Origin of the sequence: Clostridium neonatale (assembly GCF_001458595.1) — a bacterium.
In the GTDB taxonomy this organism is placed as follows: Bacteria; Bacillota; Clostridia; order Clostridiales; family Clostridiaceae; genus Clostridium; species Clostridium neonatale.
Genome location: NZ_LN890328.1, coordinates 1,903,161 through 2,133,846 on the forward strand (window position 1 = coordinate 1,903,161; position 230,686 = coordinate 2,133,846).

At 28.9% G+C, this 230,686-nt stretch carries 211 protein-coding genes, 3 pseudogenes, 1 riboswitch and 1 other annotated feature (1 of these 216 running past the window's edge); of the genes and pseudogenes, 18 read left to right on the forward strand and 196 right to left on the reverse strand.

Annotated features, from left to right (window positions below; genetic code table 11):
* The 10 genes from BN2920_RS15495 to BN2920_RS15540 all read right to left on the reverse strand — a co-directional run.
* A protein-coding gene (locus BN2920_RS15495) for a hypothetical protein (RefSeq protein WP_058295883.1) crosses the window boundary here: on the reverse strand, window positions 1-22 show its 5' end (the start). The gene continues 254 nt to the left of window position 1, outside the view; only the first 22 of its 276 coding nucleotides appear in the window; its start codon is at window positions 20-22; its stop codon lies off the left edge, out of view.
* Between the two features lie 87 nt (window positions 23-109).
* A complete protein-coding gene (gene abc-f, locus BN2920_RS15500; RefSeq protein WP_058295884.1) occupies window positions 110-1,747 on the reverse strand; it encodes a ribosomal protection-like ABC-F family protein in 1,638 nt (545 codons plus the stop codon).
* Between the two features lie 382 nt (window positions 1,748-2,129).
* A complete protein-coding gene (locus BN2920_RS15505) occupies window positions 2,130-3,692 on the reverse strand; it encodes a TlpA family protein disulfide reductase (protein WP_058295885.1) in 1,563 nt (520 codons plus the stop codon).
* 503 nt (window positions 3,693-4,195) lie between these two features.
* On the reverse strand, window positions 4,196-6,451 hold the full coding sequence (locus tag BN2920_RS15510) for a cellulose biosynthesis cyclic di-GMP-binding regulatory protein BcsB (protein WP_058295886.1): 2,256 nt from the start codon (window positions 6,449-6,451) through the stop codon (window positions 4,196-4,198).
* 29 nt (window positions 6,452-6,480) lie between these two features.
* On the reverse strand, window positions 6,481-7,737 hold the full coding sequence (locus BN2920_RS15515) for a glycosyltransferase family 2 protein (protein WP_242868400.1): 1,257 nt from the start codon (window positions 7,735-7,737) through the stop codon (window positions 6,481-6,483).
* 29 nt (window positions 7,738-7,766) lie between these two features.
* Complete coding sequence (locus tag BN2920_RS15520; protein ID WP_058295888.1) at window positions 7,767-9,305, reverse strand: DUF2334 domain-containing protein; 1,539 nt, start codon at window positions 9,303-9,305, stop codon at window positions 7,767-7,769.
* Window positions 9,295-10,158, reverse strand: a complete 864-nt coding sequence (locus BN2920_RS15525; protein WP_058295889.1) for a GGDEF domain-containing protein — start codon at window positions 10,156-10,158, stop codon at window positions 9,295-9,297. Before BN2920_RS15525 ends, BN2920_RS15520 begins: the two co-directional genes overlap by 11 nt.
* Complete coding sequence (gene wsfD, locus BN2920_RS15530; RefSeq protein WP_058295890.1) at window positions 10,158-11,711, reverse strand: glycan biosynthesis hexose transferase WsfD; 1,554 nt, start codon at window positions 11,709-11,711, stop codon at window positions 10,158-10,160. The genes BN2920_RS15525 and wsfD overlap by 1 nt, the downstream gene beginning before the upstream one ends.
* Window positions 11,704-13,350, reverse strand: coding sequence for a TlpA family protein disulfide reductase (locus tag BN2920_RS15535; protein ID WP_058295891.1), 1,647 nt, complete (start codon window positions 13,348-13,350; stop codon window positions 11,704-11,706). The genes wsfD and BN2920_RS15535 overlap by 8 nt, the downstream gene beginning before the upstream one ends.
* Window positions 13,351-13,392: 42 nt before the next feature.
* Entirely contained in the window at window positions 13,393-15,144 is a 1,752-nt protein-coding gene (locus tag BN2920_RS15540) for a glycosyltransferase family 39 protein (RefSeq protein WP_058295892.1), read from the reverse strand.
* A 248-nt stretch (window positions 15,145-15,392) separates the two neighbouring features.
* On the opposite strand from BN2920_RS15540, the gene BN2920_RS15545 reads away from it, so the two are divergent.
* The 3 genes and pseudogenes from BN2920_RS15545 (at window position 15,393) to BN2920_RS15555 (ending at window position 16,580) form a co-directional block, all read left to right on the forward strand.
* Complete coding sequence (locus BN2920_RS15545) at window positions 15,393-15,746, forward strand: rubredoxin-like domain-containing protein (RefSeq protein ID WP_157065786.1); 354 nt, start codon at window positions 15,393-15,395, stop codon at window positions 15,744-15,746.
* Window positions 15,745-16,191 (forward strand): annotated as a pseudogene (locus BN2920_RS15550) (ferritin-like domain-containing protein); the annotation flags it as partial. The gene BN2920_RS15545 and the pseudogene BN2920_RS15550, both read left to right, overlap by 2 nt.
* Before the next feature lie 68 nt (window positions 16,192-16,259).
* Window positions 16,260-16,580 carry a DUF1540 domain-containing protein gene (locus tag BN2920_RS15555; protein WP_058295893.1) on the forward strand — a complete coding sequence of 107 codons (321 nt, stop codon included), beginning with the start codon at window positions 16,260-16,262 and terminating at the stop codon, window positions 16,578-16,580.
* 68 nt (window positions 16,581-16,648) lie between these two features.
* Here the strand turns inward: BN2920_RS15555 and BN2920_RS15560 are convergent, their stop codons facing one another.
* The 10 genes from BN2920_RS15560 to BN2920_RS15605 form a co-directional block, all read right to left on the reverse strand.
* Window positions 16,649-17,089, reverse strand: a complete 441-nt coding sequence (locus BN2920_RS15560; RefSeq protein ID WP_058295894.1) for a GNAT family N-acetyltransferase — start codon at window positions 17,087-17,089, stop codon at window positions 16,649-16,651.
* Window positions 17,090-17,121: 32 nt separating this feature from the next.
* On the reverse strand, window positions 17,122-17,616 hold the full coding sequence (locus BN2920_RS15565; protein ID WP_058295895.1) for an HD domain-containing protein: 495 nt from the start codon (window positions 17,614-17,616) through the stop codon (window positions 17,122-17,124).
* A 163-nt stretch (window positions 17,617-17,779) separates the two neighbouring features.
* On the reverse strand, window positions 17,780-19,351 hold the full coding sequence (locus tag BN2920_RS15570; RefSeq protein ID WP_058295896.1) for an ABC transporter permease/substrate-binding protein: 1,572 nt from the start codon (window positions 19,349-19,351) through the stop codon (window positions 17,780-17,782).
* A gap of 1 nt (window position 19,352) precedes the next feature.
* Complete coding sequence (locus BN2920_RS15575; protein ID WP_058295897.1) at window positions 19,353-20,480, reverse strand: ABC transporter ATP-binding protein; 1,128 nt, start codon at window positions 20,478-20,480, stop codon at window positions 19,353-19,355.
* 451 nt (window positions 20,481-20,931) lie between these two features.
* Window positions 20,932-21,579 (reverse strand): GntR family transcriptional regulator, encoded by a 648-nt coding sequence (locus BN2920_RS15580; RefSeq protein ID WP_058295898.1) that lies wholly within the window; start codon window positions 21,577-21,579, stop codon window positions 20,932-20,934.
* Between the two features lie 171 nt (window positions 21,580-21,750).
* Window positions 21,751-22,209, reverse strand: coding sequence for a 6,7-dimethyl-8-ribityllumazine synthase (ribH, locus tag BN2920_RS15585; RefSeq protein WP_058295899.1), 459 nt, complete (start codon window positions 22,207-22,209; stop codon window positions 21,751-21,753).
* 193 nt (window positions 22,210-22,402) lie between these two features.
* Window positions 22,403-23,596, reverse strand: a complete 1,194-nt coding sequence (locus BN2920_RS15590; RefSeq protein WP_058295900.1) for a bifunctional 3,4-dihydroxy-2-butanone-4-phosphate synthase/GTP cyclohydrolase II — start codon at window positions 23,594-23,596, stop codon at window positions 22,403-22,405.
* Window positions 23,597-23,608: 12 nt separating this feature from the next.
* Window positions 23,609-24,262: a riboflavin synthase gene (locus BN2920_RS15595; RefSeq protein ID WP_058295901.1), complete on the reverse strand. Its 654-nt coding sequence runs from the start codon at window positions 24,260-24,262 to the stop codon at window positions 23,609-23,611.
* Window positions 24,263-24,341: 79 nt separating this feature from the next.
* Window positions 24,342-25,412 carry a bifunctional diaminohydroxyphosphoribosylaminopyrimidine deaminase/5-amino-6-(5-phosphoribosylamino)uracil reductase RibD gene (gene ribD / locus BN2920_RS15600; RefSeq protein ID WP_058296936.1) on the reverse strand — a complete coding sequence of 357 codons (1,071 nt, stop codon included), beginning with the start codon at window positions 25,410-25,412 and terminating at the stop codon, window positions 24,342-24,344.
* Window positions 25,413-25,699: 287 nt separating this feature from the next.
* A riboswitch (FMN riboswitch) is annotated at window positions 25,700-25,819 on the reverse strand.
* Between the two features lie 42 nt (window positions 25,820-25,861).
* The gene (locus tag BN2920_RS15605; protein WP_058295902.1) at window positions 25,862-27,052 is read right to left on the reverse strand and encodes a DUF6398 domain-containing protein; all 1,191 of its coding nucleotides are present in this window, start codon (window positions 27,050-27,052) and stop codon (window positions 25,862-25,864) included.
* Between the two features lie 307 nt (window positions 27,053-27,359).
* Between BN2920_RS15605 and BN2920_RS15610 the strand changes: the two genes are divergently transcribed.
* Window positions 27,360-28,331, forward strand: a complete 972-nt coding sequence (locus BN2920_RS15610; protein ID WP_058295903.1) for an amidase domain-containing protein — start codon at window positions 27,360-27,362, stop codon at window positions 28,329-28,331.
* Window positions 28,332-29,059: 728 nt separating this feature from the next.
* Here BN2920_RS15610 and purB read toward each other — a convergent pair.
* The 38 genes from purB to BN2920_RS15800 all read right to left on the reverse strand — a co-directional run bounded on the left by purB (window position 29,060) and on the right by BN2920_RS15800 (window position 73,384).
* Entirely contained in the window at window positions 29,060-30,490 is a 1,431-nt protein-coding gene (gene purB / locus BN2920_RS15615; RefSeq protein WP_058295904.1) for an adenylosuccinate lyase, read from the reverse strand.
* 199 nt (window positions 30,491-30,689) lie between these two features.
* Entirely contained in the window at window positions 30,690-30,950 is a 261-nt protein-coding gene (locus BN2920_RS15620) for an HPr family phosphocarrier protein (protein WP_058295905.1), read from the reverse strand.
* Between the two features lie 122 nt (window positions 30,951-31,072).
* Window positions 31,073-31,333 (reverse strand): stage V sporulation protein S, encoded by a 261-nt coding sequence (locus BN2920_RS15625; protein ID WP_058295906.1) that lies wholly within the window; start codon window positions 31,331-31,333, stop codon window positions 31,073-31,075.
* Between the two features lie 196 nt (window positions 31,334-31,529).
* Window positions 31,530-33,065 (reverse strand): ribonuclease Y, encoded by a 1,536-nt coding sequence (rny, locus tag BN2920_RS15630; RefSeq protein WP_058295907.1) that lies wholly within the window; start codon window positions 33,063-33,065, stop codon window positions 31,530-31,532.
* 306 nt (window positions 33,066-33,371) lie between these two features.
* Entirely contained in the window at window positions 33,372-34,466 is a 1,095-nt protein-coding gene (recA, locus tag BN2920_RS15635; RefSeq protein WP_058295908.1) for a recombinase RecA, read from the reverse strand.
* A 167-nt stretch (window positions 34,467-34,633) separates the two neighbouring features.
* A complete protein-coding gene (pgsA, locus tag BN2920_RS15640) occupies window positions 34,634-35,224 on the reverse strand; it encodes a CDP-diacylglycerol--glycerol-3-phosphate 3-phosphatidyltransferase (protein WP_058295909.1) in 591 nt (196 codons plus the stop codon).
* Entirely contained in the window at window positions 35,208-36,533 is a 1,326-nt protein-coding gene (gene rimO, locus BN2920_RS15645) for a 30S ribosomal protein S12 methylthiotransferase RimO (RefSeq protein ID WP_083498936.1), read from the reverse strand. The genes pgsA and rimO overlap by 17 nt, the downstream gene beginning before the upstream one ends.
* A 228-nt stretch (window positions 36,534-36,761) precedes the next feature.
* Window positions 36,762-39,197, reverse strand: a complete 2,436-nt coding sequence (locus BN2920_RS15650) for an FtsK/SpoIIIE family DNA translocase (protein ID WP_058295911.1) — start codon at window positions 39,195-39,197, stop codon at window positions 36,762-36,764.
* Between the two features lie 170 nt (window positions 39,198-39,367).
* Window positions 39,368-40,087 (reverse strand): ClpP family protease, encoded by a 720-nt coding sequence (locus tag BN2920_RS15655; protein WP_058295912.1) that lies wholly within the window; start codon window positions 40,085-40,087, stop codon window positions 39,368-39,370.
* A gap of 72 nt (window positions 40,088-40,159) precedes the next feature.
* Complete coding sequence (gene dapG, locus BN2920_RS15660) at window positions 40,160-41,368, reverse strand: aspartate kinase (RefSeq protein WP_058295913.1); 1,209 nt, start codon at window positions 41,366-41,368, stop codon at window positions 40,160-40,162.
* Between the two features lie 16 nt (window positions 41,369-41,384).
* On the reverse strand, window positions 41,385-41,666 hold the full coding sequence (locus BN2920_RS15665) for a YlmC/YmxH family sporulation protein (RefSeq protein WP_058295914.1): 282 nt from the start codon (window positions 41,664-41,666) through the stop codon (window positions 41,385-41,387).
* Window positions 41,667-41,725: 59 nt separating this feature from the next.
* Window positions 41,726-43,030, reverse strand: coding sequence for a M16 family metallopeptidase (locus BN2920_RS15670; protein WP_058295915.1), 1,305 nt, complete (start codon window positions 43,028-43,030; stop codon window positions 41,726-41,728).
* Window positions 43,031-43,079: 49 nt separating this feature from the next.
* Window positions 43,080-45,185 (reverse strand): polyribonucleotide nucleotidyltransferase, encoded by a 2,106-nt coding sequence (locus BN2920_RS15675; protein ID WP_058295916.1) that lies wholly within the window; start codon window positions 45,183-45,185, stop codon window positions 43,080-43,082.
* An 88-nt stretch (window positions 45,186-45,273) separates the two neighbouring features.
* Window positions 45,274-45,537, reverse strand: coding sequence for a 30S ribosomal protein S15 (gene rpsO, locus BN2920_RS15680; RefSeq protein WP_058295917.1), 264 nt, complete (start codon window positions 45,535-45,537; stop codon window positions 45,274-45,276).
* A gap of 131 nt (window positions 45,538-45,668) precedes the next feature.
* Window positions 45,669-46,592: a bifunctional riboflavin kinase/FAD synthetase gene (locus BN2920_RS15685; RefSeq protein WP_058295918.1), complete on the reverse strand. Its 924-nt coding sequence runs from the start codon at window positions 46,590-46,592 to the stop codon at window positions 45,669-45,671.
* 16 nt (window positions 46,593-46,608) lie between these two features.
* A complete protein-coding gene (truB, locus tag BN2920_RS21500) occupies window positions 46,609-47,484 on the reverse strand; it encodes a tRNA pseudouridine(55) synthase TruB (protein ID WP_058295919.1) in 876 nt (291 codons plus the stop codon).
* A gap of 21 nt (window positions 47,485-47,505) precedes the next feature.
* A complete protein-coding gene (locus BN2920_RS21505; protein ID WP_058295920.1) occupies window positions 47,506-48,486 on the reverse strand; it encodes a DHH family phosphoesterase in 981 nt (326 codons plus the stop codon).
* Window positions 48,479-48,835 (reverse strand): 30S ribosome-binding factor RbfA, encoded by a 357-nt coding sequence (gene rbfA / locus BN2920_RS15700; RefSeq protein WP_058295921.1) that lies wholly within the window; start codon window positions 48,833-48,835, stop codon window positions 48,479-48,481. The genes BN2920_RS21505 and rbfA overlap by 8 nt, the downstream gene beginning before the upstream one ends.
* A gap of 14 nt (window positions 48,836-48,849) precedes the next feature.
* Window positions 48,850-50,919 carry a translation initiation factor IF-2 gene (gene infB, locus BN2920_RS15705; protein WP_058295922.1) on the reverse strand — a complete coding sequence of 690 codons (2,070 nt, stop codon included), beginning with the start codon at window positions 50,917-50,919 and terminating at the stop codon, window positions 48,850-48,852.
* A gap of 22 nt (window positions 50,920-50,941) precedes the next feature.
* Complete coding sequence (locus BN2920_RS15710; RefSeq protein ID WP_058295923.1) at window positions 50,942-51,256, reverse strand: 50S ribosomal protein L7ae-like protein; 315 nt, start codon at window positions 51,254-51,256, stop codon at window positions 50,942-50,944.
* Window positions 51,249-51,515 carry an RNase P modulator RnpM gene (gene rnpM / locus BN2920_RS15715; RefSeq protein ID WP_058295924.1) on the reverse strand — a complete coding sequence of 89 codons (267 nt, stop codon included), beginning with the start codon at window positions 51,513-51,515 and terminating at the stop codon, window positions 51,249-51,251. Before rnpM ends, BN2920_RS15710 begins: the two co-directional genes overlap by 8 nt.
* Window positions 51,516-51,528: 13 nt before the next feature.
* The gene (nusA, locus tag BN2920_RS15720; protein ID WP_058295925.1) at window positions 51,529-52,674 is read right to left on the reverse strand and encodes a transcription termination factor NusA; all 1,146 of its coding nucleotides are present in this window, start codon (window positions 52,672-52,674) and stop codon (window positions 51,529-51,531) included.
* A gap of 19 nt (window positions 52,675-52,693) precedes the next feature.
* Window positions 52,694-53,158: a ribosome maturation factor RimP gene (gene rimP / locus BN2920_RS15725; protein ID WP_058295926.1), complete on the reverse strand. Its 465-nt coding sequence runs from the start codon at window positions 53,156-53,158 to the stop codon at window positions 52,694-52,696.
* Window positions 53,159-53,373: 215 nt separating this feature from the next.
* Window positions 53,374-57,717 carry a PolC-type DNA polymerase III gene (locus tag BN2920_RS15730; protein WP_276325923.1) on the reverse strand — a complete coding sequence of 1,448 codons (4,344 nt, stop codon included), beginning with the start codon at window positions 57,715-57,717 and terminating at the stop codon, window positions 53,374-53,376.
* Between the two features lie 100 nt (window positions 57,718-57,817).
* A complete protein-coding gene (gene ispG, locus BN2920_RS15735) occupies window positions 57,818-58,867 on the reverse strand; it encodes a flavodoxin-dependent (E)-4-hydroxy-3-methylbut-2-enyl-diphosphate synthase (protein ID WP_058295928.1) in 1,050 nt (349 codons plus the stop codon).
* Window positions 58,868-59,038: 171 nt separating this feature from the next.
* On the reverse strand, window positions 59,039-60,049 hold the full coding sequence (rseP, locus tag BN2920_RS15740; RefSeq protein WP_058295929.1) for an RIP metalloprotease RseP: 1,011 nt from the start codon (window positions 60,047-60,049) through the stop codon (window positions 59,039-59,041).
* An 11-nt stretch (window positions 60,050-60,060) separates the two neighbouring features.
* Window positions 60,061-61,221 (reverse strand): 1-deoxy-D-xylulose-5-phosphate reductoisomerase, encoded by a 1,161-nt coding sequence (gene dxr, locus BN2920_RS15745; protein WP_058295930.1) that lies wholly within the window; start codon window positions 61,219-61,221, stop codon window positions 60,061-60,063.
* Window positions 61,222-61,237: 16 nt separating this feature from the next.
* Window positions 61,238-62,275, reverse strand: coding sequence for an AI-2E family transporter (locus BN2920_RS15750; RefSeq protein ID WP_172437819.1), 1,038 nt, complete (start codon window positions 62,273-62,275; stop codon window positions 61,238-61,240).
* A 153-nt stretch (window positions 62,276-62,428) separates the two neighbouring features.
* Window positions 62,429-63,223 carry a phosphatidate cytidylyltransferase gene (locus tag BN2920_RS15755; RefSeq protein WP_058295931.1) on the reverse strand — a complete coding sequence of 265 codons (795 nt, stop codon included), beginning with the start codon at window positions 63,221-63,223 and terminating at the stop codon, window positions 62,429-62,431.
* An 18-nt stretch (window positions 63,224-63,241) separates the two neighbouring features.
* Window positions 63,242-64,006 (reverse strand): isoprenyl transferase, encoded by a 765-nt coding sequence (locus tag BN2920_RS15760; RefSeq protein WP_058295932.1) that lies wholly within the window; start codon window positions 64,004-64,006, stop codon window positions 63,242-63,244.
* A gap of 79 nt (window positions 64,007-64,085) precedes the next feature.
* A complete protein-coding gene (gene frr / locus BN2920_RS15765) occupies window positions 64,086-64,643 on the reverse strand; it encodes a ribosome recycling factor (RefSeq protein WP_058295933.1) in 558 nt (185 codons plus the stop codon).
* Window positions 64,644-64,653: 10 nt separating this feature from the next.
* Window positions 64,654-65,367 carry a UMP kinase gene (gene pyrH, locus BN2920_RS15770; RefSeq protein ID WP_058295934.1) on the reverse strand — a complete coding sequence of 238 codons (714 nt, stop codon included), beginning with the start codon at window positions 65,365-65,367 and terminating at the stop codon, window positions 64,654-64,656.
* 239 nt (window positions 65,368-65,606) lie between these two features.
* Window positions 65,607-66,524 (reverse strand): translation elongation factor Ts, encoded by a 918-nt coding sequence (gene tsf, locus BN2920_RS15775; RefSeq protein ID WP_058295935.1) that lies wholly within the window; start codon window positions 66,522-66,524, stop codon window positions 65,607-65,609.
* Between the two features lie 103 nt (window positions 66,525-66,627).
* Window positions 66,628-67,329 carry a 30S ribosomal protein S2 gene (gene rpsB, locus BN2920_RS15780; protein ID WP_058295936.1) on the reverse strand — a complete coding sequence of 234 codons (702 nt, stop codon included), beginning with the start codon at window positions 67,327-67,329 and terminating at the stop codon, window positions 66,628-66,630.
* 279 nt (window positions 67,330-67,608) lie between these two features.
* Window positions 67,609-68,385: a GTP-sensing pleiotropic transcriptional regulator CodY gene (gene codY, locus BN2920_RS15785; protein ID WP_058295937.1), complete on the reverse strand. Its 777-nt coding sequence runs from the start codon at window positions 68,383-68,385 to the stop codon at window positions 67,609-67,611.
* A 248-nt stretch (window positions 68,386-68,633) separates the two neighbouring features.
* On the reverse strand, window positions 68,634-70,724 hold the full coding sequence (gene topA, locus BN2920_RS15790) for a type I DNA topoisomerase (RefSeq protein ID WP_058295938.1): 2,091 nt from the start codon (window positions 70,722-70,724) through the stop codon (window positions 68,634-68,636).
* Window positions 70,725-70,790: 66 nt separating this feature from the next.
* Window positions 70,791-71,846 (reverse strand): DNA-processing protein DprA, encoded by a 1,056-nt coding sequence (gene dprA / locus BN2920_RS15795; protein ID WP_058295939.1) that lies wholly within the window; start codon window positions 71,844-71,846, stop codon window positions 70,791-70,793.
* 20 nt (window positions 71,847-71,866) lie between these two features.
* The gene (locus tag BN2920_RS15800; protein WP_058295940.1) at window positions 71,867-73,384 is read right to left on the reverse strand and encodes a YifB family Mg chelatase-like AAA ATPase; all 1,518 of its coding nucleotides are present in this window, start codon (window positions 73,382-73,384) and stop codon (window positions 71,867-71,869) included.
* A gap of 173 nt (window positions 73,385-73,557) precedes the next feature.
* Between BN2920_RS15800 and BN2920_RS15805 the strand changes: the two genes are divergently transcribed.
* Window positions 73,558-73,929 (forward strand): YraN family protein, encoded by a 372-nt coding sequence (locus tag BN2920_RS15805; RefSeq protein WP_058295941.1) that lies wholly within the window; start codon window positions 73,558-73,560, stop codon window positions 73,927-73,929.
* Between the two features lie 392 nt (window positions 73,930-74,321).
* Here BN2920_RS15805 and BN2920_RS15810 read toward each other — a convergent pair whose 3' ends face one another.
* The 19 genes from BN2920_RS15810 to pta form a co-directional block, all read right to left on the reverse strand.
* Window positions 74,322-75,134, reverse strand: coding sequence for a ribonuclease HII (locus tag BN2920_RS15810; RefSeq protein WP_058295942.1), 813 nt, complete (start codon window positions 75,132-75,134; stop codon window positions 74,322-74,324).
* The gene (gene ylqF, locus BN2920_RS15815; protein ID WP_058295943.1) at window positions 75,121-75,987 is read right to left on the reverse strand and encodes a ribosome biogenesis GTPase YlqF; all 867 of its coding nucleotides are present in this window, start codon (window positions 75,985-75,987) and stop codon (window positions 75,121-75,123) included. Before ylqF ends, BN2920_RS15810 begins: the two co-directional genes overlap by 14 nt.
* Before the next feature lie 157 nt (window positions 75,988-76,144).
* A complete protein-coding gene (gene rplS / locus BN2920_RS15820) occupies window positions 76,145-76,495 on the reverse strand; it encodes a 50S ribosomal protein L19 (RefSeq protein ID WP_058295944.1) in 351 nt (116 codons plus the stop codon).
* Between the two features lie 138 nt (window positions 76,496-76,633).
* Window positions 76,634-77,350 (reverse strand): tRNA (guanosine(37)-N1)-methyltransferase TrmD, encoded by a 717-nt coding sequence (gene trmD, locus BN2920_RS15825; protein WP_058295945.1) that lies wholly within the window; start codon window positions 77,348-77,350, stop codon window positions 76,634-76,636.
* Window positions 77,340-77,837, reverse strand: coding sequence for a ribosome maturation factor RimM (gene rimM / locus BN2920_RS15830; RefSeq protein ID WP_058295946.1), 498 nt, complete (start codon window positions 77,835-77,837; stop codon window positions 77,340-77,342). The genes trmD and rimM overlap by 11 nt, the downstream gene beginning before the upstream one ends.
* A gap of 252 nt (window positions 77,838-78,089) precedes the next feature.
* Window positions 78,090-78,317 carry a KH domain-containing protein gene (locus BN2920_RS15835; protein WP_058295947.1) on the reverse strand — a complete coding sequence of 76 codons (228 nt, stop codon included), beginning with the start codon at window positions 78,315-78,317 and terminating at the stop codon, window positions 78,090-78,092.
* 48 nt (window positions 78,318-78,365) lie between these two features.
* Entirely contained in the window at window positions 78,366-78,611 is a 246-nt protein-coding gene (gene rpsP / locus BN2920_RS15840; protein WP_058295948.1) for a 30S ribosomal protein S16, read from the reverse strand.
* A 43-nt stretch (window positions 78,612-78,654) separates the two neighbouring features.
* On the reverse strand, window positions 78,655-80,007 hold the full coding sequence (gene ffh, locus BN2920_RS15845; protein WP_058295949.1) for a signal recognition particle protein: 1,353 nt from the start codon (window positions 80,005-80,007) through the stop codon (window positions 78,655-78,657).
* A gap of 17 nt (window positions 80,008-80,024) precedes the next feature.
* Window positions 80,025-80,360 carry a putative DNA-binding protein gene (locus BN2920_RS15850; protein ID WP_058295950.1) on the reverse strand — a complete coding sequence of 112 codons (336 nt, stop codon included), beginning with the start codon at window positions 80,358-80,360 and terminating at the stop codon, window positions 80,025-80,027.
* Window positions 80,361-80,464: 104 nt separating this feature from the next.
* Window positions 80,465-81,373: a signal recognition particle-docking protein FtsY gene (gene ftsY / locus BN2920_RS15855; RefSeq protein WP_058295951.1), complete on the reverse strand. Its 909-nt coding sequence runs from the start codon at window positions 81,371-81,373 to the stop codon at window positions 80,465-80,467.
* Between the two features lie 11 nt (window positions 81,374-81,384).
* Window positions 81,385-84,948: a chromosome segregation protein SMC gene (gene smc, locus BN2920_RS15860; protein WP_058295952.1), complete on the reverse strand. Its 3,564-nt coding sequence runs from the start codon at window positions 84,946-84,948 to the stop codon at window positions 81,385-81,387.
* A gap of 266 nt (window positions 84,949-85,214) precedes the next feature.
* A complete protein-coding gene (locus tag BN2920_RS15865; RefSeq protein WP_058295953.1) occupies window positions 85,215-86,243 on the reverse strand; it encodes an elongator complex protein 3 in 1,029 nt (342 codons plus the stop codon).
* A complete protein-coding gene (rnc, locus tag BN2920_RS15870; RefSeq protein ID WP_058295954.1) occupies window positions 86,236-86,934 on the reverse strand; it encodes a ribonuclease III in 699 nt (232 codons plus the stop codon). The genes BN2920_RS15865 and rnc overlap by 8 nt, the downstream gene beginning before the upstream one ends.
* Before the next feature lie 115 nt (window positions 86,935-87,049).
* Window positions 87,050-87,280 carry an acyl carrier protein gene (gene acpP, locus BN2920_RS15875; RefSeq protein ID WP_058295955.1) on the reverse strand — a complete coding sequence of 77 codons (231 nt, stop codon included), beginning with the start codon at window positions 87,278-87,280 and terminating at the stop codon, window positions 87,050-87,052.
* Window positions 87,281-87,365: 85 nt separating this feature from the next.
* Entirely contained in the window at window positions 87,366-88,361 is a 996-nt protein-coding gene (gene plsX, locus BN2920_RS15880; protein WP_058295956.1) for a phosphate acyltransferase PlsX, read from the reverse strand.
* Between the two features lie 128 nt (window positions 88,362-88,489).
* Window positions 88,490-88,672 (reverse strand): 50S ribosomal protein L32, encoded by a 183-nt coding sequence (gene rpmF, locus BN2920_RS15885; RefSeq protein ID WP_058295957.1) that lies wholly within the window; start codon window positions 88,670-88,672, stop codon window positions 88,490-88,492.
* 3 nt (window positions 88,673-88,675) lie between these two features.
* Complete coding sequence (locus BN2920_RS15890) at window positions 88,676-89,179, reverse strand: YceD family protein (RefSeq protein ID WP_058295958.1); 504 nt, start codon at window positions 89,177-89,179, stop codon at window positions 88,676-88,678.
* Between the two features lie 119 nt (window positions 89,180-89,298).
* The gene (locus tag BN2920_RS15895; protein WP_058295959.1) at window positions 89,299-90,495 is read right to left on the reverse strand and encodes an acetate kinase; all 1,197 of its coding nucleotides are present in this window, start codon (window positions 90,493-90,495) and stop codon (window positions 89,299-89,301) included.
* An 18-nt stretch (window positions 90,496-90,513) separates the two neighbouring features.
* Window positions 90,514-91,518 (reverse strand): phosphate acetyltransferase, encoded by a 1,005-nt coding sequence (gene pta / locus BN2920_RS15900; RefSeq protein WP_058295960.1) that lies wholly within the window; start codon window positions 91,516-91,518, stop codon window positions 90,514-90,516.
* A 330-nt stretch (window positions 91,519-91,848) separates the two neighbouring features.
* Here pta and BN2920_RS15905 point away from each other — a divergent pair, with 330 nt between their 5' ends.
* Window positions 91,849-93,054, forward strand: coding sequence for a nucleotidyltransferase (locus BN2920_RS15905; RefSeq protein WP_058295961.1), 1,206 nt, complete (start codon window positions 91,849-91,851; stop codon window positions 93,052-93,054).
* A 134-nt stretch (window positions 93,055-93,188) separates the two neighbouring features.
* Window positions 93,189-94,358: a sporulation integral membrane protein YlbJ gene (gene ylbJ / locus BN2920_RS15910; RefSeq protein ID WP_058295962.1), complete on the forward strand. Its 1,170-nt coding sequence runs from the start codon at window positions 93,189-93,191 to the stop codon at window positions 94,356-94,358.
* On the opposite strand, the gene BN2920_RS15915 is transcribed toward ylbJ, so the two are convergent.
* From BN2920_RS15915 to BN2920_RS15940, 6 genes are all read right to left on the reverse strand, one after another.
* Window positions 94,338-94,880, reverse strand: a complete 543-nt coding sequence (locus BN2920_RS15915) for a hypothetical protein (RefSeq protein WP_058295963.1) — start codon at window positions 94,878-94,880, stop codon at window positions 94,338-94,340. The two genes, ylbJ and BN2920_RS15915, sit on opposite strands and share 21 nt — an antisense overlap.
* Before the next feature lie 11 nt (window positions 94,881-94,891).
* Complete coding sequence (gene coaD, locus BN2920_RS15920; protein ID WP_058295964.1) at window positions 94,892-95,371, reverse strand: pantetheine-phosphate adenylyltransferase; 480 nt, start codon at window positions 95,369-95,371, stop codon at window positions 94,892-94,894.
* A 3-nt stretch (window positions 95,372-95,374) separates the two neighbouring features.
* Window positions 95,375-95,935 (reverse strand): 16S rRNA (guanine(966)-N(2))-methyltransferase RsmD, encoded by a 561-nt coding sequence (gene rsmD, locus BN2920_RS15925; RefSeq protein ID WP_058295965.1) that lies wholly within the window; start codon window positions 95,933-95,935, stop codon window positions 95,375-95,377.
* Between the two features lie 132 nt (window positions 95,936-96,067).
* On the reverse strand, window positions 96,068-98,101 hold the full coding sequence (gene recG / locus BN2920_RS15930) for an ATP-dependent DNA helicase RecG (RefSeq protein WP_058295966.1): 2,034 nt from the start codon (window positions 98,099-98,101) through the stop codon (window positions 96,068-96,070).
* Between the two features lie 170 nt (window positions 98,102-98,271).
* The gene (locus BN2920_RS15935) at window positions 98,272-99,912 is read right to left on the reverse strand and encodes a DAK2 domain-containing protein (RefSeq protein WP_058295967.1); all 1,641 of its coding nucleotides are present in this window, start codon (window positions 99,910-99,912) and stop codon (window positions 98,272-98,274) included.
* Window positions 99,913-99,927: 15 nt separating this feature from the next.
* Window positions 99,928-100,278, reverse strand: coding sequence for an Asp23/Gls24 family envelope stress response protein (locus BN2920_RS15940; RefSeq protein WP_058295968.1), 351 nt, complete (start codon window positions 100,276-100,278; stop codon window positions 99,928-99,930).
* A 305-nt stretch (window positions 100,279-100,583) separates the two neighbouring features.
* On the opposite strand from BN2920_RS15940, the gene rpmB reads away from it, so the two are divergent.
* Window positions 100,584-100,775: a 50S ribosomal protein L28 gene (gene rpmB / locus BN2920_RS15945; protein ID WP_058295969.1), complete on the forward strand. Its 192-nt coding sequence runs from the start codon at window positions 100,584-100,586 to the stop codon at window positions 100,773-100,775.
* A gap of 281 nt (window positions 100,776-101,056) precedes the next feature.
* Here the strand turns inward: rpmB and BN2920_RS15950 are convergent, their stop codons facing one another.
* From BN2920_RS15950 to BN2920_RS16085, 28 genes and pseudogenes are all read right to left on the reverse strand, one after another.
* Window positions 101,057-101,695 (reverse strand): thiamine diphosphokinase, encoded by a 639-nt coding sequence (locus BN2920_RS15950; protein WP_058295970.1) that lies wholly within the window; start codon window positions 101,693-101,695, stop codon window positions 101,057-101,059.
* 4 nt (window positions 101,696-101,699) lie between these two features.
* Window positions 101,700-102,344 (reverse strand): ribulose-phosphate 3-epimerase, encoded by a 645-nt coding sequence (gene rpe, locus BN2920_RS15955; RefSeq protein WP_058295971.1) that lies wholly within the window; start codon window positions 102,342-102,344, stop codon window positions 101,700-101,702.
* Window positions 102,338-103,210, reverse strand: coding sequence for a ribosome small subunit-dependent GTPase A (rsgA, locus tag BN2920_RS15960; protein WP_058295972.1), 873 nt, complete (start codon window positions 103,208-103,210; stop codon window positions 102,338-102,340). Before rsgA ends, rpe begins: the two co-directional genes overlap by 7 nt.
* Window positions 103,211-103,299: 89 nt before the next feature.
* Window positions 103,300-105,276 carry a Stk1 family PASTA domain-containing Ser/Thr kinase gene (gene pknB, locus BN2920_RS15965; protein ID WP_058295973.1) on the reverse strand — a complete coding sequence of 659 codons (1,977 nt, stop codon included), beginning with the start codon at window positions 105,274-105,276 and terminating at the stop codon, window positions 103,300-103,302.
* Between the two features lies 1 nt (window position 105,277).
* Entirely contained in the window at window positions 105,278-106,003 is a 726-nt protein-coding gene (locus BN2920_RS15970) for a Stp1/IreP family PP2C-type Ser/Thr phosphatase (RefSeq protein WP_058295974.1), read from the reverse strand.
* A gap of 1 nt (window position 106,004) precedes the next feature.
* Window positions 106,005-107,048 carry a dual-specificity RNA methyltransferase RlmN gene (rlmN, locus tag BN2920_RS15975; protein ID WP_058295975.1) on the reverse strand — a complete coding sequence of 348 codons (1,044 nt, stop codon included), beginning with the start codon at window positions 107,046-107,048 and terminating at the stop codon, window positions 106,005-106,007.
* A gap of 15 nt (window positions 107,049-107,063) precedes the next feature.
* Window positions 107,064-108,380 (reverse strand): 16S rRNA (cytosine(967)-C(5))-methyltransferase RsmB, encoded by a 1,317-nt coding sequence (rsmB, locus tag BN2920_RS15980; RefSeq protein WP_058295976.1) that lies wholly within the window; start codon window positions 108,378-108,380, stop codon window positions 107,064-107,066.
* A gap of 12 nt (window positions 108,381-108,392) precedes the next feature.
* A complete protein-coding gene (locus tag BN2920_RS15985; RefSeq protein ID WP_058295977.1) occupies window positions 108,393-109,082 on the reverse strand; it encodes a zinc metallopeptidase in 690 nt (229 codons plus the stop codon).
* A 15-nt stretch (window positions 109,083-109,097) separates the two neighbouring features.
* The gene (gene fmt / locus BN2920_RS15990; RefSeq protein ID WP_058295978.1) at window positions 109,098-110,024 is read right to left on the reverse strand and encodes a methionyl-tRNA formyltransferase; all 927 of its coding nucleotides are present in this window, start codon (window positions 110,022-110,024) and stop codon (window positions 109,098-109,100) included.
* A 19-nt stretch (window positions 110,025-110,043) separates the two neighbouring features.
* Entirely contained in the window at window positions 110,044-110,484 is a 441-nt protein-coding gene (gene def / locus BN2920_RS15995) for a peptide deformylase (protein ID WP_058295979.1), read from the reverse strand.
* An 11-nt stretch (window positions 110,485-110,495) separates the two neighbouring features.
* Window positions 110,496-112,694: a primosomal protein N' gene (gene priA / locus BN2920_RS16000; RefSeq protein WP_058295980.1), complete on the reverse strand. Its 2,199-nt coding sequence runs from the start codon at window positions 112,692-112,694 to the stop codon at window positions 110,496-110,498.
* A 74-nt stretch (window positions 112,695-112,768) separates the two neighbouring features.
* Window positions 112,769-113,953 carry a bifunctional phosphopantothenoylcysteine decarboxylase/phosphopantothenate--cysteine ligase CoaBC gene (gene coaBC / locus BN2920_RS16005; RefSeq protein WP_058295981.1) on the reverse strand — a complete coding sequence of 395 codons (1,185 nt, stop codon included), beginning with the start codon at window positions 113,951-113,953 and terminating at the stop codon, window positions 112,769-112,771.
* Window position 113,954: 1 nt separating this feature from the next.
* The gene (gene rpoZ / locus BN2920_RS16010; RefSeq protein ID WP_058295982.1) at window positions 113,955-114,176 is read right to left on the reverse strand and encodes a DNA-directed RNA polymerase subunit omega; all 222 of its coding nucleotides are present in this window, start codon (window positions 114,174-114,176) and stop codon (window positions 113,955-113,957) included.
* Window positions 114,157-114,798 carry a guanylate kinase gene (gene gmk, locus BN2920_RS16015; RefSeq protein ID WP_058295983.1) on the reverse strand — a complete coding sequence of 214 codons (642 nt, stop codon included), beginning with the start codon at window positions 114,796-114,798 and terminating at the stop codon, window positions 114,157-114,159. Before gmk ends, rpoZ begins: the two co-directional genes overlap by 20 nt.
* Complete coding sequence (gene remA / locus BN2920_RS16020) at window positions 114,788-115,069, reverse strand: extracellular matrix/biofilm regulator RemA (protein ID WP_058295984.1); 282 nt, start codon at window positions 115,067-115,069, stop codon at window positions 114,788-114,790. Before remA ends, gmk begins: the two co-directional genes overlap by 11 nt.
* A gap of 14 nt (window positions 115,070-115,083) precedes the next feature.
* The gene (locus BN2920_RS16025) at window positions 115,084-115,965 is read right to left on the reverse strand and encodes a YicC/YloC family endoribonuclease (RefSeq protein ID WP_058295985.1); all 882 of its coding nucleotides are present in this window, start codon (window positions 115,963-115,965) and stop codon (window positions 115,084-115,086) included.
* Window positions 115,966-116,297: 332 nt separating this feature from the next.
* Entirely contained in the window at window positions 116,298-117,668 is a 1,371-nt protein-coding gene (locus BN2920_RS16030; protein WP_058295986.1) for an NCS2 family permease, read from the reverse strand.
* A gap of 585 nt (window positions 117,669-118,253) precedes the next feature.
* Window positions 118,254-118,409 carry a zinc-ribbon domain-containing protein gene (locus BN2920_RS16035; RefSeq protein WP_058295987.1) on the reverse strand — a complete coding sequence of 52 codons (156 nt, stop codon included), beginning with the start codon at window positions 118,407-118,409 and terminating at the stop codon, window positions 118,254-118,256.
* A gap of 185 nt (window positions 118,410-118,594) precedes the next feature.
* Window positions 118,595-119,575: an asparaginase gene (locus BN2920_RS16040; protein WP_058295988.1), complete on the reverse strand. Its 981-nt coding sequence runs from the start codon at window positions 119,573-119,575 to the stop codon at window positions 118,595-118,597.
* 209 nt (window positions 119,576-119,784) lie between these two features.
* Complete coding sequence (locus BN2920_RS16045) at window positions 119,785-120,219, reverse strand: PBECR3 domain-containing polyvalent protein (protein ID WP_058295989.1); 435 nt, start codon at window positions 120,217-120,219, stop codon at window positions 119,785-119,787.
* 241 nt (window positions 120,220-120,460) lie between these two features.
* Window positions 120,461-121,939 carry a stage IV sporulation protein A gene (spoIVA, locus tag BN2920_RS16050; protein ID WP_058295990.1) on the reverse strand — a complete coding sequence of 493 codons (1,479 nt, stop codon included), beginning with the start codon at window positions 121,937-121,939 and terminating at the stop codon, window positions 120,461-120,463.
* Between the two features lie 172 nt (window positions 121,940-122,111).
* Window positions 122,112-123,833 (reverse strand): ABC transporter ATP-binding protein, encoded by a 1,722-nt coding sequence (locus tag BN2920_RS16055; protein ID WP_058295991.1) that lies wholly within the window; start codon window positions 123,831-123,833, stop codon window positions 122,112-122,114.
* 14 nt (window positions 123,834-123,847) lie between these two features.
* Window positions 123,848-125,536, reverse strand: coding sequence for an ABC transporter ATP-binding protein (locus BN2920_RS16060; RefSeq protein ID WP_083498940.1), 1,689 nt, complete (start codon window positions 125,534-125,536; stop codon window positions 123,848-123,850).
* A 149-nt stretch (window positions 125,537-125,685) separates the two neighbouring features.
* Window positions 125,686-126,672 (reverse strand): glycosyltransferase, encoded by a 987-nt coding sequence (locus tag BN2920_RS16065; protein ID WP_058295993.1) that lies wholly within the window; start codon window positions 126,670-126,672, stop codon window positions 125,686-125,688.
* Between the two features lie 180 nt (window positions 126,673-126,852).
* On the reverse strand, window positions 126,853-127,845 hold the full coding sequence (locus BN2920_RS16070; protein WP_058295994.1) for an NAD(P)H-dependent glycerol-3-phosphate dehydrogenase: 993 nt from the start codon (window positions 127,843-127,845) through the stop codon (window positions 126,853-126,855).
* A gap of 5 nt (window positions 127,846-127,850) precedes the next feature.
* Complete coding sequence (gene der / locus BN2920_RS16075) at window positions 127,851-129,167, reverse strand: ribosome biogenesis GTPase Der (protein ID WP_058295995.1); 1,317 nt, start codon at window positions 129,165-129,167, stop codon at window positions 127,851-127,853.
* 1 nt (window position 129,168) lies between these two features.
* Window positions 129,169-130,155: pseudogene (locus tag BN2920_RS16080) on the reverse strand (DUF512 domain-containing protein); the annotation flags it as partial.
* A gap of 13 nt (window positions 130,156-130,168) precedes the next feature.
* Window positions 130,169-130,675 (reverse strand): annotated as a pseudogene (locus BN2920_RS16085) (PDZ domain-containing protein); the annotation flags it as partial.
* Between the two features lie 256 nt (window positions 130,676-130,931).
* Here BN2920_RS16085 and BN2920_RS16090 point away from each other — a divergent pair.
* Window positions 130,932-132,665, forward strand: coding sequence for a GGDEF domain-containing protein (locus BN2920_RS16090; protein WP_058295996.1), 1,734 nt, complete (start codon window positions 130,932-130,934; stop codon window positions 132,663-132,665).
* A gap of 301 nt (window positions 132,666-132,966) precedes the next feature.
* Here the strand turns inward: BN2920_RS16090 and phoU are convergent, their stop codons facing one another.
* From phoU to BN2920_RS16345, 51 genes are all read right to left on the reverse strand, one after another.
* Window positions 132,967-133,629: a phosphate signaling complex protein PhoU gene (gene phoU / locus BN2920_RS16095; RefSeq protein ID WP_058295997.1), complete on the reverse strand. Its 663-nt coding sequence runs from the start codon at window positions 133,627-133,629 to the stop codon at window positions 132,967-132,969.
* An 18-nt stretch (window positions 133,630-133,647) separates the two neighbouring features.
* Window positions 133,648-134,397, reverse strand: coding sequence for a phosphate ABC transporter ATP-binding protein PstB (gene pstB, locus BN2920_RS16100; RefSeq protein WP_058295998.1), 750 nt, complete (start codon window positions 134,395-134,397; stop codon window positions 133,648-133,650).
* A 41-nt stretch (window positions 134,398-134,438) separates the two neighbouring features.
* A complete protein-coding gene (gene pstA / locus BN2920_RS16105) occupies window positions 134,439-135,323 on the reverse strand; it encodes a phosphate ABC transporter permease PstA (protein ID WP_058295999.1) in 885 nt (294 codons plus the stop codon).
* Window positions 135,323-136,216, reverse strand: a complete 894-nt coding sequence (pstC, locus tag BN2920_RS16110; RefSeq protein WP_058296000.1) for a phosphate ABC transporter permease subunit PstC — start codon at window positions 136,214-136,216, stop codon at window positions 135,323-135,325. Before pstC ends, pstA begins: the two co-directional genes overlap by 1 nt.
* 40 nt (window positions 136,217-136,256) lie before the next feature.
* A complete protein-coding gene (locus tag BN2920_RS16115) occupies window positions 136,257-137,159 on the reverse strand; it encodes a phosphate ABC transporter substrate-binding protein (RefSeq protein WP_058296001.1) in 903 nt (300 codons plus the stop codon).
* A gap of 245 nt (window positions 137,160-137,404) precedes the next feature.
* Window positions 137,405-139,090, reverse strand: a complete 1,686-nt coding sequence (locus BN2920_RS16120) for a sensor histidine kinase (RefSeq protein ID WP_058296002.1) — start codon at window positions 139,088-139,090, stop codon at window positions 137,405-137,407.
* 1 nt (window position 139,091) lies between these two features.
* Window positions 139,092-139,793: a response regulator transcription factor gene (locus BN2920_RS16125; RefSeq protein WP_058296003.1), complete on the reverse strand. Its 702-nt coding sequence runs from the start codon at window positions 139,791-139,793 to the stop codon at window positions 139,092-139,094.
* Window positions 139,794-139,804: 11 nt separating this feature from the next.
* Window positions 139,805-140,539: a peptidoglycan editing factor PgeF gene (gene pgeF, locus BN2920_RS16130; RefSeq protein WP_058296004.1), complete on the reverse strand. Its 735-nt coding sequence runs from the start codon at window positions 140,537-140,539 to the stop codon at window positions 139,805-139,807.
* Window positions 140,540-140,711: 172 nt separating this feature from the next.
* Window positions 140,712-141,161 carry a transcriptional regulator NrdR gene (gene nrdR, locus BN2920_RS16135; RefSeq protein WP_058296005.1) on the reverse strand — a complete coding sequence of 150 codons (450 nt, stop codon included), beginning with the start codon at window positions 141,159-141,161 and terminating at the stop codon, window positions 140,712-140,714.
* A gap of 70 nt (window positions 141,162-141,231) precedes the next feature.
* Window positions 141,232-141,501, reverse strand: coding sequence for a YlmC/YmxH family sporulation protein (locus tag BN2920_RS16140; RefSeq protein ID WP_058296006.1), 270 nt, complete (start codon window positions 141,499-141,501; stop codon window positions 141,232-141,234).
* A 162-nt stretch (window positions 141,502-141,663) separates the two neighbouring features.
* On the reverse strand, window positions 141,664-142,437 hold the full coding sequence (gene sigG, locus BN2920_RS16145; protein WP_058296007.1) for an RNA polymerase sporulation sigma factor SigG: 774 nt from the start codon (window positions 142,435-142,437) through the stop codon (window positions 141,664-141,666).
* An 85-nt stretch (window positions 142,438-142,522) separates the two neighbouring features.
* Window positions 142,523-143,227, reverse strand: coding sequence for an RNA polymerase sporulation sigma factor SigE (gene sigE, locus BN2920_RS16150; RefSeq protein WP_058296008.1), 705 nt, complete (start codon window positions 143,225-143,227; stop codon window positions 142,523-142,525).
* Window positions 143,228-143,238: 11 nt separating this feature from the next.
* A complete protein-coding gene (locus BN2920_RS16155) occupies window positions 143,239-144,042 on the reverse strand; it encodes a sigma-E processing peptidase SpoIIGA (RefSeq protein ID WP_058296009.1) in 804 nt (267 codons plus the stop codon).
* Between the two features lie 715 nt (window positions 144,043-144,757).
* Window positions 144,758-145,888 carry a cell division protein FtsZ gene (gene ftsZ, locus BN2920_RS16160; protein ID WP_058296010.1) on the reverse strand — a complete coding sequence of 377 codons (1,131 nt, stop codon included), beginning with the start codon at window positions 145,886-145,888 and terminating at the stop codon, window positions 144,758-144,760.
* Between the two features lie 14 nt (window positions 145,889-145,902).
* A complete protein-coding gene (locus BN2920_RS16165) occupies window positions 145,903-147,156 on the reverse strand; it encodes a cell division FtsA domain-containing protein (RefSeq protein ID WP_058296011.1) in 1,254 nt (417 codons plus the stop codon).
* A 243-nt stretch (window positions 147,157-147,399) separates the two neighbouring features.
* The gene (sigK, locus tag BN2920_RS16170) at window positions 147,400-148,095 is read right to left on the reverse strand and encodes an RNA polymerase sporulation sigma factor SigK (protein WP_058296012.1); all 696 of its coding nucleotides are present in this window, start codon (window positions 148,093-148,095) and stop codon (window positions 147,400-147,402) included.
* Between the two features lie 105 nt (window positions 148,096-148,200).
* Window positions 148,201-149,754, reverse strand: a complete 1,554-nt coding sequence (locus BN2920_RS16175; protein WP_242868405.1) for a penicillin-binding transpeptidase domain-containing protein — start codon at window positions 149,752-149,754, stop codon at window positions 148,201-148,203.
* 116 nt (window positions 149,755-149,870) lie between these two features.
* Window positions 149,871-151,115 carry a peptidase U32 family protein gene (locus BN2920_RS16180; protein WP_058296014.1) on the reverse strand — a complete coding sequence of 415 codons (1,245 nt, stop codon included), beginning with the start codon at window positions 151,113-151,115 and terminating at the stop codon, window positions 149,871-149,873.
* Window positions 151,116-151,120: 5 nt separating this feature from the next.
* Complete coding sequence (locus BN2920_RS16185; RefSeq protein ID WP_058296015.1) at window positions 151,121-151,765, reverse strand: O-methyltransferase; 645 nt, start codon at window positions 151,763-151,765, stop codon at window positions 151,121-151,123.
* Between the two features lie 19 nt (window positions 151,766-151,784).
* Window positions 151,785-152,810 carry an endolytic transglycosylase MltG gene (gene mltG, locus BN2920_RS16190; protein WP_058296016.1) on the reverse strand — a complete coding sequence of 342 codons (1,026 nt, stop codon included), beginning with the start codon at window positions 152,808-152,810 and terminating at the stop codon, window positions 151,785-151,787.
* Between the two features lie 92 nt (window positions 152,811-152,902).
* Window positions 152,903-154,729: a translational GTPase TypA gene (gene typA / locus BN2920_RS16195; protein WP_058296017.1), complete on the reverse strand. Its 1,827-nt coding sequence runs from the start codon at window positions 154,727-154,729 to the stop codon at window positions 152,903-152,905.
* A gap of 239 nt (window positions 154,730-154,968) precedes the next feature.
* Window positions 154,969-156,636, reverse strand: coding sequence for a ribonuclease J (locus BN2920_RS16200; RefSeq protein WP_058296018.1), 1,668 nt, complete (start codon window positions 156,634-156,636; stop codon window positions 154,969-154,971).
* A 65-nt stretch (window positions 156,637-156,701) separates the two neighbouring features.
* Window positions 156,702-157,166 carry a Fur family transcriptional regulator gene (locus tag BN2920_RS16205; protein WP_058296019.1) on the reverse strand — a complete coding sequence of 155 codons (465 nt, stop codon included), beginning with the start codon at window positions 157,164-157,166 and terminating at the stop codon, window positions 156,702-156,704.
* 24 nt (window positions 157,167-157,190) lie between these two features.
* Window positions 157,191-157,463, reverse strand: a complete 273-nt coding sequence (locus BN2920_RS16210) for a DUF1292 domain-containing protein (protein WP_058296020.1) — start codon at window positions 157,461-157,463, stop codon at window positions 157,191-157,193.
* Between the two features lie 235 nt (window positions 157,464-157,698).
* A complete protein-coding gene (gene ruvX, locus BN2920_RS16215) occupies window positions 157,699-158,112 on the reverse strand; it encodes a Holliday junction resolvase RuvX (RefSeq protein WP_058296021.1) in 414 nt (137 codons plus the stop codon).
* Window positions 158,113-158,157: 45 nt separating this feature from the next.
* On the reverse strand, window positions 158,158-158,415 hold the full coding sequence (locus tag BN2920_RS16220; protein WP_058296022.1) for an IreB family regulatory phosphoprotein: 258 nt from the start codon (window positions 158,413-158,415) through the stop codon (window positions 158,158-158,160).
* Window positions 158,416-158,553: 138 nt separating this feature from the next.
* Window positions 158,554-161,196, reverse strand: a complete 2,643-nt coding sequence (alaS, locus tag BN2920_RS16225; protein WP_058296023.1) for an alanine--tRNA ligase — start codon at window positions 161,194-161,196, stop codon at window positions 158,554-158,556.
* A gap of 102 nt (window positions 161,197-161,298) precedes the next feature.
* Window positions 161,299-161,473: a binding site (T-box leader), on the reverse strand.
* Window positions 161,474-161,553: 80 nt separating this feature from the next.
* A complete protein-coding gene (gene rbsK, locus BN2920_RS16230; RefSeq protein WP_058296024.1) occupies window positions 161,554-162,459 on the reverse strand; it encodes a ribokinase in 906 nt (301 codons plus the stop codon).
* Window positions 162,460-162,541: 82 nt separating this feature from the next.
* On the reverse strand, window positions 162,542-163,570 hold the full coding sequence (locus tag BN2920_RS16235) for an AI-2E family transporter (protein ID WP_058296025.1): 1,029 nt from the start codon (window positions 163,568-163,570) through the stop codon (window positions 162,542-162,544).
* Entirely contained in the window at window positions 163,551-164,051 is a 501-nt protein-coding gene (locus BN2920_RS16240) for a PRC-barrel domain-containing protein (protein WP_058296026.1), read from the reverse strand. The genes BN2920_RS16235 and BN2920_RS16240 overlap by 20 nt, the downstream gene beginning before the upstream one ends.
* 129 nt (window positions 164,052-164,180) lie before the next feature.
* Window positions 164,181-165,263, reverse strand: a complete 1,083-nt coding sequence (gene mnmA / locus BN2920_RS16245) for a tRNA 2-thiouridine(34) synthase MnmA (RefSeq protein ID WP_083498839.1) — start codon at window positions 165,261-165,263, stop codon at window positions 164,181-164,183.
* Window positions 165,264-165,266: 3 nt separating this feature from the next.
* Window positions 165,267-165,701, reverse strand: a complete 435-nt coding sequence (gene nifU, locus BN2920_RS16250; RefSeq protein ID WP_058296027.1) for a Fe-S cluster assembly scaffold protein NifU — start codon at window positions 165,699-165,701, stop codon at window positions 165,267-165,269.
* Between the two features lies 1 nt (window position 165,702).
* Window positions 165,703-166,884: a cysteine desulfurase NifS gene (nifS, locus tag BN2920_RS16255; protein ID WP_058296028.1), complete on the reverse strand. Its 1,182-nt coding sequence runs from the start codon at window positions 166,882-166,884 to the stop codon at window positions 165,703-165,705.
* Window positions 166,881-167,342, reverse strand: a complete 462-nt coding sequence (locus tag BN2920_RS16260; RefSeq protein WP_058296029.1) for an RrF2 family transcriptional regulator — start codon at window positions 167,340-167,342, stop codon at window positions 166,881-166,883. Before BN2920_RS16260 ends, nifS begins: the two co-directional genes overlap by 4 nt.
* A gap of 175 nt (window positions 167,343-167,517) precedes the next feature.
* Window positions 167,518-168,765, reverse strand: a complete 1,248-nt coding sequence (locus tag BN2920_RS16265; RefSeq protein WP_058296030.1) for a replication-associated recombination protein A — start codon at window positions 168,763-168,765, stop codon at window positions 167,518-167,520.
* A 176-nt stretch (window positions 168,766-168,941) separates the two neighbouring features.
* On the reverse strand, window positions 168,942-169,736 hold the full coding sequence (locus BN2920_RS16270) for an ABC transporter ATP-binding protein (RefSeq protein ID WP_058296031.1): 795 nt from the start codon (window positions 169,734-169,736) through the stop codon (window positions 168,942-168,944).
* Window positions 169,702-170,619 (reverse strand): ABC transporter permease, encoded by a 918-nt coding sequence (locus BN2920_RS16275; RefSeq protein ID WP_058296032.1) that lies wholly within the window; start codon window positions 170,617-170,619, stop codon window positions 169,702-169,704. Before BN2920_RS16275 ends, BN2920_RS16270 begins: the two co-directional genes overlap by 35 nt.
* Complete coding sequence (locus tag BN2920_RS16280) at window positions 170,619-171,638, reverse strand: ABC transporter substrate-binding protein (RefSeq protein WP_058296033.1); 1,020 nt, start codon at window positions 171,636-171,638, stop codon at window positions 170,619-170,621. Before BN2920_RS16280 ends, BN2920_RS16275 begins: the two co-directional genes overlap by 1 nt.
* 252 nt (window positions 171,639-171,890) lie before the next feature.
* Complete coding sequence (locus BN2920_RS16285; RefSeq protein WP_058296034.1) at window positions 171,891-172,304, reverse strand: HutP family protein; 414 nt, start codon at window positions 172,302-172,304, stop codon at window positions 171,891-171,893.
* Between the two features lie 221 nt (window positions 172,305-172,525).
* Entirely contained in the window at window positions 172,526-173,344 is an 819-nt protein-coding gene (locus BN2920_RS16290) for an acetyl-CoA carboxylase carboxyltransferase subunit alpha (protein WP_058296035.1), read from the reverse strand.
* Window positions 173,337-174,212: an acetyl-CoA carboxylase, carboxyltransferase subunit beta gene (gene accD / locus BN2920_RS16295; protein WP_058296036.1), complete on the reverse strand. Its 876-nt coding sequence runs from the start codon at window positions 174,210-174,212 to the stop codon at window positions 173,337-173,339. Before accD ends, BN2920_RS16290 begins: the two co-directional genes overlap by 8 nt.
* Window positions 174,205-175,557: an acetyl-CoA carboxylase biotin carboxylase subunit gene (locus BN2920_RS16300; RefSeq protein ID WP_058296037.1), complete on the reverse strand. Its 1,353-nt coding sequence runs from the start codon at window positions 175,555-175,557 to the stop codon at window positions 174,205-174,207. Before BN2920_RS16300 ends, accD begins: the two co-directional genes overlap by 8 nt.
* A gap of 9 nt (window positions 175,558-175,566) precedes the next feature.
* The gene (gene fabZ / locus BN2920_RS16305) at window positions 175,567-175,995 is read right to left on the reverse strand and encodes a 3-hydroxyacyl-ACP dehydratase FabZ (RefSeq protein WP_058296038.1); all 429 of its coding nucleotides are present in this window, start codon (window positions 175,993-175,995) and stop codon (window positions 175,567-175,569) included.
* 3 nt (window positions 175,996-175,998) lie between these two features.
* Window positions 175,999-176,499, reverse strand: a complete 501-nt coding sequence (accB, locus tag BN2920_RS16310; protein ID WP_058296039.1) for an acetyl-CoA carboxylase biotin carboxyl carrier protein — start codon at window positions 176,497-176,499, stop codon at window positions 175,999-176,001.
* An 18-nt stretch (window positions 176,500-176,517) separates the two neighbouring features.
* Window positions 176,518-177,750, reverse strand: coding sequence for a beta-ketoacyl-ACP synthase II (gene fabF, locus BN2920_RS16315; protein WP_058296040.1), 1,233 nt, complete (start codon window positions 177,748-177,750; stop codon window positions 176,518-176,520).
* 17 nt (window positions 177,751-177,767) lie between these two features.
* A complete protein-coding gene (fabG, locus tag BN2920_RS16320; protein WP_058296041.1) occupies window positions 177,768-178,508 on the reverse strand; it encodes a 3-oxoacyl-[acyl-carrier-protein] reductase in 741 nt (246 codons plus the stop codon).
* A gap of 71 nt (window positions 178,509-178,579) precedes the next feature.
* Window positions 178,580-179,524, reverse strand: a complete 945-nt coding sequence (gene fabD / locus BN2920_RS16325) for an ACP S-malonyltransferase (protein ID WP_058296042.1) — start codon at window positions 179,522-179,524, stop codon at window positions 178,580-178,582.
* Window positions 179,517-180,458 (reverse strand): enoyl-[acyl-carrier-protein] reductase FabK, encoded by a 942-nt coding sequence (gene fabK / locus BN2920_RS16330; RefSeq protein ID WP_058296043.1) that lies wholly within the window; start codon window positions 180,456-180,458, stop codon window positions 179,517-179,519. The genes fabD and fabK overlap by 8 nt, the downstream gene beginning before the upstream one ends.
* 163 nt (window positions 180,459-180,621) lie before the next feature.
* Window positions 180,622-180,843 (reverse strand): acyl carrier protein, encoded by a 222-nt coding sequence (locus tag BN2920_RS16335; RefSeq protein ID WP_058296044.1) that lies wholly within the window; start codon window positions 180,841-180,843, stop codon window positions 180,622-180,624.
* Window positions 180,844-180,936: 93 nt separating this feature from the next.
* The gene (locus BN2920_RS16340; protein ID WP_058296045.1) at window positions 180,937-181,908 is read right to left on the reverse strand and encodes a beta-ketoacyl-ACP synthase III; all 972 of its coding nucleotides are present in this window, start codon (window positions 181,906-181,908) and stop codon (window positions 180,937-180,939) included.
* A gap of 21 nt (window positions 181,909-181,929) precedes the next feature.
* Window positions 181,930-182,379 carry a MarR family winged helix-turn-helix transcriptional regulator gene (locus BN2920_RS16345; protein WP_058296046.1) on the reverse strand — a complete coding sequence of 150 codons (450 nt, stop codon included), beginning with the start codon at window positions 182,377-182,379 and terminating at the stop codon, window positions 181,930-181,932.
* Between the two features lie 253 nt (window positions 182,380-182,632).
* Here BN2920_RS16345 and BN2920_RS16350 point away from each other — a divergent pair, with 253 nt between their 5' ends.
* Window positions 182,633-183,259 carry a hypothetical protein gene (locus tag BN2920_RS16350; RefSeq protein WP_058296047.1) on the forward strand — a complete coding sequence of 209 codons (627 nt, stop codon included), beginning with the start codon at window positions 182,633-182,635 and terminating at the stop codon, window positions 183,257-183,259.
* Between the two features lie 90 nt (window positions 183,260-183,349).
* On the opposite strand, the gene BN2920_RS16355 is transcribed toward BN2920_RS16350, so the two are convergent.
* From BN2920_RS16355 to BN2920_RS16365, 3 genes are all read right to left on the reverse strand, one after another.
* Window positions 183,350-183,562 (reverse strand): hypothetical protein, encoded by a 213-nt coding sequence (locus BN2920_RS16355; protein ID WP_058296048.1) that lies wholly within the window; start codon window positions 183,560-183,562, stop codon window positions 183,350-183,352.
* 56 nt (window positions 183,563-183,618) lie between these two features.
* Entirely contained in the window at window positions 183,619-184,119 is a 501-nt protein-coding gene (locus BN2920_RS16360; protein WP_058296049.1) for a flavin reductase family protein, read from the reverse strand.
* Between the two features lie 91 nt (window positions 184,120-184,210).
* Window positions 184,211-185,143 (reverse strand): tetratricopeptide repeat protein, encoded by a 933-nt coding sequence (locus tag BN2920_RS16365; protein WP_058296050.1) that lies wholly within the window; start codon window positions 185,141-185,143, stop codon window positions 184,211-184,213.
* A 545-nt stretch (window positions 185,144-185,688) separates the two neighbouring features.
* Here BN2920_RS16365 and BN2920_RS21860 point away from each other — a divergent pair.
* Together BN2920_RS21860 and BN2920_RS16370 are read left to right on the forward strand one after the other, a co-directional pair.
* A complete protein-coding gene (locus BN2920_RS21860) occupies window positions 185,689-185,865 on the forward strand; it encodes a hypothetical protein (RefSeq protein WP_172437927.1) in 177 nt (58 codons plus the stop codon).
* Between the two features lie 216 nt (window positions 185,866-186,081).
* A complete protein-coding gene (locus BN2920_RS16370) occupies window positions 186,082-187,281 on the forward strand; it encodes an IS110 family RNA-guided transposase (RefSeq protein ID WP_058293047.1) in 1,200 nt (399 codons plus the stop codon).
* Between the two features lie 222 nt (window positions 187,282-187,503).
* On the opposite strand, the gene BN2920_RS16375 is transcribed toward BN2920_RS16370, so the two are convergent.
* The 17 genes from BN2920_RS16375 to BN2920_RS16455 all read right to left on the reverse strand — a co-directional run bounded on the left by BN2920_RS16375 (window position 187,504) and on the right by BN2920_RS16455 (window position 207,699).
* Window positions 187,504-188,775 (reverse strand): DUF4179 domain-containing protein, encoded by a 1,272-nt coding sequence (locus tag BN2920_RS16375; RefSeq protein ID WP_058296051.1) that lies wholly within the window; start codon window positions 188,773-188,775, stop codon window positions 187,504-187,506.
* A 298-nt stretch (window positions 188,776-189,073) separates the two neighbouring features.
* Window positions 189,074-190,213 (reverse strand): AI-2E family transporter, encoded by a 1,140-nt coding sequence (locus tag BN2920_RS16380; RefSeq protein ID WP_058296052.1) that lies wholly within the window; start codon window positions 190,211-190,213, stop codon window positions 189,074-189,076.
* A 304-nt stretch (window positions 190,214-190,517) separates the two neighbouring features.
* Entirely contained in the window at window positions 190,518-191,768 is a 1,251-nt protein-coding gene (purD, locus tag BN2920_RS16385) for a phosphoribosylamine--glycine ligase (protein ID WP_058296053.1), read from the reverse strand.
* Window positions 191,769-191,864: 96 nt separating this feature from the next.
* Window positions 191,865-193,370, reverse strand: coding sequence for a bifunctional phosphoribosylaminoimidazolecarboxamide formyltransferase/IMP cyclohydrolase (gene purH / locus BN2920_RS16390; protein ID WP_058296054.1), 1,506 nt, complete (start codon window positions 193,368-193,370; stop codon window positions 191,865-191,867).
* Window positions 193,371-193,390: 20 nt separating this feature from the next.
* A complete protein-coding gene (gene purN / locus BN2920_RS16395) occupies window positions 193,391-194,002 on the reverse strand; it encodes a phosphoribosylglycinamide formyltransferase (protein WP_058296055.1) in 612 nt (203 codons plus the stop codon).
* Window positions 193,990-194,991 (reverse strand): phosphoribosylformylglycinamidine cyclo-ligase, encoded by a 1,002-nt coding sequence (purM, locus tag BN2920_RS16400; RefSeq protein ID WP_058296056.1) that lies wholly within the window; start codon window positions 194,989-194,991, stop codon window positions 193,990-193,992. The genes purN and purM overlap by 13 nt, the downstream gene beginning before the upstream one ends.
* A 100-nt stretch (window positions 194,992-195,091) precedes the next feature.
* Window positions 195,092-196,504 (reverse strand): amidophosphoribosyltransferase, encoded by a 1,413-nt coding sequence (gene purF / locus BN2920_RS16405; RefSeq protein ID WP_058296057.1) that lies wholly within the window; start codon window positions 196,502-196,504, stop codon window positions 195,092-195,094.
* A gap of 99 nt (window positions 196,505-196,603) precedes the next feature.
* Window positions 196,604-197,311: a phosphoribosylaminoimidazolesuccinocarboxamide synthase gene (purC, locus tag BN2920_RS16410; RefSeq protein WP_058296058.1), complete on the reverse strand. Its 708-nt coding sequence runs from the start codon at window positions 197,309-197,311 to the stop codon at window positions 196,604-196,606.
* Window positions 197,311-197,790: a 5-(carboxyamino)imidazole ribonucleotide mutase gene (purE, locus tag BN2920_RS16415; protein ID WP_058296059.1), complete on the reverse strand. Its 480-nt coding sequence runs from the start codon at window positions 197,788-197,790 to the stop codon at window positions 197,311-197,313. Before purE ends, purC begins: the two co-directional genes overlap by 1 nt.
* 300 nt (window positions 197,791-198,090) lie before the next feature.
* Complete coding sequence (locus BN2920_RS16420) at window positions 198,091-201,837, reverse strand: phosphoribosylformylglycinamidine synthase (RefSeq protein ID WP_058296060.1); 3,747 nt, start codon at window positions 201,835-201,837, stop codon at window positions 198,091-198,093.
* 254 nt (window positions 201,838-202,091) lie between these two features.
* The gene (locus tag BN2920_RS16425) at window positions 202,092-203,348 is read right to left on the reverse strand and encodes a chloride channel protein (RefSeq protein ID WP_058296061.1); all 1,257 of its coding nucleotides are present in this window, start codon (window positions 203,346-203,348) and stop codon (window positions 202,092-202,094) included.
* Window positions 203,349-203,458: 110 nt separating this feature from the next.
* Entirely contained in the window at window positions 203,459-203,626 is a 168-nt protein-coding gene (locus tag BN2920_RS16430; protein ID WP_058296062.1) for a zinc-ribbon domain-containing protein, read from the reverse strand.
* A 150-nt stretch (window positions 203,627-203,776) separates the two neighbouring features.
* Complete coding sequence (locus BN2920_RS16435; protein ID WP_058296063.1) at window positions 203,777-204,460, reverse strand: amino acid ABC transporter ATP-binding protein; 684 nt, start codon at window positions 204,458-204,460, stop codon at window positions 203,777-203,779.
* A 15-nt stretch (window positions 204,461-204,475) separates the two neighbouring features.
* The gene (locus BN2920_RS16440; protein WP_058296064.1) at window positions 204,476-205,117 is read right to left on the reverse strand and encodes an amino acid ABC transporter permease; all 642 of its coding nucleotides are present in this window, start codon (window positions 205,115-205,117) and stop codon (window positions 204,476-204,478) included.
* A 54-nt stretch (window positions 205,118-205,171) separates the two neighbouring features.
* Window positions 205,172-206,023, reverse strand: coding sequence for an amino acid ABC transporter substrate-binding protein (locus tag BN2920_RS16445; protein ID WP_058296065.1), 852 nt, complete (start codon window positions 206,021-206,023; stop codon window positions 205,172-205,174).
* A 281-nt stretch (window positions 206,024-206,304) separates the two neighbouring features.
* Window positions 206,305-207,264, reverse strand: coding sequence for an SPFH domain-containing protein (locus tag BN2920_RS16450; protein WP_058296066.1), 960 nt, complete (start codon window positions 207,262-207,264; stop codon window positions 206,305-206,307).
* 12 nt (window positions 207,265-207,276) lie between these two features.
* Window positions 207,277-207,699 (reverse strand): NfeD family protein, encoded by a 423-nt coding sequence (locus BN2920_RS16455; RefSeq protein WP_058296067.1) that lies wholly within the window; start codon window positions 207,697-207,699, stop codon window positions 207,277-207,279.
* A gap of 361 nt (window positions 207,700-208,060) precedes the next feature.
* Here BN2920_RS16455 and BN2920_RS16460 point away from each other — a divergent pair, with 361 nt between their 5' ends.
* Window positions 208,061-209,959: an NAD(+) synthase gene (locus tag BN2920_RS16460; RefSeq protein WP_058296068.1), complete on the forward strand. Its 1,899-nt coding sequence runs from the start codon at window positions 208,061-208,063 to the stop codon at window positions 209,957-209,959.
* 311 nt (window positions 209,960-210,270) lie between these two features.
* Window positions 210,271-211,299, forward strand: a complete 1,029-nt coding sequence (locus BN2920_RS16465; RefSeq protein ID WP_058296069.1) for a branched-chain amino acid aminotransferase — start codon at window positions 210,271-210,273, stop codon at window positions 211,297-211,299.
* A gap of 76 nt (window positions 211,300-211,375) precedes the next feature.
* On the opposite strand, the gene BN2920_RS16470 is transcribed toward BN2920_RS16465, so the two are convergent.
* The 8 genes from BN2920_RS16470 to BN2920_RS16510 all read right to left on the reverse strand — a co-directional run bounded on the left by BN2920_RS16470 (window position 211,376) and on the right by BN2920_RS16510 (window position 220,026).
* Window positions 211,376-212,239 carry an NAD(P)/FAD-dependent oxidoreductase gene (locus tag BN2920_RS16470; protein WP_058296070.1) on the reverse strand — a complete coding sequence of 288 codons (864 nt, stop codon included), beginning with the start codon at window positions 212,237-212,239 and terminating at the stop codon, window positions 211,376-211,378.
* A gap of 1 nt (window position 212,240) precedes the next feature.
* Complete coding sequence (trxA, locus tag BN2920_RS16475) at window positions 212,241-212,579, reverse strand: thioredoxin (protein WP_058296071.1); 339 nt, start codon at window positions 212,577-212,579, stop codon at window positions 212,241-212,243.
* A 197-nt stretch (window positions 212,580-212,776) separates the two neighbouring features.
* On the reverse strand, window positions 212,777-214,483 hold the full coding sequence (locus tag BN2920_RS16480) for an ABC transporter ATP-binding protein (RefSeq protein WP_058296072.1): 1,707 nt from the start codon (window positions 214,481-214,483) through the stop codon (window positions 212,777-212,779).
* A gap of 345 nt (window positions 214,484-214,828) precedes the next feature.
* Window positions 214,829-215,851 (reverse strand): IS6 family transposase, encoded by a 1,023-nt coding sequence (locus tag BN2920_RS16485; RefSeq protein WP_058293044.1) that lies wholly within the window; start codon window positions 215,849-215,851, stop codon window positions 214,829-214,831.
* 1,187 nt (window positions 215,852-217,038) lie between these two features.
* Complete coding sequence (locus tag BN2920_RS16495; RefSeq protein WP_058296074.1) at window positions 217,039-217,707, reverse strand: ATP-binding cassette domain-containing protein; 669 nt, start codon at window positions 217,705-217,707, stop codon at window positions 217,039-217,041.
* Complete coding sequence (locus tag BN2920_RS16500; protein WP_058296075.1) at window positions 217,707-218,462, reverse strand: ABC transporter permease; 756 nt, start codon at window positions 218,460-218,462, stop codon at window positions 217,707-217,709. Before BN2920_RS16500 ends, BN2920_RS16495 begins: the two co-directional genes overlap by 1 nt.
* Window positions 218,437-219,453 carry an ABC transporter substrate-binding protein gene (locus BN2920_RS16505; RefSeq protein WP_058296076.1) on the reverse strand — a complete coding sequence of 339 codons (1,017 nt, stop codon included), beginning with the start codon at window positions 219,451-219,453 and terminating at the stop codon, window positions 218,437-218,439. The genes BN2920_RS16500 and BN2920_RS16505 overlap by 26 nt, the downstream gene beginning before the upstream one ends.
* A 153-nt stretch (window positions 219,454-219,606) precedes the next feature.
* Window positions 219,607-220,026: a YaaR family protein gene (locus BN2920_RS16510; RefSeq protein ID WP_058296077.1), complete on the reverse strand. Its 420-nt coding sequence runs from the start codon at window positions 220,024-220,026 to the stop codon at window positions 219,607-219,609.
* A 256-nt stretch (window positions 220,027-220,282) separates the two neighbouring features.
* Here BN2920_RS16510 and BN2920_RS16515 point away from each other — a divergent pair, with 256 nt between their 5' ends.
* Together BN2920_RS16515 and BN2920_RS16520 are read left to right on the forward strand one after the other, a co-directional pair.
* A complete protein-coding gene (locus BN2920_RS16515; protein ID WP_058296078.1) occupies window positions 220,283-222,898 on the forward strand; it encodes a calcium-translocating P-type ATPase, PMCA-type in 2,616 nt (871 codons plus the stop codon).
* Between the two features lie 364 nt (window positions 222,899-223,262).
* The gene (locus BN2920_RS16520) at window positions 223,263-223,565 is read left to right on the forward strand and encodes a hypothetical protein (RefSeq protein ID WP_058296079.1); all 303 of its coding nucleotides are present in this window, start codon (window positions 223,263-223,265) and stop codon (window positions 223,563-223,565) included.
* Window positions 223,566-223,627: 62 nt separating this feature from the next.
* Here BN2920_RS16520 and asnB read toward each other — a convergent pair whose 3' ends face one another.
* A complete protein-coding gene (asnB, locus tag BN2920_RS16525) occupies window positions 223,628-225,472 on the reverse strand; it encodes an asparagine synthase (glutamine-hydrolyzing) (RefSeq protein WP_058296080.1) in 1,845 nt (614 codons plus the stop codon).
* 81 nt (window positions 225,473-225,553) lie between these two features.
* On the reverse strand, window positions 225,554-225,709 hold the full coding sequence (locus BN2920_RS21510; RefSeq protein ID WP_172437926.1) for a hypothetical protein: 156 nt from the start codon (window positions 225,707-225,709) through the stop codon (window positions 225,554-225,556).
* A gap of 188 nt (window positions 225,710-225,897) precedes the next feature.
* On the opposite strand from BN2920_RS21510, the gene BN2920_RS16530 reads away from it, so the two are divergent.
* A complete protein-coding gene (locus BN2920_RS16530; protein ID WP_058296081.1) occupies window positions 225,898-227,313 on the forward strand; it encodes a spore germination protein in 1,416 nt (471 codons plus the stop codon).
* A gap of 103 nt (window positions 227,314-227,416) precedes the next feature.
* Here the strand turns inward: BN2920_RS16530 and BN2920_RS16535 are convergent, their stop codons facing one another.
* Genes BN2920_RS16535 through BN2920_RS16545 form a run of 3 tightly spaced genes read right to left on the reverse strand, consistent with a single transcriptional unit; the run spans window position 227,417 to window position 229,156 of the window.
* A complete protein-coding gene (locus BN2920_RS16535) occupies window positions 227,417-227,761 on the reverse strand; it encodes a hypothetical protein (RefSeq protein WP_058296082.1) in 345 nt (114 codons plus the stop codon).
* 18 nt (window positions 227,762-227,779) lie between these two features.
* The gene (locus BN2920_RS16540) at window positions 227,780-228,616 is read right to left on the reverse strand and encodes a CvfB family protein (RefSeq protein ID WP_058296083.1); all 837 of its coding nucleotides are present in this window, start codon (window positions 228,614-228,616) and stop codon (window positions 227,780-227,782) included.
* 39 nt (window positions 228,617-228,655) lie between these two features.
* Window positions 228,656-229,156 carry a gamma carbonic anhydrase family protein gene (locus BN2920_RS16545; RefSeq protein WP_058296084.1) on the reverse strand — a complete coding sequence of 167 codons (501 nt, stop codon included), beginning with the start codon at window positions 229,154-229,156 and terminating at the stop codon, window positions 228,656-228,658.
* A gap of 118 nt (window positions 229,157-229,274) precedes the next feature.
* Here BN2920_RS16545 and BN2920_RS16550 point away from each other — a divergent pair, with 118 nt between their 5' ends.
* The gene (locus tag BN2920_RS16550; protein WP_058296085.1) at window positions 229,275-230,282 is read left to right on the forward strand and encodes a CehA/McbA family metallohydrolase; all 1,008 of its coding nucleotides are present in this window, start codon (window positions 229,275-229,277) and stop codon (window positions 230,280-230,282) included.
* 26 nt (window positions 230,283-230,308) lie between these two features.
* Here BN2920_RS16550 and BN2920_RS16555 read toward each other — a convergent pair whose 3' ends face one another.
* Window positions 230,309-230,632 (reverse strand): hypothetical protein, encoded by a 324-nt coding sequence (locus BN2920_RS16555; RefSeq protein ID WP_058296086.1) that lies wholly within the window; start codon window positions 230,630-230,632, stop codon window positions 230,309-230,311.
* Window positions 230,633-230,686: the final 54 nt, after the last annotated feature.

The window sequence follows — 230,686 nt, forward strand, 5'->3', positions numbered from 1 at the left end:
TCATACTAATGGTCCATTTCATAAAATATCCCCCTCACCCACCACCCTTATTTTAACATATATGCCACATACTTGGCATTGTTCGAAACATAATTATTTATGAAAACCATCAATCTTTTATACTTTTCCTTAAAGTAATAAGACTATTATATTCTTCATCCAGCCTTTTATATTCCTCACTTCCAATTGTGCAGCTGCTAAGACAGCTTAAAATATAAGTTATTTTATTTTCCAATAAAATTTTCTCTTCAAGTTTATTTTTACTTTTCTTATCTTTATCTTTTTTCTTATTTTTCTCAATATTATTCAGATATTCATGTATTCCATATTCATATCTAATTATTTTTTTATTATTAAAAACAAGTAATTTATCACATATCTTTTCAAGCATATATCTATCATGAGTAACAAGTATAATTGTTCCATTATAGCTTCGCAATGTTTCTTCAAGCTGTTCTCTTACATGAAGATCGATATGATTAGTCGGCTCATCTAAAATCAAAACTTCACATTGTTCTTGTATCATTAAAATAATCTTTAATTTCATTCTTTCACCAAGGCTTAAATACTTGACTTTTCTATCTAACATCTCTGCATTAAATCCAATTAAATTTAGTTTTGTTCTAAGCTGACCAAGTTCCTGCCTATTTTCAAAATTAAAAAGTTCTATAATGCTGCATTCTTCATTAAGTCCAATTACATCTTGACTTATATAACCTATTTTTCTTGTAGGGCTTATATAGAGGTCACCATCAACATCCATTTTTCCTAAAAGTGCTTTAATAAAAGTAGTCTTTCCACATCCATTAGGACCATATATCCCAATCTTTTCACCATGCTTAATGTAAAAAGAAGATTTTTCAAACAGTATCTTTTTATCAAAACTTTTAGAAATGTCTTTTGCCTCTACTACAACAGCCCCAATCTTTTTAGATTCCTTTATTTGAAATAAAACTTTTTCTTCTTCTTTAGGCTTTTCTAATCCTTCAACCTTCATCTTCTCTAGTCTTTTTATTCTGGATTTTATTTGGTTATCCATCTTTTTGGCTTTAACTCTGTTGTATTCTTTTCCACCAAATTTATTTCCTGTTTCTATGGCTTTTTTTCTAGACTCTCTATGAGCCTTGTCTGACCATCCTTCCAATTCCTCTATCTGCATATTAATTCTATTCTTTATTTTTTCCTGTTCAACATATAAATGAACTGCATTTTCATAATCTTCCTGCTTCTTTTTTCTATAATAAGTATAGTTTCCATTATATTCAGTAATTTTTTGATTTTCTATTTCAATAATGCGTGTAACACATTGATCTAAAAAATATCTATCATGTGAAATTATTATTATTGTTCCATTAAACTTCTTTATTTCCTTAACAAGATAAGCTACACCTAAGTAATCTAAATGGTTAGTCGGCTCATCTAAAACAAGAAAATTATAGTCCCTATGAATAACATCATTTAAAAGCTTCTTTGTCTTTTCGCCACCACTTAATGTACTTTCTAGATCTTCATACTCAGTTGCCTGCTTCATATAACCTATCTTTACGTTATTCTTATACCATATTATTTCTCCAGAAGTCGGTTCTATTTTCCCGCATATTATATTTGCTAATGTAGTCTTTCCTGTACCATTAGATCCGACAATTCCTATTGTTTCTCCGAGCTTTATTTTAAAATCTATTTTATTAAAAATAACATTTTCACCATATTCTTTACTTAAATTTTTACTTTCCATTAAAACTGTCATATTATCACCTCTATATCTTGAGGTCTTACTCTTATTTATTTCCGCTTTAGATTGACTTCAATATTTAATAAAAAAGACTATAAATGAATTCAACTCATTTATAGTCTTCTTAAATATATAAATTCTTTTACATTCTAAATCAATATATTTTTTTACTTCTAAAACTATTATAAATTTTTTAAGTAAATATATTAATTTTACTTAGAAGAACATATCATGAGTATATCGAGCTTTATCAATTTTTGCACAACAAATAAGGCATTCCTCAAATCTTGTTTTACAAATTTTCTTATTGATTAAGCTAATATCTTCATTTCGTTCTCCTTTCTATAATCATAGTATATGTTTATATTATTCTTACAGAATAATTTTGTCAATACATTTAATTTTCTGCTCTTTTCTCTAAACTTCCATAAGTTAATAAAGCCATACATTGATCAAATGAGTATATTCCACTTCCATCTGGATTTCCAAATGCGCCATTAAATTCACTTGCAACATTATTTATTCTCATTTTCTCCATTTTATTAACAGCTAAATCTATAAGTTCTCTATCATTAAGTTCATTTCCTATTAAAGCTACTATTGAATATACTGCAGTTGATTCATATTCATAACCATTAACCACATTTCCATCAACAGTATATTTACCTAAAATACCATCTTTTTTTATTGCATTCTTTAGCCATGATATTGTGCTTTGCTTTAATTCTCCTTTCTCTGCTAGATGAAGAAGAGTTACCATAGCTTCTGCTGTATTAAGATCATCTTTTTCATATTTTTTTGTTTTATAATTATACCAGCTATAATATAACGGAAATTCATCACTTATATATCCATTTTTTACGATATCAAAACTATTCTTATAAACTTTTTTAAACCTTCTATCAGATTCTGATAATTCCTTAAGCACTTCAAAATCTGCATAACATAAAGTTAGCCTTTCAGCCTTTTGATTGTACTCAAAATCATAGCTATCTACTAAATTACCTTCTTCTACGTTATACTTATAAATTGCTTTTCTATATTTTCTTAACTCTCTATTATTCTTTCCAAATTTATCGAAGCCTTCTTTTAATGCACCATAAATTCTCAAATCATCTATTGCTGCATTTACTCTGCTTGCATTATTATTCTGAACTCTCCATGAAACAAGTTCATCATTTTTCATATACTTATTTATGTAATCTAATGTTGTTTTAAATAATTCTGCATCATTTGTAAGTTCTGCATATTCGAGCATTATTCCTTGGGATTCACTTAATATAGTTTCTTTTATATTATCCTGATTATCGTTTAGTAAAGTTGTTTTTATACCTCCTGAAGCATTAGTTAATTTATTTCTAACAAAATTTTCAGTGGCCTTATACCCGCCATCTCTTCCATATCCAATTAATGCTTCCAATTCATTATTATCATTTATTATTCCTTTAATATGTTTTATTAATGTTCCATCTTTATTTATTATCAAAGTACTTGGTATTGTATCTATTTGAAATTTATAATATGCGTTTGAAACCTTATCAAATGCAAGTGAAAATGCTATATTACTCTCTCTTAAAATCTCTTCATCCGTTCTATCTACCAAGATAAATTTTACATCATCATATTTACTCAGTACATCTTCAAATTTTCTTATATCATCTAATTTATAATTGGTAGTTCCATCAGCATTATTCCAAAACATTATTATTACTATATTATCCTTTAAATCTGATAATTTATATTGCATATCCTTTGAATCAACAAAGCTTATATCTGAAGGATTTTCATATAAATTACAAAATTCTGGCATAATGTTCTTTTCTAAATTTATATTATTTTCTTCTTGTTCTAGTATTCTTTTTTCTTTAATTCTTTCACTTATAATATTTTTTCCTACAATTATACTTGATATTATTCCAATAGATGCTATTGCAATAATTATTTTTTTCTTTCTGTTCATGAAATACTCCTAATTTCTAATTTTATATTTATTATACTCTTATAAACTCTATTTTAATATATTTTATCTATGTAACACAATTTTCTCATACAGAATAATTATTTTTTTCAGATCTTGTAATTATTTTATTATCTGATTCTTCAAGAGTAGTTTTTATATTTTTAATTAATTCAATACTCAAATAAAAAAATCGCCAAGGCGACTATGATATAGTCTTCTATAAAAATGCAAATCAAATAGAATACAATAGCTTTTATAAAACGTAATCCTTTAAGCCGTCGATTTTTTCAGCGCACTCTGGATTTTCTGAGCTTGCCGAATAAAAGGCAGGCGCATATAATTTATTTTTTATTCTTTAGGAATTATGCATTAGTCTATTGCAATATTTTTTTAAATAACTTATCCACAGATTGTCCGTCAATATAATTTCCTAAAGAATAAAAAAGACTATAAATGAATATCCACTCATCTCTAGTCTTCTTTAAATATCATTATTTTTTAATTTATTTATCTTTATTATTACGCATTTTATTTCTAACTAAAATAAATACTATGCCTAAAAATAAAATAAGCATAATTGAAGTTGAAGCTAAAGTATATAAAAAATATTGCTTATTTTCGATAATCTTCTTACCTAAAGAAGGCTTTACCTTTTCCTCTACATCTTTTTGAAATCTATACATTTTAGCATCTAAGTTATCATCAATTAGGATACAATCATCTTTTAATGCCCATGTAAGTTTTTCATCCTTTATAAATTTATCAATATATTCTAAAGAACTATCTTTAGCACCTGTAAGCACCAAAATTGCTTGTCCTTCTTCATATGGAGATGATAGTAACTGCATAGTTCCAACATTCTCTGCATAATTATTTGATAAAATCAGCTTTTCATTAGACAATAACTTTGTATTGCTTTCATCATATTTAAAATATAAATTTTTGTTTAAATTGCTTATAAATTTATTACTTTTTGGTGTACCAACAGCTATAATATTTTTATCTTTATAATTTACTGAGCTATTCAAGCAGTCACTTCCTCGGCAAACCTCTATATTTCCATATGGATCTGCACTTTTCCCATAAATAGCAAGCATTTTACCTGCTAATGTAAGTTCTTGTGCTTTTGCTTCATCAGGAATTACTATTAATACCTGGTTGAATCTTTCATCTTTTTGGAATGGATGTGGCAATGTGTCAAATTTAGGTACTATTGATGTATTTATTGGCAAATACAATATAGAATCCTTTGTTACATACGCCCACGGCATATCCATTTGTCTTGGTGTACAAATAAGATCTTGTATTTCTAAATCAAATGCTATGGACACCTTGCCAGCAGAAGTTCCTACAACATCTGCTGGAATTGTAAATGTTAATTCATCTCCTGATGATCTTTCTTTAGTTAATTTCTTACTTGCAATTGGAGTCTCTCCCCAATACACAGTAATTAATGAACGTGTAAAGTCTAAATTTTCACTATACCTAAACTTTAATGAAATTTTTCCTGCTGAAGATAATATATAGTCATTCAATGTAGATAAATACAAATCACTCTTTTGTCTAAATGGTCCTATAAATACCATTCCTCCATCAGTAAGGCTTTCAATTGTATAAGTATACGCTGAACTATCATTTAATTTAGTAGAATTCTTTATTACATCCGCACTTCCAATCCTCACCATAGCTACATTACTATTTTCTTGATCAACTCTATTTTCATCTGAAATCATCCGTGCACATTCTATTAGTCCTTCTTCTTTATTTGATACTAATAAAAGCATAGGATTTCCATTTGCATCATTAATAAATAACACAACTCCATTATCATTTAATTCTTTAGTATAAGGTGATACATATTCTTTCATCTCACTAGGCAGATTTTTGGTAAGTGAAACTAAAATAGTGTTTGATGAGTTGAATTTTCTATAATCACTGTATGAACCCATATTTAAATTATTTTCTTCAGATGTCTTTGTTCCTAAATTAGCAGCCAAAATCATAGAAGCAGATAATTCTCCGTTATCCTTTTTATCAGATACTAAGATAGCTGTATCTTTTGCTGTAGGATCCATAGTCGATATAAAGGGGTATGGATAATATGAAATCTTGTTATTATGATTTTCTACTTCATACCCAATTCTTGCATATGAATTTTTACTTATATTTATCCAGTTAGCACCTGAATAATCATCTATACATCCTTCATCATTATATAATCTTACATAACCTGATACTCCCAGGTTATTAAATCCCTCTTTTAATAATTCTACTGGAATTACTGCATATATTATTTGAGGTCCACTATTTTCATATTTGATTTTGCAAGAATAAAATGGCTTATTATTAATTGAAAATGTTATAGTTGCAGGAATATCAGTAATTAATTGACTTAAGGAATATTGTATACTAACTATTGCATACTTTGTATTCCAATACTTTGGTATTTTAAAATATAAGCTTTCTGTTGATAAAATCCCATTAAGTGTTTTATCAGAGCTCCATGAAAAATCTGATGAATAAGTTGTTTTGGCAACTTCTGGAAAATCAACAATTGTCTTGCTTGGTTCACTAAGCATAGTTGAAATAATGCTATTTATTCCTTCTTCATTTGTTACTCTTTCTTCTTTATCGTCATTTTGCGGTTCTGCAAAACAATATGTAGATTGCACAAATAATGCTATTATACCTGTCACAAATATACATAATACTTTTTTACATATGCTGCATTTTTTATATTTTTCATTTAATCTCCCCATATTATTAACTCTCCACCCCACTAATATATTTATGATTCAATTGACCGCTCTGTCTTATACCAATTTACTTCACGTTTAAAAATAACATCATTCAATGTTTGTACTATAGCATTTAGTACCACAAATACCCACAATTTAGAATACGTAAATAACATTATTATTACTAAAAATAATGTCTTAAAATTAAATTCATTTTTCTCTACTGCAACGGTAATTAATATATTAAGAATAAATATTAAAATAGCCATTCCCCATAATAATGTAGAAAATCCACCTAATGTAACATGAGTTATTCCTAATATACCTAATACAAAAATACTATCTGAACAAATTAATGATATTAGCATAAGAACATACACGCTGCAGTAATATAGTACATCTAGACGCATTGCTCCTGCACTTTTGTCCAAAATGTATTTAAAATTTGATGAAATAACATATAAATTTCCTTTTGCCCAACGTGTTCTCTGTTTAAACCATACTCTAAGTGAATGTGGTTCTTGCTCCCAAGTTACTGCAAATGGTATAAACTTTATTGCATATCCCATTCTATATATTCTAAAGCTTATTTCAGTATCTTCTGCTAATGCCTTTGTATCCCATCCACCTATTTCTTCTATAATACTTCTCCTTATTACAAAGTTAGTTCCTGGAATTGTACATAATTTAAAAAAGAACCATCTTCCGGCTTGATTCATACATTGATATGCTAAAGTCTCTATATTTACAAATCTTGTAATAAGAGATGCATTTTTATTTCTAGTTCTGAACTTTCCTATAACTGCGCCTAACTTATCGTCTTCCATTAAATTTTCCACAAGTATTCTTAAAGAATCTTTCTCCGGAGTATTATCGGCATCATATATTGATATAACACTGCCACTTGCAATGGAAAAGCCTATATTGAGTGCATTGGATTTTCCTTTACCTCCTACAATATTATCAGTATTTATGACTATTATTTTTCTATCCTTATTCTTTTCTTGGATTTCATGTAATACCTTTGCTGAATCATCATTTGAATTATCGTTTATAACTATTATTTCAAACTTATCTTTTGGATAATCAAACTCTAATAATGATAAAACTGTCCTTTTTATTACGATACTTTCATTATGAGCTGGGACCATAATTGATACCATTGGATATTCATCTAGCTCTATGGATTTATTATCTTTCTTTGCTTTTATATAATAAATAAATCCTCCTACAGACAAAAATACATTTATAAGCATTAAAATCCATATACATAAAATTGCAAACAGTGATAAATAATCAATTAGCATCAGAATACCCCCTTAAAATTTAAAACATATTAATGAAAGAAACTCCTTTTGTTATTTTTTCTTGCTATTATAATAAAAATTATAAAGATAAAAGAAATTATACCTACAAATACTAATAAAACTTTATTGCTATTTGACATTAATCTTGCCATTCGTCCAACAATATTTCTTTTATAATCAAAATTTTCTTCATACTTAAATGGCTCATAGCTTAATGAAACTACTTTTCCTTGAAATTTTAATATTTTATTTTCATATTTTAAAACATACTGATTTGTATATACTGATTGATCCATATCCCACATACTTTTCATCAGTACATTAGATTTCATTATTATATCTATTGTTTCTTCTATATCTTCTATGCTGTCATTTATATTCAAGTAAACTGCTGTTGAATGAACTCTTATAGGGCAAAATTCTTTATCATTTAGCATTAATGCTGGTGAAACTATATTGTGTCCATCATTATAAATCTCATTATTAAAATTATTTTTGTTCCTTTCTTCATTGCTAGATTCATATAAAAATATTGTTTTAAATCTTCTTAATATATTTTGTCCATTTTTGCTATAAATCCAATCTTTAGGTGCTTCTAAGCCAATTGGATAAACATTGTATTGAGAATAGGCTAAATATGAAGTATTAATTTTTTCATTTATTTCTTCTTCAATTACTTCTTCTCTTTGTATAATTGGACTATGGAGTATTATTGCCCCTCCATTGCTCTGAGCATATGAAAGTATTTCACAAAACTTTTTCATTGCTGGATATTCCGAATTTATATATATTGGCATGACACTTATTATATATGGAATCCTATACTTATTCATTATTTCAATTACATTAAATAATTTTTCTGGGTCTACAAATGGATATATTCCATCAAGAACAATATATTGTGCGTAATTGTGTGGAAGCCCTTTATATTGCCACATCCATAATGCAATTTCTTGAGTCAGCATTGCTTTTAAAATATCATTATCACAATCATATACTGCAATATAAGATAAATTTCCACTCCGCACAGAATAATTCCCTGAATACTTTACAGAAGCAATTTTCCCGCTTGCATATTCAAAATCCCCTTTAAGTAATATAGTATCATCTGTTTTTAAATATAAAGAAATGTCTTTTTCATTAGAGAAGTTATAATTTATCTCATATTCACTTTTACCTTGTTCTACATACCCAATCGAATTATCCATATAATTAATTATATGTTTTATTAATCCATTACCTATTACCATAAACTTATTATTACACTTATATAGTTTCTGTATAAATTTATCATCTGCATTTTCTTTCTCACTATATATAATAATATTGTTGAATTTATCAAGTTTATTTACTGAGTCCTCTATGCTGCTATATGAAACTTTATATCCAAGATAAGTTAAAATATCTGAAATAGAACCAATTTCCTTTTCATTAGATGAATTCTTATCATAAAGCAAAAGAATATCTCCATCATCACTTCCTTTACCATTTGCATATACTATATTGGTAATGCTCATAAGAAATATGATGCCTACTAGTATTATGGTAGTTATTTTCTTATACATCATACTGCATCTCGCCTTCTACTTTACTTTTATAGCCAATGACATCATCACCAAATTCAGAATTATATTCCTTAAATCCAATTTGTATATCTACAATTATTGATCTATCTGCTATTCCCCAAAATGAATTATTCTGTCCCATAGAATTTTTAATACGCTTAGCTACAATATTTGCGCCTTCTGAGTCACAAGTTAAAATAGTCCCTATTTTTCCATGCTCTTCAAGTACAAATAATTTATCCTCAAACCTAATTGTATCTTGAAATATCTTAGCCATTTTTTGTAATAATTCTTCATATTCATTTTTACTTAATATTTTTCGTAATTCTTCTCCATAACGTAATTTAGCTATCATCACTGTTATTGGAAGATTATTACGCTGGCTATATTTGATTGTGGATCTTAAATCATGATAAAAACAATTTATATTATATAATCCAGTTAATGGATCTATCATAATTGCTTTTTCAACCTGTTCTTTCAATAAAATATTTTCTAATTCTATTTTACTTAATGTCTTTGTATATAACATTATTGATAGCACTGATACTATTGGCAATATGATCCATAAATAATTAACAAGTGAAACATTTATTCCTTGAGAGTATATTTGAAATATTTTATATGATGTATAAAATACTGTCTGAGCTGCTGCTATAACAATTCCATATATATAACTAGAAAATACAGTAAGAAGTATTCCTAAGAACATTGTAATAATCATAATTTCATTTTCCAGCCTATACTGTGAATCTGATACATAGGTAATTAAAGTAACTATTGAAATTGTTATAATAAAAAGCAACATACCAAAATCTTGAATTAAATAGTTATAATTCCTTTTCTTATCAGACATTATTCCCCTCCATTCTGAATTATATTTAATTTGTGAAATATTCCTGAGAAACAAAAGTAAATAAGTAAATCAATAGATAAACTAAAGATAAATATATGCTTATTTAATTCTGAATCTCCACTCATAACTATAGCCTGAATTGCTTGATATAATCCTGAAAAAATAACTAACATCATTATTTCTAGTGTCATATTATTACCTTTTTTATCAATTAAAAATAATCTCCTGGACTTATTTCCCCATAAAATAATAGTAAGTACATATAGCACAATTACAACCCCTATTGTCTTAGGTGCTGATTGCATTTTAAATGTGCTCCAGGATGACCAAAATAAGCTCTTGGCTTTTGGATTAAAACCAGCTTCTTTTTCATAATTTCCGCTGTAGGATATTCTTGTATTAAATGCTTCTTTTGAAGCTATATTTAACATATATACCATTGATATAGGATGCTTAATGTAATATTTGATTATATCAATTGAATTATATTTATCAAAAAATCCATTATTTAAGCTTTCATTTGCCCCTGTTGTAAGAGGGTAAAAATCATTTGTATTAGTATCTGCTAATACAGAATAATTAGAATCTATTCCAAACTCTTTTAATGTTTCTTCAGGATTTTTTGACTGAAGTAATATTCCTCTTGTCATAGCGTTATATTTACTTGATAATGTAAAATTACTTTCAAGATTAGAGCTTGACCATAAAAAGCTAAAAAATAATATCATACTTACAAAAACACATAAAGCCTTATATAAAACTTTTCTTTCCATAAAGATGAATCTTACAGATAAAATTCCCAGAAAAATGCCTAGAACTGAATATTGTTTTTCTGATGTAATTAAAATAACACCGCTAATTGTGTACAATATTAACCATAAAATATCACTATCTTTATTATTAAAAGATAGTGCAGAGCAAATACATAGAAGAAAGCAAATAAAAACTAATGGTTCAGAATAAAAAGAACAAAAATAAGTAGTATATGATACATCTGAAAATATTATAATTCCCAAAATTCCTATTATTACACCTTCTGTAAAGTTATTCACTCTCTTTGCTGCATGAGTTACAATTATAAAAAATGCAGGAATAAACAATATGGTATATACTAGTCCCATAAACCTCATATCAAAAAAAGAATCCTTAGTAAAAATCTTATCCAGATTCAATGCAATTTTTATAAAGATATTAACACTAGATATTCCTTTTTCTCCTATAAAGGCCTTTTCCGGTGATACCATGTATCTGCGATTATAATAATTGAAGTAATTATCTTCCCTATTCTCCCCTATATGATCTATTCCGAAATGTCTCATATTTCTAGAAAATGATCCATCATCAGAAATTCCTAAGTATGGATATACAAATAACATGTAAACTATTAAAAATAAGGCAATAACACTTGACCATAACCCTATTGTTCTAGCTGAATATTTATCTTTCATCTTCTCATTTATTTTATTAATATAATTACTTATAAAATTATATATTTTCCTTATAATCTTATAACTTCTTAAAACCCACTTAAACTCATCTTTATTCTCATTCATTTTGATCATTACTCCTCTCTTCAAGCCTTCCATAGGCTAATAGCGCCATACATTGATCAAATGAATATATTTCTGTTCCATCTGCATTTCCAAAGGCTCCATCATATTCGTTTTGTGTATCATTTATCCTCATTTTTTCCATTCTGCTTAATGCTAAGTTTATTAATTCCTGATCATTCATCTCATTACCAATTAATGCAACAATAGCGTATACTGCTGTAGATTCATATTCATATCCGCTAACTACATCACCATTAACTTTATATCTTCCTAAAATTCCAGTATTTCTTATTGTATCTTTAATCCATGATACTGTATTTTCTTTAAGCTCACCTACTTCTACTAAATGAAGTAAAGTCATCATTGCCTCTGAACTATTTAGCTCATCCATGGTATAAGTTTCGCCATTATAATCATACTTACTATAATATAAAGGGAATTTATCACTTATATAACCATTTTCTACAATATCAATACAATTATCATAAACATCAATAAATCTTTTATCATTCTTAGATAATTCTTTTAATGTCTTAAAATCTGCATAGCATAAAGTTAATTTCTCTGCTTTTTCTTTATACTTAAAATCGTAACTATCTACTAATCTTTTTTTGCTTACATTGTATTTATAAATGGAATTTCTATATTTATTTAAATTTATATTTTCTATTCCAAATTTCAATTTTCCCTCATTTAAAGCTCTATAAATTCTCAAATCATCTATAGCTGCATTTACTCTAGTGGCATTTCCATCTTGAACCTTCCAAGATACCAGCCTATCTTTTTTCATATATTCATTTATATAATTAAGTGTATTATTAAATAGATTTTTATCATTTTTTAATAAGGAATATTCGAGCATAATGCCTTGTGACTCACTTAGTGTGCTTTTCTCTTTAGTTTCAGATTTAAATTTAATATTTACTCCACCTAAATGATTAGTTAATTTTTTTGTAATAAATCTTTCTGTAGCACTATGGGCTCCTTCTAATCCATAATTAATTAGTGATTCCAGTTCACCCGTGCTCTTAATTTCTCCCGCCTTATACGTTAAAATATTACCATTTCTATCTATTATTAATGTAGTTGGTACAATCTTAATTCCAAGTTCTTTATATATCTTTAAATTTTCATCAAATACTGTATGAAAAGGTATATTATTTTCATTTAAATATTTAATTGCACTTTCCTTGGTTTCCTTATCTCCATCTAGCTTATTTACTAAAAGAAATTCAACATTATCAAATTTGTTTACTATGTCTAAAAATTCATTTGATTTTTTTAGTTCTTCATTACAATATTTACACCAACTAGCCCAGAAGGTTATTACTACTACTTTTCCTTTTAAGTCTTTTATATTTAACTTACTTCCATCTTCTTTAGTAAAAAATATATTTTCACTTGTATCATATAAATTACAAGCTGTTGGTGAGAGATTCATTATTGTTGTTAACTCGGCAGGTCTTTCATCTTCATTTTTTTCACTATTATTATCTTTTAGTACATTTTCTTCACTATGATCGGTGCTGATTGGACCATTATTTAATACCAATAAAATAGTGCACGCAAAAAAGATAATACAGAAAAATACTATTAAATATAAACATGCCTTTGATATTCTTTCTAACTTGATTCTCATACGTCAACCCCTATATTAAAATATATATTGTTCATATAAAAATTATATTTTTTCGCTATATTCTTCAGTCACAGTTATTTTTACATGTCCTTCTATTATTGCTTTTTCCATATCAAAAAAGTTACTTTCTTCAGGAAAATTATGATTTTTCATTTTATTTAAGCTACTTTCTTCAGTTGCCTCTATATGTTTATTTTCTATTATAAAATCATGACTTGATGAATTATATGCAATCTTTTCTTTAGATAAATTCCTATAATATTTGTATATATCACCAACCCCTACTGCACCTAAAATAGATATAATCTGCATTGCATAATAATGATATCTTGGCTGACTTTCTAAACACATGTGAGTTATTACTGTACCAATAAATAATAAAATCATAGTGTGAGACAAATCGCTTTTTTTTAGTATAGCAATCATTCCTGCTAGCCATGAAAAAATTACTACAAACAAATAATAGTAATTACATACTTTCATATAATCATATAAATATTTTTCTATTTTGCTATTTAAGGTACCTTGATTATCCATGCATATGATATTTATTGCAGGGCTGTAATCATCATTATTCCAAAGCAATGTAAATTTTTTAAACATTAGATTAAATGTTCCGACATAATTATTTTTAACTCTTGTAATTGCTTTATCTCTGCATATTTTTTGAGCTTCTGTAGCTGAATTAGTAGTATTATAACTATCTTCTAAAAGTTTAGCATCTCCATCATTCCAACCCCCATCAGAATCTATATTCGTACCAACTAAAAGGTTATATCCAAATGAATCAATTCCATTTGCAACATTTCTGCCAATCCTATCTTCTATATGTGCTGTAATAACATTTGAGCATATTAGATAGCTGACTAATATTAATATGACACACCTCCAGCCTTTAGATATAAATACAAGTGAAACTGGAGTATCAAGAATATCTTTTTTAAGATATATCTTAGATGACAATAAGACAATAATAATAGCTATTAATAAAATCATTGCCATAGGTCTAACTGCTGAAGCAAACGCCAATAGCATTCCAAGTATGATATATTTAACTATTCCCATATATGATTGTCCACTAAATTCGTTATATTTTTTTGTTATATAAACAAACCATAGAAAACATCCAAATAGCATACAATTAAATACAGGTTCTGATGCAAGAAAGTTGCTAAAGAAAATTTGAGATGGCCAAAAAGTTGATATAAAAACAGCAAATAAAGCTGCAATACTTCCTGAAATATACCTAACAATTTTATATATAAAAAATGAACATACTATTGATGATAATACGCCAAAATAAAGACCTGTATTTAAACTATCACCAAATATTCTAAAAATTAATGATAATATATATGGGTACCCCATAACATGTGGAAACTTAGCAATATAATCACATAATCCTTCTCCTTCAGTACTTAGTGTTCCATTTTGTAATAATCGTGCAATATCGTAGTAAGTTTTATAATCAGATTCTAGTTTCATTGGTAGACTTTTAATAACTCTAATTCTTAAATATAATCCAGTTATTAAAATTAACATTAATATTATAAATTCTATAACTGATTTATTCTTCTTCATAAAGTCATGTATAAATTCTTTTGATAAAATATATAATACACAATTAAATAATAAAACTATAAAACAAGTAATAATTAAAAATGCTCCCATGTATAAAAAGTTATATTCGGAGCTTTTCCCCAAATTTTCTACACCACATATTATTATAAAAAGCATAATAACATTGAAAACTGCTATTGAGAAGTATGTAAATAAATTACTTTTAAATTCCATTTTGTATTCCTACCTATTCAAATTTTCCAGAGCGCTAAATGCAACATCAATATTTATATAATATGCTTGCTAATTGTATAATATTTCAATAATTAATTTTTTTCTTATGTCAAAAATAATTATACTTTTCTTCAACATCATAATAAGAATATTTTTAAATATATAATAATTTTATTATATATTGGTAACACTGTAATTAAGGTTTTAAATACCTGTAAATATATAAATTGTTTATGGAGGATTTTATAATGAAAAAATTTATTTGTACTGTGTGTGGATATATCCATGAAGGTGATACACCACCTGAAATCTGCCCTATTTGTAAAGTAGGAGCTGACAAATTTGAAGAAATGAAGGATGAATTAAATTTTGCTGATGAACATAGAATTGGTATAGCTGAAGGCTTAGATGATGAATTATTAGAAGGTTTACGTGCCAATTTCATGGGAGAATGTACTGAAGTTGGAATGTATATTGCAATGTCACGTGCTGCTGATAGAGAAGGTTACCCCGAAGTTGCAGAAGCTTATAAAAGAATTGCTTGGGAAGAAGCAGAGCATGCGGCTAAATTCGCTGAAATATTAGGTGAAGTAGTATNTTGAAGAAATGAAGGATGAATTAAATTTTGCTGATGAACATAGAATTGGTATAGCTGAAGGCTTAGATGATGAATTATTAGAAGGTTTACGTGCCAATTTCATGGGAGAATGTACTGAAGTTGGAATGTATATTGCAATGTCACGTGCTGCTGATAGAGAAGGTTACCCCGAAGTTGCAGAAGCTTATAAAAGAATTGCTTGGGAAGAAGCAGAGCATGCGGCTAAATTCGCTGAAATATTAGGTGAAGTAGTATGTCCTAGCTCAAAAAGCAATTTAAGTGCAAGAGTTGAAGCTGAATACGGTGCATGTGAAGGTAAAAAGAAACTTGCAACACTTGCTAAACAAAAGAATTTAGATGCTATTCATGATACTGTTCATGAAATGTGTAAAGATGAAGCTCGTCATGGTAGAGCATTCAAAGGATTACTTGATAGATATTTTAGCTAATATTTGTTATTAATTTATCAAAAGAATATTAATATTACTTTATATTATAATAAAAGGAGTTGTTTTTCGTGCAAAAAATTAATTGCGATGTACATAATTGTTCACATAACAAGGATGGTATTTGCTTTTCTAACAGAGTAGATATTGGAGGGGTATCTGCATCAAGTAGCTGTGGAACTTGTTGCGGATCATTTTTAAATAAATATTTATATAGTGATTTAACAGATAACACAAATTCTCAAGGCCAATGTGATTGTTTAATTTGTACTGCTGAAACTTGCAGATATAATGAAAATAAACTATGTTCATTATCATCTATTAATGTTTCTGGATCAAGATCTCAAATTTATTCAGAAACTGAATGTGCCAGCTTTGATTCAGCTGAATAATTTTCGTAATCTAAAATAGAATTTTAAAAGAACTTCTGAAAATAAGTATTCTCAGAAGTTCTTTTAATTTAAATCTTTTTATCCATCATAATCATATTATGACATGTATTATAACCATTCTTTTTATAAAATCCTACTGTCTTATCGCTTAAGCATGTTAGCAAGAATATTTTATTTATACCTTTATCTTTTAATTTATCTTCAAAATATTTAAGAAGCTTTGCACCTGTTCCTTTGCCTTGAATGCCTGCTCTTATGCAGAATTCTTTTATTTCAAAGTTTACTCCATCATAATAATATTCATCATGACCAAGTATCATTCCTAATATATTACCATTTTCACGACATATAATACCATATGCACCGTCATAGCTTAACATTTTTAATAATCGCTTAGCGGCTGTTTCTTCTGTCCATTTATCATTCCATGGCTCAGCATTAAAACATTCTACATACATTTTTGATAATTCGTCTATATCTCTATTAGTCATTTCATAATACTCTATCATTAACATGTCTCCTTAGCTTCAAAATAATTCTATTAACTCAAATATAATTTTTCTAAAAAGTTTGTTCCTGCTTTAGTTTTAAAATATTTATTTTTTATAGATACAATACTATCATGCTTTATTTCATCTTCATATATATTTACTAAAAAATCAGCTTCTACTAGTATTTGATAATCTATATTATCAATTTTACTATAAGTATGATGATGACCAATCAAAAAGCACACTCTATCTATTATTTTTTCATCAAAATCTAGCCCTTCAAGCATTTTTCTTGCAACTGGAGGTCCTTCTATTTCTTGATAATTTCCTGCTGAAGAATTATGCTTTTCTTCACTTATTTTAATTCCTATGTCATGCATTATTGCTGCTATTTCTAAAATATATTGTGTTTCTTCATCTAATTTTTCTAATTCTCCAATAGATTTAGAAAAGGAATATACTTTTAAGAAATGATTTATTCTTCTCGGATCATTTGCATAATAAGCTATCATTTCATTAATTATAATGCTTGTATTATTATTCATATCCTTTGCTTTAGTAATAGATTATTATATATTTCTCTTACTAAATTACCTTCTTTCTATAATTTTTTATTATAATTATATATTGATAATTATGTAATTACAACAAAAATATACTAATAACCATTTTCAAAATATGATTTATTAAAGTGAAAGAACTTATATTTTATACCAATCCTTGTTTTTCTAAAAAATCAACAGCTACATCTTTAGGGTCTTCTTTTAGTTCATCTACTCTATAATTTAATTCACTTACTATATCATCAGTCAATAAGTCACCTAACTCTTCAATTAAAGGCTTAATTTCAGGATATTTTTCTAAAGTTTCATAGTGTATAAGTGGAACTGCATAGTATGGTGGGAAGAAATTTTTATCATCTTCTAAAAGTGCTAAATCGTACTTTTTTAATAAACCATCAGTTGAGAATGCATCTACAACATCACTATCATTATTCATTAATGCTGCATACTTAGAACTTCCATCTATTCCTATCTCATCTTTGAAATTAAAGCCATATTTTTTCTTTAGTCCAACAACTCCATCTTCTCTGTTAAGGAATTCTAATGATGTAGTAGCCACAAACTGATCCCCTATTTTTGCTAGATCACTTATAGTATTTAAATTGTATTTTTCTGCTGTTTCTTTCTTTACAGCTAAAGCATAGGTGTTATTAAATTTCATTTGTTTTAATACCTCTATGTTATATTTATCTTTAAAATCTTTTTTTACTGTAGTATAAACTTTTTCTACATCAGATATAGCTGGATACTTAAGGATATCGCCATAGGCTGTACCACTATAATCAACATACATATCGATTGCTCCTGATTTTAATGCTGAAAATGCTATTTGAGTTCCTCCAAGTGAAAACTTACGATCTACAGAAATATCAGTTTTTCTCTCTATAAGTTCACTCAACATATTAGAAATAATTTCTTGCTCCGTGAAATCTTTACTTCCAATCGCTATTATCTTTTTATTGCTAATCTTCTGTGATCCAGTAACAACAAATACTAAAGCAATCAAACAACATGTAGTAGCTAAAACAACTTTTTGAATTCTTCTAGTCTTTGCTCTTTCTCTATTATTTTTAGTATTAGTTTTCTGTAAACTAATAGGTGTAACCAAACTTTCAACAATTCCCAATATTCCATCAACTAATAATGCTAATATACATGCTGGTATTGCACCTGCTAATATTTGATAATTATTGACTGTTCTTATTCCAGAAAAGACTAGATATCCTAATCCTCCACCTCCAATGAAAGCGGCCATAGTCATAAGTCCAACTGCTGTAACAGCTGATATTCTAATTCCTGACATAATAACAGGTAATGCAAGAGGGATTTGTACTTTTGTTAAAATTTGAAATTTAGTTAGTCCTATTCCTCTGGCTGCTTCTAACATTTGCTGATCTATATTATTAATTCCTGTAGTTGTATTCTTAATTATAGGTAAAAGTGAATATAAAATAACCATTACAATTGCTGGTGTTGTACCTATACCCAAAAATGGTATTGCAAATCCTAATAATGCCATGCTGGGAATTGCTTGTATCACACTAGCTATACCAATAACTGGTTTGTTTATTTTTTTTATATAACTTATAAGTATCCCTAATGGAATACCTATTAAAATAGCTATTCCTACTGATAATGCAGTAAGCTTTATGTGTTCAAATAACAAGGTAATTATTTGATCTTTTGCACCTAGTAAGTATTTAAATAATTCATTCATGCTAGCTCACCTCATCCGTATCTATAAATTGTCCACTAAGGGTGGTAACCAAACTGCTTTTAGTGATTATACCAATTAACTTTCCCTCATTGTCAACAACTGGTATTTGTGATATCTTATTTTCTTTTACAATTTCAAGAATATCAATTATTGTATCTTCTGGTTTCACAGTTACAAATTTATTGTTCATCATATTTTCTAATAATACACTTCTATCTGTCATCTTTTGAATTTGTTTTGCAGTAACAATTCCTAATAAATCATTACCTTTACTAATTACCATCAAGCTATCAACCTTATTTTTTTTCATTTTTTCTATGCATCTTAATAATGATGAACTTTTAAAGCAGGTAACTGGATTTTCAATCATAATGTCTTTAGCTCTAATAAATTCTGGAGAAGACCATATTCTATTTCTTCCTATGAATTCGCTTACAAAATCATTAGATGGGTTTTTTAGAATATTTTCAGGTGTATCATATTGTGCAATTTCGCCTTCATTCATTATACATATTCTATCTGATATTTTTATAGCTTCATCCATGTCATGAGTTACAAAGACAATGGTCTTCTTTAATGTATTTTGTAACTCCAATAATTCATCCTGCAATTGATTACGAGTTATAGGATCTAATGCACTAAATGGCTCGTCCATCAATATTACTTCTGGATTGGTAGCAAAAGCTCTTGCAACCCCAACTCTTTGTTGCTGTCCCCCACTTAATTCTGTTGGATAACGGTCTAAATACTCATCTTTCTCTAACCCTACCATCTCCATAAGTTCCACAGTTTTTTTACTTATTTTTTTCTTATCATTTTTTTCTATAGTTGATATAAGTTCAATATTTTCTCTTACCGTCATATGTGGAAATAATCCTGTTTGCTGAATTACATATCCAACGTTTCTTCTCAATTTAATGATATCTTTTGAAGCAATGTTTTCTCCATCAATTAGAATTTGTCCTGATGATGGATTTATTAAACGATTTATCATTTTCAAAGTAGTAGTTTTCCCACAGCCACTAGCACCTATTATTGATACTAATTCTCCTTTATTAATATTAAATGATATATCTTTCAATACTTTTTTATTTTTAAAATTCTTATTTACGTTTTTAAATTCTATCACAAAACCCTCTCCTTAATTATTTATTACAAAAAATATATCTTTATCTGAAATTTCATACTCATATTCAATTTGAATTCTCAGCATTTTATTTTTAATTGATTTGTACAATCAAACAACAGATATAAAGATATTAATTCATATGTTCTCACTACTTTATTTAATTTTACCTTTCTTCAATATATATATTTCTTATATGGAAATCATCAACAAATGTAGAGTTTTTTGTAGCAACTTATTATTTTAATAAAGTTGTTACTTTCCAGATTATGATAAGTAACAACTTTATTATATCATTAGGTTGTTTTTATTGTCAATTTCTTTCTATTATTTTAACTTTATGGTAAATGTTTAAATTCAGAAATTGGTACAATTCTATAATATCTGTATATCTTGAAAATAAAAGCATCTAGTACTAAATAATTAGTACCAGATGCTTTTATGTAAATCAATATTATTTATTTTCGTTATCTTCTACAGGATATAAAAATTTCTTTACGCGCTCATAGCATCCCTCATCACCTATAAAATAGAAAACATCATTTTCACGTAAAACAGCATATGGCCCCGGTGACATTTGAAGACAATCATCTCTTTTTATACATATAATCGTCGCTGAAGTATTATGCCAAAAATTTATTTCAGAAATTGTCTTATTTATATGTGGCGTTTCATTAGATATCTTTATTTCAAATGGTATGAAAGGATTTATAGATTTAAATCTATCTGTTCTATCTATCAATTCAAATAAATGTTCTTTTAAATACTCATTTTCTTTCTTTTGACGTTCCAAGCTTGCTAGTATTTCATTTCTTAAATCATTAACAGTTTTTACATCATTGTATTGCCTAATAAAATTAATTGCATTTTCAGTAGATTTAATTATAACACCACTACCTTTAGTAGTATCTACAATATCCATATCTGACAATATACAAATAGCCCTTCTAGCAGTTTCCGATGAAACTCCATACTGGCTAGCAAGAACAGAACGTGCATATATCTTTTGTCCTAATTCATAGTGCCCATTTGCTATTTTAGACGCGATATCAGCAGCAATTTGTTGATAAACAGGACTTACCAATTTTACTTTTTTCTCCATCTTAACTTCTATCCTCTTATTAAAATTATTATTAATTGTTCCAGCAGTATTTTACCATATTTTTTTATTTTTAACTATTACTATTTAAAAAAAGATAGGAATATATTTATATTAAACACTTCCTATCTTACCGTATCATTAATGAATTATATTTTATTATATTATTATTTATTAAATTTCTCTTAATAAGTTAGCCATTTCAATTGCTGAAACTGCACATTCATATCCCTTATTACCTGCTTTTGTTCCTGCTCTTTCAATAGCTTGTTCAATATTATTAGTAGTAAGTACTCCAAATAACACTGGTTTTTCTGTATCTAAAGATACGCTTGCTATTCCTTTTGATACTTCAGCACAGACATAATCATAATGAGATGTAGATCCTTTTATTACAGCACCTAAACATATCACAGCATCATATTTATCATTTTTAGCCATCTTTTTAGCTACAAGTGGTATTTCAAATGCCCCTGGTACATAAGCTACATCGATATCTTCTTCCCTAGCTCCATGTCTTTTTAAAGCATCAAAAGCTCCTTCTAAAAGTTTGCCACCTATAAATTCATTGAATCTTCCTACTACTATACCAAATTTTAATCCTTCTGCTATTAACTTTCCTTCAAATTTCATTTTTTTCCTCCTAAAATTTCATCTATTTAAATTTAATTTTTATCACAAACTGTACACTTACTAGTCTCTTATTATATAATTTTAACCTTATAAAACAACCAATCTATTTTTTTATTTAATATTCAGTATACATTTTTTCAATTAATTACTTCAAAATGTGCTAGTCTATTTCTTCTAGTAAGATAATAACAATTTATAATTCCAATAAATGATTCATTCTTTCTTTTTTAGTTTTCAAATAAAATACATCATTTTTATTAGGTTTAATTTGTATTGGTACTCTTTCAATCACTTTAATATCATTTTTCACCAATCCTTCTATTTTTGCCAAGTTATTTGTAATAAGCTTAACTTCACTGACTCCTAATATTTTTAGCATATCTGCACTTATCTTATAGTCTCTCATATCTTCTTCAAATCCTAAAGCTAAGTTTGCATCAACTGTATCTAAGCCTGTGTCTTGAAGAGCATATGCTTTAATTTTATTTAATAAACCTATTCCACGGCCTTCCTGTCTCATATATAGAAGTATTCCTGAACCTTCTTCTTCTATCATTTTCATAGCTGCTTCATACTGCTCACCACAATCACATTTTTTAGATCCAAATGCATCACCTGTTAAACATTCTGAATGAACTCGTGTAAGTATTGCTTCATTTTCACTTATGTCACCTTTAATTAAAGCTACATGGCATAATTCAGATTTTTTTTCCTTAAATCCAATCATTCTAAAATCTCCAAACTTAGTTGGAAGTTTTGCCTCAGCTTCTTTAGTAACTAAAATATCCTCCTTTCTTCTATAATTTATCAAATCTTTTATTGTTATCATCTTTAAATTATGTTTTTTTGCAAAAGCAAACAAATCATCACGTCTTGCCATAGTCCCATCATCTTTGATAATTTCACAAATAGCAGCACATCCTTTTAAGCCTGCAAGTTTTGCTAAATCAACTGAAGCTTCTGTATGTCCAATTCTGTCTAGAACACCACTCTTTTTTGCTATAAGTGGAAATATATGTCCTGGCCTTCTAAAATCACTATAATTATCAGATTCTGCAATTTTATTTATTGTTAAGGCTCTTTCATATGCAGATATCCCTGTTGTTGTATCCTTATAATCAATTGAAACAGTAAAAGCAGTTTCATGATTATCAGTATTATTCTCTACCATAGGATTAAGCTTAAGTTTATCTGCAATTTCCTCTTCAATTGGTACACACAAAAGACCTTTAGCATACTTAATCATAAAATTTACTGCCTCTGGAGTTGCCTTCTCAGCAGCTATAACTAGATCCCCTTCATTTTCTCTATCTTCATCATCTACTACTATAATCATTTTCCCGTTCTTTATGTCTTCTATCGCTTCTTCTATAGAATTAAATTTCATTTTATATCACTCCTAAAAACCATTCTTAATTAAAAATTCTCTTGTAATGTTGCTCTGTTTTTCTTTATCTTCTTTCTCCATAAAATTAGTAAACTTCTCTATATATTTTCCTACTAAATCACACTCTAAATTAACTTTTGAATTAAGGTTTTTATATATTAAATTTGTATTTTTTAAAGTGTGAGGAATTATAGAAACTTTAAACAACTCATCATCAACATATGCAACCGTAAGGCTTATACCATCAATACATATAGATCCTTTCTCAATTATATACTTGAGTATGTTTTTACCTGTTTTTATTGAAAACCAAGTCCCATCAATGTTTTCTTCTATAGATACTATTTGTCCAATTCCATCTATATGTCCACTGACAATATGCCCTCCAAGTCTTCCATTAAAGCACAGTGCTCTTTCTAAGTTAACTTTACTTTTATATTCACATTCTCCTAAGCTACTTCTTTGAAGAGTTTCTCCCATTATATCTGCTTTAAAATAGTTTTCTCCCTTTTCTGTGACAGTCAGGCATACACCATTAGTAGAAATGCTGTCACCAATATTGGTTTCTTGTAACACTTTAATACATTCTACTTTTATGACTCCAAATTCATTTCCTGTGCATAATTCTTTTACAGTTCCAACTTCCTCAATTATCCCAGTAAACATTTAACTCCTCCTTTCCTAGTTAATCTTATAAATTATATTTAAAATTCTTACATACACATAGATTAAGCTGATCATAGTATTACTTCTTAATATATCCTTCAACTATCAAATCATCATTTATATTTTTATAACTTATTTCATTTAAATTTATGCAATCATATAATCTAGAAAATCCTTGCCCACCTATGCTGCTTTTGCTCTTATCGCCACCTAAAATTTTAGGTGCTATATAAAACCTAATTTTATCTACTATTCCTTCTTCTAATGCAGAAAAGTTAAGTTCACTTCCACCTTCAATTAGAATAGAATCAATATTTTTTTCACCTATCGCTTGTAATAATTCACTTAAATCCACCTTATTATTTTTAAGTGATGTAGTTATTATGCTTATTCCCATATCCTCTAAAATTCTTTTTTTATTTTCATCAGCTTTTTCTGTTGTTGCAATTATAGTAAGATATGGATTGATTTTTACCACCTTAGAATCTATGGGAATTCTAAGAGAACTATCAACTATTATTTTTATAGGATTTCTTCCACCTTTTATTCTGCATGTGAGCTCTGGATCATCTAAAATAACTGTATTAATTCCAACCATTATTGCATATAATTTATTTCTAAGATTATGTGCATCCTTTCTACTTTCTTCGCACGTAATCCACTTTGATTCTCCTGTATATGTTGCTATTTTCCCGTCTAAAGACATACCAGCCTTAAGCAAAACAAATGGTATTTTACTTGTTATATATTTAATGAATATCTCATTTAACTTTTTACATTCTTTTTCTCTTACGCCTACTGTAACCTCTATATTATTTTCCCTTAGTTTTTCAATACTCTTGCCTGCAACTAATGGATTTGGATCAATCATTCCTATAACTACTCTTCTAATTTTTTTTTCTATAATCATATCTACACAAGGAGGTTGTCTTCCAAAATGAAAACATGGCTCTAAAGTAACATATATTGTACTTCCCTCCATATTTTTATTACAGCTTTTTACAGCATTTCTTTCAGCATGTTCTTTTCCATACTGCTCATGATATCCTGAGCCTATAATTTTATTATTCTTTACTATTACTGCTCCTACAAGTGGATTAGGATTAACTTTTCCCTCGCCCTTTAATGCTAGTTTTATTGCAAAATCCATATAGAAATCATCATTCACTATATTCACCCCTTAAATAAAATTCAGATTATTTTTTATGAACTAAAAAAAGCCCTAAGAATAAATTCTTAGGGCAAAATATAATATTTAACAATTATTCACAACATATTGTTTTATATTTAACAACATCACAATTACACTTAAATATGAAGACTAATATTAATTCTAATACTGATATTTATATAAAAAACCTTGAACATATATTGTTCAAGGCATAAAAATCAATATAAAATAACATATTTCTTCATAGTGAAATAATTATTATATACATATATCTTCTTTCATCCAGACTATACTGTTGGCCTCGGAGTTAAACCGAATCTGCTTTTTATTTAAAGCTCGCGGGCTATACCGCCAGTAGGGAATTACACCCTGCCCTGAAGATTGTCATATTAAATTATATTTATATTGTATTATAAAGTACTATTAAATTAAAGTACTGCAACTTTTTTTGTAATATCTTTTAACCAATTAACCATTTCTTCATCATTCCAAATTTGAAGACCAAACTTTGCATATCTCATAGCTTCTTCGTCTCCGCCTAATTTAGCCATATGTGGTTTAACAGCTGGAATTTCTTTTTCTTTTGTTAAATAATCAACAACTACTGGATTTCTCTTATATGCTTTTTTTAAAGAAATTTCAGCATCGCTTAATCTTCCTAATCTATATAACACTGCTGCTCTATTATAATTAGTCGCTGCAATAATGTCATTTTCATAATTATCTAAAAATACTTTTGCATCATCATATTTCTCATCTATTAAAAGCCAGTTTGATACTAATCCTCTAACTAACATTTTATCAGTTTTATCATATTTTACAATTTCTAAAGCTGTTTCTATAGCCTCATCTTTTCTTTCCATTTCCCATAACTTAGTTGCTAATAAATATTTAGCACCAAATAGTGGTTCTGCTGGTTTTACTAAGAATACTCTTGGATCTGTATCTTCCATCTTTTCAATCTTAAGAACATTTTCTGCTGCTTTTACCGCTCTCTTTAAGTATTTAACCTTTTGATCATCACTTAATCTTGCATCTCTTGATAAAATTACATATGCATCAGCACAGTCTTTATATATTGATAATGCTTGCATAGCTATTTTATATTTACTCGCATAACTTTTTTCTTTCCAAGCTAAATCAATAACCTTTTGAGATATTATGTATTTTTTTTCAACTTGCACTCTAAATGATTCTTCATCTTTTTTATCCGCAGTAGCTAAAACTTCCTTCTTAACTTCTGACAGATTATTATTTGAACTAACAATCCATTTTTTATCTTCATCAGATAAATTAAGTAAAGCTTTAATTTCTTTAGACTTGCTTGTTACTGTACTACTACTTACTTCAAACGCTTTATATAAATCCGTTGCTTTTATATAAGGCTCTTCTTTAGAATCGAATAAATCATTAAAACTTCCTATTGCATGTACAATGCCAGCTGCCCAAGAAACACTTTTTCCCTTTTTAACAGCTTCTTCATTACCATTAAATAGAGTTTCTGCCGCTACTAAACAGACATCTTTATATGCATCATTAAGGTGTTCATCTGAAAAAACTTTTATTTTATCGACTACTTCATCATACTTCTTAGCTATTACGTTAGATAATTCTTGCATTACTTTTGATAGCTCCTTTTTTAATTGTTTATCTTATTTGATTTTATCTTACAACACACATTATTTGCAAGTTAATTCATCAAATTTCATATTTAAATTATGTATTCGATTATTTAATATGCTCTATAAAATAATCACTTATATATTATAGCATATAAATTATAAATTTATCCACATAAATTATAGTAAATTTTGTTATTCTTAATATATACTCATAATACTCATAATTATTTTATAAATTAAATATATATTTCCATAGCATAATACATAAAATATACCGATATTACTATTTATTAGGTAGTGAAATATGTTATCAAACTATTTATACAATTTATCCACTATATTATGTAGTGACTTTTTTACACTAGAGTCTTTAAAAACAAACTTTTTATCCCCAAACACAATAAATGAAATTTACTATAAGAAATTATTTAATCACAAATGGAGAGAGAAATTACTTGCTCCAATAAAAAATACTAGTTTTTCATATAATTATAAAATCTTAAAAGAAGATCAACACCTTTTAAAACTGCAGTTTATACTAAAAAAGTCATTTTCTCAAAAATATTTTTCTAAAGATGTATCTTCAGTTACAATTGAAAATTATATTATAATAATAGAAAAATCTCATCTAAATTATAACTTTGTAATGTTAGTTAATTCTGAAGACGATGTTTTGCTTTATGACAGACTTCTAAAAAATAATCTTTCTTCTATTATTGAGACCTTAAATACAAATAGTCTACATCTATGGGAAAATAAAATTTCTAATTTAGATTCTTTATATAATTCATTTATACTTTTATCATCAAAAAGCAAAAAAGCAAGATCATCTGAAAATGAATTTAATATTAATAATGCTATAAAATATGCTGAAAAATATGCCTTAATTCCTAATCCTAATTATAAATCATTTAATGGAATAGGAGGAGACTGTACTAACTTTGTATCGCAAATTATTCATGAAGGTGGCCTTTATAAAACACAAACTTGGAAACCCTATAGTAATTCCTGGGTTAGAGTTGAAGAATTATACTCATATTTAATTAATAATAAACTGGGTATTAATGTTTCAGATATTTCACCTTTCAAAAAAGGTAACATTATTCAGTTTTATACTCCACAATTGGGGAAATTTTTTCATACTGGATTTATTACTTATGAACTATCTAATGGTGATTGCTTATATTGCTGCCATAGTTACAATAAACTTAATTATCCTCTAAGTGAAATTTATCCTATTATATATCCTACTCTTAGAGCTATAAAAATTAATTGACGTTTATTACTCCTAACAGCTAAGGAATAAAGTTATCTCAAAACATAAATTAAATATATTGTGTAGAATAAGAGTTTAGTGGATAACAACCGAAATTCAATATATGATCGGCTCGATTGTAGAGAAATTTCAGCTAAAAATTCTAATGGCAGAGGCTATGCCCAAAAATGTTTGCTCCAAAAAAACAAGTTTTGGACAAACAATTTTAGAACAGCCTCTGCCAAAGAATTTAAAATCTGAAATTTCCAATACAATACTACGCCTATCATATATTGAATTTCTTTGTTTTTCTCTAAAATCATATATACTCAATTTATTTTAATTATGATTAATGCTTTTTATATTCCATGCCTTAAAGTATATCTTCTAATCACTGTAGGTAACTTATGAAGTTACCTATAAAATCACCTTAACCAGCATAGAATAAGCAAATTCGTAAGAATATATATTCTGATATTTATAAATTGATACCATTTATACATGATAAAATATTAACTTCTTAAATCTTTAACATGTATAAATAACTATTCCTTAATTTAAAAATGAAGCTTAGAATTTTTCATCAATGATTGTTCCAAAATTGTTTGTCAAATTTTATATTGGAGCAAACAGTTTTGGGCACAATCATTGATGTTTAAATTCTTGCTTCATTTTTGTAGCAAGCGAGCCGAACATGAGAGCTTCATTTCGGTTGTTATCCTCTAAACTTAGTACGTCATTTATTTATACTATACATTTATTTCACTCTTAATTTTTAATGCTTCAGCATTATCATTTATAATTGGATCAACATATTCATCTATAAATTCAACAACTTGACTTGGAGCTCTTCCAACGAATTTAGTCGGATCTATTATTCCAAGTATCTCTTCTTTAGTTAATCCAAATGAAGAATCAGCTATTATTCTATCTATTAAGTCATTATCTAAACCTTCGCCCTTAACCCTTTGAGCAGCGGCCATTGAATGAACTCTAATTTTTTCATGTAATTCCTGCCTATCTTTACCTCTTTTAACAGCTTCCATCATTATGTTTTCAGTAGCCATAAATGGTAATTCTCTTTCTACATGAGAAGCTATTACTTTATCATATACTACCATATTTTCAGCTATATTTATGTATAAGTTTAATACTCCATCTAATGCTAAGAATCCTTCTGCAACTGATAATCTCTTATTAGCTGAGTCATCTAAGGTTCTTTCAAACCATTGAGTACCTGCTGTAATTGCTGGATTTAATGAATCAACTATAACAAATCTAGCTAAAGCACTCATTCTTTCACTTCTCATTGGATTTCTCTTATAAGCCATAGCTGATGATCCAATTTGGTTTTTTTCAAATGGTTCTTCCATTTCTTTCATGTTTTGAAGTAATCTTAAATCATTACTGAATTTATATGCGCTTTGTGCTACCTCTGATAAAGTATTTAAAACTATTGAATCAAGTTTTCTTGGGTATGTTTGACCAGTAACACCATAGCTCTTCTTAAATCCCATCTTTTGTGCAACTATTTTATCAAGTTCTTTAACTTTTGATTCATCTCCATCAAATAACTCCATAAAGCTTGCTTGAGTTCCAGTAGTACCTTTAACTCCTCTTAGCTTTAATGTTGATAGTAAAAAGTCTATGTTTTCAATATCCATAACTAAATCTTGCATCCAAAGAGTTGCTCTTTTACCTACAGTAGTTAATTGAGCTGGCTGAAAATGTGTAAATCCTAAAGTTGGCATATCTTTATATTCAATAGCAAAGCTTTTTAAATGATTTAATACTGTTACTATTTTACTCTTTATTAATTCTAATGCATCTCTCATTATAATTACATCAGTATTATCTCCAACATAGCATGATGTAGCTCCTAAATGAATTATACCTTTAGCATTTGGACATTGAAGACCATATGCATATACATGGCTCATAACATCATGTCTTACTTCTTTTTCTCTTTTTATTGCATCTTCATAATTAATATTATTTATATTGTCTTTTAATTCCTTTATTTGCTCATCTGTAATATTTAATCCAAGCTCCTTCTCACCTTCTGCTAAAGCTACCCATAGCTTTCTCCAAGTTGTGAATTTCATATCATCAGAAAAAATAAAACTCATTTCTTTTGAAGCATATCTTGAATTTAAAGGTGTGCTATATAAATCTCTCATCAGAAACCTCCATGCGAATATATTTTATATTTTTTTATCTAACATTCGTATTATATCATATTTACATAAATCTTGAGTAGTTAATTTTCAATTTTTTTATTTAATATCTTTAAAACCATGTTAAATCTTATTAATTACAAATTTTATATAAAACAAAAAGGTCTCATATTTTTCAATATGAAACCTTTTTGTATATAAATTAGTCTTCTAATGTTTCAACTAATTTAACTATCTCTTCAACTGCTAAAGCTTCGTCATCTCCTGAAGCAACAACTTTTATTACAGCATCTTTAGTTACAGCTAAAGATAAAACACCAATTAAGCTCTTAACATTAGCTTTTTTTCCATTAAATTCTATGCTAATATCCGACTTGAATGATGAAGCCTTCTTTACTAATAATGTTGCTGGTCTAGCATGAAGACCTGATGAATTTTTTACACAAACTTCTTTTGCTATCATTAATATACACCTCTTTATAAAAAATTAATAAATATAGCATTTAACTATTATAGTATAAACGTTTTTATAAATAATTTCAACCTAAAATTACTACTTATACTAATTAATTTCCCTCCCACTATTTAGCGTGGTTGAACAATTAATTTAATGGCTGTCCTCTCTTCTCCATCTATTTGTATGTCTGTAAAAGCCGGAATGCAAACTATGTCTTTTCCACTTGGAGCTATAAAACCTCTTGCAATAGCTATTGCTTTTACCGCTTGATTTATTGCTCCTGCTCCTACAGCTTGAATTTCTGCAATATCTTTTTCTTTAATTATTGCAGCTAATGCTCCTGCTACTGAATTTGGATTTGATTTAGTTGATACCTTTAATACTTCCATTACTGTTATTCCTCCTAGAATTTATTATGCATATCGTTTACATTAACTATATTCTATATATGTCTCTAGAATCCTTTAATTTTCATAGAAAAATTTTAATAAAATTAACTTAAAAGAAAATTTATCCATTATAATATATATTCTAGCAAAAAAATTAAATGCACCTTGTTTTATAACAAAGTGCATTCCTAAATACTTATTTAGCAAAATCAACTGCCCTAGTTTCCCTAATAACATTGATTTTTATTTGACCTGGATATTCTAACTGTTCTTCAACACTCTTTACTAAATTACGTGCTAATTCAACAGTACCAGCATCATCAATTTTTTCTGGTTTAACCATAATTCTTATCTCTCTACCAGCTTGAATTGCATATGACTTTTCTACACCTTCATACGAATTTGCTATTTCTTCCAATTTTTCCAGTCTCTTAATATAAGCTTCTAATGTTTCTCTTCTCGCACCAGGCCTTGCTGCTGATATAGCATCTGCTGCTTGAACTAGCACTGATTCTAAACATATCATTTCTACATCCCCATGATGAGCTGATATAGCATTGACTACTAATGGTGATTCATGATACTTCTTTGCAAGGTCTCCTCCTATTAATGCATGAGGGCCTTCTATGTCTACAACTTTTCCTATATCATGTAATAAACCTGCTCTTTTAGCTAAAGCAACATCTAAACCTAGTTCTGATGCCATAAGTCCTGCCAAATTTGAAACTTCTATTGAATGTTTCAAAACATTTTGACCATAACTTGTTCTGTACTTTAATCTACCAACAAGTTTTATTATTTCTGGGTGTAGTCCATGTACACTAGTTTCCAGGGCTGCTTGTTCCCCTTCTTCCTTAATATTGTTTTCTACATCTTTCTTTGCTCTTTCAACCATCTCTTCGATTCTTGCTGGATGTATTCTACCATCCACAATTAACTTTTCTAAGGCTAATCTTGCCACTTCTCTTCTAATTGGATCAAAGCTAGAAAGAATTACTGCCTCTGGAGTATCATCTATTATTAAATCAACTCCTGTTAATGTTTCTAAGGTTCTTATATTTCTACCTTCTCTACCTATGATTCTACCTTTCATTTCATCATTAGGTAACGCAACAACCTGTACAGTGGTTTCTGACACATGATCTGCCGCGCATCTTTGAATAGCATTTGTAATTATTTCCCTTGCTCTTTTATCTGCTTCTTCTTTAGCTCTGCTTTCAATATCTTTTATCATTAAAGCAGTATCATGTGTAATTTCTTTTTTCACTTCATCTAAAAGGATTTCACGAGCTTCCTCGCTAGAAAGGGATGAAATCTTCTCAAGTTCAGCTCTTCTTTCATGAAATAGTTCCTTTGTTTTTGTTTCTATTTCTTCTACTTCAAGCATTCTTTGATTTAATGTTTCATCTTTTTTCTCAATAAGTTCACTTTTCTTGTCAAGTGCTTCTTCTCTTTGAATTACTCTTCTTTCAAGTCTCTGAATTTCATTTCTTCTTTCACGAGATTCTTTGTCAAAATCACTTCGTAATTTATGAAGCTCTTCCTTGGCTTCAAGAATTGATTCCTTTTTCATAGCTTCTGCATCTTTTTTTGCTTTTTCAAGCACTTCTTTTGATTCTTTTTCAAGTGCTTCTATCTTATTCTTTGATGCTTGTTGAATTGTTTTATAAACCACTATTCCCAATACTAATAAAATAACTATATCTATTAATATCAAATATACTGGATTCATATTAACACCTCCTAATTTATTAAATTCTCATTATTTATCATTAATAAGAAAGTATAGTAAGGTGTCATACTCTTCTCACTGCATTACGAATATGATAAACCAGTATTCCTTTTTATTCTATATTAAAAATAAAATTATGTCAAGTTTGCCCAAATATTGATTATATACTCCATGCTTTTATTTACGAGTCCTTATTAGAAAAATATAGCTGTATACATAATTATGTATACAGCTATATTTTACTTGTTTATTTAATTTTATATTATATTTAACTTATTAAGATTTCTACAATAATTAACTATTTTCTTATTCTTTATCTACTTTATTTGCTTCGCTACTATCTTCCTTAACTACTTCAGTATTATCTACTGCAACTTCAGTTACTTCTGGCATTGGCTCAGCTTCTTTAAGATTATATTTTTTTCTTATTTGATTTTCTATTTCTAATGCAACATCTGGGTTATCTTTTAAATAAGCTTTTGCATTTTCTCTACCTTGACCAAGTCTTATATCTCCATAAGAGAACCATGCTCCACTCTTTTGAATTATCTCTTCTTTAACACCTACATCAACTACATTACCTGTTCTTGAAATACCTTCATTATACATAATATCAAATTCTGCTTGTTTAAATGGTGGAGCCACTTTATTTTTAGTAATTTTCACTCTTGTTCTATTACCAATTATAGCATCGCCTTGCTTTATTGAATCTATTCTTCTTATATCAAGTCTTACTGAAGCATAGAATTTTAATGCTCTACCACCTGTAGTAGTCTCTGGAGATCCAAACATTACTCCAACCTTTTCTCTTAATTGGTTTATAAAAATAGCAACACAATTAGTTTTATTAATTGTACCTGCAAGTTTTCTTAAGGCCTGAGACATAAGTCTTGCTTGAAGACCTATATGAGAGTCTCCCATTTCACCTTCTATTTCTGCTTTGGGAACTAATGCAGCAACAGAGTCAACTACAATAACATCTATAGCTCCTGAACGAACTAACGCCTCTGCTATTTCAAGACCTTGTTCTCCTGTATCTGGTTGAGATACTATTAAGCTATCTACATCTACACCTAATCTTTGTGCATACATTGGATCTAATGCGTGTTCAGCATCTATGTATCCAACTGCTCCACCTTTCTTTTGAGCTTCTGCTGCTATATGAAGCGCTACAGTAGTTTTACCTGAGCTTTCTGGTCCGTATATTTCTATAATTCTTCCCTTTGGAACTCCACCAATTCCAAGTGCTATATCTAAATCTAAACTCCCAGTTGAAATTGCATCTATATTTAGTACATTGTGTTCTCCAAGTTTCATTATTGACCCTTTACCAAATTGCTTTTCAATTTGGCCCATAGCACTCTCAATTGCTTTTAATTTGTCTGCATCTATCTTTCCCATAATATATCCTTCCTTTCAATCGAACTTATGTTCTGTATATAATTATAATTTAATAAAATTTTATAGTCAATAAATTTCTTTTATTAATTTGCTAAAAGGGCTATTTCACTTATTAGAAATAGCCGCTTTAAATAAAATTATATCCATGTCTCTTAATTCTTAAACAATTATTTATCTGTAGTTAATGCTTCTTTATTTTTAACGAAATATTCATATCCTGATATTATAGTAATTACTACAGCTGCTAAAAGCATTATCTTTGGAACATTCGCAAAAAATACTGCCCAAAATGCATTATTTGATACTAACTTTGTTAAATATAATGAATCTCCTATATTTACTTGTAAAAGTAATAATATTATTGCTATTATTTGTATAACAGTTTTTATTTTTCCCCACCAGCTTGCTGCAATTACTTTTCCTTGCGCAGCAGCAATAGATCTTAGTCCAGATACTGCAAATTCACGTGCTATTATTATTATAGCCGCCCATGCTGGTATAACTTGTAATTCAACTAATGAAATCAAAGCAGAAGTAACTAATAATTTATCTGCAAGTGGATCCATAAATTTACCAAAATTAGTGATTTGATTTCTACTTCTTGCTATATATCCATCTAACTTATCTGTTAATGATGCTAATATAAATATAAAAGTAGCTATAAAAGTTCCATATGGTATTCCTTTTACTGCAAGAAATATCAAAAATACTGGAACTAGAAAAATTCTAATCAATGTCAGCTTATTTGCAAGATTCATTTACAACAACTCCTATTAAATCATAATCCATATTTTCTATTATTTTAACTTTAACAAATGATCCAATTTCTATATTTGCATTATCATTGTTTTTAAAGAATATATTTCCGTCTATATCAGGAGCCATTTCAAAGCTTCTTCCATGATAATATTCGCCATTATATCCCTCTACAAGAATATCATAGTATTTTCCTATTTTCAATTTATTTAATTCTTCTGAAACACATTTTTGTGTAAGCATTAATTTTTCTTCTCTTACCTTTTTAATTTCTTCTTCTATTTGTCCTACCATTCTTGCTGCTGCTGTATCTTCTTCTTGAGAATATGTAAATACACCTACTTTATCAAGTTTAAATTCTTCAAGAAAATCTGTTATCTCTTCAAAGTCTTCTTGTGTTTCTTGTGGAAATCCTACTATAAAAGTAGTTCTTATTATTATTTCTGGAACTCTTGTTCTTAACATTTTTATTTTATCCATTATATGTTCTTTAGTTGTTTTTCTTGCCATAAGCTTTAATACATGGTTACTAATATGTTGTATAGGTATATCTATATATTTTACAACTTTATTATTATTACCTATTTCATCAATAAGTTCATCATACAATTCTTCTGGATAACAATAAAGAAGTCTAATCCATTTAATTTCTTCAATTTTACTTAACTCTCTTAATAATTCATGAAGGTTTTGTTTTCCATAAATATCTGTTCCATACATAGTTGTATCTTGTGCTATTAAAATTATCTCTTTAACGCCCTGAGATGCTAAATCTTTTGCTTCATTTATTATGTTTTCTAATTTTCTACTTCTAAATTTTCCTCTTATTTTAGGGATTATGCAATACGTACAAAAATTATTACAACCTTCTGCTATCCTTATATATGCAGTTGATTGCTTTGTTGTAAGTATTCTTTTTCCCTCATTAATGAAATCATCAGAATAATTTACATACTCTAATGATTTTTTATCTTCATTAATAAATGCAGTAATTAATTCATTCAGCTTGTTATAATCATTTACTCCAAGCATAATATCTATTTCAGGTATAAGCTTTCCAAGCTCTTCCCCATATCTTTGAGTAAGACATCCTGTAGCAATCAAAAGTTTACATCTATATGTTTTCTTATATTCTGCCATTTCAAGTATTGTATCAATTGATTCTTGTTTTGCACTTTCTATAAAACCACATGTATTAACTAATATAATATCTGCGTCTTTTGGATTATTAGTTATTATATAGTCATTACTCATGTTTCCAAGAATAATCTCTGAATCAACTCTATTTTTATCACATCCAAGACTAACCATACCAACTTTGTATTTATTTGAAGAATCTCTATTTTTTATAGGATCCTTAACAATTTCCAAATTACTTTTCAATATTTTTTCCTCCTGCGTTTTACTGATTTATAATTATAACAAATTATAATTATAAATTACAAGTAGCTCTCTTTTCCACAAATTATTATACTACAAAACGATATTCATATTTATAAAAAATAGTTATGTACATAAAAATTTAACTTTTTATGTGCTCTATTCTTCAAAATTATCTCCATCATCAAAAAGTTGTTCTCTCTTTACTAATACCTGTCTTGGCTTGCTTCCATCCTTCTCAGAAATAATTTTCCTTTCTTCTAATTGGTCCATAATTCTAGAAGCCCTATTAAAGCCTACTCTAAGTTTCCTTTGAAGAAAAGAAGTTGATGCCTGCTCATATTCAACAACAATTCTTATTGCTTCATCAAGAAGTTCATCTACATCACTATCATTCTCTCCAGCTATTGAATTTTTAGAATCTGCTGTATTGTTAATATGTTCAATTATATCCTCTTTATAATTGATATCACCTTGATCATTCTTTATAAAAGAAATAACATTTTCAACTTCTTCTTCTGAAATGAAACATCCTTGAACTCTTAAAGGCTTATTTTCACCAACTGGATAATATAACATATCTCCTTTTCCAAGAAGTTTTTCTGCACCTGAACTGTCTAAAATTGTTCTAGAATCAATTTGTGATGAAACTGCAAACGATATTCTTGATGGAATATTAGCTTTAATTACACCAGTTATAACATCTACGGAAGGCCTTTGAGTTGCTATAACAAGATGCATACCTGCTGCTCTAGCCATTTGTGCAAGTCTTCCAATATAATCTTCAACATCATTTGGACATACCATCATTAAATCTGCAAGCTCATCCACAATTATAACTATATAAGGCAGCTTTTCTTCTATTGATCCCTTTTCATATAAATCATTATATGATTCCATATTTCTAACACCTTTTTCAGCAAATAACTTATACCTATTTGTCATCTCATTAACTGCCCAGTTTAAAGCTGCTGCTGCTTTTTTAGGATCAGTTACAACCGGAATTAAAAGATGTGGTATTCCATTATAAACACTAAGTTCAACAACTTTTGGATCTACCATAAGAAGTTTTACCTCTTCTGGCTTATACTTATATAATAAACTTATTATAAGAGAATTTATGCATACGCTTTTACCTGATCCAGTTGCACCAGCAATAAGTGTATGAGGCATTTTGCTTAAATCCCCAACAACACATTTTCCTGAAATATCTTTACCTAGGGCAAATGATAATTTTTTATTTGAATTAATGAATTCATCACTTTCAAGTACTTCCCTTAAAAATACCGGACTTTGTTTTCCATTAGGTACTTCTATACCTACAGCTGCTTTACCTGGTATTGGTGCCTCTATTCTTATTCCAGAAGCAGCAAGACCAAGTGCAATATCATCTGATAAATTAACAATTTTACTTACTTTAACTCCAGGGCTCGGCTGAAGTTCAAATCTTGTTACAGACGGACCCTTAGTAACTTGAATGACTTTTGCATCAACTCCAAAGTTTGATAGTATCTCTTCCAGTTTATTTGCATTTTCTATTAATTCTTTTTTATCAGAACTATTAAGCTTCATATTTACATTAGCCTTTAATAACTCTAAGCTTGGAATTTCATATTCTTTTTCTTCTCTTTGCTCTAAAATGTGTTCCTCTATTTCCTTATTTACAACTTCTTTAACGTCATTATCTAAATTTTTCTTTTTACTAGAGCTTTTCTTTTCTGAATCCATATTTTCATCTATAAATGCGTTAATATTATCATTAGATTTTTCTATTTTATTTCTGTTTAGCTCTTCTAAAACTGCAATATCATCCTCTTCTTCCTCAGAATTTTTCATGAAGTCTAATATTTTTATTTTTCTATTAACACCTTGTAAAAACTCTTCCTTTTCTCTATTTTCTATATGTTTTTCTGCAGCTTCTTCATTATTATCAACAATATTTATAAAAGTACTTTCTTTTTTCTTTCTTGAATTATCTGTTTGTTCTATTTTAGCACTTTTCTGTCTTCTGTTATTTCTTATTTGCTCACTTTTACTTGCCACTGTGAGTCCTAAATCATATAGTGTTATATCAAAAATCAGTATAACTGCAATTAATGAAAGTGCAAAAAATAATATATATGATCCTACAGTTCCTACAAATTTATATAGAGGATAGCATATTAAATATGAAAACATTCCCCCATGAATTACATGACTTTCATTTATGGCTATTGCTTTAATATTCGCCATAAAATCATTATGATCGTGTAATGACTGAATATTTATTGTTCCACAAGTTAACATTACTATAATAACAACTAAAGATATTCCTATAAAACTTTTATTTTTTAAAGATACATTGCCTCGCGTTTTTATGTATTGAAATCCAAAATATAATAAATATATAGGTAAAGTATATGAACCAATTCCTATTAATGCATATGATATATTTTGAGATAGTTTTGATAATACACCGGCTAAAGATGTGTATATAGCTACAGCTAAAATAAGTCCAGTTGCCATATATATAATTCCAACTATATCGGGATTTGCTTTATCATTATTTTTTTGTTTATTTTTTTTGGTATTACTTCTCCTATTATTTTTACCCAAATTTAATCACCCCTATGCTCTTATTTCTACATATGATAATTATTTCCCTCTAAATAAGATAACATTAAAAGCAAAAAAGGGCTATAGATTTTTTTCTATAACCATTTAAAACATTAATTTAATTATATATTTTTTAATAATTAATTTTTAAAAATAAACTCATATTATATTTACTTAGATTTTTTTTCTCCTATAAGATTTTTAAGTTTATATAACGCTTCACTTATTCCACCAACTTCATCAATAAGTCCACATTCAACTGCCTGCTTTCCTATAAGCATTGTGCCAACATCATTTAATAAATCATCTCTTTGATCCATAAACTTTTCTAGTACATCCATATTTATATTGGAAGTTCTTACTATAAATTCATTTATTCTTTCTTGTATTTTTTTAAAGTATTCAAATGTTTGTGGTACGCCTATAACAAAGCCATTCATTCTAACAGGATGAACTATCATAGTTGCAGATGGTGTTATAAAAGAATAATCTGATGATGTTGCAAGAGGAACTCCAATTGAATGTCCGCCTCCAATTACAATTGAAACAGTTGGCTTTGACATGCTTCTTATCATTTCTGCTATGGCAAGCCCCGCTTCAACATCCCCACCAACAGTATTTAAGACTATTAATAATCCTTTAACTGCATCATTTTGTTCTATATCTATAAGTTGAGGAATTATATGTTCATATCTTGTTGCTTTAGTCTGTGGTGGTAAAACTGAATGGCCTTCTATCTGACCAATTATTGACAAAACCTGTATACTTTTATTTGGATTATTATTTATTGTATTTCCTAATTCCTTTATTGAATTTATTTTTTCTTTCCCTTCTAAAGTCTCTTTTATTTTTTCATCATTATTACTATTTAAAATATCATTATTACTCATAAAAAAACCTCCTGTAATACTGTTATTTTATACAGGAGACCTTTTTTTATACGTAAACTAGTCATTCAAAAATTATATTGTGCTGCTAATAGAGAATGCTTTATGTAAAATATTTATAGCATTTATTGCATCTTTTGAATGAACTAAGCACCAAATTGTCATATGTGAATCTGCAGTTTGAAGAACTTCTATTTTATTATCGCTTAGAGATTTTATTATTTTAGCCATTACACCTGGAATTCCTTTCATTCCAGAACCTATAACTGCAACTTTGCTGCACTCATCAATAATATTAAATTTTAAATTTGCTTTTTTTAATATATTTTCTAAAAGTTTTCTATCCTCTTTACTTATAGTGAAAATTTGCTTATCTGGGAATATATTAATTAAATCTAAACTTATCTTATTGGCAGCTAATAATTCTAATATATCATTATATTTTGTATTTTCCTTATTCTCATCTTTAGTAATTGAAACTTGAATTCTATCACCTTGACTTGTTATTCCTGACATTACCCTCTTATGTTTTCTATCACCAAAATTATTTATCAATGTACCATTACAGTCGCTCATTGTATTTTTAATTAACAGTGGTATATTGCCTTCCATTGCTATTTCAACTGCTTTAGGATGAATTACTTTTGCACCTTGATCAGCTAACTGAAATACTTCATTGTAACTTATAACATCAATTAAATAAGCATCTTTTACTATTCTAGGATCAGCAGTCATTATACCATCAACATCTGTATATATTTCTATCATTTCAGCATTTAATGCAACGCCAAGCAATGATGCACTTGTATCACTGCCTCCTCTTCCAAGAGTAGTTAAATATCCACTTTCACTAATTCCCTGGAATCCTGTAACAACTGGTATCCTACCCTGAGATATTATATCTAATATTCTTTTAGGCTCAACCTTAACGCACTTTGCATCACTAAAGTTATTATCAGTTAATATTCCTGCTTGCCCACCAGTAAGTGGAACAGCTTCTATTCCTGCCTCATATAAATCATTACACATTACAACTGAACTTATTGTTTCTCCACAACACATAAGTAAATCTTGAGCCAGCTTATTTTTGTATTTAAAATTATCATTGATTAAGTTAAGTAATGTATCTGTAGCGTATGGTGCGCCCTTTCTGCCCATTGCTGACACTACTATAACAGGACTATACCCTTCATTGATAGCTATTCTAACTTTTTCAATTACTTTCTTCCTATTTTCTTCACTAGAAACTGAAGTTCCACCAAATTTTTGTACTATTATTCTCACGTCTATTCCTCCCAAATTATAGCTTTACCTTCTTTACTATATCATCATCTGCATCTAATATAATAGTCCTAGCCCCTATTTTTTTCACACAATCCCATGGTATTTCAAGAAAATCTTTACTATTAAAAAAATTAAACTTTCCACCATTTAAGTTTATTATTAAATATTTAAAATTGCCATCATCATCAATAATTAAATCATTATTTAGCAAATAATCATATTTCTCACCATCATTAACATTAATAAGCTCATATTTTTCTATTTCACTTAGATACTTAACCTTTTTTTCTTCACTCATAAAAATCCCTCCGCTTCTCATAGATTATATGATAAGTGGAGGAATATTATTCCTGTTAACTATATATTGATACTGCTTCCTTTAGTATTATCATAAGCTTTTTCATTTCTTAATATTATTGAGTTTAGCTTTTCATATTGTACATCCTGCCCAACATAAGCAACATTTAGTACTCCATTTTTAAAGCATGTATCTAAAATATATTTTATGCTACTTTCATCTATCTTATCTATTTTTTCTAGAACCTCTTCTTGAGTTCTTACTATATTTCTAAAAAGGTATGTCTTCGCATTTGCAAACATTCTAGAACTAGTACTTTCTAATCCTAAAATATAGGTAGCTTTAATCTTTTCTTTATTAATAGCAAGTTGTTCCTTAGATATTTCAATCTTACTAAACTCTTTTAATTCCTTATCTATTGCATCTAATGCTTTCTCAGCAAAGTTTTTATTTAATCCGGCATAGATATTAAGTGTACCTATACCTTGAAATGGCTGTAGATAAGAACCTATAGAATAGCATAATCCTAATTCTTCACGAACCTTTTGAAATAACATAGAAGATGCCCCATTTCCTAACAGGTTATTAAGCAATACTAATGAGTAGTTATTTTCATCTCCATAAGGTAAACCTTTAAGTCCTAAAGATATATGTAACTGTTCTATTTCTTTATTTGCATATCCTGAATTTATTTCTATTTCGACATCATTATATATAGGTAAATAGTTATCATCACTATGCCAATTTCCAAAATATTTTTCTAAAAGCTCTTCTAATTCCTTTGCATCAAAATTGCCACATATAGATACAACAGAATTATAAGGAGTATATTTTTCTTTTATAAAGTTTAATATTTTTTTTCTTGTAAATGACTTCACATGTGAAATAGTTCCTAGTATTGGTCTTCCCAATGGATCATCTCCAAAACATGCTTTTGAATGAGTATCATCTAGAACATCTTCTGGAGAATCTTGACTCATATTAATTTCTTCTATTACTACACCCTTTTCTTTTTCTATTTCTTCTTCATCAAATTTCGAATTTAGAAGCATATCAGAAATTACATCTAAAGATACATCTAAATGAGTATTTAGAGCTTTAACATAATAACACGTACCCTCTTTACTTGTAAATGCATTAATTTGACCCCCGACATTCTCAATATCTTCTACTATTTGCTTTGCATTTCTTTTATTTGTGCCTTTGAAAAACATATGTTCAATAAAATGCGATATTCCATTAAGCTCTTCAATTTCATTTCTAGAGCCATTTTGAACCATAACTCCAACGCTAATTGAATTTAGGTGATCTATTTTTTCTGTTATAACTCTTAATCCATTTTTTAAGGTATAAGTATTATACATATTTTATGCCTCCACTCTATAAAAAAAAGGCAATATAGATTGCCCTTCTCTATTTATCTTCTTTTTTTTCTTTATCTAATAAAGCATCTTTTCTTGAAAGATTAATTCGTCCTTGATTATCTATTTCTGTAACTTTAACTAAAATTTCATCTCCAACTGAAACAACATCTTCCACTTTTTCGACTCTTTCCTTAGCTAACTTAGAAATATGAACCAATCCTTCTTTATTAGGTAATATTTCTACAAAAGCCCCAAATGTAGTTATTTTCGTAACTTTTCCTAAGTATACCTCGCCTGCTGCTACTTCTTTAGTTAATCCTTCTATTATCTTCATAGCAGCATTAACTCCATCATGATCTGCAGAGCTTACAAATACAGTTCCATCTTCTTTAATGTCTATTTTCACACCAGTGTCAGCTATTATTTTATTAATAACCTTACCACCAGCACCAATTACATCTCTAATCTTCTCTGGATCAATCTTCATAGTTTCAGTTTTTGGCGCATATATAGAAACATCTTTTCTTGGTTCAGGGATACATTCTTCAATCTTTTTAAGTATTGTAAGTCTAGCTTTTCTTGCATCTCTTATAGCATTTTCTACAACATTAAAACTAAATCCTTGAAGTTTTGTATCAACTTGAATTGATGTTATTCCTTCAGTAGTACCTGCTACTTTAAAATCCATATCTCCAAAAAAATCTTCAATGCCTTGAATATCAGTTAAAACTTGTTCTTGACTACAATCCTCTGAAGTTATAAGTCCCATTGCTATACCAGCTGCTGGTCTTTTTATTGGTACACCTGCATCAAGTAATGCTAAAGTAGAACCACAAACTGAAGCTTGTGATGTTGAACCATTTGAGCTTAATACTTCTGATACTAATCTAATAGTATATGGAAATTCTTCTTCACTTGGTATTAATGGTTCAAGTGCTCTTTCTGCTAAAGCTCCATGGCCTATTTCTCTTCTTCCTGGACCTCTTAATGGCTTAACTTCTCCAACACTGTATCCTGGAAAATTATAATGATGTATATATCTCTTAGATTCAGCTTCATCAATACCATCTAAAATTTGTATTTCGCTTATTGATCCAAGTGTTGCAACAGTCATAACTTGAGTTAATCCTCTTGTAAATAAACCTGTTCCATGAGTTCTTGGAAGTATCCCAACTTCACATCCAAGTGGCCTTACTTCATCAAATGCTCTTCCATCTGGTCTGCGCTTTTCATTTAAAAGCATATTCCTTACTACTTTCTTTTGCATAGTGTAAAGAACTTCCTTTATGTCTGCTAATTTTTCAGCATATTTTTCGCCAAATTCTTCTTGTACTTTCTCGTTTATGGCATCAATAGCTGCATTTCTTTCATCTTTATCTGTGATATGCATTGCTTCATAAACCATATCTTGAGCAAACTCTTTTATATCTTTTTCTACTTCTTCATCCACCTTATAAAACTCAGGCTCATCTTTTTTCTTACCAAACTTAGCCATTGCTTCTTCTTGGAATGAAATTATTTTTTGGCATTCATCAAATCCATATTTGATTGCTGCAATCATTATATCCTCTGGAATTTCATCTCCACCAGCTTCTATCATCATAACTTTTTCTTTAGTAGCACAAACTGTTAGATGAAGTGTACTTTCTTTTCTACCTTCTGAATCTGGATTTGTAATAAATTCACCATTTATTAGTCCTACTTGAACTGCTGCTGCTGGGATTGTATATGGTATGCTTGAAAGACATAATGCAAGCGATGCTGCATTAATTGCTAAGATTTCTGGTAGTACATCTTTTTCAACTGATACAACTGTACATACTACTTGAACATCATTTCTGTAACCCTTTGGAAATAAAGGTCGTATAGTTCTATCAACTGCTCTACCATTTAATATTGATTTTTCTGATGGTTTACCTTCTCTTTTTATAAATCCACCTGGAATTTTACCTACGGCATATAATCTTTCTTCATATTCAACACTTAAAGGAAAGAAATCAATTCCTTCTCTTGGCTCTTCAGATGCATTTACATTTGTTAAAATTACTGTATCACCATAGCTTGTAAAAGTTGCCGCATTTGATAACATTCCCACTTTACCAAATTCAACTTTTAGCTCTTTTCCAGCAATTTCAGTTGTTAATACATTATTCATGTAATACATACCTCCTTTTTAGGTATTAAAATATTATTAAATTTTTAATTATTTTAAAATAATAGAGCGGAAACCTCCGCTCTTGAAATTATCTTCTTAAACCTAATTCTTTAACTAAAGCTCTGTATCTTTCGATATCTTGTTTACTTAAGTAGTTTAGAAGACCTCTTCTTTGACCAACCATCTTTAAAAGACCTCTTCTTGAATGGTGATCTTTCTTATGAACTTTGAAATGTTCTTGTAATGCATTTATTCTTTCAGTTAATAATGCTACTTGAACTTCTGGAGAACCAGTATCGTGTTCATCTCTTCCAAACTTTTTGATTATTTCTAATTTCTTTGCCTTATCCATTATAAGTACCTCCGCGTATTTATATATTATCGCCTAACTCCAAGTATAAAGACGGCACCTTTAAACTTAGGATTAGGTTCCTTTTGTATTATAACAAAAGTAAAGATTATTGTAAACTAAATTATCAAATACTATATATATAGTTTCTCATTTCTAGCGAATTCTTTATTTCTCTCTAATTCTTCTTTAAGCTCTTGCAAGCCATTGAATTTTTTTCCATCTCTAATTTTCTTAATGAAACTAACCTCTATATGCTCACCATATATATCTTCATCAAAATCTAATATATATGTTTCAATAGTTATTTTCTTTCCATTAACTGTCGGATTATTACCTATATTAGTAATTCCTTTATATATATTATTATTCACCTTAACATTAGTATAATATACACCTACTTTAGGTAAAATTAAATTTTTATTTATATCTAAGTTAGCTGTTGGGAACCCCATAGTTCTTCCAATCTTTCTTCCATGAACTACTTCCCCAGTTAATGAATATGGTCTAGAAAGCATTTCTGCTGCTTCAGAAACATCTCCTTCTAAAATTAAATTTCTAATTCTAGTACTGCTTATAACATCACCATCATATAAACATTTATCAATAACGTACAATTCATAATTAAATATCTCTTTAAGTTCTTCAAGTAACTTTACATTCCCCAAATTTTTATAGCCAAATTTATAATTAAATCCCACTATAATTCCTTTAGCATTATACTTGTCTATTAATAACTGTATAAATTCTTTTGGTGTTAATTTCATAAACTCTGTGTCAAAATCTTTAAAGCATAATATATCTACTTTCTCATCTTCTAGAATTTCTATCTTTTTTTCATTTTCCATGATAAGTTTTGAGCAAAAACCTCTATCCATAAAACATCTAGGATGATTTTTAAAAGTAAATACCATGCTTTTCCCATTTTTCTTTTCTGCAACTTCTACAGCTTTATTAATAAGAGATAGATGCCCCTTATGAAGACCATCAAAGCTTCCAAGGGCCACATAATTATTCGATTCTAATATCTTTTCGGAATAGTTATCTATAACAATCATAATTATGCTCCTAATTTTAAAGTAATAATTTTACTATCTTAAAACCTTCATTATCTTGTTTTCCAAGACCTATAAATGTTTCTTTATCATCGTAAACTCTATATAAAACATCTTTTTCAACTTTTTCATTAGTTAATCTCTTATCAAATACTTTTACTCCATTTATAAGAAGTTTTGTAAATGAACTTTTAACAGTTAGTTTTGGATAAAACGAAAGTGCTTCTTCTATTGTAATTAAATTATTATTAATATTTTCTTCATTTAACTCATCAATGTTAACACTATTTTCTTCATAAAAAACAGATGTACTGCATCTGTTTAATTCACACATAGTTGCTCCAACATTTAATTTTTCCCCAATGTCATAACAAAGACTACGTATATATGTACCTTTGGTGCAAGTTACTTTCATAGAAACATATGGCAATTCTATCTTTATATTATTTATATCTAGTATATTTACTCGTCTTGCTTCTCTTTCTACCTCAATGCCTTGTCTTGCTAAATCATATAATCTTACACCATTTTTCTTAAGTGCAGAATACATTGGCGGAACCTGATCATATTCACCAACAAAGTATTCAATAGCAGATAGAACATCTTCATGAGTTATATTGGAAATGTCTTTTTTTTCTATTACTTCTCCTTCTAAATCATAAGTAGTAGTTTTTATACCTAATAAAAACTTTACTTCATATACTTTATTTGAATTCATAATATAGTCGATTATCTTTGTAGCTTTTCCAAGGCAAACCGGTAAAACCCCTGTTGCCTCTGGATCTAACGTTCCCGTATGCCCAACTTTTCTTTCCTTTGCTACAAATTTAACTTTTCTAACCACATCAAAAGAAGACATGCCTTTGTTTTTATATATATTTAATATTCCATTCATATGCTGACTTCCATTTCATAATTATAACTTCATTTGTTCTTTTAATACTTTTAGAAGATTTTCTTTAGCAACTTTTAAAGTAACAGCCCTCTGCATAACCCCTGCTGCTTTTACATGTCCGCCGCCCCCAAAATTTTCAGCAACTTTTCTAACATCAACATTATTTTTTGATCTTAAACTTGCTTTTACTCCTTCATCTACTTCTTTTAATAAAAGTGCTACTTCCACACCTTTTATAGAAAGACCTATTGAAATAATATCTGAAGTATCCGTATTTGGAAGATTCAATTCATCTATCATATTTTTTGTTATTTCAATAACAGATACCTTACCATCAAGTTGTAATTCTATATTTGATAAAGCACATCCCATTAATTTAACTTTATCAAACGGTTTATTATCAAAAAGATTACTGTGAATTTTAGAATTATCTACACCAAGTGCAATCAATTCACTTGATATTTCATGAGTTCTTTGTGTAACATTTGAGTGCCTATATGATCCTGTATCTGTAACTATACCTGTATAAATACATTTTCCTATATTTATTATCTCATTACATTGTGATGTAAAATCTATACCAATTTCCTTTAATAATAAATATACTATTTCGCTAGTTGCAGCTGCTTTTGTATCCACATAATTTATAAAGCCATACATCTCATTAGATACATGGTGATCTATATTAATTATCTTTCCATCATAATAAGTTAAATCAGCACTTATTCTTTCTACATTTCCGCAATCTAATATTATTACTAAATCCGTATCATTTGTAGGTTTAGTTATTTCTTTATCTATAGTCTCACTTAAAGGAAGAAAAGAGAGGTTATCTGAGATAACGTCTCTTGATATAATATAGGCATCCTTATTTAATTGTCTTAATCCATTTAATAATCCAAGTGCACTTCCCGTTGCATCCCCATCTGGTGATGCATGAAATGATAATCCAATTTTATTTGCTTTTAAAATTTCTTCTTTTACATCTTTAATACTATTCATCTTTTTTACTGATCCTTTGTATTAGTTCATCCATATGCATTCCGTAGTTTATTGAATCATCTATTTCAAATAATATTTCTGGAGTATGCCTTAAGTTTATTCTGCGCCCTACTTCTTTTCTTACAAATCCACTTGCACCTTTTAATGCGTCTAAATTATTTTTCTTTTCATCCTCGCTACTACAGAATATACTTACATATACTTTAGCATATCTTAGGTCCTTAGTAACTTTAACATCAGTCACTGAAATCATAGCTGTAATTCTGGGATCCTTAATTTCATTTTGAATTAAATTACTTATCTCACGTTTAAATTCTTCGTTAATTCTCCCACCTCTATAATTTGCCACTATACTTCACCTCTTTAAAGTTCTTTTCTTTTAATTGCCTCCATTTTGAAACATTCAACAATATCTCCTTCTTTTATATCATTGAACTTTTCAACTGTAAGCCCACATTCATATCCGCTATTTACTTCCTTAACGTCATCTTTAAATCTCTTAAGGGAAGATAGGCTAGATTCAAATATAACTATTCCTTCTCTAATTACACGTACTTCAGAATTTCTTTGAAGCTTTCCATTTAACACATAGCACCCTGCAATTGTTCCTACATTAGAAATTTTATATGTTTCTCTTATTTCTGCACTACCTAAAACTACTTCCTTATATTCAGGTTCAAGCATACCTATCATAGCTGATTTAACATCTTCAATTGCATCGTATATAATTCTATAAGTTTTTATATCTACGCCTTCTTTTTCTGCTTGAGTTATAGCATTATTATCTGGTCTTACATTAAATCCTATAACTATTGCATTAGATGCTGCTGCAAGTGTTATGTCTGTTTCACTTATAGCTCCAACACCACCATGTATAACTCTTACCTTTACATCATCTGTAGAAAGCTTTTCTAATGATGATTTAATAGCTTCAACTGAACCTTGAACATCAGCTTTAACTATAATTGCAAGCTCTTTAACTTTTCCTTCTTTAATTTGACTATATAAATCTTCTAAAGAAACTCTATGACTAGCTTGAAGCGTTTCTGCTTTTAATTTTTGCTTTCTAGAATCAGCCATATTTCTAGCTGTCTTTTCATCTTTTACTTGATTAAATCTATCTCCTGCTTCAGGAACTTCTGATAGTCCAAGTACTTCTACCGGAATAGATGGTCCTGCAGTCTTTATTTTCTTACCTGTATCATCAAACATAGCTCTTATTCTACCATATGTAGAACCTACTAAAATAGAGTCTCCAACATGTAAAGTTCCATTTTGAACTAATAATGTTGCAACTGCACCTCTACCTTTATCAAGTTTAGCTTCTATTACAGTACCTTTAGCTTTTCTGTTTTCATTAGCTTTTAATTCAAGCATTTCAGCACTTAAAAGTACCATTTCAAGTAATTTATCAATATTTAAATTTTGTTTTGCAGATACTTCTTCTGAAATAACATCTCCACCCCAAGATTCAACAAGCAATCCTTGTTCAGCAAGTTCTTGCTTTACTCTATCTGGATTAGCACCTGGTTTATCTATTTTATTTATAGCTACTATCATTGGTACACCTGCAGCTTTACAGTGGTCTATCGCTTCTTTAGTTTGTGGCATTATTCCATCATCTGCTGCAACAACTAATATAACTATATCAGTAACTTGCGCACCTCTAGCTCTCATAGCTGTAAAGGCTTCATGTCCTGGTGTATCTAAGAATGTTATAGCTTCGCCATTTAAAGTTATAGTATATGCACCTATATGTTGTGTTATACCACCTGCTTCTGAATCTGTAACCTTTGCTTTTCTTATACAATCAAGTAAAGATGTTTTACCATGGTCAACATGCCCCATTACAGTTACTATTGGTGGTCTCTTTTTAAGATTTTCTTCATCATCCTCTTCTATTTCAAGTACTTCAAGTTCTTGACTTTCTTCTTTTTTTTCTGCTAGTACTTCATACTCAGTACATACCTTTTCTGCTGTTTCAAAATCAATTTCTTGATTTATTGCAGCCATTACACCTTTAAATATAAGTGTTCTTATTACATCATTAGTTGGTTTATTTAATTTTTCAGCTAATTCTTTAACAGTAATGCTTTCACCAATTTCAATAATTCCAACATTATTTGCTTCTTCAGCAGCTTTCTTTTCTGCTTCAACTTCTCTTCTTGTTTTCTTTTTCTTTTTTTGGCCTTTATTAAGTTCTTCTGCTAGTTGATCTTCATATTCATCTACTATAGTTTTAGATTCACTGCCTTCCACAGACACTTCACCTTTTCCTGCATAAAGTTCCTTTATTAATGCAGCATCTTCATCTTCTATAGTGCTCATATGATTTTTAACTTCAACACCAAACTCTTCCATTAATAATGTTATTAATTCCTTTGAACCTATATTAAGTTCCTTTGCTAATTCATGTACTCTTATTTTTGACATGTAGTCACCCCCGTATTATTTTCTACTCATATATTTTTTCCTCCTCATATAACATGCTTAATTTCTCTGCTATATTTTTATCTAAGATTCCTAAAATCATAATTTCATCACGACCAATTGGATTTCCTAATTCAAACTTTGAGAATTCTACAATATATGGTATGTTTTTTTCTGTACAATGTTTTATAAATTTCTTTTTTGATGATTCTGATAAGTCTTTTGACATTATAAACAAATAAAAATTGTTTTTATTTCTTAAATCATCACATTTACTATATCCCTCTACCAAAGAACCACTTTTCTTTGCTATTCCTAAAAAATTAAAAAATTTATCCATTATTAACTTCTTCCTTTAATCTTTCATAAATTTGATCACTTATCGGGATATCTAAATTTCTACTTAACCTTTTAGCTTTAAATGCCTTTTCAAGACATTCAGTATCTTTACAAATGTATGCTCCTCTTCCAGACTTTTTACCTGTTAAGTCTACACACACTTCACCTTCTGGAGTTTTTACAACTCTAATGAGTTCTTTCTTTGGTTTCATTTCCATGCAACCAGTGCACATTCTTAAAGGAATTTTTTTAGCCTTCATGAAAAGCACCTCTCTATTCTTGTATTTCTACTTCTGTTTCAGTAAAATCAGTAGTATCTTCATCTTCAATTATCACTTCTGTATTTAATAACTTTTCTTCTTCTTCTTCAAGAGCTTCTTTTTGAGATTTACTCTTTATATCTATTTTCCAATTTGTAAGCTTAGCTGCAAGTCTTACATTTTGACCTTCTTTACCTATTGCAAGTGAAAGCTGATTATCATCAACAACTACTTTTGCCGACTTATTTTCTTCATTCACTTCTACACTAAGTACTTTGGCAGGGCTTAAAGAATTTGCTATAAATTCTGCAGGGTCCTTACTATATTTAATTATATCAATTTTTTCATTTTTAAGTTCATTAACTATATTTTGTACTCTCACACCCTTAGGTCCAACACAAGCTCCCATTGGATCTACTTCTTCATCATTTGAGTATACAGCAATTTTGCTTCTTGAACCTGCTTCTCTTGAAATGCTCTTAATTTCAACTACACCTTCAAAAATTTCAGGAACTTCAAGTTCAAATAATCTTTTAACTAATCCTGGATGTGTTCTTGAAACATGTATTTGAGGTCCTTTACTTCCATTCTTTACTTCCACAATATATAGTTTTAACTTTTCATTGAATTTATATTCCTCATTTGGAATTTGTTCGTTAGGACCTATAACTCCTTCTAATTTTCCTAAATTAACAAAAACCATTCCTTTATCTTTTCTTAGAATTGTTCCTGTTATAATATCAAATTCTTTTTCTTTGTACTCATCATAAATTATGCTTCTTTCAGCTTCTTTGATTCTTTGAGTTACAACTTGCTTAGCAAGCTGTGCAGCTACTCTTCCAAAATTTTTTGGTGTAACCTCTAAATCGACAATATCATCAACTTCAAATGTTGGTCTTATTATTTTTGCATCTTCAAGTGAAATTTCTGTAACATCATCATACACTTCATCTACAACTACTTTTTGTGCATATACTTTAATTTCACCAGTTTCTCTATCCATTATTACCTTTACATTTTGTGCATTAGTATGTAAGTTAGCATAGTTCTTTTTATATGCTGCAACTAATGCATCTTGTATTGTTGTAAAGAGTAAATCCTCTGAAATTCCTTTCTCTTTAACTAATTCCTTAAGAGCACCTACAAACTCTTCATTCATTTTAATACCCTCCTTAAATTTATATTTCCCCTTCTAGGTTTGCTGTTTTTATTTTTTCTTTTGGAATTTGAACTTCTTCTCCATTATTTTCAACTACAACTTCATTAATATCTACACATTTAAGAATTCCTTTAATGTTCTTCATTCCATTAATTGAACCTGTTAGTTTTATAAGTACTTCACTTCCAATAACTTTTTTAAAATGTTCTTCTGTATAGAGCGTTCTATTAACTCCTGGAGATGATACTTCTAGATAATATGGGTCCTTTATAGGATCTTCAACATCTAATATATCACTTACTTGTCTTGAAACAGCTTCACAATCATTAAGTGATATTCTGCCATCTTCTTTATCTATATATATTCTTAAATAGAACTCTCCATTTTCTTTTACATATTCTATATGATATAGAATATAATCTAAGTCTGAAACAATAGGTTTTACAAATGCTTCAATTTTTTCAATTAATGCATCTTTACTCATATTAGCGCCACCTTTCAATATTAAAACTGCATTTTGTTTTTAGTTTATGCAATTTTAAAATTTGTAATCAAAAACGCAACTATCATTAAAGAAGTTGCGTTTACAAACATAAGGAGCGGGCAATGTCCCACTCCTTTTTTTCTGCATATTAGCTTTAAACTATTTATATAATAACATATAAGCTTTTAAAATTCAAGCATAATGTTAGCTGTTTGCTAAAATAGTGACAATTGATTCGTCTCAGACATACCATCTAAACATCCATGTGATGTAAGACCCTCTATTACTGTTTTTGATACACCTGCTCTTATTCTTAAATCCTCTTTTGAAATAAATTCACCATTTTTTCTTGCTTCAACTATACTTTTTCCAGCATTATCTGCAACACCTGGTACTGCATTTAACGGTGGTCTAAGTGCGCCTTCTTCAATTATAAACTTTGTAGCCTCTGATTTATATAGATCAACTCTTAAAAATTTTATTCCTCTTTTATATGCTTCAAAGCATAGTTCAAGCACTGTAATAAGTCCTTTGTCTTTTACACTTGCATTATTTCCAAGTCCATACAATTCTTGAAGCTTTGCATATACAGCACCTTCTCCAAGACATATTAAATTGGCGTCAAAATCATCCGCACGTACAGTAAAATATGTAGCATAATACGCTTCTGGATAATAAACTTTATAATAAGCTATCCTAATTGCCATCATGACATATGCAACAGCATGCCCTTTTGGGAACATGTATTTAATTTTTTTACATGAACCTATATACCACTCTGGAACATTATGTTCCCTCATTAACTTTTCATCATCTTCTGAAAGACCTTTTCCTTTTCTAACCTTCTCCATTATGGTAAATGCAGTTTTAGGTGGAAGGTCCTTATACATTAAATATACCATAATATCATCTCTTGTTGCTATACAATCTCTAAGTGTAGTAAAACCCTCTTTTATATAATATTGGGCATTATTAAGCCAAACGTCTGTGCCATGTGAAAGACCAGATATTCTGACTAAATCCGAAAAAGTTTTTGGCTGAGTATCTACAAGCATCTGCCTAACAAACTTTGTTCCAAACTCAGGAAGTCCATAACTTCCAACTTCACATTCAAGTTCTTCTCTGGTAACTCCAAGAGCTTCTGGTGAAGTAAATAAACTTAATACCTTTTTGTCATTTAATGGTATTATTTTAGGATCAAGCCCAGTTATATCTTGAAGCATTCTAAGTACAGTAGGATCATCATGCCCAAGGATATCAAGTTTTAAAAGCCTTCCTGAAATAGAATGATAATCAAAATGTGTTGTTATAACATCAGTATCATTATCATCTGCCGGATGTTGTACAGGACAGAAATTACAAATTTCATTATCTGCTGGTACAACCATTATTCCACCTGGATGTTGTCCTGTAGTTCTTTTAATTCCTGTACATCCAATGGTAAGTCTTTCAATTTCTGCTTGAGGAACACGAATATTTCTTTCATCAAGGTATTTTTTCACATATCCATAAGCAGTCTTTTCAGCAACAGTACCAATGGTTCCCGCTTTAAATGTATGGCCCTTACCAAAAAGTACTTCTGTATATCTATGAACAACACCTTGATATTCTCCTGAAAAGTTAAGGTCAATATCTGGTTCTTTATCACCTTCAAATCCAAGAAAGGTTTCAAATGGTATATCATGACCATCCTTTTTATATGGTGTATTACAATCTGGACAATTCTTATCATCCAAATCTGCACCAGAACTTACAGATCCATCTAAAAAGAACTCTGATTTCTTACAGTTAGGACAAACATAGTGTGGAGGAAGTCCGTTAACTTCAGTAATATCTGACATTGTTGCTACAAACGATGAACCAACAGACCCTCTTGATCCAACAAGGTATCCATCTTCAGTAGACTTTGCAACTAGCTTTTGTGCAATAAGATAAAGAACAGCGTAACCATTATTAATAATAGAGTTTAGCTCTTTATCTAATCTTTTTTGGACTACTTCCGGCAGATTCTCTCCATATATGCTGTGGACCTTATTCATTGTCATATTTCTTATTTCATCTTCTGCTCCTTCTATTTTAGGCGGAAAAGTTTCATCTGGAATAGGCTTTACAGGTTCTATTAACTCTGCAATCTTATTTGTATTTTCAATAACAACTTCATTTGCAATATCTTTTCCTAAATAATTAAATTCCTTAAGCATTTCTTCTGTTGTTCTAAAATAAAGTGGAGGTTGATTATCACAATCCTTAAATCCTTGACCTGCCATAATTATTCTTCTAAACACTTCATCCTGAGGATCAATAAAATGCACGTCACATGTTGCTACTGTTAATTTATTTATTTCTCTGCCCAAATCATAAATTTTCTTATTTATAGCTTCAAGCTCTTCTATTCCATTAACCATACCTTTTTCTATTAAATATTGATTATTTCCAAGAGGCTGTATTTCTAGATAATCATAAAAGGACATTATTTCTTTTATTTCTTCATCACTTTTACCATCTAAAATCGATCTATAAACTTCTCCACCTTCACATGCCGAACCAACTATAAGGTTTTCTCTATTTTTAGCTATTTCACTTTTTTTAGTTCTTGGTCTTTTAAAGAAATTATTTAAATGTGCATCTGAAATCATTTCATATAAAGTCTTAAGACCAGCCTGATTTTTTGCAAACAATATTATATGATATGTTGTCTGTTTTTTTACATCAAAATTAGCTCCAAATAAATCATTTAATTCTTTTAATGTATTTATATTATGATGCTCTTTCAATCTTTCAAACATCTTTAATAATATCTCAGCCGTAGCCTTCGCATCATCTACAGCTCTATGGTGATTCTCAAGAGATATACCAAGATGTTTTGCTACAATATTTAATTTAACCTTTTTCAACTCTGGATATAAGAATCTTGCAAGAGGAACTGTATCAACTATTGATGAATCAAACTTCAAATTAAGATCTCTACAATTTTTCTTTATAAATCCTGTATCAAATGCTGCATTATGTGCAACAAGTACACACCCTTTGCAAAACTCCATGAACTTAGGAAGTAGATTTTCTATTGTCTCAGCATCCTTTACCATATCATTATTTATACTTGTAAGCTTAGTTATTTCATACGGTATATTTCTTTTAGGATTTACAAAGTGACTAAAGTTATCTATTACTTCTCCATTTTGTATTTTTACTGCTCCAATTTCTATGATTTTATCATTTACTGGTGAAAAACCAGTAGTTTCTATATCAAAAACAACATAAGTATCGTCTAATGAATCGCCCTTTTCATTTATTACAATAGGAACGCCATCATCAACCAAATATGCTTCTACACCATAAAGTACCTTTATATTATTTTTCTTTGCAGCACTTTGTGCTTCTGGATATGCTTGAACTCCACCATGATCTGTAATAGCTATTGCCGGATGTCCCCATTTAGCAGCTCTTTCAATTAGTTTTGATGCAGATGCGACTCCATCCATAGTGCTCATTGTAGTATGAAGATGAAGTTCAACTCTTTTTTTAGGTGCTGCATCCATCTTCTCAATCTTTTTCATTCTATTTATGTCTCTTCCCATTATTACAACTTCTCTAGAATATGTATCATATACTGCTTCACCTCTAACTTTACAGTAAAAGCCTTTTTTGACTTCATTAAGTACAGCTTCTGTATCCTGAGATTTTAAGAAACATTTTACTGCAATTGAACTTGTATAATCAGTAATAAAGAAAGTTAAAATAATTTTTCCTGTCTTAGTTTCAATAACTTCTGTCTTGAAAACTTCTCCAATAACTGCAACATAGCCACTTCTTTCATCTATTTCACTTATATTAGTTGCTTCTATTTTAATTGCTCCTCCTAAAACTGTATTTTCATCTTTCGGAGCTCTCTTATATGTCTGGAATTCTTTTTTCTTTTCTTGCTTATTTTCAGCATTTGCACCATTAGAATCATTTGATTTTTTCTCAGTTGTATTTTGAGATGATATATTTCTATTTTTCATTACTTCTTTTACTATTTGCTTATTCTCTTCAATCTTTCTATTTTCATATTCATCTTCTATAGATAAATTAGGATCATACTTAAATTCAATACGTACTGTCCTATTAAATATATCTTTAATTCTACTTTCAATTTCTAAATCTACTTTTTTATTAACTGTATGATTTATAACAGTAGTATTCCCTGAATATACACATATAATATTATCTTTAATTTCTCTTTTAGCTGAATATAAAAGATGCCTGCTTAAAGGATATTTTCGTGCAGCTTCTTCTACTACTGATGTCCAATGCTCAGTACCTATTTCTTTAACTGTACAATTAGTTACATCTCTATAGCATAAGATTTCTATGTTTATGTCTATTCCTAATTTTTTTAGTATTAAAGATTTTAATTCTTCCTCTTCACTTGAATTCAATGGATCTATAGATCTTAAAACAATTTTCAAAGTATCACTTTTTTTAAAAAATTGAAATCTTAGAAGCTGAATATTTTTATCTTCAAACATTTCATTTTTACGTATTTCTTTAGATAAGCTTTTGATAAATTCACTCAAAAACCTTCCTCCCATCTTTGGTATAAATTATCACTATAAATTCTAAAACTCAAAAATTCTAATATTCATAAGAATATTAGAATTTTTTTAAATTTATTAATTATAATTTTTCTATTTCTTCCATTAATGCATCAATTAATTGGTCTTCTTTAACTTTCCTGACAATTTCGCCTTTTCTAAAAATAATGCCTTCTCCTCTTCCACCAGCTATTCCTATATCAGCTTCCCTAGCTTCTCCTGGTCCATTAACAACACATCCCATTACAGCTACTTTTATTTGCTTTTTACAGTTTTCCAATTTCTTTTCTACTTCTTCTGCAATTTTAATTAAATTTATTTGAGTTCTTCCACATGTAGGGCATGAAACAAATTCTACACCGCTTTTCTTAAGTCCTAAAGATTTTAATATTTCTGATGCCACTTTAATTTCTTCAACAGGATCACTTGTTAAAGATACCCTTATTGTATCTCCTATTCCTTCTGCAAGAAGTGTTCCAATACCTACACTTGATTTTATTGTACCTTTAAATACTGTCCCTGATTCAGTTACTCCTAAATGAAGTGGATAATCACATTTATCAGCTATAAGTCTGTAAGCTTCAATCATCATCTGTACATTTGAAGATTTTATAGATATAACAATATCAAAGAAATCTAAGTCTTCTAAAATTTTAACATTTCTCAAAGCACTTTCTACAAGTCCTTCGGCTGTTGGTTTTCCATATTTCTTTAAAATATCTTTTTCAACTGAACCTGAATTAACCCCAATCCTTATTGGTATGTTCTTAGCTTTACATGCTTCTGCAACCTTGGTAATTCTATCAATTCCGCCTATATTTCCAGGATTTATACGTAGTGCTGAAACTCCATTTTCAATGGCTTTTAATGCTAATTTGTAATCAAAATGTATATCAGCAACAACTGGCATAGGTGACTTTTCTGTTATTTCTTTCAAAGCTTCTGCATCATTCATATCAAGAACTGCACATCGTATAATTTCACATCCTGCTTTATGCAGTTCATTCATCTGCGCCAAAACTTCGTTAACATTACTAGTTCTAACATTTGTCATTGATTGTATAGTAATCGGAGCATCTCCTCCAACATATATGTCTCTCACTTTAACTTTTCTTGAATTTCTTCTGTTCATCGTTCTCCTCCTAAACTCAACATATTTTATATATACTAAACTTGATATTATTCTTATAAAATATTTTATGTCTCAATAATTATATCTCTTAATTTATGTAGTTGTAAACTTTAATCTTCTGCAAACAAAAGTAGCATACCTATTAAATAAATAAGTACACTACTTTTATGATTACAATTTAACTGGAAATAATATATCCTTTATTGTTACAAGTATCATAAGTCCAATTAAGCATGCGAATCCTGCATAATTCAATCCCGCAACAATCTTATCTGGAACCTTCTTTCTTGTAATAAGCTCAATTAATAGTATTACACACCATCCACCATCAAGTGCAGGAAATGGTAAAAGATTGAACACTGCAAGATTCACACTTATAAATCCTATGAAATACATTAGATTCCATATTCCAGCCTTTGCTGTAGCTGTTGTCATCTTTACTATAGTTACAGGGCCGCCTACATCTGTTTTTAAATTTGCCTCTCCTGTAAATATCATTTTTAATCCTTTAAAAGTCTGCGATACAAGAGAAACAGTTTGATTTAAACTTTGTTTAAAACTCGAAAGAATTGTTGGCTTTGCTTCTGATACAAAAGTTATTCCCAATTGTTTGCCTTTTCCCTCTAAATCTTTTAATGTTACTGATGCATTTTCCTTTACACCATTTCTATTTACAATTAAGTCTACTGTATCATCTTTAGATAGCATTATTCCCATCTTTACATCATCAGCTGTAAATACTTTTGAGCCATCAATTTTTACTATCTTATCACCAGACTGTAATCCAGCTTCAACTGCTCCTGAGTTTTCTGCAACAGTATTTACTACTGGTTTGGCAAACCCAAAATTAAAGCTTACAGCTGTAAAAATTATAATTGCAAGTATATAATTCATCACAACTCCTGCAATTATAATGCTTATTCTTCTTAATGGTGATTTTGCTGAAAAACTTCTTTCATCGTCTACTTCTCCATCTTCTCCCATCATCTTTACATATCCGCCGATTGGAAAAAGACTTAATGAATAGGTAGTTTCCTTACCTTTCTTTGAGAGAATTCTAGGTCCCATTCCGATAGAAAACTCTTCCACTCTTACTCCATTTAGTTTTGCTAACGTAAAATGTCCTAATTCGTGAACTATTATTAATAATCCAAATGCTAATATAGCTAAAATTATATACATTACTTTCCTCCTTAAATGTCACTTCTCATTACATACTCTTTAACTTCTTTATCTAATTTAATTATATTTTCAATTGTCATTTCTTCATTAGATTTATCTTCAAATACTTCCATACATTTTTCTATAGTATCTGCTATGTCTAAAAATTTAATTTTCTTTTCTAAAAATAATTCAACACATGCTTCATTAGCACCATTTAAAATAGTTGGCATAAGTCCTCCTATCTTTCCTGCCTTATATGCTAGCTTTAATGATTTAAATGTATTCATATCTGGTTTTTCAAATGTTAACTGCGATATATTATAAAAATCAATAGTATCTGCTACAAGTTCTTTTCTTTCAGTATAATTTATAGCATACTGTATTGGAAGTCTCATATCTTGTGCTCCAAGCTGCGCTATTATGCTTCCATCAGTATATTCAACCATTGAATGTACTATACTTTGTGGATGAACAACAACTTGAATATTGTCATAGTCACAATCAAAAAGCCAGTGAGCTTCTATAACCTCAAGCCCCTTATTCATAAGAGTTGCAGAATCTATAGATATTTTTCTTCCCATATTCCATTTAGGATGTTTTAGTGCATCTTCAACTTTTATATCAAGTAATTCATTTATAGTTTTACCTCTAAACGGTCCACCAGATGCTGTTAAAATTATTTTCTTTAGCGTATTTAAATCATTCCCTCTAAGACTTTGAAATATTGCACTATGCTCTGAATCAACGGGTAAGATTTTCACATTGTACTCTTTAGCTTTTTTCATAACAATCTCACCTGCTACAACTAAAGTTTCCTTATTAGCAAGTGCTATGTCTTTTTTAGCTTCTATTGCTTTTATTGTCGGTTCCAATCCTATCATACCAACTACAGATGTCACTACTATGTCAATTTCTTTTAATGTTGCAATTTTATTTAATCCTTCAATACCATTATATACTTCTATATTTTTATTATTATCATCACAATACTTTTTTATTTCCTCTGCACTTTTTTTATCCATCATTGCTACATATAATATATTAAATTCTTCTATTATTTCTATTACTTTTTTTACAGAAGTATTTGCACTAATTGCTATTAGCCTTAATTCTTCTTTTGATTGTCTAATTACATCAAGTGTTTGAGTTCCTATTGATCCAGTGGCTCCTAATATAGAAATATTTCTCATTCTTTTTCCTCCTAAGCTATACTTCACTATAAATTATTTCTTTAGCTAAAATACTATACATAGGACCTGCAAGTATTCCTAATATTCCAAACAGATTAACACCTATGTATAATGAAAGTAAAATTACAAGAGGATGAATCTCTAATTTAGAACTTAAAAATTTTGCCTCAAGTATCTCCCTAATTACCTGAACTAATAAATATAAACATATTAGACCAAAAGCTATAAGAAATTTCTTCATTATAATATTGTATATTATAATTGGAATAAATACAATTATAGTTCCAACGTAAGGCAGAATATCTAAAATCCCGCAAACAATACTAAGTATAAAAGGATTTGGCACATTTAATATAAAAAAACCCATCATTATTTCAATTGTAGATATTATAACAAGTAATCCTTCAATTTTTATCATATGTATAAAATTTGTTTTTTGAATTCTTGTTTTCTTTACTACTTCAATAGGTAATAATAATTCTAATAGTTCAATAAATTTATTTTTATCTACCAGTATAAAAAACGCACATATATTGCCAATTGCATATGCACATAAATTTCCAGCGAAACCTCCAATTAAGTTTTCTCCTGTTGAAACAGCTCTATTCCTTATATTATTATTATTTATTATTGAAAATAGACCATCGCTTAATCTGAATTTACTTACATCAAATTGTATTACATCACTCATATCTTTAATAAAATTTTCTATCAAGTCTAAGTTTGTAAAATATAACTTGTGGATTCCATTAAATATTCCTGTTCCTAAATATAATATCACCAATATCATAACTATATTTACAATTACAATACTTAAAGCTCCGGCAATATTCCTAGGAATATTTAATCTTGTCATTAATTTATATAATGGCGTAGTCAAAATAAGTATTATGATTATAGACAAAAATGGTTTAAAATAATATTTTATTATAAACATAATAATAAGAAGAATAAAAAATGAACTTATTAAATATAATAATTTTTTATATTTATTAAATATATACATCACCTCACTTATTACAAAATAGTCATTTTTATAAATATATGCATGCATTTATTTATACACTACTATTTATTTAATAAGTAAAAATTTTTATCTAAATTTTTTCAACTATTTAATAAAGATATTCCAATTTTTGATACAAAAAAATCGTAAACTTATTAAAATAAATTTACGATCAATATCATATAGTGTATTCTATTTACATCATATTCCAACAATGAAAGTTAAGTAATAAAATATAGCAGCTGATGAAAAGATTATACTATCAAATCTATCTAATATTCCGCCATGACCTGGTATAAGATTGCTATAATCCTTAATTCCAGCATATCTTTTAATCGACGATGCTACCAAATCACCCAATTGTCCTACAATCCCACATAAAGCTCCAATAAGAAAATAATGATATGTTGGAATAACGTTAGTGTATCTGCTAATAATAATGCCATATATCCCAGAAAATACTGTTGCTCCAATCATTCCACCTATAGAACCTTCAACTGTTTTTTTAGGTGATACTTCTGGACATAATTTATGTTTTCCAAAAAATTTTCCACTATAAAATGCAGCAGTATCACATAACCATGATCCAATAAAAATAAGCCACACTAAAAATGCTCCACTTGGTTTAGTATTTACTAAGTAAACAAAACTAAATAAAACTCCTGCATATAGAAAACCAAGTATGGTTAAAGCCACATCGATAAATGTATATTTCAAATTCATAACTGGTATAATAAGTAAAATAAATGTTGCTAATACTAATATATACATCATAATTTCAAAATTATTATTGCAAAAATAATATATTAATAAAAGAATATACCCAGCTATGTTTATTGGTTTAAAATTCTTTGCATGAACAGCATTATAAAATTCATATAGCGCTGCCACTGATAAAACAAATGTAAAAGCTTTTAAATAAACTCCACCAAGAAAAACAAATATTATAAACGGAGCAATCATAGCTGCACCTAAATATCTATTATTAGATTTCAAATTCTAATCACTCCTTAATTATTTTACTTTTCCAAATCGTCTATCCCTGCCTTGATAATCAGCTATAGCTTTTCTCAAATCTGTTTCCTTAAAATCTGGCCAATTTATATTTGAATACCAAAATTCTGAATATGCACACTGCCATAATAAAAAATTACTAATCCTTTGTTCTCCAGATGGTCTTATAATCAAATCAGGATCTGGTATACCATTTGTATATAAATATTTTTCTATTGTATCCTCATTAATATCTTCTTCTTTTATCTTGTTATTCTTTATATCTCTTGCAATTAATTTTGTTGCTCTCACTATTTCATCTCTTCCACCATAATTTAAAGCAAGATTTAAATTTATTCTCTTATTATTTTTAGTAACTTCAATAGCATTATTTAGAGCATCTCCACATTCTTTAGGCAATCTTGACATATCACCTAGAATATTAAGTTTTACATTACTCTCGTTTATTTCTTTAAGCTCACTTTTTAAGTATGTATTTATTAGTTTCATAAGTGTACTTATTTCTTCTGTTGGTCTTCCCCAATTCTCAGTTGAAAATGTATATAATGTAAGATTTCTCACACCAAGTCTTGCTGCTTCTTTTAATATTATTCTTACTGTTTCAACTCCTGCTTTATGCCCCATACTTCTAGGTAAATTTCTTTCTTTAGCCCATCTTCCATTTCCGTCCATTATTATAGCTATATGATTAGGTATGTTATTCATATCCAGTTGTTCAACCGATACATCCTTTTTTTCTATTTTTCCTTTAAATATATTTATCATTCTTATCCCCCTATTACAACAGGAAATATTTTTGCTAATAATTAACAAAAGCCTGCTTTAAGAGCAGGCTTAGATATTTTTATATTGATAAAACCTCTTTTTCTTTTGCAGTAATTATACTATCTATTTTTTTAACTACACCATCTGTTATTTTTTGAACACTATCTTCTGCTTTCTTAATTTCATCTTCTGAGATATCGGCATCTTTTTTCATGTTCTTTAGTTTATCATTAGCAGTTTTTCTGATTGATCTAACTGCAACTTTCGCTTCTTCTCCGACTTTTTTAACATTTTTAACAAGAGCTTTTCTTGTTTCTTCAGTAAGTTCAGGTATTATTAATCTTATAACAGTACCATCACTTGAAGGATTTAATCCCAAATCTGATTTTAATATAGCTTTTTCAATTTCTTTTATTAGAGGCTTTTCCCATGGAGTTATCATAAGTACTCTTGGTTCCGGTGTAACTACGTTAGCTACTTGACTTAATGGACACATAGTTCCATAATAGTCGATTTGAATTTTATCAAGCATTGAAGGATTTGCTCTTCCTGCTTTCATTGTTGATAAATCTTTTTCTAATACAGATACTGTTTTATTCATTTTTTCTTCTGCATTTTTAATAACTTCTTTAATCATGATTAACCTCCTATTTACTAGTAACTAATGTTCCTATATTTTCTCCATACATGGCTCTTTTTATATTTCCCGGTTCATCTAAGCCAAATACAAGTATTGGAATATTATTATCCATACATAATGATGTTGCTGTTGAATCCATTACTTGTAATCCTTGATCTAATACATCAATATAAGATAGTGTATCATATTTCTTTGCATCTGCATACTTATGAGGATCTTTATTATATACACCATCAACTTTTTTAGCTAAAAGAATTACATCCGCTTCTATTTCAGCTGCTCTTAATGCAGCAGTTGTATCTGTAGAGAAGTATGGATTACCAGTTCCAGCTGCAAAAATAACTACTCTTCCTTTTTCTAAATGTCTCATAGCTCTTCTTCTTATAAATGGTTCTGCAATTTCTTTCATTTCAATTGCAGTTTGTACTCTAGTCATAACACCAACTTGTTCTAATGAATCTTGAAGTGCTAAAGCATTTATACAAGTTGCCATCATTCCCATATAGTCAGCAGTAGTTCTGTCCATTCCTTCACCACTTCTGCCTCTCCAAATGTTTCCGCCTCCAACTACAGTTCCAACTTCAACACCCATATCAACTAATTCCTTAATTTCAAGAGCTATTCTCTTAGCTACATTAAAATCTAACCCAAAACCACTTGCACCAGCTAATGCCTCTCCTGAAAGTTTTAAGATTACTCTTTTATATTTGCATTCTGACATTTAAAACTACCTCCTCAATCTTCCTAGGAATATTCTTTTAACTACTCTTCTATATATTTAAAATTTAATCCACTATCTACAAATCTAAGTTATTATATTAATTAAATTTGCCCTTAGTAATTAAATTTATTCTCTATAATAATAAAACTTTACATATATAATGTTCAAGTTATTTTTCTATATTAATAACATATTTCTTTAAAAAAAGAGAACACTAAGTGTTCTCTCCTTAAGGTAAATTATTTACCCATTTGTGCAGCAACTTCTGCAGCGAAGTCTACTTTTTCAACTTCGATTCCTTCTCCTCTTTCGTATCTTACGAATCTAGTTACAGACACTGGAGAACCGATTTCTTTAGATTTTTCAGCTAAGAACTTAGATATTGTCTTATCTCCATCCTTAACCCATAATTGTTCTAAAAGACAAACTTCTTTGTAGTATTTTTGAATTCTTCCATTAACCATTTTTTCAACGATATTTTCTGGCTTACCTTCATTTAAAGCTTGAACTCTGTAAATTTCTTTTTCTTTTTCAATTGATTCTGCATCTACATCTTCTTTGCTTAAGAATAATGGATTGGCAGCAGCAATTTGCATACAAATTTCTTTAGCGATTTCATCTAATGAATTACTTGCTGTATCACAAGCTAATTCAACTAAAACTCCGATTCTTCCGCCACCGTGGATATAGCTCTTAACAATACCATTTTCTATGTTGAACTTAGTAAATCTTCTTACTGTCATGTTTTCACCAAGTTTAGCAATTAATGCTTTTAAAGCATCTGCAACACTTGTTTCACCATCAAATTTTTCATTTACTAATTGTTCTACTGTTGTTACAGATGTAGCAACTACTATTTCAGCTAATTTATCAGCAAAAGCTGTGAACTCTTCATTTAAAGCAACGAAATCTGTTTCACAGTTGAATTCTACAATTGCACCAGTTTTCTTATCTTCTGAGATGTAAGTCTTAACAACACCTTCAGCTGCTGTTCTTCCTGTTTTTTTAGCAGCATCCGCAAGACCTTTTTCTCTTAAGAATTCTACTGCTTTATCTTTATCTCCTTCAGTTGCAACAAGAGCTTTTTTACAATCCATCATTTTTGCTCCTGTCATTTCTCTTAGTTCTTTAACTAATTGTGCACTAATGTTTGCCATAAGTTATATCCTCCTTATTATAAGTAATCCTTACCATTATGTAAGAAAAAGAGGAAATGAAGTGAACTTCACTTCCTCTATGCTTTTATATAAATCCCTTATATTATTCAGCTAATTGTTCACCTTGTCTTCCTTCGATTATAGCGTCAGCCATTTTAGCAGTTATTAATTTAACAGCTCTTATCGCATCATCATTACCTGGAATCACATAATCTACTTCTTCTGGATCACAGTTTGTATCTACGATAGCTACAACTGGAATTCCTAAAATTTTAGCTTCTGATATAGCGTTCTTTTCTTTTCTTGGATCTACAACGAACATAGCTCCTATGTTTTCAGGATCTAAATTTCTAATACCACCTAAGTTGTTTTCAAGTTTTTCTAATTCACCTTTTAACTTGATAACTTCTTTCTTTGGAAGAACTTCAAAAGTTCCATCTTCTTGCATTTTTTCAATTTCTTCCATTTTCTTAATTCTGCTCTTGATAGTTGTGAAGTTAGTTAACATTCCACCTAACCATCTGTTGTTAACGAAGTGCATGTTACTTCTTACAGCTTCTTCTTGGATAGCTTCTTGAGCTTGTTTCTTAGTTCCAACGAAAAGAATATCTTTTCCATCTACAGCTACTTCTTTAATGAAGTTATAAGCTTCTTCAGCTTTCTTTACAGTCTTTTGTAAATCTATGATATAGATTCCGTTTCTTTCTGTAAAGATGTATGGAGCCATTTTAGGGTTCCATCTTCTTGTTTGGTGACCAAAGTGTACACCTGCTTCTAATAATTGTTTCATTGATATTACTGACATTTTGTTACCTCCTTAGGTTTATCCCTCCACTATCTTTAGCTCATAAATAACCTTCTAAATAAAGGGCACCTATTTATGAATTGGATAGTGTGTGTATTTTGTTACCTTAGATAGTATATCACAAGCTAATTGACCTATCAACATTTTTTTTATTTTTTATAATTATTCTCTCTTTAAAAATGCCTATTGTTTTAAAATTTATTTGCTTCATTTTATTAGTATATCTTATTTGCTTAATAAATATTATAAAAAAATCAAGTAATCTGAGTAAAACTCAGATTATTTGATTTTTTTTAGTTCTTCCATTAATTTCTCATTTAATATTCTAATGTATGTTCCCTTCATACCAAGGGATCGAGACTCTATAACACCAGCACTTTCAAACTTTCTTAATGCATTTACTATAACACTTCTTGTTATTCCAACTTTATCTGCAATTTTAGATGCTACAAGAAGGCCTTCATTTCCATTAAGCTCATCAAAAATATGCTCTACAGCTTCTAATTCCGAATACGATAATGTTCCTATTGCTAACTGGACAACTGCTTTTTTTCTTGTTTCTTCAGCAATTTCATCTTGCATAGCTCTAAGCATTTCCATTCCTACTATTGTTGCACTATATTCAACTAAAACTAAATCATCGTCTGTAAATGGTTTACCAAATCTAGCAAGGATAAGGGTTCCTCTTCTTTCCCTATTTCCTATTATAGGCACTATAGTAGATAATTTATCAACTTGTTTACAACTACCTATTTCTTGGAAAACACATTTACCCTCATTTGGGATATTTGCAATTGTTTCATTGTTCTCCAAAAGAACTTTATTATAATCTTCCGTAAATTTTTTATCTTCTATAACTTTCTTTTTCATAGCTTCACATTCAAAGTTTGCACAAAAGGAATATCCTAAAACCTTACCTTTTCTACTGATTATATATGCATTACAGTCTAATACTTGACTTAAAAGTATACATATATCTTGAAATGCTACAGGTTCTGTTCCTGATTTTTGTAAAATTTTATTTAACATCCTAGTTTTATCTAAAAGTGATGACATATTTATTATCCCCCTTGGCATCCTATATTTCTTATCTATAAAAAAGCATCTTGAATTGTTAGAAAATTCTTAAAATTTTTAATTAAATAAAAAATACTCTTAGTTGTAGTTTATCATATAAAAATTCCCTTTTCAACAGATTTTTATACTAACTGACATCTTATTAAAGTTTTTAATAAATAAAAAAACATTTGCATTAAATAAAAAATTAATGCAAATGTAAAAATTAAATTATATTTAATAAATTTCTAATCATCTTTTTTTTCTTCTTTTATTTCTTTTTTATATCCACACTCTGTATTAGAGCATTGAATGTACTTTCCTTTTGATTTTGAATACTTTAAAACCATATATGAATCACATTCTGGACATTTTTCTTTTACAGGCTCATACCAGCTTACAAAGTCACATTCTGGATAACCTGAACATCCAAAAAACTTCTTACCTTTTTTACTCTTTTTAGCAACTATTGTATTTCCACACTTAGGACAAGGTACATCTAATTTTTCAACTATAGGTTTAGCATTTTTGCATTCTGGATATCCAGGACATGCTAAAAATTCTCCAAATCTACCTTTCTTTATCACCATCATTCGCCCACATTTTTCGCATGGTACATCTGACACTTTGTCTTCAATTACAACTTTAGAAATTTCTTTTTCTGCCTTCTCAATTGATATTTTCAAAGGATCAAAAAACTCAGCAACTATTTCAGTCCAATCCTCTTTCCCTTCTTCAACATCATCTAATTTCTTTTCCATTTCTGCTGTAAAATCTACATCTACAATTTGCTCAAAGTAATCACTCATAATGTTATTTACTATTTCCCCAAGCTCTGTTGGTATTAAATTTTTCTTTTCTCTAACTATATAATTTCTACTAAGGAGTGTAGAAATAGTAGGTACATACGTACTTGGTCTTCCAATTTCTTTTTCTTCAAGAAGCTTTACAAAAGATGCTTCTGTATACCTCGGTGCTGGTTGAGTAAAGTGTTGACTTGCACCCATGCTTTGTTTCTTTAGTTCTTCATTTTCCTCTAGTGATGGTAATATTACTGATTTATCATCTTCTTCATTGCTATATTCATATATTTTCATAAATCCATCAAATTCAATTGTAGAACCACTTGCTTTAAATTTATAATCTCCATTTACAATATCTATAGAATTTGTATTTAATAAGCATGATGCCATTTGGCTAGCTATAAACCTCTTCCAAATTAATGAGTATAATTTATATTGTTCTGAAGTTAAATTTTCTTTTGCTATTTCTGGTGTTATCTCAACATATGTTGGTCTTATTGCTTCGTGAGCATCTTGAATATTTTTTTTACTTTTATAAACTCTTTTTTCAGTTGGTAAATATTCTTTTCCATAATTATTTTCAATAAATTCCCTTGCACTGTTTTGCGCATCTTCTGAAATTCTCACAGAATCTGTCCTCATATATGTTATAAGACCAACAGTACCATATCCTTTTACCTCTACACCTTCATATAAAACCTGTGCTATAGACATTGTTCTCTTTGTCATAAAGTTTAGCTTTTTATTTGCATCTTGTTGAAGTGTACTTGTTGTAAATGGAGCTAATGGATTTCTATTTTTCTTCCCCTTCTTTATACTCTTCACAAGAAAATTTCCATTTTCAAGTTCAGCAACAATTTTATTTGCACTTTCTTCATTATTAATTTCAATTTTTTCATTTTTATATGTTGAAAGTCTTACTGGAAACTTACTCTTTTCTTTTTTTAATACTGTATCTATTAGCCAATATTCCTTTGGAATAAATTCATTAATTTCCTTTTCTCTATCACAGATTAATTTAAGTGCTGCTGATTGCACCCTTCCAGCACTTAATCCCCATTTTACATTTCTCCATAAAATTGGACTTATCTCATAACCAACTAATCTATCCAATACTCTTCTAGCTTGTTGTGCATCAACTAAATCTAAATTAATTTTTCTCGCCTGCTTTATTGATGCTTTAACTGCTGTTTTAGTTACTTCATTAAAAACAATTCTACATTGTTCATCTTCAGAAATTTTTAAAATATTCGCTAAATGCCATGAAATAGCTTCACCTTCACGATCGGGGTCGGTTGCAAGATATACTTTATCAGCTTTTTTAGCTGCTTTTCTAAGTTTACTTATTAATTCACCTTTTCCTCTTATTGTTATATATTTAGGAATATAGTGATTTTCTATGTCTACCCCAAGTTTACTTTTAGGCAAGTCTCTTACATGCCCCATTGATGCTTCTACAATATAATTTTTTCCTAAATATTTGCCAATTGTTTTTGCTTTAGCTGGCGATTCTACAATTACTAGTTTTTGACCCATAGCATAACTCCATATACTTATTTATGGAGTATTCACCCCCTGTATACTTTTAATCTTTCAAATTTCTTACATTGTTCTTACATAATAATTTCCTGGCAAACAAATTATTTCACCTTTAATCTGCATTTCAAATAATAATGCATATAATTTTCCTCTATCTATTGATGAATTATTAAATATATTATCAATATGAATAGGTGAATCATCTATCAAATCTAATATTTCCTCTTTTTCAGGAACTATCTTTTGCGGCTCAATATCTATATGTGGTAAATTGAGTAAAACCTTCAAATCTTCCACATCTGTGCAAATACATCCACCATCACGCATAAGTTTATTCGATCCACTTGCTCCTTTATATAATATAGAGCCCGGAATAACAATAACCTGTTTATGCTGTTCAAGCGAGTATCTCGCCGTAATTAATGAGCCACTTTTATCTGAAGCTTCTGCAACTATTACGCTTTCACTTAGACCACTTATAATTCTATTTCTACTCGGAAAATTAGTTTTTAATGGTGGTGTGCCTAATAAAAATTCTGAAATTATTACACCTTTTTCACATATCTTAGAAAATAACTCTTTATTTTCTCTTGGATAGACTCTATCTATACCACATCCTAGTACACATATGTTTATCCCACCACATTCTAAAGCAGTTTTATGTGCTGTTGAATCTATGCCTCGTGCACCTCCGCTTATAAGCGTAATATTATTAGTAATAAGCTCCTTTGTCAAGAGTTTTGTTACAACAAATCCATAATTTGAACATTTTCTAGCACCAACAATTGCAACAATTTTATCATTAATTACTTCAATATTACCTTTATAAAACAAAAAAAATGGTGGTTCTAAAATTTGTTTTAATTTCTCTTTGTATGCGGGATTAGCATATGTTATATATCCTATATTTTTCTTATTTAATATTTCTTTTACTCTTAATACCTCAGTTATTAAATCTTCTTTTTGAAAATTTTTTAATTTTTTTGATATTGAACTTTCTTTTTTCAATATCTCTTCAAAATTATCATAAACGTTTTTACAGGTTTTATACTTATCAATTAGTTTTATTTTTTTAGAATTACTTATTTCAAGAAGAATTAACCATAGTTCATAATCCATATTTACACCTCATTTTCTTTTTATATAACCTCTCCATTTATATTTTTTCTGTAACTTATTGCTTCAATAATATGTTCTTCTAAAATATCTCTTTTATTATCAATATCTGCTATAGTTCTTGCTAAATCTATTGTTTTCACATATCCTCTTAATGATATGTTTGAATTGTCATAGTAATGTTTTAAAACTTCTGTACATTTTCTATGAATTTTAAAAACTTCAAATACATCCATTCCTTTAACTTGTGAATTAAATGTGTACTTTGTATTTTTAAATCTTTCATCTTGAATTTGCCTAGCCCTCACAACGTTTTCTTTCATTATTTTTGAATCATACGAATCTTTTCTCTTCTTTATTTCATCATAAGTCAATCTTGGTACATAATTTAAAATATCCATTCTGTCTAATAACGCATTAGAAAACTTTTTTGAATATTTACTCAAGTTATTATTTAAATAAAAATCTGCACCTTGATATTCTTGATATTCATTGTTATCAACTGGATTAAAAGCTCCAACCAATAAAAAATCTGATGGAAGAGTATATGTTGTATTAAATCTATTAATATTTATTTTCTTTTCTTCTAAAGGCTCTCTTAATGATTCTAATACTTCTTTTTTAAATTCTAATATTTCATCTAAAAACAGTACTCCATTATGTGCTAATGTTATTTCACCTGGTTTAATTTCGCGTCCACCACCTACAAGTCCAGCTTTTGTTACTGTATGATGTGGCATTCTAAATGGTCTTCCAAGCTTCTTACCCGTATTTAAGTTTCCAACAGAACTATATATCTTAGCAACTTCAATTAATTCTTTTTTATTTAAAGGAGGCAATATAGACAGCAAAGCTTTTGCAAGCATTGTTTTTCCACATCCCGGCTCTCCATATAAAAGTATATTATGATTTCCAGCTGCTGCAATTTCTAATGCCCTTTTTGATGAATATTGCCCTATTATATTTCCATAATCTAAATTCTGTTCTTCTTCATCAAATACTTCATCTTGAAGTTTATACGGCAAAAGATCTTCATATGTTATAAAATCTATAGCTTCTTTTAGAGTTTTAAACGGAAAATAATTTCCATCATTAAAATAATATGTTTCTTCTAAATTATCATAAGAAAAGATAAATTTATTTTTATTTTCATTAATTCCTTGAAGTATTATTGGAATCATCCCTTTTATTCCTTTTAGTTCCCCAAATAAAGATAATTCACCAAAAACTATATATTCACTTAAATCTTTATTTTTAATTTGATTAGATTCCATAAGAATACCTAACGCTATTGGTAAATCTAAAAGTGAACCAATCTTTTTTACATCAGCAGGTGCCAAATTGATAGTTATTCTTCCAAGAGGAAAATTATATCCGCTATTAATTATAGCCGCTCTTACCCTCTCTCTAGCTTCTTTAACTGAAGCATCCGGAAGACCGACTATATTAAACATAGGTAATCCTTTGCATATATCTACCTCAACTTTAATTAAAATCCCTTCTAAGCCATTATTAGTAGCACTTGTAATTTTTACTGCCATCCTTTTCACCTCTTAAAATTATGCATATAAATTATTATTAATTCCATTAACAAGATTATAGACAGATAATAGATTATTAATTCTATTAAATTGAATAAATTGATTTTTTTCTCTTTTTGTTGTTAATAATATAATTAAATTAAATATATTTTTTTAATTTAAGGGAGAAATTTATGAAAAAGTTTAATAAAGCAATAGGCAGCCTAGGTGAAAATTTAGCAATAGATTATTTGAAACAAAATAAATATAAAATACTAGATACTAATTTTAAAAACCGTTTTGGAGAGATAGATATCATCTCTAAGAAGGATGATTTAATTATAATAATAGAAGTAAAAGGAAGGTTTGGAGTAGCTTACGGCTTTCCAAGTGAATCTGTTAATCTTTCTAAACAAAAAAATATTATAAAGGTAACCAATTCATATCTATATATAAATAATCTTTATAAACACAATATAAGATTTGATATAATTGAAATATTTCTTAACCATATAACTAATTCTTATAAAATAAATCATATAGTAGATGCCTTTAGAATAAATTAGAATCATAATATAAATGTTTGCTTCCATAATCTTTCTTCATTATTTTCTATTTACATAACTTCTTTTTCTAGCAAGTTAATCTTATTACGTACCTGTTAGTTTTATTAACTGCTGTACTTTAACTAACTATTTTTACTTCAGTTCTCAATTATGGCACAATAAATCTTTTATATATATTTACTTTTATATTCAGAAAAATATATAAATACATAATCTTAAAAATAAAAACACTTAAGAATTTGCTTATTTGTTGGGAATTGTAGTCCTAAGCCAGTATAATTTTACATTATACTTAATGCTTAATAAGAACACTGACTAATAATTTATTTAAATAAATTAAAAGTAGAGAATACTATTTTTTATAGCGATTCTCTACTTTTAAAATATAATATTTATAATAACTTTGTTAAAAAACTTTTTCTATGTATATCACATATTCCATACTTTTTTAAAGCTTCCACGTGTTTTTGAGTTCCGTATCCAACATTATTCTCAAAGTCATATTGACTATATTCTTTTGAATATTTTTTCATGAGATTATCTCTATAATCTTTAGCTACAATTGAAGCAGCTGCAATACTCGCACTTTTAGTATCTCCTTTTATAACGCTTTTATTTAAAATATTTATTCCTTTTACCAAATATCCATCTGATAAAACCAAATCTGGTTTTACTTTTAACGAATTACAGCTTTCTAAAAATACTTTATTATTTGAATACGCTATTCCTTTTTCATCAATTTCTTTATTTGATGATATTGAAATACTATATGCAATAGCTTTTTCTTTTATTATTTCTGCCAGTTTATTTCTCATAGATTCTTTTATTTTCTTTGAATCATTTAAATATAATATTAAATCTTCATCTATAACTTTTAAGTCAAGTACTACTGCACATGCTACTATTGGACCTGCTAATGGTCCTCTTCCTACCTCATCTACACCTGCTATGTATTTATAATTTCCAAATGATTTATCAAATTCATACATTGATTTAACTCTATTTATTTCATTTAAATACAAGTCCAATTCCTTCTTTATTTTAGTTCCTAATGAAATAACATTTTTTCTTTTATCGCTAGACAAAACTTCAATTATCTCAAAAATTTCATTAGACTTATAGCTTTCCTCAATAGAAATTCCTTTTATAAGTTCTTTTATTTTATTAAAAGGCAGCTTTTCTAATTCTTTATTAATTATCTTCATTGTTTTCCTCCAAAGGGGATTCTAAAGATATCTTTCCAATCTTTCCACCTCTAAACTCATCAAGTAAAATGACTGCCAATCTATTGTAATCAATTTGTCCCCCCGAAATTAAAGTACCTCTCTTTTTACCTATAGCATCTAATGTGTCTATTGGATTTTCAAAAATTTCATTTAATTTATATCTTTCCTTTAATTCTTTTCCATATGTGTTTTGAAGACGTTCTACAAGTTTTAATGCTAATTCTTCAATATCCATTATTTCATCTTTTATTGCCCCTGTAAAAGCTAAATTTAATGCAGTATTATCATCTTCAAATTTAGGCCATAATACTCCCGGAGTATCTAATAGCTCTATTCCTATACTTGTTTTTATCCATTGCTTGCTCTTTGTAACCCCTGGCTTATCACCAGTTTTAGCTATATTATTTCTTGCCATTTTATTTATAAAAGTAGATTTTCCGACATTAGGAATACCAACAACCATAACTCTTGTTATGATCTTTACCATTCCCTTAGCTTTTAGTCTATCATGCTTTTCTTTTAATAAATCCAATAAAGCTGGCTTTATAGCATTCAACCCATCACCTTTCAAGCAATTTACTTCAAGTACTCTTACTTCCTCTTTAGTAAGATATTTAATCCACTCTTTAGTTGTTTTAGAATCAGTAAGATCACTTTTATTTAAAAGTATAATTCTTGGCTTTCCTTGTAATAAATTATCTATATCGGGATTAGCTGATGATCTAGGTATTCTTGCATCCCTAATTTCTATAACAGCATCAACTAATTTCAAATTTTCTTTAATTTCCCTTTGAGTCTTTCTCATATGCCCTGGGAACCAATTTATCGCCATATATATTCCTCCTGTTTTATATAATATATAAAAATTCTTTATAAATCTAAATTTATTTATATTATGTCTAAATATACTTAATATAAACAATATTAAATATACTTATTTTTAAAAAATTAAATATAAAAAAAAGGACTAAAACAGTCCCTTTTTATTATTATCTAGTTAATAATTCTTTAACCTTAGCAGCTTTACCAACTCTATCTCTTAAGTAGTAAAGTTTAGCTCTTCTTACTTTACCTCTTCTTGCGATTTCAATCTTTTCGATAACTGGTGAGTTTATTGGGAATGTTCTTTCAACTCCAGTTCCGTAAGCAACTCTTCTTACAGTGAAAGTTTCTCTTAATCCACCATTTTGCTTTTTGATTACAGTTCCTTCGAACATTTGAACTCTTTCTTTGTTACCTTCTTGGATTCTAACATATACTTTGATAGTATCTCCAATATTAAAGTTTGGTAAATCGTTTCTTAATTGTTCAGCTTCTATAGCTCTTATAATTTCGTTCATTGTGCTTTCCCTCCTTTAAGATAATTTGACGTTCTTAACATATTAATAGTGCATGACAGAGGAACGCCCGTACTAGCACAAAGTTAATGATAACATATGTTTTTTTATTTTTCAACAAAAATTATAATATTTATAATTTTATTTCTTCTTTTCTTTTAAAAGCTTCATATCCTCTTTAGTTAATATAATATTCTTATACAAATCTGGTCTTCTTAACTTTGTAATATTAAGAGATTGCACTCTTCTCCATTTTCTAATATTCTCATGGTGTCCTGATAATAAAATTCCTGGCACTTCATCTCCTTCAAAGTTCTGAGGTCTAGTATACTGAGGATATTCTAAAAGGCCATCGTAAAAAGACTCCTCCATAAAGCTTTCTTCTTTTCCAAGAACACCTGGAATAAGTCTTAAAATACAATCTATAGTAGGTATAGCTGCCATTTCTCCTCCAGTCAGTACAAAATCACCAAGGGAAATTTCCATATCTATATGCTTATAGACTCTTTCATCAATACCTTCATAATGTCCACACAAAAATATAAGATTTTCTTCTTTAGATAATTCCTTAGCCATAGCTTGAGTCAACGTCTTGCCTCTTGGTCCTAAAAAAATAACCTTTCCTTTATTACTCTTCTTAGCATTCCTTATGCTGTCTACAATAGGCTGTGGTGCCATTACCATACCTGCTCCACCACCATAAGGATAATCATCAACTTTTTTATGTTTATCCAATGTAAAATCTCTTATATTTATAATATCCATATCTACAATTTTATTTTCTTTGGCTCTTCCAATTATACTATGATCAAATATAGTAAACATTTCAGGAAAAAGTGTTAATATACTAATCTTCATCTTGCCATTCACCTACAGGTCTTATAAGTACTTTCATATTTTCTATATCTACATCTAAAACTATATCTCTAAGTACTGGAATTAATAATTCTTTTGGCTCTTTAATCCAGTATACATCATTATTTTTAGTGCTTATTACATCAAAAATTTTTCCAAGCTCTTTTCCATTTACATCATATACTATACACTTTTTCAAATCTGAAACATAATAAGTATCTTCTGGGAGCTTTTCTTCCTTGTCTCTTGGTACTTCTATGTATTTTTGCTTATACATTTCAGCATCATTCATAGTATCTATACCCTCTATTTTTAAAATCACTCTATCCTTTTGAAACTTAACTCCTAAAATGTTCATTTCAACTCCACCTACAAGAACACTCTTATATTTTTTAAACTTATTTACATCTTCTGTTAAAGGATAGACTTTTACTTCACCTTTTATTCCATGAGTATTAATTATTTGTCCTATTTTAAATAATTCTGCCAAATCTAATTCCACCTTCTTTAATTAAATTTTATTCTATATGTCTTATTTTCATAAATATCTATATTATATGTTTTATTCTCAATGTGAATTTTACATTTTCAATAAAATATTGTCAATCATATTTAAAATTTATCGTTTTGATTCTGGTCTCATTTACCTCTTATGATAATATTTATTATATTAATTACAATATATAATTTATTAAATAAAAAGGATGTTCAAAACAATACATTTTGAACACCCGCTTCATTTTTAGATGATTTCTACTAAAACTCGTTTATTATGTTTTACTGCTGCTGCTTTTACTACCGTTCTAATAGCTTTTGCTATTCTTCCTTGTTTTCCAATTACTTTTCCAACATCCTCTGGAGCTACTTTTAACTCTAATATGATAGAAGCTTCCCCATCAATCTCATTAACAGTAACAGCATCAGGATTATCAACAAGGGATTTAGCTATATATTCAACTAATTCCTTCATAAACGTTCTATAATTAGTATATACTAATTATAGTTTCACCTCCAAAAATTACTTAATAAGACCTGCATTAGTTAAAAGTCTCTTAACTGTTTCTGTTGGTTGAGCTCCATTAGATAACCATTGGCTAACTTTTTCTTCATTAACTTTAACTTCAACTGGTTCAGTTAAAGGGTTGTAGTATCCAATTTCTTCGATGAATTTACCATCTCTTGGAGATCTTGAATCAGCAACAACTATTCTATAGAAAGGAGCTTTTTTAGCACCCATTCTTCTTAATCTCATTTTTACTGCCATTTTAATTTCACCTCCTTTATAGGATTATGATATATTTCAAATTCTAGAAAGGTAACTTGCCAAATAGGCCGCCCTTCTTAACTTGCTTTTGCATTGATTTCATCTGCTTCATGTTCTTTTTCATCATTTCATAACTTTTCATTAATTTATTAACTTCTTGAATTGATGTCCCTGAACCTTTTGCAATTCTTGTTTTTCTTGACATTGACTTTGCTACAAGATTTGGATTTCTTCTTTCCTTAGCAGTCATTGAGTGAATTATAGCTTTAGTCATTGCCATTGTAGCTTCGCCTTTGCTTAAATCAACACCTTGTAATTCTTTTGCATTCATACCTGGTATCATTTCTAAAAGTTTGTTAAGTGGTCCAAGCTTAGCCATTTGATCCATAGCCATTAAGTAATCTTCAAAATTAAATTCTTGATTTAACATTCTCTTACCTAAATCAGCTGCTTCTTTTTCATCTATTGCTTCTTGAGCTTTTTCTATAAGTGATAATACATCTCCCATTCCAAGAATTCTAGATGACATTCTGTCTGGATAAAACACTTCAAAATCATTCATCTTTTCACCAACACCAATATATTTTATCGGTTTGTTAGTTATGCTTTTTATTGAAAGTGCGGCACCACCTCTTGTATCACCATCTAATTTAGTAAGAATAACTCCAGTTAAATCCAAGTCGCTATTAAAGCTTTCTGCAACATTAACAGCATCTTGACCAGTCATAGAATCTACTACTAATAATATTTCTGATGGATTAACATTTTCTTTTATATCTTTTAATTCTGTCATTAGTTCTTCATCAATATGAAGTCTACCTGCAGTATCTATTATAACTACATTATTTCCATTATCCTTTGCATGAGCAATACCAGCTTTAGCTATATCAACAGCACTTACTTTATCCCCCATTTGGAATACTGGAATTTCAATTTGCTTTCCTACCACTTCTAATTGTTTAATTGCAGCAGGTCTATATATGTCACAAGCTACAAGTAATGGTTTCTTGTTATTTTTTCTTAAGTTTAACGCAAGCTTACCACACATTGTAGTTTTACCTGCACCTTGAAGTCCAACTAACATTATAACTGTAAGTCCACTACTGCTATAGTTTATTTTACTTTCACTTCCACCCATAAGATTAGTAAGTTCTTCATTAACTATTTTTATAACTTGTTGTCCTGGTGTCAAACTTTCAAGCACATCACTGCCTACACATTTACTACTTACAGTTGAAACAAAAGTTTTAACTACCTTATAGTTAACATCCGCTTCTAATAAAGCAAGCTTTACTTCTCTCATGGCTTCTTTTATATCTTTTTCAGTTAATTTACCTTTACCCCTTAATTTCTTAAAGGTTGCCTGTAATTTTTCTCCTAAACCTTCAAAAGCCATGTATACTTACCTCCTTTTTATAAATTTTCTAGTTTTTCTTTATATCTCAAAATTTCACCATTATCAATTGAATGATTAATTTTTAAGTCTTCTAAAAAATCTATAATTTTTTTATTTTTTTCAATACTCTTTTGAAGTAAGTTAAGCTTACCCTCATAGGACAAAAGCTGCTTATAACATCTTTTGATTAGGTCATGAATTGCCTGTCGACTTGTTTTATTTAATTCAGCTATTTCTGCTAAAGATAAATCATCATTATAATATAAGTCCATTATGTCTGCTTGTTTTTCAGTTAATAATGGTCCATATAAATCCATTAATAATGATATTTCAAATCGCTCTTTTTCATCCATGTTTAATCACCTTACCCACAAAAGAGATTTTATCAAGATTTTATATAAGTGTCAAGTATTTTTACTTAACACTTATATATTTTTTTAAATGATTTTATTTTTGCCTAAATTAAAACTTCTGCAAACTCTTCTGCATTGAATTCTTGAAGATCTTCAATTCCTTCTCCAACCCCAATATACTTAACTGGAATCTTTAATGTTTGTTTTATTGATAAAACCACACCACCTTTTGCAGTTCCATCTAACTTAGTTAATATTATTCCATCAATAGGACATACCTCCATAAATTGTTTTGCTTGAATCACTGCATTTTGTCCTGTAGTTCCATCTAAAACTAATAAAGTTTCTTTTTTATAAGAAGATAATTCTCTATCTATAATTCTATTTATTTTCTCAAGTTCATTCATTAAATTCTTTTTATTATGAAGTCTTCCAGCAGTATCACATATAAGAAGATCTACATCTCTTGCTTTAGTTGCTTCTATGGCATCAAAAACAACTGCCGCTGGATCTGACCCTTCTTGTTGTTTTACTATATCAACATTTGCACGCTTACTCCATATTTCAAGCTGATCTATAGCAGCTGCTCTGAATGTATCTGCCGCTGCAAGTAAAACTTTTTTCCCTTCTTCTTTATTTTTAGCTGCTAATTTTCCAATTGAAGTTGTTTTTCCAACTCCATTTACGCCTATTATAAGCATAACCTTTTTATCAGCTTCTTCTTCTTCCTTTGTATCCTCAAGTAACATTTCTTTAATCACTTCTTTTAATGCTGGTGTTACTTCTGCTGGATCATTTATTTTTTCCTTTCTTATTTTACTTCTTAATCTTTCTATTAATTCTACTGTTGTATCCATACCAATATCACTGGTTATTAATATTTCTTCAAGTTCTTCATATAAATCTTCATCTATTGTTATCGCTAGTTTTAAAGCCTCATTTATTTTATCTGTCAATCCATCTCTTGTTTTAGATAATCCATCCTTTAGTTTATCAAACAACTTTCCAAACATCTTAATTCCTCCTAGTCAAAATCATTGCTTAAGTCTACTGACACTACTTTAGATACACCTTTTTCTTCCATAGTAACTCCATAAATTATATCACTTGCCTCCATTGTTCCTTTTCTATGTGTTATAACTATAAATTGAGTTTTTTCAGAAAACTTAGTTAAAAACTCTGCATATCTATAAACATTAGCATCATCTAATGCCGCCTCTATTTCATCTAAAATGCAGAATGGCGTTGGTTTCATCTTTAATATTGCAAATAATAATGCAATAGCTGATAAAACTTTTTCTCCCCCTGACATAAGATTTATGTTTTGAAGCTTCTTTCCTGGCGGTTCAACGTTTATATCTATATTTGCATCAAGCTCGTCACCTTCGCCTAAAATAAGTTCTGCACTTCCTCCTTTAAATAAATCTTTAAAGGTTTCATTAAAATTATAATTTAATATCTTAAAATTTTCCTTAAATACACTTTTCATTTCAAGTGTCATTTCTTCTATTACTGATATAAGTTCTTCTTTTGCTTTTTCTAAATCTTCTGCTTGAGATGACATAAATTCATATTTGTCTTTAATTTCTTCGTATTCTTGTATTGCACCTAAATTTACAACTCCAAGTTTTGTTATTTTAGCCTTTGTTACTTGAATCTCTTCTTTTAATATCTTTTCATCTGTTACAGGTTCACATATTTCTAATGCTTCTGCATAAGTTAATTCTAATTCTTCATTAAGCTTTTTATAAATATGCTCATTTTCTGATTCTTTTTTAGCTTTAATTATTTCTCTCTTATTTACTTCCATTTCTTTATTAGCAACTTCATCTAGTACTCCGCTAATAAGATTATCTTTCTCTTTAAACTCTTGCTTAAGTTTTTCTTTTAGTATTTCTTCATCTTTAAAATTAAGCTCAAGTTTTTGTATTTCGTTATTCTTCTCTTCAATGGATTTTTTCTTGTTTTTTATATCATTAGTTAAAGATAAAATGTTATTACTATTATTTACACTTTCTTCTTTTAAAATCACATTCTTTTCTTCAAAATCATTAACTTCTTTATTCATTCTTAGAAGTTCATTTTTCTTACTTTCTAACGCTTCATCTAAAGCAGCCTTATTTATTTTCATCTCAGTCAGTTTAGATGATATATTATCTAATTTTTGTTGTTTTTCTTTAAGATATTGTTCAAGTCCTGTTATCCTATTTTTATTGGATAAATCTTCACTTTCAACATTTTTTATTTGTTCTTCTTTTTCTTTAAGAGTTATATCTATTTTATTTCTTTCATTTATAATTTTTCTTAATTCTTCTTTATTTATTTCTAAACTTTTAGCAAGCTTATTTGTATCATTTTGCAAATTTTTCTTTTCTTCTTGTTTCTTTGTAGAATCAATATTTTTTGCATGAACTTCATCTCTTTTATTTAATATGTCTTCATCTAACTGCTTTATCTTTTGCTTTAAGTCATTGGCCTCTGAAACAAGAATATCACAACTCTCTTTTTTCTTAAATATTTCTTTTTCAAGTTCTTCTATCTCTCTTTTTCTTCCTAAAACATTAGTATTTTTTCCTTTTATACTACCACCAGTTAAAGCCCCTCCTGGATTTATTACTTCACCATCTAATGTAACTATTCTATAGCTATAATTACTAATTTTAGCTATGTTTAAAGCACAATCCATATTACTACAAATTATCGTTCTACCTAAAGTATAGTCCATTATATTTTGATACAATGGGGCATAAGTGATTATTTCACTTCCTATGCCTATAAAATCTTTTTCTTGTGTTATATTTGAACTTAAAGATAGCTTTTTACCTTTTATTATATTTAAAGGTAAAAATGTTGCTCTTCCAAGCTTATTACTTTTTAAATACCCTATAAGATTTTTTGCTACTTCTTCGTTTTTAGTTATTACATTTGAAATAGCTGAACCAAGTGCAATCTCTATAGCTGTTTCATATTGTTTTTCAACTTTAAAAATCTCTCCTAATACCTTTGTATCCTCTGCTTTGGAAATTTTATTATTATGAATAGATTCCATTAATGATTTAACTGATCTGTTATATCCTTCATAGTGCTTTTCTAAATTTTCAAGCATATTTTTATTTGCTTCAAGTCTAGTTAAATTTCTATTTAATTCCCTAAACTCGTTTTCTTTTCTTGTTAAATTTCCTGATAGTGCACTAATCTTTTTCTTATTGACTTCTATCTCTTCATTCAAATCTTTTATTTCAGTGTTTTTTAATTCAATCTCAACTTCTAGACTTTTATACGTCTGTGTATTTATGAGTATATTGTGCTCTAAAGAAATAATAGATGAATTAAGCTGCTCTTCTCTTTCATTTTTAATAGTTATTTCTTTATTTATAAGTGCAATCTCATTTTTTATCTCTGAATTTTTTCTTAAAAGATCTATTTCGCCTTTTTTTAAAGTTCTAAGTTCTTCTTCAACTTTTTCTATTTCTTTAAGAACATCATTGTTTGTTGACTCATATAAAGTTATTTCTTCATCTTTAGCTTTTTGTTCGTTTTTCTTTTCTTCTAATTCTTTTTCTAAAAATTCCTTATTTTCTTTTATATAAGATATTTTTATTTTAATATCATTAATCTCAGTATCATTTCTTTTAATTCTTTCTTCAAGTGATTTTATTCTTTCATTGTAAAGATCAATTTCCTTTGACTCTTCACCTATAATCTCCTTTAAGTTGTAATATTGCTCTTTTTCTTCTAGAGTCTTTTTGTCTATTTCCTCAATTTTTTCCTCTAATTTTTTAAGTTCTATCTTATCATTAGATATCTTTTGCCTTTGCTCTTCAATTTCTTTAATACGATTATTTAAATCTTCAGTAATACTTTTAAGCTCATCTTCCATTCCTTTTATTACGTGAACAATAAGTGATACTTCTTTTTTCTTTAAACCATTGGATAACTCATTGAATTCTAAAGCCTTTTCTCTTTCAATTCTTAATGGTTCAATTCTTTCTTCATATGTTGAAATAATATCATTTATTCTTACTAAATTTTCATCTGTATTAGCTAATTTTTTTTCTGCTTCTTCTTTTCTATTTTTAAACTTTACTATTCCAGCAGCTTCCTCTATTAACGATCTTCTATCCTCTGGTCTTCCGCTTAATATAGCTTCTATTTTTCCTTGTCCTATTAATGAATATCCTTCTTTTCCTATACCTGTATCCATAAATAAATTATTTATGTCTTTTAATCTACATTTTGAATTATTGATTAAATATTCAGATTCTCCAGATCTAAATATTCTTCTTGATACAGTAACCTCATTATATTCTGTTGAAAGCTTACCATCGCTATTATCTAATGTAAGCGATACCTGAGCTAATCCTACTGGCTTTCTAAATTGGGTTCCAGCAAATATTACATCCTCCATCTTTCCGCCTCTTAGAACCTTTATGCTCTGTTCACCAAGAACCCATCTTACCGAATCTGAAATATTACTTTTCCCGCTACCATTAGGACCAACAACAGCGGTCACTCCTTTTTTAAATTTCAACTCTGTTTTATCTGCAAATGACTTAAAGCCACGTATCTCAAGGGATTTTAAAAACAAATTTCCCACTCCTTACACTAAAATAAAAGTATAGTAGGAATAAATCCTATAACGAAAATTAATATAATAAAAATAGTTATAGCTACTATCATTTTTTCTCTTGTCTTTTTCTTCATAAATAAACCACCTCTCATTATTATTAAGTTTATAGTAAAGATTAGAAAATTTCAATAATTAGAAATTTTTCATCATATAGTAGTCCTTAGATTTTATTTATTATTAATTTATAATTATCGAAACATATGAAAAGCGAGAGTTTCCTCTCGCTAAAATATTATATCCATTTTCTTTTCATCTAACAATAGCTTAATATTTCCTCTTAAAATATTATCACTTTGTTTAACTTCTACTTTTTTATTAAGCGCCTTAAGCTTATTAAAATACAATTTTTTATTCGCATATAGCTTGCTTATATCTTTTGAATTTATTTCTATTGTAAATTCACTAATATTTTTAGTATTTTCTATTATTTTATCAATGATTAAACTTCCTTCAACAAGTTCCCTAAACGCTGGATGAAATGGCCCTGAAATCACATCCTTACCTTCTGCAATACTGTCTGTAGGTTGAAGTCCTATCCTTATTACATTTACGCCAGCATTTCTGTACATATCATACATAACTTTGCTTATTTCAACAGCTTCTTCAAGCGTATAAGGTATGTATGTATTACGCTTATACATTATCTCCATCGGTGTATCTTTTATTACCAATGATGGATATATCCTACATATGTCCGGATTCATCTGTAATGAACACTCAACAGTCTTAATATCAGTTTCAAAAGTATCTCCTGGAAGTCCAGGCATTATTTGATGACCTAATATAATATTATACTCCTTAATAAGCTTTGATGCCTTTACCACATCTTCTACAGTATGCCCTCTTCCGGCCTTCTTTAATACCTCAGAATCTAAAGACTGAACTCCAAGTTCTATTATATCTACACTATATTCTTTTAAATAATTTAAAATATAATCATTTATATAATCTGGTCTTGTTGAAAGCCTTATTTTTTTTATAAGGCCTTTATCTTTATATTCCTTGGCTATACTTAAAAATTCTTTTTGTTTTTCCTCTTTTATTCCAGTAAATGTTCCTCCAAAGAACGATACTTCAACTATAGCTTTTGAATTATCAATAGTTTCCAAATATTCATTTATAGTTTTTCTAACTATTTGACTCGTTACTTGTTCATCTAGTCCAGTTATTCTGTCCTGATTACAAAAAACACATTTATGAGGGCACCCTTCTTGAGGAACAAATATTGGAATTATATAATAATTTTTACTCATTTATTTCGCCTAATATCTTCAAAGCTGCTTTTGCTGCATTTTGTTCTGCTTCTTTTTTACTGTATCCTTCGCCTTCTCCCATAATTTTATTATCAATAACCACATTAATAAAAAATTTACGTCTATGAGGAGGTCCTTCATACTTTATTAAATCATAATGTATTACCACCTCTCCATCCTGTTGAAGAAGCTCTTGAAGCTTTGTTTTAAAATCTAAAACAATTTCATTGTTTATTGCTTTATGTATTATCTTTTCAAAATGTAATAATATAAAATCTCTTACAAAGCCTATACCTTTATCCAAATAAACTGCAGCAATTACTGCCTCTACACAGTCAGCTTGAATAGATATTCTTTCTCTCCCTCCTGTAAGTTCTTCACCTTTACTCATTCTAATATATTTTCCTAGCTGTAACCTTTTTGCTATTTCAAATAAAGAATTTTCACAAACTATGAGACTTCTTATTTTAGTTAATTCACCTTCAGTCTTATCCTTAAATTTATTAAATAGATATTCAGTAATACATAATTGCAAAACAGAATCACCTAAAAATTCAAGCCTCTCATTATACTCTGCATCCTTGAATTGATTTCCAAAGGAACTATGTGTAAGTGCTGTCTTTAATAACGTATGATTATTAAAATAAACTCCTAGATTATCTTCAATTTCATTAAGTGTATACTTATTCACTTTTAAAATCCACTCCTTGAAGTTTATTCTTCAATTTGCTTTTAGCGTTTAAACAAATTCAAGAATAAACTAGTTATAAATAAATATAAAATCCCGCAACATACGCGGGATTGTTTTATTCTTCGTGATGAGCTTTTACGTATTCTACAACGTCTCCAACTGTTTTGAAGTTTTCAACATCTTCATCTGGAATTTCCATTTCTAGTTCATCTTCAAGTGCCATTACAAGTTCAACAATGTCTAATGAATCAGCATTAAGGTCATCAATGAATGATGCTTCCATAGTAACGCTTTCTGCATCTATGCTTAACTTATCTGCAATTATCGCCTGTATTTTTTCAAACATTACTTTCACCTCCCACGTTCTACATTTAGATAATATTATATAATATCCTACTCGTCAATATAAGTTTGATATATTTTTATTAATTTTAATTATTAAACTCATTTTTCATATGATTCAATACATCATTTTTATAGAAAATATCGGTCTGTCTAATAGCATTTTTAAAGGCTCTTGCATCAGAACTTCCATGTGCTTTAATACATATGCCATCAACCCCTAGAAATGGTGCTCCACCATATTCTTTATAATCAAATCGTTTCATTATTTTCTTTAAAACTGGCTTTAACAATAAAACCCCTGCTTTAGAAATAATTGATGATTTCATAATTTCATCTTTCATTACTTTTAAAAGAGTTGATGCAGTTCCTTCATACATTTTTAAAGCTGTATTTCCTACAAATCCATCACTAACAAGTATATTAGTATCTCCAGTCGAAATATCTCTTGGTTCTACATTTCCAATAAAATTAAGTTCATTATGCTCTTTTAGAAGCTGATAAGTAGATTTTGTTAGTTCATTTCCCTTTTCTTCTTCTGCGCCTATATTTATAAGTCCTACAGTTGGATTTTTTACATTAAACACTTTTTCATAATATACTTTACCCATCTTAGCAAATTGGACTAAATAAGAAGGTTTACAATCAACATTAGCACCAACATCAACTATCATAAAACTTCCGTTTCTTCCTGGCATAATAGGGGCTAATGCTGGTCTTTCTACACCTTTCATTCTTCCTACTATGAATGTACATCCAGCTAAAAATGCTCCTGTACTGCCACCTGATATTACCGCATCACAAGTTCCATCTTTAACAAGGTTCATAGCTTTTACTAAACTTGAATCTTTCTTTTTTCTTACTGCCATAACAGGGTGTTCATTAGTTGATATAACTTCAGTAGCATCTATAACATTTATCTTATCTTTTTCATAATTATATTTTGATAATTCCTCATTTATTTCTTTTTCAGGGCCAGTAATATACATCTCAATATCTTTATATTCCTCTAAAGCCTGAATTATACCTTCTATAACAGCTGCTGGTGCATTATCTCCACCCATCCCATCTATTGCTATTTTCACTAAACTCACTCCTTTCTAGCTTAATAAGTTTCAAAATAACATTTTCTCTCTTTAATATATAATTATACTACTACTTAATATATTATCATAATTATATAAAAAGAAAAGAAAGTCATAAAGACTTTCTTTTAGTTTTCAGAAGCTACAACTTCCTTACCTTTGTAATAACCACATTTTTTACACACTCTGTGAGCAAGCTTCATTTCGTGGCATTGTGGACATTCTACTATACCAGGTAAACTAGCTTTAAAAGTTTGAGCTCTTCTTTTCTTAGTTCTAGCACTACATTGCTTTCTAGCTGGACAACCCATTCATTACACCTCCTTATTTTTGAAAAAACCCTTTAAGACTTCAAAACGTACATCTACGTCCTCTTTATCACATGTGCATGAACCATGATTTAAATTACATCCACATGTTTGACAAAGCCCCTTACAGTTGGTTTTACATACTCTTTTAATAGGTAAAGTTGAAATAATACTAGTTTCAACTACTTCATTGATGTCTAAAACATCATCAATTACAATAATAGCTTCATCTTCTGAATTGCTATCATTTGTAAACCTTTCTTCTATATCAATATCTATTGGATAGATAAAGGTATCTAAACATCTTGAACAATTCATTTCTAAATTGACTTTAATATTAATATTCAGCAATAAAATATTATCTTTAGAAGATATATCTCCCTGCACACTGCAAGAACTGACTGGTTTTATAATATCGCCTTCAAATTCAAATGGATTCATTTCAAAAGTATAGTCAATATTTTTATGTCTGCCTTTTCCTGAAACAATATCTGAAATTTGTATTTTCATAATAGCTTAATCCAAATATAATTTAAAATATATGGATCTTTCTGTCACTCCTTGCTTATATATTTATATCAAACACCACTAATTATATAAAGTCACACCTCAAAAGTCAAGTTATTTTACTACTTTGTTAAAGCTAATGTTTCTTTTGCTATCATTAACTCTTCGTTTGTAGGTATTACAAATACTTTTACCTTTGAATCTTCAGTAGAAATTTCCATACCTTCACCGATATCCTGATTATCATTCTTCTTTAAATCAATTTTTATTCCTAGGAATTCCATGTCTATTAAGGCTCTTTCTCTTATTTCAGGTGCATGTTCTCCTATACCTGCTGTAAACACAATTGCATCTAGTCCTGCCATAGCAGCTGCATAAGCTCCTATTTGCTTCTTTATTTGATATCCATAAAGATCCATTGTAAGTAATGCTCTTTTGTTATTCTCTCTTGCAGCACTTCTTATATCTCTAAAATCAGTACCCACGCCTGATATTCCAAGCACTCCAGATTTCTTATTTAATATTTCATCCATTTCTTCTATTGAATATCCCTTTTCTTTCATTAAATAAGTTACAATTGCCGGATCAATGCTACCACTTCTTGAGCCCATTATAATTCCATCAAGAGGTGTAAATCCCATTGTAGTATCTACAGATGTCCCGCCATCAACTGCTGTAACACTAACACCATTACCTAAATGACAAGTAATAGTCTTAATGTCTTTAATATTTTTCCCCATAACTTCAGCAACTTTTCCTGCTACATATTTATGAGATGTTCCATGGAATCCATATCTTCTTATATGATCTTCTTCATAATATTCATATGGTATTGGATACATAAATGCTTTTTGAGGCATTGTTTGATGAAATGCAGTATCAAATACAGCTACCATTGGAGTATTTGGCATAAGTGCCATACAAGCTTTTATTCCAATTATATTAGCTGGATTATGAAGTGGTGCTAAACTTACTAAGTCTTCTAAGTTTTTCATAACTTCTTCGTTAATCACTACCGATGTTGAGTATTTTTCTCCACCATGAACAACTCTATGTCCTACTGCACTTATTTCATCCATTGAATTTATAACACCATTGGCCTTATCAACTAAAGTATTTAACACTAAGTCTATAGCTACTTTATGATCTTTGAGATCTGTTTCTACTATATATTTTTCTCTTCCTTCTACTTTTTGAGTTAATATACCATCAATTCCTATTCTTTCAACCAACCCTTGTGCCAATACATTCTCATTACTCATATCAATAAGTTGATATTTTAATGACGAACTGCCACAATTTATAACTAATACTTTCATTTCAAATTCCCCTTTTTCTTATTTTGCTACGCTTTGTGCCTGAACGGCTGTTAACGCTACTACATTAACTATATCGTCAGCTGTACATCCTCTTGACAAGTCATTTATAGGCTTTGCAAATCCCTGACATATTGGACCAATTGCTTTTGCATTTGCAAATCTTTGTACTAATTTATAACCTATATTTCCTGATTGTAAATCTGGGAAAATTAATACATTTGCTTTTCCTGCAACTTTACTATCTGGAGCTTTTTGATCTGCAACTGACTTAACTATAGCAGCATCTAATTGTAATTCCCCATCTATTAATAAATCTGGTCTTAATTCATTAGCTTTCTTAGTTGCATTTCTAACTTTATCTACAGCTTCATGATCTGCGCTCCCCATTGTAGAGAACGATAACATAGCAACTCTTGGTTCCATATCGCATAGTCTTTTAGCTGTTTCAGCTGTAGCTATTGCAATTGCTGCTAATTGATCTTCAGTTGGATTTGGATTAACTGCACAATCTGAAAATAAAAGTGATCCTTCTTCTCCATATTCTGATGCTGGAACTTGCATTATAAAGAAACTGGAAACTACTGATACCCCTGGTGCTGTCTTTATTATTTGAAGTCCTGGTCTAAGTAAATCTCCTGTTGTATGAATAGCACCTGAAACCATTCCATCTGCGTCATCACACTTCACCATCATTGTTGCAAAATATAACGGATCTCTAACGATTCTATTAGCTTTTTCCATTGTGATACCTTTATTTTTTCTAAGGTCATAAAATGCATTAATGTATTTTTCTAAATCATTAGATTCCTCTGGATCAATTATTTCTATATTAGAAACATCCACATCTATATCATGAGCCTTTTTCATTATTTCTTCTTTATTTCCTATTAAAATCGGATTTGCTAACCCTAATTCATATATTTTTTGTGCGGCTGTCACATTACGTTCTTCATTACCTTCTGGCAAAACTATATTTTTCTTATTTGCTTTTGCAGATTGCCATATTTTTTTCATAAGATCCATAATTCTTTCTCCTTTCATTAATTGTAAATCTATATTAATAATATACTCCTTTGTGTATGGTCTTTTCAACCATAAATATAGAATTCATTAGATTTGTAATAATCTAAATTATCTGATAATAAGCCTTCAAATTAGTAATACCGTCATTATATATTTTTTGATATAAAAATTAAATATCTATTATTTTTTATGTTAAACAAAATATTATCAATTTATTTAGTATTTACAAAATTTCACATTAATATAATAACTTTTTACTTGATTATCACCTAATATAATTATATAGTATACTATTGATACATTAAAAATTATAATACATATACAAAGGAGATGATTACCATAATAACAGGCATAATAACAGAATATAATCCATTTCATAATGGGCACAAATATCATTTAGAGCAAGCAAAAAAAGACACTAGCGCTAATAGTATAGTTTGTGTAATGAGTGGTAACTTTATGCAACGAGGAATTCCAGCATTAATCGACAAATGGAAAAGAGCAGAGATTGCTGTAAAAAATGGTGTAGATTTAGTATTAGAACTGCCGCTCGTTTACTCTGTCTCATCAGCTGAACATTTTGCTTTTGGAAGTGTATCTTTATTAAATAGATTAAATATTATTGATAACTTATATTTCGGCAGTGAAAGTGGAAATGTAAATATACTAAAAGATATATCAGAAATTCTTATTAAAGAACCTGATGAATACAGACTCTCTTTAAAAAATAACCTATATAAAGGGCTTCCTTTTCATATAAGTAGATCAAATGCATTAATTGAATATTTTAAAAACGACAATATTAAAGATGTTTTATCTAATTCAAATAATATCTTAGGCATTGAATATATTAAGTCCTTGATGAAATTAAAAAGCAATATAACTCCTGCAACTCTTAAACGTGAAGGTGGTACTTATAATAGTACTCAGTTAAATTCTAACTTTTCCTCAGCTACATCAATAAGAAAGCATTTAAGAAATAGTAGCGTAGATATGATAAAAAATGAGGTTCCTATGGAAACATATAAAATTTTAAAAGATTTAAGTTTTTCAGGTTATCCATTTATATTTGAAGAAGATATATTTAAATATATAAAATATAAATTACTTTTAGATGGAAATTCTCTTTCAAAAATTCCTGATGTTTCTGAAGGTTTAGATAATAGAATACTTAGCAGTATATTAAAATGCAACTCTTTAAATGAATTAATATTAGAATCTAAAAGCAAACGATATACTTATACAAGATTAAATAGAATTTTAACTCAATATTTTTTAAATCTTGAAAAATATGATTTATTTAAACTGACAAAATCTCCAGCACCTTATGCCAGAGTTTTAGCTTTTAATTCTAATGGAAAGAGTATTCTAAAGAAAATAAAGTATAACAGTGATATTGAAATAATAACTAAAATGCCGAAAAAAAATTTAAATGAACATCTAGAAATAGATATTCTTGGCACAAAAGCATACTCCCTTTTAAATAATAAAATCAATCCTATGGATGATTATTTAAAAAGTCCTATCATAATATAATTTAATTTAACATAACCATAAGATATATACATTTTAAATTTTATTTTTAATTAATTATGTATCAAAGTAATTATTATGTTTTGATAAAATCTATTTTAATCTATAAAATTTTATCTTAATTCTGAGGTGATTTAATGTATACTGCAATCTTATGGTTATTTATTATTGTTTTAACTATTATATTAATTAAACTCTTAAACATAAAAATCAATGTTTTAATCTGCATAAGTATTTCTGTTTTAATAGTGCTATTTGCTGCAAATATAAACTTAAGTTTAAATGCTGCTATAGAAGGAAGTAAATTATGGTATAAAGCCATTTTACCCACCACATTTCCTTTTGTTGTAATATGCAATCTTCTGATTTATTATGATGGCATAAGTTTATATTCAAAAATACTTGGTCCATTAATTTGCAAACCACTTAATTTGTCTGAAAATTGTTCTTTTCCTATAGTAGCAAGCTTATTGTGTGGTTATCCACTTGGTGCTAAATATTGTGTTGATTTATACAATATGAATTATTTAGATAAAGAAGAATATATAAGGCTATTGAATATTGCATCCAATGTTGGTCCAATTTTCCTAATAGGTTCAGTAGCCACTGCTTTATTGAATAATGTATACTTTGGTTACATACTTCTAGCATCTAGTTATTTATCTATTATTTTTATAGGAATAATTACAAAAAAAAAGAGAACCTCATCTAATAAAAGTTCTCTTCGCTTAAATAAAAAATGTGATTTTAATTTTGGAACAGCTATTAAAAACTCAATTGAAAATGCTATAAATACTACTTTATCAATAGGTGGTTTTATAATAATATTTTCAGTAATAATAGCACTAGTAAAAAATAGTTCTTCTATACATTCTTTATGTTCATATATAGAAAACATATTAAGTCTCCCTTTTGATGCCATCTATGGATCATTCCTAGGAAGTATAGAAATTACTAATGGATGCAGTATATTATCAAAGATAGATTTACAATTACCATTAAAAATAAGCATAATAAGTTTTTTATGTTCTTTTTCTGGATTAGCAATAATAGCTCAAGTAAGTTCCTTTGTTAGTTCAACTAATATAAAATACTCAAGATATATATTTATAAAGTTTATTCAAGGTATATTCAGCTTTATTGCAACATTTATACTTATGAACCTTTTACCAACTACTGCTTATTCTTCCTCAATCATATTACATTCACACTTCAGTATTTTTTATATGTTTACACCACTTTTATTGCTGCTTGTACTCACAATTATATTAAAAGTAACAAATAATTTATTTTTTCATGCTTCTTAATTCTTTTACATTATCTCTTATAACATCACATGCACCAGTAAGACTTATGTCAATTTCTTTTGCTGCAATTTCAAAACTTGCTTGCATGTTTCTAATTAATTTTATTTTTTCTTCTTCTATAGCTGAATCTAACTGACTTAGCATTTCATCTGAGTAATCTCTTGAACCAAGTCTTATAGCTTTTGCGTCTCTTTGTGCAGAAGCTATAATTTCTTGTGCACGTACTTTTGCTTCTTTAACAATATCATGATTTTCAACATTTTGCCTCATCATAGCCATTGTTTCTTTTCTAAGTGCATCATACTCTTTTTTTGCTTCGGTAAGTATTCTTTCTCTTTCATTCATTACCCATTCTGCTTTTTTAAATTGGTCTGGAAGATAATTAATTATTTGATCTACTATTTCTATTATTTCTTTTTTATCTACCATAACCTTACTACTCATAGGAACCTTCGGTGAATTATCAACTATATCCTGCAAATATTCAAGTAGCTCTATTATATTTACATCTATTTTCTCCATAAAAACACCCCTTATACTTTGATTTTATCAATAACATTCTGAAGAATTTCCTTTGGAACAAGTCTTTCAATGCTACCATTAAATTCTGCAATCTGCTTAACATTTGATGAACTTATATGTAAATATTCCGGAGATGACATCATACATATAGTTTCTATATCATTATTCAATTCTTTATTTATAATTGCCATTTGCATTTCATACTCAAAATCACATGTTGTTCTTATTCCTTTTAAAATAACATTAATATTTCTTTCCTTCAAAAAATTAACCAATAATCCGTCAAAACTTACTACTTCCACATTCTCAATATCGCTAGTTACTTTTTTTATTAACTCTACTCTTTCATCAATATCAAACAAGTGCTTCTTTTCAACATTAATTAAAACCGCCACAATTATTTTATCAAAAACCTTTGATCCTCTTCTTATTATATCCAAATGTCCATTGGTTATTGGATCAAAGCTTCCTGGATAAACAGCTATTTTCATATTTTAATTCTCCTCATAATATTTATAGTAACATACTGTTGTATTTCCATATTTCTTACTTTTTAGTAATTTAATTTTTGAATATCCTTCATATATTTCTTCAATACTATCTATTTTAGTTACTATTATTCCCTCTTCCTTTAACATATTATTTTTAACAATAATTTTAATTGCTTCTGGAATCATTTCTCTACAATAAGGTGGATCTATAAATATTATGTCAAATTTTTTATTCTTGTTAGCTAAACTATTCATCCCGTCATAAGCATCTGTCTTAATAGGAAAGCAGAAATCTTCAAACTTAAGGTTCATAACATTTTGTTTTAACAGCGGATACGTAGCATCACTTTTATCAAATAAATAGACTTCTTTAGCACCTCTGCTTGCTGCTTCTAATCCTAAACTTCCAGTTCCAGCAAATACATCAAGCACTACTCCATCAGGAATATATAATTGAATAGAACTGAACATTGCTTCTTTAACTCTATCTAAAGTTGGTCTAGTTTCCATAGTAGCTGGAGGTATCAATTTATGTCCTCTTGCTTTTCCTGCGATTATTCTCATTTTTCCTCCTAGGTTACAATAACTTTCATTTAATATATTATTTTATATATTGCATAAGTTTAAGATAAATTACCATTTATCTTAAACTTTACATTATTAATATATTAACATATTCTTGTATATTATTTCAATTTAATTGAAACAAATATATCTACTATTATTATCTAAACTTTTCATAATTTCATTCAACAGTTCTATATTTTCTTTTGTATCGCTCTTTATAACTTCATTTGCCTCAATTCTCGCACACCTTAAAATATTTATGTCTTCATAAAGATCAGCTAAAACGAATCCTGCATCTCCGCTTTGTTTTTTTCCAAACATTTCACCTGATCCTCTTAATTTCAAATCTTGCTCGGCAATGAAAAATCCATCATTGCTTTCAGTCATTATCTGCATTCTCTTTTTAGTTACATTGCTTTTAGCCTTTGCAATTAATATACAAAATGATTCATATTGTCCTCTTCCAACTCTTCCCCTCAATTGATGCAATTGGGCTAATCCAAATCTCTCAGCATTTTCGATAATCATAACTGAGGCATTAGGCACATTAACACCAACTTCAATAACTGTTGTTGAAATTAAAACTTTTGTCTTATTTTCTTTAAAACGAGTAATTATTTCGTCTTTTTCACTTCCCTTCATTTTTCCATGGAGCATCTCAACTTCCACATTTTTGAATACACCATTTTTAACCTGTTCATATATAGTTTCAACTGAATTCAATTGTTCTTTTTCATCTTCTTCTATAAGAGGACATACAATATATACCTGTCTACCTTTTTTTACTTCTTCATAAGCTAGTTCATATGCAAACTCCCTGCTTATGTCTTGATAAAATCTAGTATCAATTGGTTTTCTACCTGGTGGTAATTCATCAATTATTGATACATCCAAATCAGAATACAAATATAAAGCCAAAGTTCTTGGAATAGGCGTAGCTGTCATGACTAAACAATCTGATTGTTTTCCTTTATTAATCAATCTGCTTCTTTGCTCCACTCCAAACCTGTGTTGTTCGTCTGTAATTATAAGCCCAAGATTTGAAAAATCAACATCTTCTTGAAATAATGCATGAGTTCCAATAAGTAGCATTGGGATATTCTCTTTTATTTTTTCTTTAATTCTCCGCTTTTCTTTAGCCGATGTTCCGCCTGTTAAAAGCTCTATATCTATATTGAATCCTTCAAACATTTTTTTAGCTTCCAAAAAGTGTTGATTTGCTAAAATTTCTGTAGGCGCCATAAATGCACATTGATAATTATTTTTAATAACGTTAAAAATCGCAATCAACGCAACTATTGTTTTTCCACTTCCAACATCTCCTTGAACCAATCTATTCATAGGTGCATGTGCCTTTTGATCTCTTAGTATGTCTCTTACAACTTTTGTTTGAGCATTTGTAAGTGGAAATGGTAATTTTTCTTTAAATTCTTTTAATTCATCAACCCATTCAAATGAAATACCTTTAGATTTATTTTTTAAGTTCTTCTTTAAAAGCAATAGCTTTAATGAATATGTAAATAGTTCTTGAAACTTCAATCTGTTTTTTGCTTGCTCCAATTTTTCTTTGCTTTGCGGAAAATGTATTTCTCGTATGGCATTACCTAAAGAAATAAGGGAGTATTTTTCGATTATTTCTTTAGATAAATTTTCTTTAATCTCTGTTTTAGATAATATTTCATGAATAAGTTTTTCAAAAAGTTTATTGCTTATATCACCCTTCAATGGATATTTGGGTATTATTTCACTAGACATAGCTTCCTCACATGCAATTACCGGTGCCACTACCTCTAATGTTTTTCCAGCACGCTTGAATTTTCCCATGAGGTTGTAAGTTCTTCCTTTTATAAAATTATTTTTCATATACTTTTGATTAAACCATTTTGCATAAACTTTATGATTCTCATATTCTAGCTCTATAGTTGTCAATATTTTTCCAGTTTTTGTTCTTATATCTGGTCTAAATGATACTACCGTACATTCTAAAATAATTTTTTCTTCACCATCTATGATATCAAAATCAGTATTTCCACCTACAAATTCATAATCTCTTGGAAAATATAACAGAATATCTAATATATTAAAAATTCCACATCTATTTAATTTTTCAGTTGCCTTAGGTCCCACGCCTTTTAAAGAAGATATATCACTATATATATTCATATAAACTCCTCCAAAACAAAATAAAAGCCTATTCTCAAACTATATTTATAATGAAATAATTTTTCATTATGTCATATTAGGCACATCAAAAAAATAACTAGCAACTTACTTTGTTATTTTATTTCATGTGCCTAAATTTCATAAATACAATATTGAGATAGCCTTTTTAATTATTCTACTGACATTAAGAAATAGTATAAAGGTTGGTTTCCTTTATAACCTTGTATATCTAAATCTTCATATTTTTCTTGTAATTTATCTATAAATGAATTAGCTTCTTCTTCACTAACTTCTTCTCCATAATAGACAGTTATAAGTTCACTATCATCATCTATCATCTTATCTATTACATTTTCTGCAACAGATATTTTATCTTCTCCAACTTCTTTTATTTTTCCTTCTACAAGACCAAGCATATTACCTTCTTTAATCTCTATTCCATCAATTTCTGTATCTCTAACTGCATATGTTACTGAACCTGTTTTAACAAGCTTAATTGTTTCATTTAGCTCATTAACATTATCTTCAACTTTTGCATCTGGATTAAATACTGTAACACAAGCTATTCCCTGTGGTATTGTTGTAGTTGGTATTACATGAATATCTCTATCACTTATTTCCGCTGCTTGATTTGCTGCCATAATTATATTTTTATTATTTGGCATAATGAAAATATGTTTTGCATTTATTTTATCTATTGCATCTAACATATCTTGAGTAGATGGATTCATTGTTTGACCACCTTCTATAACGTAATCAACACCTAGATCCTTAAATATATCAGATATTCCGTTACCCATAGCAACAGTAATAAAACCATATTCTTTCATTTCTTCATGTATTTCATTGCTTTGAACTTCAACCATTTCTTTTTCATTAGCTTCAATTAAAAGTTCTCTATGTTCTTCTCTCATATTATCAATTTTTATTTTTGATAATTCACCTATAAGAACGGCTTTAGATAAAACGGCTCCTGGATCATTAGTATGAATATGAACTTTTATCACATCATCATATCCTACAACAATCATTGAGTCACCCATATTTTCAATTTGACTTTGAAGTTCATTAGCTCTTTTTGCATCTCCAAGAACTATGAACTCAGTACAATATCCGAACTTAATTTCAACATCTTCTGTTGATTCTGCTCCAACTTTAGCTGATCCACCTGCAATTATATCCTTAATTTCTGCTTTAATATCATCCTTTAGAGCTTCGTGCATTCCTTGTAATATTATATAAAGTCCCATTCCACCTGAATCAACTACTTTTGCCTTTTTCAGAGCCGGTAAAAGTTCTGGTGTTTTATCTAGCATTACCTTAGCAGCCTTTGTTATTTCATCCATAAAAGCTACTATATCTTTTGCCTCACTTGCAACAGCTGCTTCTGATGTTGCTCTTATAACAGAAAGTATTGTCCCTTCTGTTGGCCTCATTACTGCCTTATATGCAGCTGCTGATCCTTCATAAAAACCTACTGCAAATTCTGCTACATCAACTTCTTCTTTTCCTTCTAATCCCTTAGATATTCCTCTAAGAATTTGTGAAAGTATAACACCTGAATTTCCTCTAGCCCCCATTAGTGCACCCTTGGCTAATTTCTTAGAGATTTCTCCTATAGAATTACTGTTCATATTTTCAATTTCTTTTACAGCTGCTTTAAATGTCATAGACATATTTGTTCCAGTATCACCATCTGGTACTGGAAATACATTCAATGCATTTACAAAATCACTTTCCTCTAGTAATCTATTGCTTGCATTTACAACCATATTATAAAAATCATGGCCATTAATCTTTTTGTATTCCATTATTTCAGTTCCCTCCTAGACTCTAACCGCTTGCACATTTACTGTTATAGCTGAAACTTTAAGTCCAGTATAATTTTCTACATTATAACGAACCTTTTGAATAATGTTATTAGATATAACCGATATTTTTGTTCCGTATTCAACCATAATAAATAATTCTATCTGCAATCTATCGTCATCTGTTAATTCTATTTTTACGCCTTTGCTTAAATTTTCTATTCTCATTAATTCCCAAAGACCTTCTGTAGGACTTTTAGAAACCATTCCAACTACTCCATAACATTCCATTGTTGAAAGTCCAACAACTTTAGCTAAAACTTCCTCAGAATAATTTATATTTCCGTTTTCATTTGAAAATCCAACCATTCATATTCCTCCTAAAATATTTTATATCTTAACTTATATTCTATCTTAGAACACATTTTTATTCAAGTATTGTTTATATTCCTTATAGTTTTATATATAATTGCATTTTAATTTAGATAGTAACTAATTCATAATTATTTACTATAATAATATAGTGCTAACCATACTGTAACTAAATATAATTCCTAGTTATAGTATTTACATATTTGCATTAAAAATTACTTGCCTAATATAAATTCCTATGATATAATTTATCCTGTCCTATTGAAGATGATTATCTTTGCAATATAAGGAGGTGTTTTCTAATGGCAAGAAGATGCGAAATCTGTGATAAGGGTGTTGTAGCAGGTGTACAATACAGCCATTCACATCGTCAATCAAAGAGAACTTGGGCTCCTAACATAAAGAAAGTAAAAGCTTTAGTTAACGGAACACCAAAAACTGTTCATGTATGTACAAGATGCCTTAGATCTGGAAAGGTTGAAAGAGCAATATAGTTCATAATAAAAAATGCAATTGTTGTCCCAATTGCATTTTTTATTTTTCTCATTTTTATATCTAGAGCATATGTACACTCTACAATACTACTTTTTCCTAAAGAATTTTATTATATTTGAAAGAAATTTAGGTAACTTAAAAGCGATTATTTTCATAAATATAAATCCTCCTAAATATTAAAATATAAAATGAATTATAAAATATCTCTCTATTTTAAATATATCAAAATTCATCTTATTATATTAATATTCAGAAGGACATTAAAATGTTCCTTATTTTTTTAATCAATTGAATGAATAATCAATAATTCCCCTTCATCGAAGCTAATCTCTATTGGAGTATCTAGAAATTCATTACATATAGCTCTTGGATCTAACAGATGCATATCATATCCATCATATATATTATATTTTGCGCCTTTAACCTTAAAGTTTTTAACAACATCAGTAAAAGCATGAAAACCTATATTTTCACCATATTCTCCATGCAAAGTCATTTTTTTCTGTGCAAGATATATCTTGTTCTTATCATCTAAAACTTCTATTTCAATACCTTTTTTCTTATATGTTAATATGAGACCTAAATTTCCAAGCATGTGATCAACTCTACTGCCAGTACCACCAAATAAGTATATTTTCTTAGCTCCCCTTTTCACACCTTCTATTATTGCAATTTCTGTATCCGTATAATCCTTCTCTGGAGGAAATTCAATAATTTCTTTTACTGTTTTTCTCATTTTTTCTAATATATCCTTATTGCTGGAATCAAAATCACCAACAATTAAGTTTGGAGTTATATTGTATTTATAAAGGCATTCACATCCACTATCTGCCGCAATAATATAATTTACTTTATCAAGGTATTTTTCTAATAGCTCTTTCGAAGGCGGATTCCCCCCACTTATTATTGCTATATCCAAAATTTTACCCCCTTAATTTTTTTATATTTGCCTCTATATTTCCACCATTAAAAACAGCTGATCCAGCCACAATAACATTTGCGCCTGCATTAATAATTTCTTTTACATTATTCTTATCTATCCCACCATCAACTTCTATTAATAATGTTGGATTTATTTCATAGCTCATTTCTTTAACTTCTTTAATTTTATTCAATGTATATGGTATAAATTTCTGGCCTCCAAATCCCGGGTTTACAGACATTATTAATACCATATCAAGACTTCCAATTATATCTTTTAAAACACTTACTGGAGTCCCAGGATTTAATGACACTGCTGCTTTTTTCCCTTTTGATTTTATATAATTTATACTTCTATCTATATGTCTATCAGCTTCATAATGTATTGTTATTATGTCAGCTCCAGCCTCTATAAAATCATCTATGTACCTTGAAGGTTCTTCTATCATTAAATGAACATCAAAGACCTTTTTTGTTTTATCTCTTATTGATTTTATAACTGGTAATCCAAAAGAAATATTGGGAACAAAATTTCCATCCATAACATCTATATGAATAAAATCAGCTCCTGCTTTATCTATCTTTTCGATATCTTCTCCTAATTTAGAAAAATCAGCTGATAATATTGATGGCGCTATTTTTACCATTTATTTTTTTCCTCCTCTATTATCTCTTCTAATGTCTTTACATAAAAATTATACCTGTATTTATTTATTTTTCCTTCTTCAACAGCTTCTTTAACAGCACATTTAGGTTCTTTATTATGTAGACATCCTCTATATTTACAACCTTCATTATACTCTATAAATTCAGGAAAACAATATTTTAGTGAATCTTTATCCATCAGATCTCTTATCTCTAGTGTAGAAAATCCTGGCGTATCTACTATATAACCATCTTCTATATCTATAAGTTCACTATGCCTAGTTGTATGTTTCCCACGACCAAGTTTTTCGCTTACAGATCCAGTTTCCATATGTTCTTTTTCTGAAAGTTTATTAATAAGTGTAGATTTTCCTGCTCCTGATGGTCCACAAAGTACAGTAATATTACTTTTCATCTTTTCTTTAAGAATATCTATTCCAATACCTTTTTTTGCATTAATATATAAAACCTCATATCCTATATCATTTATTCTTTTCTTTATTTCTTCTCTTTCTTTTTCATCAACTAAATCTATTTTATTTAAACAAACTATTACATCTATATTATTATATTCACAAAGAACTAAAAACTTATTTAATAGATCAAAATTTATATCTGGATTTTTAATTGCAAAAACAATAAAAGCTAATGATACATTTGCAACAGTAGGTCTAAGTAATTCGCTGCTTCTTTCATGTATCTCTTCTATAACACCTTTTCCTTTTTCTATGGCGATAGTTACATTATCACCTACCATAGGCTTTATATCTTTATGTCTAAATTTTCCTCTAGCTTTACATTCTATTATACCATTTTCTGTTTTAATATAATAAAATCCACCTATACCTTTTATTATTTTTCCATTCATAAAATTCCTCCAAATTTCTTCTAAAAATATAATGTAAAAGAGAGGCATTGGCAAGTCTGCCTCCTCTCTAATTACATGCTTAAATTATTTTATTGACCTGATTGGTTTAATGATGGATCATCCCATGGGCCTTCCGGTGTATTACCTCCTGGCGTTGAGCTTGAATCACCATTATTTACATCATTTCCACCATTCCCAGTATTACCACTATTATTTTGATCATCTCCTGGGGAATTGGTATTACTATTATTATTGTTGTTATTATCTCCCGGTGTTGTTTCACCTGTATTTCCATTCGAATTATTATTATTATCTTCTACATTTCCATTTTGCTTATTGTATTTTCCAACTTTTATTGTTATAGTAGTACCTTCTTCAACTCTGCTTCCTGAAACAGACTGGCTTAGCACTATACCATCTTCTATAGCATTTTTAGTTGTTACTTGCTCAACAACATACTTTAGATTTACTCCTGCTAAAGTAGATATAGCATCACTTTCAAGTCTTCCAACAACACTTGGAACTGTGACAAATTTAATTTCAGGTCCTAAACTTACAACTACTGTGATTACTTGATCTTCTGAAATAACTGTATCGGGTGCTGGATCTTGACTTATAATCTGACCTTTAGCTACGCTACTACTATATTGTTCTGTTTTACTACTAATTTTTAAATTTAAAGATTTTAACTTTGTTTCAGCCGTATTTAAATCATCTTCTCTTAAATCTGGCATTTTAAGATCTTCCTGTCCACGGCTAACAACTACCCTTACTTCACTTTTTTCCTTTACCGTAGTTCCTGCCTTTGGATTTGTCCTAAGTATAGTTCCTTCGGGTTCATCACTTGATTCTGTTTCTGCTTCTACTAATACCAGATTTATAGCTTCAAGTTCACTTTTTGCTTCATCAACATTTTTACCTTCTAAATTAGGTACTTCAACTTCTTTACTACTCAAAGAGCTGCTGCCAGAAAACATATTAACTGCAAATGCTATAAGCCCGAATAGTAATATCACCCCGCCTATTGATAATGCAATTTTTAATATCCTCTTATTTCTTTTTCTTGACACTATTCTTTCCTCATCATCGTCGTAGTCGTCATAATCCTCATCGTCATCATCATAGTCATCATCATTATTATATTGATTTGAATTATTTATTTTTTGTTTCGAAATTTGTTCTGTTACAGCAGACATAACGATTGTATGTTGGCTAGAATCATCAACAACTTCATCAATTACAGCATTTGGATTATCCTTTATTTTTTGTAAATCATTAATAAATTCTTTTGCAGTTTGATATCTCTTGTTTGGATCCTTTTCTATGGCTTTTAATATTAAAGTATTTAAACTATCTGGTATCCTTGAATTAAGCGATTTAGGTGAAACTGGATCTTCTTGAATATGTTTTAATGCAATTGTAACTGCGCTATCTGCTTCAAATGGTAATTTCCCTGTTACCATTTCATACAACACTATTCCTAATGAATACAGATCAGTTCTGCAATCAATAAAAGATCCCTTTGCTTGTTCTGGTGAAAGATAATGTGCTGATCCCATTATTGTTGTTGTATTAGTAATTGTTGCAGAAGTTGTTGATTTTGCTATACCAAAATCAGTAACCTTCATAACTCCATCTTCTGTGACTAAAATATTTTGTGGCTTTACATCCCTATGAATTATATTATTTCTATGAGCGCAATCTAAAGCTTTAGCTATTTGAATTGCAACTGATATTGCAGTTTCATAATTCATTTTGCCAACTTGCTTTATTACATCCTTCAAAGTTTTTCCCTTAACATATTCCATTACTATATAATGTAAATCTTCTTGAGTACCTACATCTAAAATATTTACTATATTGTTGTCAGATAAAGTTGCTATAGCAGTTGCTTCATCTTTGAATTTTTTTACAATTTCTTCATTATTGCAAAATTCTTTTTTTAAAATTTTTACTGCAACAAATCTATTTAATTTATTACATCTAGCCTTAAATACTTCGGACATTCCACCTTCGCCTATTTTTTCTAATAGTTCATATCTGCCACCAAGTACAGTTCCATTCATATTACATCTCTCCTCCAAACAACAATACTGTTATATTATCTCTTCCACCATTTAGCTTTGCTTTCTCAACAAGCTTATTTGCCACAGAATTATATTCATTTTCTTGAAGAATAATTTCTAATATCTCATCTCTTGTTAATTCATTAGTAAGCCCATCTGAACATAATAAATACATATCATATATTCTATTTTTTATTGGGAAAATATCCACACTAACTCTGTGCTCTGTTCCTAAGGCTCTCGTAATAATATTCTTTTTAGGATGATTTACTGCTTCACTTTCACTTATGCTTCCACTATCCACCAATTCCTGAACCAAAGAATGATCTTTCGTAATTTTCTTCATTTCTTTATTGGAAATACTTATTCCAAAACAGCAACTATCACCAACATTAGCTACTTGTTCATAATCTTTAGTTATTAAGCATGCTGTAACTGTCGTACCCATTCCATTAAGATTTTTATTTGTTTTGGAATATTCGTATATACATTCATTTGCTTTTCCTATAGCTTCTATTAATAAATCCTCATTTGATTCTGATTTAAAATTATTTTGTACATAATTTAAGATTTCTGTTGTGGCCATTTTACTAGCTACTTCTCCAGCATTATGTCCTCCCATTCCATCCGCAACAACATATAATTTAAAATATTCATTTTCTACGTATGCAGCCGAATCTTCATTAAGGCTTCTTTTTAATCCTATATCTGTAACCAGTCCTACCATTTTAATTCCCCCCTATCTTTTGGGTATCTATGTAACTTCTTCTAAGTTGTCCACAAGCTGCATTAATGTCACTTCCCATTTCTCTACGAGTAGTCACCTCAATTCCATAGCTTTTCAAAATTTCTGAAAAATCTTCAATTGTCTTTTTAGAAGATCTCTTAAATGAATTTTCTTTAATTTCGTTTACTGGAATTAAATTAACGTGACACAACATACCTTTTAAAAGTTTTCCTAAAGATTTTGCCTCTTCTCTACTATCATTAACATCTTTAACCAATGCATATTCAAATGTCACTCTACGTTTCGTCTTATCAATATAATACTGACATGCTTTTAATATTTCATCAATTGTATACTTATTAGCTATTGGCATAATCTCTTTACGCTTTTGATCACTGAATGCATGAAGTGAGAGTGCTAAAGTCACACTAAGCTCTTTATCTGCCAACTCGTATATTTTTGGTACTATACCACACGTCGATAATGTTATATGCCTTTGCCCAATATTTAAACCATACTCAGCACTCACTAAATCTAAGAATTTAACAACATTATCATAATTATCTAAGGGTTCTCCACTTCCCATTAAGACTACATTAGATATTCTTTCACCAATATGATTTTGAACAACTAATATTTCCGATAATATCTCTCCACTTGTAAGATTACGAATTCGTCCTCCTAAAGTAGAAGCGCAGAACTTACACCCCATTCTACATCCTACCTGAGTAGATACGCAAATAGAGTTTCCATGCTTATATCTCATAAGTACACTTTCAATTAGGTTTCCATCTTTGAAACCTAATAAAAACTTTTCTGTACCATCTATTTCAGATTTATAAACTTCTACTATTTTCGGTAAATCTATTGTGAAATTCTCTTTTAATTTATCTTTTAAACTTTGAGGGATATTTTTCATATCCTCAAAGTTATAAACATTTTTATATATCCAAGAAAATACTTGCTTTGCTCTAAATGCACTTTCTTTATTTTCTGTCATCCATACTTTTAATTCATCTAAAGTATAGTCTAATAAATTGTTCATTTGTTCCACCTACTATTACTTTTTTTGTAGCTTAGCAACAAAGAAGCCATCCATATATTCATTCGGCATAATAGTTAAAGACCCATCTTTATTATAAACTAAATTATCTTGTTTACCTATAAATGCTCTTTTAGCTTCACAGTCTCTATGTTTTTCTAAAAAGTATTCTATATTTTCCTCATTTTCTTCTTTATTTAAAGTACATGTAGAATATATCATAATTCCACCTGGCTTTAAATATTGCCATGCATTTTCCATTATTTTTCTTTGAATTGAAACAATTTCTTTTAAGTCATTTCTTCTTTTATTCCACTTAATTTCTGGTTTTTTCCTTATTATACCAATGCCAGAGCAAGGTACATCTATAAGAACTCTATCAAAGGCAGATACTAAATCAGAGTTTAATTTTGTTGCGTCATTCTCAGCAACTTTTACATTAGTAATACCTAATCTCTCACAATTTTCTTTTATTAAGTTTAATTTTGAAGTATGTAAATCAAAAGAATAGACTTCTCCTGTATTATTAAGAATTTCCGAAATATGTGTAGTTTTACCACCTGGTGCAGCACATAAATCTAAAACCTTCATTTTATCCTCTAGCTCAAGCAACGGTGCAATTACCATGGCACTTTCATCTTGAACTGTAATTTTTCCTTCATTAAATAATGGATTATTTTCTATAGATTTTCCGCCCTTTATGCATATAGCTTCAGGACATACTACACCTTCTTCTATTTCATATTCCATTTTTTCTAATTCTTCAAATACTTCATCGTAATCTGCTTTAAGTGCATTAACTCTTACACTTACCTTTGGAACATAGTTAAGTCCAGACATTATTTTCTTTCCTTGTTGCTCTCCATATTGCTTGAATAAAAGACGTATCATCCAAGGCTCAAATGAAAATTTATATGCATATTCATCAATTTTGTTTCCTTGAACTTCTATGTCATCTGGATTTTTAGAAAAGTTTCTAAGAATACCATTTACTAATTTTGAATCATTTTCTGATATTTCTTTAGCTTCTTCAACTGCCTCATTACATGCTGCATAAGCTGGAACTTTATCTAAAAAATTCATTTGATATATTGCTACCCTAAGAATATTCAGAATAGTTTTATCCATTAATTTTATATCTTTAACGAAATTAGATATAATAATATCTAGCGTCTTTTTTCTTCTTAAAACACCATAAACAAGTTCTGTTAATAATGCCTTATCCTTATCACTTAAATCGCATTCATTTAATTCATTTGAAAGAATTAAATTTGAATATGCTCCTTCATCTAAAACTCTATTAAGTATCTTTACTGCTAATTTTCTACAATTCATATTTTACCTCTTTTAATCATCTCTACTATTGCTAATTGCAATTAGTCTTACTAATTGTGATATTGCCATCAATGTAGCCGCCACATACGTCATTGCTGCTGCATTCAAAACTTTTTCTGCGCCTTTTACTTCATCTCCATACAAAATGCCTCTAGACTTCAGTATATTCAATGCTCTTGTCGATGCATCAAATTCAACTGGTAATGTAATCAGTTGAAATATAACTACAGCTGAAAATAATATAATTCCAAGAGTTGTTAAGCCTTTAAATCCCATCACTATACCTAAAAAGAATAATATCCAGGATATACTCGAACTAAAATTCACTACTGGAACTATAGAATTTCTTATAGTTAATGGTTTGTATGATTCTTTATGCTGAATTGCATGCCCTACTTCATGTGCAGCAATTCCTGCTGAAGATATAGTTGAACCACTATATACTTCTGGTGATAATCTTAAAACTCTGCTTGATGGATCATAATGATCTCCAAGCTTAGAATTTATTTGTTCTATTCTTATATCAAATAATCCTGCTTCATCTAACATCATTCTTGCCACCTGTTGACCAGAATATCCATTTATTATCCTTACTTTTGTATATTCATTATAAGCTGAATTAACCTTTGATTGAGCCCAAAAAGAAATTATTAAAGCTGGAATAAGTAATATCATTGTTGGATCGAAATATGAATAAAACATTCCTATGCACCTCCATTATTCCAAAATTATATCTTTTTCAATCTCGTGTCCATTTATATATTGTTCTATGGTTAAAGGCTTACCATTTGGAAATTGTACCTTTTTAATAAGTAAACATCCTTCTTTGCAAGCTACTTTTATTCCATTTTTATCAACATTTAATATTGTGCCTGGTTCTTTATTACTGCTTTCATATAAAACTTCTGTTTCATAAATTTTCATTCTATCTCCATTATAGTTACTATACGCAATTGGCCATGGATTTAAACCTCTAACTAGATTATGAATTTCTTGTGCTGTTTTATTCCAAGATATGTGTGCTAATTTTTTATCAAGCATTTTAGCATAAAATGTTTCTTCTTTCTGTTTTTCTGGAATAATAGTCTTATTTACAATTCCGTCAATTGTTCTTAGTAAAAGATCTGCACCTCTAACACTCAAAATATCATGCAGTTCTCCACATGTCATATTTTCAGTAATAGTAACTTCATCTTTAAGTAACATATCTCCAGTATCTAGTCCTATATCCATTAACATAGTAGTATTTCCTGAAATTTTTTCTCCATTTATTATGGCCCAGTTTAACGGAGCAGCTCCTCTATACATTGGTAGAAGTGATGCATGTAGATTTATGCAGCCATACTTTGGTATATCTAAAACCTCTCTTGTTAGTATTTGGCCAAATGCTACTACTATAATAAAATCCGGACTAATTTCTTTTAATATTTCTATAAGTCCCCTATCATCTTTTAATTTTATTGGTTGATAAACAGTTATATCATGCTTTAATGCTTCTTCTTTTACTTGTGAGTAGGCCATTTTTTTTCCTCTGCCTTTTGGTTTATCTGGCTGAGTTAAAACGCACTCAACATTATGAGTTTCAATTAATTTTTTTAATGATGGAACTGAAAATTCCGGAGTACCCATAAATACAATTTTCATTATGCTAAACCTCCATATTTTATTTTTCTAATTTATCTACAAATAATGTTCCATCTAAATGATCATATTCATGCAATATAGCCCTTGCCAATAATTCTTCACCTTCAATCTCGAATTCTTCACCTTTTTCATTTAAAGCTCTTGCTTTAACATAATTAGCTCTAGTTACTTCTTCATATCTTCCTGGAACACTCAAGCATCCCTCTTCTCCTGTTTGAGAGCCACTAGTTTCTAATATTTCTGGATTAATAAAAACTAATGGTCCATCTCCAATATCAATTACAAACAATCTTTTTAATATACCAACTTGAGGTGCTGCAAGGCCAACACCATCTGCATCATACATTGTATCAATCATATCTTCAATTAATGTTAATAATCTATTATCTATCTTTTCTACTTTTCTACATTCTTGTCTTAAAACTGTATCTCCAATTTTTCTTATATTTCTTAATGCCATTTTTCTTCCCCCTAAGTCATACTATTAGGATTAATATCAATACTAACCCTTATTTCATTATATACACTCTTGTTTAATTGATAAAGAGTATCTTTAACTTTTTCGTTAAAATCATCATTTAACTTTCCTTTTAGAATTATTTGCCACCTATAATTATCTTTTAATTTGGTTATTATACATGGTACTGGCCCATAAATTGTAATTTCTTCATCTAATATTAATTCTTTCAAACTTCCTTCCAAATTATACATAAATCTTTTCAATTTGTCTTCAAACTTTGACACACAATTAATTAATAATATTTTACCAAAAGGCGGATTCCCCATCAACTGTCTAATTCTTATTTCTTCCTTAAATAAGTTAATATAATTTTCATTTTTTGCATATTCTAAACTATAATGATTTGGAGTATAGCTTTGAACTATTACTTTCCCTTCATCTTCACCTCTTCCGGCTCTTCCTGATACTTGAGTTATAATTTGATACGTTCTTTCAGCAGATCTATAATCCGGCATATTAAGTGACATATCCGCTGCAAGCACCCCAACTAAAGTAACATCTTTAAAATCTAGACCTTTGGATACCATCTGAGTCCCTATTAGTATATCCGCTTCTTTATTTTTAAATGAATTGTATATTGATTCATGGGCATTCTTATATCTTGTAGTATCAACATCCATCCTTAAAACTCTTGCTTTTGGAAAATATTTTTTCACTTCTTGTTCTACTCTTTCAGTTCCAGCTCCAAAAAATTTAACATATCTACTATTACATTTTGGACATTCTTTTTTAACTTTTTCTGCTCTTCCGCAATAATGACATATTAAATATCCATTTTTATGATATGTCATCGAAACATCACATTCTGGACATTTAAATACATATCCACAACTTCTGCAGGAAATAAATGTAGAAAATCCTCTCCTGTTTAAAAATAATATTATCTGCTTTTTTTGTTCCAATGTTTTATATATTTCTTCAGAAAGTTTTCTACTAAATAATGAAAGATTTTTATTTTTTAATTCTTCTCGCATATCTATTATCTCCATATGCGGCATGTTTTTCCCATTAACTCTGTTATTCATCTCAACAAGTTTGTAATCACCATTTATTGCTCTATAATAACTTTCAATACTTGGAGTTGCAGAACCAAGTATCAACTTGCAATTTTTCATTTCACTTAAAAATTCTCCTACTTCTCGTGCGTGATACTTAGGATTATGTTCAGATTTGTATGTATTTTCATGTTCTTCATCAATTATTATTGCGCCAAGATTTTGAAGTGGTAAAAATAAAGCACTTCGTGCTCCAATGACAAGTCTCGCTTTTCCTTCTTTAACTCTATACCATTCGTCAAATCTCTCTCCTTGAGACAATTTACTATGAAACAATGCTACATCTCTGCCAAATCTGCCTTTGAATCTTTCAATCATCTGAGGTGTTAATGAAATTTCAGGAACAAGCACAATAACACTTTTTCCTTCCTTTAGCATTTCTTCTGCAATTCTCATGTAAATTTCTGTTTTACCAGAACCAGTTACCCCTTTTATTAGATATTTTAATTCACTTCCATACAGTATTGTTGATAAACACTTTCTTTGTTCTTCTGTTAATTTCTTCTTATTATCTTCATCATATTTCCTAATATTATATCTAAATACAACTTGCTCTTCACTTTTCAATATATTGTCATTAATTAGTTTGTTCAAACAATATAATGAATAACCCTTTTGTTTTGTCAGCTCACTTTTTGTATATACACCATTGTTTTCTTTTATATATTTATATAACTCTATGTAGCTATCTTTTTTTAATTTATCTTCATAATCTTCTTTTTCTATACATATAACATATTTTTTCTTTTTAGTAGATCCTGTCATAATTCCACTTGGAATTAACATTCTTACCGCATCAATATATTTACAAAGGTATTTTCTTCTTAAAAAATATACTAAATTTATATCATCTTGTGTTAAAATGGCCTCATCATCACAAACTTTAATTATTTCCTTTATTTTATATTGAACACTAATTTTATCATTGTCAATTAAAGAAAAAACAAATCCTTCAATTGGCTTGCTTCTTGCTCCAAATGGAACCTTAACTCTATGTCCTATTCCAATTTTCTTTGTGACATTATCAGGGATTTTGTATGTAAACATTCTATCTATTTCTAAAGCATCACTATTTATAATTATTTCTGCATACATATTGTTTTTATCCCCCTTTAGCGCTAATTTATTTACACAGACAAGCTTCTTCTATAATAGAAAGAAGCGCAACATTAGCGCTTCTTAAGTATTATGTCAAATAAATTTCTTGCAACTTTTTCTTTACTCATTTTTTCTAGATTTATTTCTTTATTATCCTTAGAGATAATTATAACTTTATTCTCTTCTACTCCAAAGCCAGTATCCTTTGCACTTATATCATTTGCCACTATATAATCTAAATTCTTTCTTTTCAATTTAGATAGTGCATTTTCTTTTAAATTTTCACTTTCTGCAGCAAATCCAACTAAAACTTGATTTTCTTTTATTTTCCCAAGCTCCATAAGAATATCATTATCTCTTGTAAAAACTATTTCTAAATCATTATCTTTTTTCTTAATTTTTTGCTCACTATAATTTTTAGGCTTATAATCTGCAACTGCTGCCGATTTAATAACAATATCACTTTCCTTAAATCTTTTTAAAACTTCATTTTTCATTTCTTCATTTGTAGATATTTTAATAAAATTAACACCTCGTGGACTTTGTAATGATGTTGGTCCAGAAATCAAAGTCACCTCTGCCCCTCTATCTCTTGCTTCCTTAGCTATTGCATATCCCATTTTTCCACTTGATCTATTTGTAAGATATCTTACCGGATCAATTGGAGCTATTGTTGGTCCTGCTGTAACTAAAACCTTCTTTCCTATTAGATCCTTATTAGTATTTAATACTTCTAATACTTTTTCTACTATAATAGTTGGATCTTCTAGTTTACCTTTTCCAGTTGTTCCACAAGCAAGTCTTCCTTCTGATGGTTCAATAAATTCATATCCATAAGATTTAAGCTTCTTGATATTATCCTGAACTATATTATTTTCATACATATTGGTATTCATTGCTAGAGCAAAAATCACTTTTGCCTTTGTTGCCATAATTGTTGTTGATAGCATGTCATCAGCTATTCCATTTGCAACTTTACCAACTATGTTCGCTGTTGCCGGTGCAATAAGCATTACATCTGCTTTTTCTGCCCAACTTATATGAGCAATTTCCCATGCCTTTGGTTCCGAAAAAGTGTCAACAGCAACTACATTTTGGCTTAATGATTGAAAAGATAATGGTGTCACAAACTTTGTAGCATTTTCTGTCATAATAACATTAACTTCGATATCTTTCTTTTTGAGCTGACTTACAATCTCTAGTCCTTTGTAAGCAGCTATACCACCGCTTACCCCTAATAAAACATTTCTTTTCATTTTATTTATTAATATTATTTCCTACATTTTCATATTCAATTGCATCTTGATCTACTTCATTAATGGCAATTGTTAATGCTTTCTTTGTATCAATATCAATCTTTGGTTTTGAACCTCCAATTATTTGTCTCGCTCTTTTTGAAGTTACAATTACTAATGAATATCTATCATTCACCTTTTCTAATAAATCTACTACTGATGGATTAATCATAGAGTTGTTCATGTATTAAGTCCTCCTTTGAATCTAATATACTATGTTTTAATCTGTCTACTCTACATTTTTCTGCATTAATTATCGCTTCTATTTTTTCTGTTGCAGTTTCAACTTCATCATTTACTACTGCATAATTATATCTAGAAACAAAATTTATTTCTTTATATGCCGATTTGAATCTTTTCATTAAAGATTCTGGAGTTTCACTTCCCCTTTTTATAATTCTTTGTTTTAATTCTTCCATTGAAGGTGGTAATATAAATATGAAAATACCATTCTTACTATTTTCTTTTACTTTCAATGCACCTTGTATATCTATCTCAAGGATAACATCTTTCCCACTATTTAAAATTTCTTCAACATTTGATTTTGGTGTCCCATAATAATTATCATATACTTCTGCATATTCTAAAAAATCACCATCTTCAATTTTATTTTTAAATTCATCTTTTGTCATAAAGTAGTAATTTACACCATCTATTTCTCCAGATCTAGGTAATCTAGTTGTTGCTGAAACAGATAAATTTAATTCAGGATGCTTTTGTAATAATCTTTTACATATAGTACCTTTCCCTGCTCCGGATGGTCCTGATATAACAATTAATAATCCTTTTGCTTTACTATTTTCCATTTTGTTCCTCTTCCTCATCAACAATATCATCTTTAGCAGATAACCTATGCGCTACCGTTTCCGGCTGAACTGCTGATAATATAATGTGATCACTATCTGTTATTATAACAGATCTTGTTCTTCTTCCATATGTGGCATCTATAAGCATACCTCTATCTCTAGCTTCTTGAATGATTCTTTTTATAGGTGCTGATTCTGGGCTAACAATTGCAACCAATCTATTTGCAGAAACTATGTTACCAAATCCTATGTTTATCAACTTAATTCCCATTTCTATTCTCCTTATTATTCAATATTTTGAACTTGTTCACGTATCTTTTCGATTGTATTCTTTATTTCAATAACATAATTTGTCATATTAATATCAATAGATTTAGATGCTATTGTATTAGCTTCTCTGTTCATTTCTTGAATAATAAAATCCAGTTTTCTTCCAATAGCTTCATCTAATTCTAATGTATCTTTAAACTGGCTCAAATGACTTTTTAATCTAGTTATTTCTTCATCTATAGCAGATTTATCAGAAAGTATTGCAACTTCCAATGCTATTCTACTTTCATCAATTTCTACCTCTGTTAAAAGTTCCCCCAATCGCTCTTCTAGTTTTTTCTTATAATTTAATGGTATAGTATCAGCTAATTTTTCAATTTCTACTACCATATTATATATATGTTCTATTTTAATTAAAATATCCTCTTTTAATTTTTCACCTTCTCTAATCCTCATTTGTTCCATAAGTTCAAGTGCATTATTAATAAGTGGAGAAATTTCATTTAAAATATCATCTAAATTTTCTTCTTTTTCCACAACTGTTATAACATCTGGAAATCTAGCTATTTTAGTGGTTGTTATATCATCAATTGTATGTAACTCATTCTCAATCTCTTTTAAACAGTCAAAATATGCCTTAGCCAAATTAATATTTAAAACTGGTTCAGCTGTTGAATTTCCGTAATTCTTATAATTTATAAAAACATCAACTTTCCCTCTATTCAGTCTTTTACTAATCATATTTCTTATCTTTTCTTCTAGTGAAATCATTGCCTTAGGCATTCTTATATTTATATCTAAATATCTATGATTTACACTTTTCATTTCTATTGAAAAATTTAAAATACTATTTTCTTCACTTTGCGCCCTTCCAAAACTTGTCATACTTTTTATCAATTTAAACACCTCCTTATTATACTATTTATTAAAACAATAAATATATATTAATTAATTGGCTAAATTAAGTCAATAATTTGTTTACAGAATGTTAACATTTTATTTTAAAGCCAAGAGCTTACTCAAAACTTATTTAATTAAAAATTAGTAGCGAATAGTTAAAAAGAATTTGTGAAAAGTTTTATGATAAAAATCTCAATTCTTCCACTCTCAACACTTCACTCTTATTAGTTTTAAAATATTATTTTTTATAATTTTCTGTGCTATAAAAAATAAGGATATTCCATACTAACTGAAATATCCTTATTTTATAATAATTTTTCTTATAAATCTTAAATTAAGAAGAATAGCTTAAATACGAATATAATTGCTAACACAATCATCACTACAGATATCTTCTTCTTTTCCCCTTTTGCAAAGAATATATTATATAATAAATTTATAACAACATATGCTATTACACCTATAGTTAATCCATCACCTATACTGTATGTAAGCGGCATTAATGCTATAGTTAAAAATGCTGGAAGACCTTCTGTAATTTCAGCAAAATCAATATTTTTAACTGCTCCTAGCATTAAATATCCAACATATATTAAAGCTGGTGCTGTAGCGCATGATGGTATTGCAATAAATATTGGAGAGAAAAACATAGCAATTAAAAATAATATTCCTGAAGTTATTGCTGTCCATCCTGTTCTTCCACCTGCTGCAACTCCTGTTGAACTTTCAACATAAGTAGTTACCGTTGACACTCCAAGACATGCTCCAACAGTTGTTCCTACTGCATCTACCATTAATGCCTTACCTACATTTGGCACTCTCCCCTTATCATCAAGCATTCCAGCTCTTGAAGCAACACCAACTAATGTTCCTACTGTATCAAAAAAATCTACAAATAAAAATGTACATACTATAGTAAAGAAATTAACAATACTAGTTGGATGTAGTGCATAATTTAAATCTAACTTTCCTGCTATAGGTGCTATACTTTCAAATTTAAATATTCCATTTGGTAGGTATATTCCCATTTCTGATGCTGCAGTTGGGTTAATTAAAGCATATCCCCAAGCTAATAAAGTACTCACTACTATTCCTACTAATATTGATCCTTTAGCACCTTTTTTATCTAACACAGCTATTATTATTGTACCAATTAATGCAACCAATACTGTTGGCAATCTAAAATCACCAAGCGCTAAATATGTAGCTGGATCTGATACTACAAGGCCACTTCCTGTTAATCCTATAAAAGCAATGAATAATCCAATACCTGCTGTAACTGCATATTTCATATTCATTGGAATTGCATTTACAACTGCTTCTCTTACTTTAAATAATGATAATAAAATAAAAATAATACCTTCTACAAATACTGCTGTTAATGCTATCTCCCATGATATTCCCTGTCCTATAACCACAGAATAAGCAAAATATGCATTAAGTCCCATTCCTGACGCCAATACAAATGGCAAATTAGCATATAATCCCATAAGTATACTAGCAAACGCTGCTGCTAAACATGTAGCTGTTACTATAGCACCTTTATCCATACCTGTTTCACCTAAAATATTAGGATTTACAGCTATAATATAAGCCATTGTTAAAAATGTTGTAAGCCCTGCTATGAATTCTTTTTTCATGTCAACATTTTTATTTGTAAATAATTCAAAAAAAGGCTTCTTTTGTTTTTCTTGTTGCATTATTCTACCTCCGAAAATTACTTAACAAATTAATATAACCAAAACAGTTACTTTATTTAATTTGTACAAAATATAGAATCTTTATACGTTGACCCATAGTAATATATTTACTCTATCAGATAGATACTATATATAACTGATACTAATATTTCTTCGACTACGAATCACGAATGACAAATTGAATTATATATCAATTATTCGCATATTTCAACATATTTTTTTCAAATAATATCAGAAGTATTCAATTTTATTAATATTATAGATAAAATATAATAAATAACCAACTATAAAAGTAACTAGAATAGAACAATATAAAATTATACAACATCGATTTGTATATAAGTTAATTACTATATTCATAAAAACCTGAGGTTAACAAAAATTTAAAAAGGAGATAACTAATTTGATAGTTGTCTCCTTTACTTATATGGAAAGTAGCTTTTAGGGATAAACTACTAATGAACCCTGTATTTCATATCTTTCTATAAAACACTTATGTTTTTAATGCATTTCATTCATCATCTTTCTTATTCACTTACTAAAAAAGAGTTGTGATAAAACCTCACAACTCTAAAAATTCCAAAATTATCTTCTATGATTTTGTTGCTTTCTAGCTCTTCTACAATCTGGGCATCTAACAGGCTCATTTTCAAAACCTTTTTCTTTGTAGAATTCTTGTTCTCCTACTGTGAATATAAATTCATTCCCACAATCTTTACATACTAATGTCTTATCTGTCATATTAAATTCCTCCTTATTTATTAAAGATCAATATTAATTAATATAATTCTCTAAAATATGGAGAAATTAATAACTAAAAAAATCTTTTATTTAATTCTTTTAAAGTATATCACTATTACTATCTAATTACAAGCCTTTTATTTGATATATTATAATTTCAGGTGAATCACTTAAAATCATTGATCCTATAATCCAATTTCAAAAATATCTTTTATTTCATTTATGCTCTCAGTATAATTTACAGCTACTAATAACTTAATTCTAGCTTTTTGGCCTGTTAATACATCTCCAAATATACATCCTAACTCTTTCAACTCTTTTCCACCACCTTCATAACCATAAGATTCAAAAACTCTTCCTTCTAAGCATCTTGATACTATTACAACTGGTATATTATTCTTTATGGCTCTTTTTATTCCATCCACCATGTTATAAGGTACATTTCCTCTTCCGAGGGCCTCTATTACTATTCCTTTGAAATCACTTTCAATTATAAAATCCAAAAATCTCGAATCACTTCCGGCAACACATTTTATAAGTGCAACATCTTTGTTGATTTTTTCCACCTGAATACTTTTAACTTTAGGATTATTTCTATAAAATATAACTCTATTATTATCAACAATACCTATTGGTCCAAAGTTTGGTGTGCTAAAAGCATTTAGCGCCATTGAATTCTTTTTAGTTACTTCCGATGCACTGTGAAGCTCACCATTAAAGCAAACAAGTACCCCTCGTTCTCTAGACTCTTCCGATATAGCTGTACATATTGATGAAGCTAGATTAAATGGTCCATCATATCCAAGCTCTGAACTACTTCTCATGGCTCCTGTTACAACCACCGGCTTATTGCTCTTTAAAACTAAATCTAAAAAATATGCAGTTTCTTCTAATGTATCTGTACCATGTGTAACAACAACTCCACATATGTCTTCTCTTTCAATTAATTTCTGAATCATTCTGGATAAATCAAGCATCAAATTAGGTGTCATATATGGAGATGGTAAACTTGAAAAATTATAAGTTTCTATTTCAGCATATTTTTCAATTCCAGTAACCATTGCCATTATCTCTTCTCCATTTAAACTCGGAACTGCTGCTTTTATTCTCTCATCAACCTTCATAGATATTGTTCCACCATTAAATACAATTGCTACTTTTTTCATTTTTATAAAACCACCTTTTCTTTTGTTTATAATTTGCCTCTCAAATAATGTTCATATTCAAAACTTTACTATTTAATTAAACATAAAAAAAACTCTCAGAAATAATCTAAGAGCTTAACCTTATCTTTTGGCAGGTCGGCGTATCCTGCATCTCTGGTTACTAAAAAATTAGCGCATGAGGAGCCTTTGCTCACCTCAAAAAACAAGTGTTAATTACATAATAATAGTTTTTCTTTTATTCCCGAGTTACTTGCTTTAACTATATTTCCTTTAAAAAGCTTGGAATTTAACTTTCCAATTGTTATTGGATATAAGGTTGCAACATATATATACTTATCTGCTGCATCAATTTCAAGACCTAACAATAATTCTATATTATCTATGCTCTTTATCAATTCAATAGATTTCACCAAATTCTTTTTATTACTTATTCCAAAATAATCTGGTTCTTTAATAATTTTCTCTACTATTTCTATTATATTGTCTTTAATCTTTTTTGTGAGTTGTTTACCATGCCTCTTCTTAATATGCTTTATTACTCCTGGAGATGCATAAACAACTTTAGGGAAATCAAGCTCTAAGAGCTCACCTATAGAGTTTTGTAATTTACCGACTTTCTTATAAGCTTTATACTCTTTTCTCATAATATCCCTCATTTATATCCTTTTATTTATTATATATTAATTTCATGTATTTTTCTACTCAAATACATAAAAGAGTTTTCGATTTCTTACCTCCAAAATTTGAGGGAGAATTTCTAGTATATTATTAAAATTCTCCCTAGCATACTTATTAGAATGAAAGAGGATATTACTATGTAATTTTTTTAGAATGGATTTCTTAAAAATCAACTAATATATCTTATCCTCAATCACAAGTGTTTAATTATAATATTATACAGATTAATCCTCCATTTCCTTCGTTTATAATCTTCTGGAGTGTTTTTTGTATTTTAACTTGAACATCTTCTGGCATCTTATATAATTTATTTTGCAATCCTTCCTTCACTAACACTTCCAATGATTTTCCTAACATATTGCTTTGCCATAATGACGCTGGATCTGTTTCAAACTGTTCAAGTAACCCTTTAACAAGTTCTTCTGTTTCTTTTTCTGATCCCATTATAGGATTTATTTCTGTTTTTATATCGCATTTTATTAAATGCAAACTTGGAGCACTTGCTTTAAGCTTAACTCCGTATTTATTCCCTTGTTTAACAATTTCAGGTTCTTCAAACTTCATTTCTGATAATTGAGGTGCAACTAGTCCATATCCGTTTTCACGAACATCCTCTAAAGCATCTTTTACCTTATCATATTCACATTTTGCATAAGTTAAATCTTTTATAATTCCAAGTAAATTACTTTCTGAGTTTACCTCTATATTACATATTTCACTTAATACTCTATAGAATATTCCATCTTTAGGTTTCATAACTATTTGTGCTGTTCCACTTCCAAGATCTACTTCTTTTATTGTTGCTGCCCCTAAAAAATCTTCATTATCAAAACTTTCCAAGCAATATTTTATGTCTCTAACTTTGGATACATCCTTACTCATATCCATAATTATGTTAAAGAATTCTTTCTTTAACCAATGATCACATTCAATATTTTCAAGCCATTCTGGCATATCAATATTAATCTCTTTAATTGGAAATTCTCTAAGTACATATTCAAATAATTTTTCTATGTCTTCCTCACCTAAATTATATACATCCATTATTTGGACTGCAACATTATATTTCACTTCTAATTCTTTCTTTAATACCTTAGTTTCTGGCGCATTAGGCTTATTTGTGTTAAGCACTACAATAAATGGCTTATTTAATGATTGTAATTCTGAAATTACTCTTTCTTCTGCTTCTACATAATCTTCTCTTTCTATGCCAGTTATGCTTCCATCAGTTGTAATAACAAGTCCAATAGTTGAATGATCATTTATAACTTTTCTTGTTCCTATTTCAGCAGCATCTTCAAATGGAATTTCATACTCATACCAAGGAGTATGAACCATTTTGCTTTCTTCACCTTCCAAGTATCCAAGTGCACTTTTAACAATATACCCAACACAATCTACCAATCTCACCTTAAATTTAATTTCATCTCCAAGTGTTATTTCTATTGCTTCGTTTGGAACAAATTTAGGTTCTGTTGTATGAATACTCTTACCTGATCCACTTTGTGGTAATTCATCTTTAGCTCTTTCTTTCTTATAGCTGTTATCTATTTTCGGTATAACCATAAGATCCATAAACTTTTTAATAAATGTTGATTTTCCAGTTCTAACCGGACCTACTACCCCCACATATATATCACCTTGGGTCCTATCAGCTATATCTTTGTATATATTAAAATTGTCCATATTTTTTTACCTCCTAGTATTCTTTTTACCAATATATATATATTCCTTTAACTTTCAAAATATACACATCTATAGGAAAGTAAAAATTAATATCTTTTACATAAATGTTATCTAATAAAAATTAACCTACAGAAATATGCTTGAATATTTCTGTAGGTTAATTTAAAATTTTTTAATATGCGAATTGGCTGTTATATAGTTCATAATAAAACCCATGCTTCTTTAATAATTCTTCATGTTTTCCCTGTTCTACTATCTTGCCTTTATTCATAACCAGAATTTTATCAGCATTTATGATTGTTGAGAGTCTATGGGCAATCACAAAACTTGTTCTTCCTTCCATAAGCTTCAAAAATGCTTTTTGAATTCTAACTTCTGTTAGTGTATCAATAGAACTTGTTGCTTCATCTAAAATTAAAACTTTAGGTTCTGCAAGCATTACTCTTGCTATAGTTAACAACTGCCTTTGTCCAGCTGATAGATCTTCATCATTTATTATTGTATCATATCCATTTTTTAATCTTTTAATAAAAGAATGTGCATATGCTGATGTTGCCGCATTAATTATTTCCTCATCAGTAGCATCTGGCTTTCCATAAGCTATATTTTCTTTTACAGTGCTATTAAAAAGCCATGGCTCTTGAAGAACCATTCCAAAATTTTTTCTAAGACTATCCCTGGTGATATCATTTATATTATTGCCATCAATATATATTGCACCCTTATCTATATCATAAAAACGCATTAATAAATTCACTAATGTCGTTTTTCCACACCCGGTAGGACCTACAATAGCAATTGTTTCTCCACATTTTACTTCAATAGAAAACTCTTCAATTAATGAAATATTCTTATCATAAGAAAAATACATATTATCGATTGTTATATTTCCTTTACATTCAGTTAATTCTAACGCGTTAACCTTATCTGGTTCTTCTGTTTTTTCATCTATAATATTAAAAATACGTTCTAGTGATGCAAATGCAGTTTGTATCTGAGCTGTTATCCCTGATATTTCATTAAAAGGCTTTGCAAATTGAGCTGAATATATCAAAAAGCTTGAAATTATTCCAACGGATACTCCTTCTGTTATAGCTAAGATACCTCCTACTAAACCAACGGCTATATAGGAAATATTATTAATAAATCTTGTACTTGGATTTATCATTGCAGACGCAAACATTGCTTTAGTAGCCGTTTTGCACAAGTTATCTGAAATACAATCAAATTCTCTTATGGAAGCCTTCTCCCTATCAAAAGCTTTTACTATCTTTTGATTACCAACTATTTCTGCAACAAAAGAAGACAATTCACCAACTGATTGCTGTTGCTTAGAAAATGAGCTTTGGCTAAATCTACTTATAGTAGCAGCAATAAAAAAACATATGGGTGTAACTACCAATATCCCTAGTGTGATTTTAACATTTAAATATAACATACATATAAGTGCAGTAATAACTGTTACTATCCCTGAAAATACATTAGTAATTGAGACGGCTAAAGCATCACTAACATTGTCCAAATCGTTTGTAAAACGGCTTATAATATCACCATGTGGATGATGATCATAATATGATAATGGCTGTTTATTCAAACTTTTAAATGTATCTCTTCTCATATCTCTTACTATTAAATATGAAACCTTATTGGCGTATCGTGATATAAACCATTGAAATATTGAAGAAAGCATATATATAAATCCAAGGCCAATCAATATTCTTTCTAGGTTCTTAAAGTTTACATTATTTATTCCCCCAATATTATCAACTGCTACTCCATTTAAATATGTTGCAACAACAATTCCTATATTACTCATAAAGGCACACAATACAGCTAATACAATTTGAAAATTATATGGTTTCATATATGTTAAAACTCGTTTAAAACTATTCATAACTCAGCTCTCCTTTATTTAACCTGAGATTTATATATTTCTCTATAGGTGTCACATCTATCTAATAATTCTTCATGTGTTCCAAGTCCAACACATCTTCCATCATCTAAAACTAATATCTTATCAGCTGAAATAATTGAACTTATTCTTTGAGAAATTATTATCTTAGTGGTATCTTTCAAATTCTCAACTAAAGATTTTCTAAGCTTCTTATCCGTTTCATAATCTAATGCGCTTAGACTATCATCTAAAATAATTACTGAAGGTTTTTTTACCAAAGCCCTAGCTATTGTTAATCTCTGTTTCTGTCCTCCAGAAAAGTTTTTTCCACCTTCATATATATGTGAATCTATACCCTTTTCCATTTTACTTACAAATTCATAAGCTTGTGCATTCTTTAAAGCTTCAACTATTTCGTCCCTAGTTGCATCCTCTTTTCCCCATTTAATATTATCAGCTATAGTTCCTGTAAATAAAACAGATTTTTGAGGTACTATCCCAATTTGTTCGTGTAAAAAACTTTGAGAAAGTTTTCTTACATCTTTTCCACCCAAAAGCACAGCGCCTTTTGTTACATCATAAAATCTTGGTATTAAATTAGCTACTGTGGATTTTCCACTACCTGTTGTTCCAATTATTCCGAAAACTTCTCCATTATAAATTGAAAAAGATAAATTAGACAATGCTTCTTCTTCATTATATTTAAATGATACATTTTCAAAAGTTATAATTTCTTTATTTTTTACTAATGTTTTCATGTTAGTTTCATCTACATTAAGTTCATCTTTTATACTTGCGGAATATTCTAAAATCTCACTTATTCTAGATGCTGATGCTGATGCTTTCGTAAATGTAACAAGTAAATTAGCAACAACTATTAAAGCCAATAAAACCTGTGTTATGTAATTAATTAATACTACAATATCTCCTTGAGTTAATGTACCTATATTTACATTAATTGCTCCAAAATGAAATAAAGCTATTATCCCCATATTCATTATAAATGAAGTTAGTGGATTCATTAATGCAGATAAATTTGTTACTCTTATGTATGCTTTTGACACATTCTCAGTTGTTTCTTCAATACGTAGTTTCTCATTTTCATGCCTTGCAAATGCTCTAATTACACGAACACCACTTAAATTTTCTCTAAGTACATGTCCCAGTTCATCCATTTTAGTTTGAGCAGCTTTATATAGCGGAACTGTTCTTTTCATTATTATTGCTATTACTAATATAAATACAGGAATTAAGATTGCAAAAATTAAAGACATTTTAGGGTCTATATATATTGACATTATTAATGCACCAACACATAGAAATGGAGCTCTACTTACAAGTCTAATTAACATAGCTACAGCTAATACAACTTGATTCACATCATTTGTAATTCTATTAATAAGTGTTGAATTTCCAAACCTATCTATATCTGAATATGAAAATAATGATATTTTTCTTAATAAGCCTTTTCTAATGTCATTTCCTACACTTTGACATGTATAAGAAGCATAATATTGACATAAAGAAGCTGATGCTAGTCCTACACTTATTATTATGAACATACAAACTACCATCTTTATTACATAAGATATATCATTATTCATAATTCCTATATCTATTATTTTCCCCATAAAAATTGGTAATAGAAGTTCAAGAATTGCTTCAAATAATTTAGCTCCAGAACCTATTACCGTCTCCTTCATATATGGTCTAAGAAACCTTCTAAGTTTAAACACCGTTTATTCCTCCTCACATATTTATTTACTATATACTTTATTATTATACATCAATGTATAATAATGCAATAGCATAAATTATTAACAATGTGAGTTATCATACAATTCAATACATACTAACCATTTGCTTTACATGTATCCAAAATCATTTTGTAATCTAAGTTATTAATTTCTGCATACATTATTTTTTTCTTATCCAAAGTAGAAATATATTTATTATTATGATAGTCATAATCCACTAATTCAAAGAAAAATTTTTGAAGCACCTTATATATATCATAATTAACTGCCCCTTCATCTAAATATAATGTACAATATTGAAGCATATAAATATATATGAGATAAATATGAAATGTAATTTCTTCCTTATAATCTTCATATGCATTATGTTCTTTAAACTTCTTAACCAAACATCGTAGTGCATTCATTTTATCTTCTATTTGAATATTCTCATCACCATTACTTGTAATTGATTCAAGATTATTTGAGTAGTAATACAAAACAAGATCTGTTGCATAAACTTTTTTCAAATACAACATTACAACCGGAAGAAAATCTATATCTTCAAAAGTTACCTTTTCTCTAAATTTAATATTATTATCAACTATTATGCTTCTTCTTATAATTTTACTCCACAAAAATCCTGGATAAGCAACAAGATGTCTTCTTTTTTCTAAATTTAACTCTCCCCATGTTTTTTCAATTGTTGTTAATGCATTCTTTTTAGCACTCCCATTATAAAAGCCGCAATCTACCATATCATAATTTCCGCTACTAGCTAAGTTATATAACTGCTCATACATATCTTTTTCCACATAATCATCACTATCAACAAACCCTAAATATTCACCTTTTGCAGCCTCAATTCCTCTATTTCGTGCACCACCTGGACGTTTATTTTCATTAAGATTTATCAAAGTTATTTTCTCTGAATACTTTTCCTCATATCCGTTTAAAATATCTATACTTTTATCTGTAGAACAATCATTAATTAATATTATTTCAATATCCTTTAAACTTTGATTAACAAGAGATTCTAAACATCTACGTAAATACTTTTCGTTATTATATACCGGTACGATTATTGATACTTTAATCTTCATCACAATCACTATTCCTTCTCTATTAATTCATAAATATTTTATAATAAAAATATAAATTTTTAATAAACAAACATAAAGTACTAATTATTTTTTATAAACAATCAATTATTTTATCAAAAAAATCTTAAGATTAAACTAAAATAATCACTTCAGCATAATCTTAAGATTATAATCTTTTAATTAAAACAATTCACTTTTCTTGTCTCTACTCATCAACTCATTCACTATAACTTCTGGAGTTTTATTTTCAAATAATCCTCTGTATAGTCCATCAGTTATAGGCATTGAAATGCCTAACCTTTCTTTCAGTTCAAAGAAAGCCTTACATGCACTTACACCTTCAACAACCATTCCAACCTCTTTAATAGCATCATCTACATTCATTCCTTTTCCTATTAAAAGTCCAGCTCTTCTATTTCTAGAATGCATTGATGTACATGTAACTATTAAATCTCCCATTCCTGTAAGTCCATAAAATGTTTCTATCCTTCCACCAAGGACCATTCCAACTCTTGTTATTTCCTTCATTCCTCTAGTTATAAGTGCAGCTTTTGTATTATCTCCATACCCAAGACCATCAACTATCCCCGCTGCAAGTGCTATAATATTCTTCACAGCTCCACCAATTTCAACACCAATTAAATCATCATTAGTATATACCCTGAAATAATTAGTCATAAATAAATCTTGGATATCCATAGCACATCTCATATCTTTAGATGATGTTACAACTGTTGTTGGTATTTTCATTGCCACTTCTTCTGCATGACTTGGCCCTGATAATACTACTATAGGATTATTTAATTCTTCTTCCATTACAACTGAAAGTCTTTTATCAGTTCCTTCCTCAATTCCTTTAGCTATTGATATAACAGGAATATCACTTTGAATCTTTCCTTTTATCTGCTTACACATAAGTCTTATTACATGTGAAGGGACTGATAAAACTATATATTCTGCATCTTTAATCGCATCATCTATATTATTAAAAGCAGTTACTCCTTGTGGAATTTTTAAATCTTTAAGGTACTTTTCATTTGTTCTTTTATTATTAATTTCGTTCACTACATCTATGTCTCTATCATAAATGCTTACGCAATTATCTTTTTCTGCAAGTAACACAGCTAAGGCAGTTCCAAAACTTCCTCCACCTAAAAAAGTAACTTTACTCATTTTTATTATTCCTTTCTTTGTCTATATTCTATTTGAATACCTGTTCCTTTAAAATCAAAACTTTCTCTTAATTGATTTTCTAAATATCTTTCATATGAGAAATGTCTTGCTTCTGCATCATTTACAAAGAAAATAAATTTTGGTGGCTTTGTTGCAACTTGAGTTGCATAATAAATTTTCATTCTCTTAAGTCCAACTACCGGTGGTTCTTTCATAAGTATTGCTTTACTTATAACATCATTTAATATACCTGTTGCAACCCTCTTATTATAATTATCATAACAGTATTTTGCTTTTTCTAAAACCTTTTGTGTTCTTTGACCTGTTAATGCTGAAATAAATAAATATTCTGCATAGCTTAAGAATTTTAATTTACTTTGTAACTCTTTTTTAAATTTATCTAAAGTCTTATCATCTTTTTCAACAAGATCCCATTTATTTACGATTACCATAATAGCTTTTCTCATTTCATGAGCATAACCTATTATTCTTTCATCTTGCTCTGTTATTCCCTCAGTTGCATCTATCATAAGTATGCACACATCAGCTCTTTCAATTGCAGCATAGGTTCTAACAACACTATATCTTTCAATTTCTTCTTTTACTTTAGATTTTCTTCTAAGTCCTGCAGTATCTATTAGTATAAATTTACCTTCTTCAGTTTCCAGATAACTATCTATAGCATCTCTAGTTGTCCCTGGAATATCAGAAACAATTACTCTATCTTCTCCAAGAAGTCTATTAATCAATGAAGATTTTCCTACATTAGGTTTACCAATCATAGCTATTCTTATGTATTCATCTTCCTCTTCTTCGTAAATTGATTTATCAAAGTTTTCAACTATACGATCAAGCATATCTCCAAGTCCTAATCCTTGTGATGCTGAAATTGTTATAGGATCACCAATTCCCAAATTATAAAATTCATATGCATTATCTTCTTCTTTTAAAGAGTCAACTTTGTTAACTACTAAAACTACTGGTTTTTTGCTTTTTCTAAGCATATTTGCCACTTCATGATCTGCAGCCGTTAAGCCTTCTTTACCATCAACTATAAATACAATAACATCAGCAGTCTCTATTGCTATATTAGCCTGCCTTCTCATTTGTTGCACTATTATATCATTTCTTTCTGGCTCAATACCACCAGTGTCAATCATTGTAAAATTATAAGTAAGCCATTCTGCTTCTGCATAAACTCTATCTCTTGTAACACCAGGTGTATCCTCTACTATAGATATTCTCTTTCCTGCTAATCTATTAAATAAAGTTGACTTTCCAACATTCGGTCTACCAACCATAGCAACTATCGGTTTCGCCATTTTAAATTTCCTCCTCTTTATATTCGTTAAGTTTTTCTATTAAGTCTTCACCTGTAAAATCTACCACTATAACTTTAACATCCAATGCTTTTTCAATATCTTTTATTTTAATATCGTCTAACATTATCTGCTCCGTTGAATCAGCAAGTTCATATCCTTTTCTAAACATATTATCTGACATTATAAGATATTTACTTTTTATAACGCCCTTCATTTGGTCAATTATATCTGTTCCTGTTAATAATCCTGCCACTGTTATTGTTTTACCAAAATAATTATTATCTATCTTATATACATCTAATTGCACATTAGGATTCTTTTCCTTAATCTTTTTACTTGCTTCTAAAAGTTCTGGATATGCTAAAGCTCCTGTAACAATAGAAAAACTACCTTTCATATTTGTGTCTAGATCACCCAATGTATAATCTATAGCATCTCTAAAGCATCTTACCATTCCAACACCATCTTCTATTTGATGATAATTGTCATAGAATTCTGCTTCTGGAATTGGCTTTTCTGCCACAAGATAAAACTCATCTGATAATCTAACAAATGGACTTCTAGCTTCTTCATAATAACGTTTTTGTAGTTTTTCAACTCTTTCAATTTCCGCTCTAGCCCCTTCTTTAGTATAGGTTCTTACATGCGTTAAATTTTCTCTATATTTTGTAACTCCAATTGGAACTACAGCTACACTATCCACTTGTGGATATAATTCATACAAATCCTCAATTGTTCTTAAAAGTTCATCTCCGTTGTTTATATCAGGAATGCTTACTATCTGGGCATTAAGCTGTATTCCTGCTTCTACAAGCCTTTTTAATCGCTCCATAATGTTTCCTGCAAATCTATTATTAAGCATCTTAACTCTAAGTTCTGGGTTTGTTGTATGTACTGAAACATTTATAGGACTTATATGATAATTTATAATTCTATCAATATCTTCTTCCTTCATGTTTGTTAATGTAACAAAATTTCCTTGAAGAAANTCGCTCCATAATGTTTCCTGCAAATCTATTATTAAGCATCTTAACTCTAAGTTCTGGGTTTGTTGTATGTACTGAAACATTTATAGGACTTATATGATAATTTATAATTCTATCAATATCTTCTTCCTTCATGTTTGTTAATGTAACAAAATTTCCTTGAAGAAAAGATAATCTCGAATCATCATCTTTGAAGTAAAGACTATTTCTCATACCTTTAGGTAACTGATCTATAAAACAAAAAATGCATTTATTGCTACATCTCTTTGCTTTATCTATAAGACCTCCACCAAATTCTATTCCTAGATCTTCTTCATAATCTTTTTCTATTTCTATTTCCCAGATTTCTCCGCTATCAGCCTTCTCTATTTCAAGCACTAATTCTTCATCTTCAGACAAAAATTTATAGTCTATAATATCTTTAACTTCTTTACCGTTAATAGAAATAAGCGAATCATTTTTTTCAATTCCAACTTCTTCAGCAATACTGCCTGGAGTTATGTTTGTTATAATACTTTTCATAATTTCTCTCCTTATTATAACATACTATCTATCCTTGTTATATTACATGATTACTTTGTTTAAGTCAATAAAAGTGTTTATGTAAACTTAATATTTTTATTATTGGTAATAGATATTTTTGTTATTCAATTAAGTTTCAATTGTTATAGAATTGCTTTACTTAAAATTTACAAAACATACCTATAATTTTAATATCAATGATCTAATATTATATTATTACCATTACTTATAATAATTTTAAAGGTTGTGATTTTATTTGGAAAATGTATCAGATATAACTTTATATAAAAACCTTCAGAAGTTATTAACTAAAGCAAATATATATTCAGTTTTTCAACCCATTATTTCTTTAAAAGACGCTAGCATACTTGGGTATGAAGTATTAATCAGAGATATATCAAATTTAATGAGTCCTCAAGAACTAATTAACTCAGCTATTAAATACGATAAAATAATTCAACTTGAAAGTCTGTTTATAAAAAAGGCTTTAGAAAATTCATCAAAAAATGAAATAAAAGAAAAATTATTCATAAATATAAGTCCATTATTTTTACACAAAAAAGAATTATTTAATGAATTAGTTATAAATTTTTCAAAAGAAAATTCAATAGGTCTAGGAGATATCATCTTAGAAGTTACAGAGCAAGAAAATATATATTCTGATGATATTTTTAAGCAGAATATTGAATACTATAAATACAAGCATTATAAAATAGCTATTGATGATTTAGGTTCTGAGCATTCATCATTAAACAGAATTTCTGTGATCAAGCCTGAATTTATAAAACTTGATATGCATCTTATACGCAATATTCATAAAGATGAAATTAAACAAGCCATTGTAAAAAGTATGTGCCAGCTTGCCAATTCAATAGGATCTTATATAATTGCTGAAGGTATTGAAAGTGAACATGAACTTCAAAAATTAATAGATTTAGATGTTCATTATGGCCAAGGATATTATTTGCAAAAACCTGCTGAGAAACTATTTCCCCTAAAGGATGAGATATATAAAAAAATAATTAATTTCAATATAATCAACAGTAATAGACCATCATATACTATAAGTACTCTTTCAACTCCATCTAAAACAATAACCTCTAACATTTTGGTTAGTAAAGTAGATGAAGAGTTTAAAAAAAATACTAAATTACTTAGTATGTGCCTTGTTGACAATGATATTGTTAAAGGAACTGTTACTAGAAATTCATTTTATACCAAACTTGGTAGTATGTATGGCTATAGCCTCTATTCTTTTAAACCTATATCATCAATAATGAACAAAACCTTTCTATCTGTTGATTGTGACATGTCTATAGAAAAAGTTATACATCTTGCAATGTCTCGACCAAATGATTCATTATACGATCATGTAACTATTTTAAAAGACTCAAAATATTTTGGAACCGTAACTATAAAAAATTTATTAGAAAAAACTATTGAAATAGAAATTAATAATGCAAGACACCTTAATCCCCTCACAGGATTACCTGGAAATCTGCTTATAGAACAGAATCTTGAATGTCTAATTAATTCAAACGCACCATATTCTATTCTTTATTTTGATATTGATAATTTTAAAGCCTATAATGATGTTTATGGTTTTGAGAATGGAGATAGAATCATATATGGGTTATCTGAAATAATATGTAATAACATTCCCAAAGATAGCTTTATAGGGCATATCGGTGGAGATGATTTTATTGCTATAATTTCATCGTATTATGTTGAATCAATATGCGAAGACATCATTAGCTCATTTGATTCAAATATTACAATGTGGTACAGCCAACATGACATTAACAATCAATATATCATAGCTACAAATAGACATGGCTTTAAAGAAAAATTTTCTTTAGCTTCAATTTCTATAGCAGTCGTCACTAATAAACACAATATATTTTCAAGCATTTTTGATTTAGCCAAAGAGACTAGCGAAATAAAGAAAAAATGCAAACAGATTCCTAGAAGTTCCTATTTAATATTATAGTAATCATAAAACTATGATATTAAATAAAACTTATAAAACATCCCATTTATTAATTCAGTTTAAAGTATATTATATAGTATTTGAAATTAGGATTAAGCTTATCCAAAATTCTCCAGAGGATTTAAAATAAATAAAGTTACTATATCAAAAGAAAATATTTTTTTTCCTGTCCTTTAGAGGCGTTTAACAACAATCAAGCTAAGCGTAATACTTAGCTTGACAATTCGCCGTATAAAAAAAGCTGAAATTAAATATTATCTAATTTTCAGCTATATTTATTGTAGAAATCAAAGTCTCTCAATTATTCATTTAAATCTACATAAACTCCATCTTTTGAAAAAATAGTCCATTCGCAAATGTTAGTAACATGATCTGCTATTCTCTCTAAATACTTAATTACAAACAACATTTGTGCTCCATCATTAACCAACTCTTCATGTACCTTTATCTTTTTAATAATTTTATTAAATAAATTTTTGTAAAATGCATCTACTTTATCATCTTCTGCACAAATTTTATATGCCGCTTTAACATCATTATTTGTATAAGCTTCTACTGATGCTTTAATCATTTCTCTTACTTTTTGTTCCATATCCCAAAGTTCATTTATATCTCCATTAAAAGCACTTAAGTTTTTTCCCATTTTTTTAGTTATCTTACATATGTCAATTGCATGATCTGCCATTCTTTCTAAATCAGTAACTATTTTAGATGCTGCAAAAACTCTTCTAAGATCCTTTGCAAGTGGCTGTTCAGTTGCAATGAACTTAATGCATTCTTCTTCTATTTCCTTTTGCATATTATCAACTTCATCATCATTGTCAATAATTATATCTGCTTTTTCTAAATCATACTTTTTTAAGCAGATCATACTTTCATATATTTGTTTTTCAACTAGACTAGACATTGATAATAAATCCCTATGAATATTTTTTACCCTTATATGTTGTGAACCTCTTGTCATAATTTTACACCCTTCCTTTTAACCAAATCTACCTGTTATATAATCCTCTGTTCTTTTATCTCTTGGATTATAGAATATATCTTCTGTTTTTCCAAACTCTATAACTTCTCCATTTAAGAAAAATGCTGTTTTGTCAGCTATTCTACCTGCCTGTTGCATATTATGAGTTACTATTATTACTGTATAATTCTTTTTAAGTTCATCCATAAGATCTTCCATCTTTGATGTTGAAATAGGATCTAGTGCTGAAGTTGGTTCATCCATTAATATAACTTCTGGAGAAACTGCTAAAGTTCTTGCAATACACAATCTTTGTTGTTGACCACCTGACATTCCAAGGGCACTTTCTTTTAATCTGTCTTTAGTCTCATCCCAAAGTGCAGCACCTTTTAAGCTTTTTTCTACAATTTCATCAAGTACTTTTTTGTTTTTTATACCATGAATTCTTGGACCATATGAAATATTATCATAAATAGACATTGGAAATGGATTAGGTCTTTGGAATACCATACCTATTCTTTTTCTTAAATGTATTTCATCATAATCTTTATATATATCTTTTCCTTCAAATAAGACTTCCCCTGTAATTTTTACACTTTCAATTAAATCATTCATTCTATTTATTGTTCTTAAATAAGTCGATTTTCCACATCCTGAAGGACCAATTAGTGCTGTAACTTCATTTTTATTTATTTTCATATTAATATCTTTTAATGCTTGCTTCTCTCCATAATATAAACATAAATCTTTAGTTTCAATAATGCTCATGATTAACTCTCCTACTTTCGCCACATAAATTAACTCTATTTTTATTGTCCACCGTACTTTTTCATAATTCTTTTTCCTATTAATTTAGCTAATATATTGAATAAAAGAACTGATATTATAAGAACCGCTGCTGTTCCGTTTGCTATTTGGGTAGCATCTGCTACAATACCTTCCGAATTTAGCTTCCATATATGAACTGCTAATGTTTCTGCTGGTCTAAATAATGAAAATGCTGATTTACTATTAACCAGACTTATAGTATTAAAGTTTAAAGCTTTTGAGCTTAAACCTGCCGTATATAAAAATGCTGCTGCTTCTCCAAAAATTCTACCTGCTGCTAAAATTACACCTGTTAAAATTTCACCCATGGCACTTGGTACTGTAATTTTAACAAGAGTCTGCCATTTCGTAGCTCCAAGACCTAAAGATGCTTCTTTAACTCTTTTGCTTGCTGTTGCAATTGCATTTTCTGATATTCTCGTCATTGAAGGTATGTTTAATATTGTAACTGATAAAGCACCTGCAAGGATTGAATATCCCCACCCTAATTTATTTACAAAAATAAGCATACCGAACATTCCAATAACTATAGAAGGTAGAGAAGACATTGTTTCAAGACACATTCTTATAAAATTAAGAACTTTTCCTTCTTTAGCATACTCTGATAAATATATACCTGCTCCAATACCAATTGGTACTGTTATAAGTAAAGAAATTAATAACATATAAAATGAGTTAAATAACTGTGGACCTATTCCTCCACCAGCTCCCGATATTTTAGGCTTTCCAAACAAAAAGCTTGGCTTTAACATGCTTCCACCTTTATATAATATATACACAATAAATAAACCAAGTAATAACACTATAAACGTACTTATTGCATAAAGTATAAATGTTGCAATTTTATCTACTTTTTTAGCATTCATTAGACAGCACTCCTTTTTTCAATTCTTCTCACAATCAATATGAAAATGAATGATATTATTAACAATATTAATGCTAATGTCCATAATGCATCATTCCATGCTGTTCCACTTACTGTGTTTGCCATGTCCATAGTTATTATACTTGTCAAAGTTGACATTGATGAAAGAATACCATCAGGTATCTTAACTGTGTTTCCTATAACCATTTGTACTGCTAATGCCTCTCCAAAAGCTCTAGCAATCCCAAGAACTACCCCTGTAAGTATTCCTGATTTTGCACCTGGAACAATAACCCTTGAGATTGTTTGCCATCTTGTTGCACCAAGGCCATATGATGCCTCAATGTGATCCATAGGTATAGTCTTTATAGCATCTATTGATAATGTTGCTATTGTAGGTAATATCATAAGTGATAGTACTAATACTCCTGCAAGTAACGAGTACCCCATACCACCAACATTATTTTTTATAAAAGGAACTAAAACAGAAATTCCTACCCATCCATATACAACAGATGGTATTCCAACTAAGACCTCTAATGATGGTTTTATTAATTTATTACCTATTCCTTTTGATATTACATTTACAAATATGGCTAAAGCTATAGCAATAGGCGCGCTTATAACAACTGCGCCTACACTAACCAATGTTGAGCCTAAGATGAAAGCCAAAGCTCCAAAAGAAGGAGAATTTTCTTGTCCAGGCTTCCAATTATTAGTGAATAGAAACTCTGATATGCTATAGTGATTTTGCGTAAATGTTTTTATCCCTTTAGATCCTATAAAAATTATTATAGCTACTGTGATTAATATAATGAGTATTCCACAAAAGTTTGCAAAAATCTGACCTATATACTCATTCTTAATCCTTTCCTTTAAACTTCTTTTTTCCATCTTAACTCATCCTCTAATTTAAAATTATTTATGTTTTTTTCTATTTTACTTTCATTTCTGATCCTGATATAAATCCTAAGTTTTCTAAGCTTTCATTATTTTCACTACTTGAAACAAATTCAATAAATTCTTTTGCTGGGCTTGTTGCTTCCCCTTTTGTATACATATGTCCATATGACCAAAATGGATATGATCCATCACAAATATTAGCTTTATCTGAACTTACTCCATCAATACTAACAACTGCCAATGCTTCTTTAGCCTCTTCATTGTTCATATATGCAAGGCCAACATAACTTATTGCTCCTTCATTTTCTTTCATAGCTGTAAGTACCGCACCGTTAGAATCCTGCATAACTCCAATTGAATCATTTTCAAGTGAAGCATCACCATCCAATATAGTTCTTTCAAAAGTAGCTCTTGTACCAGAACCAGATTTTCTATGAACTATAAATATTTCCTTATTAGGTCCACCAATTTCACTCCAATTAGTAACTTTTCCTGAAAATATATCCTTAATTTGATCTTTGGTTAAATTTGTAATTCCAAGACTTTTACTAACTACAACTCCAAACCCTTGTGCTACTACTTGATGATCAACTAGTTCTTTTGCTTTATCTGTATCTAATTTTTCTTCTGCCAATAGATCTGAATTTCCTATATCAACGCTACCTTCAAGTACTTGAGTAAGTCCTGTTCCTGAGCCACCTGCTTGTGCACTTATTTCGACTTCTGAATATTTTTCATTAAACTTTTCAATTGATTGTTCCATTAATGGTAATAAAGCAGATGAACCACTTATTGTTAATGTACCACTTAATCCTTCTTGAGCTTCACCGTTGTTTGTGTCAGCACTTCCATTACCACCACAGCCTATCATTCCAATTCCAATCATAGCTACAAGTAAAGTACCAACTATGTATTTTAAAGATTTCTTTTTCATTATTTTTCCTCCGTAAGCGATATGTTTTAACATCAATTTAATATACCTATTTATTTTGTCCTTTACAAAACTAATGATAAACTTTGAAAGTTAATAAATTATTAGAATAATGTTAAGATATTAGTCAGTTATGTTAATAAAATTTAACATAACGTTCTATATATGAATAGTTTCTATTTAAATAAAAAATACTTAGAAATATATTTCCTAAGTATTTTTTACAAGTAAATATGTTTTTATTCACTCTAAAGATATGGTATTTTAATTTTAAATGTAGTCCCAACCCCAAGCTCACTTTCTACATCTATCTGACCGTTAAAAATCTTAACTATATGTTTAACTATAGCTAAGCCTAATCCTGTACCACCCTTTTTACGCGACTTATCTACCCTATAGAATCTTTCAAATATTCTTGGTATATCTTCTTTCGGAATACCAATTCCATCATCAATAATATCTAAACAATAATATTGTTCATCGTTATAGCTATTTATTGTTATTTTACCTTTATCATTAGAATATTTAACTGCATTTTCTATCAAGTTTAGCACCAATTGATGGAATTTATCCTTATCTCCTAAGATATTTTCACAATTCTCATCATTATATTCAATTTCCACATTTTTATTTACAGCTATTTTTCTCATTACATTTATGACATCTTCAATTATGTTTTCTGGTGAAAACTCCCCAACTTCTGAGACTAAATTACTTTCAATATTAGATAATACTAATATATCATTTATAAGGCGTGTTAATCTTTCAGCCTCTTTATTTATTATATCTAAAAATTTTTCTCTAGTTTCATCATCTTTAACTATCCTCAATGTTTCTGCAAAGCCTTTAATTGAAGTCAGTGGTGTCTTTAATTCGTGAGAAACATTAGCTACAAATTGCGTTCTCATAAGTGCAACTCTTTTTATATCAGTAACATCTTGAAATAAAATTACTCTTCCTATATTCTGAGAGTCATTTATTATATCAGATTTTTTTATTTTTATTTCCCTTTCTATTGGATGAAGAACTTTTATTTCCTCTTCATTTTTATCTTCGTTCTTCAAAAATAACTTTATATCATAATCACTTACATAATCAAATATACATTCACCAACTATATTTTTCTTTATGCCAAGTAAGGTTCCAACATATGGATTAATTAATATTACATTGCTATCTTCATCTATTGCAATTATTCCACTTTCTACACTATTTAATATAGATTCAACTTTATTCTGCTTATCAACCACTTCTTTAATTTTGATTTGAAGCTGTTCAGCCATTTTGTTAAATGTATTACTTAAAGTTCCAAGTTCATCATTACTTTTTATGTTTGACCTTATTTTATAATCACCATGACTCATCTTTGATGTTACTGATTCCAATTCTTTTATTGGCTCAACAATTATTCTAACCAACCTAAATGATAAAAATAATGAAAATACAATGACAACTGCAATTATAAATAAATAATATTTAAGATTAGCTTGTTCAAACATATTTACAGTACTTATTGGTATAGATGTCCTTAATACTAAATTATCACTGACTTTACTTGCATAATACATAAGTTTAGTATCTAAAGTCTCACTATACCTTATCTGATATCCACTTCCATCTTCAAAAGCTTTCTTTATCTCTAATCTTTCCTTATGATTTTCATTACTTTTAATTTCATTATCATATAATACGTCTCCATTTTTATTAACCAAAGTAATTCTAATTGGAGTATTATTGATTTTAACTTCGTTAAATTTGCTCAAATCATGCTTATCAAAATCCTCATTTTTACTTATAAGATAGTTTACGTTCACAAGTATTTGCTTTGTATTATTTATTTCTCTTAAATTAATTAATGTTATAAATGATGATGTTAATAATAATATAGCAAATAAAACAGTTACCATTACAGATGTTAGTATTTTGTTCCTCATATTATTCCTCTGGGTTAAATCTATACCCTACTCCTCTAATAGTCTCAATGAATCTTGGATTCTTATCATCCTCTTCTATTTTCTTTCTCAAGTATCTTATGTGTACATCAACAGTTCTTGTTTCTCCTATATATTCATACCCCCATATTTTGTCTAATAAAACTTCTCTTTTAAGTATCTTTCCTTTATTTTTAATTAATATTTGAAGAAGCTCAAATTCTTTTAGACTCAAGTCCACTTTATTATTATTTACTACTACTTCATGGCGCTCAAAATTTACAGTTAAGCTCTTTGATTTATATATTTCACTATCACTTTCGCTAAAAGTATTTGTTCTTCTTAGAACCGCTTTAACTCTTGCCAATAATTCTCTCACTGAAAAAGGCTTAGTTATGTAATCATCTGCCCCTAATTCCAATCCCAATATTTTATCTAACTCTTCGCCTTTAGCAGTAAGCATTATTATTGATGTATTTTTCATTTCATTATTTCTCTTAATTTCTTTACAAACATCAAAACCATCCATTCCTGGAAGCATTAAATCAAGAAGCATTAAACTTGGCTTATTCTCGTTTGCAATTTTTAATGCATCAATTCCATTATTAGCCTCCATCACTTCATATCCTGCACTTTGTAAATTAAATTTTAATAACTCAACAATATGTTCTTCATCATCAACTATTAGTATTTTTTCTTTAGACATATTTTTCCCCCCTATTTTAGGAATACAAAAGAAAACATTCTTCCATAAGCTCCTTCACTTTTTCTATATGAATATAATTTAATATCTTCATTACAATAAGTACATATTCCTAAAGTAAATATGTTTTTTTCATCTACGCCACTTTTTATTAGATCATCTTCAACGCAGCACTCTAAATTTAGATTTCTTCCATTAAATAATTTATTTTTATCAATATCATATTTTTTTTCTATAAATTTATCTTTAAGTTCTTCAGAAACTTCATAGCAACATTTTCTAATATGAGATCCAATATAGGCTTTAATATTTTTTTCATTGCATTTAAATTCATTCTTCATTTTTTCTATGGTCTTAAAGGTTATTGATTCAAATGTACCTCTCCATCCACTGTGTATAGCTGCTACTACTTTTCTCACTTCATCTACTAATATTACTGGCACGCAGTCTGCTGTAAAAATACCTACTGCTATTTTTTTTATATTAGTTATTACCGCATCACCTTCCATGTCATTTATATCTTTTCCAGTGTACTCTAATATTTTATCACTGTGTATTTGTTTTAGATATACAACTTTTTCCAGATCAAATTCTCCACTTAAAGAATTCAAATACTTTTTTCCTTCCTCAGTAGCTCTGTTAAAGCTTCTATTTTTTTCTGCATTTGTAAACACAACTTGAAATTTATCACTATCTAAAATCAAATAATCCTCTTTCTTTATAAGAGAATCTAACAGAACTTTGTTCATTTAACTATATCCTCCTAGTCTTAACCCTTACATTATTAATATTAACATTATATATAATAATTAGTATATCTTTTAACTGATTTTTAACTTATTAATAACACAAATCATTTTTAATTGTTTTTTTATATATAAAAAGGATATTGAAGCTTACTTCTCAATATCCCAATTTTTTTTATGTTGTAAGGTTTTTTATTTCTTCAAGAAAAGTATTAATATCCTTAAACTGTCTGTAAACTGATGCAAATCTAACATAAGATATTTCATCAAGCTCTTTTAATTTGTTCATAACCATTTCACCAATATCCTTAGATGGAATTTCTGTAAGCATGCTATTAGAAATTGTTTTTTCTATGTCATTTGCTAAATCTTCCATTTGTTTTCTTGATATTGGACGCTTTTGGCAAGCTATTATTAAGCCATTTATTATTTTTTCTTTATTAAAATTTTCTCTAGTTAAGTCTTTTTTTATTACCAATATAGGAAAATCTTCTATTTTCTCATATGTGGTATATCTTTTATTACATCTTAAACATTCTCTTCTTCTTCGAATTGTTGTATTGTCATCTGTTGATCTAGAATCAACCACCTTACTTTCTTCAAAAGAACAAAAAGGACACTTCATTTACATCACCTCTTAACTTTAGTGCATCAACTTTACTTATATATATTATAACGTCATTCTTCTTATATTGCTATATATTATTTATATCATTATCTATTTCACCTTGTGATTTCACCAGTATAACATCTGCCCCTATTTTTACTATATTTTTCCACGGTATTTCTTTTTCTTCATCCTTCCCAAACCATGATTTAACTTCTCCTGGTAATATTAAAGAAATTACTTTATTTGTATCACAATCTATTTTCAAATCTCTAATAAATCCAAGTTTACTTCCAGTTAGCACATCTATAACTTCCATATTTCTCATTCCATTGATTGAATGTAATTCTAACTCCATCAAATCTCCCCCATAAATTTTTATTTTTTATGTAGTTTAATTAATCTATATTATTAAATATATGATTCATTTTCTTATTTATTATTGGCTTCTATACATATTTTTAATAAAGTTTACAAAATTTAAAAGACGTTCAAAATATTTTTGAACGTCTTTTTGTAATTAAACATGTTTTCTCATATGCTTTAATGCTGTTTTTTCTAGCCTAGAAACTTGTGCTTGGGATATACCAATTTCTTCGGCCACCTCCATTTGAGTTCTTCCATTAAAAAATCTTAAATTCAATATTAGTTTTTCTCTATCTGTTAATTTTTTCATAGCCTCCTTTATTGATATATTTTCAAGCCAACTTTCATCAGTATTTTTTGTATCACTTATTTGGTCCATTACATAAATTGCATCTCCGCCATCATGATATATAGGTTCAAATAAAGACACTGGATCTTGAATTGCATCCAATGCAAATACTACTTCTTCTCTTGGCAATTCTAACTCTTTTGCTATTTGAGAAACCGTTGGTTCTTTGTTATTATCTTTTATAAATTTTTCTCTTGTTATTAAAGCTTTATAAGCTATATCCCTTAATGACCTGCTAACTCTAATTGAATTATTATCTCTTAAATATCTACGGATTTCACCTATAATCATAGGTACTGCATATGTAGAAAATTTTACATTCTGTGATAAATCAAAATTATCTATTGATTTCATAAGACCAATGCATCCTACTTGAAATAAGTCATCAATATTTTCCCCTCTATTATTAAAACGTTGAATTACACTAAGTACTAATCTTAAATTTCCCTTTATAAATGTTTCTCTTGCATTTTTATCTCCTGCTTTCATTTGCAATAGCAATTGCTTTTTTTCTTTTTCTTTAAGTATAGGAAGTTTTGCTGTATTAACACCACATATTTCCACCTTGTTAATTATCACAAAATTTTCCTCCTTTCGGAAGTAATGATATGTATTGCATTAATCATTATTTCCGATAGCAGATACTTTTATACTCAAAGACAACCTAAATCATTCTACTTATTTCTTTTTTTAATCTTCTAATAATTTTCTTTTCTAATCTAGATATATAAGATTGTGATATTCCAAGCATATCCGCAACTTCTTTTTGTGTCTTTTCTCTTGTTCCATTTAATCCAAATCTTAATCTTACAATTTCTTTTTCTCTATCATTCAAGCTTTTTAGTGCTATAAGTAAAAGCTGCTTGTCCACCTCATCTTCTATTAAATTATATACGGTATCATTATCTGTCCCTAATATATCTGAAAGCAATAATTCATTTCCATCCCAGTCAATATTTAATGGTTCATAAAATGATATTTCTGCTTTTACTTTGCTATTTCTCCTTAAATACATCAAAATTTCATTTTCTATACATCTAGATGCATATGTTGCAAGCTTTATTTTCTTTTCAGGATTAAACGTATTTACTGCTTTAATAAGCCCAATTGTTCCTACTGATATTAAATCTTCTACATTTACACCTGTATTTTCAAATTTTCTTGCAATATAAACTACTAGTCTTAAATTTCTTTCTATTAATATACTTCTAATACTTTCATCACTATTTAATTTATTAACTAAATCTTCCTCTTCATCCTTAGATAATGGTGGTGGAAGTGCATCATTACCGCCTACATAATATAATCCTCTTCTAAATACTTTTAACTTACTTATTAATTTATTTAATAATACAATTATCTTTTCCACTTTGAATCCTCCTATACTATTCCTCTTGATAATAATGCATTAAATGTACTATTTTTGCTGAATTGATCACTACATGGACATATTATTGCATCAATTTTTCTAAATTCTAATCCATGATCTTTTATATTTACATTATTAACTCTAATACCTACAAGTATTCCATTTGATTTTACTGTTCTATAAGGTATATGATATATATTATTTCCCTGGAAATTCACATCACCTAACAAGCTTTCTTCAACTATTATGCAAGGTAAGTTTGTTATTGGTTCTCTCAATTCATTTCCTGTGTCTAAAAATCCTTTAAATATATAGTTTTTATTTTCTATATAACACTCTACAGAAAATATGTAATTATTTACAAAATTTTGTTCTTTAATATAGTAACTAATTCTATCAATAACTATAAATAGTATCATAAAACTTAAAATCACATATTTAATTGAATACTTTGCAATACTAAATTTCTCACCTAATATATATATATTTTCTTTTAGTGAAAACAGAAAACATATTCCACTTAATGTAAATGAAACCATTAAAAATATTGTAGTAGTCTTAAGTAAATTAATGATACTTGTTTTTCCATAAGTAATCCAAACCATTATTATTGCCATAATTATTTGAAATGGGAAGTAACTAAAAATCTTCAATTCTGGAATCAGTAATACCACTGTATATATGCTTCCTAAAAAACTTGAAAATATCATTATATTTGTCTTACATTTATGATGAATTAATTTCATAGTTAATAATAGCAGAAACAAATTTACTATAAAATTTTCTAATATTAAAACATCTATATATATTTTCATTTTTATTCCTCCATCATATGAATTCATTATAGACTCATCTGTCTTAAAAATTTGTCACAATCTAATAACATATTAATATTTTTTAACTTTAACTTTTTACATTTACTTACATCATTTTTTGTAGACTACTTTTTATATGATAAAATAACTTTTTATGATTTTTTTTACTTTTTCACAATTTAATTTGTAAAATAAAAAAGTGGCTTCGCCACGCTTTATACGTAAAATATAAACCTTAATACTATAAAATAAGCAATTACTCAAACACATTTTTAAATAAGAAGGCACTTTTGCGGGACTATAATTTATTTTTTAACGTATTGAACTATCTAAGTTACAGAAAGCCTCTATTCTTAAGGCTTTTGCTATTATAAAAATTTTATACTTTCCTATACGTTAAAAAATCGCCAAGGCGACTATGATATGATTCTCTATAAAATATAAATCCAATAGAATACAATAACTTTAATTTTAAAAATCGTTTACCCGTAGTTTTTTCATCGCATACTGTTTTTTCTGAGCAAGCCTGCGAAAAGGACAGGCGCATATAATTTATTTTTTATTCTTTAGTCTTTATATTTTATTTATTACAATATTATCAAAAATAACTTAGCCACTGGTTATCTAAATATATAAATTACTAAATAATAAAAAATTATAGCCTTAAAAGATAATTCTTTTAAGGCTATAATTTAAATATATAAAAAAGTAAATATTAATGTTTCTTTTGTCTTCTTAAAAATACAGGTATATCTAAATCATCTGATTCATAACTATTATTTGAAGTTATAATTGGTTCAACTGTAGGTTCTACTGTTGCTGCAACCTCTTCTTTAACAGGAGTATTATTTACTGGCTTAACACTCTCTTTAGTTATTGGTTCTATAGAAGGTTGACATTCAAATCCTGTTGCGATTACTGTAATTCTTATTTCTTCTTTTAAAGACTCATCAATTACAGCTCCAACAATAATATTAGCATCTGGATCAACTGCTTCACGTACTACATCTGCAGCATCATATACTTCTAACGCTCCAAGATCTGCTCCACCAGTAAAGTTTATTATAACATCTGTAGCTCCATCGATTGAAGTTTCTAATAATGGTGATGAGATTGCCTGCTTAACTGCATCTTGTGTTCTTGTCTCACCCTTACCAAAACCAACTCCCATATGTGCTAATCCTTTATCAAGCATAACTGCTTTTATATCCGCAAAGTCTGCGTTAATAACACCAGTTATAGTAATTAAGTCTGAAATTGCTTGAACCCCTTGTCTTAGCACTTCATCAGCCAATTTGAACGAATCTAAAAGTGTTGTTTTCTTATCAGCCATTGTTAGAAGTCTTTCATTTGGTATTATAACTAAAGTATCAACTTTTTCTTTTAGATTTTCAATCCCCATTTCTGCATGTCTCATTCTTCTCTTTCCTTCAAATGGGAAAGGCTTAGTAACTACACCTACAGTTAATATATCCATAGATTTTGCTATTTCAGCAACTACTGGTGCTGCTCCTGTTCCAGTTCCACCGCCCATTCCAGCAGTAATAAATACCATATTAGCTCCTTTAATAGCAGCTGTAATTTCTTCTCTGCTCTCTTCAGCAGCTTTTTTACCTATTTCTGGATTAGCACCTGCGCCAAGCCCTTTGGTTAATTTTTCCCCAATTTGTATTTTTTGACTTGCATTAGAAAGCAATAACGCCTGTTTATCTGTGTTTATTGCTATAAACTCAACATTCTTTAATCCTTCAACTATCATTCTGTTAACGGCATTGCTACCACCGCCACCACAACCAATTACTTTTATATTGGTTAATTCTTGCATATCTGAATCAAAATCTAACAAATTAATTCCTCCCTTTAAAAAATCTTATCCAAAAAAGTTTTAATTTTTTTTAGAATATGACTTCCTTCCTCATTTTCGTCTAATAAAAATTCTGTTTCATTCGTTTGAATTTCTTCAACTATTTGAGGTTTATTACTATCCTCTAATAAATTTAATCTATCATATACTTCTTTTGCTAATGCTAAAGAAGTTATATTTTCTGAATTTTTTATTCCTAAGTCTACTTTGCTTACAATCTTAGTCTTTCTCTTAATAATAGCTTTTGCAAACGTATTTATATTTTCAAAATAGCTTAAACCATCCCCATATAAAATTATACTACAAATTCTATCATAATGACCAGTCTTTTTTAATTCAGTATTGACATGAATTAATATTTCTTCAATTCTAGCATTAGTTACTTCATAGAATAATTCTTTAGATACCTTAGTTGTCCCTACTTCTATATCATCATCAAGTGATTCATCTTTATATAATGATTCATAGTTTCCTGAATAAATTATTTTTATATTATCTGCTTCCATAAATGAAAATTTGCCACATATAGCTAAATCATTAGATATATTATTTCCACCAATCGGAATACTAGTTAAATTTTTAGGTATTCCATTATTAAACAAGCAAATATCAGTTTTTCCAGCTCCTACATCTACTAATACAACATCTCCCATTGCATTAGTACCATTCAAAAATATTTGCTTGCCTGAAAATATATTAAGGGTAATATATTTTATTGTATACTTAGTATTTTTAAAAATGTCATAATATTTTTGTATTTCATCTTTATCACCAATTAAAATTGTCAGATTTAATTCAAGTTCATTACCAGTTAAATTTATAATATCTTTATGTAATACTTTACCATCTAGAATATAAAAGTTGACCATTGTATCTACAATACATTCATTTTCTTTTAACATTATGGTTTCTTTTGCTTTTTTTATTCCATTAATAATATCTAGCTTAGTAACTCTCTCATTTTTTATTTTACAAAAAGTTCTTATTTCTTTAATTGATGTTTTCCTTGCTGAAATACCAATAGATATATTACCTATTTCTTTATTAGTACTTTCCTGTAAATCCTTTAATAAAGATAATACGGATATTCTACATTTTTCAATATCTGTCACGAGCCCTTTTTCTATCCCCATGGATTTACAAGACTTTACCCCTAATATATCCATTTCACCTTCTTTATTTGATGCTGCCATTGATGCTGACAACTTTTTACTTCCGAAGTCTATGGATGTTATTATTCCTTGCTGCATTTTTCTCTATCCTTTCTATGTAGAAAAAATCTACTAATAGAAATATATTCAACAAACTTCTATAAATTCCTCTTTAAACTTTGCAATATATCATATTTTTTTATATTAATTTTATCATATTTCAATGATTTTAAAATTATTTTCTTAAAATAAAAAATCAGGAAAATATATTATATATATTTTCCCAATTTTATACAGCCCAAATTATGTTTCTATTCATAAGAAATAACTACAGATACCCTATCATTTTGTAAATAGTTCTTTCTTAAGTTTTTTTAATGCTTTTTTCTCTATTCTAGATACATAAGATCTTGATATTCCTAAATTAACAGCTATCTCTCTTTGAGTCTTACATTTTCCATCAATTAATCCATATCTCATTATCAATATTGAGCTCTCTCTTTTAGTTAATGATTCACCTAACTTTCTATATAAAGCTTTTACTTGTAAATTACGTTCTACATTTTCAAGTACACAATCCTTTTCGCTGCTTAATATATCTATCAAACAGAATTCATTACCTTCTTTATCAACACCAATTGGATCTTGAAGATAAACCTCACTTTTTTGCTTTTTATTATTTCTAAATAGCATTAATATCTCATTTTCAATACATCTTGATGCATAAGTAGCTAGTCTAGTACCCTTACTAGAATCAAATGAATCTATTGCTTTTATTAAGCCAACAGTACCAATTGATATCAACTCATCAACATCTTTGTTGGGAAAAGAATATTTTTTAACTATATGTGCAACTAATCTTAAGTTTCTCTCAATCAAAATGCTTTTAGCCTCTTTATCTCCATTTTTAAGTTTATCTAGATACATCTGTTCTTCTGTCTCATCAAGAGGTAATGGAAAAGTGTTGCTATTTGTGATATATCCTGTGAGTAATACTGAGTTGCATAGTAAATTAATTAAACTATTTAATACAAACACCTCGTCCTCCATAACAGTGCTTGATATTATAATATGTTTATATTTTATAAAAGTTGCTTATATAGATTTATTTTTTTCCTAACACCCTTTTTATATAATTTAAATTTAATTATCCAAAGCTAATACTATATCTTTAAATATAGGAGCTGCCGTATCACCACCACCTAATGATTGATCCTGGATTTCAGGTGTAAAAATTACCATTGTATATTCTTTGCCATTTAATTCAAAGTATCCTGCAAACCATCCATGTGTGTGATTATTATTTCCTGTAGCCGATCCGGTCTTTCCTCCTGTAAATATATCTTCTATATAAGCATTTTTTCCTGTACCATTAACTACAACTTCTCTCATAGCATTTTTTAGGATCTTAGAAGTAGTTTCACTATATATCCTTTTTTCTTCTGTCTTAAATTCTTTTATTGTATTATCATTTTTATCAATTATAGCTTCAACAATATATGGCTTAACATAAATTCCATTATTAGTTACAGTATTTATTGCTCCTAACATTTGAATTGGAGTTACATTCATACATTGACCAATAGATATGTTGTTTACTCCAGATTCTTTTTCCGGTTTTATTCCAGCCGCCTCATTTTTATTATTACCTTTAAAATTTAATACTGGCTTATATAAGCCTTGATTTTCTGAATATGCAAGAAGTTTATCATATCCCACCATAGCACCTATTTGAGCAAATGAATCATTACATGATTTTTCAAAAGCCTCTTCTACTGATAAATTTCCATGAGCAGTTTTACAAATTTGTCCAGTGCACATAAAATGATTATTAATATTTAAAAGTCCCATATCTATTGCTGATCCAAGAGTAATTATCTTATATATTGACCCTGGCTCATAGCCAATTTGTTCAATTCCCAAGTTAATATTAGCTTCACTTTCATCTTTTTGCATTAAAGCTCTTATCTTTCCGGTCTCACTTTCTATTATACTTACTCCTACATTTTTTAATGAGCTATATTTATCATCATCTAAAACTTTCCTAATTTCATCCTCAAAGTTCTTATCTATAGTCAGTTGTAGGTTTTTATTATTTTCATTTATATTTACAGTATGTTTTGAATAAACTGCCCTATCATCTAAATAGAATTCACTTTTAGGTGATTCATTATCTTTTAACTCATCATATAACATTCCTTCAATAGAATCCTTCTCTATTTCTTTTTCATCTAATACATTTGATAACATACTACTGATATTCCAAGCTTTTTTAATATTTACAGAATCTTTTGTATATGTATATATTCCTTTTATATTTTTTAAACTATTTATCTTTTTATAAGTGTTTTCTGAAATACTATAATATATTTTTCCATTTTCTTTCATTATATCTGTATAATTAAATTGTGGATTCTCTGATTTCATAATAAAATTTAAAGCCATCAAGCTTTCCAATGTTTCCTCATAATTATTTAGACTGAATGGCTTTGTATCAATTACCAAAATGTATTGCTTATTATAATTCATTAGATCCTTACCATTTGTATCTAAAATCATATACTTCATATCACTTATATTCTCTTGCTGATGATTTTGATATGAAAGAACTACTTTTTCATTTGGATATATTTGAAGTTTAAATAATCTAAAAGTCAATAATACCAAGAATACTATAAATAAAGATAAAATTTGCATCAATCGTTTCTGCATATAAAAATTCTTAGTAAAAATATAAAACACCTACCTTCAACTAGATTCTAGCCTTATAGTAAGTGTTTTATTCATTTAAATATTAAATTCATATTTTATAACTATTTCAATTCTAATACTTCATTAGATTTTACTAGCATATCATTTACCTTAAGTGGATGCTCAACTTTAGCTTTAAAAATCATATGAGCCCTATTGGCTACATTTGTCTTTATCTGCTTAGCTTCATCAAACATATTTTCAAGCCTTACAGTGAAATACGGAGAATTTGCACGTAATACCTCTACTTCATCATTTTCAAATACTCTATTTTTTTGAAGAATTGTAGCTATTTTTGTTTCTTCATCATATTCTTTAACTATTCCAACTATTTCATAATCTCTTACATATGATGATTCTTCATAATTTTGCTCGCCATTCTTTCCTAAATAGAAGCCTGTATGATATTGTCTGTGGCTTACTTTATTTAATATATCCATCCATTCTTCTTTGAATTCAAAGTTTTCTGGATCTTCCCAGTATGCATCTAAAGCTTCTCTATAAGCCTTAACTACTGATGCGACATAAAACTCGCTTTTCATTCTTCCTTCTATTTTAAATGAGTATATGCCACTTTTAACAAGTTCTGGTATATAATGAATCATACATAAATCCTTAGAATTCATTATATATGTTCCTTTTTCATCTTCTATGACAGGATAATATTGCCCTGGTCTTGTTTCCTCAACCAAATAATATTTATATCTGCATGCATTTGAGCAAATTCCCTTATTAGCATCCCTTCCAAGCATATAGTTAGATATTAAACATCTTCCTGAATAAGCTATACACATTGAACCATGTACAAAGGCCTCTATGTCACATCCTTCTGGAATATTCTCAGTTATTGTGTTTATTTCTCTAAATGTCAATTCACGAGCTAATACTACTCTTTTTACACCTTGCTCATACCAGAACTTTGTAGCAACCCAATTTACTGTATTGGCTTGAGTACTCAAATGTATTTCTAATTCTGGAGCAACTTCTTTTGTTATGGCAATTAGTGATGGATCTGCAATAATTACAGCATCTACCCCCATATCATATAAGCCCTTTATATATTCTCCAGCACCTTTTAAATCATAATTTCTTGCAAATATATTCAATGTTACATAAACTTTTTTTCCTCTTTCATGACAGTAGTTTATTCCTTCTATCATTTCTTCATTAGAAAAATTATCAGAAAATGCTCTTAAATTTAATTTACCTCCACCTAAATATACCGCATCTGCACCAAAATCTATTGCTATTTTTAACTTTTCTAAATTTCCTGCTGGTGCTAAAATCTCCGGTTTTCTCTTATTCAAAAAAATTACCTCCTCTTGGTAACTGCAATTCCATCTCCCATAGGAATTACAGATGTTATTAAGTCTTTATCCTTAGTAACTAAATCTAAATATTTTCTCATTCTTTTTACTATTGTTATTTTTCTTCTTTTAACTAATTCCTGTGATGCAACCATTCCTCTAAATAATACATTATCAGCCACTATTATTCCATCCTCATTTAAGAGTCTTAAACAATGCGGCAAAAAGTGGTTGTAATGTCCTTTTCCTGCATCCATAAATATCAAGTCAAAAGGTTCATTTAAAGTTTCTAAAATTTCTAAACAATCCCCTTTTTTGATTGTTATTTTCTTAGATAAATCAAACTTATCTAAGTTCATTGTAGCATACTCAATCATCTTATCATCTCGTTCAATGGTTACAATATCAGGATTAGTTCCTGATGATTCATACATCAAAATAGCTGAAAATCCAATTGCTGTACCAAGTTCTAGTATTCTTTTAGGTTTTTTCATACTAGTAATAAACTCTAAAAATATACCTGTTTCCTTTTGTACTATAGGAACTTTATTTTCTAAAGCAAAATCTTCTATTTCTTTAAGTGTTCCACTTCTTTCTGGAACTAAACTTCTTATATAGTTTTCCATATAGTCATATGTAATATTACTCAATTTAAGCCCTCCATGTCAACTAATATCCTAATTCTTTTTTCTTATTTAAAAAATCATTATATTCATTTGTAAAATAATGTGATTTATCTTTTTGCAAAATATAATACAAATAATCTGTTTTATCAGGCATAAGTGCCGCTTTTAGTGATTCTTTTCCCGGATTGCATATTGGCCCTACTGGTAGCCCTTTATATTTATATGTGTTATATGGTGAATCAGTTTCTAAATGTTTATACAGTACCACATCTACATGCTCATTCATTGCATATAAAACAGTAGCATCTATTTGGAGCTTCATATCCTTTTCTAATCTATTATAAATCACCGATGATATGAGTGGTCTATCTTTATCAACTTGAGCTTCCTTTTCTATCATAGAACCGATAGTAGTTATATCATTTATTTTACTATTATCAAAGTTAACATCTGATTCTTCTTGTATCTGTGTTAAAACTTCCTCAAATCTTTCAACCATCATTTTGATTATATCATTTAAATCAGTATCTTTTTCTATGAAATATGTATCTGGATATAAGTATCCCTCAAGGTCATATCTTTTATTTTTATTTTTCTCTATAAACCATGGTAATTCATAATTCTCAACTGCTTTTATAAATTCTTCTTTACTAGCAATATTTTTTTCTTCTATAACCTTTCCTATATCTTCTATTGTATAACCTTCTGGAATAGTCAACGAAATCAAATTTTCATTTAGACTTTTCCCCTCCAAAGCTTCTATAAGTTCATTTAGACTTAAATCTGTATTAATTTTATAAGAGCCTTCTCTAAGTTGTATACTTCTACCATTTATACTGAGGTTTACTTTAATCATAAATTTATTCCTAAGTATATTTTCTTTATCTAATATATTTATGACATCATAAAATCCCTGGCCTTTATCAACTTTTATTGTTATCTCTTTTTCTTTTGATTTTATCGGCTTATTTACAGTACTGTTATAGGTTACAAAAAAGCTCAAAAATATTATAAATATAAAAAACATCAAAAAAAGTACTAATCTTTTAGGAAATTTTTTATGCCCCATATTTTCCTCCTAATATAATAAAGTAAATAGTCTAAAAGACTATTTACTTTATTATAGTTAATTTATTTAATATTTTGAAGTAATTGAAACAATTATTTTTTGTTTCTGCTTATCATTCTCTTTCTTTCAGCACTATCTAGAATTCTTTTTCTCATTCTTATATTTTCTGGAGTAACTTCAACTAATTCATCAGCGTTTATGAATTCTAAACATTGTTCAAGACTCATTTCTATAGGTGGAGTTAATTTTAATGCTTCATCAGCACCAGATGATCTTGTATTAGTAAGCTTTTTCCCTTTACATACATTTATATCTATATCTTCTGCTCTTGCAGAAACCCCAACTATCATTCCTGTATATACCGGAACACCTGCACCAATAAATAATTGTCCTCTTTCTTGTGCATTAAATAATCCATATGCTATTGAATCCCCAGCTTCAAATGATACTATTGATCCTCTGCTTCTTCCTGGAATTTCACCTTTGAACTTCTCATATCCATGGAATACATGATTCATAATACCATTACCTTTTGTATCAGTCATAAATTCATTTCTAAATCCTATAAGACCTCTTGCCGGCACTGTAAATTCTAATCTTGTATATCCATTTACTGCTGATGTCATATTAACCATTTCAGCTTTTCTTGGTCCTAATTTTTCCATAACAGGTCCCATAAATTCTTCCGGAACATCTATTGTTAAGTATTCAATCGGTTCTTCTTTAACACCATTTTCTTCTCTAAAGATAACATTAGCTTTAGAAACTTGGAACTCATATCCTTCTCTTCTCATTGTTTCAATAAGAACTGAAAGATGTAATTCTCCTCTTCCTGAAACCTCAAAACAATCTGGAGTTATTTCTTTAACCTTTAAACTTACATTTGTTTCTAATTCTTTAAGTAATCTATCTCTTAAATGTCTTGATGTTACAAATTCACCTTCTTGACCTGCAAATGGTGAATCATTAACCATAAAATTCATGCTTAATGTTGGTTCATCAATTTTAACAAATGGAAGTGCTTCTGGACATGATGAATCTGCTATAGTTTCACCTATATTTGCATCAACTACACCGCTTACTGCAACGATGTCTCCCATTCCAGCTTCTTCAGCTTCTTCTCTTTTAAGTCCATTATATGTAAATACACTTGTTATTTTATAATTTGAAGATGATCCATCATGTCTAACTAATGCTACTGTTTGATTTCTCTTTACTCTTCCTCTTTCAATCTTACCAATTGCAATTTTACCTACGAATGCATTTGTATCTAATGTAGTTACAAGCATTTGTAAAGGTTCATCTAAGTAACCTTCTGGTGGTGCAACATACTTTATTATTGTTTCGAATATTGGTGTCATATCCGCATTATCATCTTCAACATTGTATCTTGCAAATCCTTCTCTTGCTGATGCATAAAGAATTTGGAAGTCTAATTGTTCATCGCTAGCACCAAGCTCTACAAATAAATCAAATACTTCATCTATAACTTCTGTTGGTCTTGCATCTGGCTTATCTATTTTATTTATTATGACTATTGGCTTTAATCCTAATTCTAATGATTTCTTAAGAACAAATTTAGTTTGTGGCATTGGTCCTTCATAAGAGTCAACAACTAATAAAACCGAGTCAACCATTTTAAGTACACGTTCAACTTCTCCGCCAAAATCAGCATGTCCTGGAGTATCTACAATATTAATTTTAACATCTCCATATTTAACTGCTGTGTTTTTTGAAAGAATTGTTATTCCTCTTTCCTTTTCAAGATCATTAGAATCCATTACTCTTTCTTCCACTTTTTCATTGCTTCTAAAAACATGGCTTTGTTTTAATAAAGCATCTACCAAAGTAGTCTTACCATGGTCAACGTGGGCTATTATAGCTATATTCCTTATATCTTCTCTTTTTGTTAATTCCATTTTTATTCCTCCAAACAGTATTAAACTGTGAATTTATAAATGTATAAATTGAAGTAATTTTACATATATACATTTACTATTTAGCTTCTAAAATATATATTTATATTATTTATGTAAACATATTCTTATTTTTTTCATAAAATAAAATTGGATACATAAAGTATCCAATTTTCTCACATAACCATATTGAATTTTACTATTTTCAGCATAAAAAGTCAAGTTAATAATAATTATATTAATTAAAATTCCATTATTATTGGTAAAATCATAGGTTTTCTCTTTGTCTTTTCATAAAGGAACTCTCTAAGTTCATCTCTCATTTTAGACTTTAATGTTGCCCAATCTGTAATTTGCTTTTCTTCACATTCAATTAAGACATCTTTCACAATATCTCTTGCTTCTTCCATAAGGCCTTCTGATTCTCTAACATAGACAAATCCTCTTGAAATAATATCTGGTCCTGCTACAATTCTTCCACTTTGTTTTTCAATTGTTACAACAACAGTTAATATTCCATCTTGTGAAAGATGTTTTCTATCCCTAAGGACTATATTACCAACATCGCCTACACCTAAACCATCCACAAATACTTGCCCTGAAGTAACAACTCCATTTTTCTTTATATAATTTCTTCCTACTTCAATAACATCTCCGTTTTCAGGAATAATAAGATTTTTTTCATCTAATCCAACACTTATAGCAAGTTCTCCATGCTTTTTCAAGTGTCTATATTCTCCATGAACCGGTATAAAGAATTTTGGTTTTGCTAGAGTATGCATAAGCTTTAACTCTTCCTGACAAGCATGCCCTGAAACATGAATCTTTTCTCCTGATTCATAAATTACTTCTGCACCTTTTTTAAATAATTGATTTACCACCTTTGAAACAAGCTTTTCATTTCCTGGTATTGGTGTTGCTGAAATTATAACAGTATCGCCTTCAATTATATTTATCTTTTTATGTTCTGAAGAAGCCATTCTAGTTAATGCAGACATTGGTTCTCCTTGACTACCTGTAGTTATTACAACAATTTTTTCATTTGGATATTTATTCATAGCATCAACTGGTATAAGTACATCTTCACCTGCATCTAAATACCCAAGTTCTATTGCTACTTGAACAATATTTTCCATGCTTCTTCCTGATACAGCTACTTTTTTATCATAAGCTTTTGCCGCTGTAATTATTTGTTGTATCCTATGAACATTTGAGGCAAATGTTGCAACAATTATTCTTCCTTTTGCCTTATTAAATAATTTAAAAAATGTTTCACCTACAACTCTTTCTGTTAAAGTATATCCTGGTCTCTCAACATTTGTTGAGTCTGCCATCATTACTAACACACCTTTTTTGCCAAGCTCCGCAATTCTTGCAAAGTCCATCATCTCTCCATCAATTGGTGTGTAATCAATTTTAAAATCTCCTGTGTGAAAAACAACCCCAAGTGGAGTATGGATTGCTATAGCCACTGAATCTGCAATCGAGTGGTTAGTCTTTATAAATTCTACTGAAACGCTATTTAACTTTATTATATCTTTTGGCTTTACTCTCACTAATTCACTTGTGCTTAATAGACCATGCTCTTTTAGCTTTGTTTCAACTATTCCAAGAGTAAGCTTTGTACCATATACAGGAACATTTAATTGTTTTAAAACATATGGTAATGCTCCTATATGATCTTCATGTCCGTGTGTTAAAAATATTCCTTTTACTTTTTCTGAGTTTTTTACAAGATAAGAGACATCTGGTATTACTACATCAATCCCGAACATATCCTCATCTGGAAACTTTAATCCACAATCTATTACTATAATATCATCTTTATATTCAATAGCTGTAATATTTTTTCCAATCTCATTTATACCGCCAAGAGGAATAATTTTAACCTTCGTCTTTTCGCCTTTCATGTTTCCCCTCCTTTTATATTAAATTTTTATAAATAAAGGTCTTTTCTTTATTGTTAAAAGTCCTTTTATTCCTCTTTTAAATTTTTTTGACATTCTTCGCATAAACCATAGAATTTTAAACTATGATCTAAAATTTTAAATTTATATTCTTTTTCAATATCTATTTCAAGATCGTCTAACAAATCATCTTTAACTTCCAAGACTTTATTGCAGACATTACAAATAAGATGATGATGTCTATGAGTTTCATTAGAATGAATTAATTCATATCTACTGCAACCATCGCTTAAATCTAATCTAGATATTATATTAAGTTCTTCTAATAAAAGTATAGTTCTATATACTGTTGCTAATCCTATTTCAGGGCACTTTTTTTTAACTTCATCGTATATCTCTTCTGCTGTTAAATGTTTACCTTCATTTTCAATAATTACATCAACAATAGATCTTCTTTGTGGAGTTAATTTATAACCTTTTTTCTTTAAATTCTCTTTTAAGGCATTCATATCAACTAAATTTGATTGATCCATTATAACACCTCTTTTCTTTTATAATTACAACAATCCATCTTCATTCATAAGAGTATCATATGTTTCTAGCACTAATTGGAATTCATCATCATCTTCTTCAAGTGCTACAAAAATTTCACTACCATCTTCATCTTCATAAATTTTAAATGCATAGGCTTCATCAGTATCTTCAAACGCTGGTGTTGCAATTATATATTTTCCTCCTATTTTCTCTATTTCAAAATATATAATCACCTCAAACTTAACGTCATTGCCATCTTCATCAGGTATATATACATATTTTTCGTCTTGATTCATAACCACATTCCTTTCATATCTCTTTCTATATTTATCTAATCATTATTTATATTAATTTTTAATATTCTATAAAAATTATTTTCATACTCAAAATCATATTTTATACAAATTTAATATTCATATAAAATAGTCTTATTTAATAAATCAAATTTATTATATATAATAAATTTATTTTTATACTTTTCAAATTATATATAGTTAGTCTTTCATCTTAGCATATTATGAACATACCATATTATTTTGATATCATATCTAAATATCCTTGCAATATATATGTAGCTGCTACTTTATCAACTATCTTTTTTCTCTTATTTCTAGACAAATCCGCTTCTAACATTGCCTTATGTGCTGCAACTGTTGTTAGTCTTTCATCCCAAAATTTCACTTCTATAGAAATCTTATCTTCACACAGCTTTCCAAACTCCATAGCAAGTTCCCCAGATGGCCCAATTGTTCCATTCATATTTTTAGGCAATCCTATAAGAAGTAATTCTGCATTATATTCAGCACAAATATTCTTAATTTCTTGAATATCATTTTCTTTATTAGTTCTTCTTATTGTTGTTAAACCTTGAGCAGTAAACCCCAATGGATCCGAAACTGCCACTCCTATATTTTTTTGTCCTAAATCTAAACCGATTATTCTCACTTTAATACTCCCAAAAATTAAGAGTACCCGTAAAACGGGCACTCTCTATTTTATCTCCAAATAAGATTTTAAAACTTCTTCTAGTAATTCATCTCTTTCGAGTTTTCTCACTAAAGCTCTTGCTCCGTTGTAATTTGTGATGTAAGTAGGATCTCCTGAAATCAAATATCCCACAAGCTGGTTAATCGGATTGTAACCTTTTTCTTGTAGAGAATTATAAACATCTGTTAAGATAGTTTTTGTAAGAGCTTCTTTATTCTTACTAACATCAAATTTCATTGTTTGTTCAATATCGTTACTCATACAACCCAGCTGCTTACGCAGCTTCACCTCCTTACATCTTTAAAGGAAACTTTCCTTATATTCATTATTTACTTAAAAATCTAAAATTATTCATTTAAACTATATTTAGATTATACCTCATATTTTTAAAAAAGTATACTATTTTGCTAAACTTTCAATTATTTTATAAGATTCATTTATTGCTTCACCTATCTTTTCTGGTGATTTTCCGCCAGCTTGAGCCATGTCTGGTCTTCCACCACCGCCTCCGCCAAGGATTGATGCAACTTCTTTTATAAGTTTGCCACAATGAGCCCCTTTAGATACTGCATCTTTAGTTGCCATTGCACATATTATAACTTTTTCATTATTCGAACTCATAAGTAAGACAATTGAATTTTCTACCTTATCTCTTACTTTTTCACAAACATCTCTTAATGTATCACTATCCACATCTTTCATTTCATAAGATACTACATTTATTCCCTTTATTTCTTTACTACTATTAATTATCTCATCAATATTCATTGATGCAAATTTTGCCTTTAGGATTGAAATTTCTTTATCTTTTTCTTTTAGTTCTTTGATGTTCGAATCAATTCTTGATAACAATTCTTTTTCTGAGCACTTAAATTTGCTTGAAGCTTCTTTTAATAAATCTTTCTTTTCATTTATTAAGTTATAAGCTTCTTTTCCTATTACTGCTTCTATTCTTCTTGTACCTGCTGCTATACCACTTTCAGATACAATCTTAAATAAACCTATTTTACCTGTATTATCAATATGTGTACCCCCGCATAATTCTTTAGAATATTCTCCAGCACATACTACTCTTACTTTATCTGCATATTTATCATCAAATATTCCTATAGCTCCGCTATTTTTAGCTTCTTGAAGATTCATTATTTTAGTTATAACAGGAGTTACACTTGTGATTGCTTCATTTACTAATTCTTCAACCTTCATTATTTCTTCTTCTGTCATAGCTTCAAAATGAGAGAAGTCAAATCTCAATCTATCATTACTTACATATGAACCTGCTTGGTGCACATGACTTCCAAGAACTTTTTTAAGCGCTGTATCTAAAAGATGCGTTGCTGTATGATTCTTTTTAATTTCTTGTCTTCTTTCTTTATCTACTTCTAGAGTTACTTTATCATTAACTTTTAACTCACCATTTAATACTTCTACAAAGTGTACTATTTTTCCACCAATATTATTTTTAGTGTCTATAACCTTTGCCTTAAAATTATCATTGTAGATAACTCCAGTATCTCCTATTTGTCCACCCATTTCTGCGTAAAATGGAGTTATATTGGTAACAATAACACCTTTTTCACCTTCAGAGATAGTATCCACAAATGCATCTCCACATATTAATACTTTAGCCTCAGCATCTAACACATCATTTTCATATCCATCAAAAACTGTTTCTATATCATTAGAGATTTCATCAGTTATTTTTAAATCTGTTCCCATATAATTAGAAGTCTTTCTTGCTTCTCTTGCTCTTTTTCTTTGAATATCCATTTCTTCATGGAAAGCTTCTTCATCTAAAGATAATCCTTCATCTTCTAGTATTTCTTTAGTAAGCTCCATTGGGAATCCAAAAGTATCGTATAATGTGAATCCATCTTTACCACTTAATACTTTTTTATTATTAGCTTTCAATTCTTTTATAAATCCATTAAGTATTTCTGTTCCAGAATCTAAAGTTTCTCTAAACTTATCTTCTTCTATCTTTATTACTTTTTTAATATATTCTTGCTTTTTAGCTAATTCAGGATAAGCATCCTTAGAGTCTCTAATAACTACATCACAAAGATTGCAAAGGAAGGCATCTTTAATTCCAAGTGTTTTACCGTGTCTTGCAGCTCTTCTTAAAAGTCTTCTTAGCACATATCCACGGCCTTCATTAGATGGCATTACATCATCAGAAATCATAAATGTTATTGATCTTATGTGGTCTGTTATTAGTCTTAAAGAAATATCTTTTTTACGATCTTCACCATATTTAACATTTGCAAGCTTACCTACTTCACTTAATATATTTTCTAATGTATCAATTTCAAAGATACTGTTTTTATTTTGCATTACGACTGCTAATCTTTCAAGTCCCATTCCTGTATCTATATTAGTACTTGCAAGTTTTTCATAATTTCCTTTTCCATCCCCATCAAATTGAGTAAATACTAGGTTCCAGACTTCAATTATTTTATCTTCATCTGAATACTTAACAAATTCCTCAGCATTCTTTGGTTTAGCATCATCACTTCTTCTGAAATGTATTTCTGTACAAGGACCACATGGGCCTGCACCATGTTCCCAGAAATTATCTTCTTTTCCTAGTCTGAATATATGTGTCTTATCAACATCAGTTAATGAAGTCCAATACTCATATGCTTCATCATCGTCTAAATAAATAGTTACATATAATTTTTCCTTTGGTAATTCTAAAACTTCTGTTAAGAATTCCCAAGCCCAAGGAATAACTTCTTTTTTAAAGTAATCTCCAAATGAAAAGTTACCAAGCATTTCAAAAAAGGTACCATGTCTACTTGTAATACCTACATTTTCAATATCACCAGTTCTTATACACTTTTGACAAGTTGTTACTCTACGTCTTGGTGGCTCTTGAAGTCCAGTAAAATATGGCTTTAATGGTGCCATTCCAGCATTTATTAATAATAAGCTTTTATCATTTTTAGGCACTAAAGAAAAACTATCCATTTTTAAATGCCCTTTACTTTCAAAGAACTTTAGATATGCGTCTCTAAGATCATTAGTCTTTGTAATTTTCATAAAATATTCCTCCAATTTGTAATTTTCAATTAAGAATCATCTTTTCTTAAATTTGCTTGTAATTTCAATATTTTTCTAAAATAAAAAGCTTTCATCCCAAAACAAAGGGACGAAAGCTGAAATTCCGCGGTACCACCCTAATTATGTATTAAATATACATCTCTTAGTTAATTATAGCTCCTAGGTAGCTTCGAAATACATAGTAAGAAGTTTTCACCAGACACTTCCTCTCTAAAATACATATTATATATCTACTCATCCTAATCATTGCTTGATATTTTATTATTTCATCAAAATTATATTTCAAATACATAATTATGTCAATATACAACATTACTTTATCAATTCAAAAACCTTTTATTTATTATATTTTATTTCTAATATTTTATTCACTTCTTCTCTATATGGAAGAGATTTTTCAGCTCCTGATTTTGTAGTTGTTAAAGCACCAACTACATTAGAAAATTCCAAAGCTTCTTCAATACATTTTCCTTCACATATAGCCACTGCAAGAGCACCATTAAAAGAATCACCTGCTGCGGTAGTGTCTATAGCTTTTACCTTTATGCTTTCTGACAGTATTTCTTTTTCATTTGATAAATAATAGCTTCCCTTTTCTCCAATTGTTACAATAACTTCTTTCACGCCAGACTCCAAAAGTTTTCTTGCACCTAATTTAAGATCATTCTCACCAGATATTATTACAAGCTCAGTTTCATTTGGCGTTATAATATCCAAATTTCTTAATATATTATCACTTAAAATCTTTGCAGGTGCTGGATTTAAGATTACTTTTGTATTATGCTTTTTAGCTAGCTCTATTCCATACTCAACTGTTTCAATAGGAATTTCTAATTGAAAAATAACAAAATCTGCCTTTATAATTGCATCCTCATTCTTATCTATAATTTCTTTATTCACACATTTGTTTGCCCCACCATAAACTATAATAGTATTATTTCCATTATTGTCTACAGTAATCATTGCATTTCCAGTTTCAGTATTAACAATTTCAATTCTTGAAGTATCTATCCCCACTTCATTCATTCTATTAATTATTTTTCTTCCATTGTCATCATTTCCGACAGAACCAATCATAACAACATCTGCGCCTAATTTTCTTGCTGCAAAAGCTTGATTTGCTCCTTTTCCTCCAATGGAAGTTTTAAAATCAATCGCATGAATAGTTTCTCCCTTTTTAGGTAAATTATCTGTAGTAAGTACATAATCCATATTCATGCTTCCAATTACAACTATATTCATTCCTATCTCCCCTTTTATAAAATCATTAACTCTCCGAAATTATTATTCTATTTCAGTATAATTATTATATCTTTAATTATATTTAAAATAAATAATAATTTATGTCGTCATATATAACTTTTATTATAACAGCAATAGGAACCACCAGTATCATCCCCATAAAACCTCCAAATTTATCACCTATAAGAAGCAATATAATTATCATAAATGGATGCATATTAATACTATTTCCTGTTATTTGTGGTGACAATATATTTCCTTCTATTTGTTGAATAACTATCATAGCAAGCATTATATATAAACCTTTAATTGGAGAATCTATGAACGCTACAACAACAGCTGGAATTGCTCCAAATATCGGGCCAAAATATGGTATTATATTAAACGCAGCATTCAATAGCGATATCCACAATGGAAATTTAACTTTAAAAATTATTAAAATAAAAAAAGTTAATACGCCAATTATCATACACAAAAAAAACTGCCCTACAATATATCTACTAAGTACTTTATCAATATCATATAGAATCTTCTTAATGACCGCCCTTCTATCTGACGGTAATATTAATAAAGCTTTATTAAATAAAGTTCTTCCATCTGATAAAAAATAATACATAATAACAGGAATAACTGCTAAAGAAATAACATTATTAGTTGTAGCTAATATATTATCTATAGCTATAGAAGAAAAGTCATTCAGCATATAATTTCCTTTTTCTATGATTCTATTATATATATTATTCAATATAGGCAAATCATTAAGGTTTAGTTTACTATATAGATTTTCTAATAAAGTACCTATACTATCTAAAATATTACTTATAGTGGATATTTCATTAAATAAGGTAGGAATAAAAATAATTATAATACTTACTACTACCATAAGTATCATAAATATAATCATCATAGATGCAATATTAGCTCCTACCTTTAATTTTTCTTCAATAATATCTCTAATAGGCATTAATACATATGATAAAATAAATGATATTATTATGATATTAATTATATTTTTTATGGAATCATTAAATAAATATAATAGAAATAAGCTCAAAAGAAGAAGAATTGCTAGAGATTTAATTAATAATATTTTATGCCTTTTTTTCAACATACCAGTTCTTCATATTATGAGGCATTATTTTAAATAAAATATTTTCTTCTTTTCTATATAAAATATATTCTTCTCCTAATATGCAATCATTTAATAAAAAGATTTGTTTACCTTTTATCATCTTATCTATCAATCCCGAGCTTACTATAATACCTCTTATGTCATAATTTTCGCTATCTATTATCAGGTCTTCTACCGTGCCTCTAATTTTCCCATTTAAATCAATGACTTCCATATCTTTAATTTCTTCAAAATACAAGCCTCTTTTTTCTTCAACTTCTTTTATAATTATACTTTCTCCTAAAGAGATAAAATCCTCTTTAGCCACATAATTTTTTTTAGAGAATATATTATTTGTAGAGACCTTAAAACCAACTAATTTAGCATTAAAAAAGTCTATACAGAGATCTTCAACTATACCAACCTTTTTACCATCAGTTTTATAAACTTTCTTTAAATAAAAATCCTTAGACCTAAGCATATATTTATCCTCCTATAAATTTATATTATAATTTTATAGTATATTGCCCATTTTATAGGAAAATAATTCTTAAAATTTCACTTTTTAGTATAAAAAAATAATAGCAACAGAAAATCCGTTGCTATTATTTTATAGTATCTTTTCAATTATTCCGCCACCAACTACAATATTACCATTATAGAAAACTACTGATTGGCCTTTAGTTATAGCCCTTTGTTTATCTTCAAAAGAAACTTTAACTTTCCCATTTTCTAATGGATATAAAACTGCCTTTGCCGCTTTTGCAGAATATCTTATTTTAGCTTCTACTTCTAATTTACCTTCCAATTTATCAAACGGAATAAAATTCACATCAGTTGCTAATAAATCAGTTTTAAAAATGTCTTCTTCAGATCCAATAACAACTTCATTAGTTCTAGCATTAATATCAGTAACAAATACTGGCCTTCCAAGAGAAAGCCCTAGTCCTTTTCTTTGGCCTATTGTATAGTATACAATTCCCTTATGTTTTCCTAAAACATTTCCGTTTTTATCAACAAAGTTTCCTGGCTTAACTCTTTTCGGTTCTACTTCAGAAATATACTTTCCATGATTATTATCTGAAATAAAGCATATTTCTTCACTATCTTTTTTGTTATGAACAGCCAGCCCTATTTCTTTAGCAATTTCTCTTATTTTTGTCTTTTCATATTCTCCACATGGCATTAAAGTGTGCGCTAATTGGTCTTGAGTAAAATTATATAATGCATATGTTTGATCTTTACGATCATCTTCTGATCTAATCAGCAAATATCTTCCATCATGCTCCTCTATTTTTGCATAATGACCAGTTGCAACATAATCAGCGCCTATTCCTCTTGCTTTTCTTAAAAGTTCATCAAACTTTAAATGCTTATTACACGCAATACAAGGATTAGGCGTATTACCATCTATGTACTCTTGAACAAAGTAATCAATTACTTTTTCTTTAAAGGAATCTCTAAAATTTAAAACATAAAAAGGAATGTCTAATTTATCGCATACCCTTCTTGCATCATCTACTGCAGAAAGAGAGCAACATCCACCTTCACGTTCCTCAAATTCTTTATCTTCTTGCCAAATTTGCATTGTTGCACCAATAACTTCATATCCTTGTTCTTTAAGAAGATAAGCAGCTACAGAGCTATCTACTCCGCCGCTCATACCGACAAGAACTTTTTTCTTACCACTCAAAACTTATTCCCCGTGAACCATGTTGTGTAGTTCATCATGGTCATGTTCTTTCATAGGTATTATCTCCAACCCATTTTTTTGTCTATAATCGTTTATAGCCTTATGAATAGCTTCTTCAGCAAGAACCGAGCAATGCATTTTTACTGGTGGAAGCCCATCTAAAGCTTCTGCAACTGCTTTATTTGATAATTCCCAAGCTTCATCTATAGTCTTACCTTTTATCATTTCTGTAGCCATTGATGATGACGCTATAGCAGAACCGCAGCCAAAAGTTTTGAATTTAACGTCCTTTATTATATTATCTTCAACCTTTAGATATATTTTCATTATATCTCCGCACTTAGCATTACCTACTTCTCCAACTCCATTTGCATCTTCTATTTCTCCAACGTTTCTTGGATTTTGGAAATGATCCATTACTTTATCTGTATATATCATTTTATTTTTCCCCTTTCTTAATAAAGTCTTCCCATAATGGCGACATATCTCTCAATCTTTGAATTATAGGTGGTAACACTTCAATTACATAATCAACATCTTCTTCTGTTGAATCTTCACCTAATGTTAATCTTAATGATCCATGTGCAAGTTCATGAGGAACACCTATTGATAATAAAACGTGTGATGGATCTAACGACCCCGATGTACATGCACTACCGCTTGATGCACATACACCCTTAAAATCTAATGATAATAAAATAGATTCACCTTCAATAAATTGGAATCTAACATTAACATTCCCTGGTAATCTTTTTTCCCCTCTTGGTCCATTTAATGTTGTATATGGTATTTTTAATAATCCATCTATTAATCTATCTCTAAGTTTAGTTAATTTTTCTGTATGTTCTTTTAAATTATTTTCTGCAATTTCCATTGCTTTGCCTATTCCAACAATAGAAGCTATATTTTCTGTTCCAGCTCTTCTATTTCTTTCTTGAGCTCCGCCATGAATTAAATTATCAATTCTAACACCTTTTCTAATATATAATGCACCTATTCCCTTAGGACCATACACTTTATGTCCTGCTAAAGATAATAAATCTATATTCATTTCTTTTACATCTATAGGAACATTACCTACAGCTTGAACTGCATCTGTATGGAAAAGAACTTTCTTTTCTCTACATATTTCTCCTATTTCTTTAATTGGCTGGATTGTTCCAATTTCATTGTTGGCAAACATAATTGAAACTAATATGGTTCTATCTGTTATTGCATTTCTTAATTCCTCTAAATTTATAAATCCTTCTTTGTCTACATCAAGATAAGTAACTTCATATCCAAACTTTTCTAAAAACTCACAGCTATGAAGTACTGCATGGTGTTCAATTTTAGTTGTTATTATATGATTTCCTTTTTTTCTATGTGCAGTTGCTATACCTTTTATAGCCCAGTTATCTGCTTCTGAACCTCCACCTGTAAAATATATTTCCTCTGGTAAACACTTTAGTGTGCTTGCAACTTGTTCCCTTGCTTTATCTATTGCTCTTTTTGTTTCTCTTGATATACCATAAAACGATGATGGATTACCAAACTTTTCTGTAAAATAAGGCATCATCTCTTCTAGTACTTCTGGCTTAACATATGTTGTTGCAGAATAATCCATATATACATTTCTCATATACTAAAATCGCTCCCATCTATAATTTGTATCCCATTTTTCTTTTCTTTTGCCTTCTCATAGTCATCTACTATATCTTGTAAAGTAATTGAATTTAAAACATCATCTATACTTTTCTTAACTTTAGCCCATACTGCTTTGGTTGTACAATCATTTTCACTGGCACAGCCTATCCCATCTATACAGTCAGCAACTTCTATAGGACCTTCTAAAACAGTCATAATATCACCAACCGTTATTTCTGACGGTGCCTTACATAATACATACCCTCCTTGAGCTCCTCTAATACTACGTATCAAGTTTGCACGTCTAAGTGGACTAAACAGTTGTTCTAAATAATATTCTGAAAGATTTTCCTTCTTTGAAATTGTCTTTATAGACATAGGGGTACCACCATAACTTAATGCTAACGCAACCATTGCTCTAACACCATATCTTCCTTTTGTTGATAATTTCATATAGCAACACTCTCCCCTTATCAGAATTTTAATTATATCTTATCAAAACACTCGGACTTTGTCAATTTATTTTCTTTTAAATATGGTATAAAAAACATAATCGATAAAATCTTTAATAATCGATATTTATTATATCATTTTATTAAAGATTTTATAGACTCTTTTTATAATTTATCTAAATTCTTTTTATATTTTCCCAATATTTTTTTATACTGTTTTCATATTTATTATTCTGCTCTTCATAATATTTTTTATTCCTTAATTCCCTTGGTAAATATTCTTGTTTCACGTAATGATTTTCAAAATTATGTGGATATTTATATCCACCGACCCCTAAAGATGTTGCTCCAGAGTAATGAGCATCTTTTAAATGCATAGGAATATCACCGCAATTTGAATTTTCCAAATCACTTAAGGCTTTATCTATTGCCAAAATCGCACTATTAGATTTAGGTAATGTAGCTAAATATATAACCATTTCAGACAAAATTATTCTAGCTTCCGGAAAACCTGTCTTTAATGCTAGTTCTATTCCTGAATTTATTACTGTAAGTGCACTTGGTGTCGCCATCCCTATATCTTCTGCTGCTATAACAGCAATCCTTCTAACTATTGCACTTAAATCCCCAGCCTTTATGAGTCTTGCTAAATAATGAATTGCTGCATTAGGATCACTTCCTCTAATGCTTTTCTGGAGGGCACTTAATGAATTATAAAACTCATCTCCACTACTGTCTGCTCTCATACTGGATTGTTCTAACGTTTCTATATATTCAACAGTTATATTTCTTACATGTTTAATCTGTGAATTTATAGCCAATTCTAAAATATTGTATGATTTTCTATAATCACCTTGTGATATTTCGGCTATATATTTTAATGCTTCTTCGCTATAAGTTACTTTAATACCTTCCTTAATTAATTTTTCTAATGATTTTTTTAGTCCAATTACAATATCATCACTATCTAGCGGTTTAAATGAAAATATGTTACATCTACTTATGATAGCCTTATGTATAACAAAATAAGGATTTTCAGTTGTACTAGCTATTAATGTTATTCTTCCATCTTCAATAAATTCCAATAATGATTGCTGCTGTTTTTTATTAAAATGCTGAATTTCATCTATATAAAGAACAACGCCACTATAACTTAAAAGATTATCCATATTATTTGTTATATCTTGTATATCTTTTACACTTGCTGTTGTTGCATTTAATTTATAAAATTTCTTATCTACATAATTAGCCATTATATTGGCTAAAGTTGTTTTTCCTGTTCCTGGTGGGCCATAAAAAATACAATTACATATATTTTTACCTTCTATTAAATTATAAAGGGGTTTGCCCTTGCTTAATATTTGTTTTTGTCCTACAAAATCTTCTAATTTACTTGGCCTCATTAAATCTGCTAATGGTCTCATCAATACACCTCATTACGATATCAAATAACCTATAATTAAAATATTATCATAAAATCAAAATATATTACATATCTATAATAGTTCTGCTTTAAAGGAAAATTAATAATTGAATAGTAATTAATCCAAAAATAAAAAATCAGACAAGCATTTACTGCCATCTGATTTTTTAATATAAATTATGCAAATAATGTTCTATCACTTAATTCATCTGTCACATTAGCTTTGTCAAAAAGAGCCATCAATTTGGAATTATCAAGCTTTTCTTTTTCTGAACCTTTAACATCAAATAGTATTTTTCCCCTATGCATCATGAAAAGCCTGTTTCCATTTTCAAGGGCATGTTTTAAGTTATGTGTTACCATCATCGTTGTTATCCCACTATCTTTAACAATATGTCTTGTTATATCCATTATTTTTTCTGATGTTTTTGGATCTAATGCTGCTGTATGCTCATCAAGTAAAAGTAATTTAGGTTTAGACATAACTGCCATAAGTAATGTTAACGCCTGTCTTTGTCCTCCTGATAAAAGCAATACTTTATTGTATATTTTATCTTCTAACCCCAAATTCAATTCACTAACCATTTCTTTATAGTAATCTATTCTTTTTTTATTTATTCCAAAGCTTAAACCAAATGTTTTATTTTTATTATCAGCTAAAGCCATATTTTCTAATATGGTCATATTAGGTGCAACTCCCATTGATGGGTCTTGAAAAACTCTTCCAATATCTTTACAACGAATATATTCTGCTTTATTTATAACCTCAGTTCCATCTAATAATATAGATCCCGAATCTGCTTCTATAGTTCCTGATATCATGTTTAATAAAGTCGATTTTCCAGCACCATTTGAACCTATTATGCTGATGAAGTCTCCTTTATCAACCTCTAAGCTTAACTTGTCAAAAACTCTATTTTCATTTATTGTATTTGGATTAAATACCTTGGACAGTTGTGTTACTTTTAGCATCTTCTCCTGCACCACCTTCTATAATTATTTTCTTCTTAAACTTAAATACTCCATTATTAGAACATAGTGCTATAACTACAATTATAGCTGTCATTAACTTCAAGTCATTTGCAGTCAATCCAATAAATCCTCCGTATTTTAATACAAGTGCTATTGCACATTTATAAATAACTGCTCCTAAAATAGATAATGTGGTTGCTTTAATAAACGAAAATCTCTCAAATAACGAACTTCCAATTATTACGGCTGCAAGTCCCATTACAACTGTTCCAGTTCCCATTCCAACGTCACTAAATCCATTATATTGAGCTGTCAATGCTCCTGCCATAGCGGCAAGTCCATTACTTATGGTAAGTCCTAAAACTTTAACTAAATTTTTATTCACTCCAATAGAAGATACAACTTGCTCATTATCACCAACTGCTCTAAGTAAAAATCCTGATTTTGTTTTTAAATATAAATCTAATATTATTTTTACAATAATAAGTACAATTAAGATTATTATGATTTTAGGAATTTTCAAATCAAATATCTTATCAACACTGAACAAAGGTATATTAGCTTTATTTGACATAATTCTTAAATTTACTGAGTACAGTGCTATCATCATAAGTATTCCGGCCATTAAGTTATCTATTTTTAATTTAACATGTAAAAATCCTGTTATTGATCCAGCAATGGCACCACCAATAGCTGCAGCAACAATTGTTACTATTGGATTAATTCCTTTTACAATAAGTGCTGCTGAAATAGCAGCACCCATAGGAAATGTTCCATCTACAGACATATCTGGAAAGTCTAATATCTTATATGTTATATAAACAGCAATGGCAACAATTGAAAATAGCAGTCCTTGTTCTAAAACATTAATTAAGACTCCCACTATTTAACGCCTCCAGTTACTTTTTTTGCATCTTTTAATATATCATCTGGAATTGTAATTCCTAATTTTTCTGCAACATCAGTATTTATAGTAAATGACATTTCACTTAATGTTGTAATCTCAATATCTGATGGCTTTTTGCCTTCTAATATTTCTACTGCTTTATACCCTGCTTCTTGTCCTAATTTATAATAATCAATACCTATAGATGCTAGTCCACCTTTATCTACAACTGCTTCTTCAGCACCTATTATTGGTACGTTATTTTCAACGCATAAATTACCAACCAAAGCATATCCTGATGCTACAGTATTATCAGTTGGTGTATATAATACATCAATATCACCTAAAGCACTTGATAAATTTTGGTTTATTTCATTAACATTTGTTACTCCAATTTCTTTTACACTTAACCCTTTAGCTTCAGCAGCCTTTTTTAATTCATCTACTTGAATCACTGAATTAGCTTCTGATGTATTATAAATTACACCTAATGTTTTTGCATCTGGGATTAATTTTTTTAATAAATCTATTTGCTGATCTACTGGAACTTTATCAGAAGTACCAGTAACATTTGTCCCAGAGCTCTTCCAATCATTTGCTATTTTAGCTGCAACAGGATCAGTTACCGCTGTGAAAACTATTGGAATGTCTTTAGTTGAATTGTATGCTGCTTGTGCTGCTGGTGTTGCAATTGCAAAGATTAAATCCTTTTTTGCATCAGTAAACTGACTGCAGATTGTCTGTGCATTAGCTTGTTCACCTTGGGCATTTTGTTGCTCTATTGTGATATTCTTTCCTTCTTCATATCCCTTTTCTTTTAACGCATCTACAAATCCTTTATTTGCTGAATCCAAAGCATCATGCTGAACTAGTTGAACAATTCCTATATTTTTCTTTGCTTCATTATTTCCTGCGGATTGTCCACTATTATCTGCTGTGCTATTTCCACATCCAATCAGGCCTGTACCCATTAATAGCATGCCTAATATCATAGCTATTTTTCTTTTTCCTACCATAATTCTATCCTCCTGTTTCTACTTATCACCTTTATGCCTTCAGTACTACCATAAACTACATTATTAATTTTGTGTTTATTTTTATGTTATATTCTTAACATAAAGCATTATAATTTAAAAATATTTTAATTAATAATATCATAAATTAGTATATTTGTAAAGTTGACCATTGAATCGCTGTATATTCTTTAATATTTATGTAATAAAATTATATTTTTATTTTTTAATACTTTATTTAGTACCAAATATCAATTATAACGGTAATGATCTATGACCTATTCCAATTACTACTTCATCTAAATGTAATAAACCTATATTTAAAAATATACAAACAGATATATGTTCTCCACCTCTTGCAATTCCTATTTTCCCTCCAATATTTTGGTTACTTGCTCTATTATAAATCTGCATTATTGCATCTCTTGTTGCTCCTATAACTGCTCCCTCATGCAGATGTTCTTCTCTTATTAAATTATTTCTTTTAGCAGCAACTAATGCACTTTCTAATATCTTTCCTATTGATGTATTTATATTTCCTCCAATATTAACAGCAGTTACTTGTATATTTTCATTCTTATATAATCTCTTTAGCTCTTCCTCTTCTTTTCTATCACATATTGCCATCCTTGTTGCTATCTTAGCTATTTTAGTACTATTGCTTTCCATTACACTTACTCCTTCTATAATTAATTAGATACAATCAAATTATATAACATAACACAATTTATTGTTAGTTCTTTAGTTAATCTTATAATTTCTTTGTTTTAAGATTACAGCTTAGATTCTCTAAAATTTTATTATTTATATAGTTCATTTATTTTTAATACTACTTTATAAAATAAAAGACTGAGAAGTCTAAAATCTAACTTCTCAGTCTTAAATGGATACTAATAAAAATTTCCCATCTTTCTAAATTTATCATATCTATTTTGGATTAGAACATCTAAATCAATATCTTTTATATCACTAAGCCAATTTAATATTTCATCTTTAATGCTTTCAGCAGCCTTTTCAGAATTCTTATGTGCTCCGCCTCTTGGCTCTTTTATAATATCATCTATAATACCAAATTCTTTTAAATCTTTAGCTGTAATTTTCATAACCTCAGCAGCTTCTTTTACTCTAGTAGAATCTTTCCATAAAATTGATGCAAATCCTTCTGGTGAAAGAATTGAATAAATAGCATTTTCCATCATAAGAATTTTATCTGCCACTGCTAAGGCTAGTGCTCCACCACTTCCACCTTCACCTGCTAATATTGAAAGTATTGGTGTTTTTAACTTACTCAGTTCAAAAAGATTTTTAGCAATAGCTTCTCCTTGACCTCTCTCTTCTGCACCCTTTCCTGGAAATGCCCCCGGAGTATCAACAAAACATATTACTGGTCTCTTGAATTTCTCAGCTTGTTTCATAAGCCTTAATGCCTTTCTATATCCTTCTGGACTTGGCATGCCAAAATTTCTCTCTATATTTTCACTTGTATTAGACCCTTTTGATATAGCTATAATAGTAACAGGTAGATTGTTTATTGAAGCTATGCCACCAACTATAGCTTTATCATCTCCAAAATTTCTATCACCATGAAACTCAATAAAATCTTTAAATATTTCATTTATATAAAATTTTCCAGTAGGTCTATCTTTATGCCTGGCTATTTCAACCTTTTCCCAAGCACTTAAATTTCCTTTTATAAAGTCTTTATTCATAACTTCTCACTCCATGTAAAACAAGAATCTTATATATGCATGTTCTCATATGCTTTCTTGGAACAATAGCATCAATAAATCCTTTTTTTAATAAGAATTCTGCACTTTGGAAATCATCTGGAAGGCTCTCATTTATAGTATTTTCAACTACTCTTCTTCCTGCAAATCCAACCAATGCTCCTGGCTCACTTAAGATTATATCACCCTCCATAGCAAAGCTTGCAGTTACTCCTCCTGTAGTTGGATCTGTAAGGACTGTTATATAAAGAAGTCCTGCTTCATCAAACTTTGCAAGTGCTGCACTTACTTTTGCCATTTGCATAAGTGAAAATATGCCTTCTTGCATTCTCGCTCCACCAGACGTTGTAAATATAACTAATGGTAATTTAGCGTCTATGGCATATTCTATTAATCTAGTTAATTTTTCTCCTACAACTGTTCCCATACTTCCCATCATGAAGAAGCTATCCATAACAGCACAGGCAACCTCTATGTCATTTAATTTTCCTATGCCAGTAACTACTGCTTCATTGCTACTTGTGGATTTCTTACTCTTTTTAAGTTTTTCTTCATATCCATCAAACTCTAATGGATTTATAGTTTTAAAATCCTTATATAGCTCATTAAATGTATCCTTATCTAAAAACATTTTTATTCTTTCTTTAGCTGTAAGCCTAAAATGATAACCACATGATGTACATACAAATTTATTACTTTCCAGATCATCATGATACATCATAGTATTACACTTTTCACATTTATTCCACATGCCTGAAGGAATATTCGGTTTTTCTTCTGTTTCAGCTTTCTTTAAAACAGAAGGATTAACAGTTGCATATTGTCTTTTACTAAATAAATCCTTAAGCATCCTTCTTCACCATCATTTCTGATAAAAATGTTGTATCATAATCGCCTTCTAAAAATTCTTTAGTTTGAAGTATTGAAAGATCAAAATCAATGTTAGTTTTTACTCCACCTACAGCAAATTCAGATAATGCTCTATTCATCTTTACAATTGCTTCTTCTCTAGTATTTCCAAATGAAATTACTTTAGCTATCATTGAATCATAACAATGAGGAATCTTATATCCAGCAAAAATTGCACTATCAATTCTTACCCCCATTCCGCCTGGAACACAAAGTTCTTCAATCACTCCTGGGCAAGGTCTAAAATCATGTTCTGGATCTTCAGCATTAACTCTACATTCAATGGCATGGCCTTTAATTTTAATATCATCTTGAGTAAATCTAAGCTTTTCACCAGAAGCTATTCTTAATTGTTCTTTAACTAAATCTATGCCTGTAATCATTTCAGTAATTGGGTGCTCAACCTGTATTCTTGTATTCATCTCCATGAAATAGAAGTTATTATCTTTATCAAATAGAAATTCTATTGTTCCTGCATTTTTATAATCAACTGCAAGAGCTGCTCTCTTAGCAATTTCCCCCATCTTAATTCTAAGTTCTTCATTTAATACATTAGATGGAGCCTCTTCTAATACTTTTTGATTCTTCCTTTGCATAGAACATTCTCTTTCACCTAGATGTACTATATTTCCATACTCATCAGCTAATATTTGAAATTCAATATGCTTTGGTTTTTGAATAAACTTTTCTATATATAATGTATCATCACCAAAACATGCTTTAGCTTCTGCTTTAGCAGTTTTATATCCCATAAGAAACTCTTCTTCATTATAAGCAATTCTTATACCTTTTCCGCCACCACCAGCAGCAGCTTTTATCATTATAGGATATCCAATATTTTCTGCTATTTCAAGTGCATGCTTCTCATCTCTTATTTCGCCTTCATAACCTGGAACAACTGGAACATCTGAAAGCTTCATTATTTCTCTTGCTTTTGCCTTATTTCCCATATATTCAATTGTTTCATAATCAGGACCTATGAATTTTATATTACACTCTCTACACATCTTTGCAAACTTTGGATTTTCAGATAAAAATCCAAAACCTGGATGTATAGCTTCTGCACCACTTAAAACACAAGCACTTAAAATGTTTGCCATATTCAAATAGCTATCTTTAGGCATCGCTGGACCAATGCATACAGCCTCATCAGCTAATTGAGTATGAAGTGCTTCCTTATCTATTTCAGAATAAACAGCTACTGTTCTTATGCCCATTTCTCTGCAAGCTCTTATTATTCTAACAGCTATTTCTCCCCTGTTTGCAATTAGCACTTTTTTAAACATAACATCACCTTATCCTATAGCAAATAGTATTTCTGCTTCACAAACTGTTTTACCATCTACACTTGCAATTCCTTTACCAATCCCTATAGGTCCTTTAATTTTCACTATTTCACAATATAAATCCAATCTATCACCTGGAACTACTTTATTTTTAAATCTAACTTTATTAGTTCCAGCAAATAACGGTGTTTTTCCTTTAAATTTTTCCATAGAAAGAATTGCAACAGCACCTGCTTGAGCCAATGCTTCTATTTGAAGAACGCCTGGCATAATTGGTTCTTCTGGATAGTGGCCTTGGAAAAATGCTTCATTAGCTGAAAGGTTTTTATATCCTTTAACATACATTTTTTCTTCTATATCCATTTCAAGTACTCTGTCTATTAATAACATAGGATATCTATGAGGTAAAATCTCCTTTATTTCCTTTATATTCATCATAGGTTATTCCCCCTTTATTTTAAATAACGGTTGACCGTACTCTACCATGTCACCTTCATTTACTAGACATTTTACGATTGTTCCATCATATTCACTTTCTATTTCATTCATTAACTTCATTGCTTCAATTATGCATAAAACTTTGCCCTTAGAAATTTTATCTCCAGCGCTTACAAATGTTTCACTGTCAGGAGATGGCTTTGAATAAAATGTTCCAACCATTGGTGAAGTTATAACAATAGTATCATCGTCATCACTATTTTCTTCTGAATTTATATTACTTTCATTTTTTGCTACACTTTCATTTTTGCCTACTATATTTTCTGCAATATTTTGTACAGTAGGTATACTATTTGTAGCACTACTTGGAGCAGAATTCTCACTTACATTTCTATTTAAAGATTTATCCATTTTTATATGTTCACTTTGTGTATTAATTTCAAAAAAAGCTAATTCTGATGAATCAACAAGTTTTATAAGCTCTTTAATTTGCTCAAAATCCATGGTATCCCTCCTAAAAGTCTACTTCCACTTCTTTAAAAGTAAAGTTGCATTATGACCACCAAATCCTAATGAATTTGTTAATGCATATTCTACTTTTTCTTTTCTACCTACATTAGGTACATAATCTAAATCTAATTCCTCATCTGGAGTTTCATATCCTATTGTTGGAGGTATGAAATCCTCTTGAACAGCTTTTGCACAAACTATTGTTTCAATTGCACCTGCTGCTCCAAGTAAATGTCCAGTCATTGACTTTGTTGATGATATTGCAACCTTTGTCTCATCTCCAAACACTGTCTTTATAGCAGCTGTTTCAAATTTATCATTTAATGCTGTTGATGTACCATGTGCATTTATATATGAAACATCTTCTGGTTTAATTCCAGCTTCATCTATAGCTTGCTTCATAGCTTTTGCAGCACCGCTTCCATCTGGAGCTGGTGATGTAATATGATAAGCATCACAAGTTGTTCCATATCCAACAAGTTCTGCTATAATATTAGCGTCTCTAGCCTGTGCATGTTCTAATGACTCTAGAACTACAACACCTGCACCTTCTCCCATAACAAATCCACTTCTATTTTTATCAAATGGAATAGATGCTTTTTCAGGATTATTACTTGTATTTAGCGCTTTCATTCCATTAAATCCACCAACACCGATCCTTGTGATTGGAGCTTCTGCACCACCTGCGAGCATTACATTTTCATATCCATGTTTAATTAATCTATATGCATCACCTATACTATTTGTACCTGTTGCACATGCAGTAACAACAGCTGTACATGTACCTCTTAGTCCGTATTTAATAGCAACATTTCCTGCTACCAGATTTGAAATAGCCATTGGTATGAAGAATGGCGACACTCGTTTTGAAGCGCCTGTATAAAGCTTTGTTCCTTCCGCTTCAATTGTTCCAAGACCACCAATTCCGGATCCTATTATTACACCAATCTTATCTAGATCTTCTTTTTCTAAATCCAAGCCTGAATTCTTTATTGCTTCATCAGCTGCATATAATCCAAATTGTTCAGCTCTATCAAGTCTTTTAGTCTCTTTTTTACTTATTATAGGTTCTGGATTAAAATCCTTAACTTCACCAGCTATTTTTACATCTATTAAATCATTATCTAATAATTTTATAAAGTCTATTCCTAGTTTTCCTTCTTTTGCATTGCTCCAAAATTCATTAACGTTGTTTCCAATAGGAGTCACAGCTCCCATTCCCGTAATAACGACTCTTCTATCCATACTAAAAACCTTCCTTACTACATTAACATTCCGCCATCGACTTGAATAACTTGACCTGTTATATAATCTGAAGCTCCACTTGCTAAAAAAGCTACACATTCAGCTACATCTTCAGCTTTTCCAAATCTCTTAAGTGGAATATTTTTTTCTGCTTCTTCTTTAACCTTGTCACCTAAAGTATTTGTCATGTCTGTTTCTATAAATCCTGGTGCTACTGCATTTACATTTACACCTCTAGAGCCTAACTCTTTAGCTAAAGATTTTGTCATTCCAATTATTCCTGCTTTTGATGCTGAATAATTAACTTGACCTGCATTTCCTGCAATCCCTACAACTGAAGAAATACTTATTATCTTTCCTTGTTTTTGTCTAACCATAACAGGAGTTATTGCTTTCATGCAGTTAAATACACCTTTTAAGTTTACATCTATAACACTATCAAAATCTTCTTCTTTCATTCTTAAAATTAAAGTATCTTTTGTTATACCTGCATTATTAACCATTATATCTACAGACCCAAATTTTTCTTTAGCAGCCTTTACAAGTTCTTCAACTTCATCAAGCTTTGAAATATCTGCTTTTACTGTTAATACTTCAACACCTAATTCTTTTATTTCATTTGCAACTTCTGCTGCTTCCTTTTCACTACTTCTATAATTTAGAACTATGTTCGCACCAAGAGATGCTAACTTTAAAGCTATTGCTTTTCCTATTCCTTTAGCCGCTCCTGTAACTATAGCACATTTACCTTTCAACATAATACCTCCTTGTTTCCTTATACTTTTATTAGATATATTCTATTCTCACTTAAATATTTATCCCATAGCATTTACTTCATATTTTTTATTGTATCAACAGTAACATTTAAGGATGCAACATCTTCTACATTTAGAAGATTCATATTTTTATTTATCTTTTTAACAAATCCTCTCAATGCTTTTCCTGGACCTACTTCAATAAAAGTATCTACACCATTATCTATCATATGATTTATGGTTTTATCAAAAAGTACAGAACTTCTTATATGTCTTTTTAATAATTCTTTAACATCATCATCATTTGTATAAGGCTCACCTTTAACGTTTGAATAAACAGTTTTGTTAAATTCTTTTATTGTTGCAGTTTTTATTGTATTATAAAATTCTTCACTTGCTTCTGTAAGCAATGAGCTATGAAATGGACCACTTACCTTTAAAGGTATTCCAAGTCCACCTAATTCCTTGGCAATCTTAACAGCTTCTTCTACAGCTCTATTTTCTCCTGATACAGAAACTTGACCTGGACAATTGAAGTTAGCACCTTCTATAACTCCAAATTCTCCTGCCCTTTCTAATAATTCACTAAACTTTTCATCATCAAGCTTTAGTATTGCCGCCATTTTGCCAAGGCCTTCTGGAAGTGCGCTTCCCATTATTCTTCCTCTTTCTTTTATAAGTAGAAGACCATCTTCAAGAGATAATGCGCCACCATAAATTAATGCAGCATATTCGCCTAAGCTAAGTCCAGCACAATAATCTGCATGTATATTGTTAATCTCTAAAGCCTTTAGTGCCATAAGTGATGCAACTAATATAGTTGGCTGTGCATTTTCTGTTGCAGTTAAAACTTCTTCAGGTCCTTCAAACATCATTTTCTTTAAAGGCATCTTTAAAATATCTTCACTACAATCTAAAATCAATTTACATTCTGGTATATTATCATAGAGATCTTTTGCCATTCCAATAGTTTGAACTCCTTGACCTGGAAAAAGAAAAGCTATCCTATTACTATTCATTTTTACCCCCAAAAAGTTTGAATCTTTCATTTGCTTCTTTAAACATTTCTTCAATTATTTCTTTGCAAGTTTGTTCTTTATTAACAAGCCCTGCAATTTGACCACACATAAGCGATCCATTTTCAACGTCACCTTCAACTACTGCTTTAGCTAAGCATCCTATTCCTATCTTTTCAATTTCTTCGACACTAGCTCCCTCTTTTTCTAACTTCAAATAAGTTCTTGAAAGCTTATTTCTTAAAACTCTTACTGGATGTCCTGTTGACCTTCCTGTTACTTCAGTATCAATATCCTTTGCTTTTAATACTTTATCCTTATAATTTTGATGTATATTACATTCTTTTGCCACCAAAAATCTAGTACCAACTTGAATACCTTCAGCGCCTAACATAAAAGCAGCTGCAATACCTCTTCCATCACCAATACCGCCAGCTCCTATTACTGGAATACTAACTGCATCTGCAACTTGTGGAATTAAAGTCATTGTTGTTAATTGCCCTACATGGCCACCTGATTCAGTACCTTCTGCCACAATTGCATGAGCTCCTGATTTTTCCATTCTTTTAGCTAGCGCTACAGATGCAACTACTGGTATAACTTTAATGTCATGCTCTTTCCATTTATCCATATACTTCCCCGGGCTTCCTGCTCCAGTTGTTACTACTTTTACGCCCTCTTCACATACTAATTCTGCAATCTCATCAACATTTTCCATTTGAAGCATCAAGTTTACTGCAAATGGTTTATCTGTTAATTCTTTTGCTTTTCTAATTTGCTCCCTAACCCATTCAGTTGGAGCTGCGCCAGTGATTATTCCAAGTCCACCTGCATTACTTACTGCTGCTGCTAATGATGCATCTGCAATTCTTGCCATAGCTCCTTGGAATAATGGATATTTAATACCTAATAATTCACAAACTCTATTTTCTTTCACAAAAATTTCCTCCCACAATTGAAATGTAAAATAATATTTCAATGTAATATTTAACTACCATCCCAAATAAACTCTTAAAAAACATATTATAACCAATTTTACTATTACATCGTCTTATTATCAATTGTACTAATTAAAAATTAAAAATAAATTCATATAATTCCTACTTTGCCTTTTGCTCTACATAATCAACTACATCTTTAACATTCTTTAAGCCTTCAACATCTTCGACTTGTATATTATATTTTTCTTCTAATTCAATTACTATTTGGAATAAATCTAAAGAATCTGCTTGCAAGTCTTGAAATGTAGTTTCTAAAGATACTTCATTCTTTTCAATTCCTAGTTGTTCACAAATAACTTCTCTAATTTCTTCAAATAACATATATATTCCCTCCATGAAATATTTCTTTTCATATTCAATGTAATTTTAATATTTTAGATTTATTTATTTTATTACTTTCAAATTTCTTATTTACTAGAATTCCACTAATGTAGCTGCATGAGTTAGTCCACCACCAAATGCAACTAAAATAATCTTATCGCCTTCATTTATAAGACCTTCTTCCATCATTTCATTAAGAGCTAAAGGTACTGATGCTGATGATGTATTTCCGTATCTATCTAAATTAATATAAAATTTTTCTGTTTCAACATTTAGTTTCTTTGCTGCAGAATTTATTATCCTATAGTTTGCTTGGTGCGGAACTATATATTTAATATCATCCAATGTTAAATTAGAATCTTTCAATATTTCTGTAACACCATCTGCTATTGCTGTTGTTGCAAATTTAAAAACTTCTCTTCCATTCATTTTTATTACTCTATCTTTTTCTTTATTTTCTTTTGCAAATGGTGTTTTAAAGTCTGCTGCTTCTATTGTTAATGCTTCTCCTCTTGAGCCATCTGATCTTAAATATGATTTAAGAATACCGCCTTTTTCACACCTTGTTAAAACAGCTGCGCCTCCACCATCACCAAACAATATACACGTTCCTCTATCAGTCCAATCCATTAACTTTGAAAGTGTTTCTGATCCAATTACTAAAGCATTTTTATAATTCATAGATTTCATCATACTATTAGCAATTTCAAGACCATATAAAAAACCTGAACATGCAACATTTATATCGAAACATGCTGCTTTATGTGCATTTAATTTGCTTTGAACTAGACATGCAACAGATGGTATAAAGTTATCTGGAGATATTGTTGCAACAATTATAAGTTCTAAGTCTTCTGATTTTATATTTGCTCTGTCCAAAGCAATCATAGCTGATTTTACCGCAAAATCAGAAGTATCTTCTCCTTCAGATATTCTTCTTTCTTTTATACCAGTTCTTTCTTGTATCCATTCGTCATTAGTTTCAACAAGTTTACTAATATCATCATTTGTAACAACTAAAGATGGTGAATATGCCCCAATCCCGGCAATTTTTATATTATTCATAACGTTCTCCTCTATTACTAATTAAGCCAATTCATATTTTTCCTTAAAGAATTTATTTATTTTATCTAATGAAGAAATTAAAACTTCTTCTTCTTCTTCACTTAATCCATCAATGGCTGTATTTACCATGTCATGATGAAATTTTTCATGTATTCTATATGCAAGCTTACCTTTCTTTGTAAGTTTAACTAATACAACCCTTCTATCTTCTTCTATTCTCTTTCTCTCAACATATTCTTTTTTTATTAATTTGTTGATGGCAGTTGTTAAAGTTCCAACCGTTATTTTTAAGATTTGAGCTACTTCAGACATACTCTTTTCAGCATACATGCCTATTGCCTCAATTGTATGTATTTCTGTTATTGAAAGATCTGAAATGATTCCTTCTTTTAAACTCTTTTCTTCAATCTGCAAAATATCATTAAATAATTGAACCAACAATTCATTAATTGTTATTGTTGATTTATTCATCTATGTGCTACCTCCAATTTCCTATAAAAACATAATTAATAATATCTATTAGTCTTTTACTAAAACCATTTAACATTTTGAATTCTTAGATCATTAAATAGTTTGATAATCAAAATATACTATAATCAAAATAAATTGTCAATGACCTCCCTCTTCATCTAAAACATAATAAATCCTTTTAATTCAACACCTTATATGTTATAATTAGTTAAAATATCTACTAAAATGTCGTATATATAGGAGGTTAATTATAATGACAAAAAAATTAATTATTGCTACAGTTTTAATATTAAGTGTTACTTTAGTTTCTTGTAAATCTAAATCGAATACAGACGAAATTAATAAAAATAACACTAAACCTACTGTAGAAGACAACTCAGATAATAATTCTTCTGATAATTCTAAAGACGATAATAAAGATAACAAAACAGACGATAATAAAAATACTGATAATACTGAAAATCCATCAAATAAAGAAGAACTTTCTATTTATACTATAGATGATAATACATTAGAGCCAAATGAGTCTTCTAAAATAGAATTATCTACAGATTCTTCATTAGAAGATAAAGTGCAACAATTGTCAAATACTGTTTCAAAAAATTTCTTCGACAATCTACCTATAAAAGTAAAATCTATAGATACAATTGATGGTAAAAAAATTGCTACTATAAACTTACTTGATGATAACAATAATAAGTGGATCAATAAATTCCAAGGTTCAACTGGTGGACAAATAACTTCAAATACATTAATTGAAAATTTCCTACAAGTTTCTTATAAAGGAGAATGGATTGATGGTGTTAAATTCCTATATAATGATGAGCCTATAGAATATGATCATGTATATGAATTATCTGAAACAAAATATAGAAACTAAAATATAGAAAAAGGACGTTTGGAAGATTTTAATCTTACAAACGTCCTTTTTCATTCACTTCCCTATAAAAACAAATCAGTGGTTATATCTTCATATTTGAAATAAACTTATACTAAATATTAAAAACATTATTCCAATAGTTATAAATTTACAACATATAGATAATATATGCTGTTTTTCTGTTATTTCTTTATCATCCATTCCACCTATTGAAAGTGATAATGTTCTTAGTTTATTTTTGAATAAATTTATTCCAATAGCTGTACATATTACCCCACAAATAAATAATAAAAAACTAGCCATAAATAATCACCTAAAGTATAATATGAACTATTTATGACTATTGTTAATAAATTCTATTAATTGTAATAGTATTCTACTATTTCTCCAAAATATAGTACATGTTTTGCATCCTTTTCATAACATGCTTTTACTATTGCTTCATCCATATTTTCAAGATTTATATCTTGTTTAAAAACAATCCTGCATTCAAAATATTTGCTGCATCCATCAACTACTGGCGTATTAACCTTTTTAGATGGAATAAATTTTATGTCAGCTTCCTTTTCTTTGTCAATATCTCTTCCTGATTTTTTACCACAAATAGAAATTGCTTCTGACATTTCTTTATCATAAGGTATACTAATTGTATATTCACTTCCATTTTCTAAAAATTCATTTGTATATCTTGAGGTTCTTACTAATGCCATAAACATTGGCTTTCCCCACATATATCCAACACTTCCCCAGCTGATAGTCATAGTATTGCATTTTTTATCATCACCAGCTGTTAAGAATGCTCCTCCTTTATGTAAGTTGTCCATAACTTCTTCTAATCCTTCGGTAAATGTATCTTTCACGTTTATATGCCCCCTATAACAAATTTATAAATATTGTAAATATCATTAATTAAATTTTATCATATTTAATATATTTCTTCATTATTTCTTATTATATTTTAGAATATCTTTCAACTAACTTTATGTATTCTGAATATTTTCTTATGTTATTAAGCTCTTTATCTTTTTTCATATAATCAAAAAATATATCATTTAATTCTATACTTTTTTCAACATCATTTATAGCTTTAATATCCTCATTAATATTTACATAAAAACAAGCTCTATTATAGTACAAAAATCCTTCATCTGGATTTTCTTTTATTCCTACATCTATTACTTCTATTGCTTTATGAAAATTTTCTTCTTCTCTATAGCTCACAGCTAAGTTTAAATAACTATATGGATAGTTAGGATTTTCTTTTATAGATTTTCTATAATACTCTCTACTTTCTTTTACTCTTTCTAGCTTCTTTAATATAACACCCTTATTAAATAGTATTTTATAATTAGAATCATCAATTTTTAAAGCTTTTTCTATATATATAAGTGCTTCTTCATCTCTACCGCTTTCTTCTAAAATACATGAGATATTTGCATACGCCCATATTTCCTCTTTATTTATCTCAATTGCTTTTTTATAATTTTCTATAGCTCTATCTTTATCATCAAACTGATCATAAATATTTGCTAAAAAGAAATAAGCCTTGTCATAATTAGGATTTTTTTCTATTGCCTTTTTATAATATTTTTTTGCAATTCCTAATTTATCTTCATCATCATATATAATAGCTAACCCGTAATACGCTCTTGCTTCATCTTCATCTAACTTTAACACTTCTAAATATTTATCTTCTGCCTCTTTTTTTAATCCAACTTCATCATACAATAATGCCATATCCAAAAGAAGTTCAACATCTGTCTTTCCAACATCTAATTTGTATGCTTTTTTATAAAAACTCAATGCCTTTAATAAGTTTTTTTCTGTTCTTAAATTTCTAGCCATATTTAAATAATTAATATATAAATAATTTTTATCTTCCATAATTATTCACCTTCATATAAAATAAGTATCATATTATCTAATATACTATAACTTCAAAATAAAAAATAGTTGTTGCACATAAAATAAATAAGGGACGTAGAAAGTTTAGCGAATAACACCCGAAATAAAGCTCTCAGATTCGGCTCGCTTGCTACAAAAATGGGACTTTAGAATTTTTGAATGCAAGACACCGCCGAACATGAGAGCTTTATTTCTTTGTTTAATCTAAATTCAGAGTATCGGTATTATTGTTGCTATGCATAAATACATTTTTAAATTAAGGAATAGTTATTTATAGATGTTAAAGATTTAAAAAGTTAATATTTTATCATTTTTTAAAAGATATAAATTTATAAATATCAGAATATATATTCTTACGAATTTGCTTATTCTATGCTGGTTAAAGTGATTTTTATGGGTAACTTCATAAGTTACCTTCATTGATTAGAAGATATACTTTAAGGCATAGAATATAAAAAACATTAATCATAATTAAAATAAATTGGGTATATATGATTTTAGAGAAAAACAAAGAAATTCAATATATGAATAGGCGTAGTATTGTATTGGAAATTTCAGCTTTTAAATTCTTTGGCAGAGGCTGTTCCAAAATTGTTTGTCCAAACACTTGCTTTTGGGAGCAAACATTTTTAGGTGCAGCCTCTGCCATTAGAATTTGGTACTCTATAAGTGTAGATACAAATCATAAATATATGATTTAACATCTGCACTTATTTTAATTTATAATAAAGGGAGTAATTTGGTATGACGACTTTAGAATTGGGTTTTAACATCCGTAGCTAAAACTGTCAGCCATCCCTTATTATAAAGATTCGATTAAGCAGGTTGAAACCGTACGGCTTTCGTGTAACTAACCAAAATGAATTGTAATAAGTGTGGGTGGATTAAAATTACAATAATTTTTTAGGAGGATTAACATGATTAGTGTTGGAATTGATGTTTCAAAAGGAAAAAGTACAGTATGTATATTGAAAGAATATGGTGAGGTTATTAGTGAACCACATGAAATAAATCATACTGAAGCTGATTTAAAAGCATTAGTTGAATCTATTTCTGAATTAAATGAAGAAACTAGAGTTGTTATGGAAGCGACCGGTGCATACCATTTGCCACTACTTACTTATCTTAAAAATCATGGTATATTTGTAGCCGTAATAAATCCATTAATTATGAAAAAATATTCTGCTATAGGATTAAGGAAAGGTAAAACTGATAAATTAGATTCTATCAAAATAGCTAATTATGGAATTGATAATTGGTTTAAATTAACTGACTATGAAGCAACAGATGAGGTGTATTCTGAATTAAAATTATTAGGTAGGCAATATTCTCATTATATAGCTATGAGAATAGAGAGCAAACTTGTACTAAGTAATCTATTAGATAGAACAATGCCAGGAATTAAAAATCTATTAAAAAATAGATCCGATAAGCCAGAGAAAGATAAATTAAATGATTTTGTTAAAGAATACTGGCATTACGATAATATTACCAAGAAAAATGAAAAGCAATTTATAAATAGTTATTTTAAATGGGCAAAAAATAAAGGATACCATCAAAGTGAAACAAAAGCAAAACAGATATATGCTTTAGCACAAGAAGGCATCCCTACACTATCTTCTAGTACCCCATCAACCAAAATGTTAGTATTAGAAGCTGTTCGAGTTCTTAGCGAAATAGATAGAACTCTATCTATGATATTATCACAAATGCAAGAATTAGCAAGTAGTTTAAAGGAATACAATGTTGTTAGAAATATGCCTGGAGTTGGAGATACATTGGCTCCACGCTTAATTGCTGAAATCGGTGATTTAAAACGCTTTTATAATAAAAAGGCTTTGATAGCTTATACGGGTATTGATTCACCTCCTTTTGAGTCGGGACAGTTTGTTGCAAACAAACGTCGTATTTCTAAAAGAGGTTCTGCATTATTACGAAAAACTGGATATGAAATTATGAAATGTATCAAAAGTGCCAAACCAAAGGATGATCCTATATTTTTATATATGTTAAAAAAAGAAGCAGAAGGAAAACCTAAAAAAGTTGCTAAAATTGCTGCATTAAATAAGTTTCTAAGAATATACTACGCTAGAGTAAAAGAAGTCTATAATACTTAAATTTAGATAGTATCTATATCTAAATTAAACAGAATTTCTGTTTAATTTATTTGTCATGCAAAAAATATATAAAAAACCTGCTAAAAAAAACTTGATTTTTCTTAGCAGGTTTTAGCTGAAATTTCCCTACAATCGAGCCTATCATATATTAAATTTCGGTGTTATCCACTAAACTCTGATTTTACGTCCCTTATTTATGTTGTGAATCATCCATATTTATTATTATTTTAATTTTATTTCTTCTCCAAATTTGTATCTATCACTAAATTGAATAAGATCATCTATACCTACTATCATATTCCTATCTTTATCTACATTTGTGAATTCTACCACATATCCATTATCATCATTTTTATCTTTATATATAGTCTTATAGTAATCTTCATCGTAATAGTATTGTTCATTTTCATCATATTTAGGATATATATCCATTGTACTAGCCATTAATAAACTTTTTTCTTTAGAATTCCCTTTACAATATAACTTTACAATATCATTATCTCTTTCAATTTTATATATTTCACCTTTACTCTTATCAGAAAAATCAAATTCCTTCACAAAAGATACACTTTGTTCAGTTGTATAATCTTCTTCATTCACTTCATAACCATCTTTATATTTCTCATCATAAAATTTATTTGATTCATTATAAGTAATATCATTAGAAATAGGAATAATACTGATTGCATCAGTAGTTGTAACTTTATCATAAGTTGCATCTTTTGAATAATACGTTCTATATTCTAAATCATTATCTTCATTATAACTGCCCCAATTTGCACCGCCATAACTGTTTGCTACATATATTTTATCTCCAACTTTTAATAATACTATTGGATCATGAACTTCATTATCAAAATCACTATTTGAGTAATTTTGTGATTTTTGAGTATAGTATATATTAGTTCCCAATATATCACTTTCTACCTTTTTAATATTAACATCCAAATCTTTCACGTAAATTGATACTTCATTTTCTTTTACTTTTGCAAATTCACTTGTGAAATCTACAGGAATATTCATTCCAATATTAACTTTATAGTATGGAACAACTATATCTAATCTATAATCACCATTAGATTTATATTCACTATTGTCTTCACACTCATCTTCAATTTCCACTATCAATGTATTATCGTCAATATTTGATGTACCTTGTCCTCCTCCCCAGCTTTCCTGCATATTATAAATACCTTGAACAAATAATCCATTCTTTTTTTCATCTTGAAGACCTTTACTGCATTCTAATTTTATATTTGCTTTTATTTTATGCTTTGTTGCAACAACATCTAATAGAGTTACTTTAACTCCGTTTTGTTCAACACTCTTATTTATAATTTTCTTGTAGTCTTTAGTACTGTTTTGAGTTATAGCTGTAGAGCTTGTACTTACTTGATCAGCAAATGCTGATGTTGTGAAAACTCCAGTAAGTAACATAAAACTCATTATCCCTGCTACTGGTCCTAATAATTTAACTATTTTTTTCTTCTTCATTATATCCCCATCTTTCTTTTATAAATATAACTGAATACTTTCTTATGATACACTCTACTGTAATATAATAACATATTTTCAATTTAAATAAACTTAATTCATCCTTAAAATATAGCAAAAAATTATAATACTTTAAAAATAAATAAAACCTCTTTCTATTAAATACTTTTCAGATATATTCTTTATAACAACATTTTATGTTTTAAAAAATATCTTTAAGTTAAAATTTCTAAAATACAAAGAAACTAAAAATAAAGTTAATTTAAGTTAACCTTATTTTTAGTTTCCTGGATGATTATTATAATACTTCGATTTCTTTTTCCTTTAGCTTATTATTTATCCATTCTTTAAATAGATTATATACCACTGATATTAATGGAACAGAAATAAGCATTCCGATAACTCCCATTAGTCCACCACCAACTGTTATTGATAATAGAACCCATATGGAAGGTAGCCCCACCGAATTTCCAACAACTTTAGGATATATAAGATTTCCCTCAATCTGTTGTAATACTAGAAATAAAGCTATAAAAATTATTGCTTGCATTGGACTCTGTACAAATATTAAAAATGCTCCTATAATACAGCCTATAAATGCGCCTACAATTGGTATCAGCGCTGTAACGGAAATTAACACTCCTATTAGTAAAGCATAAGGTAATTTTAATACAGACATTGAGATGAAAAACATTATTCCCAAAATTATCGCATCAATACATTGTCCATTTATAAAATTAGAAAATGTTTTATAACTTAATCTACCTATATATAGGACATACTCTGCTTTTTCTTTGCTTAAAAAAGCATATAGTACTTTTTTAAATTGTCTAGCTAAAGCCTCACGCTGTAACAAAATATAGCATGCGAAAATTATTGAAATTATAAAATTCACTACTACTCCTACAATTGATACTGAAGAGGATAGTAATGTAAGAGCCCCACTTTTAAAAAATATCAACCCACCATTCATAATACTCTTTATATCTATTTCTGCACTTTCAATAAATTTAATAAAACTTTTATTATTTTCAAATAACTCCATTAACCATACTTTAACTTCTGGTATAGCTTTTTCAATACTATCACCCAAGTCCACTAACATATTAATAAGATCAGGTAAAACAATTGATAAAGCAATATATAGTATAGCTATTACAAAAAATATTGAAATTATCAAACTTACTGGTCTAATGATTTTATATAATCTTTTATTAGTTTTAACAACATTAATTTTAATAATATTTCTTTCAATCATATTCATTGGTATATTTAATATAAAGGCAATAGCACAACCTAATAAAAATGGAAGAAATATATTTAGAATTGTAGTTAAAATATTTAATATATTACTTATATTTTGTGATATAGTATATAATACTACAGCAAAAAATATCACTAAAACTATCTTTTTAATACCAGTACTTTCTTCTTTCATATCTTTATAACCCCCATATATAGAAATCTATTTTCTATATTGTATTTAATATATTAATTTTATATTATGCTCCATCAAATAACAGAAAAAGCAATTAATATTACATATATTTATAGTAACTAAAAAATCTACAAAATGATTTACATGTTGATTTTGATTTCTTCATATTATATCTTCTCCTCTATTAATTGTCAAAGAGTAATTTCTTTAATATATTACAATTGTCCAATAGCTCTTAAAAAACTCTAGAAAACACAAAAAGCTCAGCATAAAACTCTCTTTTAATGCTAAGCTTTTCTTAATCTTACTTATGAATTCCAATATCAGTTCTGCAGTATGAATCCTTAAAGTTAACATATTTGATGTTTTCATAAGCTTCTTTTCTAGCTTCCTGAACATTGCTTCCACAACCGATAACTGATAATACTCTACCACCATTAGTTTTTAAAACATCATCTTCAAGCTTTGCTCCAGCTAAGAATACCTTGTCTTTTACTTTTTCATCTATAGTAATCTCATATCCTTTAGTAAAGTTTCCTGGATATCCCTTAGATGCTAAAACAACATTTATACATACTCCATCTTTCCACTTAACTGTAGTTTTATCTAATTCTTCTCTAAGTGCAGCTTCAATTAATTCAACTAAATCACTTTCCATTAAATAAAGTACTGATTGAGTTTCTGGATCGCCCATTCTTACATTATATTCAAGAAGATAGACACCCTTTTTAGTGATCATTATTCCAAAGAAGATAATTCCTTTAAAATCAAATTCTTCTTCTCTTATTCCTACTAATGTGTTTGCCATTATGTTTTCTTCAAAATCTTTCATAACTTCTTCTGTAACATATGGATTAGGAGCCATAACCCCCATGCCTCCAGTGTTAGGTCCTTTACCACCATCAAAGATCTGTTTATGATCCTTTCCTGATAAGAATGGAATTATTGTCTTTCCGTCAGTTATTGAAAGAATAGATGCTTCGATTCCTTCTAAAAATTCTTCAATTACAATTGTTTTACCTGCATCTCCAAAAGTATCATCAACCATACAAGTATTAACTGCTTCTATAGCTTCTTCTTTATTTACGCAAATTATAACGCCTTTTCCTGCTGCAAGTCCATCAGCTTTTACTACTGTTGGATATGAACATGTTTCTAAATACTTTAATGCATCATCAACATTTGTAAATGTAGCATATTCAGCAGTTTTAACATTATATTTCTTCATGAAATCTTTTGAAAAACTCTTACTTCCTTCAAGCATCGCACCATTTTGAGCTGGCCCAAATATTTTTAAACCTGCTTTTTTAAATTCATTAACAATTCCCTTAGTTAATGGATCTTCTGGTCCAACAACTGTTAAATCAATATTTTCTTTAATAGCAAAATTTATCAAATCTTTTATTTCAGTTATATTTACGTTTTCACATTTATTTTCAATTGCAGTTCCACCATTACCTGGTGCTACAAATATTTTTTCAACCTTTGAACTTTGTGCCATTTTCCAAGCTAATGCGTGTTCTCTCCCGCCACTACCTATTAAAAGAAGTTTCATAATATAATATACCTCCTAAATTAAATTATGCCCCTGAGGAAAAAAGCCCCAGAGGTATTTTATATTTGTAGAATGAATTGTGAACTAAAATTAATTTTAATGTTTAAAGTGTCTAAGTCCAGAGAATACCATTGCTATTCCATATTTATTACAAACATCAATAGATTCTTGGTCTCTTATAGATCCACCTGGTTGAATTATTGCTTTAATGCCTGCTTTAGCAGCTAATTCTGCAACATCTCCAAATGGGAAGAATGCATCTGATGCAAGCACTGTTGCACCTTTACCTCTTTTTAACGCATCTTCAGTTGGCCATACTCTATTTACTTGGCCTCCGCCAATTCCTACTGCTACTCCATTATTTACTGTAACAATAGCATTCGATTTAACATATTTAACAACCTTCATACCAAAAAGTAAATCTTTCATCTCTTCATCTGTAGGTGCTTTTTCAGTTACTACTTTTATCTCATCAATAAGTTTCTTATCTTCCTCTTGAACAAGCATTGCTCCATCAACAGTTACCATATATTTATCAGCTTTTGGAGTATTATGGAATTTAAGAACTCTCAAGTTCTTTTTAGTCTTTAATACTTCTAATGCATCATCATCATAATCTGGTGCTGCAATAACTTCTAAGAATATCTTAACCATTTCTTCAGCTGTAGCTTTATCAACTTTTCTATTAAATCCGATTATTCCACCAAAAATTGATGTTGGATCTACTTCATAAGCTTTCATATAAGCTTCATAAGCACTTTCTCCTGTTGCAACTCCACATGGTGTGTTATGTTTTAATGCGCAGCAAGCTGGCTCATCAAACTCATTAGCGCATTTCCAAGCTATATCTACATCCTTAAAATTATTGTATGATAATTCCTTACCATTTAATGTTTCAAATGTATTCATAGCTCCATCAAGCATTGTTGATGAGTAAACTGCTGCACTTTGATGAGAATTTTCACCATATCTTAAGCTTTGCATCTTTTTATATGATACTGAAAGATACTCTGGATATTCTTCTTCACCTTCAAGCATAAAGTTTGCAATAGCTGCATCATATGCACTCATAAGATTGAATACTTTACCTGCAAGTTTCTTTTTAGTTTTAAGACTTGCTTCACCATTTGATTCTATTTCTTCCATAATTACCTTATAATCTTCTTTATTAGAAATAACAACAACATCTTGAAAATTCTTAGCTGCTGCTCTTAGCATTGTTGGTCCACCAATGTCTATAAATTCAACTTTTTCTTCGAATGTTAAATCTTCTTTCACCTTTTCAAAGAATGGATAAAGATTAACAACAACATAATCTATTGTCTGAATATCTCTAGATTTTAATGTATCCATATGCTCTTTATTATCTCTTATAGCTAAGATTCCAGCATGAACTAGTGGATGTAGTGTTTTAACTCTTCCATCAAGCATTTCAGGGAAGTTAGTCACCTCATTTATTTCTATTACATCTATTCCATTTTCTTTTAAGTATCTATAAGTTCCACCTGTTGATACTATTTCAACATCCTTTGAAACTAAAAATTTAGCAAAATCTAAAACACCATCTTTATCAAATACACTTATTAAAGCTCTCTTTTTCACGAAAAGACCTCCATTTACTTTTAATCATTTATTTTTACTTTATTGTTCACAAATTCTACTTTACCTTCACTTATTAATTTAATTGCTTTAGGAAGCAGAATATGTTCTTTTTCAAGAATTCTCTTTTGAAGAGTTTCCGCATTATCTTCAAAATATACTGGAACGGCTTCTTGAAGAAGTATTGCTCCACCATCTACTTTAGAATTTACATAATGTACTGTACAGCCTGAATATTTAACTCCATATTCAATTGCTGCTTCATGTACTTTAAGCCCATACATTCCAGGTCCACAAAATGATGGAATAAGTGATGGATGAATATTTATAATTCTATTTTCAAATTCATCTAATATTTTTCCATCTAATATAGATAAAAATCCTGCAAGAACTATTAAATCCACTTTATCTTTTACAAACTCTAATATCTTATCACTAGATTTTTCTTTATATTCTTTTCTAGTTACAACATGAGTTTCTATTCCATGCTTTTTAGCTCTTTCAATTGCATATATGTTGTCCTTACTTGCTATAAGCATTTCAATTTTTATGTTTAATTCTTTGTTTTCTACAGCATCAATTATAGACTGGAAGTCTGTACCTCCACCTGAAGCTAAAACTGCTATTTTAAACAAATACCTTCACCTCCAGATGTTACATAACCTATTTCATAAGCTTTTTCTCCCATTTCCTCTAAAGCTTTTAGTATAGGTGCAACATCTTCTGCATCAACAGCAAGCACAAATCCTATTCCCATATTGAAAGTGTTATACATATGTTCTTTATCTACACCTTTTTCAATAATCTTTTCAAAGATAGTTGGAAGCGGATATGAATCTTTATTTATCACTGCTGTAAGCTCTCTACCATTAAACATTCTTGGAACATTTTCTATGAATCCACCACCAGTAACGTGTGCCATTCCCTTAATATCATAATTTTCTAGTAATTTAAGAACTGGCTTAACGTATATTTTAGTTGGAGTAAGTAAAGTTTTCCAAATTGGTTCGCCATTAAAATCTTCATTTAAATCTGTAAATATTTTTCTAACTAATGAATATCCATTAGAATGAATTCCAGAAGAAGCAATACCTATAAGTTTATCTCCTTCTTTAATCTTGCTACCATTTATTATCTTATCCTTATCAGCTATACCTACTGCAAAACCTGCCATATCATATTCGCCTTCATCATAAAATCCTGGCATTTCTGCTGTTTCTCCACCTATTAATGCACAATCAGAATCTAAGCATCCATCAGCTATTCCTTTAACTAAATCTGAAGAAACTTCAGCTTCAAGCTTTCCACATGCAATATAATCAAGGAAAAATAATGGTTTAGCGCCATGGCATAAAATATCATTTACGCACATAGCAACACAATCAATTCCAACTGTATCATACTTTTTATTCTTAAATGCTATTTCAAGTTTAGTTCCAACACCATCTGTACCAGAAACAAGTACTGGTTTTTCGTATCCTGATGGAAGTTCAACCATTCCTGCAAAGCTTCCAAGTCCATTTAAAACATACTCGCTCATTGTTTTAGCAGCATATTCTTTTATAAGTTTAACACTTCTGTATCCTTCTTCTATATTAACTCCTGCTTCTTTATAAGTAATCATTAATAAACACTCCTTTTGGCGGTTTTCAGTTAACAGTTTCCAGTTGGCAATTTAACTCTTTTAACTTTCAACTGATTAGCTGTCAATTTTCAACTAAATATTATTCAGCTTCTACTGGTGCTGCTACTGGATAAATTCCATTAAAGCATCCCATACAAAATCCTTCTTTACCCCTACAACTTATTCTTACGCCTTCTTCACTTAAATAACCTAAATAATCGGCACCTATAATATCTCGTATTTCTTCTACACTATTATTTGCTGCAATAAGTTCACTTCTATATGGTGTATCTATTCCAAAATAGCATGGATATTTAACTCCTGGTGAAGCAATTAAAAAGTTAATTTCTCTAACTCCAGCACGTCTAAGTGAATCTATTAAATGTTTTGAAGTCGTTCCTCTTACAATAGAATCATCAATTAAAATAACGCTTTTCCCTTCTAGATTAACTTTTAATGGATTTAATTTAACTGCTACTGCTCTTTCTCTTATTTCTTGAGACGGAGAAATAAATGTTCTTCCAACATATCTGTTTTTAATAAATCCAGTATCATAAGGAATTCCTGAAGCCTTTGCATATCCAATTGCTGCAGGTATACCAGAATCCGGAACAGCTATAACTACATCTGCCTTTATAGGATGTTCTTTAAATAATTGCTCTCCTGCTCGTACTCTTGAAGTATGAACATCTAGTCCATCAATTGTTGAATCTGGCCTTGCAAAATAAATATATTCAAATGCACAAGTTTGGCATTGAGTATTTTCCGAATATCTATATGAATGTATTCCATTTTCATCTATAATAACAATTTCCCCTGGTTCTATATCACGTACAAGTTCAGCGCCTATTGCATCTAAAGCACAACTTTCTGATGTTAATATATATCCCTCATCGATCTTTCCTAGTGAAAGTGGTCTTATTCCATGAGGATCTCTTGCCCCTATTAATTTATCTTGTGACATTATTGTTAATGCAAATGAACCTCTTATAGCTGACATTGCATCAACAACAGCCTTTGCTAAACCTTTTTTAGCACTTCTTGCTATAAGACATGCTATTACTTCTGAATCACTTGATGTATGAAATATTTGACCTGCATCTTCAAGTAATTCTTTTATTACATCATCATTAACTAAATTCCCGTTGTGAGCCATAGCTATTGAACCAATTTTAGATGTAGTAACTATTGGCTGAGCATTTTCAATTCCTTTCCCTCCAGCAGTTGAATACCTAACATGGCCTACAGCAATATGTCCTTTTAGTCTTTCTAAATCTTCCTGCGTAAAAGCATCAGTAAGTAACCCTAAACCTTTATGGACTTCAATTTTTTCTCCATCTGCTACTGCAATCCCTGCACTTTCCTGCCCTCTATGTTGAAGAGCATAAAGTCCATAGTAAGTCATTGAGGCTACATCCATAGGTTGTGTACAATATACACCAAAAACACCACATTCATCTTTAAATTTATCCAAGCTTGGATCCATAATTAATTCAAAATCTGAATTTGTCATGTATTTAATCCTTTCACTTAAAAATATTTTAATAATTTTGAAATTCAATGCTCAATTAGTTATTGTAATTGAGCATTTCTTTATTATGATTTTATAATATTATTTTGAAATTCTCTTTAATATTTCAATATATGCATCTTCAACATTTCCAAGATCTCTTCTGAATCTATCTTTATCTAGCTTTTCTCCTGTTGTAGCATCCCAGAATCTACAAGTATCAGGTGAAATTTCATCAGCTAGAACTATTTCCCCATCTGCAGTTTTACCAAATTCAATCTTGAAATCAATTAAGTTTATGTTTTCTTTTGCAAAAGCATCTTTTAATATGTTATTTATTTTACCAGTCATTTCTAAAATAGTATCAATTTCTTCAAAAGTTGCTGCTCCAATTGCTACTGCATGATAGCTGTTTATTAATGGATCGCCTAGTTCATCATCTTTATAAGAAAATTCGAATACTGTAGTCTTAAGAGCTGTTCCCTCTTCAAGACCTAATCTCTTAGCCATACTTCCTGCTGCTACATTTCTTACGATTACTTCAAGAGGAATAATTTCAACCTTTTTACATAATTGTTCTCTATCATTTAATTTTTTAATAAAGTGAGTCTTTATTCCTTGTGCTTCTAATTGTTCAAATAGTATTGAAGTTATATTGTTATTCATAACTCCTTTATCGTGTATTTGACCTTTCTTCTCTCCATTAAAAGCTGTTGCATCATCTTTATAATAAACTATTACTTCATCTTCCTTGTTAGTTCTATATATTTGTTTTGCTTTTCCTTCATATAACATTTCTAATTTTTCCATTATAATTCCACTCCTTCAGCATTATCTTCAATAAATTTCTTTTTCATATTTGTTCTATATTCTTTAAGCTTAGCTTTTAAGTCCTCATTATTTACTGATAACATTTGTGCAGCAAGCATTCCTGCATTATAGCTGTTATTTATTCCAACTGTTGCAACTGGAATTGACTTTGGCATTTGCACTATAGAGTAAAGTGCATCTAATCCTTCAAGAGCTGCTTTAACTGGAACTCCTATTACAGGTAATACAGTTTTTGATGCTATAACACCTGGTAAATGTGCTGCAAGTCCAGCTCCTGCAATTATAACCTTACATCCTTCTTTTTCGATTTCTTCTAAAGTTTCTTCTAATTTTTCTGGTACTCTATGAGCTGATAAAACAAATGCCTTATAATTTATTCCAAACTCTTTTAATGCATTTGCAGCTCCTCTCATAACTTCTGTATCAGATTTGCTTCCAAAAAATATTGCTACTTCCATTTTTGAAAAGCTCCTTCCTTAATTATATATTTTTACCTCAATCCCTCATAAAATAAGCATATTCTTAAATTCTTAAATTCTTAAATTCTTAAATTCTTAAATTCTTAAATTCTTAAATTCTTAAATTCTTAAATTCTGGCGATTTTTTCATTCTTCAAATATTTATTCAAGCATTTTTACTTTTTATATTAAAAATGTTTTGTTTCTATTAAAATATAACCTCAAAAAACTCATATTACTTATAGAAAATCTATAATCTCTTCCTTAATTAACCACCTGTCTCTAGATGTTCACTTTCAACTATTTAAAGTATTTAACCCCAGATTCAAATATCTTTTGATCGTAATTTCCTGGAATATTCTTAAAGATATTTTCACCGCTTCTTTCTGAGTGAGCCATCTTTCCTAATACTCTTCCATCCGGACTTGTTATACCTTCAATTCCATACATTGATCCATTTGGATTATATGGCATATTTAATGATACATTTCCTTCTAAATCAACATATTGTGTTGCAACTTGACCATTATCAATTAATTCTTTAATCAAACTTTCTGGTGCAACAAATCTTCCTTCACCATGAGAAATTGCAACTGAATGTATATCTCCCACATTTGCTTCACTAAACCATGGTGATTTATTTGATGTAACTCTAGTTCTTATTATTGAACTCATATGTCTATTAATATTATTGTAAGTTAATGTTGCCATATCTTCTTTAATATCAACAATTTCTCCATATGGTACAAGTCCTAATTTAATTAATGCTTGGAAGCCGTTACAAATACCAAGAGCTAAACCATCTCTATTTTTAAGAAGTTCCATTACAGCATTAGCTATCTTTTCATTTCTTAATGCATTTGCAATAAACTTACCTGAACCATCTGGCTCATCACCTGCTGAGAATCCACCAGGAATCATAAGTATTTGAGCTGTTGATATTTCATTAGCTAGTCTATCTATAGAATCAACTAATGCTTCCTTAGTAATATTTCTAAATACTACTTGTGTAACATCTGCTCCTACTTTTCTAAATGCTCTTTCGCAATCATATTCACAGTTGTTTCCTGGGAATACTGGAATGACAACCTTTGGTTTTGCTACTTTTATTACTGGAGATGCATAAGATTTAACTTCATATAATGGAGTGTCAATCTTTTCTTCAACATCTTCTGTTTTAATTGGAAATACTTTGCTTAATTTTTTCTCATAAGTTTCTTCTAAATATGCAATATCTAGATTCAAGTCATATTCTTTACTTATAATTGATGCTTTTTCTATTGTCTTACCAATAGTCTTATATAAACATTCTTTAAATTCTTCTTCTATATTTACATCTTCACAAACTTCTAATACTGCACTACCATAGTTAAATCCAAATAACTCTTCTTTAGTTAAATTCTCAATTTCTGCACCTATTCTATTTCCAAGTGCCATTTTAGTTATTACTTCAGATACTCCGCCAAACTTAATTGAAGAAGCTGAAATAACTTTACCCTCTTGAATTAATTTATATAAAACATCTAAGTTATTCTTAAATTTATCCATACTTATAGTTCCATCTTCAAGCTTTTCTGCTAAAAGTAAAACTAACTTTGAATCTACCTTTTTAAACTCTGGTGAGATAATTTTATCTGCCTTTTCAACTCCCACTGCAAATGATACTAATGTTGGAGGTACATCTAAATCACCAAAACTTCCAGACATTGAATCTTTACCACCTATTGCTGCAATTTCAAGTGCCATTTGTGCTTTATAGGCTCCTAGAAGTGCTGCAAATGGTTTTCCCCATCTTGATGGATCTTTTCCAAGTCTTTCAAAATATTCTTGGAATGTAAGATGAGAAGTTCTGAAGTTTCCTCCCATACATGCAAGCTTTGTAACACTTTCAACTACTGAATAATATGCCATATGATATGGACTCCAAGTTCCAAGTTCTGGATTAATTCCAAAAGTCATAAGTGTTGCATCTTTACTTTCACCATTTGGTACTGGAATTTTAGCTGCCATACCTTCTGTTGGCGTTTTTGCATACTTACCACCAAATGGCATAAGTACTGTTCCTCCACCAATTGTTGAATCAAATCTTTCACTTAATCCCTGCTCAGATGCTACATTTAATTTCTTTAAGTTGTTTATCCATTCTTCTTTAACATCTTCAACTTTAACAGCATATGGATAAGCATCTGGAGCTTTAACAACTACTTCTGTTCTTTGAGTTGCTCCATTTGTATCTAAGAAAGTTCTCTTTAAATCAACAATAGTTTTTCCTCTCCAAACCATTCTTAATCTATCAGTATCTGTAACATGAGCAACTATAACTGCTTCTAGGTTTTCTTCATTAGAGAGTCTTATAAATTCTTCTGCATTTTCCTTAGTTACTACGACTGCCATTCTTTCTTGTGATTCTGAAACTGCAAGTTCAGTTCCATCTAATCCTTCATATTTCTTTGGTACTTTATCTAAATCTATATCAAGACCTCTACAAAGTTCTCCAATTGCAACTGAAACTCCACCAGCACCAAAGTCATTACATCTTTTAATCATTTTTGCCGCAGAAGGATTTCTAAATAACCTTTGAATCTTTCTTTCTGTTGGTGCATTTCCTTTTTGAACTTCTGCTCCACATTCATTTATAGAATCAACAGTATGCTCTTTAGATGAGCCTGTAGCTCCTCCTACACCATCTCTACCTGTTCTTCCACCAAGTAATATTATTATGTCTCCAAGTGCTGGTTCTTCACGAACTACATTTTCTTTAGGTGCTGCTGCAATAACAGCTCCTACTTCCATTCTCTTTGCAACATAATTAGGATGATATACTTCTCTTACTTCACCAGTTGCAAGTCCAATCTGATTACCATATGAACTATATCCATGGGCAGCTCCAAGAGTTATCTTTCTTTGAGGAAGTTTTCCTTCTAATGTATCTTCAACTGGAACTGTTGGATCTGCTGCTCCTGTAACTCTCATTGCTTGATATACATAAGTTCTACCTGATAATGGATCTCTTATTGCTCCGCCTAAACATGTTGCTGCACCACCAAATGGTTCAATTTCAGTTGGGTGATTATGAGTTTCGTTTTTGAACATTACTAAATAATCTTCTAAGCCATTATTAGTTTCAATTTTTACATTTATTGAACATGCATTTATTTCTTCTGATATATCTAAATCATTAAGCTTTCCTCTTTTTTTAAGTTCTTTCATTGCAATTACTGCAATATCCATAAGAGTTTTGCTTCTTTCATTATTTCCATAAACATAGTCTCTTGATTTTAAATACTCTGTATAGCTTGTCTTTATTGGCTCTGTGTATTTTCCTTCTTCTATATGTATATTTTCTAATACTGTAGAGAAAGTTGTATGTCTACAGTGATCTGACCAATAAGTATCTATTACCTTAATTTCAGTTATACTAGGTTCTCTATTTTCATTTTTAAAATAATTTTGAATCATTACTAGATCATCTATGCTCATTGCAAGTCCTAGCTCACCGTGAAATTTTTTTAGTTCTTCAATTGTTTTTTGGGTAAATCCATTTAAGATTTCAACGTCATTAGGTATGTTTGAGATTGCTGCTAAATCTTTGTTGTCTATATCCACTTCTCTAGAATCGACTGGATTGATGTAGTATTTCTTAATTTTTTCTACATCATTTTTTGAAAGGTTTCCTTTTAATATAACTACTTTAGCTGACTTTATTTCTACCTTGTCTTCTGCTGTTAAAAGAGCTAAACATTCAGAAGCCGAATCTGCTCTTTGATCGTATTGCCCTGGTAAAAATTCTACTCCAAAAGCTATTTCTCCTTCACTAATTGGTAACTTATCTTCATAAATCTTGTCTACTGTAAGTTCAGCAAAGATTGTATGTAACGATTTATTATAGTACTCTTCAGATATATCTGAAATAAGGTACTTATTAATAATTCTTACATCTTCAAGATTTGTTAATCCTAAATTCTCTTTAAAATCTCTTAGCAAACTTTGAGCTTCTACATTAAACCCTTGTTTCTTTTCCACAAATATGCTTCTAATATTTGACATCTTAATTCCTCCAAAATATTATGAGATTTAGCTTATTATCACATCATTGTAATATGCGAATATTATTTAGTCCTTTTTTCTTAATTTTCGTATCAACAATTTAAGATTATCATTTAAGACGTACGATGTCAACTTGAAATATGATAAATTTTCTTTAAATTTAAGAAAAATCCGAATTATAGCTTTTTATTTTTTTGCTATAATTCGGATTGATTGTTTTTTTAACCATAAAATCTACTTTAAACTAAATGATATCATTTTGCACTTGTATTTATATACTCAGCCTTCAGTTTAGAATAAACTATTTTTTGACTACTATAAAGGCTATAATATCCAGATAACATATAACTTACTCCACAAGCAATTGAAAATAATATTATTCCATCAGCCCCAAAAAGTTCAATACTCAATATTATAGAACTTATAAGCGTATTAACGACTCCACAAAATAACGCAATAAGCCCTATAGCAGCTCCAAACCCAGGATCAATACCTAAAAATTTAGCTGCTACACATCCAAAAGTAGAACCTATAAAAAATGTTGGAACAATTTCTCCGCCTTTATACCCAACACTAATTGTTATAGCTGTAAAAATTATTTTTAAAAAGAACGCCTCATACTTTGCTTCACCATTAATAGCTTTAGATATAATATTCATTCCAGCGCCATTATAATCTGTGTTTCTAAGCATCATTGTAAGTATTACTATAACCAAGCCACCTAAAGCTATCCGTAAATATTCATTTTTTATATACTTTTTTACAAACCTACTTGTCTTGTGAAGTGATTCACAAAAAACTATACTAACTATAGCACACAACGCTCCTAATACAGTGACTTTAATTACACTACTAGCAGAAATTGCAGGTATTATCTTTAAATTAAAGTAAACAGGTTCTAATCCAAAAAGTAAGGATATTTTATATGCAACTATTGAAGATACAATACATGGTATAAAGCTTGAATAATAAATTATTCCTACACTTATTACCTCCATTGCAAAAAATGTAGCTGTTAAAGGTGTCCCAAACAATGCTGCAAATACTCCGCTCATCCCACACAATGTAATTGCATGCATATCTTTTTCATCCAGCTTTAGCCTATTTCCAATTTGTGACCCTATACTTCCGCCTAATTGAAGTGCAGCTCCTTCTCTACCTGCTGAACCACCAAAAAGATGAGTTATTACTGTGCTTACAAAAATAAGAGGTGCAATAGCAATTGGAACTTTTCCATCTGTACGAATTGAGTCTATTATTAAATTTGTTCCTATATTACTATCTAATTTAAATAGCTTGTACAAATATACTATAATAAGCCCTCCAAATGGTAAGGCAAATATAATCCATTCATTTGCTATTCTGATTTCTGTCACATATTCTACGCTTTTATGAAAAAAACTACCTACAATTCCTCCACAAGTTCCTGTTGCCACAGCAATAGCAACCCATTTTATAAAAGTAATTAAATAGCTTTTAATATATTTTAACTTTTGAATTATTTCTTCCATAGATATCCCTCAATTGACTAATTAAATGGTTGATTACAACATTTTAATTTTATCACTAGTTTTATATAATAAAAAGGTCATAAGATAAAAATCTTATGACCTGAAATTCACTATCTGTCAAAGTTTCTGTTGTTTCTTTGAGCTTTTCTTGCTTTTCTGCATTCTGGGCATCTAACTGGATCGTTATCGAATCCTTTTTCCTTGAAGAATTCTTGTTCACCTACTGTGAATATAAATTCCTTACCACAATCTTTGCATACTAAAGTCTTATCTTCCATTATAAAAAATCCTCCTTGTTTCAAAGATTATAACCTGATACTATGAGCAATCTCTGAACCAGAGGCGTAAGTAGTACTGATTAAATCTTGAATTATATTACGTTTTCATTATACTATACTAAAAAATATTTTTCAACAAATTTATTACAATTAATCCTCAAATATTAAACCTTCTTTAAGTTTTCCATTATCCATAGAAACTATCCTATCTGACACTTTTTTGGCAAATTCCATATCATGAGTTATTATCATCATACTCATTCCATTAGTACCTAAATTTCTTATAAGATTTGCTACTTCTCCTGTGAGTCCAGGATCAAGTGCTGATGTAGGCTCATCAAAACACATTATCTTAGGTTCTAACATAAGAGCTCTTCCAATTGCCACTCTTTGTTTTTGCCCCCCTGACAATTCGAATGGATAATTATTTTTTTTATCTAACAGCCCTAAAAATTTAAGTGTTTCTTCTGCTTTTTTAACTGCTTTTGACTTTTCAACACCAAAAACTCTTTGTGGTGCTTCAATAAGATTTTCCAAAACGCTCATATGAGGAAATAAATTAAATGTCTGAAAAACAAGGCCAATATCTTTTCTTATATCTTTTAGTTCTTTCTTAGATACATATTCTCCATCTTTGCATAATACTTTTCCGTTAATCTCAATAGTACCTTCATCACAGAATTCAAGTGCATTTACACATCTTAATAGTGTAGTTTTTCCTCCACCAGATTCACCAACTATAACAAGTATTTCTCCGCTTTTTATTTCAAGATCAATACCTTTCAAAACTTCCACATTCCCAAATGTTTTTCTAACATTACTTATTTTAAGCATTTTCTTCTTCCTTTCCTATTTATAGTAGTCATATCTTTGTTCTACTTTTTTAAGAATAAAGCTTACAACTGCTATAACTATTAGATATGCTATTCCAACTACTAAAAATGGAATTAATGAAACATCACGATTAGCTGCTGTCTTTGCTATTTTTAGCATCTCTTCTAGTCCTAAAACATATATCAACGATGTATCCTTCACTAAAGTTGTTATTTCATTTGTAATTGGAGAAATAACTCTTTTAAATGCCTGTGGTAATGTTATTCTGAAAAATATATCTTTTGTACTTAATCCTAATACCTGTGCACCTTCAATCTGACCTTTATCTATTGATATTATTCCTCCTCTAAATATCTCACCAAAATATGCTCCATAGTTAAGTGTAAAAGCTAAAATACCTGCTGGGAACCTTTCAAACTTGATTCCTATTATAGATAATCCAAAGTATATAAAAATTATTTGCAGCAAAAGAGGAGTTCCTCTCATTACAAGAACATATGCACCACTTATATTCTTTAAAACTAATGACTTCGAAGTTCTCATAAGTGCAATTAATATTCCAAGTGGAATAGATAAAATTAATGTGAGTCCAAAAACTTCTAATGTAACTTTAAGACCTTCTAATACTTGTGGTATTAATTCAAATATATATTCCAATGTCTAACCCCTCCTAAGATTTATCTTCATGCTACAAAATATAATACCAATTTATTATTTAACAACAATATCTTCACCGAACCATTTTTTTGATATTTCTCCAGCTGTTCCGTCTGCTACAACTTCATCTAAAGCCTTATTAAATGCATCAACAAATTCTGTATCACCTTTTCTTATTCCAACTCCGTATTGTTCATCACCAAAGTTTTCATCTAATATTTTATATTTTTCAGAACCTCTTGCTTCAATATAATATCTAGCTAATATTTCATCAACAACAATTGCATCCAATCTTCCTGCTTCCAAATCCATCAATGCATCATTATTATTCTCAAATGTTACAAGATCTCCACCATCAAATTTTTCAATTATATTGCTTTCATCAGCTTTAACAGCATCAACAGCTGTTGATTGATTTTGTGCGCCAACTTTTTTCCCTTCTAAATCTGCCTTTTTATTTATACTAGAATCGGCTAAAGTTACAATAATTTGCTTATTATCTAAGTATGGTTTTGAAAAGTCAACTTTTTCTTTTCTTTCATCACTAATTGAATAACCATTCCAAATCAAATCTATATTACCACTATTAAGTTCAGTTTCTTTCATGCTCCAGTCAATTGCTTGAAACTTATATTCTTTACCAAGCTTTTCGCAAACTGCTTTCGCAAGTTCTACATCAAATCCTACTAATTCTCCATTCTCATCTTTAAATCCCATTGGGACAAATGTATCATCTAATCCAATAACTAATTCTTTCTTTTCTATAGTTCCTTTTGCTTCTGTTTCTTTTCCACTACTTTCACTTGAAGCTTGACTACTGCTTCCCCCACACGCAATTAAACTTGTCCCCAAAACTCCTATAATTCCTAACGTAGCTATCTTTTTTATTAACTTCTTAGCATTCATAATATTTACCTCCTAAAATTAAAACATTCTTAAATAGAATCTATAATCACTGCTTTTCTCTTTCATTACTTTAACACACTAAAGTAAAACAGTCAAGCATTTTTACTATTTATATTAACAACATCTTCAATTAAATAAATCTTTCAAATTATTTTTATACAATTTAATTATTAATCACTATTTATACTTTGAATAATGATATTTTTTAAGTTTGTTTCTTTCAATATATTTTACTAAAAAATAGCACCCCAAATCATAATGATTCGAGGTGCTATTTATACCTATTCTGATTTTTCTGACTTTAATGTATCCTTTAATGTATCTGCAATTGCAGCTATATTTCCAAGTGATGATAAAGTTTCATTTGGAAGAATAAGCTTATTAGCTGGATTTAATGCCATTTCCTTAAGAGCTTCCACCTGCTTTAATGCTATAACTCTCTCATCTGTTCCAGAATCAATAATTGCCTTGTTTACTTTTCTAATTGCTTCTGCTTCTGCAATAGATATTTGTTCAATCGCCTTTGCCTTACCTTCAGCTTCTAATAATTGTGATTCTTTTAAACCTTCTGCTCTTCTTATATTAGCTTGCTTTTCAGCTTCAGCTCTTAAAATTTGTGATTGTTTTTCCCCTTCAGCTTTTTCAATTTGAGATTGTCTTTGTCCTTCTGCTTGAAGAATCATAGCTCTTTTATCTCTTTCTGCTTTCATTTGTTTTTCCATAGCTTCTTGAATTTCTTGTGGTGGAACTATATTTTTTATTTCTACTGATAATATCTTTATTCCGTAAGCATCTGTGACTTCATCAATAATATTTAATAAGTCTGAATTGATTTTATCTCTACCTGATAAAACTTCATCTAAGCTCATATTACCGATTAAATTTCTTATATTAGTTGTAGCAGAATATACAATACCTGATTTATAATCTTCTATATTATATACAGCATCTCTAGCATTTAATAATTTAAAAAATATAACATTATCAACAGATATTCTAACATTATCTTTAGTAATAACTGATTGTGGTGGTACATCTAATATTTGTTGTTTTGTTGAAACTTTTCTTCTAACAAAATCTACGAATGGAATTATAACATGCCATCCTGGTTCTAATATTCTATCAAATTGACCAAACCTTTCTACAACACATAAGTACCCTGTGTTAACAATTTTAATTGAGGATACTATTACTATTAATAAAAGTAATAGTATAATTCCAAAAATTATCATTAATAACATAAAATAAGCCTCCTAAATTCTTTTTATTTTTAATTTTATTCCATCAATACCTGTTATCTCAAATTTTTCGTTTTTAGTAATCTTTTCACCTTCATTTACAGCGGTCCAATACTCTCCTCCAACCTTAATTTGAGCTTTAGTTTCTATGTCTTTTTCAGCTATAAGAATCTTTCCTATATATGTTTCTTCCATTAATGGTATTCTTTTATGCATCATTTTATACTTTTTCTTTAACCACGGATATCCAAAAATCATAGCTATCAAACTTATAATAGAAAAAACTATTATTTGATATAAAAACGGAACTCCAAGCCCCGCGCATATAGCGGCTACTATTGATCCAATCGAAAATAGCACAAAGAAAAAATTACTAGTTAAAACATCAATTGCTCCTGCTACTATTGCTATAATCAACCAAACTATTACCCATCCCATTTATATCCCTCCTTTATACTATATATTATATCAATCTTTCTATTCTTAGTATACTTTTCAAAGTCTGCTTTAAGATTTTTTTAATGTTCAATATTAAAGAAGTACTTTCTTTATATTCTCATTATACAGTATCACCACTTTCTTTTCAAGTTATTTATTATTGTTTTATAATGTATTTAATACTATTTATTTAGTTCTATTCATTTTTAAATTAATATATTTCATGAGAGGTTTTCCATTATTGCCATAAGCACTATTAGAGTTTAAAATAATTGTATAAATTAAAGAATAAATTTATATAAAAATCCACTTACTATAATATATAATTTATCTTTTAATATATTTAACAAGGAGTGATTTCATGGATTTTATTAAAGTAGGTGCTGCGTGTCCTACAACTAGAGTATCTGATATTAATTATAATATATCAAAAATCTTAGACTGCATACAAAATGCTGAAAATGAAAAATGCAAATTCTTAGTATTTCCTGAACTTTGTATAACATCATATACTTGTGGCGATTTATTTTTACAGGGATATTTAATAGAAAAATCATTAGAAGCTATAAAGACAATATTAAACGAAACAAAAAATACAGATATTTTAATAACTGTTGGCTCTCCTTTCTTACATAATAGCATATTATATAATGTTGCTTTTGTATTCTATAAAGGATCTGTCCTTGGAATAGTTCCCAAATCATATATTCCAAATTATAGTGAATTCTACGAGAAACGTTGGTTTAGTGAAGGATTAGATATTAAAAATGCGACTGTAGATTTACCTTTTCAGAAAAATGTTCCATTTGGAACAGATTTAATTTTTTCATCACAAATTGCAAACTTTGGTATAGAGATTTGTGAAGATCTTTGGGTAACTATTCCACCAAGTTCATATTTGTCACTAATGGGTGCTCATATAATAGGTAACCTTTCTGCTTCTAATGAACTGGTAAGCAAAGCTGACTATAGGAAAAGTCTAATTTCCAATCAAAGTGCACGTTGTATGTGCAGCTATATTTACTCATCTGCTGGTGTTCATGAATCCACAACAGATGTGTTATTCAGCGGTCATTTATTAATAAGCGAAAATGGTTCATTATTAAAAGAAAATAAACGCTTCCAAAGAGAAAATGAAGTTATCTATTCTTATATAGATGTATTCAAATTAAAATCTGAAAGAATGAAAAATCTAAGTTTTAGAGATGCAACTAAAAATTTATCATTAAGCCCTAATTTTATTAAATTTGAATTTGATGATATATCCATTTATAATTTTGATAGATTTATTGATAAGCATCCTTTTGTTCCTTCATCTGAACAGGAATGTGATGTAAGATGCAAAGAAATATTTAATATTCAAGCTGCTTCTTTAGCCAAAAGATTAGAACATACTAGATGCAAGAAAGCTGTTGTTGGAATTTCAGGTGGACTTGACTCTACTTTAGCTCTTCTTGTTATTGTTAAAACATTTGAACTTCTTAAGTTAGATAAAAAGAATATAGTTACAATCACAATGCCTGGATTCGGAACAACTGATAGAACATATAATAATGCAATTGAATTATGCAACGAATTAGGCACAGACTTAAGAGAAATAAACATAGTAAAAGCAGCTCTTCAACACTTTGAAGATATTGGTCATGATAAAGACATACATGATGTAACATATGAAAATGTTCAAGCAAGAGAAAGAACCCAAATATTAATGGATATCGCTAATAAAGAAGGTGGATTGTTAATTGGTACAGGTGATTTATCAGAGCTTGCACTTGGATGGTGTACATATAATGGTGATCATATGTCAATGTACTCTGTTAATCCATCAATTCCAAAAACTCTTGTAAGATATTTAGTAAAATATGTGGCTCAAAATGAATCTAATAATGTTGTAAGCGAAACCCTTATGGATATTTTAGATACACCAGTTAGCCCTGAATTATTACCAAAAGATTCGACTGGAGAGATAACTCAAAAAACCGAAGACATTGTAGGTCCATATGAACTTCATGATTTCTTCTTGTATCACTTTATAAAGCATGGCTCAACAAAAGATAGAATTTTCTTCTTAGCTAATCATGCATTTAAAGATGATTATAGTGAAGAAGAAATTCAAAAATGGTTAGATAAATTTATGTATAGATTCTTCACACAACAATTTAAAAGAAGTGCTCTTCCTGACGGTCCTAAGGTTGGTAGTATTTCATTAAGTCCAAGAGGAGATTTCAGAATGCCTTCAGATGCAGAGCCTTGGAAATAGTAGGCCTCACCTTTCAACTTTTTATTATTATGATAACAAATATGCCGATTATATATTAATTTAATATATAATCGGCATATTTAGAAGTAATATTTTATCATTTCTTTCCTTCAATTAATATTTTTATATTGTTTTGTGGAATTTTTCTTTAAATAGTGATAAAATGATTCTATTAAATAAAAAATGGCGATAAGCCTATATAATAAAGGGAGGTGAATTGTTGCCAAAACTTATCACGCGTTATAAGACATCTTTGTTTTTAATTTGAAAATTCGCCTTATAAAAGTGCATATTTTTAGCAACAAACTAACATGGGGAAAAAAGTTGATATCGATTGGAGCAAACTAGGATTTGATTATATTAAAACTGATTATCGTTATGTTTCAATTTGGAAAGACGGAAAATGGGATGATGGTAAACTTACAGAAGACAATATGCTTCGTATGAGTGAAGCTTCTACAGTTTTACATTATGGGCAAAGCTGCTTTGAAGGTTTAAAAGCTTATACTACTAAAGAAGGTAAAATTCAATTATTCAGACCTGATAGAAATGCAGCTCGTATGAACGAAAGTTGTGACAAGCTTCTTATGCCACATGTTCCTGTAGAAAAATTTATAGATGCTTGTATGCAAGTAGTAAAAGCTAATAAAGAATGGGTTCCTCCATATGGAACTGGAGCAACTTTATATATAAGACCTGTACTTATGGGTGTTGGGGATAATATAGGTGTAAAACCAGCATCTGAATATATCTTCACAGTTTTCTGCATGCCAGTAGGACCTTATTTCTCAGGTGGATTAAAGCCTTGTAACTTTGTAGTTCAAGATGAATTTGACAGGGCTGCACCTCATGGTACTGGTAAGCAAAAGGTTGGCGGAAATTACGCAGCTTCATTACAAGCTCATAAAAAAGCTGCTGAAGCTGGATATGCAGATTGCATATACTTAGATCCTGCAACTCATACAAAAATTGATGAAGTTGGTGCTGCTAACTTTATAGGTATAACTAAAAATGGAGAATTCGTAACTCCTGCATCATCTTCTATATTACCAAGTATCACAAAATATTCTTTATTATACATAGCTGAACATTATTTAAAAATGCCAGTATATGAAAGAGATGTTTTTGTAGATAAATTAGATGAATTTGCTGAAGCTGGTGCTTGTGGTACTGCTGCTGTTATTACACCTATCGGTGCTATAGACTATAAAAACAAGAGATATGTTTTCCATAGTGAAACTGAAGTTGGACCTACAATAAAGAAATTATATGATATTCTTTATGGAATTCAAATGGGTGATGTTGAAGCTCCTGAAGGATGGATATACGAAGTTAAATAATTTTTATAACTATAAAGGACTGCATTGAAAAATAAATTCAATGCAGTCTTTTAAATACGTTTCTTTATATTTATTATTAAATATAAGTTTCATCTAAATATGAAACAGCACTTAAAGCCGCGATATTCCCTTCCCCAGCAGCCTTAATATATTGATATGGTGCTCCAATACAATCACCAGCAGCAAAACACCCAGGTATATTAGTTTCCATCTTCCTGTTTGCAATTATATGATTATTTTCAATTTCCAATCCTGGCACAAGTTGTTTAGGTGATAAGCTTTCTCTTAATAAAAATACTCCATCGGTAAATATAACTCTATTTTGCATTGTAAGTTTTTTTACCACTTCTGTTCCTTCTATTTTTGTAGGCCTATCTATTACAACCTCTATTCCTTCTTTTAATTTATATTTTCCTTTGTACATAGGTATATAATAAACTTTTTCTGCTATTTCCTGTACATAGTTTGCATCCTTTTCTCCATCTTTATGATACGATATAATAGATACTGTTCTACCTTTGTACAATGGTGCATCACATGTTGCGCAATAACCTACTCCATGACCTAAAAACTCTTCTTCTCCTTCAATTTCTTTATTAAAATCAATACCAGTTGCTAAAATTATAGTCTTTGCCTCATAATATTTATCATTTACTGCTAAGAGAAAACATTCCCCCATAGAATATATAGAGTCTATTCTCTCTTCTGTTATTTGTATATCCATTTGCTTCATATGCTCGTGAAATCTTTTCTTTAACTCTTCTCCCGATACATTATAAAATCCCAAGTAATTATTAACCTTTGGTGCTCTTTCTAATTTAGAGCTTAAATTTGAACTCCCAAAGAGTATAAATTTCTTGTTTCTAATTTTTATATTTAGTGCTGCTGATATTCCTGCTGGTCCACTCCCTATGATAGCTATATCATATTTTTCATTCATTTTAGAATTCCTCATCTATATATTGTTCAAGATTTCTATTTATCACTTCTTCAATTTGTCTTTTAGGAACAAATCCAATTATTTCATCAACTACTCTACCATTTTTAAAAAATTTTATATTAGGTATACTGTTTATCCTATATTTTCTTGAAATAAACGGACTTACATCCACATCCATTTTTACTATCTTAACATTATCATTTTCATAAGCAATTTCTTCTAAAATAGGAGCAACCATTTTACATGGTCCGCACCAAATAGCTGAAAAGTCTACTAATACTAGTTTTTCTTCATTTAATACTTCCTTCATAAAATCTGTATCGTATATATTAGGTATCATATAATCCTCTCCATAATAAAAACTTTATATATAATACTATTCATTTATGCCTCTTTTAGTTCTAATTATTAATAAATCTAGTAAATAAAATATGGGATAGCGCATTAAATAATCTGCGACATCCCATATCTATTTTAATTTTTTATTTTTAATACTATTCTATACTTTAATCATTTTATATCATATTTTTTTACAATTTAAAATGATGATATTTTATGCAATTTGCTATAAGTTCCACCTAATTCAATTAATTCCTCATGAGAACCCTTTTCTATAATACCTTGCTTTCCAAGAACAACGATCTCATCAGCATTTTTAATTGTAGATAATCTATGCGCAACAACAATAGTAGTTCTACCTTTACATAATCTCTCTAATGATTCTTGAATTATCTTTTCAGTAACATTATCAAGTGCTGAGGTTGCTTCATCTAAAATAAGTATTGGCGGATTCTTTAAAAATACTCTTGCTATAGATATTCTTTGTTTTTGTCCACCTGATAGTTTAACTCCTCTTTCCCCTATATAAGTGTCATATCCATCCTCAAGACTTTCTATGAATTCATGTATATTAGCCATTTTAGCGGCATTTATAAGTTCCTCTTCTGTAGCATTTTCTTTACCATAAAGAATATTATCTCGTATAGTACCTGTAAATAAAAATACTTCCTGCTGTACAATTCCTATGTTTGATCTAAGTGAATCTAATTTAACATCATATATACTTTTACCATCTATTAATATATCCCCACTATCAACATCATAGAATCTTGGTATAAGGTTACAAAATGTTGTTTTTCCTCCACCTGATTCACCAACTAGTGCAAGCATTTCACCCTTTTTAATTCTTATAGATATATTTTCAAGTACATTTTTCCCTTCGTAACTGAAATTAACATCTTTAAATTCGATTTCACCTTCTACAGTATCAAGTTTTATTGCATTTGCTTTATCTTTCTCTTTATTTTCATCCATAATTTCCATATATCTTTGAAAACCAGTTATGCCATTTTGATATTGTTCCATAAAATTAATAAGCTTCTTAATAGGATCAATAAATGATTTTATAAAAAGCATATATGCCATAAAGTCTCCTACACTTATAAATCCTTTAAATGTAAATATTCCTCCACCTATAAGTCCTACATAATTTAATATATCAATTCCAAAATTAGCACCAGAAGAATATTCAGCCATAACCTTATATGCTTTTTCACGAGCTACTATAAATTTATTATTTCCTTCTTCAAACTTTTTTTGTTCTGATTTATGACTTACAAAAGCTTTTGATATTTTTATTCCCGAAATACTATTTTCTAAATTTGCATTTACTGCACCAGTTTCAACTTTACTATTTAAAAATGCTTTATTCATTCTTTTTCTTTGATATAAAGTAAACCACACAATTAAAGGAATAAATGCAAAAATAAGAAGTGTTAAAGGTAAATTGATTGTACTTAAAAATATGAATGACCCTGCAAGCATTATTATTGAAATAAATATATCTTCTGGACCATGATGTGCAAGTTCTGAAATATCCATAAGATCATTTATTATTCTCGACATAATGTCACCAGTTTTATTACTGTCAAAAAAACTATTAGGAAGCTTTTGAAGATGATTAAATATCTTACTTCTCATATCTCCCTGCATTCTAACGCCAACAACATGTCCCCAATATTGCATAAAATATCCACACGCTGCTTTTACTAAAAATATAATCAATAATGATATTGCAAAAACAACTATCATTCTTAAATTTTGATTAGGTATTGAATCATTTATAAGTTCTCTTGTCATCATCGGATATACTAAATCACACAATGCAGCTATAAATGCAACAAATAAATCCAATGTAAATAACATCTTATAAGGCTTATAAAATGATATAAACTTTTTTATCATTTGAGTTCTCCTTTTGGTATATTTTTCCTAAAGCTTGTATATAATTTAATATCTATCTTTATAATACAAATTAAATTATTTCATTCTTTAGTTACTTAATAATATCATATATATTTTTTTCAGTAAAATTAAATAGATTTTATTATTAATTGAATTCATATGATATTTTTAAATAATATACTAAATTCTTAGATTCTGTTAGGTTGTTATGAAAAAATAGCTTAACATTTCGTAGAATTACTCGCTCTTTGAAAATTATATAAGTTTGATTAATTTATTGCATGGCAAACAAGCTTGCAATAAATAGGATTTTTGCAGGTTAATCAAAGATATTGATTAACTAAATTAAGCAGCAACAAACCAAGAATGTTTAGATTTGCTATCGCTAGCGAAGCCGGCAACTTCAGCTGGAGTATGATTGTTTAATGATCCATGAGGTCTTATAAAGTTATAGTGAAAGATAAATACAGATATTAAGTTATTAGCTTTCTCGAATGAATTAAAGCCTTTTTTAGCTTTATACCAAGCTTTAAAAGTTTTATTGAAAGATTCTATAAGATTATTACTTGTATCACTGGACATTGGTGCTACAGGAATATGCTTAGTATTTGGCAAAACTTTAGCTACAGCTTGATTATATGAAGGCAATCTATCAGTAATGAAATTACTAGGTTCACCAAACTTTTTAGCTTGATTAATTAGAGTAAAAGCAGAATCTTCACTACGTGATTTCGTAAGATGAAATGCTAATATGAAGCGTGTTTCTGAGTCTATAGCAAGCCATAGATAATACTTTTCGCCATTTATAAATACAACAGTTTCATCAGCGTGCCAATCGTCAGATTGAAGATTTAACTGATCTTTAAAGGAATCAGCTTTCAGATTGAAGAATGGTGCAAATTTATGAGCCCAACTCGCTATGGTTACATGGGATACTTTTATATTTGCTGTTGTATGTAGGAAATGTGCAATAGCTCGTGTTGATGTATTATTTAAGAAATATAATGTCAATGCTGTAAGAATAATATGTAACGGAAAGCGCATTCCTTTCATAGAAAGGGAGCCGGTTAGCTTTTCACTAGATGCATCATCAATATTTAAATTATGATGATGTACAATTACATGATTACATTTTTTATTGCCACATTTATATCGATTATAGTGCTTATAAGAATGATGTAAGAATGTAGATTTACCACATTTAGGACACGTGGGGTATTTTGATTTCTTCGGCATGCTGACAGAGTCAGGAGCGAATTGGCGTTTGCAGTTCTTACATTGATATTTTTGGTTAGCCTGCTTATCCAAACCAAACTTATATAGTTGGTCAGAGTGACAGCGAGGACATTTTACTTTAGTTTTGTTCATTGTTCTTCTCTCCTTTTCTAGGGGGATAATTGGTTCTAGTCAAACTTATTATATTTTCTAGTGTTGAGAAGAGCAATGTTCATATAACTTAACAGAACGAATTCTTAAATAAGGTGGTGTATGTATGATTAAACATTTAAACATAATAAATATTATTTTTTCATTTATTTTATTATTTTTATTTTCTAATTTAATACTTAGTAGTAGTTCAGACACAACTAATATATTTTCTTTTTTATTTATATTCATTGGACTTTTTCAAGTATATATTGGGATAAAACTATTAAATTCAAAAAGAAAAATATTGAGTACAGCAACTTTTATGCTTAGCTTTTTCTTTCTTAGCCTGGTTGGTATAAAAATATATTTAAATATATAAAATCACTTACTTTTATTTAAATTTTACATTTAAAATCAAAATACTATTGAACGTGAAATAAATATATTACGTAATATCAAAGTTTAGTGGATAACACCGAAATTCAATATATGATATGCTTGATTGTATAAAAATTTTAGCTAAAACTTCTAAAGGCAGAGGCTGTGCCCAAAACCATTTGCTCCAAAAACAAGTTTTGGACAAATAATTTTGGAACAGCCTATATCTAAGAAGTTAAAAGCTTAAATTTCTTAATGCGATACTACGCCTATCATATATTGAATTTCTTTGTTTTGCTCTAAAATCATAGATGTCTAACTTTTTTTAGTTATAATTTATGTTTTTAGGAATATTACAAGTCTAAAAATATAGTTTTCAATCACTTGTAATAATTTAGGAAGCTACTTATAAAACACCGGTATCCACCAATAAATAAGCAAAGATCCGAATTGCAGCATAGCTGCTCTTCTTATAAGTGCACATTTGTAAGAATTTAAATTCATATATTTATAAAAATATATCTGGATACTCAGAGTTTATATGGAACAAAGAAATAAAGCATTTATGTTGGCGGTGTCTTGCATTGAAAAATGAAGCTTTAAAATTTTTCATCAATGATTGTTCCAAAATTGTTTGTCTAAAAACTTGCTTTTTGGAGCAAACATTTTTGGGCACAATCATTGATGGTTAAATTTTTAGCTTCATTTTTGTAGCAAGCGAGCCAACATAAATGCTTTATTTCGGTTGTTATCCACTAAACTTTGATTCTACGTCCTTTATTTATTTTCTGCAACCTAAGCTTCTTATATTACATTAAATTTATAATATTTTCTTTATTTCCAATAATATTTGCATCAAATTTCCCCTTTACTAGAGCAGGTTCTCCACCAAATACAAATATATTTCCTTGGAAATATATAGCCTCATCTAAATCATGAGTAACTACAATGACCATCCTTTTTCTGTTCTTTAGTATATTTTTAAATTCATCAATTATTATATATTTTAATTTATAGTCTAAAGATTTAAATGCTTCATCCATCAAAATTATTTTTGATGGTTTTCCAAAAGCCCTTGCTATATTTACTCTTTGTTTCATGCCTCCACTAAGTGCACTCGGATATTTGTTTTTCACTTCCTCGAGTCCAAGTAAATTTAATAATTCATCTATCTGGTCTTTTAGCTCATGTTTTTTATAATAGGATTTTAGTGTTAACTCTAAGTTTTCATATATAGTAAGATATTCTATTAATCTATCTTCCTGAAAGACATAACTTATATCACCATTATTAATTCCCACTACTTCTCCACCATCTATATCTGTCAATCCACTTATGATATTTAAAAAGGTACTCTTTCCGCAACCAGACTGTCCGACTATGCAATTTATTTTTTCATCATTAAGATCGAGATTAAAATCTTTAAAGACAATCTTGTTTCCAAAACTTTTATTTAAATTATTAACACTTATCTTCACTATCTTTTCCACCTATACACTCTTTTTCTTAATATTGAATTTATTAATTCAAAAATCAAAGATATTAAAACTATTATAATAATCCATGCAAATATTCCGCTTGTATTAAAATTAACCTTTTCTATTTGTATTTGTGATCCCATTCCATACTTTGGCTGTCCATGTACCTCACCAGCAATAACAACTTTAAATGCTAGAGAAAATGTAGATACAAATATACTCATAAGATAAAATTTAATCTTAGGCAAATATATCTTTTTTAATTTATCTATAAAACTCACTTCATAAATTTTAGTCATTTCTATAATATTTTTGTCTATCTCTTTAAAACTATTTCTTATTCCCTCATAAAGTATAGGCAGAACAATAGCAAATCCAACTATATATGGTGCTTTATCTTTATCAAACCAAACAAGTGCAAGTACTATTAAAACTAATGTAGGTATAGTTTTAAAAAATGAATTTATAGGATTTAATAAATAATAAAATAAGGGGCTTGCATATGACAATACCCCGAATATTACTGCTAGAACTAACGCTATTAAATAGCTTAACACAGTTCTATAAAATGTACTTAATATAATTCTTATAAATTCTTTATCTGAAACTATTTCTTTAGTAGAACTCAATATACTTTCAATCTTAGGTAAATAAATCTCGTTATTAATTGATGTAGCAATAAATTCCCATATCAATATAAATATTATACATGATAATAAATTATATATCTTATTTTTCCATGAAAATTGCTTCATCTGGCACTTTGCCTCCTATAGTTTTAGGATCAAATTCATTTAATTTTTCAAAATATGTTTCATATTCTTTATAGCTATCTTTTATTGATACATATTTAATATTTGATCTGTCTATAGCTTTAACTATAATAGGCTTCTTTGCAGAAACTCCAATTTCTTCACAATAAGATCCTAATGTATCTTTATCCTTATATACAAATTCTGTACTTTCATTTATCTTATTTAAAAGTGCTTTTACAAATTCATTGTCATTATCTATTAAATCTTTTTTTACTATAACAGTAGCCTGAGGATACCCATATTCTGAATTATTTATACTTTTCCATTCTTCATTTAAATCTAAAATAACTTTAAAGTTTTCATTCTTAGTTTGAACTGTTGATAAGGCTGGTTCTGGTATTACCGCATATTCTGCTTTTCCTGCCAAAATAATAGGTGCAAGTTCACTTACTCCATCAACGTAACTAAAATTAATATCATTATCTACATCAATTCCTTTATCTTTAAGAATTGCTCTTGCAGTTATGTCTGGTGTTAAGCCTTTTCCTATGTTATAAACTTCCTTACCTTTTAGATTTTCTAAAGTTGCTTCAGGATTAGTTGAGCCTAAATAAAAAGATCCCCATCCAGTAGTACCTGCTATCTTATACTCTCCATTTGTTTTATTATAGGCTGTTGCAGCAAGATTTGATGGCACTATAGCCACATCTGGCTCGCCTTTCATTACATTAGTAGCTAAACTTTCTGAACTTTGTTCTATTGTATATGTGACATCGTATCCTTTAACTATTTCTGGTTTTTCCCTTATCATCTTTGCAATTCCTATTGCTGGTAATCCATCTGGTACTGCAAATGTTATATTTTTAGGTTCTGATGCTTCTTCCACCTTTGACTGAGTATTATCATTATTAATGCTTGTACTATTTCCACACCCTATAAAAGTAAATAATGCTAAAATCATTGTTAAAACTAAACATATATTTTTTTTCATTTTATATACCTGCTTTCTTAAATTCACAATTTTTAAATACATATTCCTTAATTCAAAATTAAAAATATATATAAATATTAGTTTTTATCTCAATTATACATCTCCCCTATAGGTAATCTAAAGGGCATGCATCTTTAATTATGAATTTATGACTTATCTATACATATCAACAATCATGCCTTGTATTTCATCTATGGTTGCTGCAATGTTTATATTTTCTTTTTGATCACCTAATACAGCTTGTGTTAATTCTTCAAGCTTGCCATCAACAGTATCCACTGTTACAAAATATTGCGTCTGCCAAAAACTTATATCTTTTTTTGTTTCATACATATATTTTAATACAGATTCTAAGTACTCTTTTATCATTTTTTTATACATAACTACATCTACATATGTCTTAGTCAGTATAAGCTTGTTTCCTCTCTTTTTTATATCATCAACTAGCTTTTTTAATTGTTCTTCAGATTTACGTTGTCTTTCCTTATTAAAGCTTTGTGAAAAATCTTTCTTTTCTGAAACAGATTTTCTTTCCGGAGTAACAGATCCTCTTCTTACTCTACCAATTTCCATTGCAATCAATCCTTTCTCATTCTACCTTAAATTATATCAAAAAATAGCATTATTCTCTACTTAAATTATGTAATGTAATTGATAATATAAACTTACTAAGTAAGCTATTTTACAAATTATTTTTTCTTAACATATTTCTTTATTTTACATTATCTTATTAACAGTCTATAAACTCATTATTTCCCATGTATATATTTTTATATTTTTTCTAATATATATAGTATGTATAATAATATTTTATTGGAGGTATGAAAATATGTGGTTTAATAAATCTGTCGATGATATCTCAAAAGAATTAGACAGTAATTTAACTTCTGGTTTATCAACGGTAGAGGCAAAAAAAAGACTTGAAAAGTATGGTGAAAATAAGTTAAAATCCTCTACACAAAAAAGTATTCTTCAATTATTTTTTTCTCAAATTAATGATGTAATGATTTATATACTTATTATTGCAGCTATTATTTCTGCTTTTATGAAAGAATATAGTGATTCTGTTATTATTCTTATCGTTATTTTAATAAATGCAGTAATAGGTGTTGTTCAAGAATTTAAAGCAGAAAAATCATTAGAGGCATTGAAAAAATTGTCAACACCTAAAGCAATAGTAAAAAGAGATGGAACAGTTCAAGAGATTCCATCTGAAGAAGTCGTTCCTGGAGACATTGTTATTTTAGATGCTGGCCGCTATCTTCCTGCTGATTTAAGATTAATTGAAAGCGCTAACTTAAAAGTAGATGAATCAGCTTTTACTGGTGAATCAGTACCTGCTGAAAAAAACTCTGATATTATAGGTGCTACTGACAATGTTCCAATTGGAGATCAGTCTAACATGTGCTTCATGTCAACTTTAGTTACTTATGGACGTGGAAGTGGCATTGTTGTTGGTACAGCAATGAATACAGAAATAGGTAAAATTGCAGATATGCTTGATAAAGAAGAAGATAATACAACACCTCTTCAAAAAAGACTTGCCTCTCTTGGTAAAACTTTAGGAATTGGTGCTGTTATTATATGTGTAATAATTTTTATAATTTCAATGTTTCAAGGAAGAGATTTATTTGAAATGCTATTAACCTCAATTAGTTTAGCTGTTGCTGCTATTCCAGAAGGCCTTCCAGCTATTGTTGCTATCGTACTAGCACTTGGTGTTCAAAGAATGATAAAACAAAATTCTATAGTAAAAAAACTTCCTGCTGTAGAGACCTTAGGTTCTGTAAATATAATTTGCTCAGATAAAACAGGTACTTTAACTTTAAATTTAATGACAGTAAAAAAATGTTTTATAAATGATTCTTTAATTCAAATAGATAAATGTGATTTAAATAATGAAGATACTAAAACACTATTTGAAGGGATGATTCTTTGCAGTGATGCTACAATAAAAGATGGAAAAAAAGCTGGTGATCCAACAGAAATAGCTTTAATAGATGCTGGGCTTAAATTTAATTTATACGGTGAAGATCTTAATTCCGCTCATCAAAGAGTTGATGAAATTCCTTTTGATTCAGATAGAAAGCTCATGACAACAGTAAATAAATATGATAATAAATTTAAAGTATTTACTAAAGGTGCTATAGATAATTTACTTAAAATATCTACTAAAATTTTAATTAATAATGAAATAGTGGACCTTTCTGAAGATAAAAAGAAATATATACTCGATCAATCAAACTTAATGTCTGATGAAGCTTTAAGAGTTCTAGCTCTAGGTTTTAAAATAATTGATACTATGGATGTTAAATTAGATTCTCTTGAAAATGATTTAATTTTTGTTGGATTTATGGGTATGATAGACCCTCCACGTGAAGAAGTGAAACCATCAATAGAACTATGTAAAAAGGCAGGTATAACTCCTGTAATGATAACAGGTGATCATAAGAACACTGCATTTGCCATTGCGCATGAGCTTGGCATAGCAGATAAAATAGATGAATGTATGTCTGGATTTGAAATAGATAAATACAGTGATGAGGATTTTAAAAAAGTTGTAAGTAAATATAAGGTTTTTGCAAGAGTATCACCTGAAAACAAAGTTAAAATTGTTAAAGCTCATAAAGCAAATGGTAATATTGTTTCAATGACTGGTGATGGAGTAAATGATGCACCTTCTTTAAAAGCTGCTGATATTGGTGTTGCTATGGGCATAACAGGTACTGACGTTGCCAAAAGTGCTGCTGATATGATTTTAACTGATGATAATTTCACGACAATTGTTAACGCTGTTGAAGAAGGACGAAATATTTATACCAACATAAGAAAGTCTATAATTTTTCTTTTATCATGCAACCTTGGAGAAATTGTTGCTTTATTTATAGCTATTTTATTTAACATGAATGCACCACTTCTGCCTATTCATATTTTATGGGTAAATTTAATAACTGACAGTTTTCCTGCATTATCATTAGGAGTCGATCCTAGAGATCCTAGCGTAATGGATCAAAAACCAAGAAATCCAAAAGAATCGCTTTTTGCAAATCATATGGGCACTTACGCAATAATCAATGGTATCATAATAGGAGTATTAACTCTAATTGCATTTAATCTTGGAGAACATTTATATTCAAATTCTCTAATGCATGCTCAAACATTATCATTTGTTGTTTTAAGTTTTTCACAATTATTCTTTTCTTTATCAATGAGAAACAAAGAAAAGTCGTTATTTAAAGTTGGAATCTTTACAAATAAATACTTACTTTATTCCATTTTGCTTGGAATTCTAATACAATTATTAATAATAACCATTCCATTTTTATCTTCAGTCTTTAGTGCATATACTTTGACTTTAAGAGACTGGGCTTTGTGCATTGGCATTTCACTTATTCCTTTTGTACTTAATGAACTATTTAAGGTATTTAAATATTCAAATAAATAAATTTAAAGAAGCTGTTTTAAACTATAATTTTTGAAGCAGTTTCTTTTTTGATTATATGACCTTCTCTATAACTTTAACATTTATATCTTTTTGACTCATATATTTTATTATTCTTTCTATTATCTAATCTACACATGTTCCCATACATACAGTATAAGATTTTAGAAATAACTATAAAATAAAAATCTAAGTTCTATAATTTCAACTTTAAGCACAGTATAAGTTCTATAAATTTATACTATTTTTTTCTATGTTTTTTATAACTATTTATAAAGATTGCTTTTCCTTGGCAATCTTTATTGAATTATGTAAAGGTTTGTACTAAAATTTATTTATACAAAATTATTTTTTAGGAGGGATTGGGATGATCGTAAAATGTATAGATGATACTCTTTGTTCAACATTAACTTTAAATAAAGAATATATTGTTATTGAAGAAGCACCTGAATACTACGTAATCTTAGATAATAAAAATGAAGAAATAACTAGTAGAAAATCAAGATTCACAGTAGTTGAAGATGGTGATTTAACAAAGAAAGCTAAAGCTACAATTAATGAACTAAGTTATCAGCTAGATAATGATTTTAAAGATATTAAGCAATTCTCAATTAGAAAAAATTCTAAGGGAGAAATTAAAGAAATCTCTATAAAATTCAAATATGAATAAATTCTAAAGATTAAAGACCATCACTATATTTAGGATGGTCTTTAATCTTTTTAACTAACTTATTATAATAAAATATTTATATTATATTCTTCAAGCCATATATTCATTTGAACTAAATAAGCAATTAATTGAGGTCCTGTCATTAATTGACCATACCATGGTGATTTATAACTTTCTCCCTTTGTTCTTATAATTTCTCTTATTACCTCTTCATCAATAATTTCATGAATTGGGGAAGATTTTTTATCTAATATCTCAGTCATCATTTTGCATACTATATCTGTATATATTGGATTATGAGTTTTAGGATATGGACTCTTCTTTCTATATATAATATCTTCTGGAAGTATTCCTTCAAGTGCTGCTCTTAAAAGTCCTTTTTCTCTACCTTTATAAAGCTTAATATCATGTGGCATATTAAAAGTATAATTTACTAATCTTATATCTGCAAAAGGAACTCGTACTTCTAAGCTGTTATACATACTTACCCTGTCTTTACGATTTAAAAGATTTACCATAAACCATTTTAAATTTAAATATGACACTTCTTTGAGTCTATAATCTTTTTTAGTCTCATTATCTAAATGAGGTACCTCACTTAAAGATTTATCGTATTGTGCTTTTACCATTTCATCAATAGGCATTTCTTTTAATTTCTTACTTACTATTTCTTTTCTGCTATTAACAAATCTAGACCAAGGAAATGTATCTAAATAAAACATTTCATCTCTAGTAAACCATGGATATCCACCAAATATTTCATCAGCACATTCTCCTGAAAGTCCAACAACGAAATCGTTACGTATTTCTTTGCAAAATAAAAGTAATGATGAATCAATGTCAGCCATGCCAGGCAGATCTCTTGCACGTACTGCATCTCTTAAAGCAAATGCCAAATCTTTATGATTTAAAACAACTTTTTTGTGATCACTATTTATAAACTTAGCCATTTCCTCTGCATAAAATTCATCTGATGTTGGCTGAAATAATGATGATTTAAAATATTTATCATTGTCTTCATAATCTATAGAATAAGTTGTGAGCTTTTTACCTTTTTCTTTAAAACTATTAGCTGCTATAGCACTTATTGCTGATGAATCAAGCCCCCCTGATAAAAAGGTACAAAGAGGTACATCGCCAACTAATTGTCTTTGTATAGCATCTATTAATAATTGTCTTGTATGCTCAATTGCTTCTTCCGCATTTTCTTTAAATTCCTCAGCTTTGACAGTCCAATATTCCCATACTTTAATATTATTGTTTCTATCAACTAGAACACAGTTTGCTGGAGCTACTTCTTTTATATCCTTATATACAGCACTTCCTGGAATTGTTGCAGGGCCAAGTGCAAATATTTCTGTTAAGCCTTCAATATTTACTTCTCTCTTTATATTCGGATAAGCTAATATGGTTTTTATTTCTGACCCAAAAACTAAAGTATTATTGCAAATTGCATAAAATAATGGTTTTACTCCCATCTGATCTCTAACCAAGAAAACTTCTTGTTTAGCTTCATCAAAAACTGCAAAAGCAAATATTCCTATGAGTTTATTAACACAATCCTTTCCATAAGCAATATATGCAGTAAGCAAAACTTCTGTATCTGAATATGAGTTAAATGTAAATCCTTCTTTTATAAGATCTTTTCTTAAATCTTCAGTATTATATAATTCTCCATTATAAACTATTGTGAATTTTTTACCCTCTATAGTTTTAGTCATAGGCTGAATTCCACCTTCTGGATCTACAACTATTAATCTTCTATGTCCAAGTAAAACATTATTTGAGATATAAAATCCCTCAGTATCTGGACCTCTTCGCTCTAAAGTTTTCACCATTTTTTTTAGTATATTTATATTTTCTACTATGTTTGCCTTAAAATTAATTAATCCAGCAATACCACACATAAACTTCACCTCTATATAAATTCATATTATTAAAATATGATACTATATATATGTTGTGCAGAATTAATTGAAGTTCTATATTTAATTCCACTTTTTTATTATTTTCTTTATTTTTTTAAATCCCACTTCTCCAATATCAATTATTTCTGACGCAAATTCATACATAATATTTTTCCTATTCATTTTTCTCATATTTCTTTTTATTCTATCTATTTTAGTTATCTTTCTTATTTTCATATTTAGCACCAGCTTTCTCCTATAATAATAGTAGTATCTGTATTAATATTATTTTAATACTAAAATAATATTAATGATTTTTTCTATAAATTAATATGAATAAGTAATATTTAAAATATGAATACAAATTTACATAATTGCCATACTAATTATATGCAATATTCAAATGTTGAAAGAAGGTGTATTTCTTGAATGTATCATCTAGTTTTAAAGAAAATATTAAATTAATGCATTCAAATTTAGCTATTGATAAAAGCTATGATATAGTTGAAAGAATATTTAAAATTGGAGGCAAAGACACTGTTTTATACTATATAAATGGCTTCATAAAAGATGACATAATGGAAGAAATTTTGAAATCATTCATTAGTATCTCTGTTGATACTATGAATTCTTATAAGACAATAGAAGAATTTACAACACATCAAGTTCCACATGTTTCTGTTGAAAAACAAAGTGATTTAGAAAAAGTTATAGATGCACTTTTAACAGGCCAGACTATATTTTACGTGGATGGTTATAAATATTTTATAGTTCTAGACCTACGTACATATCCTGGCCATGATTCTTCAGAACCTGAAAAAGAAAAAACATTAAGAGGCTCTAGAGAGGCTTTTATAGAAAAGCTTGTATTTGATTCTGCTCTTCTAAGAAGACGTATACGGGATCCTAGATTAATTTTTGAAATGCATTCTATTGGTACAATTTCAAAAACTGATGTATGTGTCGCATACATAGATGGTGTAGCTGATGAAAAAATACATAAGATGATAGTTGACAGTCTTCAGAAGGTAGATATAAACGCCCTTACTGTTGGTGATCAAACATTAATTGATGTAATGTGCAGGCGTAACTGGTTTAATCCATTTCCAAAAGTACGTTATACTGAGAGACCTGATGTGGCAGCTGCTCATATAGTTGAAGGTAAGTTTGCTATAATCGTTGATAATTCCCCTAACGTATTAATACTTCCAACTGGCATTTTTGATTTTCTTCAAGATGCTAATGATTACTACTTTCCTTTATTTACAGGAAATTATTTAAGACTTATTAGAAACTTAATAATACTTGCAACAGTATTTGTAACTCCACTATATTTATTATTTATAAATGGAAATATTTCAGCGCCAGCATATTTAGACTTTCTAAAACCCAAGGATAGTTATTTTGTACCTATGAGTATACAATTTATTATACTTGAATTTGCTGTTGATGCTTTAAAACTGGCATCATTAAACACACCAAATGCTCTTGGAAGCTCTCTATCATTAATAGGTGGATTAATTATAGGTGAATATACTATAGATAGTGGATGGTTTACAAGTCAATCAATATTATATATGGCAATAGTTGCACTTGGTGGATTCTCTCAAACAAGTGTTGAAATGAACTACGCCTTTAAATTTATGCGTATGCTGCTTATAATATTATCTGCACTGTTTGGATTCTATGGATTTATTGGTGGATTAGTAATTATGTTTATAATCTTAGTTTCCACTAAAACAATAGCTGGAGACCATTACTTCTATCCTCTATATCCATTAAATCTTAAAGCGCTTAAAAATGTATTATTTAGAGCTAGAACTTCTAATAAAGTTCAATAAAATTTTATATTTTAATAATAAATTTAAGAGGTTATATCTAAATGAAATACTCATTATGATATAACCTCTTAAATTTATTATTATATACTTATTACGTTAACTATTAAAAGAAGCTTGTTACTCTTCCTTTTCTTATATAATTTACACCTCTCATTTTAAATCTTTCTAATTGCTTTGAATAATAAAAATTATATAAATCTATTGCAAGAAATAACCCATCCATAACTGAATATTTTACATCTTTTAAAAATATCCCATTTTCTTCTTCAATTTCTACTTTGTTTGTCTCTTCCATTAATCTTTCAAATTTTTGTTTGCTTTCAGTAAGAATATTCATTATTTCTTCTTCTTCATAGCCTTCAAAATTTTTATTGATAATGTCATTAACAAATTTTACATACTCACTATTTACTGTTATGTATTCATTGAAAATATCGTTTAAACTCATCTCAAGTTATCCTCTTTCTTATAAAAGTCTTGTTCCTTCTTTATCTTGTGTTATTAGTTTCTTTTTCATTAGTCCGCCAAGAGTCATTTTAAAGTAATTTTTACTTGTATTGAATTCTCTTTTAATTTCTTCTGATGAACTCTTATCATTATATGGCATATATCCACCATTTTCTCTTAAATACTTAAGTATTACTTCACTTAATTCTTCTCTTGCATCTAAACGTTTCTTTCTTGTAGTAATTCCAAGTATTCCATCTTCATAAACTCTTTTTATTCTAGCACTTATTTCTTCACCTGGATATATGTACTCTAAATGCTCATTAGGCAATATAAGTCCTATATATTCTCTATCAACAGCAATCTTTAAAGTTCCATTTTCAGCAGTATCATATACTATAACCTTAACTTCATCATCAACCTTATACTTACCTTCTTCTGCAATATCTAAGTATTCATGAATCTTAGTAGTACCTGCTAACCTGTCTGTTTTATCAATATACATATAAAATAAGTATTTTTTTCCCGTCTTTAATTTAAATGCCTGCTCTTTTAAAGGTATAAATAAATCTCTTTCAAGTCCTATATTAACAAAAGCACCAATTTCACTTTGAGATACAACCTCTAAGTATGCAATATTTCCAACAGTTAATAAGGGTCTTTTTAAAGTAGAAATCAATCTATCTTTAGAATCTCTATAAACAAAAACTTCTAAACTTTCACCTACTTCTACTTTGCTACCTTTCGCATTACTATTTGGTAATAGCACCTCATCTCCAAATTTATCTTCTAGATAATAACCAAAATCCACTTTTTTCTTTACCTTTAATTTATTAAATTGTCCTATATTTATCATATTTTATCCTCCATAGAGTTATTTGCTAACTTTCTATATTTATTTAAATTCATTGCTTAAATTTACATAATTCAAGCTAGACTTTTTATTACTTTCAATTTCCTCTTGAGTTAATTTTCTAACCACTTTTGCTGGATTTCCAAGTATTAAAACATTATCCTCAAACACCTTATTAGATGTTATTAAACTTCCAGCCCCTATAATAGTATTATTGCCAATTTTAGATCCATTTAGTATTATAGAGCCCATTCCAACTAGAACATTATTTCCTATTTCACACCCATGTATTATTGCTCCATGACCTATAGTACATCCTTCACCTATAACAACTTTGTAATCTTCATCCGTATGTATAACTGTATTTTCCTGAATATTAGTATTTTTCCCTACTACTATATTTTCAAGATCACCTCTTAGTACTGCTCCAAACCATATATTTACATTTTTATCCAAATTCACATTACCTATTATGACTGATGTTTCTGCTATATATGTATTCTTATGGATTTTAGGCTCCTTATTCTTAAAATTCTTTATCACTTATGATCACCTCATTTAGATTATTAAAATTATTTTATCATTACAATTGCTTATTGTCATTATTTTAACTACTTCTCTAATAATATATATTATAAATAATTTTTAGAGGTATATTTTTTTGGCTAGTAAAAAGAGTGATAAAAAAAATGAATTTGATATAAAAGACTTAAAATTTTATTATGGAATACCACATGCACATTCGGGATTTTCCACTGGACACGGCACCCCAATAGAGACTTTTGATTATGCCAGACATAATGGCTTAAATTTTTTAATATTAACCGATCATAATAATTACCTTACAAAAAAGGTTCGGGTTAAGGGAAATGAATTTACAAAATGGGATGCAAGTAAATATTTATCTTATAGATATAATAAAAAACATGAAAATTTCCTATCTATCATAGGTTTTGAAAGTAAAACTAATCCCTTTGGTGATATGAACATAGTAAATTCTGATACTTTTTTTACAGGTACAGTTAATAATCTCCAGCTTATATTATTATGGATGTTAAATAATCCACATGCTTTTATTTCAATCAATCATCCCCATAAACAAATACAGTATTTAGAATATAATCCTGTATTGAATAAACTTATAACCTCCATAGAGGTTGGAAATGGTTCATATCCAAATAGATATATACGATATGAGCGGTATTATTATTACTTGTTAGATAAAGGATGGAAATTAAGTGCAATTAATGGACAAGACAATCATCGAATGAACTTTGGTGACACTGAAAATTTAACTTGTGTTATCGCAAATAATTTAAATACAAACGCTCTTGTTGATGCCTTCAGAAAACATAGAACCTATTCTACTGAATCAAGAAGCTTAATAATGCATTTTACTATTAATAATACTTTTATGGGAGACACACTTTCAAAAGATATTAATTCTCTTCAATTTTCTATATATGCTGAAGATCAAAATTATCTTATTAAAGAAATACACATCATTTCATATAATGGTAGCGTAATAAAGAAAATAACTGATTTGAATCTTCATAGAATAAGATATATTTACAAACATAATCCTAAGTCAAACGAAACTTGGTTTATCATTAAAATTTTACTTGATAAAAATAAACTTGCAATAAGTTCTCCTATTTTTAGGCAGTAAAAAAGTCGGTAAAGTTAACCGACTTTTTATTTATCTTTGTTTTTAACTCTATTTGGCTTAGCTTTTGGTCTTATTTGAATTTGTTTTTCTTTTTTCTTAACTCCCCCTGTTTGCAGTATATCCATGAACCATAAGAAAAATAGTACTGCTAATATAGAGAGTCCATAATTTACAAATACATTAACTTTTCCTGCAAACAATTGTATAATAAATAATACTATTGATATTGCAAGTGGTATGTATTTATTTATACGTATCTTAGAAAATACATACATTCTGCAAAGTGCAAAACATACAAGTATAAGTATAAACATTAATACAAACATGAGAATTGAAGATAAAATAGCCATAGCTTAAGTCCTCCTAAAAAAATCTATCCAATAATTAATATTAATTTATATTCA

Coding starts and splice junctions, on each gene's coding strand:
- abc-f (WP_058295884.1), bottom strand. CDS start 1,747: ATGACAGTTTTAATGGAAAGTAAAAATTTAAGTAAAGAATATGGTGAA.
- BN2920_RS15505 (WP_058295885.1), bottom strand. CDS start 3,692: ATGAACAGAAAGAAAAAAATAATTATTGCAATAGCATCTATTGGAATA.
- BN2920_RS15510 (WP_058295886.1), bottom strand. CDS start 6,451: ATGGGGAGATTAAATGAAAAATATAAAAAATGCAGCATATGTAAAAAA.
- BN2920_RS15515 (WP_242868400.1), bottom strand. CDS start 7,737: ATGCTAATTGATTATTTATCACTGTTTGCAATTTTATGTATATGGATT.
- BN2920_RS15520 (WP_058295888.1), bottom strand. CDS start 9,305: ATGATGTATAAGAAAATAACTACCATAATACTAGTAGGCATCATATTT.
- BN2920_RS15525 (WP_058295889.1), bottom strand. CDS start 10,158: ATGTCTGATAAGAAAAGGAATTATAACTATTTAATTCAAGATTTTGGT.
- wsfD (WP_058295890.1), bottom strand. CDS start 11,711: ATGAATGAGAATAAAGATGAGTTTAAGTGGGTTTTAAGAAGTTATAAG.
- BN2920_RS15535 (WP_058295891.1), bottom strand. CDS start 13,350: ATGAGAATCAAGTTAGAAAGAATATCAAAGGCATGTTTATATTTAATA.
- BN2920_RS15540 (WP_058295892.1), bottom strand. CDS start 15,144: ATGGAATTTAAAAGTAATTTATTTACATACTTCTCAATAGCAGTTTTC.
- BN2920_RS15560 (WP_058295894.1), bottom strand. CDS start 17,089: ATGATAGAGTATTATGAAATGACTAATAGAGATATAGACGAATTATCA.
- BN2920_RS15565 (WP_058295895.1), bottom strand. CDS start 17,616: ATGAATAATAATACAAGCATTATAATTAATGAAATGATAGCTTATTAT.
- BN2920_RS15570 (WP_058295896.1), bottom strand. CDS start 19,351: ATGAATGAATTATTTAAATACTTACTAGGTGCAAAAGATCAAATAATT.
- BN2920_RS15580 (WP_058295898.1), bottom strand. CDS start 21,579: ATGGAGAAAAAAGTAAAATTGGTAAGTCCTGTTTATCAACAAATTGCT.
- ribH (WP_058295899.1), bottom strand. CDS start 22,209: ATGAAATTTGAAGGAAAGTTAATAGCAGAAGGATTAAAATTTGGTATA.
- BN2920_RS15590 (WP_058295900.1), bottom strand. CDS start 23,596: ATGAAATTTAATTCTATAGAAGAAGCGATAGAAGACATAAAGAACGGG.
- BN2920_RS15595 (WP_058295901.1), bottom strand. CDS start 24,262: ATGTTTACTGGGATAATTGAGGAAGTTGGAACTGTAAAAGAATTATGC.
- ribD (WP_058296936.1), bottom strand. CDS start 25,412: ATGGATTTTGCAATAAAACTAGCATTAAAGGGCGAGGGAAAAGTTAAT.
- BN2920_RS15605 (WP_058295902.1), bottom strand. CDS start 27,052: ATGCAAGAATTATCTAACGTAATAGCTAAGAAGTATGATGAAGTAGTC.
- BN2920_RS15610 (WP_058295903.1), top strand. CDS start 27,360: ATGTTATCAAACTATTTATACAATTTATCCACTATATTATGTAGTGAC.
- purB (WP_058295904.1), bottom strand. CDS start 30,490: ATGAGAGATTTATATAGCACACCTTTAAATTCAAGATATGCTTCAAAA.
- BN2920_RS15620 (WP_058295905.1), bottom strand. CDS start 30,950: ATGATAGCAAAAGAAGTTTGTGTAAAAAATTCATCAGGTCTTCATGCT.
- BN2920_RS15625 (WP_058295906.1), bottom strand. CDS start 31,333: ATGGAAGTATTAAAGGTATCAACTAAATCAAATCCAAATTCAGTAGCA.
- rny (WP_058295907.1), bottom strand. CDS start 33,065: ATGAATCCAGTATATTTGATATTAATAGATATAGTTATTTTATTAGTA.
- recA (WP_058295908.1), bottom strand. CDS start 34,466: ATGGGAAAGATAGATGCAGACAAATTAAAAGCAATTGAGAGTGCTATG.
- pgsA (WP_058295909.1), bottom strand. CDS start 35,224: ATGAATCTTGCAAATAAGCTGACATTGATTAGAATTTTTCTAGTTCCA.
- rimO (WP_083498936.1), bottom strand. CDS start 36,533: ATGGTTAGTCTTGGATGTGATAAAAATAGAGTTGATTCAGAGATTATT.
- BN2920_RS15655 (WP_058295912.1), bottom strand. CDS start 40,087: ATGAGTAATAATGATATTTTAAATAGTAATAATGATGAAAAAATAAAA.
- BN2920_RS15665 (WP_058295914.1), bottom strand. CDS start 41,666: ATGAGTGAAGAAAAAAAGGTTAAGTATCTAAGTGAAATAGAAAAATAT.
- BN2920_RS15670 (WP_058295915.1), bottom strand. CDS start 43,030: ATGTATAATACTTATACCTTAAAAAATGGATTAAGAGTTATAACAGAA.
- BN2920_RS15675 (WP_058295916.1), bottom strand. CDS start 45,185: ATGAATAATGTATTAACAACTGAAATTGCTGGAAAAGAGCTAAAAGTT.
- rpsO (WP_058295917.1), bottom strand. CDS start 45,537: ATGGATAAGGCAAAGAAATTAGAAATAATCAAAAAGTTTGGAAGAGAT.
- BN2920_RS15685 (WP_058295918.1), bottom strand. CDS start 46,592: ATGATTGTTATAGATAACTATTCCGAAAAGATATTAGAATCGAATAAT.
- truB (WP_058295919.1), bottom strand. CDS start 47,484: ATGAATGGAATATTAAATATATATAAAAACAAAGGCATGTCTTCTTTT.
- BN2920_RS21505 (WP_058295920.1), bottom strand. CDS start 48,486: ATGAATAGTATTAAAGATGTAAAAGAAGAAATTTTAAAAGCAAATAAA.
- infB (WP_058295922.1), bottom strand. CDS start 50,919: ATGTCAAAAATAAGAGTACATGAATTAGCAAAGGAACTTAATATAGGT.
- BN2920_RS15710 (WP_058295923.1), bottom strand. CDS start 51,256: ATGGATAAATTTTTTAATTTTTTAGGAATAGCAAAGAAAAGTGGTTCT.
- rnpM (WP_058295924.1), bottom strand. CDS start 51,515: ATGAAGGCTAAAAAAATTCCTTTAAGAATGTGCACTGGTTGCATGGAA.
- nusA (WP_058295925.1), bottom strand. CDS start 52,674: ATGAATGAAGAGTTTGTAGGTGCTCTTAAGGAATTAGTTAAAGAGAAA.
- rimP (WP_058295926.1), bottom strand. CDS start 53,158: ATGAGTAAAGATGCATTAATTGAAAAAATTGAAGCATTTGTAAAACCT.
- ispG (WP_058295928.1), bottom strand. CDS start 58,867: ATGAACAGAAGAAATTCAAGAAAAGTTAAAGTGAGAGACATATATGTT.
- rseP (WP_058295929.1), bottom strand. CDS start 60,049: ATGTATATAATTTTAGCTATATTAGCATTTGGATTATTAATAATAGTT.
- dxr (WP_058295930.1), bottom strand. CDS start 61,221: ATGAGAAATATTTCTATATTAGGAGCCACTGGATCAATAGGAACTCAA.
- BN2920_RS15750 (WP_172437819.1), bottom strand. CDS start 62,275: ATGCATGCATATATTTATAAAAATGACTATTTTGTAATAAGTGAGGTG.
- BN2920_RS15760 (WP_058295932.1), bottom strand. CDS start 64,006: ATGATAAATATATTTAAAGGAAAAATAGAAAAAAAGGATGTATCGGTT.
- frr (WP_058295933.1), bottom strand. CDS start 64,643: ATGATTAAAGAAGTTATTAAAAATGCAGAAGAAAAAATGAATAAAACA.
- pyrH (WP_058295934.1), bottom strand. CDS start 65,367: ATGTCAGAATGCAAATATAAAAGAGTAATCTTAAAACTTTCAGGAGAG.
- tsf (WP_058295935.1), bottom strand. CDS start 66,524: ATGGCAAACATTAGTGCACAATTAGTTAAAGAACTAAGAGAAATGACA.
- rpsB (WP_058295936.1), bottom strand. CDS start 67,329: ATGTCAGTAATATCAATGAAACAATTATTAGAAGCAGGTGTACACTTT.
- codY (WP_058295937.1), bottom strand. CDS start 68,385: ATGTCATCACTTTTAGATAAAACTAGGATGTTAAATAAAATTTTACAA.
- topA (WP_058295938.1), bottom strand. CDS start 70,724: ATGGGTCAAAAACTAGTAATTGTAGAATCGCCAGCTAAAGCAAAAACA.
- dprA (WP_058295939.1), bottom strand. CDS start 71,846: ATGGATTATGAACTATGGTTAATTCTTCTTGAAATAAGTAATTCTAAA.
- BN2920_RS15800 (WP_058295940.1), bottom strand. CDS start 73,384: ATGGCAGTAAAAATTACAAGTGCTACTAATAATGGCTTAGAAGGGATT.
- BN2920_RS15805 (WP_058295941.1), top strand. CDS start 73,558: ATGAAAAAGTTTAATAAAGCAATAGGCAGCCTAGGTGAAAATTTAGCA.
- BN2920_RS15810 (WP_058295942.1), bottom strand. CDS start 75,134: ATGAAGATAATTAATAAAGAATTAGAAAAGCTGCCTTTTAATAAAATA.
- ylqF (WP_058295943.1), bottom strand. CDS start 75,987: ATGGCGATAAATTGGTTCCCAGGGCATATGAGAAAGACTCAAAGGGAA.
- rplS (WP_058295944.1), bottom strand. CDS start 76,495: ATGAACGAAATTATAAGAGCTATAGAAGCTGAACAATTAAGAAACGAT.
- trmD (WP_058295945.1), bottom strand. CDS start 77,350: ATGAAGATTAGTATATTAACACTTTTTCCTGAAATGTTTACTATATTT.
- BN2920_RS15835 (WP_058295947.1), bottom strand. CDS start 78,317: ATGAAGGAATTAGTTGAATATATAGCTAAATCCCTTGTTGATAATCCT.
- rpsP (WP_058295948.1), bottom strand. CDS start 78,611: ATGGCAGTAAAAATGAGATTAAGAAGAATGGGTGCTAAAAAAGCTCCT.
- ffh (WP_058295949.1), bottom strand. CDS start 80,007: ATGGCTTTTGAAGGTTTAGGAGAAAAATTACAGGCAACCTTTAAGAAA.
- BN2920_RS15850 (WP_058295950.1), bottom strand. CDS start 80,360: ATGGATGAAAAAGAGCGATTTGAAATATCATTATTAATGGATTTATAT.
- ftsY (WP_058295951.1), bottom strand. CDS start 81,373: ATGTTTGGAAAGTTGTTTGATAAACTAAAGGATGGATTATCTAAAACA.
- BN2920_RS15865 (WP_058295953.1), bottom strand. CDS start 86,243: ATGAGTAAAAATTATTATATAATTCCAATATTTGTTCCTCAAGAAGGG.
- acpP (WP_058295955.1), bottom strand. CDS start 87,280: ATGTTTGAAAAAATACAGGCGATAATTGCAGATAAGTTAAGCATAGAT.
- rpmF (WP_058295957.1), bottom strand. CDS start 88,672: ATGGGTTGTCCAGCTAGAAAGCAATGTAGTGCTAGAACTAAGAAAAGA.
- BN2920_RS15890 (WP_058295958.1), bottom strand. CDS start 89,179: ATGAAAATACAAATTTCAGATATTGTTTCAGGAAAAGGCAGACATAAA.
- BN2920_RS15895 (WP_058295959.1), bottom strand. CDS start 90,495: ATGAAAGTATTAGTTATAAATTGTGGCAGTTCGTCATTAAAATATCAA.
- pta (WP_058295960.1), bottom strand. CDS start 91,518: ATGGATCTTATGAAAAAAATATGGCAATCTGCAAAAGCAAATAAGAAA.
- BN2920_RS15905 (WP_058295961.1), top strand. CDS start 91,849: ATGATTACCATAATAACAGGCATAATAACAGAATATAATCCATTTCAT.
- ylbJ (WP_058295962.1), top strand. CDS start 93,189: ATGTATACTGCAATCTTATGGTTATTTATTATTGTTTTAACTATTATA.
- BN2920_RS15915 (WP_058295963.1), bottom strand. CDS start 94,880: ATGGAGAAAATAGATGTAAATATAATAGAGCTACTTGAATATTTGCAG.
- coaD (WP_058295964.1), bottom strand. CDS start 95,371: ATGAAAATAGCTGTTTATCCAGGAAGCTTTGATCCAATAACCAATGGA.
- rsmD (WP_058295965.1), bottom strand. CDS start 95,935: ATGAGAATAATCGCAGGAAAAGCAAGAGGACATAAATTGATACCTCCA.
- recG (WP_058295966.1), bottom strand. CDS start 98,101: ATGAATATATATAGTGATATATCTTCTTTAAAAGGCGTGGGACCTAAG.
- BN2920_RS15935 (WP_058295967.1), bottom strand. CDS start 99,912: ATGGAATACAAAAAGATTAATGGCCATGATTTTTATAATATGGTTGTA.
- BN2920_RS15940 (WP_058295968.1), bottom strand. CDS start 100,278: ATGGTTGGATTTTCAAATGAAAACGGAAATATAAATTATTCTGAGGAA.
- rpmB (WP_058295969.1), top strand. CDS start 100,584: ATGGCAAGAAGATGCGAAATCTGTGATAAGGGTGTTGTAGCAGGTGTA.
- rpe (WP_058295971.1), bottom strand. CDS start 102,344: ATGGTAAAAATAGCGCCATCAATATTATCAGCTGATTTTTCTAAATTA.
- rsgA (WP_058295972.1), bottom strand. CDS start 103,210: ATGAATGGAAAAATAATAAAAGGTATAGGTGGATTTTATTATATTAAA.
- pknB (WP_058295973.1), bottom strand. CDS start 105,276: ATGAATGGAACTGTACTTGGTGGCAGATATGAACTATTAGAAAAAATA.
- BN2920_RS15970 (WP_058295974.1), bottom strand. CDS start 106,003: ATGGTAGGACTGGTTACAGATATAGGATTAAAAAGAAGCCTTAATGAA.
- rlmN (WP_058295975.1), bottom strand. CDS start 107,048: ATGAACAATTTATTAGACTATACTTTAGATGAATTAAAAGTATGGATG.
- rsmB (WP_058295976.1), bottom strand. CDS start 108,380: ATGAATTGTAGAAAATTAGCAGTAAAGATACTTAATAGAGTTTTAGAT.
- BN2920_RS15985 (WP_058295977.1), bottom strand. CDS start 109,082: ATGTTTTATTCATATTTCGATCCAACAATGATATTACTTATTCCAGCT.
- fmt (WP_058295978.1), bottom strand. CDS start 110,024: ATGAAAATTGTATTTATGGGTACTCCGGAATTTTCAGTTCCATCATTA.
- def (WP_058295979.1), bottom strand. CDS start 110,484: ATGGCATTAAGAAATATAAGAAAAATTGGAGATACAGTTTTAAGACAA.
- priA (WP_058295980.1), bottom strand. CDS start 112,694: ATGTATGCAGAAATAATTATAAATAGTGATGCTTTAGAAATAGATAGA.
- coaBC (WP_058295981.1), bottom strand. CDS start 113,953: ATGAAAAGAAATGTTTTATTAGGGGTAAGCGGTGGTATAGCTGCTTAC.
- rpoZ (WP_058295982.1), bottom strand. CDS start 114,176: ATGAACAACTCTATGATTAATCCATCAGTAGTAGATTTATTAGAAAAG.
- gmk (WP_058295983.1), bottom strand. CDS start 114,798: ATGGAAAATAGTAAAGCAAAAGGATTATTAATTGTTATATCAGGACCA.
- remA (WP_058295984.1), bottom strand. CDS start 115,069: ATGGGAATTAAGTTGATAAACATAGGATTTGGTAACATAGTTTCTGCA.
- BN2920_RS16030 (WP_058295986.1), bottom strand. CDS start 117,668: ATGCAACAAGAAAAACAAAAGAAGCCTTTTTTTGAATTATTTACAAAT.
- BN2920_RS16035 (WP_058295987.1), bottom strand. CDS start 118,409: ATGACAGATAAGACATTAGTATGTAAAGATTGTGGGAATGAATTTATA.
- BN2920_RS16040 (WP_058295988.1), bottom strand. CDS start 119,575: ATGAAAAAAGTAGCAATTGTATTTAATGGTGGAACAATATCTATGAAG.
- BN2920_RS16045 (WP_058295989.1), bottom strand. CDS start 120,219: ATGAGAAAAGAGTATAAAGCTTATAAGAAAGTCGGTAAATTACAAAAC.
- spoIVA (WP_058295990.1), bottom strand. CDS start 121,939: ATGGACAATTTTAATATATACAAAGATATAGCTGATAGGACCCAAGGT.
- BN2920_RS16055 (WP_058295991.1), bottom strand. CDS start 123,833: ATGAATAGTTTTAAACGAGTTTTAACATATATGAAACCATATAATTTT.
- BN2920_RS16060 (WP_083498940.1), bottom strand. CDS start 125,536: ATGAAGGAGACGGTAATAGGTTCTGGAGCTAAATTATTTGAAGCAATT.
- BN2920_RS16065 (WP_058295993.1), bottom strand. CDS start 126,672: ATGAAGATTAAAGTATCAATAATCGTACCGGTATATAATAACGAAAAG.
- BN2920_RS16070 (WP_058295994.1), bottom strand. CDS start 127,845: ATGAGTAAAGTTACTTTTTTAGGTGGAGGAAGTTTTGGAACTGCCTTA.
- der (WP_058295995.1), bottom strand. CDS start 129,167: ATGGCGAAACCGATAGTTGCTATGGTTGGTAGACCGAATGTTGGAAAG.
- phoU (WP_058295997.1), bottom strand. CDS start 133,629: ATGACAAGAGGTTCACAACATATAAGGGTAAAAAATATTCATAGGGAT.
- pstB (WP_058295998.1), bottom strand. CDS start 134,397: ATGAGCATTATTGAAACTAAAGATTTATGTTTATATTATGGAGAGAAG.
- pstA (WP_058295999.1), bottom strand. CDS start 135,323: ATGAATGCTAAAAAAGTAGATAAAATTGCAACATTTATACTTTATGCA.
- pstC (WP_058296000.1), bottom strand. CDS start 136,216: ATGGAAAAAAGAAGTTTAAAGGAAAGGATTAAGAATGAGTATATAGGT.
- BN2920_RS16115 (WP_058296001.1), bottom strand. CDS start 137,159: ATGAAAAAGAAATCTTTAAAATACATAGTTGGTACTTTACTTGTAGCT.
- BN2920_RS16120 (WP_058296002.1), bottom strand. CDS start 139,090: ATGAGGAACAAAATACTAACATCTGTAATGGTAACTGTTTTATTTGCT.
- BN2920_RS16125 (WP_058296003.1), bottom strand. CDS start 139,793: ATGTCTAAAGAAAAAATACTAATAGTTGATGATGAAGAACATATTGTT.
- pgeF (WP_058296004.1), bottom strand. CDS start 140,539: ATGAACAAAGTTCTGTTAGATTCTCTTATAAAGAAAGAGGATTATTTG.
- nrdR (WP_058296005.1), bottom strand. CDS start 141,161: ATGAAGTGTCCTTTTTGTTCTTTTGAAGAAAGTAAGGTGGTTGATTCT.
- BN2920_RS16140 (WP_058296006.1), bottom strand. CDS start 141,501: ATGGAGTTAGAATTACATTCAATCAATGGAATGAGAAATATGGAAGTT.
- BN2920_RS16155 (WP_058296009.1), bottom strand. CDS start 144,042: ATGAAAATATATATAGATGTTTTAATATTAGAAAATTTTATAGTAAAT.
- BN2920_RS16165 (WP_058296011.1), bottom strand. CDS start 147,156: ATGCAGCAAGGAATAATAACATCCATAGACTTCGGAAGTAAAAAGTTG.
- BN2920_RS16175 (WP_242868405.1), bottom strand. CDS start 149,754: ATGCAAATTTTATCTTTATTTATAGTATTCTTGGTATTATTGACTTTT.
- mltG (WP_058296016.1), bottom strand. CDS start 152,810: ATGGGGCATAAAAAATTTCCTAAAAGATTAGTACTTTTTTTGATGTTT.
- typA (WP_058296017.1), bottom strand. CDS start 154,729: ATGGAATTAACAAAAAGAGAAGATATAAGGAATATAGCTATAATAGCC.
- BN2920_RS16200 (WP_058296018.1), bottom strand. CDS start 156,636: ATGAAAGGCGAAAAGACGAAGGTTAAAATTATTCCTCTTGGCGGTATA.
- BN2920_RS16205 (WP_058296019.1), bottom strand. CDS start 157,166: ATGGATCAATCAAATTTAGTTGATATGAATGCCTTAAAAGAGAATTTA.
- BN2920_RS16210 (WP_058296020.1), bottom strand. CDS start 157,463: ATGAATCAAGACGAAAAATATGTATATATACCTGATGAAGATGGCAAT.
- BN2920_RS16220 (WP_058296022.1), bottom strand. CDS start 158,415: ATGAGTAACGATATTGAACAAACAATGAAATTTGATGTTAGTAAGAAT.
- alaS (WP_058296023.1), bottom strand. CDS start 161,196: ATGAAAATTACAAAGACTAATGATCTTAGAGACGCATATCTAAAGTTC.
- rbsK (WP_058296024.1), bottom strand. CDS start 162,459: ATGAATATAGTTGTAATTGGAAGCATGAATATGGATTATGTACTTACT.
- BN2920_RS16235 (WP_058296025.1), bottom strand. CDS start 163,570: ATGTTGAAAAAAAGGCATAAAATATTATTAATTAAATCTCTAGCAATT.
- BN2920_RS16240 (WP_058296026.1), bottom strand. CDS start 164,051: ATGCTTAGGTCTAAGGATTTTTATTTAAAGAAAGTTTATAAAACTGAT.
- nifU (WP_058296027.1), bottom strand. CDS start 165,701: ATGATATATACAGATAAAGTAATGGATCATTTCCAAAATCCAAGAAAC.
- nifS (WP_058296028.1), bottom strand. CDS start 166,884: ATGAGAAATGTATATATGGATTATTCTGCAACAACATATGTTAAGCCA.
- BN2920_RS16260 (WP_058296029.1), bottom strand. CDS start 167,342: ATGAAATTATCAACAAAAGGAAGATATGGTGTTAGAGCAATGGTTGCG.
- BN2920_RS16265 (WP_058296030.1), bottom strand. CDS start 168,765: ATGAGACCATTAGCAGATTTAATGAGGCCAAGTAAATTAGAAGATTTT.
- BN2920_RS16270 (WP_058296031.1), bottom strand. CDS start 169,736: ATGCTAAAAGTAACACAACTGTCCAAGGTATTTAATCCAAATACAATA.
- BN2920_RS16280 (WP_058296033.1), bottom strand. CDS start 171,638: ATGGTAGGAAAAAGAAAAATAGCTATGATATTAGGCATGCTATTAATG.
- BN2920_RS16285 (WP_058296034.1), bottom strand. CDS start 172,304: ATGGAAAGCAATAGTACTAAAATAGCTAAGATAGCAACAAGGATGGCA.
- BN2920_RS16290 (WP_058296035.1), bottom strand. CDS start 173,344: ATGAATAAAGACTTTATAAAAGGAAATTTAAGTGCTTGGGAAAAGGTT.
- accD (WP_058296036.1), bottom strand. CDS start 174,212: ATGCTTAAGGATTTATTTAGTAAAAGACAATATGCAACTGTTAATCCT.
- BN2920_RS16300 (WP_058296037.1), bottom strand. CDS start 175,557: ATGTTTAAAAAAGTGCTAATTGCAAACAGGGGAGAAATAGCTGTTAGA.
- fabZ (WP_058296038.1), bottom strand. CDS start 175,995: ATGATGAATATAAAGGAAATAAAGGAGATTTTACCTCATAGATATCCT.
- accB (WP_058296039.1), bottom strand. CDS start 176,499: ATGGATTTTGAGCAAATTAAAGAGCTTATAAAACTTGTTGATTCATCA.
- fabF (WP_058296040.1), bottom strand. CDS start 177,750: ATGGATAGAAGAGTCGTTATTACGGGAATGGGAGCTGTGACTCCTATT.
- fabG (WP_058296041.1), bottom strand. CDS start 178,508: ATGTTGAAAGGTAAATGTGCTATAGTTACAGGAGCGGCTAAAGGAATA.
- fabD (WP_058296042.1), bottom strand. CDS start 179,524: ATGAATAGTAATAGGATAGCTTTTCTTTTTCCAGGTCAAGGAGTTCAA.
- BN2920_RS16335 (WP_058296044.1), bottom strand. CDS start 180,843: ATGTTATTTGAAGAAATTAGAGAAGTTATTTGTGAACAACTAGGAATT.
- BN2920_RS16340 (WP_058296045.1), bottom strand. CDS start 181,908: ATGAATAATATAAAAATTGCCGGGATTGGGGCATATTCACCATCTTTA.
- BN2920_RS16345 (WP_058296046.1), bottom strand. CDS start 182,379: ATGAATAAATCAACAATAACAATTAATGAATTGTTGGTTCAATTATTT.
- BN2920_RS16350 (WP_058296047.1), top strand. CDS start 182,633: ATGACAAAAAAATTAATTATTGCTACAGTTTTAATATTAAGTGTTACT.
- BN2920_RS16355 (WP_058296048.1), bottom strand. CDS start 183,562: ATGGCTAGTTTTTTATTATTTATTTGTGGGGTAATATGTACAGCTATT.
- BN2920_RS16365 (WP_058296050.1), bottom strand. CDS start 185,143: ATGGAAGATAAAAATTATTTATATATTAATTATTTAAATATGGCTAGA.
- BN2920_RS21860 (WP_172437927.1), top strand. CDS start 185,689: ATGAATAGGCGTAGTATTGTATTGGAAATTTCAGCTTTTAAATTCTTT.
- BN2920_RS16370 (WP_058293047.1), top strand. CDS start 186,082: ATGATTAGTGTTGGAATTGATGTTTCAAAAGGAAAAAGTACAGTATGT.
- BN2920_RS16375 (WP_058296051.1), bottom strand. CDS start 188,775: ATGAAGAAGAAAAAAATAGTTAAATTATTAGGACCAGTAGCAGGGATA.
- BN2920_RS16380 (WP_058296052.1), bottom strand. CDS start 190,213: ATGAAAGAAGAAAGTACTGGTATTAAAAAGATAGTTTTAGTGATATTT.
- purD (WP_058296053.1), bottom strand. CDS start 191,768: ATGAAACTTCTTTTAATAGGTAGTGGCGGGAGAGAACACGCATTAGCT.
- purM (WP_058296056.1), bottom strand. CDS start 194,991: ATGATTACTTATAAAGAAGCAGGAGTTAATATAGAAGAAGGATACAGA.
- purF (WP_058296057.1), bottom strand. CDS start 196,504: ATGACAAATTCAGATTTTGAATTAATTATGGATCCAAGCTTGGATAAA.
- purC (WP_058296058.1), bottom strand. CDS start 197,311: ATGGAAAAATTAGAAATGTTATATGAAGGAAAAGCAAAACAAATATAT.
- purE (WP_058296059.1), bottom strand. CDS start 197,790: ATGGAAGTAGCAATATTTTTTGGAAGCAAATCTGATACAGAAGTTATG.
- BN2920_RS16420 (WP_058296060.1), bottom strand. CDS start 201,837: ATGTCAAATATTAGAAGCATATTTGTGGAAAAGAAACAAGGGTTTAAT.
- BN2920_RS16425 (WP_058296061.1), bottom strand. CDS start 203,348: ATGGAAGAAATAATTCAAAAGTTAAAATATATTAAAAGCTATTTAATT.
- BN2920_RS16430 (WP_058296062.1), bottom strand. CDS start 203,626: ATGGAAGATAAGACTTTAGTATGCAAAGATTGTGGTAAGGAATTTATA.
- BN2920_RS16435 (WP_058296063.1), bottom strand. CDS start 204,460: ATGCTTAAAATAAGTAATGTTAGAAAAACATTTGGGAATGTGGAAGTT.
- BN2920_RS16445 (WP_058296065.1), bottom strand. CDS start 206,023: ATGAATGCTAAGAAGTTAATAAAAAAGATAGCTACGTTAGGAATTATA.
- BN2920_RS16450 (WP_058296066.1), bottom strand. CDS start 207,264: ATGTTATTAATGATAATTTTTGGAATTATACTATTACTTTTATTAATA.
- BN2920_RS16455 (WP_058296067.1), bottom strand. CDS start 207,699: ATGGGATGGGTAATAGTTTGGTTGATTATAGCAATAGTAGCAGGAGCA.
- BN2920_RS16460 (WP_058296068.1), top strand. CDS start 208,061: ATGGATTTTATTAAAGTAGGTGCTGCGTGTCCTACAACTAGAGTATCT.
- BN2920_RS16465 (WP_058296069.1), top strand. CDS start 210,271: ATGGGGAAAAAAGTTGATATCGATTGGAGCAAACTAGGATTTGATTAT.
- BN2920_RS16470 (WP_058296070.1), bottom strand. CDS start 212,239: ATGAATGAAAAATATGATATAGCTATCATAGGGAGTGGACCAGCAGGA.
- trxA (WP_058296071.1), bottom strand. CDS start 212,579: ATGATACCTAATATATACGATACAGATTTTATGAAGGAAGTATTAAAT.
- BN2920_RS16480 (WP_058296072.1), bottom strand. CDS start 214,483: ATGATAAAAAAGTTTATATCATTTTATAAGCCTTATAAGATGTTATTT.
- BN2920_RS16485 (WP_058293044.1), bottom strand. CDS start 215,851: ATGAACAAAACTAAAGTAAAATGTCCTCGCTGTCACTCTGACCAACTA.
- BN2920_RS16500 (WP_058296075.1), bottom strand. CDS start 218,462: ATGAAGCAATTTTCATGGAAAAATAAGATATATAATTTATTATCATGT.
- BN2920_RS16505 (WP_058296076.1), bottom strand. CDS start 219,453: ATGAAAAAAAATATATGTTTAGTTTTAACAATGATTTTAGCATTATTT.
- BN2920_RS16510 (WP_058296077.1), bottom strand. CDS start 220,026: ATGGAAATTGGTAGAGTAAGAAGAGGATCTGTTACTCCGGAAAGAAAA.
- BN2920_RS16515 (WP_058296078.1), top strand. CDS start 220,283: ATGTGGTTTAATAAATCTGTCGATGATATCTCAAAAGAATTAGACAGT.
- BN2920_RS16520 (WP_058296079.1), top strand. CDS start 223,263: ATGATCGTAAAATGTATAGATGATACTCTTTGTTCAACATTAACTTTA.
- asnB (WP_058296080.1), bottom strand. CDS start 225,472: ATGTGTGGTATTGCTGGATTAATTAATTTTAAGGCAAACATAGTAGAA.
- BN2920_RS21510 (WP_172437926.1), bottom strand. CDS start 225,709: ATGAAAATAAGAAAGATAACTAAAATAGATAGAATAAAAAGAAATATG.
- BN2920_RS16535 (WP_058296082.1), bottom strand. CDS start 227,761: ATGAGTTTAAACGATATTTTCAATGAATACATAACAGTAAATAGTGAG.
- BN2920_RS16540 (WP_058296083.1), bottom strand. CDS start 228,616: ATGATAAATATAGGACAATTTAATAAATTAAAGGTAAAGAAAAAAGTG.
- BN2920_RS16555 (WP_058296086.1), bottom strand. CDS start 230,632: ATGGCTATTTTATCTTCAATTCTCATGTTTGTATTAATGTTTATACTT.